Genomic DNA, 225,845 nt, shown 5'->3' with positions numbered 1-225,845 from the left:
TCCGGAGCGCGCGTGATGCTGATGGGCGGCGAAGCCTTCAGCAGCAATCGCCATGCCTGGTGGAATTTCGTCAGTTCCAGCCGCGAGAGGATCCAGCAGGCCAAGGAAGACTGGCGCAAAGGCCGTTTCCCCGTCGTGCCGGGGGACAGCGAAGAACGAATCGAATTGCCCGACGGTGCACCCAAGACCGTCACGTATCCTTGAGGAGGGAGAACCATGAGTTTCGAGGGAAAGACCGCCTGGATTACCGGCGCCAGTAGCGGTATCGGCGCTGCGCTGGCACGCGACTGGGCGGCGCGCGGCGCCCATGTGATCCTGTCGGGCCGCGACGAGGCTCGTCTTGCCGAAGTGGCCGCTGGCCTCGGCACCGATACGCTGATCCTGCCCTTCGACGTCCGCGACGAGGCTGCGATGCAGTCGGCGACTGAAAAAGCGATCGGCTGGAAAGGCAACGTCGATATTTTCGTGGCCAATGCAGGCATTTCGCAGCGCAGTCCTGCGGTCGACACGTCGATGCAGGTCTATCGCGATATCATCGAAATCGATCTTACCGCGCAAATCGCCGCCACGCAGGCGCTGCTTCCGCACTTCGCAGAGCGCGGCGACGGGCACCTCCTTTTCATCTCCTCGATCGCGGGCAAGGTCGGCGTGCCCATGCGCACTGCATATTGCGCGGCGAAACACGGGTTGATCGGCTATGCGGATGCTCTGCGCGGCGAATTGTCGCGCAGCGATATCGGCGTCCACGTCGTATGTCCCGGATCGGTCGCCACCGATGTCAGCCGCAACGCCCTGACCTCCGATGGAAGCAAGCGCGGCCGCAGCGACAAGGTGATCGACAATGGTATCCGGCCCGAAGATGCCGCCCGGCGGATCGTCGATGCAGTGGCCGAGGGACAGCGCGAGATTATCGTGGCCGAAGGGATGGAAGAAGCCATGGGGGAAATGCGCCGCACGCCCGACGCGCTGTTCGACCAGGTCGCGGCCATGGTCGCGTCCGGCTATATGGAAAAAATGCAGGCGGAAGAGTGATGAACTGGCCACAGAAGCGCGTTGCGCTGGCGAATGGCATCGAACTCGACGTCGTCGACACCGGGCCGACCGATGCCCCTGCCCTCATCTTCCTGCATGGCTTCCCGGAAAACCACCGTACCTGGCGAAACCAGATCGCGCATTTCGAGGATCGATTCCGCTGCGTGGCGCCCGACCAGCGTGGCTATCGCGGATCGAGCACCCCCGAAAACGTAGAGGACTATACGCCGGACAAGCTGGTCGGCGATGTGTTCCTGCTCGCCGACGCACTCGGGATCGGGGAGTTCACCATTGTCGGTCACGACTGGGGCGGAGCCATTGCATGGGGCGTCGCCATGGCGGGCGAACAGATGGGCCGCGTCCCGCGCGCGGTCATCGCCAATGCCCCGCATCATGCGGTCTTCCAGAAACTGCTCTACACTTCGCCCGTCCAGCGAGAGGCAAGCCAGTACATGCGCGGTTTCCGCGATCCGGCGAAGGACGAGCTGGTAAAAGAGCACGGCCTGTTCGGCATCCTCGAGGACCAGATCAACTGGGACGCACCCGACAAGATGGAGCCGGAAGAGCGCGCTATCCTGCTGAAAGACTGGCAGGACCGCGATACGGCTTTTGCCATGCTCAACTGGTATCGGGCCGGTCCGATCGACATCCCGCCGCTCGACGCACCTTACGAAGTGCCCGAAGGCTGGTCGCCCCCTGAGCTACCCAAACTTACGATACCGACACTGGTAATCTGGGCGCAGGACGACCTCGCCCTTCCGCCGGAAAACACGGCAGAACTCGGCAATTATGTCGATAACCTGACCCTCGTCGAGGTGCCCGATTGCGGTCACTTCGTACCGTGGGAAGCGCCCGAGGCGGTAAATGCTGCCATGGACGCTTTCCTCAGAGACACAAATTAGCCGCCCAGCCACTCCACCCAAGCACCATGCGGATGGGCATTCGCGAGGTGCACCACCTCGCCTCCACCGGGCCAGTAGCGGACGCGCAACTCGTGAGCGAAGGTCTCGCGATTTGTCTCCAGCGAGATGTGGGCGAAAGGCTTGTCCTCACTCGCACGCGCGCCGGCGTCCTGCATGGCCTCTTCGATCAGGTCTTGGGTCGCATCGGGCAGGTACTGCCACATGATCGAATGGGCGAGAACGCGGGTAACGCCTTGCTCCTGCGGCTTCTCCAGTTCCGCTTTCACCCACTGGCCGGCGTCCATCCTGTCGATGTGCGGCGGCTCGTCTTCGGCGAGCATGATTGCCGCATCGATACGCGCCATTCGTCCGGTCGCCTCGGGCCAGACGAAGCTTTTGAGCCGCAGGGCCTCCGCTCTATCCGTCAGGTCGACCGGTGCAATGTCGTTTCCGCGCGCCGACACCAGGGTGAAGCCGGTATTCGGCGGGGAATTGCCGCGCCACTCCGGAGTGATGATCATGGGGCTGCCTTGTGGGCCTACATGCACATCGCCCAGTTCATAGCGGTAGCGGCCCATCATCGTGTTGATGCCCGCGCTCGCGCCGATCTCAAGCCATTCGAACTGCGGCGAAGTGCGCCCGTCAGCCAGCCAGAGCAGAGCAGCGGCGAAGCTTGCAGAGCGGCCCGCTTCATTGGTTTGCGGCGGCCCGTCGAGCCATGGAAGAAGCCGCGTATCGTGGGTCTCTACCAGTTCGCGAACGAGGGCGTCGGCATCTGCCTGCGAAGGCATGCGCCCGGCGTAAAGCGCCTCCAGCCTCGGCTCGTCGCCGGTGAGGAGGAGGTTGTGAATGCCTCCCGCGATCCTCAGCGGCATCGCATCGCGCAGGCTCAATCCCTGCCACGCGAAGATCCTGCGCGCGGTCGCCGCCTCGCTATCCTCCAGCGCCAGGAGCGCGCGGACGACTTGTGCGGTCCCCGGGGCGCCCGCCTGTTCGGCATGCGTCGCCTGCCATTCGATAGCTTCGGGGACCGAAACGATATCCATTACGCCGCCAGCGGTCATATGCGTTGCCCTTTCCTGCCTGCGCCCCTATTTGCGCCACGCAATGACTAGTGGACTGACCTTCGCCGTGCCCAAGGGGCGCATCCTCGACGAGGCGCTGCCCGTGATGGCGCGCGCCGGCGTGGTGCCCGAGGATGGCTTTCACGACAAGAGCAACCGCTCGCTTACCTTCGCCACCACACGCGAGGACATGCGCCTGATCCGCGTGCGCGCGTTCGATGTGGCTACCTTTGTAGCCCACGGCGCCGCCCAGATGGGCATTGTAGGCTCTGATGTAATAGAAGAGTTCGATTATGCAGAGCTCTATGCTCCCGTCGATCTCGATATCGGCCACTGTCACCTCGCCGTTGCAGAGCCGAAGGGTGCAAGTGCGACGAATGGCGCCAGCCACCTGCGGGTCGCGACCAAATATCCCAATATCACCCGCCGCCATTTCGAGCGGATGGGGATCCAGGCCGAATGCGTGAAGCTGAACGGCGCGATGGAAATCGCGCCCGAGCTCGGCCTTGCCGGACGGATCGTCGACCTCGTTTCGACAGGCACGACATTGCGTGAAAACGGCCTCGTTGAATCGAGCCACATCATGGACATCTCCGCTCGGCTCATCGTGAACCGCGCCGCGCTCAAGACCGATCCGCGTGTCGCCGAGCTGGTCGAGGCTTTCCGCGCCGATAGCGAGCAGAGGAACGCGGCCTGATGCTGTTGTTGCGCACCACCGATGCCGATTTCGAAGCGAAGTTCGCCCGCGTCGTGCGCGACCGGCGCGAAAGCGATGCGCAGGTCGGGCGCGACGTCGCGAGCATTCTCAACGAAGTGCGCGAGCGCGGCGACAAGGCGCTGGTGGAATACACCACGCGTTTCGACGGGCATAATCTTTCGGGCGACGACAGCTGGTCGATTTCGAAGGAAGCCTGCGAAAAAGCCTATCACGCAATCGACGCCGAACTGCGCGAGGCCCTGGAAACGGCAGCGGCCCGCATCCGCGCCTATCACGAAGGCCAGCTTCCCGAAGACCGCGACTATACCGACAGCATCGGCATGCGGCTTGGTGCGCGTTGGTCGGCCGTCGAGGCCGCTGGTCTGTACGTCCCGGGCGGACGCGCAGCCTATCCTTCCTCGCTACTGATGAATGCGATCCCCGCCAAGGTTGCCGGTGTAGACCGGCTGGTCGTGACCACGCCCACGCCGAAGGGCGAAGTGAACGAACTCGTCCTCGCCGCCGCCCATGTGGCAGAGGTGGACGAGATCTGGCGCGTCGGCGGAGCGCAGGCGGTCGCCGCCCTTGCCTATGGCACCCAGCGGATCGAGCGGGTCGATGTCATCACCGGTCCCGGCAATGCCTGGGTCGCCGAGGCCAAGCGCCAGCTTTACGGCGTGGTCGGCATCGACATGGTTGCCGGACCCAGCGAAATCCTAGTCATTGCGGACGGCAAGAACGACCCGGACTGGATCGCCGCCGACCTGATGAGCCAGGCGGAACACGACCCGACCAGCCAGTCGATCCTCATCACCGACGATGCGCGCTTTGCCGCCCAGGTCGAAGATGCGGTCGATATTGCCCTCATGAAACTGCCGACGGCAAAAACCGCCAAGCTGAGTTGGGACGATCACGGCCTCATCGTTGTCGTCGACACGCTCGACGATGCGATCCCGCTTGCGGACCGGCTGGCTGCCGAGCACGTGGAAATCGCCGTCGACGATCCCGAACCGCTGTTCGCGAAGCTCCGTCATGCCGGCAGCGTTTTCCTCGGACGCAATACGCCCGAGGCGGTCGGCGACTATATCGCCGGTCCCAACCACGTCCTTCCGACCGGCCGCCGTGCGCGCTTTGCGAGCGGCCTGTCGGTGCTCGACTTCATGAAGCGCACCAGCTTCATCGGCGCGAGCCCCGATGCCCTCGCCGCGATCGGCCCTGCCGCCGTTCGCCTGGCCGAGGCCGAAGGGCTTCCCGCCCACGCTCTCTCCATTTCCAAGAGGCTCCCGTGAACACAGCCCCCCGCTCCCAGGCCCGCAGCGCCGCCCGTCTCGGCGCCGTGCAGGCGCTCTACCAGCAGCAGATGGAGGGCACTTCCACCGTCCGCCTGCTCGATGAATTCCACCAGCACCGCCTCGGCAAGGTTATCGAGGACGAGGAATATGCCGACGCCGATGTCGCGTTCTTCGACGATGTCGTGAAGGGCGTCGATGCCCGCCGCGAAGAGATCGACGACCTCCTGACCGCGCGCCTTGCCTCCGGCTGGACGCTCGCACGCCTCGACAAGACCATGCTCCAGATCTTGCGCGCCGGCACATACGAGCTGTTGGCCCGTGTCGACGTGCCCAAGGCCGCCTCGATCAGCGAATATGTCGATGTCGCCAAGGCGTTCTTTGACGATCGCGAGGCAAAGTTCGTCAACGGCATCCTCGACGCCGTCGCGAAAGAGACGGGACGCTGAACGAAGCAGGCTTCATCGACGCGCTGAAGGCGCTGGCGACATCGCCTGCCGCGCGCGGGCTTGAAGACGACGCAGCCATCATCGAACTCGGGGACGAAACGCTCGTCCTCACGCACGACACCATGATCGAAGGCGTCCACACGCTGGCGGGGCAGGACCCTGCCGATGTGGCGTGGAAGCTGGTCGCGGTGAACCTGTCCGACCTTGCTGCCAAGGGCGCCAAACCCATTGGCGTGCTGATTTCGCATATGCTGGGCGATGACGATCACCGCTTCGTGACCGGCTTGCGCGAAGTCCTCGAAACCTACGACGTCCCGCTCCTCGGCGGAGACACCGTCCGCGGAGACGGCGAGCGCGTCTGGGGGTGCACCGCAATCGGGCGGGCAACGCATTGCCCCGTCCCTTCACGCAGCGGCGCAAGGCCCGGAGATGCGGTCTACCTGTCCGGCCGGATCGGCTATGCCATGCTTGGCCTCGAGGCCTTGCTCGACGACACCGACCAGGACGATAGCGCCTATCGCCGCCCCGTGCCGCAGCTTGCGCTCGGGCAGGAACTCGCGCCTCACGCGTCGGCGATGATGGACGTGTCGGACGGCCTCCTCCTCGACGCTTCGCGCATCGCGCGCGCCAGCGGAGTGACGCTCTCCCTCGACAGTGGCCCGCTCGCGAACCTCGCGCCGGAAGGCCGCCTCGACGATGCCATCCGCTGGGGCGACGATTACGTTCTCCTGTGCACCGGACCGGCCGGTCTCGACGACCAGTTCGAGGTCACACCCATCGGCGAAGTCGGACTGCAGGGCGACCATGAGGTCCTGCTAGATAACCAGCCGCCACAGGGCGATCTCGGCTACACGCACTGATATTGCGGGATAGCGGGGCACAACCCGCCGTTTGCCGCCATTTCGGGCCTTGTCACGCAAGACATGGCCCTTATACCTCTCGCCCACGTGCTCCGACATCTCCCAAGGTCGAGAAGCATAAACAAAAAACGGGAGGGGAAATTTTCGTGGACTTAGTTCTCTTAGCAATTGTGCTGGGACTGCTGGCCGTCGTGTACGGCTTCGTCACCAGCCGCCAGGTGCTCAACTCGGGCGCCGGCAATGAAAAAATGCAGGAAATCGCAGGCGCCATCCAAGAAGGTGCACAAGCCTACCTGAAGCGTCAGTACACCACCATCGCCATGGTCGGTGTCGTCGTCGCCGTGCTGGTGTTCGTGTTCCTCGGCCTCTGGCCGGCTGTCGGCTTCCTGATTGGCGCCGTCCTGTCGGGCGTTGCAGGCTTCATCGGGATGAACATCTCGGTGCGGGCCAACGTGCGTACTGCCGCTGCCGCGCAAAGCGGGCTGCAGCAGGGCCTCACCCTCGCATTCCGCGCAGGCGCCATCACCGGCATGCTCGTGGCAGGCCTCGCCCTGCTCTCGATCGCGGTGTTCTTTTGGTACCTCGTGGGTCCGGGCGGCTTTGCTGCCGATAGCGACGAAGTGGTCTACGGCCTCGTCGGTCTCGCGTTCGGCGCTTCGCTGATCTCGATCTTCGCGCGTCTGGGCGGTGGTATCTTCACCAAGGCCGCAGACGTCGGCGCCGACCTCGTCGGCAAGGTCGAAGCAGGCATCCCCGAAGACGACCCGCGCAACCCGGCCGTCATCGCCGACAACGTGGGCGACAATGTGGGCGACTGCGCCGGCATGGCTGCCGACCTGTTCGAAACCTATGTCGTCACCGTGGGTGTCACCATGGTCCTTACCGCCCTGCTCTTCAGCGAAGTGCTGGGCGATCTCCTGATGCCCATGATGGCGCTCCCGCTGCTGATCGGCGGCGCGTGTATCGTCACCAGCATCATCGGCACCTATTTCGTGAAGCTGTCAAAGGGCGGCACGAACGTGATGGGCGCGATGTACAAGGGCTTCATCGTCTCGGCTGTGCTCGCCATTCCGCTGATCTACGTCGTCATCAGCTACGCGCTGGGCGGCATGGGCACGGAAATTGGCGGTGCTGTCGCTGGCATCGACCCGGGTGCTCCGCTGGCTGAAGAAGGCACTGCGCAGCAGGTGGTCGGCTTTACCGCGATGGACCTGTTCTGGTGCTCGCTGATTGGTCTTGCCATCACCGGCCTCATCATCTGGATCACCGAGTATTACACCGGCACGAACTATCGTCCGGTCCGCTCGATCGCCAAGAGCTCGGAAACGGGCCACGGCACCAACGTGATCCAGGGTCTTGCCATCAGCCTTGAATCGACCGCGCTTCCGACGATCGTGATCGTTGCGGGCATCATCGCCACCTTCCAGCTCGCTGGCCTCATGGGCATCGCCTATGCAGCCACCGCAATGCTGGCGCTGGCGGGCATGGTCGTGGCGCTCGACGCATACGGTCCGGTAACGGACAATGCGGGCGGCATCGCGGAAATGGCCGGTCTCGACGACAGCGTTCGTGAAAAGACCGACATGCTCGACGCCGTAGGCAACACGACCAAGGCCGTGACCAAAGGCTATGCGATCGGTTCGGCGGGCCTCGGCGCGCTGGTGCTGTTCGCCGCCTACACGACCGACCTGGCGAAGCTGTTCCCGGATGCTGACGTCGATTTCAGCCTCGAGAACCCGTACGTCATCGTCGGCCTGCTGCTCGGCGCGCTGCTGCCGTACCTGTTCGGTGCGATGGGCATGACCGCCGTGGGCCGCGCTGCCGGTGACGTGGTCGTCGACGTGCGCGAACAGTTCGCCAACGACAAGGGCATCATGGCCGGCACCAGCAAGCCCAACTATGCCCGTACGGTGGACCTTGTGACCAAGGCTGCGATCAAGGAAATGATCCTGCCTTCGATGCTCCCCCTGCTGGCACCGATCGTGGTCTACTTCGCGATCCTGTTCCTTGCGGGCCAGGAAAACGCCTTTGCCGCCGTCGGAGCCCTGCTCCTCGGTGTGATCATCGGCGGTATCTTCGTGGCGCTTTCCATGACCGCCGGCGGCGGCGCATGGGATAACGCCAAGAAGTACATCGAAGACGGCAACCACGGCGGCAAGGGCTCGGAAGCCCACAAGGCAGCCGTGACCGGCGACACCGTGGGCGATCCTTACAAGGACACCGCGGGCCCGGCCGTGAACCCGATGATCAAGATCACCAACATTGTCGCACTGCTGCTTCTCGCAGCGCTTGCGGCCGGCTGATCTTCGGTCTCATCGACGCACTTCGGGGCGGCGGCATCTTCGGGTGTCGCCGCCCCTTTCCTTTCCCGAACAGGGTGGTTTGCATCGCCCCGCGACGACGCTAGGTTCTTCCGCAGGGTCGGGACTTCGCGCGGCGACGGGACCGGGGAAAATGCAGGAACTACGCAAGGAACCGGACACGGCGGTCGCGGCCCCGCGCCCGTGCTTGCTGGCAGACGGCTTTCATTGCATCCCGTGGCAAGAAGTGATTGCCGCTCTGCCAGAGGACGCGTGGGATACTTTGGCCGTATCCGCAGCCTCGCCCAACCCATTCTACGAACGATGGTTTCTCCTGCCGTCGCTCGAAGCGTTCGATCCGGACGGGGACATTGCGCTGGCCCTGCTCATAGATGACGGTCAGCTTTGCGGTCTGATGCCGGTGCAGCGATCGAGCGCTTACCATGGGCGCCGGATCCCGCACCTCTCCGCATGGTTGCACCCCAACATGTTCTGCGGAGTGCCGCTGGTCATTGCCGGCTACGAGGCCAGGTTCTGGACAGAATGTCTCGACCATTTCGACACGGCAGCGGGAGGCTCGCTCTTCTTCCACCTGTGCCAGGTCTCGCCGGACGATCCTGTCATACGAAGCCTTCGACAGGTGTGTGATCGCGCGAACAGGCCCATCCGCACCGCCTACGCCGCCGAACGTGCGCTGCTGGGGAGCACCCAGTCGCCTGACCGCTATCTTGCTCGTTCGATGACGACCAAGGCGCGCAAGGAATTGCGCAGGCAACGAAACCGTTTGTCGGAGAGCGGTTCGCTCGAAGTCGAGAGACATCGTTCCGCCGAAGGAATCGACCACTGGGTCGACGCATTCCTCGCCCTTGAGGAACGCGGCTGGAAGGGCGAAGCCGGATCCGCCATTGCCGCCGACCCGCGCACGAGAGAAGTCTTCCGGAAAGCGCTCGAAAGCGCAGCCGCTCTCGGGCGGCTGGAGCGCCTGACGCTCACCTGCGACGGCGCGCCAATCGCCATGCTGGCGACTTTCCTCACACCGCCGGGGTCCTTCGCATTCAAAACGACCTTCGACGAAGATTTTGCGCGCTATTCGCCCGGCCTCCAGATCCAGGTCGAGAATCTCGCCCTGCTTGAAGACGAGAACATCCGCTGGTGCGACAGTTGCGCGGTGCCGGGTCATTCCATGATCGAACGTATCTGGTCCGAGCGCAGGAAGATCGCTTATTATACGATCCCCGTGGGCCACGGTTGGCGAAGGGCGCTCGGAGCTGTGATGGCGTGGATCGAGGAAAAGCGGCAGGAGGCCAGGCAATGACCGTTTTCGGACAGGAAAGCAGGGACGTATTTGCACGTTCCTATCCCGAAGTGCCGCACAAGCTCGGCCACTCCCTCGCAGACGAACCGCGCCTGACGCTGGATGCACTGGCAGGGCTCGCTTCGCAGCTTCCGGCCAATAGCGTGGAATACAACCGCGGCGACCTTCCGATAGGCGTCGATGGTAAGCCGGCGCCGAACGGGCTGACTATCGAAGACACGATCCGGCGTATCGCGGAGTGTGACAGCTGGGCGGTGCTCAAGAATATCGAGCAGGTTCCTGCCTATCATGACCTGCTGGTCGATCTGCTTGAGGAACTTCGCCCCGTCATCGAAAGCAGGACGGGCCCGATGCTGACCCCGCAAGGCTATGTCTTCATATCCAGTCCGAACGCGGTAACCCCCTATCACTTCGATCCCGAGCACAACATCCTGCTGCAGCTGACCGGCACCAAGATCATGACCCAGTTTCCCGCAGGCGATCCTGCGTTCGCGCCCGATACTGTGCATGAGAGCTATCACCTCGGCGGCCCACGCGAATTGCCGTGGGACGATACGCTCGCGAAGGGTGGCACCCCGTTCGAACTGGGCCCGCAGGGAGCGGTCTACGTCCCCGTGATGGCACCGCATTTCGTGCGGAACGGCCCTGCCAGCTCGATATCGCTCTCCATCACCTGGCGTAGCGAATGGAGCTATGCCGAAGCTGCCGCGCGCTGTTTCAACGGTTCGCTGCGCCAGCGCGGCTTCGCTCCGAAAGCGCCCGGCAGGTGGCCCCACGGCAATCGCGGTAAATCGATTGCGTGGCGGGTAATGCGGCGACTGGGAGCCGGGGGCGCTTGACGCTGCGCACACTCCCAAGCAAAGCCGCTGCGTGACCGATACCAAGACCCCAGAAGACCTCGTTGCTGGACTGATCCGGCTGTTGACCGTTACCGACAAGGGCGATGGCCATTTCGCCGGGCGCCAGCAGCCCGGCGGCATCGGGCGGGTTTTCGGCGGGCAGGTCGTAGCTCAGGCCCTTCAGGCAGCACAGGCCAGCGCGCCGGATGGAATGGAAGCCCACTCGCTCCACGCCTATTTCCTGCGCGGCGGCCGGGAAGGCATCGACATCGATTATTCGGTCGCAGCCGATTTCGATGGCCGCTCCTTTGCCAATCGCCGCGTCGTCGCGCGCCAGCAGGTCGGCGACGATGAGCCGAGCGCGATCTTGAACCTCACGGCGAGTTTCCAGCGCCCTGAAGAGGGGCTGGAGCACGCCAACAGCGTCATGCCCGACGTCGCCCCGCCGGAAGACCTTCTGCCCGACAGCGAATTGAGGAAGCGATTCCTCGATGCGATGGAGAACGTCTCCGACGTGCAGCGTGCTCTCATGCTGCGCCCGCGCCCGATCGAGATGCGCACGTCCGACAAGCTGCACTGGATGAATGCGGAGCCCAAGCCACCTGCGGCGCATAGCTGGTTCCGCACTGTCGCCCCCTTGCCGGCGATCGAGGACAACCCAGCCCTTCACCGCGCCGTGATCGCCTATGCCAGCGATTTCACGCTGCTCGGCACCAGCGCCCTGCCCCATGGCCTGTCCTGGGCGCGCGGCGAATTGAAAGGCGCCAGCCTCGACCATGCGATCTGGTTCCATCGCCCGGCACGCGCCGACGAGTGGCTGCTCTATGCAACCGACAGCCCGTGGTCCGGCGGCGGCCGGGGGTTCAATCGCGGGCGTATATTCAACCGCGACGGAGAGCTCGTGGCCAGCGTTGCCCAGGAAGGCGTCATCAGGCGTGCGAAGGGCAAGGACGAGGCGTGATTTCGCGCATCATTTCGCAGGTGCAAAATAAAACAAGCCAAACGGGTCGAATCCCGCTATAGGGCCGCCTGAACGCGCCGACGGCTATTCGATTTCCGCCGCGCTCTCCCTCTCGCGCACGTGCCTTTACGGACCGCGAGCAGCCGGATTCCTGTTTCCCCGCGCGTCGCATGTGTCGATGCGCCAATGCCCGTGAGCCCTATGTCTTTCGAAACCCTCCCGCCGATGATCGGCGAAGCGCTGACCGAGCGCGGCTATACCGACCTTACCCCAGTCCAGTCCGCCACGATCGCTGACGACGCCAAGGGACGCGACCTGATCGTGTCGGCCCAGACCGGGTCCGGCAAAACGGTCGCTTTCGGCCTGGCGCTGGCCGACGCCCTGCTCGAAGAAACCGGCAATCTGCCGCTGGTCGAAAAGCCGCTTGCCCTGGTGGTCGCGCCGACCCGCGAACTCGCCTTGCAGGTGAGCCGCGAGCTTGGCTGGCTCTACGCGAAGGCTGGCCTCCGCATCGCGACTTGCGTGGGCGGTATGGACGCCAGCAAGGAACGGCGCGCGCTGCGTGCAGGCCCCGCCATCGTCGTCGGCACACCGGGACGCCTGCGCGACCACCTCGAACGCGGTGCGCTCGACCTTTCGGGCCTGATCGGCGTGGTGCTCGACGAAGCGGACGAGATGCTTGACATGGGCTTCCGCGACGATCTGGAGGAAATCCTCGACGCATCGCCCGAAACGCGCCGGACCCTGTTGTTCTCGGCCACCATGCCGCGCCCGATCGTGCGACTGGCGGAGCGTTACCAGCAGGACGCCCTGCGCCTCTCGCTGCGCGGCGAAGACCGTGGACATGGCGACATCAGCTACCAGGCGATCACCGTCTCGCCCGCCGAAATCGAAAACGCCGTCGTCAACCTGCTGCGCTTCCACGAAGCGGAAACCGCGATCCTGTTCTGCGCCACGCGCGACAATGTCCGCCGCTTCCATGCGACACTGCAGGAGCGCGGCTTTGCAGCCGTTGCGCTTTCGGGCGAGCATTCGCAGTCGGAACGCAACCAGGCCCTACAGGCACTGCGCGACAAGCGCGTGCGTGTCTGCGTTGCCACGGACGTTGCTGCGCGCGGCATCGATTTGCCGACGCTCAGCCTCGTCATCCACGTCGAAATCCCGCGCGATGCGGAAACCCTGCAGCACCGTTCGGGCCGCACCGGCCGTGCGGGCAAGAAGGGTACGGCGGCGATCATCGTGCCCTACAATCGTCGTCGTCGGGTCGAAGGCATGCTGCGCGGCGCACAGATCGCTGCGGAATGGATGGACGCACCCTCGCCCGAACAGATCCGCAAGAAGGATCGCACGCGCCTGATGGAGCGCCTGACCGAGCCGCGCGAGTTCAGCGACGAAGATCGCGAGATGGCGGCCGACCTGCTGTCACGCATGCCGCCCGAAGACATCGCTGCGGCCTTGGTGAACACCCACCGCGCGCGCCTTCCCGAACCTGAAGAGCTAGTCGCCAACACGCCCGAAGCACGCGAGAAGGCCAAGGCCGACCGCCACCGTCCCGGTTTCGAGGACGTGGTCTGGTTCAAGATCGGCGTCGGGCGCCGCCAGAACGCCGAACCGCGCTGGATACTGCCGCTGCTCTGCCGCCGTGGTCACATCACGCGCAACGAGATCGGTGCGATCCGCGTCGGCCAGTTCGAAACCTGGTTCCAGATCCCCAGCAACTTGGCCGGAAAATTCGCCGATGCCGTTGCTCGCACGGCGGGTTCGGAAGACGAGCAGGACGCAATCCTGATCGAGGAAGCGCCCGATGGTCCCCGTATCGAAGCCCGCCAGAACCGTCGCGATCGTGGCGGTCCCGGTGGCCCTGGCGGTGCGCGCGTGCGTCCGAAGCCTTTTGGCAAGGGCCCCGGCGGAAAGAAGCCGGGCAAACCCTTCAAGAAGGGTCCGGGGGCCGGCAAGAAGTTCGCGGGCAAGCGCAAGCCGGGCAAGCCCTCGCAGGGCTGACCCGGCGTGCGTGGTCTTCTCCGGCTCAGTGCTTGAGGAGGAGAGGCACCTTTACGTCCGTTAGCATGGCGCGCGTAACGCCTCCGAACAGCCGTTCGGCGAGGCGCAGGCGTCCGTAGCAGCCCATCACGATCAGTCCCGCATCACGCGTGTCGGCCGCAGACTGGATCGCGTGGGCGACCCCCTTGTCGTCTGCCGCGACCTGCACGATCTCGCAGCCGATCCCGTGGCGGGATAGGTAGTCGGCCCCGCGAATGGCGGGCAGGTCGAAATCCTTGTCGGTTTTCTTCCCTTCACCGACCGTGACGAGATAGACCGCCTTCATCTTCGCCAGCAGGGGCACCGCTGCGCGCAAGGCGTGGGAGGATTCCGACGACCCATCCCAGGCGACGACGGCAGTCTTGTCGAAATCGAGCCGCTTGCACTCGTCAGGCAGGACCAGCACCGGGCAATCTGCGCCCAGCGCCACTTCACCGGCCGTGAATGATGGCGACTTGCCGCCGCTGCGTGGTTCCTTTTCACCAATCACGATGAGGTCGGCCAGCGTCGAGTGGCGGATCAGCGAGAGCGACACCGGTCCCGCGCAATCGATCCAGTCCCAGGCCACGCCTTCATTGGCGAGGTCCTTTTCCGTGTCGGCCTTCAGCTTCGCCGCCTCCTCGCGCCAGATCGGCACCATGGCCGCGAACGCCGCGCCATAGGGATCGATCGTGCCTGCGGCTTCGTAAGGGACGGCGTTCAGCACCGAGAGGTGGCCGTCGAAAGCCCGCGCCAGATCGAGCGCAAGGTCGAGGCGCTGCGGATGGCCCTTGTCGGCGAATGCGTTGAACAGGATGGATTTCATGGCGGATCTCCCACTTGGCGTTGGTCCGGCAGCCGAGGCTATTTTCCGGAATCGATGCAGTCAGGATAGCGCTCTGGCGATGCCGTTCATTGATCTGGCTCAAATTTGAGCCGTCGCCCCAAAAGATACAGGAGAGTGTGGCGGCCGTCCAATCGGATGCCTCAACCGCCTGCGTGGTAGAAGTCGTAGATCTGCTGTGCGACGCCTTCGCTGATGCCGGGCGCACGCATGAGGTCCTCCAGCGCAGCGGCCCTCACCTTCCCCGCGGTGCCGAAATGAAGCAGCAGCGCGCGTTTGCGCGCAGGGCCGATACCGGGGATCTCGTCCAGCGGCGATGCGGTGATCGCGCGACTGCGCTTGGCGCGGTGGGCGCCGATGGCATAGCGGTGCACTTCGTCGCGCAGGTTCTGGAGGTGGAACAGCACCTGCGAATTGACCGGCAGCGTCTTCTCGCGCCCGTCGGGGAAGTGGAACACTTCGCGCCCTTCGCGGCCATGATGCGGCCCCTTGGCGATACCGATCACCGGCACGTCTTCGGCTATCCCGAGGTCTTCCAAGACGGCCATCACGCTCGACACCTGGCCCTTGCCACCATCGATCAGCAGCAAATCGGGCCAGATTGCCTCATGCCCCTTGCCCGTCTGCGATGCCCCGTCGTCGCGTTCGCTCTCGGCCAGCTTGCGGAAACGGCGCTGCATGACTTCGCGCATCATGCCGAAATCGTCATTGGTCTTGGCCGTCTTGATGTTGAATTTGCGATACTGGCCCTTTTCGAAGCCTTCGGGCCCGGCGACGACCATCGCACCCAGAGCCTTGTCGCCCTGGATATGGCTGTTGTCGTATATCTCAATGCGCTGCGGCACCTCTTCCAATTCGAGGAATTCCGCCAGTTCGCGCAGGATACGCGCCTTGGTGCCGCTTTCGGCCAGGCGCCGTTCGAGCGCCTCGGTCGCGTTGCGCTGGGCCTGCTGCATGAGCTTGCGCCGGTCGCCGCGCTGCGGGATCGAGATGGCGACGGCATGGCCTGCCTTCTCCGCCAGAGCTTCGGCGATAAGCTCCTGCTCGGCCAGTTCGCGATCGGTCAGGATAGTCTTGGGCGGCGGGACTTCCTCGTAGAACTGGAGCAGCACGTCGGCCAGAACCTGTGCCTCCTCCAGATCGCCCGTATTGCGCGGGAAGAACGCGCGGTGCCCCCAGTTTTGCCCTCCGCGAATGAAGAAGGCCTGCACGCCGATCTGCCCGCCCTTCTTCGCCAGCGCGAAGACATCGGCATCCCCGACGCCGCTGGCGTTGATCGCCTGCGAGCCCTGGATGAACGTCGCCGCCCGCAGCCGGTCGCGCAGGATCGCCGCGGTCTCGAAGTCGAGATCTTCGGCGGCCTTGGCCATCTGCTTTTCGATATTCGCCTGCACGGCGGAGGATTTGCCGGACAGGAAATCCTTCGCCTCATCCACGAGGCTGGCATAGCCTTGCTCGTCGATGCGGCCGACGCATGGCGCGCTGCATCGCTTGATCTGGTAGAGCAGGCAGGGCCGGTCGCGATTGTTGAAGAAGCTGTCGGTGCAGCTCCTCAACAGGAACAGTTTCTGGAGTGCATTCAGCGTCTTGTTGACCGAGCCTGCACTGGCGAAGGGCCCGTAGTAATTGCCCTTTGCCCGCCGCGCGCCGCGATGTTTCTGGATGCGCGGGAAGGCATGGTCGGCCCGCAGGAGAATGAACGGAAAGCTCTTGTCGTCGCGCAGCAGCACGTTGAACGGCGGACGGTACCGCTTGATCAGCTGCGCTTCGAGCAGCAGCGCCTCTGCTTCCGAATTGGTGACCACGATCTCCATCGCGCGGCATTGGCTGATCATGCGCACGATGCGGTTCGAAAGGCCGTTGATCTGGGTGTAGTTGGCGACGCGGGCCTTCAGGCTGCGGGCCTTGCCGACGTAGAGCACATCTCCGCGCGTATCGAGCATCCGGTAGACGCCCGGCCGGGGCTTGAGCGTCTTCACCGTCTCGCGAATGGCAGTGATCCCCGCTTCCAGGTCCGGCTGCGCACTCGCCACGGTCTTGGTGGCGCGTTCCTCGTGGAAACGCTCCTTGCCTCTGGGATCGTTGGGGGAACCGGCCTTGCTACGCGACATGAGGGTGGAGATAGGCGGTGGACGCACCATACTCAATCGCTTGCGCACAAAGGCCACAGAGGGCACGGATTGTCGGCATGGACGGGAACAAGATAGCGCCGCCGCGCACAGTCGGCTTCTGGGGCACTTCGCTGTTCCAGATCAACGGAATGATCGGGTCGGGAATATTCGCCCTGCCCGCCGTACTGGTAGCGGCCGTCGGCAGCTTCGCACCGTGGTTGATGGTGATCGGCGGGATCATGTTCTTGCCGCTGGCACTGACCTTCGCATGGCTTGCCGCACGTTTCGACGGGAGCGGTGGGCCGGTGCTTTATGGCAAGGCCGCATTCGGCAGCTTTGCAGGCTTCCAGGCCGGGTGGGGTCGCTATGCATCGGGAGCGGTCGCAATGGCCGCGAATACCCATGTCATGATCGCCTATTTCGCGGCTGTATTCCCGTGGCTGGAGAATAGCACTGCAGCAACTACCACCGTGGTAATCACGATCCTCGCGCTGACTGGCGTCACGCTTTTGAGCATGCGCAGTTCGGTCAATACGCTGGGTTTGCTGACGGCGCTGAAGCTGACGCCACTGATACTTATCATCGGTGTAGCGATCTTCGGCGCCTTCACGCACCAAACTGTGGTCCTGCCCGAATTCAGCCAGGTCGAATCCGTCGTTCTGCTGCTGTTTTACGCCTTCATTGGCTTCGAGGGCGTGACCGTCCCGGCAGGCGAGGTGCGCGACCCGAAAAAGGATATTCCGCGCGTACTCGTCACGGTCCTGGCCGGTGTCACCATCCTCTATGCTCTGGTCATCTGGGCCTATCTCACCATCGGTCCCGAAGAAGGCGCCAATGAAAACGCGCTCGCAGGGGCGGCGGAAGTGGCGCTGGGCCAATGGGGCGCGCTCGTCATCGTAGTGGGCGCAGGTTTCTCGATCGCCGCCAACAGCCTCGGCGGGCTGATCGTGGTGCCGCGCATGGCGTACGGCATGGCTGAACAGGGAATGTTGCCCCAATGGTTCGAGCGTGTCAGCCCGCGTTTCCTGACACCTGCAAACTCGATCCTGTTCTACGGTGTCGCATCGGCCCTGTTCGCCGTGTGGGGCGGCTTCCTCGCGCTCGCAGCGGCAAGCACGCTATCCCGCCTCCTGACTTATGTGATTACGGCAGCAGCCTTGCCGATGATCGAGCATCGCGAGGGCCGGATAAATCCGCTTCATTTCGTGGTTGCTGTGCTCGCTTTCGCCGCTTCGGTCTGGATAGCCAGCCATGCGGACCAGCAGGCGTGGACGATGTTCGGCGTACTCGTCGTCGTCGGCACGGTCCTCTATTTCGTGGCGGCGCGCCAGAAGCCGACAGAGCAGGCGTAAGGCCGACATGTCGGACAGCTACGATGCCATAATCCTCGGCGCGGGGGCCGCAGGTCTCATGTGCGCCGCACGCGCAGGCCAGCGGGGCAGACGCGTGCTGGTGCTCGAAAAGGCGGACAGGCCGGGCAAGAAAATCCTGATTTCCGGCGGGGGCCGGTGCAACTTCACCAATATCGGCGCTGGTCCGGCCAATTACCTCTCCGCCAATCCGCATTTCGCCAAGAGCGCGCTGGCCCGTTACACGGCTGGCGATTTCCTCGAACTGGTCGAAAGCTACGACATCGCATGGCACGAAAAGACGCTTGGCCAGCTGTTCTGCGACGGCTCGGCAAAGCAGATCGTGGCGATGCTGCTGGCAGAATGCGAAAAGGCCTCTGAATTCGGCGGCGAAGTGATCGTTCGCTGCAATGAGGACGTGCAGACGGTCGATCAGGAGGATGGCTTCAGGGTCGTCACGAACAGCGGGACCCATCATGGCGCCACTATTGTGCTCGCGACCGGCGGGCCGTCGATCCCCAAGATGGGCGCGAGCGGCTTTGCCTATGACTTGGCCCGCAAGTTCGGCCTGAAGATCGTCGAGCCCCGCCCTGCCCTCGTGCCGCTGACGCTAGGCGGCGAAGGGGTGCTTTTCCGCGAAATCTCGGGCGTCTCCGCCCCGGTCGTGGCGCGCGCCGGAAAGGCAAGTTTTCCGGAAGCTGCCCTCTTTACGCATCGCGGCCTGTCAGGCCCCGCGATCCTTCAGGCCTCCTCCTATTGGAAACCCGGCGATCCGGTTCTGATCGACTTCCTGCCTGGGCGCGATGCCGACTGGCTACTCGAACGCAAGCGCGAAACGCCTCAGGCAACGATGCGCAGCGTCCTGCGCGATGAACTGCCGGATCGGCTGGCCGACATTCTATCGGAAAAGCTGGGGGTGCAAAGCGATCTCGGCAATGCATCCGACAAGGCGCTGCGCATTGCGAATGAACGGCTCAAGCGCTGGGAATTCCGCCCCAATGGCACGGAAGGTTTCGCCAAGGCCGAAGTGACCGTCGGGGGCATATCGACCAATGAACTGTCGTCGAAAACGATGGAGGCGAAAAACGTCCCCGGACTTTACGCAATCGGTGAAGCGGTCGACGTAACCGGTTGGCTCGGCGGGTATAATTTCCAGTGGGCCTGGGCCAGCGGCGTTGCCGCCGGGGAAGCGCTGTAACGCGCGATTTGACGCGCTGCACAATGCTGCTAGATTCCTTCTTTCGGACCGGCAAAAGCCGGCCGTGCAGGGGAGAGTTGCCGAGCGCTTTCGTGTGCTGCGGCGGCTGGAAAGGAACATATGCAGCAACTGCAGGGCATGGACGCGAGTTTCGTCGCGCTCGAGACGCGCAATTCGCCGATGCATATCGGCTCCATCCTCATCTACGATCCCAGTACCGCGCCCGGGGGTTTCGTACGCTTCAAGGACATTCTCGGCTTCATCGAAAGCCGGCTGCAACTCTCCACGACCATGCGGCAACGCCTCGTTCGCGTGCCCTTCGATCTCGACTATCCCTACTGGATAGAGGATCCCGATTTCGACCTGGAATACCATGTGCGGCACGTCGCCCTGCCCGCGCCGGGCGATTGGCGCCAGCTGTGCATCCAGGCAGCCCGCGTTTTCGCCCGCCCGCTCGACCTCAGCCGCCCGCCGTGGGAAATTACGGTCGTCGAAGGGCTCGATGGCGTCGAGGGCGTGAAGAAGGGCAGCTATGCCTACATCACCAAGGTCCATCACGCCGCAATCGATGGCATGAGCGGGATCGACCTGATGGAGGCGACGCACACGCTGCGCCCCGACCAGCCACCGCCCGAAACGCCGGACAACTGGAAGCCTGAGAAGGTCCCCAACCCGGTTGAACTGCTGGGCAAGAGCTATTTCAACGCCATCACCAATCCGCTCAAGCAATTGGAAGTTGCCGCCAAGGCTGCACCCGGCCTCGCCAAGGCGTTGAAGGGACTGGCTGCGAAGGATTTCGATGTCTCGAGCGAGATGATCGCCCCCAAGACGCGGTTCAACAAGAAGATCTCTCCCCACCGCGTCGTCGAAGGGGTCAGCGTCCCGCTGGCGGAGATCAAGTCGATCCGGACCGCCGCCGAAGGCGCCAAGGTCAACGACGTCTTCCTTGCCATCATCGGCGGGGCGATGCGGCGTTACCTCGACGACAAGGGCGAACTGCCCAAGAAAACGCTCACCGCGATGGCGCCTATCTCGGTCCGCTCGTCGAGCGAAAAAGACACGATGGGCAACCAGGTCGCGGCCATGATTGCGCCGCTCGGCACCCACATCGCAGATCCGATCGAGCGCCTCGAGTGGGTCCACAATCGCACGAAGAATTCCAAGGCCATGACCGATGCGCTGGGCGCGCGGAACATGACGGAGATGAGCAAGGCGAGCCCGGCGCTGTTCATGGCCCTCGGCGCGCAGCTTTACAGCCGCCTCAGCCTCGCCAATCGCGGTGTGGGGCCGATCTTCACGACAGTCGTGACCAATGTCCCCGGACCGCCCATCCCGATTTATTCCGCCGGCGCGAAAATGCAGAGCATGATGGGGCTGCTTTGCCTTACCGATGGTCTCGGCCTCGGCCATGTCGTGCAGTCCTATACCGATGAAGCGACAATCGCTTTCACTGCCGACCGCGAAATGATGCCCGATCCGGAATTCTACGTGCAGTGTATCCGCGATTCCTACGAAGAGCTGCGCGATGCCGCCAAGGGTGGTGCAGAGGCCGCTCCAGCGAAGAAGCCTTCGGCGAAGAAACCTGCAACAAAGAAGCCCGCCGCCAAGAGGCGGACACCGGCCAAGAAGGCCGCAACGACAACGAGAAAGGCGCCCGCCAAGAAGGGCACCAAAAGGGTCGCCAGCCGTTCAAAGGCTGCCCCGAAAGGGAAAGGAACAACCAAATCGTGACACAAGCAACCGCCGCACGGGTCGACGCGCGTCCTCCCAGTCGCATCCTGGCGCTGGCCGAACCTGGCCGCGCCATGGGAGAGTTGGCCAGCTTTTATGCCCTGCGCCCCTTCATGAGCCTGCTTCCGCGCGGAGACGGGCATGGCGTATTGGTGCTGCCAGGCTTCATGGCGTCGGACTATTCAACCGGACCGCTGCGCCGCCTGCTGTGCGACCTTGGATATGATTGTGCCGGCTGGAACCTTGGGCGCAATATCAAGGTGGACCAGGCCCGCATCGAGGCGATGCTGGGATGTGTGGATGAAGTCTACGAGCGTACCGGCCGCCCGATCAGCATCGTCGGGTGGAGCCTTGGCGGCGTGTTCGCGCGCGAACTGGCCAAGTTGGCGCCAGAGAAGGTCCGTCAGGTCATCAGCCTCGGCAGCCCGATCTCCGATGATCGCAACCACACCAATGCCCGGCGCCTGTTCGAATACCTCAACGGCAAGGAGCCTGAGGTGATGAAGGGCGACAACTTCAAGAAGCTCGCCGAAGCGCCGCCGGTACCGACCACCTCCATTCTCACGCGTACGGACGGTGTCGTCCACTGGCGCGGTTCGGTGCAGGAAGGCGACCGCGAGGATTGCGAGAACATCGAAGTGCTCGCCAGCCATTGCGGCCTCGGCGTCAATCCGGCCGCCGTCTATGCGATCGCCGACCGCCTCGCCCAGAAGGAAGGCGGGTGGAAGCCGTTCAACGCCCCCCTATGGGCACGGATCGTCTTCCCCCAACGCTCGCTTCACTGAGGCCTGCAGCAGCCTAGAAGGCCTTGCGGATATCGATGCCGAGATAGCGTCCGACCGGATCGATCCGTTCGGGCGCAAAGGCATCCGGCACTTCGCCGTTTTCGTCCAGCACCTCGCGCTGGGCGTCGAACACGTTGTCGACCACGAAAGCGAGCCGGAGGCCCTTCATCCAGCCTTCGTCCTTCTTGAAGATTTCGCCGAGATTGGCGAACAGACGCATGTCGAACGTGGCCAGATCGCCGAAGAATAGGTCGCTCGATCCCGGGGTGTCGCCGCCCAGCAGCGTCGCCTCGCCCGTATAGCGGCCGGACAGGCGCAGGCCGTAGCCCTGCCAGAACAGGCCTGCCTCCAAGCGCGAAGTATGCTCCGAAATCGCGCCGCCCTGCAGGACATCGCCCGCAAGCTGGTCGAACAAGGGACCACCCTCGGCCAGTAATACTTCGTTTTCGAGCGCGATATTGTGATTGAGGCTGAGGAAGTAACGCGGACGGGTGTCGTTCGAATTGCCACCGAACATCCGGCCGAAGCCACCTCCGCCGCGGCGCTCTCCGGATTGCTGGCCTTCACCGTCGGCCGAGGCCGAGCACATGCGCTCGCGCATCGTCTTCACTTTCTCGGGATCGATCTCGCCGTTTTCCCCGCGCAGACGGGCGAGCACCTGTTCCGGCAGACCATCGAGCTGCGGCGGGTCGGCGCAGATAGCCGTGCGCATGGCAGCGAATTCTTCGCTACGCCGCTCGGCATCCTCGCCGCAGAACCGCGCGCGGGCAGCAGCGATCTTCTCCGGGTCAGGATTGCCGTTTTCGTCGAGCAGCCGTGAACGGAACATCTCCGGGACGCCGGACAGGTCAGGCATCTCGCCTTCGGGCGTCTTGCAGAAGGTCTCGCGCATGGTCTCCATCCTTGCCGGATCGAAACCGCCACCGCTTCGCCCGCTGCGTCCGGCAGCGGCCGGGGGACCACCTCGACCGCGCTCGCCGCGCTCGGACCGTTCGGGTGCCTTGCCGATCTGGCCACGCGCGTTGAGGCCGAAAGACACGATCCTGCTGCGCGTTTCGTATAGCGTCAAAGGACGACGATCGATCGCGAGCAAGTCACCGGCCAGATCGCGCGTGACGCGATCGGGAAACGCCTCTTCGAAAGCAGCGCTGAAGCCCGGCGTAGCCGTGACATCGCGCGAACGGTTGATGCCGTAATCGACCTGGAACCGGGCATTTTCCCAAAACGGCAATTCCCAGTTACCGGTGAATTTCCAGTCGGCTTGCGTTTCTTCGGCCAGGTCGGGATTGCCGCCGGTGATCAGCGTCGCAAGCACGGTTTCGCCGCTCGCATAGTCGAACACGGGGACATTGAACTCATCGATGCGCGGATCGCCAAGGCTGGCGAGACCGGGTGCGACTTCGCGCCATATGCGCGTGGCACTGAAGCCGAGCGTGTCCGTCGGCCTCCAATTGATGCCTGCACTCCAGTTCGCGAGGGTTCCGAAATCCGAAAGATCCTCGAACCCGGAGCTGAAATTGAGGCTCACGCCGCCAATGGCACCCCAGTGACCGCCGCGCTCCGAAATCGGGATGGAAACATTCGTCCCGCCGTTGAACCTGCGCCGCGTAAGCTCGGTTTCGAAATCGGTCCTTGTGTCGTCGCTCGCGAGACGAACCCAGTCCAGCCCGTAGTCAACCGTCACGCTCACATCGCCTGCCGGCAGGCTGATCGGATAGCCAGTCAGGGTCAGAGCATTGTCCAGCCGCCAGGTGCGGTTGTTCGCCACGTCAAAACCGCTGCCGTCGAAACTGTCGATTTCGGTGCGGGAGTCCGTGAAGACCGAATTATTCGTAAAGACCGCGTTCCAGTCGCCCAGCGGCCGCGAAACCGTGCCGCCGACCGAAACCGTATCAATATCGCTGCGTCGTTCGAGCGGCACGATGCCGTCGCTCGACAGCCCAGAGAGGCTTCGGCTTTCCGAATGGTTCACCGTTCCGTTCAGGCTGAGCGACAGGCCGGATTCCTGGAAAGCCCGCGCATAGTTGATCGTGCCCTCGGCGCTCATCGTATCCGGCCGCAGGCTGCGGAATGCGGCTTCGCCCGGCGCACCGTTTGCGACAGTCAGACCCCGTTCCGCCTCGGTGAGCAGGCTGGAATCCTCAATGTCGACATTGATGTTGAAGCGCCCCTTCTCGCCGATCCGCAGAAAGGTGAGTTCCTGCTCGTTGCGCGTGAAGCCGCCGCTTTCGGGCCCCTCGTATTCGACTTCGGCGGTCACGCTGCGGAAGTCGGGTTTGAGGAGGATGTTCACGACCCGCTGGTCCGGTGAATAGCCGAACCGCTGTGCGGTCTCCTCCGGGAAGACCTCGACCTTGCGGATCGCTTCGGGCGGATAGCTGCGGAATTCGCGCCAGCTCGACACGCGGATACCGTTGATGAGGAAGACGGGACGGCCGCCTCCACGTCCGCCGCGAGCGCCGCTACCGGTAGCAGGTTCGATGGCGGCGATTACGTCGGCGATCGAACTCGCGCCGAACGAGGCGATGTCCGCCTCGTCGAACTCTGCAATCGGTTTCTCCTCGACGAAGAGCTGGCCCCGGAGGCGGGTGCCCTCCACGACGATGGTATCATTCGCGGCCGGAGGCACGCTTGCCTCGATCTCATCGGGATCGGGCAGAGATTGCGGCTCCTGCTCGTCTGCTGCAGCGATTACCGGCATGCCGGCCAGGACAAGCGCAAGCACACTCGCGGATTGGCGGGAACGTAAATTTATCAAAGACTAATCCTGTCTGGTCATTCCGCCCAAATCCCTTCCGGGGCATAGAGCGCTCGCAATGTCGATCAAACAGCCACTGTGTATCGGTTTGTCGCGTGACTACGTCTTGAACGCTTAATGCCTAAAGCTTCCCTTTTATCCCGCCTGCCGCTATGGGCGCGCGACACAAACCGATGAACTGCATTTTTGACTAAGGATACGAATGGCCAAGGAAGAACTTCTCGAAATGCGCGGGCGCGTTGTGGAGCTGCTGCCCAATGCTATGTTCCGCGTCGAGCTCGAGAACGGCCATGAGGTGCTCGGCCACACGGCAGGCAAGATGCGCAAGAACCGCATTCGCGTGCTGGTGGGCGACGAGGTGCTGTGCGAACTGACGCCTTACGATCTGACCAAGGCGCGCATCACCTACCGCTTCATGCCCGGACGTGGCGGCCCCGGCCCGCAATAAGCCGTCGTGGGCAAGCCCACTCTCATACTAGCATCCGCCAGCCCGCGCCGCCGCGAACTGATCGCGCGGCTCGGCCTGACGCCCGATGCCATCGCCCCTGCCGATATCGACGAAACGCCCGCCAAGGGCGAGTTCCCGCGCGACTATGCCAAGCGCATGGCCCGTGAGAAGGCCGAGGCTGCCGCTTCGGACGCAGGCTTCGTGCTGGCCGGGGACACTGTGGTTGCAGCCGGTCGCCGGATCCTGCCCAAGGCGGAGGACGAGGCAACGGCGCGGGAATGCCTGGCGCTGTTGTCGGGCCGCCGCCACCGCGTCCTGTCGGCGATCGCCTTGCGCGCACCCGACGGCGCGCTGCGCGAACGGCTCAGCGAAACGATCGTGATGTTCAAGCGCCTCTCCGCAGAAGAGATCGACGCCTATATCGCCAGCGGCGAATGGGACGGCAAGGCCGGGGGCTATGCCATCCAGGGCTTTGCCGAGGGGCTGATCTCGCGCATCCAGGGTAGCCACTCGGGCGTAGTCGGGCTGCCGCTCTACGAGACACGGGCGCTGCTGAAAGCGGCGGGCTTCGCAATTGCCTGATTGGCTGGTCGAGGAAGGGATCGGCGAGACGCGCGCGATCCTGCTCGACGGCGATACGGTAATTGCAGCGAAATGCCGCTGGCACGGCGAACTTCATGCAGGCCAGCACGTCTCTGCCAAGCTTGCCACTAAACGCGGGACACGCGGCACCGGACTGCTCGAGGACGGGCGCGAAATCCTTCTCGACAAGTTGCCGGGCGATGCGAGCGAGGGATCGACGATAGCCTGCGTCATCATCCGCGCCGCGATGACCGAGCGAGGACGTTACAAGCTGCCCGCAGCGCGTCCGGTCGAGGCGATGCAAAACCCAGCACCCGACGTGTTCTCCAGCGCCAAGGTCGTTCACCGCTTCCCCGCAGGAAGCTGGGAAGAAATCTGGGAAGCGGCTTCGAGCGGCCAGATCGAATTCGATGGCGGCTCGATATTGCTCTGCGTCACTCCGGCGATGACGCTCATCGACATCGATGGCGACCTCCCACCACGCGAACTTGCCTTGAGAGCGGTCCCGGCGATCGCCGCCGCCTTGAGGCAGTTCGATCTTGGCGGTTCCATCGGGATCGATTTCCCGACCCTGGAAGCCAAGGCGGATCGCAAGGCGATCGACACAGCCCTCGACGAGGCATTGGACGACTGGCCGCACGAAAGGACCGCCATGAACGGCTTCGGCTTCGTCCAGCTGATCGCGCGGTTGGAGGGGCCTTCGCTACTGCACCGCTTTGCCACCTCCCGCACCGGCATGGTGGCCCGCATGGCGATCCGCAGGGCCGAGCGCGTCGAAGGGGCTGGGACCACGCTTCTGACCATCCATCCCGCCCTCAAGGCGAAGCTCAAGCCGGAATGGATTGCAGAGCTGGAGCGCCGCACAGGTCGCTGGGTGAGGATAGAGACCGACCCGGGCCTTGCCATCGAGAGGGCCGCTGCCCAAATCGTTGCCCATGACTAGCAAGAACCGTCCCTGCCCGATCTGCAAGAAGCCGCGCACGCAGGAACACGCGCCTTTCTGTTCCTCGCGCTGCCGCGACCGCGACCTGTCGAAATGGTTCGGCGATGGGTATGCCGTGCCCGGACGACCCGCCTTGCCCGAAGAAATCGCCGCAGAAGTGGTCGGCGGCAAGGAAGAGTGAATTTCCCCCCTTGCCAAGGCGCGCCAGCTTCGCCATAGGCGCGCTCTCATTGCTCACGGGGCTGGTTTAAGCCTCTTTTGCCGAAGCAGTGTGCCCGGGTAGCTCAGTGGTAGAGCAGACGACTGAAAATCGTCGTGTCGGTGGTTCGACTCCGCCCCTGGGCACCACCTTCTCACTCAGACAGATGATCCTCCACTGTTTGGGCAAGCTCGCCCAGTGCGGAGAGATCGCGCGGCCTTCGCAATGTGTAGACCGGTGTGAGAGCAACGATCTGCGCCGCCATATGCGCCTGCTTGACCCAGCCATTCAGTGCTTCGAGCATCTCCGGGCGATAGACCGTTCCGGCCAGCACGGCTTGCATTGCCCGGTGGCCGTCCAGCCTCTCGATGTCGATCCGATCGCCCTCGGCCAGTACGAATATCGCGGCAAGCGGCAGTGGGGTAGCCCCGCCATGATGATCCGGCGCGCTGAGATGGAACTTGTCGTCGCGGAAGTAATCGCGCTGGATGATGCGCTCTTCCCAGCCGAAAGCCTCAATCGCGTTGCGCCAAAGCTTGATTCGCGCGCTCGCAGGATGGACGCGTGTGCCTTCGGATTGCGCATCGATCCGGCTCAGGTCATCAGATACCAGCGCCCAGCCCCACGCCAGCATCGCTGCCGCTGTCGTGCTCTTCCCCAAGCCTGCCCCGCCGCAGAACATTATGGCTTGGCCGTCCTTTTCGACCACGCTCCCATGCCACATGGCCAACCCGCGCTTGTATCCCAGTGCGCCCCACGCGCTGCCGAGGGTAAACAGGCGCAATTCGAACTCTTGGGCATGGGCGTCAGGATAAATGCGGATCGTGTGTCCGCCCGCGATTTCCCAAACCCCGGTGCCGTCGATAGCGAATCGGATCACATCGCCTTCGATGATTGTTCCGTCCGCCTCGCTGCACCCGGGCATGGAGGCGTCGGAGAGGATGATCCTCACGTCGCCACCCTCGCCACCTGCAAAATCCTGCCATTCGGGCAGCGCCAGGTCGGACGCAACCGCGAGTCCGGAGTGGAAGTAGTGTCGAGGCGCCGCCATGGGTTGCCTTGCTGCCTCTCACAGGACGATGCCGCAAGCCTTTGGTCATCCAGAGCGGGGTATGATTGCGTCCCCCTTCCATTCGCGGTAAAGGCGCAGGCTCGACGCCCCGGGGCAATCGGACCAACGCCGATCGCACTGCCGGGGCGGCAGTTTTTTGAGCGCGAAGGAAAATCCGCCCATGTCACGTCGCCGCCAGATCTACGAAGGCAAGGCCAAGATCCTTTACGAAGGTCCCGAACCCGGCACGATCATCCAGTACTTCAAGGATGACGCGACCGCCTTCAACGCAGAGAAGAAGGGCACCATCAACGGCAAGGGCGTGATCAACAATCGCATCAGCGAATATGTCTTCACGCGCCTTTCGCATATCGGCATTCCGACGCACTTCATTCGCCGCCTCAATATGCGCGAACAGCTGGTCCGCCAGGTCGAGATCATCCCCCTCGAAGTCGTCGTGCGCAATGTGGCTGCGGGATCGCTGTCCAAGCGCCTCGGCATCGAGGAAGGCGAGGTGCTGCCGCACACGCTGATCGAATATTGCTACAAGGATGACGGCCTTGGCGATCCCAAGGTTTCGGAAGAGGAAATCGCCTGCTTCAACTGGTGCAGCCACGAAGAGATGCAGGACATGTCGAGCATGGCGATCCGCATCAACGATTTCCTGAGCGGCATGTTCAGCGCCATCGACATCCGCCTCGTCGACTTCAAGTTGGAATTCGGCCGCATCTGGGACGGCGATTTCAGTCGTGTGATCCTGGCCGATGAAATCAGCCCCGACGGGTGCCGCCTGTGGGATATCAACACCGGCGAAAAGCTCGACAAGGACCGGTTCCGCCGCGACCTTGGCGGTGAAAGCGAAGCCTATCAGGAAGTCGCGCGTCGTCTCGGCCTGCTGCAGAATGAAGACAATGGCCCTGGCGAAGTGCTCGACATGAACGCCCATCGCGGCCGTCTGCGCACGCCGGCAAAGCCGGCCAAGAAATAGTCGCTCAGACCACGTAGCTCAGCGTTATGCCGCTCGGCCCGATTGCGTAGGCGCAGTCGGGCATGTGGTCGCCGTCGACCTGTACCGGCGTTACGCAGCGATCGAATTCGATCCTGCGGCACGAACGGATCTCGGCAATGCCAAGCTTCGCCACCGGCAGGCGCAGCATCACCGCAAGGCTGAGCGCAATCGTGCCCATGCGGGTGGAGCGTTTGAGCGTAATCAGCTCGACCGAGTCTGCTGCCAGCGCCGCCTCCGGGCTGACCTGGAACGGACCGGCATAAAGCGCCGCGTGGCTTACGATGGCGGCTTCCGCTTCGTATTCGAACGGCTGACCATTCGCCAACTCACCGCGAATGGTCATCGTATCGCGCGGCCAGTCGCGCATCTGCTGCGCCAGCGCAACGACATAGGCATAGCGACCGATCCGCTGCTTCAGCTTGCCGTCGACGCGCGCCACAGCATGACTGTCCGGGCCGATGGACAGGCACGACACGATCGGCATCTCGCCCAAACGGTACAGGGGCGATTGCACCCATGTATCCCGGCCCCGCTCCCATGCAGCACGCAAGTCGGCAGCGAAGGCCGCAGGCTTGCGCGCATAGCCCAGTTCCCGCGCGACAAGATTGATCGTTCCCGAAGGCGCGACGCACAGCGGCGTCTCCCCTGCCCTTTCCGCCAAAGCCTGAACTGTATCGCGCAAAGTGCCGTCACCGCCGTGCACGCAAACCAGATCGGCCGAACCTGACAACTGCGCACCTTCTGCCGTGGTCGGCATGGGCGTCACGACGAAGCCTTGCCCCTCCAGCGCGCCGACGAGAGCGTCGAGATGCGACTGGCTGAAACTGCCCGAAACGGGGTTGTAGACGAGATCGAGCGCAGCCATCGGATCGCATTTAGGCATCTGCACGATCCTGCGCCACGAAAAAGGGCCGGAAGGTCATCCCTCCCGGCCCCAATTCCATCGCTTATCGCGTCGCTCAGTAGTCGAAACGAACCGACAGGCCAATCACGCGCGGATCGTTCACGAACGCGGTGTTGTTGTTGAAGTCGATACCGCCCTTCACATTGTCCGCATCGGTGATGTTGCGGGCGAAGAGAGCCACTTCGAACGTGCCGTCCTGCTTGGCATAACCGACGCGCAGACCGCCTTCGATCTGGTTGTCGACGACATATTCCGCGCTGTCGTAGAGGAAGAAGCTGGTTTCACCCTGATACGTCCAGTCGGTGTAGGCGAAGAGTTCGCCGACATTGCCCAGCGGGAACGCATAGCGCGCGGTCAGATCGGCAATCCATTCGGGCGCGTTGGGGAACGGGTTGCCGTCCACCAGCGCACGGTCGGTGCCCGACAGGTTCACGATCGGGTCGAGCACGGTGCACTGCGCACAAATGCCGACTGCCAGGTTCTCGTCGCGGATTTCGGTGTTGTTGTAACTGGCACCGGCCGTCACGAGGAAGTTCGGGGTGATCTGGAACGCGCTGTCCAGTTCGAAGCCCCAGCCGCGACCGTCTGCCGCATTGACCAGCTGCACCAGGTTTCCGGCACCGCCGACCGCAGAGAACTGCGGGTCTTCGATGTTGTAGAAGTACGCAGCACCGTTCAGGCGCACGCGGCGATCGGCCAGTTCCGACTTGAAGCCGACTTCGTAGCTCATGATCTTCTCGCTCGTCGCGATCGACGGCGGAGCGAAGAATGCCACGTCGCGGCCCTGGATCGTCGGGGCGCGGAAACCGCTTGCAACGCGGGCATAGACGCTCGCATCGGCAGTGAGGTCCACGAACGCCGCCAGGTCCCAGCTGAGACGCTCGTCGGACACTTCGCGAGCCTGCGGATCGGCCGCATCACGCACGAAGAACGCCTTGTCGTCTTCGGTGTAACGCAGGCCGCCGGTCAGCTTGATCGTGTCGGTCAGCTGCGAGGTAACCTGGCCGAATACCGCCCAGCTTTCGTTGGTGTGGTTGACCGTAACGGAAGGCGGGAAGTCGAACCCGACCGTCGTCACGTCGAAGTCGCTGTCGAAGTAGAAACCGCCGACCTGCCAGTTGAGAGCGCCGCCGCCATTGCTGGCGAGACGGACTTCCTGCGTGAACTGGTCGAGTTCGATCGAATCCTGCGTATCGGACGGGAACGGGATGAAGCCCGGGCCCGAAACCGGCAGGAATGCTGCACCGAAACCGCCATCGATGTCGCCGCGGCTGGAACCTTCGCTGTCAGCCCAGCTGGTGATCGAGGTGAAGGTGGCGAAGTCTGCTTCGTAATCGACCTTACCGGTGATGATCTCGGCCTTGTACTGCGCCTGGTTACCGGCGCCAGCATCGTAGAACACGGTGTCGCGGTCGTAATTCTCGTTGAGATCGTTGTCGCCGGGGCCGAGGATGTTGGCGCGGAACAGCGTCGAGGTGCCGTCAAGGTCGCGAATCGAGTAACTGCCCAGGATCGACAGGCGATCGCTCGGCGTAAGCAGGATCTGCGCGCGGCCTGCGATGTCGGTGTAGGCACCGTATACGTCCTCTTCACCGGTAAAGCCGTTGTCGACCCAGTTGTCACGCTGCTGCCACATGCCCGACAGGCGGACCGAGGCGAGACCAGGGGCGACCGGAATGGTCACGCCGCCATCGATGGCTACCGAGCCGAAGCTGCCGTAGCTGGCCGAGCCGGTCACTGCGAAATCGTCGCCCGGCTTCACGGTGTCGATCTTGACGATGCCGGCCGGCGTGTTGCGGCCGAACAGCGTGCCCTGCGGGCCGCGGAGCACTTCGACGCGCTCGACGTCGAAGATCGGGAAGCTCTTGAGCGTTACGTTTTCATGGACGACATCGTCCATGACGACCGAAACGGGCTGCGAAGCTGCAAGGTCAAAATCGGTGTTGCCGAGACCACGGATATAGAAACGCGGCGCCGCACGGCCGTTGGAGCTTTCGACGAACAGGCCCGGGACATGGGCCGACAGCGCGGTGATATCGGCACCGGCGTCGAAGATGCTGCGGGTCGCGTCGGCCGACAGGGTGGCGGCGGACACAGGCACCTGCTGCAGGTTTTCCTCGCGGCGGTTGGCGGTGACGACGATCATGTCGAGCTGGCCGTTATCGGCCTCTTCGGCACCGGTTGCTTCGGTGTCGGAGCTGTCGACGTCCTGCGCCAGAGCGGGCTGCGCGAATGCGAAGGCCAGCGTGCTGGCAGAGAGAAGGCGGAGAGTAAGGGAGCGGTCAATCATGGGGATGATCCTTTTGGCCCAGCGCTTGCCGGCGCGGGTTGGTGGGATGGAGAAAGGGAATTGACCGGGCGCCATTAGCCCATGCGGGAGCGAATTGGAGTCGCAAAAGCGCAGATGCCTGCGGGTTTCAGCGCCATGTTGCATTGCGGTGACAGACAGTTCGCAAGCGAGAAAGCGTTATGCGACGCGGTGCCATACCAGGACAATACAGCATCTCGTCGGACAATTACTTTTGTAGTCCAGCAGTTCGTAGATGTTATTCAGCCGTTTGTCGCGTTTCCACGAAATTCAATAGAATTCGCTGGAACGGGGACTTCTGATTTGAAGACGACTGGTTACAGTTGGCGTCGGGACTGCCGCTTGGTGCGGCGGAAAAACAGGGACGCACTATGAAAAATTCTTCCATTCGCAAGATTCTGGTCGCCACGCCGCTTATCGCGCTGACGCTGGCTGGATGCACCACGTACTCCGACACCACGGCCCCTGTCGCTTCGACCACGGCAACCGCATCCAGCGTGGAATTGGGCCTTCCCGCGCGGACCGGGCTGACGGGCTGGAACTTCCCGGTGTACGATGTGCCGGCCGATCCGGCCGTGCGGTACGGCATTCTCGACAACGGAATGAAATACGCGATCCTGCGCAATGAAACGCCGCAGGACGAAGTCGTGCTGCGCATGAATTTCGACATTGGCTGGATCGACGAGAAGGAAGGCCAATTCAACGCTGCCCACTTCATCGAACACATGGCATTCAACGGTTCGACGAACATTCCCGAAGGCGAGATGGTTAAACTACTCGAGCGCGAAGGCCTCAAATTCGGCGCGGATACCAACGCAAGCACCTTTTTCGAGGACACTACCTACAAGCTGAGCCTGCCGCGCAACGACGCCGAACTGATCGGCACCGGCCTGATGCTGATGCGCGAAGTCGGCTCGGAATTGACCTTCGACCCCGAAGCGGTCAATCGCGAGCGCGGCATCCTCCAATCCGAAATCCAGACCCGCAACACCTTCAACCGGCGGCTTTTTATGGACTATCAGAAGTTCATCGCACCGGGCACGCCGTTCGCGACCAACATCAGTCACCCGACCGAAAGCGCAGTCACCGCGTCCATCACCGCCGAAGAACTGCGCGGCATCTACGAGCGTTTTTACCGGCCCGACAATGCGACGCTTATCGTGGTCGGCGATGTCGAACCCGAGAGCATTGAGGCCATGGTGCGCGAACGCTTCTCCGATTGGGAGAAGCCCGCCGCTTCGCTGACCGAAACCGAGCGCGGCGCTATCGATTTCGATCGTCCCGCCCAGGCCGGTTACTTCGTGGATCCGGCAGTGAATTACATCGTCCAGATCGACCGTTTCGCGCCGTACGAGCGCAAGCTCAGCACCGTGGCCCAGGGCCGCAAGGCTCTGCAGCTGCAACTGGCAGCCATGGTGGTCAATCGCCGCCTTCAGACCCTGGCTCGTGACCCGGAAGGATCGATTCTGGGAGGCCGTCTGGCGACCTCCGACTTCTTCGACAGAGCCACGCAATCGAACATCCAGCTGGTCGCCAAGGACGGCCAATGGCGCGAGGCACTTGCAACCGCCGAACAGGAAATCCGCCGCGCGACCTTGCACGGCTTTACGCAGAGCGAACTCGACGAGGCACTGAACAATCTCGAGACCAGTCTTCGCAACGGCGCCGAGCGCCAAGGCACGCGCCCCAGCCAGGCTTTGGCAGACGGTATCCTCGCGACGGTCAGGGACGAGCGCATTTTCGCCTTGCCGGAAACGCGGCTCGCAGTGTTCGAAAGCGTGCGTGCAGATCTCACTCCGGAGAAAGTCCACGAAGCCTTCCGTGAAACCTTCACCGGCTCTGCGCCGCTGATCCACATTGCCAGCAAACAGGACATCGAGGGTGGCGAGGAAGCGATACTCGCGGCCTACAATGCCTCCTCACAGGTTGCGGTCGCGGCTCCCGAAGAGACAGTTACGGCTGCTTTCGCCTATGACGATTTCGGCGCGCCTGGATCGGTAGTTGCCGACCGGATGGTCGAAGACCTCGGTTATCGTGAGCTGCGGTTCGACAACAACGTCATGCTCAACCTCAAGAAGACCGATTTCAAGGACAAGGAAATTCTCTTCCATGTCCGGATCGGGTCGGGTGAGCTTGCATTCGGCGAAGCAGAGCCTGCTGCATCCACGATGCTGAACGCGATTTCGTCGACCGCGGCGCTTGAAGCGCATGACCTCGATGAACTGCAGCGGATCTTTGCCGGCCGCAATGTGCGGACGGGCATGTTTGTCGCCAACGACCATTTCCATGTTCCCGGTTCGACAAAGGCAGAGGATTTCCTGATCCAGATGCAGACCGCTGCGGCTTTCCTCACCGCTCCGGGTTATCGCCAAGAAGCCGAAGCGCAATGGAAAGCGCTGATCCCGCCTTATATCGCTCGTCTCGATGCTAACCCGCAGGCGGTAGCAGGCTCTGCAGTGCCCCGTATCATCGCCAATGGTGACATGCGGTTCGGTGCGAAAAGCGAAGACGTCCTGCTCGGCACCACTCTTGCCGATCTGCGTGCTGCAGTTTCGCCTAACCTCGCAAACTCCCCGATCGAGATCACCGTGGTCGGTGACATCGACGAGCAAGCGATTATCGATGCCGTGGCGCAGACTTTCGGTGCCCTGCCGGAACGTCCGATGGAGCTGAATAACTTTGCTAGCGCGCGGTTGGTGAAGTTTGCGCAGGATCGCACCAAGCGGACTCTTTATCACTCCGGCGCGGCCGATCAGGGCATGGTTCAGGTCTACTGGCCCACCACCGATGACGGAGATTTCAGGGAAGAAGTGGTCGGGACGCTGGCCGCCGAAGCGCTTCGCCTTCGCCTGCTCGAAACGCTGCGCGAAGAGCTCGGGGCGACCTACACGCCGGTTGCCGGGCTGGAGATGTCGGATACCTTCGACGACTTCGGATATCTGATCGCTGCAGCAATCGTCGCCCCGGAAAACCAAGACCTGGTCTTCGAAACGATCTCCCAGATTGCGGGAGAAATGCGCGCTACTCCTGTCGATGACGATCTTCTCGCCCGGGCTCGCAATCCGCAACTCGAGAAGCTGGCGAAAGACAAGCGCGAGAATGGCTATTGGCTCGGCTCGCTCGAAGCGGCGCAGCTGGAAAGCGATCGCCTGGACCGGGTGCGCACATACGAATCGATCCTTCGTTCAGTCACACCGGCAGATATCCGCGCCTTTGCGCAGCGTTATCTCGATGCAGACCAGGCGCTTGAGATCGCCATCGTCCCGAAGCCGGCCGAATGACGACAGGCCGGGGCCATAATCCGCCCCGATAATCTGCCCGAAACCCCGGTCGGCGACTTGCTTCGCTGGCCGGGGCACGGCATAGGCGCGCGCAAGATTTCCATTCCTTGCGATCAAAGGCACTGCCCATGAAAGTCCGCGTCCTTGTCAGCCTCAAGCCCGGTGTTCTCGACCCGCAAGGCCGTGCGGTTCACCACGCGCTCGAGGGGCTCGGCTTCTCCGGCGTCGAAAGCGCCCGGATCGGTCGCACGATCGACCTCGACGTAGCCGATGACACAAGCGACGAGGCACTCACCGAAATGTGTGAAAAGCTTCTCGCCAACACGGTGATCGAAAACTACCGCATCGAGAAGCTCGACTGATGGCCTTCCGCGCAGCTGTCGTCACGTTTCCCGGATCAAATTGCGACCGCGACATGGCGGTTGCCATCGAACAGGTGTCCGGCTCCGCACCGGTCCGTGTGTGGCACGGCGATGCGCAGCTCCCCGAGGGGCTGGACTTCATCGCCCTGCCGGGCGGCTTTTCCTACGGCGACTACCTGCGTTCCGGCGCAATGGCTGCAAACAGCCCCATCATGCGCGAGATAGTGCGTGCTGCCGAACGCGGCGTGCCCGTGCTTGGCGTTTGCAACGGGTTTCAGGTGCTCACCGAAGCGCGGCTCCTGCCCGGAGCGCTCATGCGCAACGCAGGCCAGACCTTCATCTGCCGCAATGTCGGCCTGAAGGTCGAAAACACGCAGTCGATCTTCACGTCCGGCTATGATGCCGGACAGGAAATCAGCATCCCCGTCGCCCATCACGACGGAAACTTCTTCGCCGATAACGAAACTCTCGACCGGATCGAAGGCGATGGCCGCGTTGCATTTCGCTACATGGAAAATTGCAACGGGTCTCAGCGCGATATCGCTGGCGTGCTGAATGCTGCGGGCAATGTGCTCGGCATGATGCCCCACCCCGAACGCGCGGTAGATGCCGCCCACGGCGGGACTGACGGACTGGCCTTGTTCGAATCGGCTATCCGCTCGCTCGCGAACGCCTGATCACGCCGACCGGGCTTCGTCCCGGGCGAAAATCTTGCGCACCTCGGCAACCGGCATTGGCCGGCCAAAGTGGTATCCCTGGATCTTGGTGCATCCCAGGCGGCGGATCAGTTCCGCTTCCTCTTCATTCTCCACGCCTTCTGCGGTGGTGGTCATATCGAGACTGTCGGCCATGGCGACGACAGCACGAATGATGGCGAGGCTCTCGGGGCTGTTCTGCGCCGCTCCCTGGACGAACATGCGATCGACCTTGATGGTCGTGAACTGCATCTTGCGGATGTAACCGAGCGAGGAATAGCCTGTTCCGAAGTCATCCAGCGCGACCGAGCAGCCCAGCGCCAGGCACTGTTCGAGCGCCTTTCTCACAACCCCCGCGTCCCGCAGGAAAATGCTTTCGGTCACTTCAAGCTCGAGCCGTTCTGCGGACAGCCCACTGTGTGACAGAGCCCTTACGACCGTTCCGACGAAATCGGGCTCGAGCAATTGTTCGGGCGAAACGTTCACGTTCACCTTCACATGCGATGGCCAGTGGTTTGCAGCCTCGCGGCAGGCCTCATTCAGAACCCAGGTGCCTATCGGGACGATCAGCCGGGTGTCCTCGGCCAACGGAATGAATTTGGCGGGGCTGACGAACCCGTGCACCTTGCTGTTCCAGCGAAGCAACGCTTCGAAGCTGACCACATCCTCGCTCGTCGCATCGACGACGGGCTGGTAGTGGACCTCCATCTCCTCGTTTTCGAGCGCGCTGCGCAGCGAAAACTCGAGCTGCCGCTTCTCTTCGGCAATGGCGTGGAGTTCGGGCTGGTATTCGCAGTGAATGCCGCCACCCTCATCCTTGGCCCGGTAGAGGGCGAGGTCGGCATTGCGGAGCAATTCCTCGACCGTCTTCCCATCGCGCGGCCCAAGCGCCGAACCGACGCTGGCACCGACGTAAAGCACATGGTTCTCGACATGGTAGGGTGCAGAGAGCGCCGCGATCACCGTCTTGGCAAGCGTATCGATGCGGCGTCTGTCGGATGCGTCGCGGACGACGATTGCGAATTCGTCCCCGCCCAGACGACCGCAGGTTTCACCTTCATCCATGAGCGGCGCGAGCCTGCCCGCCACCTCGGCCAGCATCTTGTCGCCGATCAAATGGCCGAGCGAATCGTTGACCGCCTTGAAGCGGTCCAGGTCGATCATCAGGAATGCGCAGCGCGAACGCCACTTTTCCGCATACGACAGGGCGTCCCGCAGGGTCTCGTTGAGCATCAAGCGGTTCGGAAGCTGGGTCAGCGTGTCGTAACGCGCCAGATACGCAATCTTCTCGCTGCTCTCATGCTTGACCGTGACGTCGGACCCGACCCCGCGGAAGCCGCGCCAGACACCCTTTTCGTCCAGGACCGGGGTGCCGGAGATTTCCCAGTATCGCCGCTCGCCATTGATGACGACGCTGACGGTCAGGTTGGAGAAGCTTTCGCGCTGTTTAATCTTCTCGGAGAAGTCGCGCAGGCTGGCGGGGAAATTCCCTGCTTCCCAATTGTCGCCCGAAATCAGTTTGAGGAAATACTGGCCTTCGACAGCCGCTGGCGTGCTGCCGAGCGCAAATGCGAGCCTGGGGCTGACATTGCGCAGCTTTCGCGCTGTATCGATGTGCCAAAGCCAGTCAGCTTCGCCTTCCTCGAACTCACGCAGCAGCATGGAGACCACTTCGCTCTTTTCCTGCATGACCAGTTCGGACAGGCGCGCGCCCACCCGCATCCGCGCCATTTCGAAGGTGCCGAGCGTGCCGATCAGCATGGTAAGCCCGATCATCGCCGCGAGCAGTCCGTCGCCGTTCATCAAGGCCACCAGAAGCGGCCCGACCGATGCTGCGAGGAGGAAGGTTATCGTGCTGAGCGGCACGCTGTAGCGGCTCGTCACGGTCGACACGACCAGGAAGCACAGGATGATCCAGATGGTAATCAGCTCGCCAGCCGCCCCCAATGCGCCCAAGGCCACGATCCCCAAGGACCAGACTGCGCCCTTGTTCGCCGAGGACATGGCATGTGCGCGCACGTTCTCTGGGTCGAAGCGACCTGCCTCTGCGACCCTGAGCTTGCGATCGAGGATGAAAGAGTGAGCGATGCTAAGAGCAAGCGCGCAACCCCAGGCGACGAGGATAACCGATGGAACCGCCGAATATACGGCGTAGGTAACCAGAGCGAATGCGATCGCATGGAACAGCGCACGCACGAAAGCACGGCGCGCTACGAGCGAATATTGATGGCCATGAATGCGAGACCAGTCAGAGCCTTCCACGCTCGACATGCCAAGCACCTGACGCGCGGTCAGGTCCTCTGCGTTGATCGTTTGATTCTCTGTCGTCTGGCTCACACCCGCACGATTAACCTTGAAAGGTTAGCCGCGCGTAAACCTAAGCCGGAAAAGAATTTTCTCGTTTCGAGGTTCTACTCGACCGTCACGGACTTGGCGAGGTTGCGGGGCTGGTCGACGTCCGTGCCTTTGACGCAAGCCACGTGGTAGGCAAGCAATTGAACCGGAACGGCGTACACGAGGGGCGCGATCAGCGGATGCACCTTCGGCATTTCGATCGTGGCCATGCAGCCTTCACCCGCCTCTTCCAGCCCTTCGGCATCGGAGATGAGCACGATCTGGCCGCCGCGGGCGCGGACCTCTTCCATGTTCGAAACCGTTTTCTCGAACAGCGGGCCTGACGGGGCCAAGACGATGACCGGAACTTCGTCGTCGATCAGCGCGATCGGACCGTGCTTCATCTCTCCGCTGGCGTAGCCTTCTGCATGGATGTAGCTAATTTCCTTGAGTTTCAGCGCGCCTTCGAGGGCCATCGGAAAATCGGGTCCACGGCCGAGATAAAGGACATCGCGCGCCGGGGCGATCAAATGGGCCATCGACGCAATATCGTCGTCGTGGTCGAGTGCAGCGTTGAGGCACGCCGGCGCCTCGAGCAGATGCTCCACGACCTCCTGCTCTTCCTGGCGGTTCATGAAGCCTTTGGTCACAGCCATGTGCGCGGCAAGCGCGGCGAGAACTGCCAATTGGCACGTGAACGCCTTCGTCGACGCGACGCCGATTTCCGGCCCAGCATGCGTGGGCAACAAGAGATCGGCTTCACGGGCCATGGAACTAGTCGGTACATTCACGACGGCGGCGATGGTTTGGCCCTGTTCCTTGCAATGGCGCAAGGCGGCCAGCGTGTCGGCGGTTTCGCCGCTCTGGGAAATGAACAACGACAGGCCGTTGTCTTCCAGGACGGGCTCGCGGTATCGAAATTCGCTCGCAACGTCGATATCGACCGGCACGCGCGCAAATTGCTCGAACCAGTATTTCGCGACCATGCCGGCGTAATAGGACGTCCCGCACGCGACAATCGTGACGCGGCGGATCGAAGAAATATCGAAATCGAACTGGGGAAGCGCGACCGAGTTGTCGGACTGGCGCAGGTACGAACTGAGCGTCTGCGCGACCACGGTCGGCTGTTCGAAGATCTCTTTTTGCATGAAGTGGCGGTAATTGCCCTTCTCTACCGAAGCAGCGGACGCACCGGAGGTCTTAACCTCCCGCTCGACCTTGTTGCCGTCCTCGTCGTGGATCTCGGAACCGTCGCGCGTCACGACGACCCAATCGCCTTCTTCAAGATAGGTAATCTGCTGCGTCAACGGCGCCAGAGCGAGAGCATCCGACCCGATATAGGTTTCTCCGTCACCATAACCCACCACCAGCGGCGAACCGCGACGCGCGCCGATCAGCATGTCGGGATGATCGCGGAATGCGATGGCAAGCGCGAACGCACCGCGCAGGCGCGGCAGGACACTGGCTACTGCCTCGCTAGGGGTTTCGCCGTTTTCGACCCGGCGCGAAACGAGGTGAGCAACCACCTCGCTGTCTGTATCGCTCTCAAGCGTGCGACCGTCCGCGATCAGTTCGGCCTTCAATTCCTTGAAGTTCTCGATGATGCCATTGTGCACCAGCGCCACGTGATCGGTAGCATGCGGATGGGCGTTCTTGGCCGTGGGTGCGCCGTGCGTGGCCCAGCGCGTATGGGCAATGCCTACTTCGCCTGCGGCAGGGTCGTCTGCCAAGACATTGACGAGATTGGACAATTTGCCTTCTGCGCGGCGACGGATGAGGGCTCCATCATGGATGGTGCAGATACCGGCGCTGTCGTAACCGCGGTATTCCATCCGCTTCAGGCCGTCGACCAGTCGCTCCGCAACCGGTTCCTTGCCGACGATCCCGATAATTCCGCACATACAAACAGCTCCAAAAGAAAGATGCGGTGGTGACTTAGTCGTTTTTGACGAGTGATCAACGGCTGTTGGCGGAGGGGCCGCGCGGCGTGCTCCACCACAGGATCAATCCCGCGCCAATGATGACCGCCGCGCCCACAAGCGTCATCAGGTCGGGCACATCGCCGAACCACCACCAGCCGAGGCTGGTAGCAACCAGCATCTGAACGTAGGTCGTCGGCGCAATCGTCGAAGCGCCAGCGCGCTGAGTGCCCATATAAGCCAGCCAATGCGCGCTGCTGGCAGTCACGGCAACGACCGCGCAGCGGGCAATGACCGTCCAGTCCGGCATCGTGACCTCGAGTGCTTCGACACCGGAAAAGTGTCCCCCAAAGGCCGCCAGAAGCAGGACCGGCATCGCACCAACCTGCATGAACACCTGCATCGACAGGGCGCTCCCCTGCCCGGCACTGGCGCGATTGGCGATGACCATGAGCGCGAAAAAGAAAGCGGACGCCAGCGGCAGCAGAGCAACAAGGCCGAGCGCCGACAGATTAGGCCGCAGGACAAGCGCCACCCCGATTAGCGCGACGGCCGAAGCCACCCAGACTGCCGGGCGGACTTTCTCGCCGAGCAAGGGCCCGGACAGAACCGCGACGATCACGGGCGAAACGAATGCCAGCGCCATGGCTGTCGCCAGCGGCATCACGAAAATCGCCGAGAAGAACATCAGCGAGGCAGCCGCGAGGCACACACCTCTGGCGAACTGGAGCCTAGGATTGGCCGGCCGGAACGCCTTCGGCCCCTCGCTCAAAGCCAGCAAGGCGGAAAGCCCCGTCGCCCCGATCGCAAACCGCACACTCGCAACCGCGAGCGGCGACCATTCCCCAGCCATCGTCTTGATCACCGCATCCCCGACGCTGAGCAGCGCGAAACCGCACAGGGCGAGCAGGATGCCGCTACGTTCGGATTGGTGCATGGATGGAATTGCCTTGGGAAACTTAGGTAGGCCAACTAGCCCAGCACATCAGCCTTGGCTAGGCTATCCGCTATAGCTCAAAACTGGCCGAAATCATTTGGGCCCTTTGAGATGCGGGCGGAGCGTAACAAGTGGCAAAATCACTTCGATTCGAGGGAAGGACATAAATGTCCATCCTGCCTTTCGAGAGAGAGATAATTGAACGCGGTTTGGGCCCCATCCTTTTCACGGCCGCAATTTGCTTGGCTCTTGTTGCGATACTTTCGTTCGTCGGCGGCGGCTACGCGAGCTTGGCTTTCGTCTACCTGATAAAACAGGACGTCTTTCTGGCTCTGCTCGCAACGGCAGTGGTTTCGGCGTCCCTGTTACGCTTAAACAATCAAAACGCAGAAGAGCTCAGTCCTCGAAAAATTTGGATCGCCGCCATTGCGGTCGCTATCGTAGTTTTGGTTGGGCGCCACCTGATCCTGCTTGACTACGACATGAGCCGTGATGAGCAGATGGCGACTTTCGACGCTGCCATTTTTCGCTCGGGTCAGTTGGCAGCCATGCTTAGCGAACCCTGGCCTCATCAGGCTGAGGCGTTGAATACGGACTTCATGCTGCCGGTAGCTGATCGGAGCGCTTGGGTTTCCGGCTATCTACCGATCAACGCAGCAATTCGCGGAATTTTCGATCTGGTCGGAGCATCGCAGTTAGTGGGTCCCCTCGCCGTAGCGGTGGGTGCGTTGGCATTGGACGCATGTGTCAGGAAAATCTGGCCGGATCAGGGAGCGTACCGGTGGATCGCTTTGCTGCTCTATCTCGGGTCCGGACAGGTCCTCATCAACGGAATGACGACCTACGCGATGTCGCTCCACCTGACACTGAACTTGGTTTGGTTATCGCTTTTTCTCGAGCGACGGACTTCGTGTGATGTCGCTGCGCTGATTGTTGGCTTTCTGGCGGTCGGCCTGCACCAGCCAATCTTCCATCCAATGTTCGCCGCGCCCATTCTCGCTACGCTGTTGCTGACGAAAGACTGGCAAAGAGCCGCGCTCTATTTTGTCGCATACGCCGTGTTCGGAGCATTCTGGGCGTACTGGCCGTCTGTCACGATCGAGCTCACTGGCATGCCGCTGCCCGGGGATCAGCAAAGCTATCTGACGCGGCTACGAAGTGCACTTGATAATGGTCGTCCGGCAGGCCTGCTCGAGATGATTGCTAACCTGCTCCGTTTCGTGACGTGGCAGCACCTTCTCCTCCTGCCGTTGCTGATCTTGGGGTTGCGCGGGGCGTTCAGGAGCGCATTGTTCGCCAGCCTTGCTACAGGGATCATCCTAACCATCGCCGTCATGACGATCATCCTTCCTTACCAAGGTCACGGATTTGGATACCGCTATCTCCATGGCCTTATCGGAAGTGCGATCCTGCTCGCCGTTCACGGGTGGGACCGGATCGGAGCATCAAGGGATCGGTGGTCCTCGCTCTTCAAGCGCACGTCCATCGGCACTTTCGTTCTTCTGATCCCGGCCCAACTCTATTTTGCGAATGCATTCCATGCCCCCTATGCGAGAGCCTCGCATGCGCTCGACAAGCTCGATAGCGATTATGTCGTCATCAGCGGCGATGCCGCCCCTTTCGCCGTCGACCTGGTGATCAACGAACCCTTTCTCCAAAATCGTCCGATCCGCCTCGTGGAGGAGCGTCTAGCTACGACCACTTTGTCTGACCTTTGCGCAGAGGGACCGGACATGATCTTCGTCAAAGAGCCCTTTTTTGATAACATTCGCTCCTATTACTCGCTGCCGGCCTTGGAAGATGGGGCTCTGGATAACGACAAATTAACCATGGCAGCGCAAGAGAGCGGGTGCATAGTTCGCTAGCCTGCTATCTTTGGCGGACCGATGTACAGTAAGGTGAAGCGATCCGATCGGGGGCGATGATTTTGGAACTTGGACACGGCCGGCTTAAGAAGGACGATACCCTTTCGTCGCGTGTCGCCACGAGCGCGGAGGCACTCGAGGTTGCCGTTATCCTGCCTTGCTACAACGAAGCCGCCACCATCTCGAAGGTGATTTCTGATTTCAGGACGCACCTACCCCAGGCCCGGATATACCTTTACGACAATAATAGCTCGGACGAGAGCATCCGCCTCGCGCGTGAAGCAGGCGCGATCGTGCGTAGCGAAATTCGTCAGGGAAAAGGCCATGTCGTGCGCCGCATGTTTGCCGATATCGAGGCGGATATCTTCGTCATGTGCGACGCAGACGATACCTATGATGCCTCGGCCGCACCCCGCTTGATCGGCCGACTGGTCGAGGACGGTCTCGACCTGGTGGTGGGAGCGCGCGAAGAGATAGGCGACATGGCCTATCCGCCGGCGCACAAATTCGGCAACTGGATGCTTACTTCATTGGTAAAATTCGCGTTTGGGAACGGCTTTGACGATATGCTGAGCGGATATCGTGTGATGTCCCGGCGCTTTGTGAAATCCTTTCCGCAAATGTCCCGTGGCTTCGAGATCGAGACCGAGCTGACCGTCCATTCCCTCCAGCTCGAGATGCCGGCAGCGGAAATCAGGACCGACTACCGTGAGCGTCCGCTGGGGTCTGCCAGCAAGCTGCGCACCATCCCCGACGGTATCAGGATATTGACGACCATCATGGTAATGCTGCGGCAGGAAAGGCCTCTCTACCTCTTTGGCCTGTCCTTCGTTGCCTTGCTGCTCCTTTCGATCCTGGTCGGGACACCAGTGGTGATCGAGTTCTTCCGCTCGGGAACTGTACCGCAGCTACCATCGGCCGTTCTGGCGACCGGCCTCATGATCCTCGCATTCCTCAGCCTGTTCGGGGGACTTATCCTGGATACAGTCACGCGCGGGAGGAACGAGGCCAAACGGCTTCGTTATTTGGAATTGCCGGGGGTTGGGGCGACTTGTGAAGCTCGCGAGACTAGGTTGATGCCATGATCGGGAGATTGCTAGCACCATACAGCCTCATCTCGGGCCTTTGCGTCATTCTACATTGGTGCATTCTATTAGCTGGTGAGAAGGTAAGCTTACACTTCACAGTTTCTATAACTTTATCTTTCGTGATCTGTCTAATTATTGGTTACGGACTTCATTCTCGCTTCACTTTTAAGAAAAAGAGGTCGCGTCGATCTTTCTTTCTATACGGGCTTACGAATTCCCTTAACTATCCAATCTCGCTCTTAACAATTTGGTTTTTTTATGATTTTTTGAAACAACCAATGATGCTTGCAGCGCCGGCTTCGACGTTGATACTCGTCGTATACAACTTCTTCTCAAGCAAATGGGCGATCGGGAATGCCTCCTTTGCTTTTGATAAGCAGGGAATTTTCCGTGAGCGATCTTAGCGCTTCCAATCTTTCAGAATTGTTCGCCCAACACACCAATCTCTATTCGAAGCGTTTGCCTGTCTATCAAGCGGAAATGCTCAATAGCTTACTAGGTGTGTGGCACGACCATCATGCAAGAGTACTCGACATCGGCGGAGGGACCGGAATTATTGCAGAAGCGGTTCAAAAGTTTCTTCCGACAGACGAAGTCGTGAGCGTCGATGTCGTTGATCGCTATTTCCCGACACTTTCGATTGAACGTCAGGTCTATGACGGAACTCATCTGCCTTTCCCGGATAACGCATTTGAGGCTGCTACCATCAATAATGTGATGCATCACATTCCTCGCGAAGTGCGGCCCGCTCTGATGAGAGAAATCCGCCGCGTCGTTTCCGGTCCAGTTTACGTCAAAGATCACGTTGCATGCACTTGGCTCGACCACAAAAAGCTTACGGTACTTGATGCCATCGGCAACATACCGTTCAAAGGGCAGATAGAGGCTTGGTATCTCTCAGAAGAGGATTGGTCGGAATTAGCGACACAAGGTGGTTATCGTATTTCCGAACGAAGTTCTGGTAATTACCGATCCGGATTGATGGCGCTGCTTTTCCCGAACCGACTCGAACAGACCATGCGCTTTGAGCGGCAATAGCGCCTACAGAACGTGAAAATCCTATCCGTCAGCAACTTCTTCGACACCCATGGCGGCGGCCTAGAACGTGTTGCGGGCCATCTCTGTCGGGAGTTCACTAAGCTAGGCTACGAAGCCTTATGGGCAGCTTGCGACGGGGACGGACTGCCTGAAAGTCCCGCCGAAATTATCGCTTTGAGGTGCACAAACTCTATCGAGAAATCGACTGGATTACCTATCCCGCTGCCGGGCTTGAGATCGCTTACACGTCTGTGGAAGGCAGTGCGCAGATCAGATCTCGTAGTGATTCACGACGCTCTGTATCTTTCGTCCATTGCAGCAATGGTAATGGCAAAGCTGGCCGGAAAGCAAACCGTGCTAATCCAGCACATCGGGTCGATCACATTTGCCAGTACAACTCTCACAGTCGTGATGAAGATAGCAAATACAATCGTCACTAAGCCGATGATGCGTTCGGCAAGTCGCGTGGTATTTATTAGCGCAACGGTCCGTGAGGAGTTCGCAAGCGTAGCCGCGAAAAGGGAACCTCTGTTGGTTTTCAATGGTGTCGACACCAACGTATTTTTGTCGCATCGCGACGGGAATAACAGCGGAGGTCCCAGCCAATTCGGCCTGCCCACTGCGAAACCCTTAGCAGTTTTTGTTGGGCGGCTCGTCGAGAAAAAAGGTTTGGAAATAGTCAGGCAACTGGCTCTGATTCAGCCAGGGTGGAGTTTCGCTATCGTCGGTAGAGGTCCTATTGATCCAACAAAATGGCAGGCCGATAACGTATTTGTTCTCGGGCAGTTATCTCAAACTGCACTGGCTCGGTTGTACAACGCAAGTGACGTCTTACTCTTACCAAGCGTTGGCGAAGGCTATCCGCTCGTAATCCAAGAAGCGATGGCATGCGGTCTACCTACAGTTACCGGTGATGTTGCTTCACGGGCGGACCCTGATGCGACAAAATGGCTTACGGGCGTTGCTATAGATCTATCCGACCCAACGGGTTCGGCGCGCCGATGCGGAGCGGCTATCGACCGTGTCCGCGAATGTCCTCCGGATCGCGACGAGATGTCCGAATATGCAAAGAACACCTATTCCTGGCAGCGCATGGCCCGCGAAGTAGCGTCAGTTACCTTATCGCGATGAGCGGCAGTTGGCTCTGCCCAATACCAGCCTCAGCGATTAGGAAAAAATCAAGGTTTCCGAATTATTCACCACAACCGCAAAGGCGTGATTTGCCATCCTTTCGGCAAAGACAGCGCCTCATATGGATAGTGAGCCTCGGGGGTTTGGCATGAGTGCATTCGGACGCAAGAACGGTGCTGGAGGAATGGGTTCCGGCGCTCGTCCGCAGTTTGGCGTGGCGAAACCGATGCGCGGCGGCGCTGGAGGCGCTAAGCCTGCTGCCGACGATGCTGACGAAGGCGGCGAACAGTTTCCGCCCCTTCCCGAAGAAGGCGCACCTGCCGCCGAAGGCGCAGGAAATGACCGCAACAGCGATGCCATGGCGCGCCTGTCGGAACGAATGAATGCTACCCATTCCGGCGATAGCGAGGTCGGCGGTTTCGAAGCCAGCGTCCACAAGATCAAGGAACAGGTCCTTCCGCGCCTGCTCGAACGCGTCGACCCCGAAGCGGCTGCTACGCTTACCAAGGACGAGCTGTCCGAAGAATTCCGCCCGATCATCATGGAAGTGCTGGCCGAACTGAAGGTCACGCTCAACCGCCGCGAACAATTCGCGCTCGAGAAGGTGCTGGTCGACGAACTGCTCGGCTTCGGTCCGCTCGAGGAGCTGCTGAACGATCCCGACGTGTCGGACATCATGGTCAACGGGCCCGACCAGACCTACATCGAAAAAGGCGGCAAGCTGGTGCTGGCGCCGATCCGTTTCCGTGACGAGGGCCACCTGTTCCAGATCGCCCAGCGCATCGTGAACCAGGTCGGCCGCCGCGTCGACCAGACTACGCCGCTGGCCGACGCCCGCTTGAAGGACGGCTCACGTGTGAACGTGATCGTGCCGCCGCTTTCGCTGCGCGGTACCGCGATTTCCATTCGTAAGTTCTCGGAAAAACCGATCACGCTGGATATGCTCCAGGGCTTCGGATCGATGAGCGAGAAGATGTGTACCGCGCTCAAGATTGCCGGTGCCTGCCGCATGAACATCGTCATCTCGGGCGGTACGGGTTCGGGTAAGACGACCATGCTCAACGCCCTGTCGAAGATGATCGACCCGGGCGAGCGCGTGCTCACCATCGAGGATGCCGCCGAACTTCGCCTGCAGCAGCCGCACTGGCTGCCGCTGGAAACACGTCCGCCGAACCTTGAAGGCCAGGGCGCCATCACCATCGGCGACCTCGTGAAGAACGCACTGCGTATGCGTCCCGACCGCATCATCCTGGGCGAAATACGTGGCGCGGAATGTTTCGACCTTCTGGCTGCCATGAACACGGGCCACGACGGTTCCATGTGTACGCTTCACGCCAACAGCCCGCGCGAATGCCTCGGCCGTATGGAAAACATGATTCTGATGGGCGACATCAAGATCCCGAAGGAAGCCATCTCCCGCCAGATCGCGGAATCGGTCGACCTGATCGTGCAGGTGAAGCGTCTTCGCGACGGTTCGCGCCGCACCACCAACATTACCGAGGTGATCGGGATGGAAGGCGACGTGATCGTGACGCAGGAACTGTTCAAGTTCGAGTATCTCGACGAAAGCGAAGACGGCAAGATCATGGGCGAATTCCGCTCCAGCGGCCTGCGACCCTATACGCTGGAGAAGGCGCGCCAGTTCGGCTTCGACCAAGCCTACCTGGAAGCCTGCCTCTGACCTTGCTTTCAGCCCCGGATCACACCGGGGATTGATACGACGAGAAGCGCTCCGCCCAATACGGCGAAGGTCAGGAACAGGCCCGTCCAAGGCACCCAGCCGACGTTGTCTATACTGGTCCGCTTGCTACGCCGCCGTTCCATGACAAGCGCGAATATCGCCGCGCAGAGGCACGCCAAGCCCCACAAGGCGACGATCTCCGCTTCGCTCGCGAATGTCAGGAATGCTTTCATGGCGCGCATATGGGCGACGAACTGCCCCGCTCCAAGGGTCGGGCGAAAAGCCGGCTCATTTGGTTCATGGATTTTTCAACTGAGAATTGCCACAAGCGTGCTTTCAGGCGAAAGAGGAAGCCATGATCAAGAAACTTATTCTCGCACTCGGGCTCACCACGTTGAGCCTCTCCGCCACTGCCTGCAACACTGTGCAGGGCCTTGGTGAAGACATCTCTTCGGTTGGAAAGGCCGGTGAAGAAGCGATCGATTGATCCTTCCTCTGCTGCCATATCGAACCGAACGCCCGCCGAAGATACGGCGGGCGTTTTCGTATCAGGCCTTGCGATAAACGAGCACGAGATTGTTGGCGGGCATCTCGTACCTCGCCGAGCGGGATAGCCCAGTCTTTCCGGCTAACGCGTCGAGCCAGCCGACCTGCCGCAACCCCCATTCAGAATTGCGCTCGCGCAGGCTCTCGTCGAATGCAATGTTCGAAGGAGCCGTGACGGAATTCTCTTCTAAGAATGGCCCATAAAGGATTAGCGGGGCGCCGCTTGCCAAGGTCCTCGCAGCACCTGCAAAAAGACCCTCCGTTGCCGCAATGGGGCTGATATGGATCATGTTGACGCACAGGATCGCGTCCACACCTTCCATGCTCCAAGCGGGGTCGGCCGCATCCAGCGCGATCGCTCTTTCAAGATTTTGGAGCCCCGCTTCACGCGACCAGGCATCGATAGAGGTCAAAGCCTCGGGATCGATATCACTCGGCTGCCAGACCAGGGTCGCAAAGCGGCGGGCCATGAAAAGGGCATGTTCCCCTGACCCGCTGGCAATTTCCAGAACCCGCCCCGTGTGAGGAAGCTCCTGGCCCAGAACTTGGGCGAGCGCTGCCGAATTGCGCGCGGTGGCCGGCGTGTGCCGTTTCATGCGGCGCGCCTCAATTGACCTGTCTGTCCCTGCCTTCCCAATACGGTGCGCGCAGATCCTTGCGCAGGATCTTGCCACTCGCGTTGCGCGGCATGACCTCGATGACATCGATGCTCTTTGGCACCTTGAACTTGGCCAGCCGCTCGCTCGTCCAGGCAATGATGTCTGCCTCGTCGACCTGCGTCCCCGGCTTCGGTACCACGCAGGCTTTCACAGCCTCACCCCAGGTGTCGTCGGGGACACCGATCACAGCTACTTCGCCAACGCTAGGGTGACCGTAAATGGCGCTTTCCACCTGCGCCGGATAGACATTCTCGCCGCCCGAAATGATCATGTCCTTGATGCGGTCCTGGATGAACACATAGCCATCCTCGTCCACGTAGGCGGCGTCGCCCGTGTGCATCCAGCCGTCCTTGAGCGAGCTTTCCGTCGCGTCCGGCAGGTTCCAGTAACACGCCATGTTGGACGGGCTCTTGCAGATGAGTTCTCCGACCTCGCCGCGCGGCAGTTCTTCGCCGTCTTCACCGATCACTTTGAGTTCGACGCCCGCCACCGCCTTGCCACATGACTTCATGCGCTCGTTGCCTTCTAGGGAGTGATCCTCCGGCGGCAGCGCGGCGATGGTGCCCGTGGTCTCCGTCATGCCATAGCATTGCAGGAAACCGGCCTCGGGAATGGTGCGGACCGCCTCGCGCAGAAGGTCGAGCGGGATCGGGGCAGCACCATAAAGCACATATTTGACAGCCGACATGTCGGTCGTCTTGGCGCGCGGATGCTGGACGACCATCTGCAAGGCAGCCGGAACGATGAACAGGCGGGTGATGCCCTGTTCGAACCCGTCGAGAACGCCATCGGGCGTGAATTCGGCCTGCACGATAGAGCGGATACCCGCCCCCATCGCCATGACGCCGAGTCCCGTTCCGCCAATATGAGCGCAAGGCATGCAGACCAGGATGGCCTCGTCCTCATCGAACAGGGACCACGGCTGGCCTTCTTCCTGGCTGGGAATGCGAAGCGAGAAAAGATTGCGATTGGTGAGCACCGCGCCCTTGGGATTGCCGGTCGTGCCCGAGGTGTAGAGCTGGAGCACGGCATCGTCCGGTCCCGCCGGATCGAATTGCGCCTCTTCAGCTTTGTCGATGGCGGCGATCGCATCCACTTGACCGATAAGCTCAGGCTTTTCGGTCAGTTCGGATACGGCCCTTGCGGCCATGTCCTCGAACCCCTCGCCCAGGAACAGGATTTTCGCTCCTGTGTCCTGCAGGATGTAGGCCACCTCCGGAGCCGCAAGGCGCCAGCCGATCGGCACCATCACCACGCCCATTCGCGCAGCGGAATAGAACAGTTCGAAGTAATGGCGCGCATTCTTGCCGAGCCAGGCGATCCGGTCGCCCTTTTCCACCCCGCGGCCTTTCAGCATTCCCACGATCTTGCGACTGCGTCGCTCGAATTCGGAGTAGGTGATCGCGTCATCACCCTCTTCCAGCACAACCGTGTCAGGTCGTTCGCTGGCCCAGTGCGTAATGAATTCGTCGAAAGTAAGCTTCTGCTCGCCGGTTCCGGTCATGGCCATTGTCTCCCTCGCCAGCCATCATGCCATGCATGGTGCGGGGAGCAAGGGTCCTATTGCCAGCGGCCTCCGGCACGGGCACGACGTTCCCTGATCAAAAGCCACAGGACGAGGCCGAGCGGACCCGCCATCAATGTGGCGAAAAGGATCGGGGCTTGGACCAGCCGTGAAAAGTCCTTCGCGTCGGCATCGCGGGCGATCCAGAGTCCCACGAAGAGATCGAACGCAAGATAATGGATCCAGCCGATGGTGACACCGGCGTCGCTTGCGAAAATCTGGCGCACGCCCTCGATCGACGAGAAATTACCACCCTCGCCACCTGGGACGATACCCGCCACCACGGCGATCAGGAAGACTGCGTAGGCTGCGCTCAACAGCCCCACGCCCAGATAGAGGATGGCCGCAAGCAGAGCTGGCCAGCGCGGCAGGAACACCAGCGCCACCCACATCAGCAAGGCCAATGCGTTGGCTATCGAGAAAACGGTGTCCCACATCTTCGCTCTCCTAGTCGGTAATCAATTGCGGCAGGCGTTTGGCCGCCCGCACGATCCCGTCGTTGTCGTGCACGAAGCGCCCCCTCGCCGCACTTTTCGCCAGAGCTATGGCAGCCTGCGCCACGGTCTTAGCCTCGATCGCACGATACTGGCGGTACTTGCCGTGAAGGAGGAGGTTGGCGACAGGCGCGGCAGCAATACCAATGCGCTCCCCCATCCTGCGGTCATTCTCCCGCTTTCCGCGCAGCAGGCCGGGTCGAAGGATATCCAGGCGATTGAAACGCAGCTTCGTCAGTTCGCGCTCGGTTTCACCCTTCACCCGAAGGTAGAAGTTTTTCGAGGCCGTATCCGAGCCGACCGAGCTGACTGCGACGAAGCGGTCTACACCCTGCTCCTTGGCTGCGCGCGCGGTCTCCAGCACAAGGTGCTGGTCCACCGCACGAAAGGCTTCCTCGTCTTCCCCCGCTTTCTTCCAGGTGGTGCCGAGTGCGCAAATCACCGCCTTGGGGCGAAGCGCTTCCAGAACCTCGCCCCACTTGGCCGGTTCGGCAACGAACAGCTCAATGCGAATACCGCGTGGAAGCTTTGTCTCGCGTCGGGCAATCGCGGAAAGCCGCACGTCCTCGCGGCCGATACACTCTTCCATCACCTTGCCGCCGATGAGGCCGGTTGCGCCGATCACGCAAAGGCGCAGTGCATCGTCAGACATTGGAAAGACCCTGCGGAACGCGGCCGTAGATTTTCGCGCACTGTTCGATTGCAAAACGATCGGTCATTCCAGCAATGAAATCGGCGATGTGGCGGCTCTTTTCAGGCTCGGAATCAGGCAGGCGTTCCAGCCAGTCGTCAGGCATTGTGGTCGGATCCTGCTGATAAGCGACGAAGAGCCGGGCGATGACGTCGCGCGCCCTTTCGGCAGTCTGCAACTGCTCGGGATGGTAGTAGAGGCGCTGGTACATGAATTTCTTCAAGGCGCGCTCCTGATCCGCCATGCCGGGCGAGAATCCCGCAAGCTGCTTGCCCGCTTCGCGCACCTGACCCACGCTGTCGAGCCCGGCGATGTTCTCGCGCGTATGGTCGAGCACGTCATTCACCATCAGGCCGATCTGGCTACGCACCAGTTCGCGAAGCTGCTTGTCACGCGAGATATGCGGGAAACGCTTCTCGACCGCCCGGAACTGGTCGGCGAGCAAGTCGATCTCCATCAGGTCGTCGAGCGAGAGGAAACCCGCGCGCAGCCCGTCGTCGATGTCGTGATTGTCATAGGCGATGTCGTCCGCGACAGCCGCCACCTGCGCCTCCAGCGAAGGCCATTGGCCGAGCTCGAGCGGATAGGCGGCATCGATCTCCCGCAAGGCCCAATTTGCTGCCGAGACGGGACCATTGTGCTTGGCGAGACCTTCCAGCGTTTCCCAGGTCAAATTCATCCCCGGATGATCGGGGTAATTGCTCTCCAGCCGTGCCAGCGTCCTGATGCCCTGGGCATTGTGGTCATAGCCGCCCGCGTGAACCATCGCTTCTTCAAGCGCCGTCTCGCCAGCGTGTCCGAAGGGCGGATGGCCGATGTCGTGACCAAGGCAGAGCGCTTCGGTCAGATCCTCGTCCAGGCCAAGCTCGCGAGCGATGACGCGGCCGATCTGGGCGACTTCGATACTGTGCGTAAGGCGGGTGCGATAGTGATCGCCGTCTGGCGCGACGAAAACCTGTGTCTTGGAACGCAGTCGGCGAAAGGCGATCGAATGGACGATCCGGTCGCGATCGCGCTGGAACTCGCTGCGCGGACCGCGGGTCCCGTCGCGGTCTTCGGAAAATTCGCGTCCGCGCGAAGCAGCAGGATCGGCAGCGTAAGGAGCTCTGTTCATGGAGCGCCAAGGCTTAGGTCAGCGGATTCGGCTGGACAACGTGAACGAAATGGGAACCTGGCCGCTTATTGGCGAAAAGCGACGCTGCGTGCCAAAAAACCGGCGACGCCGGTCAATCGTCGGCGAGCATCCATTCCGCTGCGGCGCGGCAGTGAATGTCGGTGGAATCGAAGACCGGGAGCACGTTCGCATCCGTGTCGACCACCATCTCCAGCTCGGTGCAGGCAAGCACAATGGCTTTTGCACCTTCCTTGTCCTTGTTGGTGATGATCGTTTTCAGTGCCCGCTCGGCAGAACGCGTAACGCGGCCGAGCATCAGCTCCTTGTAGATGATGCCGTCGACCAGCTCGACATCGCCCGGATCGGGCGGCAGCAGGTCAACGCCATGTGCGACGAGACGCTGGCGATAGAAGCTTTCGGTCATGACGAAACGCGTGCCGAGCAGCGCGGCGTTGTCGCATTCCGCTTTCTTCATCGCCTCGCCCACGCTGTCAGCGATATGCAGGACGGGGATGGAGAGACCCTCTGCCACGCGGTCATAGACCTTGTGCATCGTATTGGCCGCGATGATGATCCCCTCAGCCCCCGCACTCTCGAGGCGGCGGCCACTTTCCACCAGCAAGGAAGCGACTGCATCCCAGTCATCGTCCTGCTTGGCCTTGGCGATCAGCGAATAATCCAGGCTTTCGATCAAGAGCGGCGCGCTCGACATGAAATTGGAGCGGCGCTGAATTTCCTTGTTGATACGTTCGTAATAGGCGCGGGTCGAAACCCAGCTCATGCCCCCGATGAGACCCAATTTGCGCAAGAACGCGCTCCTTCCCGTTACCCTGTTTGCACCGCATGAAGCGACTTGTGGTTCAACGGCCTAGAACGGGCGTCGGCTATTGCGGTTCCTCAGTTTCGGTTTCCTGGGCCGAGCGAATTTCTGCCAGCCAGCCAGTCAGATCGGCAGCGCTGCGCTCCGCGGTCTCTTCCATCGGGATATGCCCGATGCCGTCATAGGCGACGAGCGTGGCGTTCGGGATATTGCGCGCATACCATTCGCCGCCCTCGAAGGGCACCAGCGCATCTTCTTTCCCCCACATGACCAATGTGGGGACAGTCATCGCTGCGGCCTGTTCGGCGGTGAAGCCCTCGCGCGGGGTGCTGAAGCGCTTTCGCGTGGCGGCCCGATTGCCGGGATAGCGCGCCATTTCCCAATAGCGGTCGATCGCTGCATCGGTCACGACAGCCTGGTTCGAGACACTTTGCGACAGGCTTTTCGCAACCAGGGAGCGGGGGAGCATCTGGCTGAGGCCGTTCCCGACCACCGGCATCGAAGCGAGCTTGAAAGCGAGGTTTCCCGAGCCTTCACGTTCTATCGGTGCGCCAGAAGCATCGACCAGCACAAGTCCGTCGAGCCGCTCCGGGTTCTCAAGCGCATAGGCCATCGCGATCCAGCCGCCCATCGAGTTCCCCGCCAGGGTGAAAGTGTCGAGAGACAGCGCGTCAGCAACCGCATCGACATCCGACACGAACGCCTCGCGGGTGTATTCCGCATCGGGGGCGGCGCCTGTCAGTCCGTGGCCGCGCTGGTCGTACCGCACCACGCGGTAGTCTTCCCGGAGAATTTCGGCCCAGGGTTGCCAGGTATGCAGATCGGCGTTGGAGCCATGCAGGAGCATGATCACGGGCGCATCGCGCGGCCCCTCGTCGCGCAGATGGATCTCGCGTCCGTCGGCAAGCGTCAGCGCTCGCGATGGAGCAGCGCCGTATTTGGCCCACATCTCGTCACGGTCGGTGTCTGGCGTGCGCAGAAACAGGAAGGCTACCAGCCCGATTACGAGGATAACGGCAAAAATACGGAACACCCACTTCACTGCGGCATCTCCTCGATCCAGCGGCGCACGGCATCGGCGCCCTCACGGTCAATGGTCGCCTTGCCAAGCTCCGGCATGGCCACTCCCGGCTCGTTGCTCAGCATGCGGTGGAGCAGGATGGATTCCTGCGGCTTGCCCGGCACGACGTCGAAGAGCAGCCCCCCGGCCCCTCGTCCAGCCGCCACGGGACGTTTCATGACGCCGATCGCATGGGGATCGTCCTGTTCCCAGCGAAGGTCCAGCCCGCTGTTGGATGCAGTCGCACCCGGACGGTGGCAATGGGCGCAATTTACATCGAGGAATGCGCGCGCCACGGCATTCGTGCCGGCCGGCGAACGGTCTTCCCAAACCGGGAGCGTGTCAGCGCCCTGCGGAACGACTCCGATGTTGGCCTCAAGCCATTCGCGCGAAAGATTGCGCGCCTTGGGACCGATCGGGACGACCGCATCGTTGAGGCCGTGGCATTCTTTGCACTGGTTCTTGTTGGGCACCCGGTAACTGATCTTTTCGCCTTCGGGCGTCGTGACCGGGACGCGCGCACCAGCGATAGCCAGGCGGGCCTGCGTCTGTTCCTCGTTCCAGACATAGGGAAGTGCAAGCCAGCCATCCGCGCGGTGCAACAGGACGCGGGTTTCGATCAATCGGCGCTTCTCACCTTCGCCAAATGCGAAGGTCTTGATCAGGGCGGTGCCGACCGGGAAATCGATCAGACCCTCCCCGTCCGCCTGCATCTTGTTGCCCTGCGGCACGTAGACAAAACGAAGCTTTTCCGCTCCGTCCGAATAAAGCGGTGTATTCAGGCGATAAGGGATCACGCCGAGCGTCGGCACTTGGGCGTCCGCATGTATGAAGAAGCCGAATTCCTCCAAGGTGCGCGGCAATGCCTTGCCCTGGATTGCTGCATCGGAGACTTCTGGCGCCATCCTGCGCGCTTCGACTGCCGCGGCAGAGGCGAAGGCGAGCAATGCGCAGAAAAAGACGCCAAGGTGCTTCATGATTGAAGGCGGGCGTCCAGTTCGGCAGGCGCGCCGATGCCGCTGCGGTCAAAACTATCTGCAGGCGCATCGACCGTCATCAGCCCGGGCTGCGCGCCGCCCAGCCCCTTACCCGCTTCTGGCAAGTTGAGGCTCCAGCCCATGGTGCCCTCTGCGGCAGAGAGCGAGCCAAGGCCGTCCCACAGCACAGGAGGCAATTCGCCGCCGAATGCCGCAAGCAGCATCTCGGCACCGTCGAGCTGCGGATCGTAACCGCCGCCATCGAACTGGTTCGGCCCGACCACCACTTCGCGCGGCAAGGGATTGTAGCGATCGTCGTCGTAAGGCTGCGTGTAGGCGATCACCATGACCGGTGCGGTCGGGTTGCCCGAGAGGATGTTATCCTCGATCAGAACATTCTCATTCGCCATCACCATGATGCCGGTCCCGCGCCGAACACCCGCCACGATATTGCCGGGAGGCGCGAAATTCGGCGTGTCGTTCGCCACCACGAGGTTGTTCGCAACGATCACATTGCCGCCGCCCATCACCGGCAGGTTGGGAAGGTCGAAGACGAGGATGCCACCCGTATTCCGGGTAGCAATATTGTGTTCGACCAGCGCGTTGCGGCTGTTCTCGATCTCGATCCCCGCCACATTCGCTTCGGCGATCGAGTTGCGCACGGTGATCCGATTGGACTGGCCGACGTAGATACCCGCATCGCTTGCCCCGGTGACCTTGACGCCATCGACCAGCACGCCGGTACTCTCGACCGGATAGATGCCATAGGCTCCGTTCTCGGCATGGGGACCGCGGGTCCAGGTGACGCGGATGCGGTGATAGACGATGTTGTCAGCGCCTTTCGACTTCACGCCGTCGCCCTTGGGATTTTCCAAGGCGAAATCACGCATGGTGACATTGTCCGAGGTGACGAGAAGTCCCTCGCCCGCGCCTTGTTGCCCGGTGAAGTCCAGAACCGTCCCGTCCATCCCAGCACCGCGCAAGGTCACGCCATCGACATCGAGGCTAAGGCCGTCGCTCATCGCATATCGCCCTGCTTCAAGGACGATCTCGTCCCCGGGCTGGGCAAGGATCAGCGCTTCCTGCAAGCGCTCCTGCGCGCCTTCTCCCGGCGAAATCGTGTGGGTTTCGGCCAGCAGCGGAGTGGTGCTTGCGAGCAGCGTCGCGGCGAATGCGGTGCGGATCATGTGTGTCTCCCTCTCGGCCCACATAGTGCCGCTATCGGGAGCTATTGCAAGCGTCTCTAGCGCGTCGTGAACGAGCAGATTGCCGCCGAGGTGCCGACGACCTCGATCGCTTCGGGATCATCTACGCGGCGCAGGCGCTCGAGGAATTCGGCCATAGTGAGCGGCACCGCGCTCTCGCCGTCGCGCGCCTGGAGGTTTTCCAGCTTCCGCAACTGGTTGAGCGACAGCCGCTCCGCCATGCGGCTACCCATGCAGGCCGCGACGGGCTGTGAGATACCCTTGTCCACCAGCACGCTCTCGATGCGCCCCGCCGTGACGCGTTCGATCCCGCCGAAATAGCCCCAGGCGAAAAAGCCGAGGATCGCCACCAGGGCGATGCCGATGATTGCCTTACGCATGGGTTAGTCGAGCGCCTTCACGATTTCTTCGACCATCTTCTTCGCATCCGACAGCAGCATCATGGTCTGGTCCATGTAGAAGACATCGTTGTCGACTCCCGCATAACCCACGCCGCCCATCGAACGCTTGATGAAGAACACCTGCTTGGCCTTATCGACGTCGAACACGGGCATGCCGTAGATGGGCGAGGATTTGTCGGTCTTCGCCGCCGGGTTCACAACGTCGTTCGCGCCGATGATGAAGGCGACATCGGCCTGCGCGAATTCGCTGTTGATGTCCTCCAGCTCGAAGACCTTGTCGTAGTCGACGCTGGCTTCGGCGAGGAGCACGTTCATGTGCCCGGGCATGCGGCCTGCGACGGGGTGGATCGCGAACTTCACGTCCACACCCTTCTCTTCGAGGATGTCGGTCATTTCGCGAAGCGCGTGCTGTGCCTGTGCCACCGCCATGCCGTAACCCGGGATGATGATGACCTTCTCTGCCTGTTCGAGCATGAAAGCGGCATCGTCTGCGCTGCCCTGCTTGTAGGGTCGTGCTTCGCGCGCTTCGCCCCCGCCGGCGCCGTCTTCAGCGCCAAAGCCGCCTGCGATCACCGAGATGAAGCTGCGGTTCATCGCGCGGCACATGATGTAGCTTAGGATCGCACCCGACGAGCCGACCAGCGCGCCGGTGATGATCATCGCCGTATTACCCAGCGTAAAGCCCATCGCCGCCGCAGCCCAGCCCGAATAGCTGTTTAGCATCGAGACCACGACCGGCATATCCGCCCCGCCGATAGGGATGATGAGCAGGAAGCCGATGAGGAAGGCCAGCACCGTCAGCACAATAATCAGCGGCATGGTTTCGGACGGGCCGGCCATGGCGAACAGCGCGGTCAGCACGATGATCGCTGCCAGTGTGCCAAGGTTGATGAGGTGCCGACCGGGCAGGAGGATCGGCGAACCGCTCATCCGCCCCGACAACTTGGCAAAGGCGATGACCGAGCCGGAGAAGGTAATCGCACCGATTGCGATACCGAGACCCATCTCGACCTTGGAAACTGCGCCGATGCCGTCGCCGACCAGCAGGCCGAATGCGCCCGGATTGAGATAGGCCGCCCAACCCACCAGCACAGCGGCAAGCCCGACGAGCGAGTGGAAGGCCGCGACCAGTTCGGGCATTTGAGTCATCGCAATGCGGCGGGCGATGGTGATGCCGATGATCGCGCCGATGGCGATGGCGACAAAGATTTCGCCGAACGAAGCAAAGTCGGGCAAATATATTGCCGAACCATCTGGAAAGTTCGGACCAGGAACAATCTTCTCTTCCCGAACCGTTGGGAAGTGCGTCACCAGCGTGGTGATCACCGCGATCAGCATGCCGATCATGCCGAAGCGGTTGCCCGTCCGGCTGGTCGAGGGCGAGGACAGTCCGCGCAGCGCGAGGATGAAGAACACGCCCGACACGAGATAGGCGAGCGCGACCCACGGGTTCACCGCCTCGCCGGTTGCGGCATGGGCGGGTGTGGCTAACACCATGAAGGGTGCGGCGAGGAGAAGGCGACGCATTACTTCTTCTCCTTCTTCTTGTACATCGCCAGCATTCGCGCCGTCACCGCGAAGCCGCCGAAGATATTCACACTGGCGAGCACGATGCCGAGAAGCCCCAGCCACTTCGCCCCCGGGACATCCGCCGCCGCCGCCGCAATCAGCGCGCCGACGATGATTACCGAAGAGATCGCGTTGGTAACCGCCATCAGCGGCGTGTGCAGCGCAGGCGTGACCGACCAGACCACGTAATAACCGACGAAGCACGCCAGCACGAAAATCGACAGGATCGAAATGAAGTCCATTGTCGTGACCCCTCCCCGGGTCAGGTAATTACTGCGTCGACAGCCTCTCGTTCACGACCTTGCCGCCTTGCGTCAGCCGCACCGCATCGCCGATTTCCTCGTCGAGGACAGGCTTGCCCGCCTCGCTATCCCAGAAGGCAGAGAGAAAATTGTAGAGGTTGCGCGCGAACAGCGCCGATGCGTCGGCTGCCAGATGCCCGGCCGTGTTCGAATAACCGATTATCTGCACACCGTGTTTCTCAACGGTCTGGTCAGGCTGTGAGCCTTCCACGTTCCCGCCTTGGGCCACGGCAAGGTCGAAAATGACGCTGCCAGGTTTCATGCTGGCGATCTGGGCGTCCGAAATCAGGCGCGGTGCATCGCGGCCCGGTATCAGCGCGGTTGTGATGACGATGTCCTGCTTGGCGATGTGTTCGGACACCAGCTTGGCCTGCGCCTGCTGGTACTCCTCGCTCATCTCGGTCGCGTAGCCGCCCGAGCCTTCGCCCTCGATACCAGCAACTTCCTCGACGAAGACCGGCTTCGCGCCAAGCGACTGGATCTGTTCTTTCGTGGCCGAACGCACGTCGGTCGCGCTTACCTGCGCGCCCAGACGCTTGGCGGTGGCAATCGCCTGAAGTCCAGCAACACCGACGCCCATCACGAAGACCTTGGCTGCCTGCACCGTGCCGGCAGCAGTCATCATCATCGGGAATGCGCGGCCATAGACATTGGCCGCAGCCAGCACGGCCTTGTAGCCCGCCAGGTTGGACTGGCTCGAGAGAACGTCCATGCTTTGCGCACGTGTTATGCGCGGCATGAATTCCATCGACAGCGCTTCCAGCCCTTCCTTGGCATAGGCTTCGACGCGCGCTTTCTCGCGGAACGGATCGAATGTCGCAGCGACCCACGCACCCGGCTTCGCACCCGCAAGCAGCGCCACATCGGGAGCCTGCACGCCAAGCACGATGTCGGCGCCTTCCACGACCTTTGCCGCCGCGGCCACTTCGGCCCCGGCGTCGCGGTAGGCTTCGTCGGTGATGGAGGCGCTTACCCCTGCGCCTTCTTCGACCGCGACATCAGCGCCCAGTGCGATGAATTTTTTTGCCGTTTCCGGCGTCAATGCGACGCGGCTTTCGCCGGCGCCCCTCTCAGCCAGAACAGCGATCCGCATCTAGTGCGCGCTCAACCGGAGATCAGGATGACGACGATCGCGGTGATGATCGCAATTACGGGAATTGCCCACTTAAGCATTCCGATGAAAGAGCCATAGGTCTTGCTATGCGCTTTCATGTCGTTGCCCGGTTCCATACTCAGTCCCTCAAATGTTAACTCATTCCCCGAACCCCTAGAACGCTGATTAATCTTCGACAAGTGCCTGAATTCCCCGATCCACCGCCGAAATTCAGGCTTAATCGCCCCTTTACCCATTTGCGATAGACCCTTGGGCAGCGGGCCCGCGATCATGCAGGCGCGCCGAAGGGAGTATGCGGGACCATGGCGAGTCAGGAAGGCCGTCTTCTCATGCTGATCGACGACGAGCCGGCGCAAAGCCGCCTTGTCACCGCCCTCGCCGCGCGCGAAGGATGGCGTACTCTCGTGGTCGAGAGCTGCGACGAAGCGCTGCAAACGCTGGCGTCGAAGGAAGGCGCCCAGATCGGCGCGGTCCTGCTAGACCAGTGGGTGCCCGGCGACGGCGCCTGCGATTTCATCCGTACCCTCAAGGCGGACCACCCGAAGATTCCCGTCATGATGCTGACGGCAAGCACCTCGCCCTTGCTGGCCGTCGAGGCGATGCGCGCGGGCGCCACCGACTACCTGATCAAGCCTATCGCGCCCGAACGTTTCCTCTCCGCCCTGCGCAGCGCCACGCGCCGCGAAGCGCCGAAGGACGAATTGCAGCCCATGACGGAAAAGCTCTCCGAAGTGCTGGATTTCGATGCCATGGTGGGCACGGCGGCGCCGTTCCGCACCGCTCTCGCCAAGGCAGCCACCGCCGCGCGCGGACACGGCCATGTCCTCGTCGAAGGCGAAACCGGCACCGGCAAGGAGATGCTGCTGCGTGCCATGCACCAGGCATCGACCCGTTCGAAGGCGCCGGTACGCCTGGTGAATTGCGCAGGCATGCCTGGCAACTCCCTCGAATCCCTTCTCTTCGGCCACGAAAAAGGCGCCTTTCCGGGGGCATTCGACAAGCAGGTGGGCCTGATAGATCTCTGTGACGGCGGGACACTGATGCTGGACGAGATCGACCGGATCGATCTGGCGATCCAGGAACGTCTCGCAGAAATGCTCGAGAGCGGTATCGTCAGGCCGACCGGCGCATCGCACGGGTTCAGGGTCGATGTCCGCGTATTTGGCGCGAGCGACGTTCCTCTCGACATCCTGATCGAAAACGGCGAGTTTTCCGAGGCTTTGCGCGACAAATTGTCCGCCACCAGCATCTATCTCCCGCCGCTGCGGGACCGATTGGGCGACATCCCCGCCCTCACCCGCTATTTCCTTTCTCGCATCGCCGAACAGCCGGGTCTCAAGCACCACTCGATCGCCGATAGCGGCCTTTCGCTGCTGGAAGCCTACGATTGGCCCGGCAACGTCCGCCAGCTCCAGGCTGTGCTCTTCCGCGCGTCGGTCTTCTGCGATGGCGAAGCACTCACGGCCGAAAGCTTCCCGCAGCTGGCCGAATTGCTTGGCGACGGGCACCGAGGCGAAAGCCGTGCCCGCGGGCTTGGCGTGCTGCTCTACCAAGACGACGGCAATTTGCGTCCGCTGGAAGAAATCGAGGCCGACATCATCCGCCTGGCTATCGGACACTACCGTGGACGCATGACCGAAGTCGCGCGCCGTCTCGGGATCGGCCGCTCGACCCTCTATCGCAAGCTTTCCGACCTCGGCATCGACAACGCTGCGTGACGGGAGGCCCGAAGAAACCCATCGACGACCCCTTGGTTAGGGGCGTCATGCTGGCGGCTGGCGCCGCGTGGCTGGGCTCGATGGCCATCACCCTAGCTAATCCCCGGCGGCGCAGGCAGTTCTTCGCCAACGTCGCAAAAAGCCAAAAGGAAAGCGCCGTTCGCGAAGCCGAACGCGTGAAACGGGCCCGCGCCGAAGATCTCGCACGAAAAGCTCGAAGGGCAGAAGAGAAGGCCGAAAATCAGCGTCGTTACGATGCCGAGTTTATCGACCGGACGCTGAGGGTGACCAAGCCCTATCCGGACGCGCTAAAAGTCACCCGAACTGGAGGCTGGGGCGGTGCCGTCGGCTTTCATAACCGCAGTGAGATTGCAGACGCTTCAATAGATGCGTTTTGGAGCCACTGGGACGCTCGGGGCAACTTCGAGGCGCGGATCGGCAAAGAGTTCGTCGCAGGGGAATTCTACGACCGAGACGGGTACGGCATCGCGCCGGGCGGCGAATTCGTTGGGACAGCGAACGATTACCTTACTGAGGAACAGGTCGCTATTATCCTCCGACTTCTAGGTGGTGAGGGCGGCCCGGACGAAGTGACATTCCACCGGATCAGACGGTAGTCTTTTCACGAGGGAAGCTGCGAGCTTCGAGGCTGAGCATCGACAACGCTGCGTGATCTGCTAGAAAGCGGGTCGAACCGAACGGGAGTAATTCAGGTGAACAAGGGACACCGCTGAGGCGGAACGACTGTCCACGTGGCTGCAATCGCGGCCCGAATTGCATCTGAATTTTCCGAGGTAACACCATGCAAAAACTGAATGAAAAATTGTGCGTCGTCACCGGCGGCGCGCGCGGTATCGGCAAGGCTGTCTGTGCAGCTTTCAGGGCCGAAGGCGCGCGCGTCGTCCTGACCGATATCGACGAAGCCGAAGGTAGGAAAGCAGCCCAGGAGCTTGGCTGCGAGTTCGCCCGGCTGGACGTGGCGAGCGAGGCGGACTGGAACGCTTTTGCACAAGCGTTTCCGGCAATCGACGTGCTGGTCAACAACGCCGGGATCACCGGCTTCGAGGACGGCCCTGCCGCGCACGATCCGGAGAACGCCAGCCTCGCCGAATGGCACCGCGTCCATGCGGTCAACACCGACGGCTGCTTCCTGGGCTGCCGCTATGCCCTTCGTGCGATGAAGGCCAAGGGCGCAGGATCGATCATAAACATGTCCTCACGCTCCGGCCTTGTCGGCATTCCTGGTGCCGCCGCCTATGCGGCAAGCAAGGCGGCAATGCGCAATCATTCGAAGTCCGTGGCGCTCTATGCTGCGCAGAACGGCTGGGCGATCCGCTGCAACTCGATCCATCCTGCCGCCATCCTGACCGACATCTGGGAGCCAATGCTTGGCGACGGTCCCGATCGCGATGCGCGCATGGCGGCGCTGGTCGCCGATACGCCCCTGAAGCGCTTCGGCACGGTCGAGGAGGTTGCCGCGCTCTGCGTCTACCTCGCCAGCGAAGAGAGCGGCTATATGACCGGCAGCGAGCTCACGCTCGACGGCGGATTGCTGGCAGGCTCGGCAGCTTCTCCGGGTAGCTAACCCGGCAGGTCGCTGAAGTCGGTCAGTGCTGCGTCCCTGAGGCCGCGCCATACGTTGCGCGCCTGCACGGTTTCGGGGACGTCGTGCACTCGCACCACCTGCGCCCCGCCCCGCATTGCCTCCAAGGCCAGGGCAACGCTGCCTCCGAGCCTATCTTCCACCGGCGCTTCCTTGCTCAGCGCACCGATCATGCGCTTGCGGCTTGCCCCGAACAGGAGCGGGTGGCCCAGCGCATGGAACATCGGCAGGGCGTTGATCAGGGCGAGATTGTCGGCCAGCGATTTGCCGAAGCCGATCCCGACATCGAGCATGATGTTCTTTGCTTCGATCCCCGCCTCAAGCGCGGCGTCGCGGCGTGCGCGCAAGGCATCGAAAACGTCGAATACGACCGCGTTATAGTCCCCGTTCGCGTGGAGATCTTCGCCCCCCGCTCCCGGCGCATGCATCAGCACGACGGGGCATCCGGCGGCAGCGACCACTTCTGCGCTGCGCGGATCGTGCTTGAGACCCGAGACGTCGTTCACGAGGTGGGCGCCAGCTTCGAGTGCGGCCTCCATGACCGCGGCCTTGCGTGTATCGATGCTGATGGCGGCCCCCATCGCGGAACAGGCCTCGATCGCCGGTACAACGCGCTCGATCTCGTCGCCTTCCCATAGCGGCTGCGCACCCGGCCGCGTGCTTTCGCCGCCGATATCGATGATCGCCGCCCCGGCCTCGAGCATCGCGGCAGCAAGCTCGCGCTGGACGTCGGGCTTATCCATGAACTCGCCGCCGTCGCTGAAGCTGTCTGGCGTCACATTGAGGATGCCCATGACCTGCGGCTGGTCCAGCGCGACCGCGCGGCTGCCGAGTTGCATGGGCGGATGCGCCAGGGTGAGGTTGGCCCATTGCGCCTCTGCCTCCGCACCGACCTCGTCGGGCAGGGCGCCCAGCACCTCGTCGATCGTATCGACCGAGGCGAGAAGCCGTTCGACAACCTCCCCGTCGCGCCGCAGGATCACGGCGAAACGGCTGGCATAGACCATGGTCCCGGCAAGGCGGATGGCATTTCCATGTTCGGATTGGGGACCCGGCGCGAAGCCGACGGGTCGGATGTAGACATGATCGCTCATAGTAGGACTGTCCTAGCCGATTGCCGACAGGATGGAACACATGGAACACGGTCCTGGGGGAAGAATTTTCCCCGAAGTGAAATAGCCGCCCCTTCCAGAGGTGTAGCCCCCGGAATAAAGGTAACCACTGCTGTAGGACAGACGCTGGCTCGCCTCGACCAATCGTTGAAGCAAGAGAGTTCACGATTGGTCCATCTGGCTATGTGCGGCGGTCTCGCAAAATCGGCGACCGGCTTACTTCGGGGAACTGCGATGGGCGCTCGCCCATTGCTCGGGTTGCAGACCGCCCGGTTCCCTTCCGGGAGCAACACGAGATTTCAATGTCCCATCAAATGACCCTCCAGAGCATTCGCCCGGTCACTCACGATGTCCACGAACTGACGTTTGAGAAACCCGACGGGTTCGATTTCCGCCCCGGTCAGGCAACCGAACTCGCGCTTGACCGTGACGGCTGGCGGGACGAAAAGCGCCCCTTCACCTTCACTTCGCTGCCAGGCGCGGACCACCTGCAGTTCACTATCAAGTCCTATCCTTCGCACGATGGCGTCACCGAGCAGATCGGCATGATGAAGGCGGGCGATGGCGTCATTATCGAAGACCCGTGGGGCGCGATCGAAGACAAGGGGCCCGGTGTGATCATCGCCGGTGGCGCTGGCCTCACCCCATTTATCGCCATCCTTCGCGCCCGGCAGAAAAGCCACGGGTCGCTGGACGGCTACCGGCTAATCTTCTCCAACAGCAAGGAGAAGGACATCATCCTTCGCGAGGAGCTCGAGAACATGCCGGGGCTCCAATTGGACCTCGTGCTGAGCGACGAAGACGTCAACGGGATCCACCATGGCCAGATCGATGGCGATTTCCTCGACAATGCCGGTCTCGATTTCGGCAGCACATTCTACCTTTGCGGGCCGCCTCCCATGGAAGGCGACGTGTCGGACGCGCTCAAAGCCAGAGGTGTGAGCGAGGACCGGTTGGTTCGCGAAGAAGAATAGGCTCCTCCGCCGGACCGAAGCGCCGCTCGCTCAGTCCTCGACTGCCAACAGGTACAGCTGGCGTGCGGCATCGATAGGCTTCACATCCTTGCCGTCCGCACCATCGACTTCGTAATGCCAGAAGGTCCAGCCGTTGCAGCTGGGCGCACCTTGTAGCTCCTTGCCGAGACCGTGGATGCTGCCCGTCTGTTTGCCGCAAGCAAGCGAACCGTCGGCGCGCACGGTCGCTTTCCAGCGCCGCTTCTTGTCGAACAATTCGGTGCCGGGCTTGAGATAGCCGTTTTCGACCAGCGCGCCGAAAGCGACCTTGGGCGCGCTGCGGCCGGCCTGCATCGTGGTGAGTGCGCTTTCGTCGAGCGGCAGTTCCTTTTCGATCCGCTTCAGCGCGGCATTGCGATAGACGCCTTCGCGCTCGCAGCCGATCCACTGGCGGCCGAGGCGCTTGGCCACCGCGCCGGTCGTGCCGGTGCCGAAGAAGGGATCGAGCACGACGTCGCCCTTTTCCGTAGTCGACAGCAGTACACGGTAAAGCAGGCTTTCGGGCTTCTGCGTCGGGTGGACCTTGTGGCCGCCCTCCTTCAGCCGCTCTGCCCCGTTGCAGATGGGAAGAACCCAGTCGCTGCGCATCTGCAGTTCGTCGTTGAGCGTCTTCATCGCGCGGTAGTTGAAATGGTACTTCGCCTTCTCGCCCTGCGAACACCACAGTAGCGTCTCGTGCGCATTGGTGAAACGGGTGCCACGGAAGTTCGGCATCGGGTTGGATTTGCGCCAGACGATATCGTTCAAGATCCAGAAGCCCAGATCCTGCAGGATCGCGCCGACGCGGTAGATGTTGTGATAGCTGCCGATGACCCACAGCGCGCCGTCGGGCTTCAGGATACGCTTCGCCTCGGTCAGCCAGGCGCGGGTGAAATCGTCATAAGCCTTGAAGGTATCGAACTTGTCCCAGTCGTCGGTCACCGCATCGACATGGCTGCCGTCGGGACGATTGAGGTCGCCGCCAAGCTGGAGATTGTACGGAGGATCGGCGAAGACCAGGTCTACGCTGGCCGTCGGGATGGAGCGCATAGCTTCCACGCAATCGCCATCGAGGATCTGGCCCACGGGCAGTTCGAGCGGGAGCTCGACCGCCTTTGCGGTGCGCTGAGCGCGCGATTTCGTGGTCTCGATGACCCCCATTTGACCGTCCCCTTTGGCTTAGTTATCCACAGGGTGAGTCCAAACCGAGTCCACGTCAAGCAGCTTCTGGGTTGCATATCGCATCGACACACAACTCCTGAGGGAGAACGAAAGGAGTCCCCCACAAGATGTTGAGTCCGCACGGATTCGGCGGACTCAAGATGATGCGGTGTGGCCCGGAAGACTCTTTTCGTAGGTGTTTTCGGCTGGATCAGCTCTCGGCGGGCGGAAGACCCGGATCGACGCCGGTCAGGTCGATCGATTTCTCCCACAGGCGGGCAGCCAGCAGCGGGTCGCGGGCCGTGCGTGTCGCATAGGCTTTGCCCGATGCCTTGCCGCTCATTTCGCGGAAGCCCCAGCTGCCGAAATAGTCGCCGCCCTCGGCTTGCGGATCGGTCGCCGCCTGCAAGGCCGGGATGGCACCGTCCTCGGCAGAGTTGAGGGCAAGCCCGATGACGGGGCCGAAGACGCTGCCGAGCAGGCCCAGGTGGCGTGTCAGTTCCGTCTGCGCGACGCCCGGATGGCAGGCGATCGATACGACCGGCGAATTTGCAGCGCGCAGCCTCCGGTCCAGTTCGAGCGCGAAGAGAAGGTTGGCCAGCTTGCTCTGGCCGTAGAACTTCGTGCGCGAATAGCCGTGCCTCGCATCGAGATTGTCGAAATCGATCTTGGCGCCCTTATGCGCGATGGATGACTGCGACACGACCCGCGCACCGCCGTCCTGCGCCAGCTTGTCGAGCAACAGGCCGGTGAAGGCGAAATGTCCGAGATGGTTTACTGCAAACTGCGATTCCGCGCCGCCGATCGAGTGCGATAGCGGCGGCACCATGATCCCGGCATTGTTGACCAGAATGTCGATCTTTTTTTCGCCCTTGGCCTCTTCGGCGGCATCGCGGATCGAGGCGAGATTGCCGAGGTCGAGATGAAGGTAATCGAGATCGGCCTGCTCCGGTCCGCTCGCGATATCGTCCATCGCCGCCTTGGCCTTGTCCCCATCGCGGCAGGCGAGGATCACCCGCGCGCCCTTGCGCGACAGGCCACGGGCAATTTCCAGCCCGATGCCGGTATTGGAGCCGGTGACGATCGCGGTCTTGCCGCTCTGGTCGGGAATATCGGAATAGGCAAAGGTCACGCGAACATCTCCATCTGCGATACCGGAGCAAAGCTGCGGCGGTGCAGCGGGCTCGGTCCGTGTGTTCGCAATGCTTCGAGATGCTGGGGCGTTCCATAACCGGCGTTGCGCTCCCACCCGTAGTGCGGGAAACGCGTTGCCGCATCGCGCATGACACGGTCGCGATATTCCTTGGCCAGGATCGAAGCGGCACCGATGGCCTTTTCCTTCCCATCCCCGCCAACGATCGCGCGCGCAGGCCAGCGCCACGTGTCGCAGCGGCCATGCGGCGTCTGGTTCCCGTCGATCAGCACCGCTTCGGGCTCCTCTCCCAAAGCATCCACCAGACGGGAAACGGCGAGCGTCATCGCCAGCATCGTCGCCTGGAAGATATTGATGCGGTCGATCTCTTCCACGTCGACAATTCCGAGGCCCCAGGCACAATTCTCGATAATTTGCGGCTCGAGCGCGGAACGGCGGGCGGCGCTGAGCTTTTTGGAATCGTCGAGGCCTTCGGGGCACGGGTTGCACAAGACCACGGCGGCAGCGACAACCGGACCGGCAAGCGGTCCGCGACCGGCCTCGTCCACGCCGATAATGAGCGGGGCCTGGCCCAGACCTTGTTCGGGAGATGAAGAGATCATGAAACGCCTATCCGTAATTGCCGCCACCCTATCCCCGCTGCTGATGGCCGCAAGCTGCGGAGGCGGTTACTCCACCGATGGAGGCAGCTCGGCGACATCGACGCCAACCCCGGTTGCAGGGGAATTTTCAGGCGAATTCGCGATTACCGAACACGGATCTTTCGCCGACCCATGGGCTTCGGCCTTCCTTCCCGGCACCCGGATGATCTTCATCACGGAACAGGCAGGCAGCATCAAGTTCAAGGACCTTGCGAGCGGAAGGCAGGGCACTGTCACCGGCGTGCCCGAGGTCGATTATGGCGGCCAGGGCGGCTTGGGCGAAATCGCTTTCCTGCCGAGCGAGGCAGGCCAAGGCACCGACCGCCGCACGATCTATCTGAGCTGGGCAGAAGCCGGTGAGGGCGACACGCGCGGCGCCGTTGTTGGTCGTGGCACGCTGGTATGCGAACAGGCCGATGAATGCAGCATCGAAGGCTTGGACGTGATCTGGCGCCAGGCACCCAAGGTGACGGGACGCGGCCACTATTCCCACCGCATCGCTTTCAGCCCGGACGAACGTTATCTCTTCATCACGAGCGGCGACCGCCAGAAAATGGAGCCGGCACAGGACACTTCGAACACGCTCGGCACCGTGGTGCGCCTCAATCTCGACGGCACGCCTGCGGCCGGCAATCCGCTGGCCGGACAGGGCAGCCCCAGCAACCAGATCTGGTCGTGGGGCCATCGCAACCTTCTCGGCATCGATTTCGATGCGAGCGGTCGCTTGTGGGAGATCGAGCACGGCCCGGCAGGCGGCGACGAGCTGAATTTGGTCAAGCGCGGCGCCAATTACGGATGGCCGCTGCGCTCGAACGGCGATCATTACGACGGTGATAACATTCCCGACCATACCGCAGACGACGGGTTCGAGAAGTTCGCGATCAACTGGACGCCGGTCATCGCGCCCGGAAACATGATCTTCTATCGCGGGGACCTGTTCCCCGGCCTCAAGGGCGACGCGATGATTTCCGGCCTCAAGACCAAGGCCTTGATCCGGGTCGAAGTGGATGGCGAGAACGCGCGCGAAGTGGCGCGCTATGACATGGGCAACCGCATCCGTTCGGTCATCGAGGGCCCGGATGGCGCGCTCTGGGTCCTCGAAGACGGGGAAACGGGCCGCCTGCTGGAACTTCGCCCCGAATAAGCGAAACTTGGTCGACTTGATGGCGGCGCGGCACTAATCGCCGCGCCGCTATGGCGACAATCGTTCCCCTTTCCGCAATCGACCCTGCGCTGGTCGAGCAATTGCTCGACGCGGCATTCGGGCAGCAGCGGCACGCGCGCACCGCCTATCGGATCCGCGAAGGGGTCGATACGCTGGATGCGCTGAGCTTCGCCGCTCTCGACGAAGACGATTACCTCGCCGGAACCATCCAGCTGTGGCCCGTCGCCCTCGTCGATCCGGAGGGCAGGCCCCACCCGATGATCATGGTCGGCCCGGTTGCGGTCATGCCCGGACGGCAGGGTGAAGGCTTCGGCAAGGCGCTGATGGCGGCAAGTCTGGGTGCGATCCAAAGCGGTTTCGAAACGGGCGCCATGCCCCTCCCGCAGGTCATGATCGGCGACCCGGAATATTACGCACGCTGGGACTTCACCGCGCAGCATACGGGCGGTTGGCACTGCCCCGGTCCGTTCGAAAAGGAGCGCCTGCTGGTGCGTACCAGCAATCCCGGCGTGCTCCCGAACGAAGGCATGCTCGGACCGTGGCCCGCATAGAGTTGCGCTGAGCCGCGAGCCGCCCCAAATAGCGGGGCATGGTATATACCCCTCCCCCGGAACTTGCCGGACTATCGCTCGCCCAGATTGCGGAACAGATCGAGGCACGCAAGCTGCCTCCCGTAGAGCAATGGACGCCCGAACAGACCGGTGAAAGCCATATGCAGATCCAGGAGGATGGGACGTGGCTGCATGAAGGCAGCCCAATCTCCCGCCCGGCGATGGTCCGGGCGTTCGCGGGATTATTGAGGCGCGAGGACGGTGGCGGGCACTGGCTCGTCACCCCCTTCCAGAAGCTATCCATCGAGGTCGAAGACGCCTGCTTCATCGCCACCGACGTCAGCGAGACGGAAGGCAACCTCGCCTTTCGCATCAACACCGATGAACTGGTGGTCGCAGGGCCGGACAATCCCATCCGCGCGGCTGGCGATGCCGAGAAACCACGCCTCTATGTCCATGTCAGGCGCGGCTGCGAGGCACGCCTCAATCGCTCGACCTACGAACAGCTCGCCCAGATTGCGCTGGAGAACGGCGAGGACTGGAGTGTGACCAGCGGCGGAGAGCGGTTCTCGCTACTGCCTGCATGAGCGAACTGTTCGATCGCCTCACCCACTTGTTCGAGCAGGGCCATGCCGCGCCCTCGCCCGACCTGCTGAGCGACGAACGTTTTGCCGATCTTGACCGCACGGCCGATGCCGCAGTCCTCATCGCGGTGACGGATCGAGATGACCCGACTGTCCTCTTGACCCAGCGCCCACGCACCATGCGCGACCACCCGGGACAAGTCGCCTTTCCGGGCGGGAAGCTGGATGACGGAGAGCACGCGGTCGACGCCGCGCTGCGCGAAGCATGGGAGGAACTGGGCATCGAGCGTGAGCACGTGCGCGTGATCGGCACGACGGACCGCTATCAGACCGGCACCGGTTTCGACATCACGCCCGTTCTGGCCACCGTCCCCCACGACCTGCCGATCCGTCCCGACCCGCGCGAGGTGGAAAGCTGGTTCGAAGCGCCGCTATCGCTCCTCATGCGTCCCGAGAACTGGCAGGAAAACGAGGTCTTCTGGAAAGGCGCGATGCGCCGCTATTACGAGATGGACCATGAAGGTTATCGCATCTGGGGCGTGACCGCCGCGATCTGCATCAACCTCTCGCGGCGACTGGCGTGGACGGGCTGAGCGTTCTAAAGGCGCTGCCATGACCCGCCTGCCCGACACCGACTGGACCAAACGCGCCGACCTCGCCGCCCTCGTGGCTGCGCTGGGCGCGGACAACACCCGTTATGTCGGCGGTGCGGTGCGCGACACTCTGCTGGGTAAGGCAATCCACGATATCGACCTTGCCACGACGCTGGTTCCCCATGCCGTTATCGACCGCTGCAAGGAGGCGGGCATCCGTACGGTTCCGACCGGCATCGACCATGGAACGGTTACGGCAGTCCTGCCGGATGGTCCGGTGGAGATAACGACCCTTCGCCGCGACATCTCGACCGATGGCCGCCGAGCCACGGTCGCTTTCGCTGAGGAATGGCGAGAAGATGCGGCGCGGCGCGACTTCACTATCAACGCGCTCTATGCGCACCCGGAAACGCTCGAGATCGACGATTTCTTCGGCGGCTTGGAGGATCTTGAGGATCGCCGGGTCCGCTTCATCGGTGATGCACGCGAACGCATCCGGGAAGATCACCTGCGCATCCTGCGCTATTTCCGTTTCCAGGCGCGGTTCGGCGATGCTCCCGAAGAGGAAGCGATCGCGGCCTGCTCGGAACTGGCACATACGCTCAAGGGCCTCAGCCGCGAACGGGTTGCGATGGAATTGCTCGGCATCCTTTCCCTGCCCGATCCACGCGGTTCGATTGCGTTGATGGCAGAGCACGGCATCCTCGAGGTGATCCTGCCGGAGGCACGCGAGCGCGAGCATAGGGTCTTCGACGCCCTGATCGCGCACGAAGCCCGGCTCGACGTCGAGGGCGATCCCGTCCGCCGCCTTGCCGCGCTGCTTCCACCCATTGCCTCGATCGCCCAAGCCGTTGCCGCGCGATTGCGTCTGTCCCGGGCGCAGCGAGTGCGCCTCTCCTGCATTGCGGAGCGCAAGGAGGACGACGCCGCTGCCCCGCGTGCCCTCGCCTTTCGCGAAGGTATCGAGTGCGCGCGCGATCGCTTGCTGATCGCTGGCTCGGACATCGCCGCGCTGGCCGGGTGGGAGGTTCCCCAATTGCCGTTGAAGGGCGGCGAGATCGTCGCACGCGGGGTCGGTGCCGGACCCGAAGTCGCCCGCATCCTGCGAGCGGTCGAAGCACGCTGGGTCGAGGAAGAGTTCCCTGGCGCAGACCGTGTGGCCGAACTGCTCGACGAAGAACTTTCCGCCAGCTCGAAACCCTGATTGCTGCGCTGCAGCACGCAATCTCCACACTTCGTCGCGCATGAGGCTCAGTTCGGCCATAGCTTCAGCTTCGCTTAAGCTGCAATGCAACATAACGGGCTCACACGGTTGCCTCCCGGCGGTCGTTTTGTCATAGAGCGCCCGCTTCCCGGAGGGGGCATGCGGCACCGGCGTGAGGCTCTGTTCTCCGCAGCCGCTCAAATTTTTCGCAGGACCCTTAGCGCGCGCAGATGCGCATGGGGAACGCATAATCTGAACAAGTCTAGGAGTTCATTCATGAAAATCGCAAAGCTGGCTATCGCTGCCGTCGCTCTTGCCGCCACCCCCGCCCTCGCCAACGAGCAGGTCGCTGCAGGCGCAACCGTGACCGGTCCCGAAGGCAATGCCGTCGGCACCATCGTCTCGGTCGAAAACGGTCAGGCCGTGCTCGACACCGGCAAGCACAAGGTTCCGCTGGGCGTCGAAATGTACGGCCAGGGCGAAACCGGTCCGACCATCACCGTGACCAAGGCACAGCTCGACGGCATGATGGACGCGCAGATCGCAGAGGCCAACGCAAAGCGTGATGCAGCACTCGTGGTCGATGCCGCAGTGCTCAGCGCCGACGGCCAGCCGCTTGGCACCGTCTACACCATCGACAGCGAAGACATGGCCATCATCAAGAGCGATGCCGGCATCGTCACGATGACCCGCGACAAGTTCGCCCTGAACGCCGACGGCGCGCTGATCGTTCTCTACAACGCCGCCGATATCGCACCGAGCTTCACGCCGGTTCCCGAAGGCGCCGAAATCCTTACGCCGGCACAGGCTCGCGCAAAGCAGGCCGAAGCTGCTGCCGGCGATGCTGCCGAGTAAGCATCCGAGACAAATTCCCTGAGCCCAGTTTCAGGGTCGCAAGGGGCCGGGAGTGCGCAAGCGCTTCCGGCCTTTTTGCTATCCGAACCGATTGTCGCGCGGGAAGCCTTGCGGCGGCAGGCGTCCGGCACCGCCACGCGCGACCTTCCACTGCCACATATCGCCTTCGGTGCGGGTCCGGTCGCCCTTGCCGCCCATTGTCCAGCTAAGCCCTTCTTCCAGCTTGAACGTGGTCGCATCGGACAGGCCGCCATCGCGATAGCTTTGCAGCTTCACGCCCTGCCCCTTGGCAAGCCGCGGCAATTCTTCGAGGTTGAACACCACCAGCTTGCGGTTGTCGCCGACCACCGCAACGTGGTCGTGCCCCTGCTCGATAGCCCGCGCGACGACCAGCTTCGCATCGCCCTTGAGATTGACGACCTGGCGGCCCTTGCGGGTTTCGGCCAGCAACGCGTCGGTGGTGGCGGCAAAGCCTTTTCCGGTATCGGCGGCAAGGAGCACTTCCTGCCCTTCGCGATGGACGATGACCGCAGCGATCTGCGTACTCGCCTCGATGTCGAGGGTGTTGCGGACCGGTTCACCGAACCCGCGCGCACCGGGCAGCTTGTCCGCGCCCAGCGTAAAGACCCGTCCGTCGGCCCCGACCAGCAACAGCTTGTCGGTCGTCTGCGCGTGGAGGACGAAGGCGGGGCCGTCGCCTTCCTTGTACTTGAATTCCTGGTCCAGCGGCAGGTGACCCTTGGCCCCGCGCACCCAGCCCTTCTGCGAAAGAATGACCGTAACCGGCTCCTTCTCGATCATCGCGTCCATGCTGAATTCGACTGCCGGAGCAGCCTCTTCGATGGTCGTGCGGCGGCGGCCGAGATCGGTCTCGGGCCCGTATTCCTTGCGCAAGGTATTGAGGTCGCGCTTCAGGCGCGTGCGCTGGCGGGCCGGGGAGCCGAGCAGTTTCTCGAGCTCATCCTGTTCCCTGAGAAGCTCGTCCTTCTCGTTGCGCAGCTGCATTTCTTCCAGCTTGCGCAAGGAGCGCAGGCGCATGTTGAGAATCGCTTCGGTCTGCCGGTCGGTAAGCTTGAACTCTTCCATCATCACCGGCTTCGGCTCGTCCTCGGTGCGGATGATCTCGATCACGCGGTCGAGGTTGAGGAATGCGATGATATAGCCTTCGACAAGTTCCAGCCGCTTGGCGATCTGGTCGAGCCGGTGGCGGCTGCGGCGCTGGAGGATGTCGATCTGGCTGGCGATCCAGTTTTCGAGCAGTTCCTTCAGCCCCATGACCATCGGCGTGCGGCTGGCATCCAGCACGTTGAGGTTGAGGCCGAAGCGCGTTTCCATGTCGGTGAGCTTGTAGATGCTCTCCTTGAGCAGCTCGGGATCTACATTGCGGCTGCGCGGCACGAGCACGATGCGGATCGCTTCGTCGCTTTCGTCACGCACGTCTTCGAGGATCGGCAGCTTCTTGTCGGCAATCGCCTGCGCGATCTGTTCGATCAGCTTGCCCTTGGCGACCTGATAGGGGATTTCGGAAATGACCAGCTGCCACTGGCCGCCACCCAATCGCTCGATCCCCGCATCGCGATCTTCCGGTTTTTCGGCTTCTGCGGCGTGGAAGCGGCCGCGCACTCGGAAGGAACCGCGTCCCGTCTCGTAGGCGTGACTGATCGTGTCAGCGCTTTCGGGCACGACCCCGCCGGTTGCAAAGTCCGGCCCCTTGAACAGCTCCATCAGCCGCGCGTGTTCGACATGGGGATTGTCGATCACCTCGAGCGTCGCATCGACGATCTCGGCGACATTATGGCTCGGGATATTGGTCGCCATCCCCACCGCAATCCCGCTTGCGCCGTTGGCGAGCAGGTTGGGGAAGAGGCCCGGCATGATCTCCGGTTCTTCTTCCTCGTTGTTGTAGGTCGGGATGAAGTCGACCGTGCCCGCGTCCAGCCCCTCCATCAGGCGCATCGCGGTCTTGGTCAGGCGCGCTTCGGTGTAGCGGTAGGCCGCGGCGTTATCGCCATCGATATTGCCGAAATTGCCCTGCCCTTCCACGAGCGGATAGCGCAGCGCGAAATCCTGGGCGAGACGGACCATCGCGTCATAAGCGGCGGTGTCGCCATGCGGGTGGTACTTACCGATGACCTCGCCGACCACGCGGGCCGATTTCTTGAATCCGCTGGCGGGATCGAGCTTCAGCTGGCGCATGGTCCACAGCAGGCGGCGGTGAACCGGCTTCAACCCGTCGCGAAGGTCGGGCAGCGAACGCGCGGTGATCGTGCTCAGCGCATAGACGAGATAACGTTCCGACAGGGCGGAATCGAAAGGTGCATCCACGATCGCATCGAACGGATCGACGCCGGAATCATCGAGATCGGTAGTGGCCATACGCCCTGCCCTACCAGAGCCACGGCTCGCCTGTCAGCACGGAACGCAGAGCTGTCCCCACACGTTGCATGGGTAACACGAAATCAAGGAGTTACCTATGACAAAGCGGATCATGATCCTCGCCACCAACGGCTTTGAACAGTCGGAACTGATGAAGCCGAAGGCCAATCTGGAAGACGCCGGTTTCGAAACTACCGTTGTGAGTCTCGAAAAGGGCGAAATCAAGGGTTGGGACCAGAAGGATTGGGGCGACAGCGTTACCGTAGAGAAGACGGTCGATGAAATTTCCGACTGTTCGGGCTACGACGCGTTGCTTCTTCCCGGTGGCCAGATGAATCCCGACATCCTGCGCATGAACGAGCGTGCGATTGCCATCGTTCGCGAATTCGACATGGCCGGCAAGCCGATCGCCGCGATCTGCCACGCACCGTGGCTGCTCGCCGAAGCCGATCTTATCAAGGGCAAGACGGTCACCGCATGGCCCTCGATCCGGACCGACCTGAAGAATGCAGGCGCAAACGTGGTCGACAAGGAAGCGGTCGTCGATGGCAACCTCATCACCAGCCGTAACCCCAATGACATTCCGGCATTCAGCAAGGCCCTCATCGAAATGCTCGGTGAAACGGTCGAGAAGCGCGAACTCGAAAGCGCCTAACCGATAAAATACTCTCGAGGAGAGAGGATGACCCCGCCGCAGCGATGCGGCGGGGTTTTTCGTTCTCGGACCCATGGCGGCGCGCAAGCATTGGGGAATGCATGGGGAAACAATCACCGCTTCGCATGATCCTGATCCTGATGCTTGCCGCCATCGGTTTGTCCGCGGGTTCCGTCAGGGCGCAAGGCATCGCAGTGGCGGAAGACAGCGAGCCTTACGTCTACGAGGTAGAGCAACTCGAATTCGAGGCCGGGCCGACCGCTCCGCTCGATCTCGACACCCCGATGGGGCTGATGGAAAGCTTCCTCGCGGCAGGCGAAGCCGGCGACTGGGAAAGTGCCGCCGCCGGGCTCGACATGGCCAATATCGCCGACGGTGATCCGCAGGATCTGGCGGCGAAGCTGTACGATCTCGTCCATCGCTCCATCCCGGTAGACTGGACCGCCCTGCCCGACCGCCCCGACGCTGTCGATACGTCGACCAGCAGCGAAGACCCGATGGCAGGCGTGCCGCGCCGTTCGATCACCATCGGCAGGCTGGCGCTGGACAACCGGTCGGTCCCGATCCGTATCGCCCGCGTCCAGGCACCGGATGGCGAGCCGCTCTGGGTCTTCAGCCGCCAGACCATCGACAATGTCCCGGCGCTTTACGAAGTCTACGGCCCGACCGCGTTCGAGGAGATGCTGCCCGCGCCCATGCGCAAGCAGGCGTTCTGGACACTGGCCTGGTGGGAGGTCATCGCCTTGCCCATCATCCTGCTGGTCGGCGCGCTGGCCGCGGCGCTGACCTATTTCGCCCTCAACCGCTGGCGCAAGCGTCTCGACGAAGAGACCAAGCGCCACGGCGTCGTGAGCGCGGTCCACCTGCCGGCAACGCTGCTGGCCTTTGCCGGGACCATCGCGCTCGTCAGGGAGACCTTCTTCCGCCTCTCCGGTCCGGTGCGCGACCTGCTCGACCCGCTCCAGCTCATCCTCATCGTCGCCGCCATTCTCGGCATCGCGCTCTCCGTGATCGAGGCGCTCTTCGATTTCGCCACCGACCGCCGGACAACCAAGCTGGAGGCGCCGGAAAACAACGAAGACCGCAACTTCTACACCAAGCTCAGCGCAATCAGGCGGATCATCACCGCCACGCTGTTGCTGGCAGGCGCAGGCTTCCTGCTGGTCGCCAGCAATATCTCCACCACGCTCGGCTTTTCGATCATCGCGTCGGCAGGCGTGCTCGGCCTCGTTCTCGTCTTCGCCGCGCGCAAGGTGCTGGGCGACATCATGGCGAGCGTCCAGATCGCTTTCGCCCAGACTGCGCGGATCGGCGATGCGGTCCATTACGACGGCCAGTGGTGCTACGTCGAAAAGATCGGCTTCACCCATTTGCGCCTGCGCACCTGGGACGAGCGCCGCGTCATCGCCCCGGTCAGCGCCTTCACCAGCGAAAGCTTCGAGAACTGGACCAAGAAGGACGCCAGCCTGATGATGCATGTCGAGTTGGAACTCGACAATCGCGCCGATGTGGAGGCATTGCGCGAACCCTTCTCCCAATTCATCGAGAACGACGACGACGTCATCGATCCCGAAGATGCCGTTTGCGAAGTCGTCGACCAGAATGCCAAGGCGATGGTCGTGCGCTTCATGGTCCGCGCCGTCGATCCCAAGGTCGGCTGGGCTATGCATTGCCGCCTTCGCGAACACATGCTGGCAGCAGCCTCCAAGATGGACGCGGCGGCAGGCAACGAACCCGTCCCCGCCTACATCCCGCGCGAACGCGAAGTGCGCATGGACGAGGCGGGTTAGCCCCTGCTCATGTCGTGGCTTTCGGCAGGGATCGCCACGCTGAGGCCATCGAGGCCGTCCTCAAGCACGATCTGGCACGAAAGCCGACTGGTGCGGCGCACGCCTGCAGCAAGGTCGAGCATGTCTTCTTCTTCCTCGCTCGCTTCGGGCAGCCGGTCGAACCATTCCGCATCGACGACGACATGGCAGGTCGAACAGGCCATCTGCCCCTCGCACGTACCTTCCAGCGGCATGCCCGCCGCCTGCGCCACGCGCAGCAGGTTGTCGCCCGCATTGGCTTCGGCTTCCACCCGCTTGCCCTCGGTAGTGTGAAAAACGACCTTCATAGCGACCCCTGCGCCTGTGCTGCCTCGTTGATGATGCGGCCTGCTTCCTCGATTTCCTCGAGCGTGGTGTAGCGCCCGAAACCGAGGCGGATGGACGCCTTCGCGAGCTTCTTCGGCAGGCCGATCGCTTCGAGCACGTGGCTCGTGCGCCCCGACCCGCTCGCGCAGGCGGACCCTGCCGAGAACATCACATTACGGCATTCGCTCATCAGCCGGCCCACATCGAGGCCGCCGCCATTGGGGCCGCGCGGACGGATATTGAGGTTGCCATGATAGCGCGCTTCGGCACTGCCGTTGAGTTCCCACTTGTCGAAGATCTCGGTGGCCCGCTTCCAGAGCTTCTGCACGTGCTCGGCATCCTGTTCCATGCGGTCCTTGGCTTCCGCAGCGGCAGCGCCCATTCCCGCAATCAGCGCGGGCGAGAGCGTGCCGGAGCGAAGGCCGAATTCCTGTCCGCCGCCGGTCTGGACTTCATGCAGATCGACGCCGTCGCGCACCCACAAGGCGCCCACGCCTTTCGGCCCGTGGAACTTGTGCGCGCTGATCGCGATCATGTCCGCGCCTGTAACCTCTATCTTGCCATAGGCCTGCACCGCATCGCACAGGTAGAGCGCGTTGTTCTCCTTCGCCTTGCGGTGCCATTCGACCGTGGGCTGGATCACGCCGATCTCGTTGTTGACCTGCATCAGGCAGACCAGCCGGGTGTCCTGCGGCAGGTCCTGCTTGGTGTTGCACTGCCCGTCCTTGGCGACATTCAGCACATGGCACTTGCCCGCGTCCTTCGCCGTGTCGAGGACGGCGGAATGTTCGATGGCGGACACGCTGACAGTCCCGCCGCCCCCGTCCCTTGCCCGCGTGCCGCGAATGGCAAGGTTGAGCGCCTCGGTCGCGCCGGAGGTGAAGATCACCTTGCCGCCTGCGGGGAACAGCGCCGCCACCTGGTCGCGCGCGAATTCGATCGCAGCCTTGGCCTCGCGGCCGATCTTGTGCGGGCTGTGCGGATTGCCGAAGCCGGTGCCGCCCGGCCCGTCGAGCCAGCGCATCATCGCATCGCGCGATTCTGGGGCGAGCGGGGTCGTGGCCTGGTAGTCGAGGTAGATCATGCCGCTACCCGTGCCGGGCAAAGGCGACGAAGTTTACACCCTGTCACCCGCCCTGAACGCGTCGAGACGCCCGGAATTGCGGGATTTTTCGCACGAGCCACCAGGGTGACACCTTGCTGCCTTGCGCGCAGGAGAACTGAATTCGTCATGGATCGGATCGTGGCCCGTCGTTCCGGAGTAGGAAAGGGATTGGCGGCGCAGGCAGTCGCGATGAACGTCATGCCTTCGCCAATTCAAGCCATACCTCGCAGAAGCGTTCCACTTCCTCGCGGGTGGTGTTCCAGCCGAAGCTGGCGCGAATGGTGCGGTCCGCCACTTCGGGTTCGATTTGCATGGCCTGCAGCACGTGGCTGGTTTTCATCGTGCCGGACGAACAGGCGCTGCCCTGCGACACCGAAATCCCCGCCATGTCGTAGCGCATGACCTGCGCGCTGCCGCTCATCTTGGGCATGGCGATGGCACGAATGTAAGGCGTCGGGTCGGAAAGACGGTCGGACAGGAACTTGCCGCCGCTCTCGCGGCAGTGGGCAACGATTGCATCGAGCGGATCGAGCACGAAGGGATCGAGATAGGGAGAGTGCGCAGCTTCGAGCGCGGCCGCCATGCCCGCCGCACCGGGCAGGTTCTCTGTCCCGCGTCGGTATCCGCGCTCCTGCCCGCCTGCCGGTTCGAGCATGGCGAAATCCTTCACCAGCAATGCACCTATCCCGATCGGCCCGCCGAACTTGTGCGCGGAGACAATTGCCATGTCGCACGGGGGAAGCGCGAGCTTGCCCGCGCTCTGGGCGCAATCGGCAAGCAGCAGGCCGCTCGCCTGCTGCACGATGCCGGAAATCGCGGCGAGATCCTGACGATTACCCGTTTCGGAATTGATATGCTGGACCGCGACGAGTGGGCGCTCCCGCTGGACCGCTTCCGTCAGGATTTCGAGATCGAGCGCGCCGTCTGGCCGGACCGGCAGGCGCTCCGCATCGGGAGCCGCTTTCAGGATGGCATCGTGCTCGACTGCCGAGACCAGCCGCGCGCCCGCCTTGGCGTGGCCAAGGGCCAGTGCCGCCGCCTCGCTCGCTCCGGAGGTGAAAATCACCTCCCCCTCCCAGCCGAGCGCCTGTTTCACCCGCTCGCGGGCATCTTCCAGCGCGGCGCGGGCCTTGCGGCCCTCGGCGTGCGGGCTGCTGGGATTGGCCCAGAGGTCGAAGCCTTCCTCCATTGCTGCGCGCGCTTCGGGGCGCAGCGGCGTGGTGGCGGCATGATCGAGATAAATTCGTGTCTTGACGGGACGTGCTCAATATAATTGCGATTTCGCAGCGAAACCCTATATAGCGCGCAACCTCGCGCAAGCCATATCCGGCCTGCGCCATCGAAAATTTCCGACAGGGTACACCTCCCATGCCGACCGTGATCTTTCCCGGCCCCGAAGGCCGCCTCGAAGGCCGTTTCTCTCCCGCACCGCGTCCGCGCGCGCCCGTGGCGATGATCCTCCACCCGCACCCGCAGGGCGGCGGCACCATGAACGAGCAGATCACGCAGCGGCTCTACAAGACCTTCGTCAATCGCGGCTTCGCCACGCTGCGCTTCAATTTCCGCGGCGTCGGCCGCAGCCAAGGTAGCTTCGACAACGGCATCGGCGAATTGTCGGATGCGGCGAGCGCGCTCGACTGGGTCCAGCAGGTCCATCCCGATGCGTCGGTCACCTGGGTTGCCGGCGTCAGCTTCGGCTCGCTGATCGGCATGCAGTTGCTCATGCGCCGCCCGGAAATCCGCGGCTGGATCAGCATCGGTGCTCCTGCCAGCATGTATGATTTCTCGTTCCTGGCACCCTGCCCCGCCAGCGGCATCTTCATTCACGGCGCGCAGGACACGGTCGTCCAGCCGGGCGCGGTCACCAAGCTCGTCGAAAAGCTGCGCACGCAAAAGCACATCACCGTGCACCACGAAGAAATCCCGCGTGCGAACCACTTCTTCGAGAACGAGCAGGAAGAGCTGATGAAGTCGGTCGACAATTACCTCGACTTCCGCCTCGATCCGAGCTGCCCGATCAAGTGATCTGGTGACGGGCGCCATTCGTTTGGCGCCCTCGACCACCTGAAAATTCCTTCTTTTTTCAACCGCGCGGGTCCCTTCGCCTTGCGCCCGGATACCACGCGCCTTGCATTCTATGTGTAATGTTGTAACATTGCAGTCTAGAGTCGCAAGGAGAGGAAAGACTATGGCCTATGCAGATACCAGGAGGGCATCGCCGGCCGGCATGGTTGCCGCCATCGGCGTGCAGGCTGCGATCGGTTTCGCCGTCATCACCGGCCTGACCGTCACGGCAGGGATCGTGGAGAAACCTGAAATACTCGACACCTGGGACATCAAGGACGAGCCACCGCCCCCGGCCCCGCCTCCGCCCGAACCGGCCACCGATGCTCTGCCGGAAGTCGCCACCACGCCGCCGATCACGGTGCCGCAGCCCGACCTGTCGCTGTCGGACATCAAGCCGGTCATGCCCACGACCGAGCTGATCCTGCCGCCGCAGCCCATGCCGAAGCCCGGCCCGACCAACCTCGATCCGGTGCCCTCGCCCACACCGAGCGGTTTCGATCCGGTCGGCGCCAAGCCGCGCAACGACCCGGGCCGCTGGCTCAGCGATCGCGACTACAAGTCGAGCTGGGCGCGCCGCGATTTGACCGGCACCGCCACGTTCAAGCTCGATATCTCGGCGACCGGCAATGTTACGGGTTGCCAGGTGACCCGCTCGACCGGACATTCCGAACTCGATGCCGCAACCTGCGTGCTGGTCCAGAAACGCGCGAAGTTCGAGCCCGCCCGCGGTCGCTCGGGCGAGCCGGTGGCGGGAAGCTATACCGGCTCCGTCCTCTGGCAGCTGCCCGACTGAGCCTCCCGATCAGTCAGCGTCAGCGAGAGCCCCGTTCGACCTTGTCGAGCGGGGCTTCTCCGTCTGCGGTGGGCACCGTCCAGATCATCACGTTGACGACGGCGATAATCGCCAGCAGCACCATCAGGCCCGCGTTTTTCAGATTGCCGGTCCGCTTCCACAGCATCCACGCGCCGAAGACCAGCAGGGCCGCAGCAAGGACGGTAAGCGATAGGACGGTGTCGAGCATGGTTTCCTCGTAACTGCGCCGGGTCGGCCGCGATCAGCCAGCGGAACATCGGCGGGTATCTGCCGTTTGGCAATTACACAGTCAGACCGGCTGCGACATAATAAAAAAGGGATTTCACGATGGGTATTTTCAGCAAGATCAAGGATGCGATTTTCGGCAAGGATGCCAAGGCGCAGGAAGCCCCGCCCGCATCCACGCCCGTCAATGCCCCCGCCACCGCTCCCCGCGACCAGACCGTGCCCATCGTCAATGTCGAGAACAGCCTCGATTCCATGCCCGGTGCCGATCGCCTCAACTGGCGGACCAGCATCGTCGACCTGATGAAGCTGATCAACGTCGATTCCAGTTACGAGAACCGCAAGGCGCTCGCACAGGAACTCGGCCGCGAAGATTACAGCGGCACGGCGGATGACAACATCTGGCTGCACCGCCGCACGATGCAGGAATTGTCGGCCAATGGTGGCCGCGTCCCGCCCGAATTTCTCGATTGATTTGACAAGGTGAGCGCGGCGGCCCCAAACCGCCGCGCATGACAACCCAAACCTTTGAAACCACCCGCCGCCAGTTCATCGCAGGACTTGGCGCGACCAGCGCTCTCACCCTTGGCGGATGCGCCGCCATCCCCCGCCCCGAAGGCATTGCGACGGCCCAAGCCATCGGCGCCGAACGACTCCTTGAAGTCGTCGGCTACAACCTCCTCGCCCACGAGCCGGAACGCGCCACTGGACTTGGCGTCGATACCGGCCAGTACGCGCATCTTCGCGGCAAGCTGGAGGACCAGTCGCCTGCGGGCCAGGAGGCTTATGCAGATACGCTGAGGCAGGACCTCGAGCGCGTCCGCGCCTTCCCGCGCGAAGGCCTGGGCAGCGAGAACCTGACCAATCTCGAAGTCGTCGAAAGCGCCTACGAACTCGCGCTAGACGGCTTTGCCCTGCCCTATGGCGACACGCCCGTCGGCAACTGGCGGACCGCGCCCTATGTCGTGATCCAGAACGTGGGCGAATATCTCGCCCTTCCGCGCTTCATGCAGTCGAGCCACAATGTCGAAAACGGCGACGATGCCGACGCCTATATCGAACGCATGGAGCAGATGCCGTCGGTATTCGACGGCGAACTTGCCCGCATCCGTGCGGCGCGCGGCATGGGCGTCGTTCCGCCCGCCTTCCTGCTCGACAAGGCGATCGGCCAGATGGAACAGACCATCGCCAGCGCCGGCAAGGGCGAGCTTTTCGCAGACGATCTGCGCGCCAAGCTCAACGCCAAGGGCATGCCCGAAAGCCACGCCAACCGCGCCCTGACGCTGGAAACCGGTCCGATTGCAGAGGCGCTCCAACGCCAGCTTGCCGAACTGCGCGCCGAACGCGCCGTCGCCAGCGATGCGCCGGGCATTTCCGCCCGCCCCCGCGGCGAGGAATTTTACACCTGGGCCCTGCGTTCGAGCACGACCACGACGCTCACCCCCGACGAGGTGCACAACCAGGGCCTCGAAGAACTCGACGCGCTGCATGCGCGCATGGACCCGATCCTGCGCGATATCGGCTACACCAGCGGTTCGGTGGGCGAACGGATGCAGGAGCTCGGTAACGATCCGCGCTACAAGTTCGCAGAAGGCGATCCGGGCCGCGAAGAGATCATGGAGTTCATCTGGGACCGGGTGAACTGGATCAAGGCCCAGATGCCGCGTGCCTTCAACACGCTGGTCGACCCGAATATGGAAGTGAAGCGCATCCCGCCGGCCGAAGAAGTTGGCGCGCCGGGCGCCTACGGCGGCGCGGGCAGCAAGGACGGCTCCATCCCGGGGCGCTTCTGGATCAATCTGCGAGACACCGATCTGCACCGCAAATACGATCTCGCCGACCTCACCTATCACGAAACGATCCCAGGTCACGTCTGGGAGGGTGAATACTCCAATCGCCTGCCGCTCATCCGCTCGATCCTCGCCTTCAACCCGTTCAGCGAAGGCTGGGCGCTCTATGGCGAACAGCTGGCCGATGAACTGGGCGCATACGACGAATTCACGGTCGGCCGCCTCGGATACCTCCAAAGCCTCGCCTTCCGCGCGTGCCGCATGGTGGTCGACACCGGCCTTCACGCCAAGGGCTGGAGCCGCGAGCGCGCCGTCCAGTTCTTCGTCGAACGCAACGGTAGCAAGCGCGGCGAAGTGGAGAGCGAAGTCGACCGCTATTGCAGCTGGCCGGGGCAGGCGACCGGATACAAGCTCGGCCACAGCCGCATCGTCGACCAGCGTTCGCGCGCAGAGCGTGAACTCGGGAGCCGATACGATTTCAAGGCGTTCAACGATGCAGTGGTCCTTGGCGGCAATGTGCCGATGGATGTGCTGGAGCGGAATGTGGAGCGCTATATCGCGTCCGCCTCCGCCTAGGGCGGAGTTGAACGGAAGGCCTGATGGAACAGATCGGCGAAAATCTGGAGACGATGCCGCGCGTTCCACTGGCCGACGAACACGTCGCTTGCCTGCGCGAACTCGGGACCGAGCGGACTTACGACAAGGGCGCGATGGTGGCCGAAGCGGGCGAGACCATGGACCGTTTCGTCTACGTTCTCGACGGGGAAATCGAGGTCGTCGATCCGTTTTCCGGAGAGCGGCTGATGGACAGCTCGCTTGGGTCCACGCAATTCATGGGGGAGATCGCCTTCCTCAATGCGGGGTCGCACACGCTGCCGATGCGGGCCGCGAAGGACACGCGCACGCTCGAGGTCCCGCGCGAAGACATGCTGGACCTCATGTCGCGCATCCCGGAATTGTCGGACCATGTGCTGCGCGTGTTTTCCGCCCGCAGGCGCAAGCAGTTCGAAGGCAATAACAGCGCGATCAAGCTCATCGGTGCCGACCAGGATGCAGCCGTGCAATCGGTCGAACGTTTTCTCAGCCGCAACCGCGTGCCTTTCCAGAGCCTCGATCTCGACGGTGATGACGACGAGGCGCTCGAGGCGTGCCGCTTGGTCGAACATCGCCCGGCGGTGATCCTTGGCCAGGACCGCGTGATCGACGATCCCAGCCCGCGCAAGATGGCGCAGTATCTCGGGCTCGATCTCGATGTCTGCCGCGAGACGGTTTACGACCTGCTGATCGTCGGCGCAGGGCCGGCCGGGGTTGCTGCGGCAGTCTATGCCGGGAGCGAGGGCTTGAAGGCTCTCGTGGTCGAGGACACCGCCATCGGCGGACAGGCGGGTACCAGCAGCCGGATCGAGAATTACATGGGTTTCCCGACCGGCATCAGCGGCGCCGACCTGGTCTATCGCGGACAGATCCAGGCGATGAAGTTCGGCACGCGCTTTGCGATGCCGCGCAAGACATGCGGGCTGGTCCGGCGCGAAGACGGCACGTTTTGCGCCGATCTCGACGATGGCGACCAGGTCTGCGCGAAGACCGTACTTGTCGCGACCGGCGTGCAGTATCGGCGCCTCCCCCTCGACCGGCTGGCCGAATTCGAGAGCAAGGGCATTTTCTATGCCGCGACCGAGATGGAAGCCCGCTTTTGCAAGAATACCGAAGCGGTCGTCATTGGCGGCGGCAATTCGGCGGGGCAGGCAGCCATGTTCCTCAGCCGCAATGCCCGCCACGTCCATATCGTCGTGCGCGGCGACAGCCTTGCCGAAAGCATGTCGAAATATCTGACCGACAGGCTCGTCGCCGACCCGTCAATCACGATCCATTACCGCACCGAGGCAAGCGCGCTGCACGGCGACGATCACCTCGAAGGCGTCACCCTATCCGGACCCGATGGCGACGAGCACATCGATACCAGGGCGCTGTTCATCATGATTGGCGCCGCGCCCAATACGCAGTGGCTGTCCGACCTCGCGCAAACCGATGAGCGCGGGTTCGTCGTGACAGGCAGCGATGCCGGACGCAGCTATCCTTACGAAACCAGCGCGGACGGTATATTCGCTGTCGGCGATGTGCGCGCCGGGTCCGTCAAACGGGTCGCCAGCGCCGTCGGCGAAGGTTCGGTCGTGGTCAGCCGGATCTGGAACTACATCGACGCCCTGTCGAGGAAACAGCCAGCCGGTTAGGCATCAACGCGCGGCTAGTCGGCAGCCCTGCTGGACGTCGTCGGGTTTGCTATTCATAGTCCGCGATTGAAATCAGACGCCACCCGCCATGAAACCGCCATTGAGAATGTCGGAGAAAATTCGGCAGGGATGTTGCCTTCAAAAGTATATATACTAGTCTCGGTCCCAACTGGAGGGACTGAATGAAGTATTGGGTCGCAATTCTGGCGCTTTTTGCGCTTGCCTCGCCTGCGCGCGCGGATTGGTATGAAGCATCGAGCGAGCATTTCGTCATCTATGCAGATGACAGCGAAAAGGACATTCGCCGGTTCGCCGAAAACCTCGAACGCTATCATTCGGCGATGGCGTATATCCTCAACCAGAAACTGGACGCGCCAAGCCCGTCCAACCGCGTCGTTATCTTCGTGGCGGGCAACCAGCGGGACATTCGCGAACTTGCCGGGACCAAGGACAAGACGCTCGCCGGGTTTTACCTGCCGCGTGCGGGTGCATCGCGCGCCTTCGTCCAGGACATCCGCAACAAGAAGGGCTACCCGAGCTTTTCAACCACGGTCCTGCTGCACGAGTATGCGCACCATTTCCTGATTTCGACCACGCGCTACGAGATGCCGCGCTGGATGAGCGAAGGCGCCGCGGAATTTTTCGCTGCCGCCAGCTTCAATGGCGATGGCACCATCCAGATCGGGCGTCCTGCCCAGCATCGCGGGATGGAACTGGCTTTTGCCGACGGCGTGTCCGTTGAACAACTGCTCGATCACGAGCTCTACGAAAGCAGCCGCAGCGGGCGCTACGATGCGTTCTACGGTCGCAGCTGGGCACTGTACCATATGCTGACGTTCAGCGAGGAACGGCGCGGCCAGCTTGGGCAATACTGGCTCAAGGTGGCCCAGGGTACGCCGTCGATCGAAGCCGGGCGCGAAGTCTTTGGCGATCTGGATGCGCTCGACCGCGAGCTCGACGCCTATCTCGAGCAAAGGCGGATGATGAATTACGTGCTCAAGCCGGAAATGATACCTTTCGGCCCCGTCACGATCCGGCCGCTACCGAAGGGCGAAGCGGAAATGATGGTCGTCCGGATGCGATCGCAGCGCGGGGTCGATGAGGAAACTGCTGGCGAGGTGGTCGAGGATGCGCGCAAGATCGCTGCCAAATACCCTGGCGATGCCGGAGTCCTGACAGCGCTGGCCGAAGCGGAATACGATGCCGGAAACGACGATGCCGCGATCAAGGCTGCCGATGCCGCGATCGCGCTCGATCCGTCGCGCAAGAATGCCTATGTCCAGAAGGGCTATGCGCTGTTCCGCAAGGCGGAAGATGCCGATGACAAAAATGCCGCCTTCGAGGCCGCGATGGCTCCGTTCAGCCAGCTCAACGCGCTGGAAAACGACCATCCGCTGCCGCTGATCTATTTCTACCGCAGCTTCCTCGATCGCGGTGAAATGCCGAGCGAAAGCGCGCGTCATGCTCTCGAATGGGCATATCAGCTCGCGCCCTTCGACAAGGGCCTGGGAATGAACGTCGCCATGATGCAGGCGGCGGAGGGCAAGATTGCCATCGCCAGGGATACGCTCGGCCCGCTATCAGCCGACCCGCATGGCGGCGGCCTTGCCAAGCGCGCCAAGCTCTATCTCAGCCAGCTCGAGAACGCGACCGAGGGTGAATCCTGGCGACCGTCAATTGTCGTGGTCGATATACCGGAAATCGACGCCGACGATGGCGAGGACTGAGGAGCGCCTGAATCGAAAACCCCCGGGTCGCGTTTGATCGCGGCCCGGGGGCTCTCCTCTCCAACTGTTGGAACCGTCAGGCGGCAGCAGGTGCCGCATCGCGCACGCCCTGGTCGACATGGGCTGCGAAGGGTTCGAAATTGTCCACGAACAGCTGCACCAGCTTGGTGGCGGTGCGGTCGTATTCGTCCTTGTCGTCCCAGGTGGAACGCGGGTCGAGGATCTGGCTGTCGACGCCCGGGACCGCGATCGGCACTTCGAAGCCGAAGTTCGGGTCCTTGCGGAATTCCGCTTCGTTGAGGCTGCCGTCGAGCGCGGCATTGAGCAGCGCGCGGGTCGCCTTGATGGGCATGCGGTTGCCGGTGCCGTACTTGCCGCCAGTCCAGCCGGTGTTGACCAGCCAGCACTGCGCGCCGCCTTCGGCGATGCGCTTCTTGAGCAGGTTCCCGTAAACGCTCGGATGACGGGGCATGAAGGGCGCACCGAAGCAGGTCGAGAAGGTTGCTTCGGGTTCGGTCACGCCGATTTCGGTACCGGCGACCTTCGCGGTGTAGCCCGACAGGAAGTGATACATCGCCTGGTCGGGCGTGAGGCGCGCGATAGGAGGCAGGACGCCGAAGGCATCGGCCGTCAGCATGATCACATTGCTGGGCGGCGGGCCCATGTTGTCGTCCGACGTGTTCGGGATCGACGACAGCGGATAGGCGCCGCGGGTGTTTTCGGCGAGTGTGTTGTCGTCGAGATCGATTTCGCCATTATCGTCCATCACCACGTTTTCGAGGACGGTGCCCTCCATGCGAGTGGTGGCGTAGATTTCGGGTTCCGCTTCGGGGTTGAGGCGGATCATCTTGGCGTAGCAGCCGCCTTCGAAATTGAAGACCGCCGTGTCCGACCAGCCATGCTCGTCATCGCCGATCAGCGTGCGGCTGGCGTCGGCCGACAGCGTAGTCTTGCCGGTGCCGGACAGGCCGAAGAACACCGCGCTCTTGCCGTCGGGGCCGATGTTGGCCGAGCAGTGCATCGGCATCACGCCCTTGGGCGGCAGCAGGTAGTTGAGGATGCCGAAGACGCTCTTCTTCATTTCGCCGGCATATTTGGTGCCGCCGATCAGGATCAGCTTTTCTTCGAGGTTCACGGCGATCACGGTCTCGCTGCGGGTTCCGTGGCGGTCCGGATCGGCCTTGAAGCTGGGCAGGTCCACGATGGTGTATTCGGGGACGAAACCTTCGAGTTCGGCTTCGGTCGGGCGCACGAGGAGGGTGCGGATGAACTGGTTGTGCCAGGCGAGCTCGTTGATGACGCGCACGTTGACGCGGTATTCCGGCTGCGAACCGCCGAACAAGTCGGCCACGAACAGCTCTTCCTTGTCGGCCAGCGCCGCCATGAAGTCCTGTTTCAGGGCCGCGAAATGTTCTGGCTTCATCGAGGCGTTGTTGTCCCACCACACCGTGTCTTCGGTTTCGACGTTGCGGACGATGAACTTGTCCTTCGCGCTGCGGCCGGTGTGCTTGCCGGTCTGGACGACCAGCGGGCCATGCTTGGCGCGGCGGCCTTCGCTTCGCTCGAGCGCGGCTGCGGTCAGTTCTTCGGAAGTGAGATTGGGATGGATCGTCGCATCGATCTCGAAGCCCTGCGAGGCAAGCGAGGTGGAAAGCGGAAAGGTCACTGAAATCTCCAGCGCTGGTGAGCGGAATGTGTCCGGGAATCGCTGGCGCATACGAATGCGCCGCCCTTACCGATCCTTTAGTCCCGCCCTGCCGCAACGTCAAACGACCATCGGCCAGGAATGCCCAGAACGTGTGCGGCGTGCGTTGTCTTGCGCAAGGAAAAGCGTTACCCGACACAAACCATGGAAAACCAAGGCGAACAGGCCACCGCCCCGCAGGGCGCCACACCTCAGGCGGACGACCGCACGACCATTGCGCTGGTCGATGACGATCGCAACATCCTGACAACAGTTTCTATCGCGCTGCAGGCAGAAGGTTTTGCCACGCGCGTCTATTCCGACGGGGAAGCCGCGCTGACGGCGCTGCTCGACAATCCGCCGGACCTCGCGATTTTCGACATCAAGATGCCCAAGATGGACGGGATGGAATTGCTGCGCCGCCTGCGCGAAAATTCCGCCCTCCCCGTCATTTTCCTGACCAGCAAGGACGACGAGCAGGACGAGGAAGCCGGCTTCCAGATGGGTGCGGACGATTATATCGCCAAACCCTTCTCGCTCCGCCTGCTGCTGGCGCGCATCCGCGCGATCCTGCGGCGCTCGGACGCACGGCGCCCCCTGCCGCTCGAAGTCGGGGAAAAAGCCGCCGAGATCATCGAGCGTGGCCGCCTGCGCATGGATCCGGCCCGCCACCATGTCACCTGGGACGGCAAGCCGGTGTCGCTGACCGTGACGGAGTTCCTGCTGCTGGAAGCACTCGCGCTGCATCCGGGCGTCATCAAGAGCCGCAACCAGCTGATGGATGCCGCCTATCCCGACGACACCTATGTCGACGATCGTACCGTGGACAGCCATATCAAGCGCATGCGGCGCAAGTTCCGCAGCGTGGACAATGATTTCTCCTCGATCGAAACGCTTTATGGCGCGGGCTACAGCTTCAGCGATGGCTGAGAAGGGCAGCGTCCTCAAGGGCGATCCACGACTTGAGAAACTGCGCTGGTCGCGCCGCCTTTCGCTTACCAGCCGCATCCTGTTCGTGAACGTCCTGCCGCTGGTGCTTCTTGGCGGCGGCGTCCTCTATCTCGACAGCTATCGCAAGCAATTGCTGGACGAGCGGTTCAAGCTGGCGCTGGTCGAAGCGCAGATCACCGCAGAAGCGCTTGCCGGTGCCACGGTCCAGCGCCAGGAAGCCTTGCTGATCCAGATCGGCAAGGAACAGCGCCTGCGCCTCAGGGTCTATGGCCCGGGGGGAGAGCTGGAATCGGACAGCTTCAAGCTGGCACCTCCTAGCTTCGACCTCCCTGAACCGGCCGAGGTCGATCAAAGGGATATCGCGTACCGGATGGACCGGTGGTTCGACCGGATCGTCGGCGCGCCCGCCCTGCCCGACTATGTCGACCCGGAAAGCGACGAAGCGTCGGCCTGGCCCGAACTGGTCCGCGCGCGTGAGGAAAGCCTGACGCAAATCGTCCTGCGCGATGCGCCGGACGGCACCCACGTCATCAATGCCGCCGCTCCCGTCGGCCTGGATGGCGATACCTTGCTGCTAACCCGCAATCCCGTCGACATCACCGAGAGTGTACGCGCCGCCCGCAGTACCGTTGCGGTGATCGTGCTGCTCTTCCTGCTGGTTTCGACCCTGCTGTCGTTCTTCCTCGCACAGACGATCGTGCGTCCCTTGCGCGAGCTCGTGCAGGCTGCGGTGCGTGTCCGCCAGGGCCGTGATCGCGCAGTGGAGGTGCCCCGCCTGCCTGAACGCCGCGACGAGATCGGCATGCTCGCCCGCTCCATCTCGGATATGACCGCCGCGCTCAGGCACCGGATCGACGCGGTGGAAAGTTTCGCGGCCGACGTGGCGCACGAAATCAAGAACCCGCTCGCCAGCCTGCGCAGCGCCACCGAGAGCCTCGCCAAGGTGGACGATCCCGAATTGCGCGCCCAGCTACTCGATATCGCGACGCATGATGTCCGCCGGATCGACAGGCTGGTGACCGAGATTTCCGATGCCAGCCGGATCGACGCGGAACTCTCGCGCGCCGAATTCGAGCGCGTCGATCTCGACATGCTCGTGCGCAATATCGTCACCAGCCGCGAAGAGCGCGGAGAGAACGAGGGCCGCAAGGTCGAAATCCATGCAGGCGGCGGATCCTATGCGGTCATGGGTGTCGCGATGCGCCTCGAAAGGGTGATCGACAATTTGCTCGACAATGCCGTGTCCTTCTCGCCGGAAGATGCGCCGATCACGGTCCACCTTTCCCGCCGCGACGGAATCGTCGACCTCGCGGTCGAGGACTGCGGCCCCGGCATTCCGGAAGAAAAGCGCGAGAAAGTGTTCCACCGCTTCCATTCCGACCGCCCCGATGGCGAGGATTTCGGCAACCACTCCGGCCTCGGCCTCGCGATCGCGCGCACCATCGCAGAGGCGCATGATGGCACGCTCCATGCCGAAATGCGCCCGGGCGGCGTCGAAGGCGCCTGCCTCGTGCTCAGCCTGCCCGCCGTGCGGTGAGCGAACCGCTCTTCAATGTCAGCTGCGTGAGCCTGGGCGGCCGGGGGATCCTGATCAGCGGGCCGCCGGGTAGCGGGAAGACCTCGCTTGCCTTAGCCCTCATTGATCACGGGGCCGAATTGGTCGGCGACGATGGCGTTTCGCTTCACGATGAAGACGGCCTGGTAATTGCCAGTCCGCCTCCGGAAACCGCCGGCAAGATCGAGGTCCGCAATGTCGGTATCGTCGATCTGCCCGCGACCAGCGCCCCGCTCGCCTTGGTGCTGGATTTGACCGAAAACGCCCCCCGCTACCCCCTCGAAGAGAAATCTCGCGATATCCTCGGCATCCCGATCCCGCTCCTCGAATTCCGGCCGGGTGACGCCATTCAGGCCCTGCGCGCGCAATACGCGTTGGATAAACACGGGCTGAGGGTTCCATCCCTTTCCGATGGCGGTGCTAAGAAGGCGCCATGAGCGACGACTCGCAAAAGCAACGCGTCCTGCTGGTCACCGGCCTTTCCGGCGCGGGCAAAAGTACCGCCTTGCAGGTCCTTGAAGACCTGGGGTGGGAAGCGATCGACAACTTTCCGATCCGTCTCCTCTCCGGCCTGGTCGGGACCGAAAGCGACCATCCATCCCCGATCGCCATCGGCTTCGATTCGCGGACCCGCGGCTTCGTGCCGTCCGAAACCATCGAGCAGTGCCGGGCGCTTTCGCAACGCGACGATATCGAGCTGATGACCCTGTTCATCGACTGCTCAACCGCCGAGCTGGAACGCCGTTACAACGAGACTCGCCGGCCCCACCCCATGGCACGCGGCCGCCCGGTAGCCGGCGGCATCGCTGCCGAGCGCGAGCTGCTCGAACCGCTACGTCGCTGGGCCGACAGCGTGATCGACACGACCGGCTTTTCGACCAACCAGTTGCAACAAGTCGTGCGCGAACGCTTCGCCGACAGCGAAACCCGCGACATGACCATCACCGTGTCCAGCTTCGGCTTCGCGCGCGGCATGCCCCCGCTCGCCGACCTCGTTTTCGACATGCGTTTCCTCGATAATCCACACTGGATCGAGGGCCTGCGCGAACAGACCGGGCTGGACGAAGACGTCGCGGCGCATATCTCTTCCGACCCGGCCTTCGGACCGTCTTTTGCGCGTATTTCAGAGACTTTGCGCGAGTTGCTGCCACGCTATGCGGCACAGGGGCGCAGCTACCTCAACATCGCTTTCGGGTGCACCGGCGGGCGCCACCGGTCGGTCTACAGCGCCGAACGCGCAGCCGAGGTCTTGCGCGAGGCAGGATTTTCGCCCACGGTCATTCACCGAAATCTGGGAAGCCGCCCCGCCGATCCGCTCGAGCGCCGCTGATTCCCTCGCCGCATAATGGTCGACAGACAAAGCTAACACCTTCGGAAAGCACAGCACGGCTCACTTCCAATGATCGGAATGATTCTCGTTACCCACGGCAAACTGGCCGAGCATTTTATCGATGCGATGGAACATGTCGTTGGCCGCCAGGAAGGTGTCGCCACCATCTGCATCGGCCCGAACGACGATATGGAACTCAGGCGCAAGGACATCGCCGACGCCATCGAAAAGGTCGATGAAGGGGATGGCGCGATCATCCTGACGGACCTGTTCGGCGGCACGCCGTCCAATCTCGCGATCTCGCTGCTCGATACCGGCCGGATCGAGGTCATCGCCGGGATCAACCTGCCGATGCTGATCCGCCTTGCCGGAGCGCGCAAGTCGATGAACGTTGTCGATGCGGTGAACGCCGCGCAGACGGCGGGCCGCAACTACATCACCGTAGCCAGCGAATTCCTCGGGCAGGAAATCGACAGCGAACGGAAGGCAAGTTGAGCGAGCTTCGCAAGACCCTCACCGTCGTCAACCAGCGCGGCCTGCATGCACGCGCCAGCGCCAAGTTCGTCGGCGCGGTGGCAGAAGTGCCCGAAGGCTGTTCGGTGCGCGTCGCCAAGGGCGGTAACGAGGCGGCAGGCGGCAGCATCCTCGGCCTGATGATGCTTGGCGCGGCCAAGGGTGACACGATCGAACTGATCGTCGCCGGAAGCGAGGCTGAAACCGTCATGGCCGACCTCGCCGCCATGATCGAGGACGGTTTCGGGGAACCCTGACATGATGGGCGAGCGCAGCGACGCGCGCCGGATCATCACCGGCTTTTCCAATCCCACGGTCAAGGCGCTGCGTGCTCTTCGCGAAAAGAAGCACCGCAAGGCGGCGGGCAAGTTCCTTGCCGAAGGCCTTCGTCTGCTCACCGATGCGCGCGAGAGTGGTCACATCCCCGAAACGCTGGTCCTGTCCGACAAGCGCGACCCGCATCCGCTGCTGTCCGAACTGGAACGCGCGGTCGAGGCATCGGGCGGCGAAATCATCGAGACCTCGCCCGACATCCTCGCCAAGATCACCGGCAAGGACAACCCGCAGGCGGTCGCTGGCGTCTTTGCGGAATTCGACACATCGCTTGCCGCGCTCGACCGCACTTCCGCCGATATCTGGCTGGTGGCGCAGGCTCTGCGCGATCCCGGCAATCTGGGCACCATGCTCCGCACCGCCGATGCCATCGGCGCCGGCGGCGTGATCCTGATCGACGATTGTGCCGATCCTTTCAGCGTGGAGACGGTGCGCGCCAGCATGGGCGCCATCTTCACGCGCCGCGTCGCGCGAGCGGAATGGGCAGATTTCGAACAATGGCTGCGTGCCGGTGAAGGCCAGCTGGTTGCCGCCTCGCTGCGCGATGCACAGCCCTATCGCTCCGCCCCCTACGCCGCACCGTGCTTCGTGATGGTCGGTAACGAGAGCCGCGGATTGCCCGAAGAATACGAACTGGCGTGCGACCTTCGCGTGACCATGCCCATGAAAGGCCGGGCCGACAGCCTCAATGCTGCGGTTGCGGCTGCAGTGCTTGGCTACGAGGTGCTGGCCGCGCTCGACAGCGGAAGCGCTTGATCCCGCGTCCGAATTGCTGCCAAAACGCGGCAAGGGAGAGGACGGGATGATGATAATTACGAGATTGGCCGGAGTAGCTGGAGCCTTGCTCCTGTCGGCCTGCGTCACTGCCCCTGTCGAAGTTGCAAAAGCCGATCCGGCTGACCTGATCCTTACCAACGCCCGGGTCTATACGCTCGCCTGGGGTGATCCCGACGGGGAGGGCAATCCGGCAGCCGACGCTCCTTTCGACGGAACGAACTGGCGACCTGACGCCGAAGCCATCGCGATCGACGATGGCGCAATCGTGTTCGCCGGAAGTGCGCAGGACGCTCTTGCGTGGCAGGGTGCCGAAACGCGCATAGTCGACCTTCGGGGCGCGACGGTCCTGCCGGGGCTTGTCGATACCCACACCCATGTGGTCGAATTCGGGGCGAAGCTCGACGCCGTCGATCTCACCGATGTCGCGACCGAGGCCGAAGCCGTCGCGCTGGTTGCCGAACGCGCCAAGATGCTGCCTGCCGGAGAATGGATTATCGGCGCAGGCTGGGACGAAGGCGCCTGGGCCAATGCCTATCCCGACAAGGCGCTGCTCAGCGCAGCGGTGCCCGATCATCCGGTCGTGATGCGCAGCCTCCATGGCTTCGGGCTATGGACGAACCAGGCGGCGCTCGATGCGGGAGGGATCACGTCGCAGAGCGCAGTGCCCGAGGGCGGCGAAATGCGGCTCGGCGACGATGGCGCGCCCAGCGGCGTCTTCCTCAACCGGGCCACGACCATGCTGGACGCGGCGATCCCCACGGCGTCGCTCGAAACCCGCGTGCGGCAGACACGCAAGGGCCTGATGCAGATGGCGCGGGACGGCTATGTCACGGTCCATGAAGCGGGCGCGGATACCCATGCGATGGAGACGTTCGCCGCGCTGGAGGCAAGCGACGATCTGCCGATCCGCGTCTACGCCATGCTCTCGCTGCGCGATGAGCCGCTGATGCGCCGCTGGATCGCGAGGGGACCGGATAGCGACACGGATTCCATGCTCGTGGCGCGTTCGGTGAAGGCCTATTACGACGGGGCGCTGGGCTCTCGCGGGGCGCGCCTGCTGGAGGACTACGCCGACCGTCCCGGCCATCGCGGCGTCAGCGGGAGCGGCTACGGCTTCGATCGCGAATTGAACGAAGCGGCGATGAAAGCGGGCTTCCAGACCGGCATCCACGCCATCGGCGACGCGGGCAATCGCGAGGCCCTGGACATTCTCGAGCGCGTCTTTGCCGAGACCCCCGGAGCGCGCGACAACCGCCACCGGATCGAGCACGCTCAGGTCATCGCCCCCGAAGATATGGGCCGCTTTGCCGAACTGGGCGTCATCGCATCGATGGAACCGCCCCACGCTGTGGAGGACAAGACCTGGGCCGAAGACAGGCTCGGGCCGGAGCGCATTCGCGGCGCCTATGCCTGGCGCACCTTGCTACGAAACGGCGCACGCATGACCTTCAACGCCGACAATCCCGGCAGCGATCACAGCATCTTCTACGGTCTCCACGCTGCCGTGACTCGGCGCGACAAGGACCTGCAGCCCGACGGCGGGTGGTATCCCGAAGAGGCAGTGACAATCGAGGAAGCGATCCGCGCCTACACCTCGTGGTCGGCCTATGCGGGCTTCCGCGAGGACGAGACCGGCATCATCTCGCCGGGCCGCTGGGCCGATCTGACAGTCATGGATATCGACCCCTTCACCCTCGCCCGGACCGATCCTGCGGGGCTGCTGGACGGAGAGATCGTGATGACCATCGTCGATGGCCGGATCGTCTACGAGAAATAGGTCCTATTCCGCGGCTTCGCGGCCATCCTCGATCTGCGCGGCGTCTTCCGCATTGTAGCGGGGGGTCGCCTCGACCTTGGGCACTTCCTCGATCTCGCGCTTGCCGATCTCGATGCCCTGCTCCGACAGGCGGCGACCGGCAGAAAGCACGTTGCGCTCGAAACTGCCGACGAACTTGTTGTAATTGTTGACCGCAGTTTCCAAGCCGCCGCCCACGCGTTTCATGTGCTCCGCAGCGACCGCCAGCCGGTCGTAAAGCTCTGCCCCGGCCTTGCCGATGGCGACCGCTTCCTGGGCGATCGTGTCCTGCCGCCAGACCTGTGCGACGGTCCGCGCGATCGCGACGAGATTGGTCGGCGTCGCAAGCAGGACCTTGTTGTGGAACGCGAAGTCCCACAGCTCGGGATCGTGTTCAAGCGCGGCAGCCACGAAATGCTCTCCGGGGACGAACATGACCACGTAATCGGGCGCGTCGTCGAACTGGCTCTGATAGCCCTTCGAGCCGAGGGTCTGGACATGACCGCGCATCGACTTGGCGTGCTGGTCCATGTGCCGTGCGCGCTCTGCATCGTCCTCTGCCTCGAACGCCGCCTGGTAGGCATTGAGCGACACCTTGGCATCGATCACCAGCTTCTTCTGGCCCGGCACGTTGACGATGGCATCGGGCCGCAGGCGTCCGCTTTCGGTATCGACCGACTGTTCGAGGATGAAATCGGTGTGTTCGGACAGACCACACTGTTCCAGCACGTTCTGCAAGGCCCGCTCCCCCCAGCGACCGCGCGCCTTGGGGGCATTGGTGAGGCTGTTGCCGAGCCGCTGCGCCTCGCGCCGGACCTCTTCCTGCCCGCGCTGCATTTCGGTGATCTGCTGGTAGAGCCGCCCGAAGGCATCGGTGCGCTTTTCTTCCAGATCGGCGACTTGGCGTTCGTACTTGGCCAGCCGTTCCCCGACCGGTTGCAACAGGGCCTTGATCTTCTCTTCCGAGGTTTTTTCCGAATGGCCCAGCCGCTCGCTCGCCCGTTCGAGGAATTTCTCCTGCGCCGCGCCGAGGACTTTCGCACCGGTATTCTCGAATTCCTTGAGCAGGTTGGCGCGCGATTCCTCCAGCAGGCGCTTCTGCTCCTCGAAACCGGCGGCCCGCGCTTTCAGCGCGCCGTGCGCCTCGCGCTCTTCGTCCAGCTTGCGCGCGAGTTCATCCGCCCGCGCGGCGCGATCCGACATGGTCGCCAGTTCGGGTGCCATGCGTGACAGCTTTTCGGACAGGTCCTTCGCCTCGCCATCGCGCTCCGCATGGCGGGCCTTCCAATCCGCCACCGGGCGAGAGCCGAAAAACCAGCCGGCGAGCCCTCCGACAAGGAGGCCGGCGAACAATGCGATAAGTATGAAAATCATCGGGTCCATCCCGCGACATTAGGCGGAACGGAGAGAGAACGCCAGAGGGCGCGGAAAGCTATCTACCGCTGGCGTTTCACCACGAGGTTGTAGAGGAAATAGAACCCCACCGTGAAGGCGAGGAAATAGGCGGCGAAGCGGATCGCGAGCTCGTCGAAACCCGCACCGTCGCTGAGATAGCGCCAGGTGCAGCTGATCAGGGCGAACAGCAGTCCGGCCAGTGCCGCCTGCGACCAGCTGATCCGGTCAGGCTGCCTCACGCAGCTTCTTCAGCTTCTTCAGGGCCATGTTGCGCTTGAGGCGCGAGAGGTGGTCGATGAAGAGAATGCCTTCGAGGTGGTCCATCTCGTGCTGGATGCAGGTGGCCATCAGGCCTTCCATCTCTTCTTCGTGCACATTGCCGTCGAGGTCCTGGTAGCGCACGCGGCAGGTGGCCGGACGGTCGACATCGGCGAAGATATCGGGGACCGAAAGGCAGCCTTCCTGGTAGCTTGCCAGCTCGTCCGCCGGATCGAGGATTTCGGGGTTCACGAAGACCCGCGGTTCCTTCTTCGTCGGATAATGGTGGTGGTGATGGCCGCCGTGATCGCACTCTTCCGGCTCGGCATCGGTGTCTTCCGGCTGGAGATCGATGACGAGCAGGCGCTTGGGCACGCCGACCTGGATCGCGGCGAGGCCGATGCCGGGCGCGGCATACATGGTTTCGAACATGTCCTCGACCAGCGTTTTCAGCTCGTCGTCGAACTCGGTTACGGGTTCGGACACGGTCTTGAGCCGGGGATCCGGCACTTCGAGGATTTCACGGATAGCCATGGGGGTTCAGATAGGCGCTGAATGCGACCAATTCAATCGAATTGGCCTGCACTCTCTGATCGATTAGCCGAGCGGCCGCCGCGCACGCAGCGCCTGCGCCAGCGTTCCCTCGTCGAGATAGTCCAGTTCCCCGCCCACCGGCAGGCCATGCGCCAGCTGGGTGATGCGGATCGGGAAGTCCTCCAGCCGTTCGGCGATGTAGTGCGCCGTGGTCTGGCCTTCGAGCGTTGCGTTCATGGCGAGGACCACCTCGTCCACCCCGCCCGCCTCGACGCGCGACAGCAGGCTGGCGATATTGAGGTCTTCAGGGCGAACGCCGTCCAGGGCCGACAGCTTGCCGCCGAGCACGTGGTACTTGCCGGTGAATAGCTTCGCCCGGTCGAGCGCCCAGAGATCCGCCACGTCCTCCACCACGCACAGGCCCTTGCCATCGCGGCGCGGGTCGGCGCAGATGCCGCAGGGGTTGGTGGTATCGACATTGCCGCAGGTGTCGCATTCGACCAGCGCCTCGCCCACGGTTGCCAGCGCTTCGAGCAGCGCGGGCAGCGCGCTTTCGCGGCGCTTGACCAGCCACAGCACCGCACGCCGCGCGCTGCGCGGGCCGAGGCCGGGAAGGCGCGCCAGCGCAGAAGCCAGCGTCTCGATCTCTTGCGATGCCATAGATGCACAGATAGGGGCGCAGGCGCGACCAAGAAAGGCCATAGAACACGTCATGCGCATAATCTTCATGGGAAGCCCGGATTTCGCCGTGCCCACGCTGCAGGCGCTGGTCGATGCGGCGCATGAGGTCGTGTGTGTCTACACGCAGCCGCCCCGCCCCGGCGGTCGCCGCGGCAAGGAACTGACGAAGACCGCCGTGCACGAACGGGCAGACCGGCTGGGGATCGAGGTGCGCCATCCCAAATCGCTGAAATCCGCCGAAGAGCAGGAGGCTTTTGCCGCACTCGACGCCGATATCGCGGTGGTCGCGGCCTATGGCCTGATCCTGCCGCAGGCGATCCTCGATGCGCCAAAGCACGGCTGCCTCAACGTCCATGCGTCCATCCTGCCGCACTGGCGCGGTGCGGCGCCCATCCATCGCTCGATAATGGCGGGTGACGAGGTGACCGGGGTCACGATCATGCAGATGGAAGCGGGTCTCGATACCGGCCCCATGCTCGCCACCGTGCGCACACCGATCGAGGACAAGACCACGGGCGAACTGACCGAGGAACTGGCCGAACTGGGTGCGCAGCTGATGGTCGGCACGCTGATCGATCTCGACGCGCTGCACGCGGTCGAACAGGACGATGCCGAGGCGACCTATGCCGCCAAGATCGACAAGGCGGAGGCGCGGCTGGACTGGACCCGTCCGGCAGAAGAGGTCGTGCGTCATGTGCATGGCCTCTCGCCCTTCCCCGGCGCATGGTTCGACCACGACGGCCAGCGGGTGAAACTGCTGCGCGCAGAGACATGCGAGGGTGCAGGTGACGCGGGAGAGGTGTTGGACGACCGCCTCGCCATCGCGTGCAGCGACGGCGCGATCCGTCCGCTCGAACTGCAGCGGGCCGGCAAGCCGCGCATGGACCTAGAGACCTTTCTGCGCGGCAATCCGATCGCCAAGGGCACGCGCCTTTCGTGACCCGTTTCGCGCTCACCCTCGAATTCGACGGCACGCCGTTTTTCGGCCTGCAGCGCCAGCCCCACGGCCCGAGCGTGCAGCAGGCCGTCGAGGAAGCGGCCTTCGCGGTGACCGGCGAGGATGTGCGGCTGGCCAGCGCCGGGCGGACCGACACCGGCGTGCATGCGCTGGCGATGCGCAGCCATCTCGACATCGAGAAGGATATCGAACCCTTCCGCCTGATGGAGGCGCTCAATGCAAAGCTGCGCCCCGATCCGGTGGCAGTGACGCATTGCGAAGTCGTACCGGACGATTGGCACGCGCGCTTCACCTGCGTGGGGCGCAGCTATGTCTACCGCATCGCCAATCGCCGCGCGCCGCTGACGCTGGAGAAAAACCGCGCCTGGCATGTGCCCCAGCCGCTCGACGAGGCGGCCATGCACCAAGCCGCGCAGGCGTTGGTCGGCAATCACGATTTCACCACCTTCCGGTCCGCCCATTGCCAGTCGGCCAGTCCGCAAAAGACGCTCGACCGCCTCGATGTTGAGCGCGACGGGGATCATGTCCTGATCCACGCGGCGGCGCGCAGTTTCCTGCATCACCAGGTGCGCTCCATGGTCGGCTGCCTCGCGCTCGTCGGCATGGGCCGCTGGGCCGTCGATGATGTGAAAAAGGCGCTCGAAGCACGCGACCGGCAGGAACTGGGCCTCAACGCGCCGCCCCACGGCCTCTATTTCGTTGCGGCGACCTATCCGGACGACGCCTGACGTAACGGCACCCTAGCCAAGCCCGATTTCGAGGCGTAGCGAGGCTGCAAACAGGTTTCGTAAAGCAACGAAAGGGAATTGGATGACCACCGGCAAACAGCTTTTCACCACTCTAGAATCCGACGGCACGCTGACCGTCGAGATCGCCGAAAGCACCTTCCCCGAACCGACAGGCAACCAGGTCCTGGTCAAAATGGAAGCGGCCCCGATCAATCCGTCGGACCTCGCCATCCTCACCGGTGCTGCCGATTTCGAAAATGCGGAATATTCGCCCGGCAAGGTCGTCGCGAAAATGCCCGAGCCGTTCAATTCGGGCCAGAAGGCTCGCCACGGCCAGCGCCTTCCCGCAGGTAACGAAGGTGCCGGCACGGTCGTCGCCACCGGCGATAGCGACATGGCCAAGGCGCTGATGGGCCAGCGCGTCGCCTGCGTTCCTGGCAATGCCTACAGCCAGTACGCTATCGCGGATGCCGCCATGTGCCTGCCGCTTGGCGATCACAGCGCGGAAGCGGGCGCTTCCAGCTTCGTCAATCCGATGACTGCGCTCGGCTTCGCCGAGAACGCCAAGATGGACGGCCAGAAGGCGATCCTGCACACGGTCGGCGCATCGAACCTTGGCCAGATGCTGGTCAAGATCTGCCAAGAAGACGGCCTCGGCCTCGTCAACATCGTACGCAAGCAGGAGCAGGTGGACCTGCTGAAGGGGCTCGGCGCCAGCCATGTCGTCAATTCCTCCGCTGATGATTTTATGGCCAACCTCAAGGCCGCCATCGACGAAACCGACGCTTTCTACGGCTTCGACCCGATCGGCGGCGGCCAGATGGTCGACACCTGCTTCAAGGCGATGGAACAGGTCGCGGTGGGCAAGATGACCGAATATTCGCGCTATGGTTCGAACCAGCAGAAGCGGATGTTCATCTACGGCCGCCTCGACTTCGGGCCGACCACGCTGACCCCGTCCTACGGCTTCGGCTGGACGCTGTCGGGCTGGCTGCTGACGCCCTTCCTCCAGACGGCAGGCATGGAAACGGTGATGCGGATGAGGAAGCGCGTGCTCGACAACCTCACCACCACTTTCGCCAGCAGCTACAAGACCAAGGTCGACCTCGAAGGCATGCTGACCAAGGAAGCGATCCTCGACTATCGGCAGATGAAGACGGGCGAGAAATACCTCGTCCTGCCCAACGGCTGAGGCTTAGCGACCGTCGAAGGCGCGCTGGATGGCGGCGGGATGTCCGGTCCCGCTTGCCAGCAGCAATTGCAGCAGGATGCGCGCCTTCTGCGGGTTGAGCGCGCGGGCGGCGACGAAGCCGTTCGGCGTGTCCTCGGCCTCGCGGTCGACCAGCCCTTCATCGGTCCGGCTCGCGCGAACGACGGCGATGCCGCCCTGGGCCAGCAGCGCCAGTTCCTGCCGCACGCGTTCGGGCATATTGCCCTCGCCCACGCCTGCAACGACGATACCCCGCGTTTCCTCGCCAACGAGGCGAAGCACTTCCTCGGCACACAGGCCCGCATGGGCATAGGCGATCACGACCTGCGGCAAGTCGTCGCACCACGCAAAGGCGGCAGCTTCGTCCTCGCGCCAGGGAGCACCGAACCATTCGAGCGAAGCGGGCGTGACGAGCCCGACGGATTCGCGCGGAAAGCCCCTGAAGGCGTCGGTCCCCCGCGTGCGGACCTTGCGCACGTCGCGCGCGCCGAACACGCGGTCGCCCATCACCACCAGCACGCCGCGTCCCGCAGCATCCGGATCGCTCGCGACACGCACGGCATTGGCGAAATTGCGCAGACCGTCATAGCCCACCGCATCGGCCGGGCGCATGGCGCCCACGACCACCACGGGCTTGGTCGCCGGCAAGGTCAGGTCGAGCAGGAACGCCGTTTCTTCCAGCGTGTCGGTGCCATGGGTAACGACCACTCCGTCGCACCCATCGTCGGCCAGGCTTTCGCAGATTGCCGCATGGAGCTCGTTCCACACCTTGGGGCCGATATCGCCTGAATCGATATTGGCGATCTGGCGGCCCGACAGTTCAGCCTCCAGCCCCAGGCCGCCGACTTTTTCGAGATAATCCTCGATCCCGATTTCGCCCGAGCGATAATCGCTCGCGATCGCAGAGCCTGCGATTCCTGCAATCGTGCCTCCGGTGGCAAGGACTTTCAGTCGTGTCGTCATTGGCGGCGGAATAGCGGGAAAAATTCACCCGGTCACGGCGGGAATTTATAACATACGACAAACTCGCCGTATCAAAAATGCGTCCAATTTGCAGAAACGAACATAAAGCTAACATGCGTTAATGGACCTTGCGCGAGCAGCTTGCTTTATCGCTCCCGATGGACGCAATTCGTGGTGACATAAGGTCTGCCCGATACCCTCTGACCGGCGAGTTCCTCGCCGGACGACTGAGGGAACATCTGGACGGGAATGACCTGGATTACATCGAGGGACTCATCGACACCGTGGAAGAACACGGCGATGGCACGCGCCTGCTCGAAAGAGGGGACGTGACCAATAAGAGCACGATGCTCATCGAAGGCTATGTGTTCCGCACGATCGAAAGCGGCGATCGCCGCTACATTGTCGGTATCCAGGTGCCCGGCGATTTTATCGACTTGCACGGCTTCGCACTGAAGCGTCTCGATCACAGCATCGTGGCGGCAGGCCCGGTCAAGATCGGCAGCGTCAGCCACGAAAGCCTGCGCACCGTCATGCAGGAGCGCCCCAATATCGCACGTGCCATGTGGTTTGCCACGCTGCTGGATGCGTCGTCCATCGCAAGTGGATCCAGATCCTGGAACAGCTGGATGCGCCCAAGCGGATCGCGCATCTTTACGCCGAATTGCACAAGCGGCTGGAACTCATCGGTCGCAACGTACCGCGCGCCTTGCGCACGCCGTTCACCCAGCTGGACCTTGCCGACATGTGCGGCGTCAGCGCCATCCACGCCAATCGCGCGGTCGGCAAATTGCGCGATCTGGGCGTTGCCGAAATCCGCCGCGGCGATCTTTACACGGACGACTGGGACCGGTTGAAGCGATATGCGCGCTTCAACGCAGACTATCTGTATGGCGACGGCGCGTTGAAGCTGGATCAGGGCTGGGACTAATCTCGCGCTTGACCCGGCGCGAAACCGCGCTACATGCGCGCTTCACCCCACAAGGGGGCGCTTAGCTCAGTTGGTAGAGCATCTCGTTTACACCGAGAGGGTCGGCGGTTCGAGCCCGTCAGCGCCCACCATCATTCCCCCGCAACCTCTCTCACGGCAGCGCGCGCTTCCTCGCTCGCCCAGTCGTAGTCGCCGACGACGCGCCAGACCTCCAGCCCCTGCGCATCGTAGAGGATCGTGGTGGGCAGCGGCGTGTTGTCGTAATGCAGGCCCAGCTCGTTCTGCGGGTCCATCCACGGCTCGAGATAGGCGAATTCGTTCACCGCGAAATAGGGCGCGACCTTTTCCGCGCCGCCCGCATCCTGGCTGACGGTGATGACATGCAATTGCTCGTCGAAGTCGCCGGCAAGAGCATCGAGCAGCGGCATCTCCTTCTTGCACGGCGCGCACCATGTCGCCCACAGGTTCAGCAGCACAGGCGTTCCCTGCAATGCGCCAAGGTTGATCTGCCGCCCGTCCGGATCGCTTACATTGATGGCGGGCATAAGGCTGTCGGCATAGGTGCGGTCGATCTCGCCGGTTGTTATCTGTGAAGCACCGCTTTCTTGCGCCTCATCGGGTGCGCTCCTATCGCAGGCGGACACAGCAAGACCCAGGGTGACGATCAGCGTGAGCGATAAGCGGGACAATCAAGGCTCCAATGCAATGTGGGGCGGCAGGTTCGCCGAAGGGCCTAGCGCGATCATGCGCGAAATCAACGCCTCTATCCCCTTCGACAAGGCGCTATGGCGCGAGGACATCGCCGGCAGCCGTGCTCATGTCGCCATGCTGGCCAGGCAGGGCATCGTGAGCGAGGCGGACGCCGCCGCGATCGACAAGGGCTTGGCGCAGATCGCCGAGGAATACGAAGCTGACGGCGTAGCCGAAGATTGGGACCTCGAAGACATCCACATGACTGTCGAGGCGCGGCTGACCGAAATCGTCGGCCCGGTCGCCGGGCGGCTCCATACCGCTCGCAGCCGTAACGACCAGGTGGCGACCGATTTCCGCATGTGGGTGCGCAGCGCCAATCGCCGCGCGATCGCGGGGATAGATGCGGTGCTGCACGCGCTTGTCGCCCGCGCCGACGAGCATGCCGATACGATCATGCCCGGCTTTACCCATTTGCAAACCGCGCAGCCCGTGACGCTCGGCCATCACCTGCTCGCCTATTTCGAGATGCTGGCGCGCGACCGCTCGCGGTTTGCAGACGCGCTGGAGCGGATGGACGAATGCCCGCTCGGATCGGCGGCGCTTGCCGGGACCGGCTTCGATCTCGACCGCGAGATGATTGCACAGGCGCTGGATTTCGCCCGGCCCACCTGCAACAGCCTCGATGCGGTGTCGGATCGCGATTTCGCGCTCGATTACCTCATGGCCGCCAGCCAGTGCGCCCTGCACCTCTCCCGCCTGGCCGAGGAGTTCATCATCTGGGCCAGCCAGCCCTTCGGCTTCGTCAAACTGCCCGACACGCTGTCGACCGGCAGCTCGATCATGCCGCAAAAGCGCAATCCCGACGCCGCCGAGCTGGTGCGCGGCCATGCGGGGCGCGTGATCGGGTGCACCACGGCGCTGATGGTGACGATGAAGGGCCTGCCGCTGGCCTATTCCAAGGATATGCAGGACGACAAGCCGCCGGTCTTCGAGGCGGCGGGTCTCATGGACCTTTCGCTCGCGGCGATGGCGGGAATGGTGGCGGACAGCGGCTTCGACAAGGCCCGGATGCGCAAGGCTGCGGAAGCAGGTCACGCGACGGCGACCGACCTTGCCGACTGGCTCGTGCGGCAGGCGGACATTCCTTTCCGCGAGGCGCATCACATCACCGGCGCCGCCGTAAAGCTGGCCGACGAGAAAGGCGTCGCCCTCGACGGCCTTGCCATCGAGGATCTCAAGGCCATCGACAGCCGTATCGACGAACGCGTTTTCGACGCGCTTTCGATCGATGCATCGGTCGCCGCGCGCGCTTCCTATGGCGGGACCGCGCCGGAGCGGGTAAGGGAGCAGGTAGAAGACGCCCGCAAGCGGCTGGAGAAGTTCTGATGCGCCTTGGCGCCCTGATTATTGCCCTCACCCTGCTGTCCGCCTGTGGGCAGAAGGCGCAGCTGAAGCCTTTGGCGGGCGAGACGCTGCCGCCTGCCCCCTTCGGTGCCGAAGTGCAGCCCGATGCCGACGATCTGCTCCAGGTTGCTCCCCAGGCCGCGCCCGAACGCAGCACCGAATTGCGCACCCGCTCGGAAGAGCGCGAGGACGATCCCTTCGACCTCCCGCCCGAGTAGGTTGCAGCGCGACAAGCAAGGCTTGCTAGACTTAGGCATGGCCATTCGGCAAACGCGCTGGCCATGGACCATTTCCAGATCCGCGACGGCGTCCTTCATGCAGAGGACGTGCCGCTTACCCAGATCGCAGAGGCGGTCGGCACACCCGTCTACGTCTATTCGCGCGCCACGCTGGAACGCCACGCCCGCGTCTATCGCGAAGGGCTGTCCGCGCTCGACAATCCGCACATTGCCTTCGCGGTCAAATCCAACCCCAACCTCGCCGTGCTGCGCGTGCTCGCCTACATGGGCTACGGCGCCGACGTCGTCTCTGGTGGAGAGCTGACCCGCGCCTTGGCCGCCGGGATGAAGCCCGAAGACATCGTGTTCTCCGGCGTCGGCAAGACCCATGACGAACTGCAGCAGGGCCTCGAATGCGGGATCGGCCAGTTCAACATCGAGAGCGAGGAAGAAGGCTACGAATTGGCGGCGATCGCCCGCCGCTTCGGCAAGACCGCCGCCTGCGCCCTGCGCGTCAATCCCGACGTCGATGCGCGAACCCACGAGAAGATCTCGACCGGCAAGCGCGAGAACAAGTTCGGCGTCCCGATCGACCGGGCGGTCGAAATCTACGCTTCGCTGGCGGGCGAAGACGGCTTGGATATGCGCGGCGTGGCCGTTCACATCGGTAGCCAGCTTGCCGATCTCGAGCCACTGGAAACCGCCTTCGGCAAGGTCGGGCAGCTGATTGCCGACCTGCGCGCGCAAGGCTGCAAGGTGACCCATGCCGACCTCGGCGGCGGGCTTGGCGTGCCGTACAAGAGCGGCGAGGAATATCCCTCGCCTGCAGCCTATGGTGAAATGGTCGCGCGCGTGTCCAAGGGCTGGGACGTGCGCCTGATGTTCGAACCGGGCCGTGTGATTGCCGGGAATGCCGGTGTCCTCCTCACCCGGGTGGTGCGCGTAAAACGCGGGATAGAGCGGCCATTCGTGGTTGTCGACGCGGCGATGAACGACCTCGCTCGTCCCGCCATGTACGGCGCCTGGCATGATTTCGAGGCGGTAGAACCAACCGGAGAGCGCATGACCGCGCACATCGTCGGCCCCATCTGCGAGACCGGCGATACTTTCGCGATGGACCGCGAATGCGATGCGCTGATCGCAGGGGAACTAGCGGTTTTTCGCACTGCAGGGGCCTATGGCGCGACCATGGCGTCGAGCTACAATTCGCGCGGCTTCGTGGCCGAAGTGCTGGTCGACGGCGACCGTTTCGCGACCGTCGCCGACAGGATCGCTGCAGGTGCGATCATGGACGCGGAACGCGTGCCGGAGTGGCTCGACTGATGTTGCATTCGCTCCCGCTGTTCCACCGCATTTCCGGCCAGCGGGTCGTGGTGGTGGGCAGCGGCGAAATGGCGGAGGCAAAGGCGCGGCTTGTTGGGCGTGCCGGGGGCATTCCCTGCGCGGAGACCGAGGCCCATCATGCGAAACTGGCATTTGTAGCGCTCGAAGACCAGCGCGCGGCAGAGGCCGCGGCGTTTCGACTGAAGCGCCTCGGCCTGCTGGTCAACGTGGCGGATAGGCCGGACCTGTGCGACTTTACACTGCCCAGCCTGCTGGAGCGCGATCCCGTGCTGGTCGCGGTGAGCACGGGCGGAGCATCGGCCGGACTGGCGAAGCACCTGCGCCTGCGGCTGGAGGCGATCCTGCCGCAAAATCTTGGCGGATTAGCCGAGGCATTATCCAACGCGCGCGAGAAAATCCGGGCGAGATTCCCCTCCGGCGACGACCGCCGCCGTGCGCTGGATGGTGCCCTTTCACAGGGCGGCGCACTCGATGTAATGGCCGCGAAGAGTGTAGAGGATGTAGAGCGCTGGATAGAGGATGGCGGCGATCCTGTAGCAGACGCGGTCCTCGAGATCGTGCTGGCGAGCGATGATCCGGAAGACCTGACCATCCGGCAGGCGCGCGCGCTGGGAGAGGCCGATCACGTGCTTCACGAGAGCAGCGTTCCGGAAGCAATCCTGATCCGTGCGCGAGCCGATGCGGCGCGTCATGTCCTGCCGTGCGAGGATCCACCGACCAGCGGCCGACGGGTCGTGATCAGGAAGGGCTAGGCCACCGCCGCGATTTGTTGGCTCGAGCCGATACCGGCTTCGCGGAAATAGCGTGCCATTGCATCGGCCGTGCTGTCGGCCAGCGCGATATGCGCGCGGCGACGGTCGGCGGGATCGGGAATGCGCAGCAGCAGGCCGCTTTCGACCATTTGCGTGATCCAGCGCAGCGCCGTGGTGGCAGGAACGCCAGCCGCGATGCACAGCGAAGTGACGCTGACCCGCTCCCTTCCGGCGCGAGCAGCGGCGAGGTCGAGCAATATATCCCACGCCGGATCGGCAAAGAGGTCCGCATCGAAGAACTTGGCGCGCATCTGGCGGCGGCGAATGACGGCACGGATAGCAGCCGCCTCGGGCAGGTTTGCCCCATTGCCCGCCCCGCCTGCGGCATCCTGTCCGCGCCAGGCCTGTGACGCTGCTTCCAGCCTGAAAGCGCCCCCGCCTTCCCGCTGTCCTGGAGACAGGCGTTCGATCCGTTCTGCCATCTTGCCGACCTGTTCGGTGAGGCGAAGGAGCATTAGCCGGTCTTCCTCGGCGAGTTCTCGCAATCTCAGGTTTGGCACATCGGCCAGCACACGGCCCACCGCGATAATCCGCTCCGCACGTCCCGGTTCGACGAGGATCTGCGCGCCCGACATGGAGAAACAGCCGAACACCGCATCGAGCGCGTCCATACCGGTCGAGATCACCATCTGCGCGCCCGACTTGCCCGCCCGCATGTCGAGCCGGGCGAGCAGCGCCATCGTCTCCGCATCGGCCACAAGGCAGTCGACCAGCACGAGGTCCCCCAGCGCCGCGATGGAGCCGCTGGCAAACTCGTCCAGCCGGCAGCATTCCAGCACGCGAAAGCCCGCTGCAACGGCATCGTCGCGCATCTGCGCGCGCACGGCATCGCGGTCCGCCAATATGGTCACGCCAAGCTGGCATCCGGCCCCGTCATACACCGGTTCGTAACTGAAATCGGCCTGCATGGAATCACCTCTCACGAGTCTCTGTAGGAGAACTTTGTGAGAACAAACAGTGATCGTGTCAAGAATTCAGGGGCGTATTTCGATCGGCGTCCCGTCCGGAATCAGCGACCACAGTTCCGCTATCTCGCGGTTGGAGAGGGCAATGCAGCCATCGGTCCAGTCGCCCGGAACGCGCGCATCGAAGGGCATTCCATTGGGCTGGCCATGCAGGAAAATGAGCCCACCGGGCGAGCGCCCCCGCGCCTTGGCATAGGCTTTGTCGGCGGCGTTGGGATAATCGATGTAGAGACTGAGGTAATAGCTCGACTGCTCGTTGCCATAGGTGATGGTGTAGCGGCCTTCGGGCGTGCGCTCGTCCCCTTCGAAGCGTTTGTGGCCGACCGGCTGGTCGCCATATTGCAAGCCGTCATACGTGCGGATGATCTTGCCCGCCTGGTAAACCCAAAGCGTGCGGTCCGACTTGTCGACCAGCACGAAATCCGCCCGCTCCTCGTCCTGCGCCTGTTGCGCACGCGCTTGCGGCACGCCTTGCGAGCAGGCCGTCGCCAAGAGGCAGGCAAAGAGAAAAAGGAACCGCATCGCAATCAGGCTATCGATTTTTCTTTCCGCCGCCAACGAAAGAGCGGATAATATGCCATGGACTTCTTCGAATTGCGCCATGTCGCAACCGCAATCGGCGTCGCAGCGCTCCTGATCGGCTGGAACCTCATCAGCCGCCGCCTGCCCGGACAATACGGCAAGGCGGTGGATGGCGCGGTCGAGATCGTGCCGACGGTGGGAATGTGGCTATCGGCCGTGCTATTGCCGATCGGATCGCTCGCCCTCCTGGCTCTTGGCGCGGTGGTCCTCTACGGGCTGCCCGAATATCGCTCGCCGATTGTCGCTGTCGCGATGCTCCTGTGGGCGGGCGGTTTCGCTTCCGGCCTATCGTCGACTGCGAAGATCGTCGCCGTTCGCAGGCATCGCATCCGCTACGACAGTTTCGGGCTTAGCTATGTCCCGTCACAAGGAGGCGAACGAACCTATCTGGCGTTCGACGACGTGGACAGTATCGAGTTCCGCTGGCTGGGCGTCGACCGCATCCGTTCGGGCGAGATCGCCATTCCCTTTACCGAAGACGCGGGTGGAAGCCGGCAATTGGCCAGCCTCCTCGATCAGCGGTTCCTCAGTCGAGAAATGGATCGCGCATAAGGATCGTATCGTCGCGTTCGGGGCTGGTGGACACCAGCGCCACGGGCGTTTCGATCAGTTCCTGCACGCGCTGGATGTATTTCACCGCATTGGCGGGCAGGTCCGCGAAGCTGCGCGCCCCGGCGGTCGATTCCTTCCAGCCGTCCATCGTCTCGTAGATCGGCTCCACATCCGCCTGGTCGGCGGCGTGGCTGGGGAAGTAGTCGTAGACATTGCCGCGCAGGCGATAGCCGGTGCAGATCTTCACCTCGTCCAGCCCGTCCAGCACGTCGATCTTGGTCAGCGCGATGCCGGTGACGCCGCTGATCGAACAGCTCTGGCGCACGATCACGGCATCGAACCAGCCGACCCGGCGCTGGCGGCCGGTCACGGTGCCGAATTCATGGCCGCGTTCGCCGATGCCCTTGCCGATGTCGTCTTCGAGCTCGGTCGGGAAAGGCCCGCTGCCGACGCGCGTGGTGTAGGCTTTTACGATGCCCAGCACATAGCCGGTCGAATTGGGGCCGAGGCCGCTACCTGCCGCCGCCGTGCCGCTGACCGTGTTGGAGCTGGTGACGAAGGGATAGGTGCCGTGGTCGATGTCGAGCAGGACGCCCTGTGCGCCTTCGAAGAGGATTTTCGCGCCGGCCTTGCGCACCTTCTTCAGGCGCTTCCACACCGGCTGTGCATATTGCAGCACGAAATCGGCAATGCCGCGCAATTCCTCGAGCAATGCTTCGCGGTCGACGGGCGGCTGGTCGAAACCGGCGCGCAATGCGTCATGATGGGCGCACAAGCGGTCGAGCTGCGGTTCGAGATGGTCGAGATGCGCCAAGTCGCAAACGCGGATCGCGCGGCGGCCGACCTTGTCTTCATAAGCCGGGCCGATGCCGCGTCCGGTAGTGCCGATCTTGCCCGAGCCGGCAGCCGCTTCGCGCAGGCCGTCGAGATCGCGGTGGATCGGCAGGATCAGCGGGCAATTGTCGGCAATCGCAAGATTGTCGGCGGTGATCGTAACGCCCTGTCCCTCGAGCTTTTCGACCTCGGCCTTCAGCGCCCACGGGTCCAGCACCACGCCATTGCCGATGATCGACAGCGTGCCGGACACGATGCCTGAAGGCAGCAGCGAAAGCTTGAAGACGTTCCCGTCGATGACCAGTGTGTGGCCGGCATTATGGCCGCCCTGGAACCGGACGACGGCATCGGCGCGGCTGGCCAGCCAGTCGACGATCTTGCCCTTGCCCTCATCGCCCCACTGGGCGCCGATTACGGTGACGTTGGCCATTGAAAATCTACTCGCGATCTAGGGATGCACAAACGCGCGTCGCGTTAGGCGTTTGCGGCCAAGGGAGCAAGGCAGATCGGGGAAACTTCGACGCCACTTCTCCATTGTTCAGGCAAAGGAGAATTTATGACCGACTATCCCACTCTCAACCTGAACGACGGCCGCCAGATCCCGCAGCTCGGCTTCGGCACCTACAAGATCGACGAGGACAAGGCGCCCGAAGCCGTCTCCACCGCGATCGACGTGGGCTACTGGTTGATCGACACGGCGGCGATCTACCAGAACGAAAAGGGCGTCGGCAAAGGCGTGGGCGAATGGTCCGACATCTTCCTGCAGACCAAGGTCTGGAACGAGAGCCAGGGTTACGAGCGGGCCAAGCGCGCCGCGGAGAAATGCCTCGAGCGGCTGGGCCGCGACCATGTCGATATGCTGCTGATCCACTGGCCCTGCCCCGACAAGGGCGAATTCGTGGACACGTGGAAGGCGTTCATCGAACTGCGCGAGGAGGGCAAGGCCAAGTCCATCGGCGTTTCCAACTTCCGCGAACAGGACCTGCGCAAGCTGGTCGAGGAAACGGGCGTGACCCCGGCGCTCAACCAGGTGGAACTGCACCCCAGCTTCCAGCAGCGCGCCCTGCGCAAGGTGCATGAGGAAATGGGCATCGTCACGCAAAGCTGGTCACCGCTCGGCCAGGGCGAAGGCCTCTCGAACGAGACCATCGAAGCCATTGCGGAAGAAACGGGCCAGCCCGCCAGCGCGGTCATCATTCGCTGGCATATCCAGCACGGTTTCTCGACCATTCCCAAGGCCAGCAGCCGCAAGCATATCGAAGCCAATTTCAAGGCCTTGTCGTTCGAACTGTCGGACGACCAGATGGCGCGCATCGACGGGCTCGACAGCGAAGACGGCCGCATGGGCCCCGATCCCAGCGAATTCTGCTGAACAGGAGGGGTGCGAGGCCGCGTGCACGCTGCTAAAGGCGCGCCATCATGACCGAGCACCCCATCCGTATTGCCGCGCTCTATCACTTCACGCGGTTCGACGATCCGGCAGCCCTGCGCCCTCCCCTTGCCGCACTGTGCGACAAGCACGGCGTGAAGGGCACGCTGCTGCTGGCGCATGAGGGCATCAACGGCACGATCGCCGGAAGCGATGCGGGCATCCAGGCGGTGCTCGACCATATCCGCGCGCTGCCGGGCTGCGCGACGCTCGAAGTGAAGGAATCGCGCGCCGACACCATGCCCTTCTATCGCAGCAAGGTGCGCGTGAAGGCGGAGATCGTCACCATGGGCCAGCCCGACCTCGATCCGGTCGAGGGCGTCGGCACCTATGTCGCGCCGGAGGACTGGAACGCGCTGATATCCGATCCCGACACTATCGTGATCGACACCCGCAACGATTACGAAGTGCAGATCGGCTCTTTCGAGGGCGCGATCGACCCGGAAACGAAGAGCTTTCGCGAATTTCCAGAATGGTTTCGCGCCCGCCGCGCCGATTTCGAGGCCGAGGGCAAGACGCCGAAGATCGCCATGTTCTGCACCGGCGGCATCCGCTGCGAAAAATCGACCGCCTTCGTGAAATCGGAAGGGCTGGACGAGGTCTACCACCTCAAGGGCGGCATCCTGAAATACCTCGAGGAAGTGCCCGAAGAAGAAAGCCTCTGGAAAGGCGAATGCTTCGTCTTCGACGAGCGGGTGAGCGTGAAACACGGCCTCGAAATCGGCGAACACACGCTGTGCCGTGCCTGCCGCATGCCCTTGTCGCCTGCGGATCTCGCGCACGAGACCTACGAGGAAGGCGTCGCCTGCCGCCATTGCCATGCAGAGCGCACCGACGAGCAGCGCGCCCGCTATGCGGAACGCCAGCGCCAGTCGAAGCTCGCCCGCGAACGGGGTGAGGCGCATGTCGGCAAGGTGCTGGACCGCGACGGCGACAATGGCTGAGCCGGTCCTCTACAGCTTCCGCCGCTGTCCCTATGCAATGCGGGCGCGTATGGCGCTGCACATCAGCGGGGTGGAGAAGGAACACCGCGAGGTCGTGCTGCGCGACAAGCCTGCCGCGATGCTGGAAGCCTCGCCCAAGGGAACCGTCCCCGTTCTCGTCACCGATGATGGCACGGTGCTGGAGGAAAGCCTCGACATCATGCGCTGGGCGCTCGGCAAGAACGATCCCGAAGGCTGGCTTGATCGGCAGGACGCAGAGCTGCTGGAAGCGACCGACGGGCCGTTCAAGCATCACCTCGACCGCTACAAATACTACACGCGTTACGAAGATGCCGACCCGCTGGAACACCGCGCGCAGTGCCTCGATCACCTGAGATGCCTCAATGAGCGGCTGGAAGGCCAGCCCAATCTATGCGGCGAGCAGCGCGGCTTCGCCGATATCGCGATCTTCCCCTTCGTGCGGCAATGCGCCAATCACGACCGCGAGTGGTTCGAAGGCGCCGGCATCGCCAATGTCGCCGCATGGCTCGAACGCCATGTGACGTCCGACCTCTTTGCGGCCATCATGACCAAATATCCGAAGTGGGAGCCGGAAGCGGCTTAGAGCGGTTTCGCTTCGCCGTTTTCGAGGCGGTGCGTGCAGCCCAGCGTTGCGGCATCGTCCTCCGCATTGACAGCTGCGCGGGTACGCCAGCCATCCGCGCGCAATGACGCTGCGACCGAACGGTCATGGCCGAGCGGCAGGAACACGGTGTCGCGCTGCTCCGCCTCGCCCTTGCCGAGCGCTTCCAGGATCGGCTCCATGTAGAGAGAGAAGCCGGTTGCCGCCTCGTCGCTGCCCTTGATCGCATAGGTTCCGCCGCGCCCGAGCGCGCCGCGTGCCTTGTCGCTGTGCAGGGTGAAACCGAACCAGCTCTGGTATCCGAAACCGTGGCGTTCTGACGGGTCGAGCGTGAGGCGCACGCGCTCGCCAAGGATCGCGGCCACTTCGCGCAGCGCCGCAGTCCGGCTGGCGAGCACGCCGCCCGCATCCAGAGCCGACAGCTTTTCCAGCGCCTGCTCCATCGGCCCTGCGGCATAAAGCAACGGGAGATAGGCTTCGCCGCCCACAGCCTTGAGGCCGCCTGCATCCTTCATGTCGAGTTCGCGGCGCACCGCTTCACGCTGCTCCATATCGAGCGGCAGCGCTTCTTCGGCCAGCGTATCGACAAGGTCGGGCATGGTGAAATCGACCGACAGGCCATCGACACCGGCAGCCTCCAGCGCGTCGAGCGCGACCGAGACGGCTTCTGCAGCCGCAGCCACACTGTCGCTCCCGACCAGTTCGGCACCCAGTTGCAGGCGCTGGCGGGCAGGATCGAGCTGGTCCGCCTTGATCGTCGCGACCTCGCCCGCATAGCACAGGCGCAGTGGGCGCGGCGCTTCACGCAGCGACGTCGCGGCAATGCGGCCGACCTGCACGGTCATGTCGCTGCGCAGGGCCAGCGTGCGCAGGCTTTCGGGATCGGTGAAACGCACCATGCGGCGCGTCGCCACGCCTTCCATGCGTCCGGCGAGCGATTGTTCGAATTCCACCAGCGGCGGGCGCACACGGTCGTACCCATGCGCGTCCATCGATTGCAGCACCTGGCGCATGGCGCTGGTGATGGCGGCGGCACGCGCAGGCAGCGCGTCTTCGAGCCCGATGGGCAGGAGATCGTCAGGCTGTGTCATACGGCCAGCGCCCCTGCCCCATCGCGCATCAGAATGCCAGTGGCATTACGGTCTTCACGCCTTCCAGCGCGCAGGCCTTGTCGACGACGTCTTGCGGGATCGGCTGGTCGACGCTCAAGAGCAGTACTGCTTCCCCGCCCGCTTCGCGGCGGCCGAGGTTAAAGGTGCCGATGTTTATGCCGTTTTCGCCCAGCAGCGAACCGATCCGGCCGATGAAGCCAGGCGCGTCTTCATTGACGATATAGAGCATGTGCCCGTCGAGTTCTGCCTCGATCCGCACGCCGAAGATTTCGGTCAGGCGCGGCGCATCGGCGCCGAACAGCGTACCGGCAACCGACCGGTCGCCGCTGTCGGTGCCCACGGTCACGCGCAGCAGGGTATTGTAGGCGCCTTCCTTCTCGTGGCGGATCGAACGGATATCTAGGCCGCGTTCCTTTGCAAGGAAGGGCGCGTTGACCATGTTCACCGTGTCCGAATACTGGCGCATCAGGCCGGCAAGCACCGCACCTTCGATCGGCTTGCCCGAAAGCTGGGCGGCGGCCCCTTCGCGCTCGATGCTGATCTTGGTGAGATTGCCGTGGGCAAGCTGGCCCACGAGGCTGCCGAGATTTTCGGCAAGGCCCATGTAGGGGCGAAGCTTGGGCGCTTCCTCGGCGCTTAGCGACGGCATGTTGAGCGCATTGGTGACGCCGCCGTTGACGAGGTAATCCGCCAGCTGTTCGGCTACCTGCAAGGCGACATTGACCTGCGCTTCATTCGTGCTGGCGCCAAGGTGCGGCGTGCAGATGAAATTGGGCTTGCCGAAGAGCGGCGATTCCTTGGCCGGTTCGGTCTGGAACACGTCCAGCGCCGCGCCTGCCACCTGACCGCTGTCGAGTGCGTCGGCCAGTGCCGCTTCGTCGATCAGGCCGCCGCGCGCACAGTTGACAATGCGCACGCCCTTCTTGGTTTTGGCGAGGTTTTCGCGGCTGAGGATATTGCGCGTCTCATCGGTCAGCGGCGTGTGCAGCGTGATGAAATCGGCACGGGCCAGCAGGGTGTCGAGATCGATCTTCTCGACCCCGATTTCCACTGCACGTTCTTCGGTCAGGAAGGGGTCGAAAGCGATGACCTTCATCTTGAGGCCTTGGGCGCGGCTGGCGACGATCGAACCGATATTGCCAGCGCCGATCAGGCCCAGCGTCTTGCCCGTGACTTCCACGCCCATGAAATCGTTCTTCGGCCATTCGCCCGCCTGCGTGCGGCGGTCGGCGGCGGGGATCTGGCGGGCCAGCGCCATGATCATCGCAATGGCGTGTTCGGCGGTGGTGATCGAGTTGCCGAACGGGGTGTTCATCACGACCACGCCCTTGCCGCTGGCATAAGGGATGTCGACATTATCAACGCCGATACCGGCGCGCCCGATGACCTTGAGATTGGTCGCGGCATCGAGGATTTCCTTGGTCACCTTGGTCGACGACCGGATGGCGAGGCCATCGTATTCGCCGATGCGGGCTTTCAGTTCGTCGGGCGTTTCGCCGGTGATGACGTCAACGTCGCAGCCGCGCTCTTCGAATATGCGCGCAGCGTTCGGGTCCATCTTGTCGCTGATGAGGACTTTGGGTTTGCTCATGACGGAATATTCCTGTCGTTTTCCCGGCTTTGCACCGGGCAGTAATTATAGGGGGGAAGGCGGCGGCCCGTTCTGTTGGGGCCGCCAGCCGGATCAGCCGTTCTTGACCTGCTCGTAGGCCCACTCGATCCAGGGCAGGAGACGCTTCAGGTCTTCCTGCTCGACCGTGCCACCGCACCAGATGCGCAGGGACGGCGGAGCATCGCGATAGCCGTTGAAGTCATAGCCCACGTCGCGCTCTTCGAGGAGCTTGACGATCTTCTTGGACACGCCGGCTTTGTCCTCGTCGGACAGGCTATCGTACCAGTCGCCCTGGAAGACGAAGCATACGCCGGTGTTGGTGCGCTTGGCAGGGTCGGAGACCATGTTGCGCAGCCACGGCGTCGCCTCGATCCAGTCGAGCACGATCTTGGCATTGGCATCGGCGCGTTCGAACATCGCCTTGCGCCCGCCCATCGCCTGCGCCCATTCGAGCGCGTCGATGTAATCTTCGGTCGCCAGCATAGACGGCGTATTGATCGTCGCGCCCTCGAAGATGCCGCGGTTGATCTTGTCGCCTTTCTTGAGGCGGAAGAGCTTGGGCAGCGGCCACTGGGGATCGTATTCCTCGATCCGGGCGATGGCCTTGGGGCTGAGGATCAGCATGCCGTGCTGGGCTTCGCTGCCCATCACCTTCTGCCAGCTATAGGTCGTGGCATCGAGCTTGGCCCAGTCCATCTCCATCGCGAAAACGGCGCTGGTGGCATCGTTGATGGTCACGCCTTCGCGGCCTTCGGCCAGCCAGTCGGTGTTCGGGATCTTCGCGCCCGAAGTCGTGCCGTTCCAGGTGAAGACGACGTCGTTTTCCTGCGGGATGGAGGCGAGATCGGGGATTTCACCGTAATCGGCGTCGAGCGTGGTCAGCTTGGGCAGCTTGAGCTGCTTGACCGCGTCCTGGATCCAGACGTTGCCGAAACTTTCCCACGCCGCGACCGTGGCCGGGCGATCGGGGCGCAGCATCGTCCACATCGCGCATTCCAGCGCGCCGGTGTCCGATGCCGGCATGATGCCGACCAGGTAATCCTCGGGCACGCCGAGCATCTCCTTCGACAGGTCGATGGCATATTTCAGCCGCGACTTGCCAAGGGCGCTACGATGCGAGCGTCCGAGCGATTCGGTTTTGAGGTTGGAAGCGGACCAGCCCTTGTGCTTGGCAGTTGGTCCGGACGAAAAGAAAGGGCGCTCGGGTTTGAGCGTCGGTTCGGCAGTCATGTATTCTCTCCTTGCAGAGAGCTCGCGCGGCGTTGGGACCGCGTGGCCCATCGGCGGCAATAATGTTGCGGTGCGGCGAGTCAATGCGAAATAGGTATGCGTCGGGAAAGGGCGGCTGTGTTGAATGAAGCGCCCTCTCGCCAAAATCGTTCCACTTGCCTAAAGCCCGCCTTGATGGACGTTACGGATCTACGCATCGCGCTGTTCAGCGGGAACTACAACTACACCCGCGACGGGGCGAACCAGGCGCTCAACCGGCTGGCCGACTACCTGCTCAGGCAGGGCGCAAAGCTGCGTGTCTATTCGCCCGTGGTCGACAATCCCGATTTCGAAGCGACCGGGGATCTCGTCAACGTGCCCAATGTGCGCATGCCGGTGAAGGGCCGCGGCGAGTATCGCCTGCCCCTGCGGCTCGGCAGCAAGGTCGAGTCCGATCTCGAACGCTTCGCGCCCAATGTCATGCACTTGTCCTCACCGGATCCGTCGGCGCACAAGGCGCTGAAATGGGCCCGGGCGCGGGACATCCCGGTGCTCGCCAGCGTGCACACGCGGTTCGAAACCTATCCGCGCTATTACGGCCTCGGCTTCCTGGAACCTGTCGTCGAGGCGGGCCTGCGGCGGTTCTATAATCGCTGCGATGCGCTGGTCGCGCCGTCGGAGAGCCAGATCGCCGAATTGAAAGCACAGGAGATGCACGAGGACATCTCCATTTGGTCGCGCGGGGTCGACCGCGAAATTTTCGATCCCTCCAGCCGCGACATGGAATGGCGCCGCGCCAACGGCCTTGCGGACGACGATGTGGCTATCGTCTTCCTTGGCCGGCTGGTCATGGAAAAAGGTCTCGACGTCTTTGCCGACACCATCGTCGAATTGCGGCGGATGCAGGTGCCGCACAAGGTGCTGGTCATCGGTGACGGTCCGGCGCGCGGCTGGTTCGAAAAAGCCCTGCCCGGCGGCACATTCGTGGGCTTCCAGACCGGCAAGGACCTTGGCCGTGCGCTCGCCAGCGGGGACATCTTCTTCAATCCCTCGATCACCGAGACTTTCGGCAATGTGACGCTGGAAGCGATGGCTTGCGGTCTGCCGGTAGTCGCCGCCGGGGCAACGGGTGCCGCCAGCCTCGTCACGCCGGGCGAAACCGGACAACTCGTCCCGCCGAGCAAGACCGATGCGTTCTCGAAAGGCTGCGCCGAGGCGCTGGCGCCCTATTGCACCGACGATGCCCTGCGGCTCGCCCATGGCGCGAATGGCGAAAAAGCCGCGCGCGCCTATTCATGGGACGCAATCAACCAGGCGGTGGTCGATACCTATCTGCGGCTGCACGCCTCGCGCACAGCCGCATAACAGGGCTTGGTCCTAGCGCAGGACACCCTTCTTCTTCATCGACCAGGCATACCAGAGCTGGAAGGTGGCAAGGCCCCACAACAGGACCGGGAACCAGCCGGGCTGCATTTCAGCCAGTTCGGCAGGCATATCCGCCCCTGCTTCGTAAACAGTCGTCAGCGCAATCCCGATGAGCGAGATGACGAAGGACCAGATGGCGAAGCGGCTGCGCAGCAAGAGCAGGACCGATCCCATCACGGCGCCCCATACGCCCAGTGCCCATCCGGCTTCCGCCCAGGCGGGAAACTGGTCGAGATAATCGATGCCCGCCTGCGGGTACCCCATGAAATTGAGGTAATCCATATTGCGCAGCTGTGTCTGCGTGTAATCGTTCGCGCCGAAGCCGTTCCACAACAGCGTCACGATCCCGACCACCCATAGGTGCCAGGGTTCCTTAGTCGCACTATCCATTTGATAATCCTCCCTCTCGCGTCCCTCGGCCACCAGACTAGCGCCGGGCCCGAAAGACGCAAGATTGAGGCAGATCAAAGGCGTTCGATCTTCTTCGCCAGCTCGTCCACCAAGTCGACGATCTCCCGCATGGTATCCTCGTCCAGCTGGCCGCTCTTGGCGCGGTTTTTCAGCACGGTTGCGAGATTGCCGACCGCACGGAACATTTCGGGCGTAGCAAAGGCCTTGTCCGACTTCGCGCGGTGCCTGCGCTGGCCTTCGATCCGGCCGATGAGCGTTTCGATCTCGTCTTTGCGGTCGGCCAGTTCGCCGCGGCCCTTCTCGGTCGCGCCATAGGCCCTTCGCGCTTCGTCGCCATCGACTTCGCGGATCAGGCCTTCATCCTGCAGCAGGGATAGGGTCGGATAGACCGTCCCGGGGCTTGGCGAATAGGTACTGCCAGTCATTTCTTCGACGGCCTTGATCAGCTCGTAGCCGTGACGCGGCTCTTCCGCGATCAGATGCAAAAGCAAAAGGCGCAGCTCGCCGCTCGCGAACATCCGGCGACGCCGCGACCTGTGCTTGCGGCCCGATTTTCCTCCGCCCTCGCCAAAGGGGCCGCGCGGGCCGAACGGACCGTTCGGGCCAAAAGGTCCATCGGGGCCGAATGGGCCGCGACGGCCGAAAATGCCGTCGGGTCCGAATACTCCCGAAGCGCCATAGGTCCGGGTGAAGCTGCCGTCGGCATCGGGATCGACATCCACGTCGATCTCCACCTCAACATCGAAATCTTCGCCTTCGGGCCGCTCGGGAATGTCGCCTTCCACCGGCTCGTCACGATCACCGCTGCAAGTCATATCGAATCTCCTCTTAGATATTACGAAGATATATCTTATTACCCTACTCGCAAGCGCCCCCTGCAATTTGTCGGCGAACGCACTATGTGATCCGATCAATGGCCGACCTGTTTCCCGAAGATCTCCCCCAGAGCCCCGCGAGCGTGGGCGTGCGCGAAGATGCGCCGCTCGCCGACCGGCTGCGTCCCGTTTCCCTCGCCGAGGTTATCGGGCAGGACCATCTGACCGGCCCGGAAGGAGCGATCGGCCGCATGGTCGCGGCCGGGCGTCTCTCCAGCATGATCCTCTGGGGCCCTCCCGGCACGGGCAAGACGACCATCGCGCGCCTGCTGGCCGACAGCGTGGGGATGCGCTTCGAAAGCGTCAGTGCAGTGTTCTCCGGCGTGGCCGACCTTAAGAAAGCCTTCGCCGCCGCAGACAAGGCTGCCGAGGCCGGTCAGCGCACGCTGCTGTTCGTTGACGAGATCCACCGCTTCAACCGCGCCCAGCAAGACGGCTTTCTGCCCTTCGTCGAACGCGGCACGGTGACGCTGGTCGGCGCGACGACGGAAAACCCCAGCTTTGCGCTTAACGCCGCACTGCTCAGCCGCGCGCAGGTATTGATCCTCCAGCGCCTCGACCGCGAAGCGCTCGGCCAGTTGCTCGACCGGGCAGAGGAGCTTGAAGGCCCCCTTCCCCTGACGGAAGAAGCGCGCGATGCATTGGTGGCGAGCGCCGATGGCGACGGGCGCTTCCTGCTCAACCAGGCGGAAACGCTATACAATGCGAAGATAGACGAACCGCTCGATCCGGCGGCACTCGGCAAGTTCCTCCAGCGGCGTGTCGCGGTCTACGACAAGGACCGTGAGGGCCATTACAACCTCATTTCCGCGCTCCACAAGGCGGTGCGCGGCAGCGATGTGCAGGCCAGCCTCTATTACCTCGCGCGCATGCTGACGGCTGGCGAGGAGCCGCGCTTCCTCGCCCGCCGGCTTGTCCGCATGGCGGTGGAAGACATCGGCATGGCCGACCCGCAGGCGCTGGTCCAATGCATGGCGGCGAAGGACGCTTACGAGTTTCTCGGCAGTCCGGAAGGCGAACTCGCGCTGGTGCAGGCCTGCACCTATCTCGCCACCGCGCCCAAGTCGAATGCGGTCTACAAGGCGCAGAAATCCTCGTTCAAGAGCGCCAAGGAAACCGGCAGCCTTATGCCGCCGCAGAACATCCTCAACGCGCCCACCAAGCTGATGAAGGATATCGGCTACGGTTCGGGCTATAGCTACGACCACGATGCAGAAGACGGATTTTCGGGCGACAATTACTGGCCCGAAGAGATGGAGCCGCAAAGCTATTACCAGCCGGTAGAGCGCGGGTTCGAGCGCGAGGTGAAGAAGCGCCTCGACTACTGGGACAAGCTGCGGCGTGAACGTGACTGACCGCTTCGACCATTTCGTGGCGATCGACTGGTCGGGTGCGAAAGGGGCGAAGCAGAAAGGCATTGCCGTCGCCATCGCCGATGCGGGAGGCGGCCCGCCGGTACTGGTCGAGCGGGGAAAAGGCTGGGGCCGCGAAGACGTGCTCGTCATCCTGCGCGACGATCTGCCGGACGACACGCTGGTCGGGGTGGATCTCGGCATCTCCCTCCCCCACGCCGATTGCGGCGCGTTCTTTCCTGCGAACGACGTGCTCCTCCCTCACGCGCCTGCCCTGTGGGCGCTGATCGACGACATCTGCTCGCATGAAGCGAACCTCGGCGCACAGGCCTTTGTCGATCACCCGTCCTACCGTCCCTATTTCCGCGATGGCAGCGATACCGGCGCACACTTCTTCTGCGACAATGCCGACCACCGGCGCGGGCGCTTTCGCGTGACCGAGCAAGTGCAGGCCAGCATGGGCTGCAAACCCTATTCGAACTTCAACCTCGTCGGCGCGGCGCAGGTCGGCAAATCCAGCCTCACCGGCATGCGGATGCTGCACCAGCTGCGCGGACGCCTGCCCGTGTGGCCGGTCGACCCGCTACCCCCCTCCGGTTCGGCTCTGGTCGAGATCTACACCAGCCTCGCCGCGCTTGAGGCTGGCCGCAGCGCAGGGCGAGCAAAGATGCGCACGGTCGAGGAGTTGAATACAGCGCTCACCGTCCTCGGGTCGCCTGCGGTATCCGGCAGCGGTGCAATCGACGACCACGCGTCCGACGCGCTGCTGACCGCGGCGTGGCTACGCAAAGTTGCAGGAGAACGGGAACGCTGGGCGCCGCGAGGACTTACGGATGAGATTGCACGCACAGAGGGCTGGACCTTCGGCGCATTTTAGCCCAAAGGCGCGCGTCGTTGGGTGAACAGGCCGGCTTAGCTCAGTTGGTAGAGCAGTTGATTTGTAATCATCAGGTCGCGGGTTCGACTCCTGCAGCCGGCACCACCCGCCCCCTCAACCTTCGCTTTCAGCCTCGCTTGCGGCCATCAGGTCCATGAAGTTGCGGGCGGCTTCGCGCTCGTCCTCGTTTTCGAATGCCACGTCGAGATCGGGCGCTGCGCCCAGCATGAAGAGCAACGACCACAGGGCAAACCGTTTGCCCGGGTCCGTTTCGAGGCCGAGGTCCACGCGGCAGCGTTCTATGCCCGCCTCCAAGCCTGCCGGAGTTACTTCGGTCAGATCCGTGGAAACGAAATAGCGGCGCATGAGATCGTCGAACTGCATGAGCGCCGGAGTAGGTGCGAAAGTGGCGCGGCGCAAAGACAATTCGGCAGGGCGCCCAGCTAGGGGTCCACCAATACTCGCCATCGGCGGGAAAAACGATTAGAGGCGCGCAATGCACTTTCTCGACCAAGCCAAGATCTACCTGAAAAGCGGTTCCGGAGGCCCCGGTGCCGTCAGCTTTCGGCGCGAGAAATACATCCAGTATGGTGGCCCCGACGGCGGCAATGGCGGCAAGGGCGGCGACATCGTTTTCGAAGCGGTCGAAGGCCTGAACACGCTGATCGACTTCCGTTACTCGCAGCATTTCAAGGCAAAGCGCGGCGGCCACGGCATGGGCCGCGATCGCACCGGCGCCGGCGCGCCCGACCTGGTGATCCAGGTCCCCGTGGGCACGCAGGTCCTGTCCGAGGACAAGGAAGAGGTGCTCGCCGATTTCACCGAGGTCGGCCAGCAGGTCGTCTTCCTCGAAGGCGGCATCGGCGGACGCGGCAATGCGAGCTACAAGAGCTCGACCAACCGCGCGCCGCGCCAGCACCAGCCGGGCGAACCGGGCGAGGAAATGTGGGTCTGGCTGCGGCTGAAGCTGCTCGCCGATGTGGGCCTCCTCGGCCTGCCGAACGCGGGCAAGTCGACTTTCATCAACCAGGTCACCAACACCAAGGCCAAGGTGGGGGCTTATGCCTTCACTACCCTCGTCCCGAAACTCGGCGTCGTGCGTCACAAGGGGCGCGAATTCGTCCTCGCCGACATTCCCGGCCTGATCGAGGGCGCAGCGGACGGGGCCGGCATCGGCGACCGTTTCCTCGGCCATATCGAGCGCTGCCGCGTGCTGATCCACCTGATCGACATCGCGGGCCAGGATCCGGCAGACGCCTACCAGACCGTCAATGCGGAGCTCGAGGCCTATGGCGCGGGCCTGCTCGACAAGCCGCAGCTGGTCGTGCTCAACAAGCTCGACCTGGCGGACAAGGAACTTGGCGCGGCCTTTGCCGACGAATTGCTGGCTGCAGGGGCGGAAAAGGTCTTCTCCATCTCCGGCGCGACGGGCGAAGGGATCGAGGAACTGATGGACGCGGTCCTGAGCTATCTGCCCGACCGCACCGCGACCGAAACCAAGGCCGCGCCTGTCGACGATACCGAGGCGGACGACGCCTCCGACTGGTCGCCTCTCTGACCGCGCGATGGCCATAGCCTCCCTCGCCGATATCCGTTCCGCCAAGCGGCTGATCGTCAAGGTCGGCTCGGCCCTGCTGATCGAAAACGGCGAAGCGCGGCGCGACTGGCTGGCCACACTGGCGGGTGAACTGGCTGAACTGAGGGAGGCAGGCACCGAGATCATCGTCGTGTCCTCCGGCGCAATTGCGCTGGGTGCCGCACGCTTGGGCCTGCCGAAGGGTGGCCGCGCAAGCCTTGCCGACGCACAGGCGGCGGCATCGGTCGGGCAGGTCGAACTGGCGCGGGTCTGGGGAGAGGCGCTGGCGGACCGTGGAATGCTCGCCGCGCAAATGCTGGTGACGCTGGGCGATCTCGAGGATCGCAGGCGCTATCTCAATGCCTCCGCAACGCTGCAGCGGCTCGTCGAAACCGGCGCGGTGCCGGTGGTCAACGAGAACGACAGCGTGGCGACCGAAGAAATCCGGTTCGGCGACAACGACCGGCTGGCCGCCCGCGTGGCGCAGGCTGCGGGCGGGGATGCGGTCCTGCTGCTCTCCGACGTCGACGGGCTCTACGACCGCCACCCGAGCGAAGATGGCGCGCAGCTGATCGAAAAGGTCGAGGGCGTTTCACCCGAAGTCATCGCCATGGCGAGCACGGAATCGGGCTCCGGGATGGGCTCGGGCGGCATGGTGGCGAAGCTTCAGGCTGCGCGCATTGCCGAGCGCGCCGGTATCTGCCTCGCTATCGTCAACGGCACGCACGACGCGCCTATCGGCACGGCACTGGACAGCGGGACCGGCACGCTCTTCACCGCGCAGGGCGAGGAGAGCGCACGCAAGGCGTGGTTGTCGGGCAGGCTTGCCCCGGCAGGTGTGCTGACCGTCGACCCCGGCTGCACCGCCGCGCTCGCCAATGGCGCCAGCTTGCTTGCGGCAGGTCTCACGGCGGTCGAGGGCGATTTCCAGCGCGGCGACCTCGTGGCGATCCACGGCGCGAAGGGCGAACGGCTGGGTCAGGGCCTCGTCGAATACAGCGCCGCCGAATGCCGCCAGATCGTGGGCCTGCGCGAAGAAGAGCAGGCCGACAAGCTCGGCTATGCGCCCCGCGCCGCCGTCGTCCACCGCGACCACATGGTGCGCGCATGATTGTCGCGCTGACAGGGGCCACCGGCTTCGTCGGCCGGGCCGTGCTCGACATCGCTGGCGACCGGGAGATCACGGTTCGGGCGCTGACCCGCCGCGCGCAGGACGAAACGGCAGGGGTGGACTGGATCGAGGGCAGCCTGTCCGACACCGCATCGCTGGAATCACTGTGCGACAGCGCCGACGCCGTCATCCACGTGGCAGGCCTCACGAATGCTCCCGACCCCGCTGCTTTCCGCGAGGCGAATGTCGAGGGAACCGCGCGCCTGATCGAGGCCGCCAAGGCCAAGAAGGTAAAGCGCTTCGTCTTCGTCTCCTCCCTCGCCGCGCGCGAGCCGGGCCTGTCGGCCTACGGTGCATCAAAGGCGGAAGCGGAAAAGCTCGTCGAGGCGAGCGGCCTCGACTGGACGACAGTGCGTCCGCCCGGCGTATACGGCCCGCGCGATGTCGATTATTTCGAGATGTTCCGCAGCGCGAAATTCGGCTTCCTCCCCCTGCCCCCGCGCGGCGCCAGCTCGCTCATCCACGTCCACGACCTTGCGCGCCTCCTGCTCGACCTGGTCGATGCCTCACCCGCCCTCGTGAGGCGCAAGACCTTTGAACCCGACGACGGGCGCGAAGGCGGCTGGGGCCATGACGAACTGGCGAAAGCCATCGGGCAGGCCGTGGGACGCAGGGTGTTCGCCCCCCACCTCCCCAAGAGCGTGCTGGAACTGGGCGCGAAGGCTGACAAGCTGCTGCGCGGCGACAAGGCGCGCCTGACTGCCGACCGGGTCGGCTACATGACCCATCCGAACTGGGTTTCGCGCTCCGCAATGAAGGTGCCCGCCGCCGTTTGGGAGCCCCATATCGAAAGCCGCGACGGCTTGAAGATGACCGCGCAATGGTATCGCGAGGAAGGCTGGCTCTGATCTCGCAAGGGCGCAATTGCCCTTACCGCTTCTCGCTCCTAGTCTCGCGTCAGGGTTGCGAGTCGTGAGCGGAAACATCCGCCTTCATTCACGGGTCGCTGTGGAGGTCTTCATGAGAAAACTGATACTCGCCGCAAGCGCGGCGATCCTGGCAGGCTGTTCGCAGGCTGCCGAAGAAGAAGTCGTAGACGAACCGGTGGAAGAGCCCGCCATGGTGGACGAATCCGGCATCGCCGCGGACGGCCAGGCAACCCCGGGAGTGTACCGCGTCACGTCTTCGGACGGCAACGTATACGACGAGGATGTTCGCGCCGACGGCACCTACACCCAGTCGCTCAATGGCGAAGTCGTCGAGACCGGCAGGTGGGACCAGAAATCGCCGAGCCAGTACTGCTACACGGTCGATGAAGCCTATGTCGACGAAGACACTCCCGCCGGGGAGCAGTGCAATACCGAACAGATCGGCGAAGACGGGGTCTGGACATCGACCAATCCCGCCGGGGAGACGGCCGTGGTCGAACGCGTAGAAAGCTGAGTTGAACCAATCGGGGCGCGGGGGACCTGTCCTTCGCGCCCTTTTTTGTTAGAGGAACGGTTCCTCGCCCGGCTTGTGAATGCCGCACTCCACCTTGTCCCAACCGCTCCACCGACCCGCGCGCGGGTCTTCGCCGGGCTTTACCTCGCGGGTACAGGGCGAGCAGCCGATGGAGGGGAAGCCGCGCTCCACCAGCGGATGACGCGGTAGCTCGTGCTCTTCGAAATAGGCAGCGATCCTGTCCGCATCCCAGTCGATCAGCGGGTTGATCTTCATCCGGCCCTGCGCATCAGAAGTGTCCACTTCGAAACGCGGCAGATTGGCACGGGTGGTGGACTGGAATGCCTTGCGACCCGTGAGGCTCGCATCATAGCGCGCCAGCGCCTTCTCCAGCGGACGCACCTTGCGCAATTCGCAGCATCCGTCCGGGTCGTATGACCAGCGAAGGCCCGTTTCATCACGCTTTTCGAGATCGGAAAGCTCGGGATAGAGATCGACCCGATTGAGGCCGAGTAAATCCGTCAATTCGTCGCGATAGGCGAGCGTTTCGGGAAAATGCTTGCCCGTGTTTAGGAACAGGATCGGAATGCTGTCGTCGATCCGCGAGACGAGGTGCAGGAGCGCCGCACTTTCCGCACCGAAGCTGGAAACCAGGGCGATCTCGCCCACCAGATTGCCTTCGACCACCGCGCGCAGCCAGTCTTCGGTCTCGCTACCGCGAAACATGCGGTTCAGGCGGATCGCATCGTGATCCGTAAAGCGTGGCCCCGTGTCGAGGCGGTCGATGGCGCGTGTCTCGTTCATGCGTGCCGCTTGGCCCAGATCGGCGTGCGGCTGTCGGCGGCGGGCTGGTACACTTCTGGCCAGCGCGAGAGCGCGGTTTCGAGGTCTTCTTCGTTCAAGGCTGCGTCCGGCTCGAACGCGTCGAAGCCGCAGCGGCGCATATAAGCGACCTGGTCCACCAGCACATCGCCCACGGCGCGCAGTTCGCCCTTGTAGCCGGCCTCGCGCAGCAGGCGCGCCGAAGAATATCCGCGCCCGTCACCGAATGCGGGGAAGTTCACTTCCACCAGCGCAAGACGATCCAGATGCGGGATCAGTTCGCGCGCGTCGTCGCCCGGTTCCACGCGCACGGCGCTCGCATTCGACTGGTCGAGGAAGGAATCGACTGTTACCGCCGCATGATCGACGGGCTCGTCTTCGCGATAGCGGATGAGCGTGTCGGTGTCGGAAACGAAGTCAGCCATAAAGGGCCTCCTTGAAGGGGGTCATGCCGATACGGCGGTAAGTGTCGAGGAAGCGTTCGCCGTCCTGGCGCTCGCGCAGGTAGACGTCGGCAGCCGTTTCGACCGCGTCGACGATGCCTGCTTCATCGAAGCCGGGGCCGGTGATCTTGGCGAGGCTCACGTCCTCCGCCTCGCTTCCGCCGAGCAGGAGCTGGTAGTTCTCGACTCCCTTCTTATCGACGCCAAGGATGCCGATGTGGCCGGCATGGTGGTGCCCGCAGGCGTTGATGCAGCCGGAAATCTTCAGCTTGAGCTGGCCGAGCGCCTCGGTTTTGCCGTTGGCGGCGAAACGCTCCGAAATCTGCTGCGCGACCGGGATCGAGCGCGCATTGGCGAGGCTGCAATAGTCGAGGCCCGGGCAGGCGATGATGTCCTCGACCGTGTCGAGGTTCGGGCTGCCCAGTCCTGCTTGATCGAGAGCGGTCCACAGCGCGTGGAGATCGGCCTTGCGAACGTGCGGCAGGACGATGTTCTGCGTATGCATCACCCGCAGTTCGTCGAAACTGTAATCGCGCGCGAGGTCGGCCATCAGGTGCATCTGCTCTGCCGTCGCATCGCCGGGAATGCCGCCGACAGGCTTCAGGCTGATGACGGCGGACACGTATCCTTCCGCCTTGTGTGCAACCGTATTGCGATCGACCCAGAGGGCGAAATCGGGATCGGAGCGGTCGATCTCAGCAGGCAGGTCCGCTTCGAAGAGCGGGTCCTCGAAGAAGGTCCGGATACGCTCGAGTTCGGCGAAGGGAGGCTCCACGCCCTGTTCAAGAAGATGCGCGAATTCTGCCTCGACCTGGCGGGTATATTCTTCCGCGCCCATTTCGTGGACTAGGATCTTGATCCGCGCCTTGTACTTGTTGTCGCGCCGTCCGTGGCGGTTGTAGACCCGCAGGCACGCCTCGGCATAGGTGACCAGCTGGTCGAGCGGGACGAAGGGGTTGATGCAGGGTGCGATCATCGGCGTGCGGCCCATGCCCCCGCCGACGTAGAAGGCAGCGCCCAGTTCGCCGTCCTGCTCAACGATCTGGATGCCGATGTCGTGCAACCGCATGGCTGCACGATCGGTATCGCTGGCGATCACCGCGATCTTGAACTTGCGCGGCAGGTAACTGAATTCCGGATGGAAGCTCGACCACTGACGCAGCAGTTCAGCGTATGGCCTCGGGTCGACGACCTCGTCCGCCGCAGCGCCCGCGAAGTGGTCGGACGAGATGTTGCGGATGCAGTTCCCGCTGGTCTGGATCGCGTGCATTTCGACCTTGGCGAGATCGGCCAGGATATCGGGCGCATCTTCCAGCTTGATCCAGTTGTACTGGATGTTCTGGCGCGTGGTGAAATGCCCGTATCCGCGATCGTACTTGTCCGCAATATCGGCCAGAGCGTGCATCTGCCGACTGTCGAGCGTGCCATAGGGAATGGCGACGCGCAGCATATAGGCGTGCAATTGCAGGTAAAGACCGTTCATCAGCCGCAGCGGCTTGAACTGGTCTTCGGTCAGCTTTCCTTCGAGACGGCGGCGTGCCTGGTCGCGGAATTCCTCGACCCGGGCATCGACCATCTGCTGGTCATATGAATCGTATTTATACATCAGATTACCCAGTTGCCGATGTCGGGATCGGCGGGTTTGAGAGTGAGATCGGGGCGCACCGTCGGGCCGATCGCGCGGACGCGGTCCTTGATGTGCGAAGGACGCGGGCTGCCCTCGTCCATCGTGGCATCGATCGCATAGGGCGCATTGACGCGGCGGGCGGATTCCTCGCGGCGGGCGATTTCATCCTCGCTGCCGGTCACGTCTACGGCGTCTTCGACATGAAGCGACCAGTCGCTGCCGGTCCACCAGGTCACCGCACCCGTCTTGAGGTCGTTACCGGTCAAAATCCTCATCGTGCAGCCTCCTGTGCAAGAGCCGCGAGCGAGACATTATCGCGCGCCGTCACCTCGCCGATGATGATAAGCGCGGGGCTTACGACTTGTTCGGCTTCGACGAGGTCGGGCAGAGCAGCCAGCGGAGCGCGCAGCACGCGCATTTCGGGGCGCGCACCGTTCTCGATCACGGCCACCGGCATGTCGGGCGAAAGGCCGTCTTCCATCAGCTTTTCCGCAATTTGCGGCGCGGTCTTCACGCCCATGTAGATGACGAGCGTGCGGCCCTTGCCGGCAAGTCCGGCCCAGTCCTGGTCCTTCAGCCCCTTGCACTGGCCGGCGACGAAGCTGACGATCGAGGATGCATCGCGGTGGGTGAGCGCAATCTGTGCGGCTGCTGCCGCGCCGTTGGCGGCACTGATGCCCGGGACGACTTCGACCGGCACATTCGCCGCGCGCGCCGCTTCCGCTTCTTCGCCGCCGCGCCCAAAGATGAAGGGATCGCCGCCCTTCAAGCGCACGACGTCTTCACCGGAGCGGGCAATGCGCACCAGCAGGTCGCAGATGTCTTCCTGCGCCATGGTGTGCTTCGAACGCTGTTTCGCGACCGAGATCAGCTCGGCCTCGGGATGGGCGAGCGCCAGGATTGCAGGATCGACGAGACCGTCGTGGACGATGATCCGCGCGCGATCGAGCAGGCTCGCAGCCCTCAGCGTCAGGAGGTCGGGATCGCCCGGCCCCGCGCCGACGAGATAGATGGTTCCGGTATTTGCCATGAGGCATAGATGCGCTGCATGGCTTTTGCGCGCCAATCAGAATGAGTGCGTGGGCAGGTAGCGCAGATTTTGAAATCAGCGCTGTGCGAGCGCAAAACTATTCTTTTGTAACCTGGTCGCCGCCGCTGCGGGCTAACATCATCTCGAACCAGCGGTCGAGCTGGTCGCTGGAGCGGATGTGCAGGTCGCGCTGTGGGAACGGGATTTCGATGCCGTTTTCCTTGAACAGCCACCACAGTTTCTTGAGCACGGCACTGCGCACATTGCCGACCCCGTCTTCAGGATCCTTGATCCAGCAGTGGATCACGAAATTCACCGAATTGTCGCCATATTCGGACATCCACACTGTCGGCGGCGGCGCTTTGAGAACCCGGTCGCTTGCCCTGGCGGCTTCGAGCATGAGCTCTTCGGCCAGTTTCATGTCGGCTTCGTAGCTGACGCCCACCGGGACCTGCATGCGCACGTTCTTGGAGGAGTAGGACCAGTTTTCGACCTGGTTGATCATCAGGTTTTCGTTCGGGATGAGGTATTCGCGCTGGTCGCGGGTCGTCACGGATACCGCGCGCACGCCGATCTTGCGGATCTGGCCGAAGCTTTCGTTGCCGGCGGCATCGGTCACTGCAATGACGTCTCCCGGCTTGATCGACTTGTCCATCAACAGGATGATCCCCGCGATCAAATTACCGAAGGTCTTCTGGAGACCGAAACCGATGGCGAGGCCGAAGGCACCGGAGAACACCGCCAGCGCGGTCAGGTCGATGCCGAGCAGGTCGATGCCGAGGAATAACGCCGCCGCCCAAATGGCGATGGTAACGATCTTTTCGACCAGCAATTGCTGCGTGTCGTCCAGCCGGTGGATACGGCGCACCAGCCGCCGGGACAATTTGCTGATGAACCACGCGAAGGCGATCACCCCGACGAGGATCGTGGCGACGATCAGCACGTCGAAGAGCGAAATGCGCATGTCGCCGAAACTCAGCGCCAGGGAATCGAGCGTGTCGACGATCGACCCGACCGTGGCGCTCTTCTCGCTGACCGCTTCCCTGATGCCTTCCGATGCCGCGACGGCGGTTTCTTCCGGCGCGGGTTCGGCCAAGGACCACGCCTGCTCTACCGTATCGGCTTGCGGGGTTTCGCTGCTTGCGGGTGGTGTATCGCCCTGCACGGCTATCCTTTATCCATTGCCACGAAGGCCTGATCGAGATCGGCGATCAGGTCGTCTGCATCTTCGAGACCGATCGATAGGCGAATTCCGCAGCTATCGCCAATCCCCCAATCTTCCTTGGGCCAATCCATCACGCTGCGCACGCTCGGCACGTCGAACGGCAGGGCAAGGCTTTCGAAGCCGCCCCAGCTGTAGCCGATGCCGAACAGCTCCAGCGCATCGATAAGGCGGACCCTCGCCGCATCGTCGCGGTCCTTGAGGACGAAGCTGAACAGGCCGCAGCCGCCGGTGAAATCGCGTTCGTATAGTTCGTGCCCCGGCGAACCGGGCAGGACCGGGCACAGCACCTGCGCCACGTCGCCGCGCGCTTCGAGCCATTCTGCAATCCTGAGGGTAGTCGCGGTTTCGCGTTCCAGCCGCACACCCATCGTCCTCAGCCCCCTCAGCGCGAGGGCGGCATCGTCGGGCGAAACGACATGACCGAGTTGCTGCGCCGTCATGCGCAGGCGGCGATACCAGCGCTCTCCAGCGCTGGCCGAGCCCATCATCAAATCTGAATGGCCGCCGACGTGCTTTGTCAGCGCCATGATCGCTATGTCGCAGCCGCGCTCCAGCGCCGGGAAGCCGAGCGATGTCGCCCAGGTGTTGTCCATCAGGCTGACCGCTCCCTGATCCCTCGCAATCGCGGCGAGCGCAGGAATATCGCATAGCTCCATCGTCAGGCTGCCGGGGTTCTCCAGCATGACCGCCTTGGTCCGGTCGCAGAACTTTTCCTCAAATCCATCGAGGTCGAGAGGGTCGAAAAACCGGTGTTCGACGCCAAAGCGCTTGAGCAGTCCCATGGCGGTATTGCGGGTCGGGTCATAGGCGTTGTCGGTAACGAGCAGGACATCGCCTGCCTTCAGCACCGCCATGAGCGCCCCGACAATGGCCGCAACGCCGCTGGGGTAAAGGACCGTGCCATGTGCGCCCGGCTCAAGCTCGGTCAGCGCGTCCGACAGTGCCCATTGCGTCGGCGCGCCGCGCCTGCCGTAAAAGAAGCGCCCGTCCTCATTCGCCTTGGGCCCTTCGCGCAGCGCAGCGCAATCGCGGTAGAGATGCGTGCTGGCCCGCCAAACCGGCGGATTGACCACGTGCCGGGCGAAATCGCCCGTCCGCCCCGTCGTCACCAGGCGCGTGCCCTTGCCCTGCTTTCCATTGGAGCCCGCCATGTTCAGCCAGCCGAGCCCTTGGCCTTGGGAGTATCGGGATCGGCGCCCCACTCCATCCAGCTGCCATCGTACAGCGCGACATTCTCCTTGCCCGCCAATTCCAGCGCGAACAGCAGGACGCAGGCCGTCATGCCGCTGTTGCAGCTGGTGATAACCGGCTTGTCGAGGTCGACGCCTGCGCTTTCGAAGATGCTGCGTATCTCATCTGCGCTGCGGTAGGTGCCGTCCTCGTTCAGCAGCCGCGTGAAATGCACATTGGCCGCGCCGGGGATATGGCCGTCGGACCCGCTGCCCTCTTCGCCCGCGAAGCGCGCCGCGTCGCGGGCATCGACGAGTTGGGCATCGCCATTCTCGATAGCGTCGAGAATATCCTGCTTGCCGCGCACATCGCGCCGCATGTGCGGCTCCGGATAGTCGCGCGGCGCGTGATCGAGACAATCGTCCTCAAGCGGACGATCTTCCGCTATCCACTTGGCCAGCCCGCCGTCGAGCACGGCCACATTGGGTTCGCCCGCGTGGTCGAAGAGGAACCAGGCCCGTGCCGCGCTGCGGATGTCGCTGTCGTCGTAAAAGACAATGCGCGCACCGTGCGCCACGCCAAGCTCGCGCATCCTCTCGGCGAACTGCTCTGCGGTGGGCACGGCCTTGGGGACGCTGGAGCCGGGATCGGTCAGCGTGGCGAGGTCGAGATACCGCGCACCGGGAATATGCCGCTGCCGGAACTCCGCCTGTGCGTCCCGGCCGCTGTCCGGCAGGTGCATGGTCGCATCGAGGATGATTACGTCATCGGCACCGATGCGCGCGGCGAGCCATTCTGTCGAAACAAGCTTGTCCATCACCCCGTGCTAGCGCGCAGGCGCGAGGCTGTCGACGTCAGTCGAGGGCGCGGGCCGCAATCGGGCTCCAGCTGCGCGGCCCTTCGTCGAGCCGGAACGGGGCGACACGCCCGCCATTCGCCTCGCCCTGCCCGATGACAAAGGTCCGGACAGTGGGCTCGCCCTTCGCGTCGCTTACTTTCAGCCGCAGGAGCGGGATCAGCAGCGCCATCTGCCCCTGCCGCACCGCATGGACATTGGCGAGCGGGAGCTGGATCTTCCCTTCGTAACGCACGCTTTGGCCAGGCGCGATCCGGTCGAAGACGTGCTGCTGGGGCAGTTCCTGTCCGGGCGCTGCAACCTGCTGTTCAACGGGCAGGTTTCCATGCGCGGAGACGAGGTCGCCCGAAACCGACACGCCGGACATGCCCGAGGTCGCGCGGTTCAGCACGCTGACCCGGTAGTCGAGCGTTGCGTTCGCAAAGGAAAGCGTCAGCTTGATCGCTTCGACCTTGAGCTGCACGGGCTTGGCGACCGGTAAGGCAGCGGGCGTCTGCTTGGGCGGCACGACGGGTCGCTCGATCCTTGGGGGCGGCGCGCTCGCGCGCTTGCGCTGCCAGGCAAGGAACGCGAGGCCCATGGCGATCAGTCCCGCCAGCGCTGCAAGGATGATCGGCCAGGGAAACCCTACCGTGTCCTGTGCGGCCACATCCTCGACCGGCTCGTCTGGCGCGATCGGTTCGAGTGCGGGCGGAGATATCGAGCCAGGAGGATCGATCGCGGTGTCCGTTGCAGGCGAAGCCTGTTCCGGAACCGTATCCTGCGGGGCATCTGCTGCCGGACTTGCCGGGCGCGCCGGTCCGACAGCCGGGGTCTGCTGAGGAACGCGGCGCGGCGCGGTTTCTATGACCGGCTCCGAAGCAATCGTCGGAGCAGGCGTCGGCGTGTCCTGAGGCGCCGGAGTGGCTTGCTGGGTCGGCGCGGGCGTGGGCCGTGCGGTTTCGATCACCCGCGGACGGGTGGTGACAGGCGCTTCGTCATCCACCGGGCCCTGCACCTGCGGCGTGGGCGTCGGGGTCGGGTTCGACGGCGGGAGCTGGAAATCCTGTACGCGCTGCGCCGCTGCAGAAGCAGGCAGGGCAAGCAAGAGGGCAGCAAGAAGAGGGGTAGAACGCATATTCATGGTAACGGCCGGTCTGGTCGGGGAGGCGCGCTGAATAGGCGGTGAAGGATGCGCATCCAAGCCCCCTCCTTGCGCCAGGACGACATTCGCGGCAGATGCGCGGCATGAGCGACACACCGACACCCAAGTTCCTTGGCGAGAACAGCCCCCTGCCCACCTCTCCCGAAGAGGCAGAACTCGACTACGTCCCCAATCCGCGTGCAGGCCAGCTTTACCTGGTCCGGTTCGCAGCGCCGGAGTTCACCTCGCTGTGCCCGGTAACCGGCCAGCCCGATTTCGCGCATCTCGTGATCGACTATGCGCCGGGCGAAACGATCGTGGAATCGAAGAGCCTGAAGCTTTTCCTCGGTTCCTTCCGCAATCACAACGGCTTCCACGAGGATGTGACGGTCGGCATCGGCCAGCGCCTGTTCGATGAAATGAAGCCGCGCTGGCTTCGCATCGGCGGATACTGGTATCCGCGCGGCGGCATCCCGATCGACGTCTTCTGGCAAAGCGGTGCCCCGCCTGCCGACCTTTGGCTTCCCGATCAGGGCGTCTCGTCCTATCGTGGCCGCGGATAGGGAGAAAATGCGATGATTGCGAAGCTGCCGAAAACCGCCCTCTGGCTGGCCGTAGGGCTGGTCCTGTGGTTTGCCGCTGCCGTCTTCGGACCGAAGTTCGGGCTGATCGACTGGCGCTTTGCATTGGGCACGATGGTGCGGGAGTGGGGACCGATCCTGATCGGCATCACGGCGCTGGTGGCCGTCATCGCACTTGTCGCGATTCTCTGGAAAGGCCCGCGCGGCCAGTGGTGGAAGGCCGCCCTCGCGCTCTCCATTCCCGCCGCCTTGATGGGGGGCCTCGCTTCGGTCGCATCCACCGCCGAAAGCGTTCCACCGATCCACGACGTCGCCACCGACGTCAGCGATCCGCCGCAGTTCACGGAATGGACCCGCGAAAAACGGGCCCAGGTATCGGCCAATCCACTCAACGATTATGCCACACCGCTCGGCGAATTGGACGCCTGGAGCGATATGGACAGTCCGCTCGCTACGCAATCGCACGCACAGATCATCGCCGAAAGCTACCCCGACCTCGCCACGATTCCCTATTCGGGCGATGCAAGCGATGCGATGGTCGCAGTCTCGCTCGCCATGGAAGATATCGGGCTTTTTGATGTGACCAGCGATGTCGACGGCGGACGGGTCGAAGGCGTGGCGGAAACCTTCCTGTTCGGGTTCAAGGACGATGTGGTCGCCCGCGTGCGCGATGGCGAGATCGACCTGCGCTCGGTCAGCCGCGTCGGCCTGTCGGACCTTGGCTACAACGCAGCGCGCCTGCGCGAATTGTCGGAAGCGATCGAGAGCCGCCTCAGCGAGTGAACCGGTCGATCCAGCGCCGGTCCAGCCAGTCCTTGAGCTTGCGCAACCAGCGACCCTTCAGCGCAATTTGTCCGTAGCTTACGATGGCCTCTCCGCGACCCGTATTGAACAGGTAGAAATCCATTCCCCTGCCGCGATAGGTGTTCGTCGGTGCCTGCCCGTTCATGGCGCGGCGCAGGTTGTCCGCAAGCACCGGTCCCGCATAGACTGCATGGACGCCCGAATGCGGCAGTCGCCGGTCGGTGCGGCGCGCGACGTCGCCGGCCGCGAAGATAGGAGGGTGGCTGCCGGAGCGCTGGTAACGGTCGACCTCGATGAAGCCGTCCTCGTCGACAGCCAGCCCGCTTTCCCGCGGCCAGTCCGGCGCTCCGCTGCCGATCGCGGCGACGACCAGTTCCGGCGGCTTCAACTCATGCCCGGGAACACAAAGGCCCTGCTCCTCGAAGGAGGCGTCGGCTTCGATCAGCCTGATGCCCTGCGCGGCCAATTCTGTCCGCGCCTTGCGCTGCACGGATGCTGCGTGATCGGGTAACAGCCCGCCCTTGCCGGCAATCAGGGTAACGCGCGTCTTCTTCGGCATGGGCGCATTGGCGAAGCCGAAAGCAAGCTCCAGCCCGCCTGCCCCGCCGCCCACGACAGCAATACGGCGCGGCGTTGCAGCGCTATCGCGCAGGTCGCGCCAGCGGTCGACAAACCGATCGATGGGACGAATATCGAGGAGGCGCGGATCATCGCCCAGCACCTCGCTTGCCCGGCCCGAACCGCCGGTCGCGATCGAGCAGATGTCGAAGGCGATCTGTGTGCCATCGTCCAGCAGGACCGACCGCCCCGAAGCGCCGATGCCCACCGCCGAGGCTTGGATCCATTCGATCCCGGCCTCTTCGACCAGCGGTTGCAGAGGAATCATCGCTTCGCTCGCGCGGTACTCCCCCGCCAGCCAGCCGGGGATCATGCCGGAATAGTGCATCGCCTTGCGCGGCTCGACGATGACCACCCTCTCGCAGGGCAAACCGTTCTTGCGAATATCGTCGATGACGCCGAGGTGCGCGTGTCCGGCGCCAATCAGCAAAAGGGTTTTGCCGCTCATTCCGGCGGTCTACCGCCAATCGCCCGTTAGCGGAACTGCGGCATCGTTCAGTTGCGGATTTTCCAGCCCGACTTGAGTACCCGATAGACCGCAAAGGCGAGCAGCAGGTTGAATATGCCAAGGCCGATCGCTCCGTTCACCACTGCTTCGTTGGTATCGCCGATGTCGCTCTTGCCGAGGAAGCCGAAGCGGAAGCCGCTGATCACGTAGAAGAACGGGTTGAGGCGGCTGATCGTCTGGAACACGGGCGCGAGGTTGTCGATCAGGTAGAATGTGCCCGACAGCAGGCTGAGCGGGGCGATCACGAAATTGCTGACGGCAGCGTTGTGGTCGAACTTTTCCGCCCAGATCGATGCGAGCAGACCGAGCAGCGACAGCATGACGGCGCCCATGAGGCCGAACCAGACGACCGCCCAAGGGTGTGCCAGCGACAAATCGACACCGGGATAGAATGCCATGGCCAGCGCGACCGCACCGCCGACGAAGATCGCGCGGGTTACGGCGGCTGCGACGATGCCGCCCATCAGTTCGCTTTCCGACAGGGGCGGCATGAGGAGGTCGATGATCGTGCCCTGGATCTTGCCCGACAGGAGCGAGAAGCTGGAATTGGCGAAGGCATTCTGCATCATGCCCATGACGATGAGGCCCGGCGCAACGAAGGTGGCGAAGTTCACGCCCAGCACTTCACGCCCCTCGCGGCCCATCGCGACGGTGAAAATCACCAGAAAGAGGAAGGTCGATACGCCCGGAGCCCAGATCGTCTGCGTCTGGACCTTGAGAAAACGCCGAACCTCCTTAATATAGAGACTCCATAACCCGATGCGGTTGATCCCGGTAATCACCGGTTCTCCGCGAGCGGGAAAACGACCCTTCCTCCCGGCATTATTCTCGGTGAACGAAGCATCGCCTTGCGGCACGGCGGGAGTGGCGGGTTGGACTTGATCGGCCATGGGCGTGCGCCTAGGGCCAAGCATCCCGGCTGGCAAGCTACGTCGGGCCATGTAAGGAATACGGATTAGGTATGAGCTGGACCGACGAACGGATCGCGACGCTGAAGAAGATGTGGGAAGGCGGCTCCACCGCCAGCCAGATCGCAGAGGAACTCGGCGGCGTCAGTCGCAACGCGGTAATCGGCAAGGCGCACCGCCTCGGCCTCAAATCCCGGCCCTCTCCCGTAAAGAGCGGCGAGAAGAAAAAAGCTGCCAAGCCGGCTCCCAAGCCTGCGCCGAAGAAGGCTGCACCGCGGGCGGCTGCGAAACCGGCCAAGCCTGCAGCGCCCGCACCGGCTCCCAAGCCTGCTGCCACTGCCGCACGTGCGGACGCAACGCCTTCGCAGCCGCTGCCCAACAAGACGCCCGACCTGCCCAAGATCGTTTCGGTCGGACCAGGCGGCTTCCTGCGCCAGGGTCCCGGCGACCAGCAGCCGCCGATCCCGCCCGCGCCGCCGCGCCGACTGGTTCCTGCAAAACCCGATCCGTCGATCGCGGACAAGACCAGCCTGCTGGACCTGTCCGACAAGGTCTGCCGCTGGCCCATGGGTCATCCGGGCGAACCCGATTTCCACTTCTGCGGCGAAGCGGTGAACCCCGGCTTCCCCTATTGCGTCGAGCATTGCGGGCGGGCCTACCAGGCACAGCTGCCCCGTGGTGCACGCCGTCCCCCTCCGCCTCTTCCATTTGGCGGCCCGCGCGTCCGCTAAGCGGGTTAGCCAAAGTCTAAAGAGCTGAATTTCGCGAAGAATGGTAGAAATCCGCCATTTTTCGCGAAATCTTTCCTCGGCTTAAACCATATCGATTGACCACCCTGTCACCTCTTCCTGCGAAAAGGAGAGCGTGTCCTATGTTAATGGGCACGTTCGAGGACAAGGATCGTCATGGATTGGGCAAGCGCGTCATTCGGCGCCTTTATGGGAATAGCGATAGTGGTCAGCGTAACCTCGCTGGCCCTCTATCCCTTTGTCCAACGCAGTTATCTCTTGTGGTGTTCGCTCCGCATCGCCTGTTTCGCAGCGATGACCATTACGCTGCTCTCGTTCGGCCCTGGCGAGAGCCTGTTTGCGGGACTGGATAACCGGGCCCTCGGCGAAGTGGCGCTTGCGCTCGGCGTCGCATGCACCGGACCGTTCTTTGCCACCTACGTGGAACAGCATATCGATCTGGCGCACCATCGCCGGCATCTTTGGTACATCCTGCCACTCGGCATCTTCGCTGCAGGAGCGACCCTGCTGGGCGGAAGCTGGCCCATTTTCCACCAATTGCACGATTTCGCCCTGCTTGCCGCGACCTTCCTGCTCGGCAACAGCCTGTTTGCGGCCATCCGCCGGAACAGCCGCGTTGCAAAGATCCAGGCGATCGTGTGGGGCCCGCTCGTCCTGCTCGGTCTGTGCGCCTTTGCGTATGAATTCTTCGCCCGCACAACCATCCCGCACTGGCCGCGCCTGGTGCTGGGCGCGCTGTCCTTCGACCTGATCATCACCTTCCTGGGGATCATGAACGGATTCGGCCGCGTGAAGCTCGAACGCGACCGTGCGCTGGCCAACATCGAGGCAGCCGAGCAGATGATGCTGATCGATCCCCTGACGAATATCGCCAATCGCCGTGGTCTCGAACAGCATTTCGCTTTCGATACCGCGCGCCACCCCTCGGGGCTGGCGATCATCGATTGCGATCACTTCAAGCGCGTCAATGACACCTTCGGTCACGAAGTCGGCGATCGCGTACTTGTGGCAGCAGCACAGGCGCTACGGTCCGACGACGTCTTCGCCGCGCGCCTTGGCGGTGAGGAATTCATCATCCTCATCTATTCCGACGATTGGGAGAACACGGCCGAGAAAGCCCGCCAGCGCATTACGCAGGCTGTCAGGGCGGCCGTTCCGGACATGAACCTGCCGGTCACGGCAAGTGCCGGCCTGACCGCTCTTTCGCGAACCGATGCATTGTCGGTGGCCATGAACCGCGCCGACAAGGCTTTGTACGCCGCGAAGGAAGCAGGCCGCGACCGCAGCGTTTCGATCGCAGAATTCCAGTCGGATAGCGCCCCTCTTACTCAGGTCGCTTGAAGCACTGGCGCCGCCTAGCGTTTGCGGGCGAACCAGATTATGTGGTGCGGCCCCTTGTTATTCGGGCGAGCCCTCACGCGGCGCTCCTCCACTTCGAAGCCCGCTTCCTTGAGCCTGCGGGTGAACTTGTAATCTGGCGCCGCCGACCAGACCGCGAGAATGCCGCCGGGCCGTAGGGCGTCTCGAGCCTTCCCAAGCCCCGTTGTAGAATAAAGCCGCTGGTTGCCATCGCGCACGATGCCGTCGGGCCCGTTGTCGACATCCAGCAAGATCGCATCCCACTTGTCACAGCTCCCGTCATTTGCATCGTCGATTAGCGCTGCGACATCGCACAGGACCACGTCCCCGCGCGGGTCGGACAGCGTGTCTCCCGTCAATTCCGCGAGCGGACCCTGCGCCCATTCGAGGATTTCCGGCACGACTTCCGCCACGACGATCTCGGCGCCCTCGCTCGCCTTCTCCAGCGCCTTGCGGAAGGTGAAGCCCATGCCATAGCCACCGATCAGCACGCGCGGATTGGCATGATCGAGTTCGGCAAGGGTCAGCTCTGCCAGCTGTTCTTCGCTGAACTGCATGCGTGTGCCCATCAGTTCGTCGCGCCCGACCATGATGATGAAGTCGCGACCATGACTGATCAGGGTCAGCGTTTCTCCATTGGGCACTTCGGCAGTGGCGACGGTTTTGCGCGGCAGCATCGGGATCTCCAGCAGGTGTTGACCGCCCCGATAGCGGCTTAGCCTCGCCTGCGATAGCTAGCCGGTGACTTCGAGGACCATGTTGGTCGGCGTTTCCGATGCGCGGCGTACCTTTTGAAAGCCCGCTTCCTCCAGCACTTCGGTCAGGCGTTGCTGTCCCGCCTGCGCGCCAAGCCCGAGGCCGACATCCTGAGCGAGCGAGGCGGGCGTGCAGACCGTGGTCGAGAAGGCGTAGAATATCTGGCCCAGAGGATGCATGTTCTCGGCCATGCTGTCGCCGGCCATCGGCTCCACCAGCATGAAGGTGCCGTCGTCTTTCAACGTCTCGCGAATATGGCGCGATGCGCCGACCGGGTCCCCCATGTCGTGCAAAGCATCGAAGATGCAGGCGAAATCGTAATCCTCGCCCGGATAATCCTGCGCAGAGGCAACTTCGAACTGCACATTGTCGACGCCGGCGGCCTTCGCCTTGCGCTTGGCTTCCTCGATAGATGGCTCGTGGAAGTCGTATCCATGGACCGTCGACTTCGGATAGGCCTGGGCCATCAGTATCGCCGATGATCCGTGCCCGCAGCCGATATCGGCGATCTTCGCGCCGGCCTTCAGCTTTTCTTCGACCCCGTCGAGGGCTGGTATCCATTCGCTGGTAAGATTGGCGGCATAGCCGGGGCGGAAGAAACGGTCGGTGCCGCAGAAGCAGCATTCGCTCTGGTCGCTCCACGGGCGGCCCTTGCCGCTCTTGAACGTCTTCACCGCCTTTTCGTGGCTCTCGTATTGCGAGACGACCGCCTGGATGAAACCCTGCATGCAGGCTGGCTGCCCTTCGCGCGAGAAAATCAGCGCCTGTTCCGGGCTGATCGAGAAGGTCTCGTCTTCACGATGGAAATTGACGTAGCCCGCCGCGCTGACCGAACCGAGCCACTGGTGCAGGTATTTCTCGTTCATGCCGGTGTGTTCGGCGAGTTCAGCCACGCTTACGCGGCCCATTTCATCGAGTGCCTCGAAAACGCCGGTCTGGTCGCCCAGGTAAGCCATGTACAGGCTAAGCGCGCCGGCCACATCGCCGATCACCTTGCCGGCCAGTTCCTCAACCTTCGCCATATCGCTCTGTTCGCTCATCTTCGCTCTCCCTCATGCGGTTAAGCGACCCGGCGTCTCCGATGCGACCTGTGGTTTTTGGAGGGGCGACTCGCGCGTTGTGCTGCGGCGCCATCCTGACCTGACGATAGCACATCCCATCGGCACACGAAAAAGGGCCGCAGGTTTCCCCGCGGCCCCTCTTCAATCGGCTGGTAGCGGATCAGTCCTTGAGGAAGTCAGGGACGTGGGCTTCACCGCCACCGTCCTTGTTTCCGCCGTCCCGATCGCCGCGATCGCGACGTGGGCCACCACGGCCGCCACGACGATCGCCGCCACGACCGCCACCGCCGCCACGCGGGCCACGGTCACCGCGCGGTTCGCGCGGCGGGCGGGTGTCTTCCAGCTCTTCACCGGTTTCCTGGTCGACGACGCGCATCGACAGGCGAACCTTGCCGCGGTTGTCGATCTCGAGGACCTTGACCTTAACTTCTTGGCCTTCCGACACGACGTCGGTCGGCTTTTCCACGCGTTCGTTCTTCATCTCGCTGACGTGGACGAGACCGTCCTTGCCGCCCATGAAGTTCACGAATGCGCCGAAGTCGACGATGTTGACGACCTTGCCGGTGTAGATCTTACCGACTTCCGCCTCTTCGACGATGCCTTCGATCCACTTCTTCGCGGCTTCGATCTCGTCGGCGTTGGAGGAGCTGATCTTGATCACGCCCTCATCGTCGATGTCGACCTTGGCACCGGTCTCTGCGACGATTTCGCGGATGACCTTGCCGCCCGTGCCGATAACGTCGCGGATCTTCGACTTGTCGATCTGCATCGTTTCGATACGCGGAGCGTGCTTGGACACTTCACCACGAGCCGAACCCAGGGCCTTCTGCATTTCGCCCAGGATGTGCGCGCGACCTTCGCTGGCCTGCGCCAGTGCGGTCTTCATGATCTCCTGCGTGATGCCGGCGACCTTGATGTCCATCTGGAGCGAGGTGATGCCCTTCTCCGAACCGGCAACCTTGAAGTCCATGTCGCCGAGGTGATCTTCGTCACCCAGGATGTCCGACAGGACGGCGAAGTCGTCGCCTTCGAGGATGAGGCCCATCGCGATACCCGAAACCGGGCGTTCGATCGGCACACCGGCGTCCATCATCGACAGACAGCCGCCGCACACGGTCGCCATCGAGGACGAGCCGTTGGATTCGGTGATGTCCGACAGGATGCGGATGGTGTACGGGAAATCTTCATGATCGGGCAGGACCGGGTGCAGCGCGCGCCATGCGAGCTTGCCGTGACCGGTTTCGCGGCGGCTGGTGAAGCCGAAGCGACCCACTTCGCCGACCGAATAGGGCGGGAAGTTATAGTGCAGCATGAAGTGGTTGTACGACAGGCCTTCGAGGCCGTCGATCATCTGCTCGGCATCCTTGGTGCCAAGCGTGGTGGTGCAGATCGCCTGCGTTTCACCGCGCGTGAACAGAGCCGAACCGTGGGTACGGGGCAGGAGGCCGACCATCGCCTCGATCGGGCGAACTTCGTTCAGCTTGCGGCCGTCGATGCGCTGGCCATCCTTGAGGATGGCCCCGCGAACGATTTCCGATTCCAGCTTCTTGACCGCCTTGTTGGCGACCATCTGCGTCTGCGGTTCTTCGTCGGCGAAGGCTTCCTTGGCCTTTTCGCGGGCGGCGTTGAGCGCGTCCGAACGCTGCGACTTGTTGGTCAGCTTGTACGCAGCAGCGATGTCGTCGCCGACGATGCCGCGCAGCTTTTCCTTGATTGCCGAGGTATCGTCCGAAGTGTCGATTTCCCACGGGTCCTTAGCAGCCTGTTCAGCGAGGTCGATGATCGCACCGATGACCTTGCGGCTTTCCTCATGCGCGAACATGACGGCGCCGAGCATTTCCTCTTCGGTCAGTTCCTTGGCTTCGGATTCCACCATCATCACCGCGTCCTGCGTCGCAGCGACGACGAGGTCGAGACGACCGTCTTCGCCAAGCGCATCGTCCAGGCTCGGGTTGAGGATGTATTCGCCATCGTTCGAGAAACCGACGCGTGCAGCGCCGATCGGGCCCATGAAGGGCACGCCCGAAATGGTCAGCGCAGCCGAAGCGGCGATCATCGCAACGATATCGGGTTCGGTTTCGCCGTCATAGGACAGGACCTGGGCGATGACGTTGATTTCGTTGTAGAAGCCTTCCGGGAAGAGCGGACGCACGGGGCGGTCGATCAGGCGGGAAGTCAGCGTTTCCTTCTCCGTCGCGCGGCCTTCGCGCTTGAAGAATCCACCCGGGATACGGCCCGCGGCGGAGAATTTTTCCTGGTAGTGGACGGTCAGCGGGAAGAAGTCCTGCCCTTCGCGTACACTCTTGGCGGCGGTCACGGCGCACAGCACCACGGTTTCGCCATAGGTGGCCAGAACGGCGCCGTCAGCCTGACGGGCGATCTGACCGGTTTCGAGAGTGAGGGTTTTTCCGCCCCATTCAATCGATACGGTTTTCTTGTCGAACATGTATTTTCCTTATGAACCCGCGGGCCGCCATATTGCGGAGCGGGGCCTACTTGTGCCGGGTATACCGTCCCGGTCCGGTGCGAGGCGTCATGTACTGCCTCATTGAAGCTCCTGTGCCGGATTGCGCAGGAGGCCAAATGCGAAGAAGGGCGACCCTTGCCGAGCCGCCCTCCTCGAAACTCTTACTTACGAAGTCCCAGCTTCGCGATCAGGGCGTTGTAACGCTCCACATCCTTCTTCTTGAGATAGGCGAGGAGGTTACGGCGCTTGTTGACCATCATCAGAAGGCCGCGACGCGAGTGGTTGTCCTTGTGGTTGGCCTTGAAGTGATCCGTCAGGTTGCGGATACGTTCGGTCAGGATCGCGACCTGTACTTCGGGCGAACCGGTGTCGCCGTCTGCCTGCGCGTTGTCCTTGATGATCTCTTGCTTCTTCTCGGCGGTAATCGTCATATTCATTCTACTCCGCGACATCCGGTAGGTTGAAGCCCCGGACGACCGTGGCCGTCCCTCCGATGAGTTCCACCAGCGCAACGGGAGTATCCTCCAGCTTCGCGAAATAGAGCCCGTCGGTGTGGGGCAGGTCCGACAATACCCGGCCCTGGCGGACCGCCTGCGCGCTGTCGGGATCGAGGGATAGAGCCGGGATGTCGTCCAGCCCCGCCTCTAGCGGCAGGAGTAGGTGTTCAAGAGGCGCGCCCTTAGCGATTTCCTCCAGCTTGTCCAGCGAAATCGCCTGATTTTCATGGAAGGGACCCGCCTTGACGCGCCTGAGATAGGTGACGTGACCGACACTTCCAAGCGCACGCGCGATGTCCCGTGCAAGAGAGCGGATATATGTCCCTTTGGACACATGCGCAGTCAGCGTCATTGCATCAGCCAGTTCGAGCGGGGCAGCCACATCGTAGGGGTCGGGACGCCCTGCGCTGGTCTGGAAAGCGGACTTCAGTTCCGGATCCTCGCGCTCTCCGGCCATGGTCAGGCTGTGGATCGTGACGCGGCGCGTCTTCATCTCTACCTCTTCCCCGGCACGGGCGAGGTCGTAGGCGCGCTTGCCGTCGATCTTGAGGGCGGAATATTTCGGCGGGATCTGTTCGATCTCTCCGGTAAAATGTTCGAGCACCGCAGCGATTGCGGCCATGGGCGGGCGGCGGTCGCTGCGCTGGATCACCTCGCCTTCGGTGTCGAGCGTGTCGGTTTCTTCGCCGAACTGGATGGTGAACTCGTAGATCTTGCTGGCATCGAGCATCCGACCGGCCAGCTTGGTCGCCTCGCCGAGCGCGATCGGCAATACGCCCTCTGCCAGCGGATCGAGCGTGCCGCCGTGGCCGACCTTGGTCTTGGCATAGCCGCCCTGACGAAGCACGCGCTTGACCATGCCCACGGCCTGCGTCGAACCAAGCCCGCGCGGCTTGTCGAGCACGATCCAGCCGTGCGGAGCGGGTTTTGCAGCGCTCATCAGGACAGCGCCAGTTCGACCGACTGTGCGATGCCCACGAAGAATTCCATGATCCACATGACCGGTGGCCAGATTGTCCTCTCGATCCACCGCGCATCGGGAAATATCCAGGCGGCAGCGATGATCACGAATATCAGCGTCATGCCCAGCGCCTGGAGCTTCTGCCAGTGCCTCGCCCATTTACGCGGCAAAAGGCCGCCAAGGATGTGCGAGCCGTCGAAAGGCGGGATTGGCAGGAGGTTGAACAGGGCAAGGAAGGTGTTGATGAGAATGAAGTAGGTGAAGGCGGTCAGCGCCCATTCCGGCAATGACGATCCCCAATTGGTCGCGAAAGCCGCGGCAATGCCGACGATTATCGCAGCGAGGAAAGCGAGGGCAATGTTCATCCCCGGCCCGGCTGCTGCGACAGCCATCATCCCGTAGCGCGGATTGTCGAGGCGGCGGGGGTTCACCGGTACAGGCTTGGCCCAACCGAAAACAGGCCCGCCGAACAGCGCCAGCGCACCGGGAACAAGCAATGTCCCGACCGGATCGACATGGCGAACCGGGTTGAAGGAAAGCCTGCGTTTTTCCTTGGCGGTGGGATCCCCCAGTGCCAGTGCCGCCCATCCATGGGCAACCTCGTGAAACACGATAGCGATTATCAGGCACGGGATCAGGATCGCCGCGAGAATGAGTGTTTCCGTCATCGAACCAAGATAGGGTGCAGAGCGCGCCTGCGCACCCCTATTGCCCCAGCGCCTGCGAAAAATGCTTGCGGCACATGGCAACGTAGCGGTCGTTGCCGCCAATTTCGGTCTGAGCGCCCTCGCTCACTGCCTTGCCGTTTTCATCGACCCGCAGGTTCATCGTCGCCTTGCGTCCGCAATCGCAGACCGCCTTCATCTCGACCAGCTTGTCCGCAATACCGAGCAGCGTAGCGGAGCCGGGAAACAGCTCGCCCTGGAAGTCAGTGCGCAGGCCGTAGCAAAGAACGGGAATGCCTGCCTCGTCGGCCAGTTTCGCCAATTGCCAGACCTGGTCGGGGGTGAGGAATTGCGCCTCGTCCACCAGCACACAGGCGAGCGGCGTTTCGGCATGTTCGGCCAGGACGTGCGCCGCGATGTCGGTTTGCTGCTCGAAGCGGTTGGCATCGCTGGCGAGGCCGATACGACTGGAGATTGCTCCGAAACCGGGCCGGTCGTCGAGCGCGGCGGTCCATAGCGATACCTTCATCCCGCGTTCGCCGTAGTTGAAGGCGGTCTGGAGCAAGGTCGAGCTCTTCCCCGCATTCATACTGGCAAAATAGAAATACAGCTTGGCCATGGCCTGCTCTAGCGCGCCCGCCCACAGCTGTTAAGGAGACCGTCAGACAGGATTGGGGATGACACCCCGACCGCGACGAAAAGATTAGCGACAGGGATTTCGATGGCAGAGGCGAGCACCGCACCCAATACGCAGACAGGCATCCTGGGATGGGTAGAGCGAACGGGCAACAAACTGCCCGATCCGGTTTTCATCTTCTTCTACCTGATCATCGCGCTGGTCGTCATATCGGTGATCGCGGCATTGAGCGGCGTTTCCGCCCAGCACCCGACCGCGCTGGACGAGAATACGGGCGGCGCGCTGGTCATCGAGGCGGTGAGCCTGTTGTCGCCGGAGAACATCCAGCGGCTCTGGGTGGAAATGCCCGCGACATTCACGCACTTCCATCCGCTCGGTTATGTCTTGGTCGTCATGCTTGGCGCAGGCGTTGCCGAACGCTCCGGCTTCTTCGCTGCGGGCATGTCGAAAGCGGTGAAGAGCGCTCCAAAGTCCCTGCTGACCCCGGTGGTGGCTCTGGTCGCGATGATCGGCAATCACGCCGCCGACGCGGGCTATGTCGTCCTTATCCCTCTGGCAGGCATCCTGTTTGCGGCTGCCGGGCGCCATCCCCTTGCCGGGATCGCTGCGGCCTTTGCCGGGGTTTCGGGAGGTTTCTCCGCCAATGTCTCCCCCGGCCAGCTCGACGCGCTGCTGTTCGGTATTACGGAAGAAGCCGTCGGCGCCAGCGCGCTCGACCCGACATGGACGGCCAACATCGCCGGTAACTGGTACTTCATCGTGGCGATGACGGTGCTTTATCTCCCGATCATCTGGTACGTGACCGACAAGGTCATCGAACCGCGCCTGGGCGCCTGGACCAAGGGCGCGGTTGCGGGTGCGAATGACGATGCGCCCGTCGAAGTCGACGGGGAAAAGGCCAGCAAGGGCCTTCGCGCAGCAGGTCTCGCCGCGCTGTTCGTGTTTGGCCTGTGGGTGCTGATGGTCTTTGCCCCCGGCACCCCGCTGGTCGACGAGGCCGCTTGCGAGGGCATTCCGGCAGCCGATTGTTCGATCCACACGGAACTGCGTCCGCTGTACCAGTCGCTCGTGGCAGGCTTCTTCCTGCTCTTCCTGCTGACCGGCTGGGCCTATGGCCGCGCTGCGGGCACGATCAAGGACCACCGCGATCTCGTGAACATGATGGCGGAAAGCATGAAGGACATGGGCTATTACCTCGTCCTAGCTTTCGCTGCCGCGCACTTCGTTGCAATGTTCGGCTGGTCCAACCTTGGCCTCATCACCGCCGTCCACGGCGCTGCGGGGATCGAGAGCACGGGCCTGCCCCTGCCGCTCGTCCTCGGCCTCATGGTGATCTTCGCGGGCCTGCTGAACCTCTTCGTCGGTTCGGCCAGTGCGAAATGGGCGCTGCTCGCCCCGATCCTCGTTCCGATGCTCATGCTGCTCGGCATCAGCCCTGAAGGTGCGACGGCGGCCTACCGCGTGGGCGACAGCGCGACGAACATCATCACGCCGCTAATGGTCTATTTCCCGCTGATCCTGGTTTTCGCCCAGCGCTGGGTGAAAGACTTCGGCCTCGGCAGCCTGACCGCGATGATGCTGCCCTATTCGGTATGGCTGCTGATCTCAGGCGTCCTGCTGATCGTGGGCTGGTTCTATCTCGGCATTCCGCTTGGGCCCGATGCACCGGTCGGCTACACCCTACCCTCGGCGGCGGCCCCGGCAATCATGCAGTAGGGCTTACTCTTCGTCCCCGAGGTCGCGCGCGACCTTGGGGTCGGACAGGAGTTGCTCGATCCGGTCCGCCTCGTCGAAGCTTTCATCGGGCTGGAAAGAAAGCTTGGGCGCGAATTTGAGGCCGAGGCGCTTGGCCACTTCCTTCTGGAAGAACGCCGTGTTCGTGCGCAATGCCTTCAACACGGCCGTCTCGTCCTGGCCGAGCAAGGGCTTCACGTAAGCCTTCGCATTCCTGAGGTCCGGCGTCATCCGCACCTCGGTCACGGCGATGTTCGATGCGCGCAGCACGTCGTCATGCGCTTCGCCCCGTGCGAGCAGTTCGGACAGGATATGCCGCACCCGCTCGCCGACCTTGAGGACGCGAACGGATTGCTGTTCGGGTGTCGAATGCTGGTGCTTGGCCATCAGGCGAACTCTTCCATTTTTGCCAGAATGCGTTTGAGCGAGGTCATGTTCCGTGCCGTGCCTCGGCAGCCGAGCCGCTTCTCGATAAAACGGCCGGTGAGATCGGAAACACCGACCCCATCCACATAATCCAGATAGAGCACACGGTCACCCAGCGCGAGCCGTTCCGCCCCGCGATCTCGGTGCGCTTCGAGCAATGCCTCGAAACCACCCGCCACAGGTTGCTGCGGCAGGAAGATGGTGTGCACCATCGTGTCCGATCCTTCGCCGTGAAACGGATTGTCATCGATGGCAGAGCGAACCTCTTCGACTGTCCGCACGACAACGAAGCCGGTGATCCCGAATTCTTCCTCGATCAATCGGGCAATCCTGCCACGAAGCACCTCTTCGTCTTCGTCGCTTCTCAGGATGACGTTCCCGCTGGCTGCCACAGTTTCGACTTCACCGAAATCACGGGCGCTCATGCGATCGCGCAAGTCCGCCATCTTGATGCGGTTGCCGCCGATGTTGATGCTGCCGAGCAGTGCAAGGCGCGTGCTCATGCCTCGCTGCCGGGGCGCGGTGTAGGGATCGCCGTGCTGGTCGAACGCGCGAGCAGGTTGCCTGCGTCGTCGAACAACTCGCCTTCGAGATAGATCACACGGCGACCGCGCTTGATCACTCGTCCCTTGCCGACCAGCGGACCTGCCATCACGGGCCGGATCAGCGTCATGGTAATGTCGAGATTAAGCGGCGCTTCCACGTGGTCGGTAGCCCAGACATGCGCCCAGCCCATGACTTCGTCGAGGAAGCCCGCGACCAGTCCGCCCTGCACGGTGCCGCGCGGCGTGATGAAGCTGTCGGGTGCAGTGAAGCGGAGCGTGATTTCCTCACGCTGCGCATCGAAGCTATCGAACTCGACGCCCATCAGGTCTGCATGGGCGGCGTCCCGATTATGCTGTCTTTCGCTCACGTCTCGCGTCCCGGCAGGGGTGTCGGAAGCGCAGTGGATGTGGCCCGCGCCAGGACTTGTCCCTCGCTATCGAGCAGCTCGCCCTCAAGATAGGCGACGCGTTTGCCTGCCTTTACCACCCGCCCCTTGGCCGTAATGGTTTCCAGGGGGACCATGCGCAGGAAGGTCAAATTCATATCGAGATTAAGCGGCAGGCGAATGCCTTCTTCCCCGAACTTCGCCTCAGTCACGGCGAGCAGTGCGCCCCCCATGACCTCGTCCAGGAACCCCGCGATCAGTCCGCCCTGCACCGCGCCCCGCGGGGACGCGAAGCTCGGCGGCGGGGTAAAGCGCGTGGTAAGTTCGCCCCTCTCTTCATCGAAAGAGACGAACTCGGATCCCATCAGCTCGGCAGAGGGCGAGCGCTGGCCTTCGTAAATCCTAGCCATTCACTCGCACTCCTTCACAGCGTGCGTTCACGCTCCTCGACCTCGAACACCTCGAGCTGGTCGCCCGGCTGGATGTCGTTGGTGTCGGCAAGGACCACACCGCATTCGAGACCGGCGCGGACTTCGTCCACGTCGTCCTTGAAACGGCGCAGCGAGGCGATGGTGGTGGCCGAGACGATGACGTCGTCGCGCGTAAGGCGTGCGTGCAGCCCCTTGCGGATGACGCCTTCCTCGACCAGCAGGCCTGCGGCCTTGTCCTTCTTGCCCGAGCGGAACACTTCCTTGACTGCGGCACGGCCGACGACGTTCTCGATCCGCTCCGGACCAAGCTCGCCTGCCATCTCCTTCGCGATCTCCTCGGTCAGGTGGTAGATGACGTCATAGTACTTCATCTCCACGCCATCGCGCTTCACCAGTTCACGCGCCTTCGCATTCGGACGCACGTTGAAGCCGATGATCGGCGCATTCGAGGCAGCTGCGAGCGACACGTCGCTTTCCGTGATCGCGCCTACGCCTGCATGCAGGACGCGGACCTTGATCTCGTCGTTGGAAAGGTTGTGCAGCGCAGTCGTGATAGCCTCGACCGAACCCTGCACATCGGCCTTCACCAATACGGGGAATTCGATGACATTCGCAGCGAGGTTGTTGAACATCGTGTCGAAGCTCGTCGGAGCAAGCGCGGTGCGCTTCTCGGTGGCCTTTTCCTGACGATATTCGGCCACTTCACGCGCACGCTGTTCGTTCTCGACCACGGTCAGCACGTCGCCTGCGCTCGGCACGCCGCCGAGACCCAGGACTTCGACAGGCATCGAAGGACCGGCCTTCTTGATCTGCTTGCCCTGGTCATTGACGATCGCACGCACACGGCCACTTTCCGTACCGACAACGAAGGTGTTGCCACGCTCCAGCGTACCGCGCGTGATGAGCACGGTCGCGACCGGGCCGCGGCCCTTGTCGAGCTGGGCCTCGATGACGGTGGCTTCCGCCATGCGGTCGGGGTTCGCCTTCAGTTCGAGCAGTTCGGCCTGCAGCGCGATCTTCTCGAGCAGTTCGTCGAGACCGGTCTTCTCCTTGGCGGAGATTTCCACGTCCTGCACATCGCCGGACAGTTTCTCGACGATGACTTCATGTTCGAGCAGGCGATTGCGGATGTTGTCCGGATTGGCTTCCGGCTTGTCCATCTTGTTGATCGCCACGATCATCGGGACGCCCGCAGCCTTGGTGTGATTGATGGCCTCGATCGTCTGCGGCATGATGCCGTCATCGGCAGCGACCACCAGAACCACGATATCGGTCACATTGGCACCGCGCTGGCGCATTTCGGTGAAAGCGGCGTGGCCCGGTGTATCGAGGAAGGTGATCTCGTCACCACCCTTGGTCTTCACTTGGTAGCTGCCGATGTGCTGCGTAATGCCGCCAGCTTCGCCCTTTACTACGTTTGCGCCGCGAAGCGCGTCGAGCAGGCTGGTCTTGCCGTGGTCGACATGGCCCATGATGGTGACGACCGGAGGACGCGGCTTCAGCGTTTCTTCCGGATCGACATCCTCTTCGGCTGCGATGTCGACATCGGCTTCCGACACCTTCTGGATATTATGACCGAACTGTTCGACGAGCAGTTCCGCCGTATCCTGGTCGATCGTCTGGTTGACGGTGACCATCATGTCGAGATTGAAGAGCTCCTTCACGAGGTCGGCACCCTTCTCGCCCATGCGCTTGGCCAGCTCGCCGACGGTAATCGCTTCGGGCACGACCACGTCGCGGACCTGCTTTTCGCGCGGCTTGTTCGAACCGCCACCCTGCAAGCGGCGTTCCTTTTCACGCGCACGCTTGAGCGCGGCGAGGCTGCGCGCACGGCGGCCTTCGTCCTCATTGAGCGCCTTGTTGACGGAAAGCTTGCCCGAACGGCGCTTGTCCGGCTTTTCTGCGGTGCGCGCGGGCTTTTCGTCCTTCTTCTTGCGTTCCGGCTTCTTGATTTCCGGACGCTTCACGGGCGTGAACTTGCGCGCAGCCGGGGTCGGGGTTGCTTCCGCGGCTTCTTCGGAAGGCGCAGCCTCTTCCGCTGTGGCCTCGGCCGGAGCTTCCTTGGCAGCCTTCTTCGCCTGCTTGGCCGCTTCTTCCTCGGCCTTGCGGTTGTCTTCGGCGCGCTTTTTCTCGTCTTCGGCAGCCTTCTTCGCCTGCTGCTCTTCACGCTTGCGCGCTTCTTCCGCCAGCTTCAGGCGCTCTTCCTCGGCCTCGCGCTGGAGGCGAGCGACGCGTTCCTGCGGCGTTTCCGCATCGGCAGCGGGCTTCTTGGGCGCAGGCTTCTTCGCTGTGGGCGCGGGAGCGGGCGCAGGAGCGGATTCCGGTTCGGGAGCCGGTGCTGGCGCGGGGGCAGGGGCCGCCTCGCCGGGTTTGACGAGCTTGCGGCGGCGCTTCACCTCGACCGCAACCTTGTTGGTGCGGCCGTGGCTGAAGGTCTGCTTGACCTCGCCCGGCTGAGCACCCTTCAGGGTCAGCGGCTTGCGGGCAGGTTTTTTCTCTTCGTCGCTCATTCTTGCTCGTTTCTCTTCTGCGTATCGTTCGTATCGTCTTCGGCGCGCGTAGAGGCACGCCCATCGTCGGCCGGGATAGTGAGCCCCTGGTAATGCATGAGGCGCATCAAGGGTTTGCGTATCCTTGCGGCCGATGCATCGTCGGCCAAAGCGAAATGGACGACATTGTCGCGGCCCAATGCCACAGACAGTGCGTCACGGTCCAGTGGGAGTGTCCACCCTCGCATTCCCGACCCTTCGGCATCGCTGCCGACGCGCCAGGCCTGGTCCAGCTTCTTGCGTCCGTCCTCGCTCGCATCGCTGGCATGCAGCAACAGTGCCACACCTCCGTTACGGGCGGTCTCGGCAATGCGTTGCGTACCCAAGATAAGCGCTCCGACGCGCATTTCGAGACCCAGTCGGTCGAGAAATACACGGGTCAGGGCATCTTCTATCTTCGCGGGCAGATTTTCCGGAATCTCGAGATCGCCCGTCTTGAATGCGCGCGACAGCCCGCTTTTCAACTTGCCGTTCGCAAACGCCTCTTCGATCGCGGCACGGTCGCTGCATACCCAGGCCCCGCGCCCCGGCGCTTTCTCCTGCGCGTCAGGCAGGACAAGGCCCGAAGGCGAGACGGCAAGGCGCACCAGCGCATCGCGCGAACCGGTCTCTCCGGTTAGCACGCAGCGCCGCTCGGGCTCCGGTTTACGGGGCCGCGAGACTTCAGCGATGTCGGGGCTCAGGCGCTCATTGGGTGGAGTCCGCATCGGCGGCCTCCTGCGTGTCGGTCGTCTCGGCAGCAGCCGGAGCTTCCTCTTCGTCTTCGAACCAGTGCGCGCGGGCAGCCATGATGATCTCGTTGCCCTGCTCTTCGGTCAGGCCATATTCGCCGAGCACGCCGCCCTTGTCGGCTTCGCGCTGGGGGCGATCGCGGCGCATCGGCGGGCCGTCCGGATTGTTGTTCCGGCGACGCGGTGCCTCACGCCGCTTGGCGATCAGTTCGTCGGTCGCGAGATCGGCGACATCGTCGAGCGTCTTGAGACCTGCCTTGCCGAGCGTGACGAGCATCGCTTCGGTCATGTGCGGCAGTTCGGCAAGGTCGTCTTCGACACCCAGTTCGCGGCGTGCCTCGCGGTGCGCAGCTTCCTGGCGATCCAGTGCTTCCTTGGCGCGGTTCTGGAGTTCTTCTGCCAGCTCCTCGTCGAAGCCTTCGATGCTCGCGAGCTCTTCCAGCTCGACGTAAGCGACTTCTTCCAGGTCTGCGAAGCCTTCTGCGACGAGCAGCTGCGAAAGCGTTTCGTCGACGTCCAGTTCGGCTTCGAACATGTTCGAGCGCTCGGCGAATTCCTTCTGGCGCTTCTCCGAGGCTTCTTCCTCGGTCATGATGTCGATCTGGTTGCCGGTCAGCTGGCTGGCGAGACGCACGTTCTGGCCGCGGCGGCCGATGGCCAGCGAAAGCTGGTCGTCGGGCACGACGACTTCGATGCGACCATCTTCCTCGTCGAGCACGACGCGGCTGACAGTTGCCGGCTGGAGCGCGTTCACGATGAAGGTCGCGCCGTCATCGCTCCACGGGATAATGTCGATCTTCTCGCCCTGCAGTTCCTGCACGACGGCCTGGACGCGGCTACCCTTCATACCGACACAGGCACCGACGGGGTCGATGCTGCTGTCGTGGCTGATGACGCCGATCTTGGCGCGGCTGCCCGGATCGCGGGCAGCGGCCTTGATCTCGATGATGCCGTCGTAGATCTCGGGCACTTCCTGCGCGAACAGCTTGCGCATGAAATCGGGGTGCGCACGGCTGAGGAAGATCTGCGGGCCGCGATTGTTGCGTTCCACCTTGGTGATGAGCGCGCGCACACGCTCACCGACACGGGCGGCTTCACGCGGGATCTGCTGGTCGCGGCGGATGACGCCTTCGGCGCGGCCGAGATTGACGATCACGTGGCCGAATTCGACCGACTTGATGACGCCGGTGATGACTTCGCCTGCGCGATCCTTGAATTCTTCGTACTGACGCTCACGCTCGGCGTCGCGGACCTTCTGGAAGATCACCTGCTTGGCCGACTGCGCGTCGATGCGGCCGAGATCGACTGGGGGCAGCGGATCGACGATGAAGTCGCCGATCTTGGCGTCCTTCTCCAGCTTCTGCGCAGCCTTGAGATCGACCTGCTTGAAGTAGTCTTCCACTTCTTCGACGACCTCGACGACACGCCACAGGCGAAGGTCGCCGGTCTGCGGGTCGAGCTTTGCACGGATATCGTTTTCTGCACCGTAGCGGTTGCGGGCAGACTTCTGGATCGCCTCTTCCATCGCTTCGATCACGATGGATTTGTCGATCATCTTTTCCGATGCGACGGCGTTTGCAATCGCGAGGAGTTCAGCCTTGTTGGCGGAAATGGCACTGGCCATCAGTCGTCTGCCTTTTCTTCTTCGATGTCGTCGGCACCGCTCGTATCGAGCGGCTGGGTGGCGGCAATGAGCGCGTCGGTCAAGACGAGCTTTGCCGAATGGATCTGGTGACGGTCGAGACGTACCTCTCCCGCCTTGGCATCCACGATGAGAACCTCATCGCCTTCGATGCCCTTCAATTCGCCCTTGTAGGTGCGCTGGCCGTCGAAACCCTTGTCCATGGAGATCTTGGCTTCGTGTCCGGCCCAATTGGCGAAATCCTTGGGACGGGTCAGCGGACGGTCGATACCGGGCGAACTGACTTCGAGGTGATAGGCACCTTCGACCAATACATCGCCCTGCTCTTCCAGCTCGTCGATCCGGTCGGAGACGCGGCGCGAGAGCGCGGCGCATTGTTCGATCACCAGCTGGCCCGTCGCCGGGTCCTCGGCCATGATCTGCAATGCCATCCCGCCATCACCGGCTTCGGACGGCATCATCTTGACGCGCACGAGATCGAAACCCAGCGCATTCGCTTCGGGTTCGATGACTTCGGTCAAGCGGTCGATATCGGCCATTCATACTCCGGTTCGGATTGGCATTGCGACAACGGGGTTTGGTGCCGGCCCCTTTCGGCGCCAGCCCTACAAAGTTGCGACAATGTCGGGATGCGAGGGGAGATAGGTGCGAGTCCCTCAAAAAGCAAGAAATAAGAAGAGGGGTCCGGCATGACACCGGACCCCTCCCCCTTTTTGACTGGATGGGTCGACTTAGTTGACGACACCGATCACGTCCGGATTGCCGTCCGGATCACCGTTGACGCGGCCGCCATTGCCGACATTGCCCTGAAGCAGGATGCCGGCGAAGTGCGGGGTCGCCATCGAGGTGCCGCTGATGGTGTTGTAGCCGCCACCGGTCCAGGTCGACTTGATCGACGAACCCGGCTCTGCGTAATCGACCGGCGGGTTGCCGTAGTTCGAGAAGCTCGACCAGTTGTCACCGATTGCGAACGAAGAGATCGTGTAGACGTTCGGGCCGTTTGCACGCGCCGGCGAGTGGTTGTTCGCGTGGTCGCGCTCGTTACCCGCAGCAATAGCGAAGCGAACGCCGCCAGCCGCAGCATTGATGACTGCTTGGTCGAGCGCGGTGCTGATCCCGCCGCCGAGGCTCATGTTGGCAACATCGCCCGGCTGGCCGTACTGCGCGACATAGTCGATTCCCGCAATCACGCCCGAGTTCGAACCCGAACCGCGACGGTCGAGAACGCGCACTGCAACGACCGGAGCGCCCGGTGCGACGCCGATCACGCCGATGTTGTTGTCGACTGCCGCGATCGTGCCGGCGACGTGAGTACCGTGGCCGTTCTGGTCGCCTGCATCGCCGCGCACGAAGCTGCGCGAACGCGCTACGTCGACATTGAGATCGGGATGGTCGAGTTCGATCCCGCTATCGATGACCCATGCGGTAGCGAAGTTGCCGGGCGCACCGCCGCCGACGCGGGCGATACCCCAGGGCGTTTCCTGCGGAGGCTGCGCACCGCCGCCGTTCCCGCCCGGCTTACCCTTCTTCGCACCGGGAGCCATTCCGCGAACCTGGATAGCGGTGACGACCTGGTCCTGCTCGCAATAGGCGATGTTGGGATTGTTGCGCTTCATGTTCTCGATTGCCTGAGGAGCGGCATTGACCGCAAAACCGCGCAGGGCGACCGAGTAGACGTGCTTTACCTGGGCAGCGCTGGCCTGGGCGGCGCGATTGGCTTCTGCCTTGGCATTACCGCGCGAAACCGACTTGTCGAATACGCAAATGTAGCTGTTGGCGATCTTTTCGCCCGCCTCAGCCTGAACCGGTGCGGCGACAGCCAGCATCGGAAGAGCCGCGAGCACGGCCAGAGTCTTAGCTTTCATGAATAGTCCCTCCAAAAGTCTCAGCAGCACGCGACCCGTGCTGGACTGATGGATTGGAGGTGTAACCGGATGAAAAGGCCTGTCGAGAGGGTCAGAACTAAGAAAAATAGTAAATTTCGGCTTTATCGACAAATTGTTGCATTTGAGAGACGAATTGATTTTCGCCTTTATTTAGGCCGAATAATATTAGCGCCGGAAACAATTCCAACGAGCCGAATTCCAAGTTCTTTTTACTTGACGAGCGCCTTCTGCGAGGCGTGCGACCCTACTCTTCGATCTCCCCCGAAGCTTGTGTTTCCATATTCGCATCGCGTTGCTCGAACCGGCGATGGCGCACGATCCTCGGCGTGATGACGATGTACAATTCGGTAGTGGTGCTGGTGGACCGCTCGTTGCGGAAAGCTGCACCGATGAGCGGGATGTCGCCGAGAAGCGGGATCTTCGACTTGGTCGTCAGCACGTTTTCCTGGGTAAGACCGCCGATGACGAAGGTCTCTCCATCACGCACCGATGCGCTGGTTTCCGCCTCCCGCTGGCTGATGGTGGGATAGCCCTGGCTGAAGCCCGTCACACTCGACACGACGCCATAGATTTTCGAGGTGATGTATCCGTCCGTGCTAACGCGCGGAGCAATCTGCAACGTAACGCCGACGTTCACGTACTGGACCTGCTGGGACACGCCGTTCACGCCCGACAGCTGGATCGAGGTGAGGATCGGCAGGGCATCGCCTGTGATGATCTTGGCCGTCGATCCGCTTTGCGCAGCGATCCTCGGACGCGAGACGATGCGCCCCTCGCCCTTTTGTATCTGCGCATAGATTGCGGCCTGCAACTGGCCGGAAGGCAGGACGTCATTGGGATCGACCCCGAACGGCAGGAAGCCGCCGGTCGCCAGATTGCCGACGGCGATCTGCCCGTTGGAATTGGTGAAATCGATTCCGAGATTGCGCGCGCCGTTCTCGGTCAGCTCGACGAACTGCGTTTCCAAGATCACGCTGTCCACCGGGACATCGATCAGTTCGATCTGGCGCTTCACCCGCTCGATCCGCTCGGGCGTGCCGGTAATCCAGATCGCGTTGAGACGGCGGTCCACTGCGAGGCCGTTGCCGACATTCTGACCCAGCGGCTGGTCGTCACGCTCGGCCTGCTGCGGCGCGCCTATGTAACTGGTCGACTGGTTCGCGCCGGGCGACCCGAAACCGGGCTCACGGCGGATGAAGACATCGTTGGGCGCGATCTCCGCCCCTTCGGCGAGCAGGCCGACGATTTCCGACACGTCGGCATATTTGAGGAACACCAGTTCGTAGGAATCGCCGGGCTGGTAGCTATCGACAGGCCCGCGCTGAAGTTCCTGCTGCGGCACCACCTCTTCGCCATCCGAGCCGATCGGGCGTGTGCCGAGCGTTTCCTCGTCGCTCACTATCTCGACGCGCACTTGAACCGCGTTGTTGCCCATCTGCTCGGCCCGGATACGCGAAGGGCGCGCCGTGTCGAACCTGAGGACGAGGCTACTGCCTTCGGTCACGAATTGCAGTGAGCGCACGAGGCCGCGATAGCTTTGCCGGTCGGGCACCCGGCCGACCTTGAGCGTCGTCGCCATGACAAGTTCTGGCCTGGTGGGGTTCTTGTCGATGGTCGCCACGCGCGGTTCGGCGGGCGAAAAGCGCAGCATGAATGTCGCTGCACCCTCATCCTCCGAGACCAATCGCACTTCTTCCAGAACGGAGGGCACGACCTGTGCCGAAGCGGTGGCGAGCGGCCACACGACTGCAATCGCTGCAAGCAACGCCAGAATGACAAAAGGTATACGGTGCCCTGCGACCCGGGCGTGAACCGCCATCATTATTCGTAAAATTCCCAGTCCCTGGGCGCAGGCATATCGAACATTGCCCGCGCGGCAATAGGGTTCTCGGAATATTCCCCCGCCTGTGGCCGGTTTGCGACAGGATGAGCGGGACCAATCGGACGGATTACTCTTCCATCAATCCATGCTTCTTGATCGCATGGCGCAGCTGATCGTAGCTGAGACCAAGGGCCTTGGCCGTCTGCCGCTGGTTCCAGCGATGCTTGCCGAGCGCATGCTCGAGGATCGTGCGTTCGTGCTGGTCCACCGCGGCCTTGAGGTCTTCGACCTGGTCGAGATCAGGCGCGACCTGGGCGGCGAGCTGCGCGGACTGCTGGGCAGGCTCCTTCTTCGGTGTCGTCGGCGAGATCGGCTTCCACGGGCTGTCGAAGGGGTCGAACTGGACATGGCCGATAGGCGTATCCCAATCGTCCCAGCGATAGACCGCGCGCTCGACCACGTTGCGCAGTTCGCGCACATTGCCGGGCCATGGATGCTCTTCCAGATCCTTGGCGACATGCTCGGCAAAGCCCGGCCAGGCTTCCCAGCCGAGCTCTGCACCCATGCGGCGGCCGAAATAGTCCGCCAGCACGCCGATGTCCCCTTCGCGCACACGCAGGGGAGGAAGCGTAATCACCTCGAAACTGAGCCGGTCGAGAAGGTCGGCGCGGAACTCCCCGCGTTCCGCCTTGGCCGGCAGGTCCTCGTTGGTCGCCGCCACGATCCGCACATCCACACGCATGGGACGCGACGAACCGATCCGGGTGACTTCGCCATATTCGACTGCCCTCAGCAGCCGCTCTTGTGCACCCATCGACAAAGTGCCCAGTTCGTCGAGGAACAGAGTACCCTTGTCGGCTTCCTCGAACCTTCCGGCCCGTTGTTTGGTAGCACCGGTGAAGGCTCCGGCCTCGTGACCGAACAGCTCAGCTTCGATAAGCGTTTCGGGCAACGCGGCGCAGTTCATGGTGACGAGCGGTTCGTCCCAACGGGTGGACAGGCGATGCAGGCGCTCGGCGATCAATTCCTTGCCGGTCCCGCGCTCGCCGATGACCAGCACGGGGCGTCGCATTGGCGCGGCACGGCTGGTGCGCTCGACCGCGTCGAGGAAGGCGCCGGACTGCCCGATGAACTGATTTTCCCGCTCCATGGCCAATAGATAGGGAATTTTCCCAAGGGTTGGCAATACCCGCCACGATGCTGTTCGTCGAAAAAACAAAGTCATGTATTTTCAATGGCTTGTTTATTTTGGCACGCCCTTTGCTGAACACAGGACAACAACGAATTCCAGTCCAGGGAGGACAACCATGTACGACCGCAAATTCATGTACGACCGCAAATTCTTCCAGACCCAGCTCGGACAAGCTGCCCTTGCCAGCATCGCGGCCATGACGGCCTTCGTCGTGCTGAGCTCGCAGATTTCCCTGACCAGCCCGGTCGCGGTCGTCGCTTCCTACGAACAGGTAGAAATCGCGTGACCGACAATACCCCCCTCGGGCCGGAGCGCACTAGTCCCGACGCTTCGGCCCGTCCCCCCAAACCGCACGGCAAGCGCCTTGCACGGATCGATCGCGAGGCGCAGCGCGCAAGAGATTGGACCAATCCCGAAACAGTGAATACGAAGATCAACGAATTTTTCTCAACCGGAGCACCCTTGATGGGCATTTTCAGCAGAACCCGCGATATCGTCGCCGCCAATTTCAACGACATGCTCGACAAGGCGGATGATCCGCAGAAGATGATCCGCATGATCATCCTCGAGATGGAGGAAACGCTGGTGGAAGTCCGCGCGAGCGCGGCACGCACGATCGCGGACCAGAAGGAAATGCACCGCCACACGGTCAAGCTGGACAAGCTCCAGGCCGACTGGGGCGAAAAGGCGGCCCTTGCGCTGTCTAAGGATCGCGAAGATCTCGCCCGCGCAGCCCTCGTCGAGAAGAAGAAGGCTGCCGACATGAGCGACCAGCTCAAGCAGGAGATCGCCGTGCTCGACGACGCGCTGCGCGCTTACGAGCAGGACATCCAGAAGCTGCAGAACCGCCTGCGCGAAGCACGCAGCCGCCAGACAGCGATCGCCGCCCGCCTGGAAAGCGCGGAAAACCGGGTCAAGCTGCGCAGCCTGATGACCGAAGACCGCGTCGACGATGCGCTCAGCCGCTTCGACCAGCTCGAACGCCGCGTCGACTATGCCGAAGGCCGCGCCGAAGCGCTGTCCATCTCCGATGGCAGCAAGCAGCCGAGCCTTTCCGACGAGATTGCCGCGCTCGAAGGCGCCGATGCGATCGATGATGAACTTGAACAGATGAAGAAAGCGCTCGGCAAGTCCGACGCGAAGAAGGAGGACTGATCCATGGACGAGATTTTTGCAATCGTGGCGATCTTCATCGCCCTCCCGTGGATCGTCCTGCACTACATCACGAAGTGGAAGACGTCCGCCACCATCACCACCGACGACGAAGCGCTGCTGGAAGAGCTCTACAATCTCGCCAAGCGCCTCGATGACCGGATGGACACTGTCGAGCGGCTCGTCGCTTCCGACAACCCCGAATTCCGCCCCGCCCGCCTCGTCCATGACAGCGAGCAGGACAATGAACAGCTGCGCGAACTCGAACAGCTGATTGCCGAGAAAAAAGGAGCAGCAAAGTGAACTCCCCCCGCACCACTCTCTATCGTGACAAGCAGAATGCGAAGTTCATGGGGGTTCTCTCCGGCATCGCGGACTACACCGGCGTCAACGCCCTGTGGATCCGCCTGGGCTTCCTGATCCTGGCCGTCTCGATGGGCTGGCCGATCCTCGCCTACTTCGTCGCTGGCATCCTTCTGAACAAGAAGCCTGCGCATCTCTACTCCGAGCCTGCCGAACAGAAGTACTGGCAGGGCGTACGGCAGAACCCGAAGCGTACGGCTCGCGAAATCCGCGGCAAGATGAAGGACATCGACCGCCGCCTCGCCGACGTCGAAACCTTCTACGTCAGCAACAACCCGCGCCTCACGGCCGAAATCGAACGCCTGCGCTAAAGCCGGGCCGAGGGGAGAGGAATTATGGACCCCGCGCTTTTGATACCGATCCTGGCGCTGAGCATCCCGATCGTCGCGATCTGGACCAAGCACCAGCAAAAGCTCGCCGAGATGAATGTCCAGACTACCGCGCAGGCCACTGCCGAACAGGCGGCGCAATACGCCAGCAAGGTGCAACAACTCGAAGACCGCGTTCAGGTGCTCGAGCGGATCGTGACCGACAAGGGATACGATGTCGCCACCCAGATCGAAGCCCTGCGCGACCAGCGCCGCGTCGATGACGAAGGCAGTGGCGTTCCGCTCGGAACGCTCAACAGGGAGAAAGCATGATGGAATTCTTCACCGAAACCGCAATCATCGCCGGAGTGGCCATCATGACTGGCGGCTGGGTGGTAACGACCTGGTTGCGAATCAAGAACGGCTATCCGCTGGAGAACAGCTGGGGCAAGTCGGTCTATCCCAAGAACGACCAGGCAGTAGAGCGGGTCAAGCTGCTCACCCAGGAAAACGCCGAATTGCGCGCCGAACTGGGTTCGCTGAAAGACCGCCTCGGCAATGTCGAACGCATCGTCACCGACAGCGGCTATCACCTGACCACCGAGATCGACCGCCTGCGTGACAAGTCGGAGACGAACTGATGGATCCGAACCTGTTTCTGATCTTCGGCTTCGTCCTGATTGCGGCGCTGCTGGCCATGACCACCGGTATTCTCATCCACCGGCGCCAGGTTGAGCATGAAGAACGCCGTGCCCAGCTGAAGGTGCGCGAAGCCGAGGCGAAGGCCCAGGAGGCACGCTACTCCAACGGCGATTACAGCAAGATCGAAGAACGCCTCCGCGTGCTCGAACGCATCGCGACCGACAGCAATCACGCCCTGGCTTCGCAGATCGACGAGCTTCGCGACCTCCACGCAATCGAGGACCGCACTCCGGCGAACGAGGCAGCGCGATGAGCTTCTGGACCGCCATTTTCATGATCGTTCTCGTGATTGCGATCGCAGAGGTGTTCAAGGCCAAGTACCGGTCGGAGAAAGGCATCACGCGCGATTACATGGGGAACGAAAAATTCGCCGAGTCGAAGGACGATCCTGCGGCCCAGCGTGAACTCGAAGACCTGCGCGAACGCATCAAGGTGCTGGAGCGCATCGCCACCGACGGCAATTCGCTCGACGCGAAAGAAACCCGGCGGATTTCCGCCGAGATCGAAGCCCTGCGCGACAAGCAGGTCGAAAAGGACAACTGAGGACCATCCGGGTTCAAGGAGGACATGGGGAAATGTTCGAACCGACACTCATTATTGCAGGCGCCGCGCTGATCGGTCTGGTCATCGTTGCCGGCGCCCTGCTGAGGGCATGGCACGACTGGATCGAGTTCAAGCGTAGCCAGCTCGACCATGATGCACCTGCCCGCGAAGACACGGGAAGCGCCATGGGGGCAGCGCGCATCGAGCTTGCGGACCTGCGCGAGCGGATCAAGAAACTCGAAGCGATTGCCAGCGGGGTCGACCTGTGAGCGCGACCAATAATGCAGCGCAGGCCGGTATCGGCCTGGGCAGCGCGATCGCCGTCGCCATCAGCTGGAGCCAGCATGAATCCATCCTGTGGGCGATCCTCCAGGGATTTTTCGGCTGGTTCTACGTGATTTACTACGCATTCACCCGCCCGGGAGGGCTGGTCGGCTAAGCGCGATGGACGCCGCCCGAATAGCTGGCTAGATGCCGCCGCCATGCGTTCACTCGATGACATTGCCGAAGAATACGACTTCCTCGAAGGCGACGAGCGGTATCGCCTGCTGATCGAGCTGGGACGGGATCTCGAACCCATGCCCGATCCGCTCAAGACCGACGCCACGCTTGTGCGCGGATGTTCGGCAGCGGTCTGGGTCTATCCGACGGGCGATGCCGATCAGCTGCATTTCCTGGCTGACAGCAACGCCGCAATCACCAAGGGTATCGTGGCTCTCGTGATCTCGGCCGTGCAGGACAAGCCTGCCACAGAAGTGGCGCAGATGAATATTGCTGCCGCGCTCGATCCCTTCGATCTCAAGAACCAGCTCTCCAGTAACCGCACGCAAGGTGTGCCCAACATGATCGCGCTCGTGCAGGAGCACGCCGCCCGGATCGCGGCCGCCTAGAATGCGGCGCTACATCTATCGCGCATGCGGTTTCCTGTTCGTCGGACTGGGGGCCATCGGGGCGTTTCTCCCGATCATGCCGACAGTGCCTTTCCTGTTGCTGGCGGTCTATTTTTTCGCCCGGTCCAGCCCGGAGCTCGAACAGAAGATCCTCGATCACCCGACGTGGGGTCCGCAAGTGCGCGATTGGCGTGAGCGCCGCGCAATCAGCCGCAGGGCAAAGACAATGGCGATCGGAGCCATGGCGACGGGCGCAGTCGTCACCTGGTATGCGCTGGGAGAGCCCTGGTACTACATCTCCATCGCCATCCTAGTGATCGCCGGGACCTGGATCGCCACGCGAAACGAATAGGCGCTTTCAGGAACGCGATGCAATTCAGTCCGTTAGGGTAACATACGGATGGGAGGGTCGACCGAAAGGAACACTCTCAAATGGCAATTCTCATTCTCATCGCCACGATCCTGCTTCCCCCGCTCGGCGTCGCTGCCAAGCATGGGCTTGGCGGCACCACGTTGCTCAATGTCGTGCTGACCCTGCTGGGCTTTATCCCGGGACTGATCCACGGCCTGTATGTGAACTACGCCCGCTAAGCGGCACAGACCGACTAGAACACGAAGCGCCGGGGCCTCAGGCTCCGGCGCTTTCGCGTACGGTGGCGATCCCCGCTTCCTTCTGGCGCTTCAGTTCGGCCTTCAGCTTGGCCGGATCGCGCGCGAGGACGAACCCGAAGCTCACCCCGCCTTCCTTGCCGATGGTCGCATGGTGCAGCTTGTGCGCCTGGACCAGCCGCTTGGCGTAACCCTTCTTGGGCACCCAGCGGAAATAGCGCTGATGCACCAGCCCGTCGTGAACGAAGGTGTAGATGAGGCCATAGCAAGTGATCCCGAAGGCGATCCACCACAGCAGGTCCGACCAGACATAACCGACGGCAAACATGGCGAAGACGATGGTGCCGAACGTCACCGCATAGAGGTCATTCTTTTCCAGCACATTGTCATGCGGTTCGTGATGGTCGCGGTGCCATCCCCAGCCCCATCCGTGCATGATGTATTTGTGCGCCCACCAGGCAAACAGTTCCATCCCTGCGATCGACAGGAATACGGTAAGGAGGATGGCGGGGATGCTCACTTGGAAATCTCTGGCAGCGACATGGTCTTTCTGGCGCGGGGCAGGCCCCACCATGGGACATGCGGCGCGAGGTGGTGTTCGTGATGATAGCCGAAATGGAAACAGCTGGCGAGCGATGCAAGGCTTGAGAAACCATCGCTGCGTGCATTGTGCCGGTCGGCAAAGCCGACATCGTCGTGTCGGTGCGGGCGATAGGTGCCGAAGTAGAACAGCTGCAACGAGGAAGCGATTGCGGGTGCCCCGTAGAGCAGGACTATCTTGAGGGCCGATATGGAGAATACGGCCCAGTATATCGTCACGACGCTGCTGACGAACAGGACCGACTGCCAGCCGAAATAGCGTTTCAGGAAGGCGCCGTACCACGGCCAGAAACGCGTCGGGTGGTCGGCGCTAAAATCGGGATCGTCGGCCGTGCCGGGAGCCTTGTGATGCGCGAAGTGAGCATCGCGCATCTTGCGCCAGCCGAACCCCGCGTAAAGAAACAGCAGCGCGCCACCGATAAACCCGTTGAGCCGCCCGCCGCCCGGCGCGAGCGATCCGTGCATCGCATCATGGCTGACGATGAAAAGGCCGACCGACAGCCAGCACTGCACGATCGCCATCGCCAGAGCGAGCGGGAGCGTCTGCCAGGTGAGCTCGAACACGAACATGGCGAAGAGGTGAAGCGACAGCCAGCCTGCGAAAATGGCGAAAGCCAGCGCAAGGCCGATCGCGGCCTGTCGCCCGTTGCCGGTTGTCATGTTCGGGGATGCGCCCATGCAGCGGTTGTACCCTGTCCCGACCGCTCAGGACAAGCGGTTCGCGCAGGCTAGGCTCAGTCCTTGAAGAAGAACTTGGTCACTTCCTCGCGCAGGCGGGCGGGACGCAGCGTTTCGGAATCGATGCAGCACCAGGCGCTTTTCACTTCAGCGAGCACTTCTTCCCCGCGCTGGATCACGGTGGAGTAGAAGGCCCGCGCACCCTGCACCTTTTCGAGCACGGTGCTGGCGATCACCTCGTCATCGAGGAATGCCGGTTTGCGATAGGTAATCTCGTGCTTGAGCGCCACCCACGCCTTGCTCGCCACCTCTTCCGCGGGCGCGATCTTGTTCCAATGGGCCAGGACCGCATCCTGTACCCAATTGAGATAGCGCGCATTGTTCACGTGACCCATGAAATCGATATCGGCGGGAATCACGCGGATCGGAAAGGCGAATGGTTTTGCTGACATGAGTGTCAGTAAAGCACGGAAAGGTTAACTTTGGAAGACTCTGGATTTGCCATTTTGCGCCCGTGACGTTCCTGCCCCAACCTGTGCGCGAAATGGCCAGCAAACCGCGCACACTCTACGAGAAGATCTGGGACGCCCACGTCGTCGAACGCCAGGACGACGGCACCTGCCTTGTCTATATCGACCGGCATCTGGTGCACGAAGTCACCAGCCCACAGGCGTTCGAGGCACTGCGGGTTGCCGGGCGAAAGGTTCGCCGTCCCGACCTGACCCTCGCGGTCCCCGACCACAACGTGCCCACCACGGCGCGCCTGGCAGCCGATGGATCGCGCCTCCCGATTGCCGATCCGCAAAGCGCGGCGCAATTGGCGGCGCTCGAAAAGAACGCGCCGGAATTCGGTATCCGCTACATCGATGCCGTCGCGCGCGAACAGGGCATCGTCCACGTCGTCGGCCCAGAACAGGGCTTCTCCCTGCCCGGCGCGACAATCGTGTGCGGCGACAGCCACACGGCAGCTCACGGCGGGATCGGCGCACTGGCCTTCGGCATCGGCACAAGCGAGGTCGAACACGTCCTGGCCACGCAAACGCTCCTGCTGCGCCAGTCGAAAAGCATGGAAGTGCGCGTCGAAGGCGCTCTCTCCCCCGGCGTCACGCCCAAGGACCTTATCCTCCATATCATCGGCGTGATCGGCACTGCGGGCGGGACCGGCCATGTCATCGAATATCGCGGAGAGGTCTTCGAGAAAATGAGCGTCGAAGGACGCCTCACCGTCTGCAACATGAGCATCGAGGGTGGTGCCCGTGCCGGGATCATCGCGCCCGACGACACGGTCTTTCGCTATCTCGAAGGTCGACCCTATGCCCCCAAAGGCGAAGATTGGGATCGCGCGGTGGAATGGTGGCGCTCGCTCGCCACCGACGAAGGCGCGGTCTTCGACAAGAGCGTTGTCATCGACGCTGCCGATATCGAGCCCACGGTCAGTTGGGGTACCAGTCCGGAAGACGTGGTGGCGATTGGCGATACGGTCCCCTCGCCCGATTCCTTCGCGGATCCTTCCAAGCAGGACGCTGCCCGCAAGAGCCTCGATTACATGGGTCTCGAACCGGGAACGCCGCTTGAAGAAGTCGCGATCGAGAACGTTTTCATCGGCTCATGCACCAACAGCCGGATAGAGGATCTGCGCGCTGCCGCAGCGGTCCTGAAGGGCCGCACCAAGGCCGCCAATGTGCGCTGGGCCATCGCCGTGCCCGGATCGGGGCTGGTCAAAAAACAGGCCGAGGAAGAAGGGCTGGACCGCATCTTCACCGACGCGGGCTTCGAATGGCGTGAGCCGGGCTGTTCCGCCTGTCTCGCCATGAACCCCGACAAGGTGCCGCCGGGCGAACGCTGCGCGTCGACCAGCAACCGCAATTTCGTGGGCCGCCAGGGCCCGGGCGCTCGCACCCATTTGATGAGCCCTGCGATGGCGGCAGCCGCAGCGGTTGCCGGTCACCTCGTCGACGTGAGGAAGCTATCGGGCGGGTAGGGTCTTGCCCTTCCCCGCTCTCCCATCCATGAGACTGCCATGACCAAACTCCCCAAAGGCAAGGCCGCCATCGCAGGTGCGATCGGATCGGCCGCTATCGCCGCCGCGCTGCTCTATGCGAACAAGCGCCGCGAAAAGAAAAACCAGCCGAACCAGCCCGGCCCGATCCCTTCGGGGGAAAACCCCGAAACGGACTGATCGCCCAAGCGCAAGGAGCCCGCATGACAAAGACCAGAACCGCCCTGGCGGCCGCAGCACTCGCCCTGGGCATTGCCGCCCCGGCAAGCGCGCAGGACGCAGCCGACGTGGAACTGTGGCGTCTGGATTGCGGCACCATCGAACTGAGCGATGCGGGCCCCTTTTCCGATACGCACCTTTACGACGGCGAACCGCGCACGCTCACCGACAGCTGCTACCTCGTCCGCAATGGCGAGAATTACCTGCTGTGGGATGCCGGCTTACCTTCTGCGCTAAAGGGTACCAGCGTGACGCAAATGGTCTTCACGCTCAGCGTCGAAAAGACCATCGCCGAACAGCTGGCCGAAATCGGCCTGGCCCCTGACGACGTGAATTTCGTGGGCGTCAGCCATTACCACGATGACCATATCGGGCAGGCCGACGAGTTTGCGGGCGCAACCCTGCTGATCGGCCGCGGCGATGCGGAAGCAGTTACCTCGGGCGCGATGGAAGCGACCCGGGCGCAGCTGGCGCCCTGGCTTGCGGAAGGTGCCGAGGGAGAAACAGTACGCATCGCGTCGGACCACGACGTGTTCGGTGGCGGTTCGGTCGTCATCAAGGGCATGCCCGGCCACACTCCGGGCCATTCGGTCCTGCTCGTCCGCCTTCCCGAAACCGGGAACGTCATGCTGACCGGCGATCTCTATCACTTCGAGGAGCAGGTGACGAACCGCGGCGTGCCCGCGTTCAACACCGACCGCGCGGATACGCTCGCCTCTTTCCACCGCTTCGACCAGATGGCCGAAAATCTCGACGCGACCGTGGTGATCCAGCACGATCCGCGTCACGTAAGCCGCCTCCCCGCATTTCCCGGATCGGCAAAGTAATGGACAAGGTCACTGTCATTAACGGCCGCGCCATTCCGCTCGGTCTCAAGAACGTCGACACCGACGTGATCATCCCTGCCCACTGGCTCAAGACCGTCAGCCGCGAAGGGCTTGGCAAGGGCGCTTTCGAGACGATCCGGCAAGCTCCCGGCAATCCTTTCGATGTCGAAGATTTCGCGGGTGCGCCGATCCTGATCGCGGGCGACAATTTCGGTTGCGGCTCCAGCCGCGAACACGCAGCCTGGGCGATGCTGGACATGGGACTTCGCGCCGTGATTGCGCCAAGCTTCTCGGACATTTTTGCCGGAAACGCGTTCAAGAACGGCATCCTCGCCGTCGGATTGCCGCAAGAACAGGTCGACCGCCTGCTGGAAGTGGCGAAGACCGATCCCATCACCCTCGACCTCGAAAACCAGGTTGTGACCACGCCCTACCAGGATCGCTTCGCATTCGAGATCGACCCGTTCCGCAAGCATTGCATGCTGGAAGGGCTGGACGAAATCGGCCTCACGCTGAAGCGCGACGAGGCTATCGAGACACACGAACAATCGCGCGCTGGCAGCCTCCCCTGGCTCGATGCGCCACAATCATATCGGAGAGACGCAGCATGAAAGCAGTACTGTCGAAGGAAACGGGCGGTCCCGAAACCCTTGTGGTGGAGGATATCGACGCGCCCACGCCCGGCAAGGGAGAGGTCCTCATCGACGTTGCCGCATGCGCGATCAACTTTCCCGACACCCTGATCATCCGCGACATGTACCAGTTCAAGCCGCCACGCCCCTTTGCGCCGGGCGGAGAAATCTCCGGCATCATCGAAGCGCTGGGCGAAGGCGTCGAAGGCTTTGCCGTAGGCGATAAGGTCATCTGCGGGGTCGGTAACGGAGGCCTGCAGGAAAAGGTCGCCGTTGCGGCTGCGCGCCTCTTCAAGGTGCCCGACGGTATCGACCTAGTGCAGGCAAGCGCGCTTCTGATGACATATGGCACGACCATCCACGGCCTGAAGGATCGCGGCGACATCAAGGAGGGCGAAACCGTCCTCGTCCTCGGCGCGGCAGGCGGTGTGGGCCTTTCTGCGGTAGAGCTCGCGAAGGCCTATGGCTGCCGCGTCGTCGCCGCCGTCTCGACCGAAGAAAAAGGCGAAGTTGCCAAGAAAGCCGGCGCCGACGAGGTGGTGATTTATCCACGTGCACCCTTCGACAAAGACCAGTCCAAGGCACTCGCACAGGCGTTCAAGGACGCTGTCGGCCCCAACGGAGCGGACATCGTCTACGACATTGTCGGCGGCGACTATTCCGAACCGGCCCTGCGCTCGATCGCCTGGGAAGGCCGCTTTCTCGTGATCGGTTTCCCAGCAGGCATCGCGAAAATGCCGCTCAACCTGACGCTGCTGAAAAGCTGCGACATCCGCGGCGTTTTCTGGGGCGCTTTCACCGCCCGCGAGCCGGAACGCAACAACGCCAATATCGCGGAGCTGTTCGACCTCTGGAAAGCAGGCAAGATCAACCCGCTGGTCAGCGAGACCTATCCGATCGAGCGCGCGCACGAAGCCATTGCCAAGCTGGAAAATCGCGGCGCGATCGGCAAACTCGTCGTGACAATGGACTGATCGGGCGTTCTCGCCCTTGCCCCTTTGCCTCCCGATACCTATTCGGGAGGCAACTTCTTCCAAGGGGATAGACATGACCGACTTCAAGGATCGCGAACGCGGCGAAGAATCCAAGTTCGCCTTCGATCAGGAAACCGAATTCAAGATTGCCGCGCGCCGCAATCGCCTGCTGGGCGAATGGGCCGCCGGCCTGATGGGCCTGACCGAAGAAGAGACCGACGCTTACAAGAAGGCCGTCGTCCAGGCGGACTTCGAGGAAGCCGGCGATGAAGACGTCATCCGCAAGCTGCTGGGCGACCTGACGGCTGCCGATTGCGATGTCAGCGAAGCCGACATCCGTGCCAAGCTGGAAGAATGCTCGGTCGAGGCGCGCCGCCAGTTCATGAGCGACCAGAAGTAATCCGATGCCGATGAAGGCAGACGACATTGTCGCGCTGATCGAGGAGGCGCTTCCGGGCGCGGTCGTCGAGATGCGCGATCTTGCAGGCGATAACGACCATTGGGCGGCGAAGGTCACCGCCCCGCAATTTGCGGGCAAAACGCGCGTCGCCCAGCACAAGCTGGTTTACGACGCTCTTGGTGGCAGGATGGGCGGCGAACTCCACGCCTTGCAACTCACTACCCAAGCCCCCACCTGAATCCTCACCAGATTCAAGTCATACACAAAGGCAGGGCACACTATGTCCGATGTAAATTCACGCATCTCCGATCTCGTCGGCGGTAACGACGTCGTTCTCTTCATGAAGGGCACGCCGCTGTTTCCGCAGTGCGGCTTCTCCAATCGCGCGGTCGCTATCCTCGACCATTGCGGCGTCGCCTATGAAAGCGTCGACGTCCTACAGGACATGGAAATCCGCCAGGGCATCAAGTCCTTCTCCGACTGGCCGACCATTCCCCAGCTTTACGTGAAGGGCGAATTCGTTGGCGGCAGCGATATCATGATGGAAATGTTCGAAGCCGGAGAGCTTCAGCAGATGATGGACGAAAAGCAGGTCGCCAAGGCCGAAAGCTGAAAATTCACCAGCTCTGAAACGGGTAAGGCCCGCCTGGGGGACGTCCAGGCGGGCCTTTTTATTTGGTGTGAGGCGGATCGGAAACCAGGGAAGATCCGCCTCTCGAAGACCAAACAGTATGCGAACATTTATGCAGGCCCCGTGCCAAAACCGCGCATGCGAGGGTTTGTGGGTAGAGCGATGGTTAACAAGACCTCTCGGTACATCAACTATGTAAAAAAGTCCGACACACCGACCGATAATAGCTTGGCAAGCGGCGACACTGGCTGCACAAACTGAGACAATGAACGCCGCGGCCGACACACCCGATCCTATCCCTGCCGCCACGCTGGTGGTTTTCCGCAAGGGGCGTGCGGCGCCCGAACCCGAAATCCTGATGACGATCCGTTCGCGCACCATGTCCTTTGCAGGGGGCATGGCCGTTTTTCCGGGCGGCAGGGTCGATCCCGAAGACTATGAACTCGCCGCCGAAATCTCGGGTGCTTTGGGCGATCCGGAGGAAACCGCGCACCGCATCGCGGCCATTCGCGAAACGCTCGAAGAAACCGGCCTGGCCCTCGGCTTGGAGGGGGCGATGGATGCGCAGCGCGCAGCGTCTGCCCGGGCGCTCTTGCTCGAGAAGCGTGCGCTGGCCCCGGTTCTGGAAGCGTTCGACCTTGCGCTCGACCTCGATGCGCTGACCCCGTTCGCCCGCTGGCTTCCGCTCGGACTTGCGCATAACCGGATCTTCGACACGATGTTCTATCTCGCCGATCTTGGCACGGGCGCGGTCGATATCGAAGTCGATGCGACCGAGAACACCCACCTGTTCTGGGTGAGCGCAGCGGAAGCGTTGCGCATGGCGGAGCGCGGCGACATCTCGCTTATCTTCCCCACGCGCCGTAACCTGGAACGCCTGGCGCAGTTCGCGACCTTCGACGAGGCCCGCGACCACGCCCGGCAAACCCCGGTCCGCGTAATCACACCCGAAGTGGTCGAGGAGGCCGACGGATCCTACCTCACCATCCCGGACGATCTGGGATACCCGGTCACCCGCGAAGAGCTGACCAGCGCAAATCGAAGCTGAAGGATTGGCGCGCCCGGCATGTAAGTGATGGGCATCATGATCAATGGGAGATCGCGATGTCTACGCCGGATTAATAGCAGCATTGCGCCCTCGTTTTGGACATTCAGCCTCTACCTGCGAATGCCCGAAAGCGGACCGACAGCTTCGCTCAGGTAAAAGCAGCGCGAATGTCCGATTATGGGTGGTTTTTCGACTGTCAGAAGTCGCTGAAAGCAGCGTCACGATGACGATAGCCAGCAGCGCGGCCGTGGCAAAGCAGTCTAATTGCTATTGAGAATTATTCTCATTGACGCGAATCCTATGGCTATGTAGCTGGGTCCGCATGTCCCGCGATGCGATCCGAAACTGGTACCTAATCCATAAGTGGAGCAGCCTGATTCCGACGGCGTTCCTGCTGATGCTGTGCGTGACAGGCTTGCCGCTCATCTTTCATGACGAAATCGATGCGGCGATGGGCGGGGATGCCGAAACGGCATTATCGGGATCCCCTTCTGCTGAAGGCGGGATTCCCCTCGATGTTATGCTCGACCGAGCGCTTGCCGAAAGGCCGGGCGAAGTGCCGCTGTTCATGGCCTTCAGCCAGGACAGCCCCTTGCTGACCGTGACTACCGGCCCGACGCCCGACGCTGCGGGTGAGGACATGACGCTGCTTTTCCTCGACCGCACGACCGGCGCGTCGCTGGGCCCTGCCCCCGGCAATGCGCCGATGGACTTTCTGCTCCAGCTGCACACCGACATGTTCCTCGGCTTGCCCGGCATGTTGTTCCTGGGAGCGATGGGGATATCGCTGGTGATCGCGCTGATCTCCGGTGTCGTGCTTTACGCCCCATTCATGCGCAAACTGCCGTTCGGTACCGTGAGGAAGGATCGCAGCAAGCGTCTGCGCCGGCTGGACCAGCACAATTTTCTCGGCATTGTCGCGTTGGCTTGGATGCTCGTGATTGCCCTTACGGGCGCAATCAATGCCTTTGCTGATCCCCTTACCGAGAACTGGCGTGATGGTGAGATCGCCCGCATGACCAATGCGTATGCCGGAACTCCTGCCCTGGCACCTGCAGACTACGGCTCGATCGATCAGGCGATGTCAGCCGCTCAGCAGGCGCTTCCCGGCCGCAGCCCCCAGTTCATCGGCTTTCCGGGCGGAGCCTGGTCGTCCGGCCATCACTACGCGATATTCTTCCAAGGCGATCGCCCGGTAACGCAGCACCTCCTGACGCCGGCACTCGTCGACGCGGCGACTGGCGAACTTACCGATGCTCGCACCATGCCGGTAATCAACCAAGCGCTGATGATGTCGAAACCGTTGCACTTCGGCGATTATGGCGGCCTTCCGCTCAAGCTTATCTGGGCCGCCCTGACTCTCGCGACAATCTGGGTTTTGTGGACCGGCGTCATGCTTTGGCGTCGCCGCAAGCCTGGTGAAGTCGAGCGCCGGATCGAGGAAATCCGGAGCGGCGCTGCTGCAAGGGCCTCATCATGAAAAGATCAGGCAGACGCCTACGCACCATATTCGCAGTTCCAGCCGCGATTGGCGCAGCCTCCCTGCTCGGGCTCTTCCTCGGCCTGACGGGCGATGGCCTTGGCGACCTTTTCGCATGGCTGCTGGTCGGTCTCGCTCCCTTCACCATTGTCGCAGTGCTGCTGCGCCGCTCACCGAATTAATCGCGACCCTATTCACGAAAGACGATCGCAATGAACCGCTTTTCCCAGATCTCCATTTTCGCTCTCGGTATTTCGCTCGCCACCTCGGCTCAGGCGCAGGAGCAACCAGCGGACAACGTGATCGTCGTGACCGCACAGCGAAACAACGAAACCGAGGTTGTGAATGGTGGCAACGCCGGGGTGCTCGGCGACAAGCCGGCAGAGGACCTGCCCTTCGCAATCCGTTCCTATGACGAGAGCCTGATCCTCAACCAGCAACCTCGCTCGCTGGGCGATGTACTGGAAAATGACCCGACCATTCGGACCACTTACGGCTTCGGCAATGCGTCAGAGCAGTTCGTGATCCGCGGATTCACTCTGTTCGGCGATGATGTGGGTCTCAACGGTCTATATGGGATCACACCGCGGCAGTTGGTTGCACCCGAACTGTTCGAAAGCGTTCAGGTCCTCAACGGCGCGAGCGCTTTCCTGAATGGCGCAGCGCCCGGCGGCTCAGGGCTTGGCGGTAGCGTCAACCTGCAGCTCAAGCGGGCTGGAAATAGTGACCTCAATCGCGTGACCGTCTCGGCCAGCGAGCATGCCCACTTCGGCGGCAGCTTCGATGTCGCCCGCCGCTTTGGCCCGAACGACGAATGGGGCGTGCGCCTGAACGCAGCCTATCGGGATGGCGAGACTTCGATCGACCGTGAAGACCGCCGCACCCAAGTCGTGGGCGGCGCGCTCGACTATGACAGCGGCCCGCTTCGAGCGGCGCTAGACCTCGCGTTCCAGAATGTCCGGATCGACGCATTGCGCCCGAAGGTCACCGTCGGAAGCGCAACCATCCCCGCCGTTCCCGATGGCGATGCGAACTATGCGCAGGATTTCACCTACACCGAAATGCGCGATGTCTTCGGCACGCTGGGCGTAGAATATGATCTTGCCGAGAATGCATTGGCATATTTCAGGGCCGGTGCTCGCGACGGGCGCGAGGAAGGTATTTACGGCGGCATCACCGTTCTCGATTCCGCCAGCGGTGCCGCCAATGGCACGGCGCTGTACGTCCCGCGGACCGACAACAACGAAGCGCTGGAAGCTGGCATCCGCGCGAAGCTGGGCGAAGCGATTACCCACGAGTTCAATTTCGGCGGCAATGCCAGCTGGCAGGTGAACCGCAACGCCTATGATTTCCGGTACGGACCGGGCTTTGCCGGCTATGCCACCAATCTCTACGACACCCCGCAGGTAGACCTGCCCTCTTCGACCCTCGTCGGAGGCGACCTGGACGATCCCTTCCCGATTGCGCGTACGAGGCTCTGGAGCGCTTTTGCATCCGACACGATCGGATTGCTCAACGACCGGTTGCAGGTCACGGCGGGTCTGCGCCTGCAATCGATCAATGTTAAGAGCTACAGCTATTTCGGCGGAGACCTGGCAAGCGAATACGATGAAAGCTCAGTCACGCCCGTGATCGGCGTGGTGCTGAAACCCCTCGATGGCCTGTCGATATACGGCAACCGGATCGAAGCGCTCCAGCAAGGTCCGACAGCACCGCTCGACCCGGCGCTTGTGAGCAATCCGGGAGAGGTGCTCGCCCCGCGCAAATCGCTGCAATACGAAGTTGGCGGCAAGCTCGCAGTTGGCCGCGTCTTCGTCGGCTTGGGGGCCTACCGGCTCGAACGTCCCGGCGAAGGTATTCTTGCCGATGGCAGTTTCGCATACCTCGGCGATCAACGGCACCAGGGCCTCGAGTTCACGGTCAACGGCGACGTGACCCCAAATCTCAGGCTTATCGGCGGCGCAGCCCTTACCGATGCAGAGCTCGTCAGCGGCAGCGACGTACCGGGCGTTCCCGAATACACGGCCAATGCAGACGTGGAGTGGGACCTCGGCTTTCTGCCCGGTGCGACGATCACCGCGCGTGCTGTGCACACCGGTCCACAATGGGTCGATGCTGCCAACACGCTCGAACTCGATAGCTGGACGCGTCTCGATCTTGGTGCGCGCTATGTCTTCGTGACCGGCGAAACGCCGGTCACGCTGCGCCTCTCGGTCGACAACATCACGAACGAAAAATACTGGGCCAGCGCGTTCGACGCCTTTTCGGCCGCACTGCTTCAAGGAACGCCACGCACGATCAAGGCCAGTCTCTCAGCCGATTTCTGAATTGGGTAGCTTAGGGGCCGACAGAAGACTTTTCTCTCGCGCGCTCGAATGTCCGTCGAAGAAGCAGTAACGATCTGGGCCCGGGCAGTCCGCGGTTAGAAGTTCGGGAGCTCCTGCTCTGCAAAACCCCAGCCGGCGAGCGATTTCGATCCGGCCCTATCGATCAGTTTCTTTCCTTCATCGATGCTATAAAGCTTGGCCGCGTCTATCGATTTCAGCTCGTTCCACCCAATCGGGACGGCGACTGGCGCTCCACTTCGAGCTCTTGCGGAATAGGGTGTAACGGCAGTGCTGCCACGTTGATTGCGCAGCCAGTCGATGAATATCCTTCCCTTGCGCTTGGCCTTGCTCATCGAGGCAGTGAAGCGATCCGGTTCGGCAAGCGAAAGTGCCTCTGCAAAGCGGCGAGCGAAGTCCATGTGCATCTCCCACGAATGCCCCGGACTCAAAGGGACGATCACGTGCACCCCCTTCCCTCCGGACAACATCGCGAAACTCACCAGGCCGAGGTCGGCCAGGCGGTCACGAATGTCACGCGCCGCGCGTTTGACATCTCCGAAGTCCAACCCTTCATCCGGATCCAGGTCGAATATCATCCGGTCCGGCTCTTCAACCGCGAAACTTCGGGAGGCCCATCCATGGAACTCGATCGTGCCCATCTGGACGCACTGAAGAATGCCGCGCCGGTCCTCGACATAAAGGTAGTCTTCGCTTGACCCGTCCTTCTCTCGGATTGGCACGTGATGCACCGCATCGCCGAATGCCCCGCTGTCATGTTTCTGGAAAAAACACTTGCGGGCACGGCCTTGCGGACAGCGCACCAGGCTGACCGGACGTTTCCCGACGAACGGCAACATCGTATCGGCGATCAGGTCGTAATAATCCGCAAGCTGGCCCTTTGTCTGGCCGGAATCTGGAAAGACAACACGGTCCCGACTGGATATCTCGACCGCATCGTCATCCTGGGCCTTTGACTTTTCCCGCTCCGGTTCGACTGCGCTCGCAGATTTGTCGGCGCGCAGACCGAGATAACTGCCGTGCCTGATGTTTCCGCCAGCGGTGAATTCGGCGAAGGCTACTTCCGCGACGAGTTTCGGCGTCACCCAAGTCACTCCGCGAGCACTGGACGTATCGACTTCTGCGGGAGGCGTCTTCCGCTCCAGTCGCGCCAGCTTGGGTCCGAGTTCGTCGAAATCGTCGGCTGCAAAACCGGTGCCCACATTGCCCTTGTAGATCAGTTCGCCATCTTCGTGCTGAGCCATGAGAAGCGAGGCAAAGGGCCGTCCTTTTGCGGAGGATTTCTTCCATCCGATAATCACAAACTCCTGGCGCCGGGTACATTTGACCTTCACCCACGCCTTGCTGCGGGCGTGACGATAGGGTGCATCCATCTTCTTGGAGATGATCCCTTCCTGCCCCGCGCCGCACATTGTCTGGTATAATTTTTCACCTGCACCGATAATGTGTTCAGCAAGAAAAACGGGCGGCTCAGATTTCGACAACAGAGCCTCCAGCCGTTCCTTGCGTTCGATATTGGGGAGCGCTTTCAAATCCTCGCCTGCCAGTTCCAAAAGGTCAAAAGCGTGAAACTGCAGCGCGTCGCCATCGGCTTGCGCGCCGTGGCCGCGCTTCAGCACCCGCTGCAGCGAAGAGAAATCGGGGTTTCCCTTTGCATCCGTGGCGACGATTTCTCCGTCAATCAGGCACGCGGGCAGATCGAGTGACCGTAGCGCCTCGACCAGAGGGGCGAACTTATCGGTCCAGTCTTTCCCGTTGCGCGTGAACACGCCCACTTGCTTGCCCTTGGCAGCGACAATGGTTCGGTAGCCGTCGAACTTGATCTCGTGCATCCAGCCATTGCCGGCGGGCACCTCATCAACAAGCGTGGCAAGCTGCGGCTTGCGGAATTTCGGTAGCGGCCCGTCGTTTCGCCGTTTTGCGCGGGCGGTTCTGGCATTGCGGGAAGGTGCTTTCTCCATCTGCGCGAGAAACGCATCGTCCTTCTTACCGGCCAGCGAGTATTCTCCCGCCTTGTCGGCAGCGATTTCGGCCATGGATCGGCCGGTAAGCACGCTCGTCAGCTCCCGTTCGACCAGGGCATCCCCGTTTTCGGCATGGTCGTCCTGAAGCTTGCGAAGCAACCAGTTCTCCCGCTTCTCCCCCGGCTTCTTCTTGAGCCGGATGAGCAGCCACTCACCCTTCATACGCTCGCCTCGGAGGCTGAAATGCAAATGGCCTTTGTCGATATCCTTGGATGACTTGCCCTTAACGGGAGACCATGTTCCCCTGTCCCAAAGCATGACCGTACCTCCGCCATATTCACCCTTGGGAATGACGCCCTCGAATTCGGCATAGGACATTGGGTGATCTTCGGTCCGGACAGCCAGCCGCTTGATTTCGGGGTCGGGCGAAGGTCCCTTGGTGACTGCCCAGCTTTTCAGCACACCATCGACCTCCAGCCGCAAATCCCAGTGAAGCCGGGTGGCGTCATGTTTCTGGACGATGAAGAGATTGCCACTCGTGCTACCGCGAGCCTCGCCGGAAGGTTCGGGCGTTTTCGCGAAGTCGCGTTTCGCGTTATATTCGGCAAGGAGGTTCTTCGCCTTACCCATGAGCTAGGCCGATTTCTTGCGCTTCGTCGCACTCTTTTTGGGCGCATCCCCATCAACCGATTTCTTCAGCGCGGCCATGAGATCGATGACGTTCGAGCCGCTGGCATCGCCGGGCTCGTCGACATCTTCGATGATGGCCTTCTTGCTCTTCGACTTCGCCTTCTTGTCGATCAACTTGCGGAGCGCATCGACATAGCGATCCTTGAACTCGCTTGCGTCGAAAGGCGCGCTTTTCTGCTCGATCAGGGTAGTCGCCAGATCGAGCAGTTCCTTCTTGGGTTTCGATTCCTCGATGTCGGCAAAGAACGACTGGCCTTTGCGCACCTCGTCCGCATACCTCAGGGTTTCGAGAAGTAGCCCCTTGCCGCAAGGTTTGATGGCAACCAGCTTCTCACTTCCCCGCATCGACAGTTGTCCTAGCGCGACTTTCTTGGCTTTGCGCAGCGCTTCGCGCAGGACGATGAACGCTTCTTCCGCCAATTCATCCTGCGGCGCGACATAATAGGGCTTCTCGAAATAGAGCGGGTCGATCTCGCAGGTGTCGACGAACTGCACCAGTTCGAGCGTTCGCTTGCTCTCGACCTTGACCGCCTCGATCTCCTCGTCCTCCAGCAGGACGTAGTTTCCCTTGGAAACTTCATAGCCGCGGATGATCTCGTCCCGATCGACCGGACCGATACCCGGGACGACTTTCTCGTAAGAAATGCGCTTGCCGCTGGGTTCGTGGATCTGGTTGAAACTGATCTTCGCGCCGGACTTGGTCGCGGTATATATCTCTACCGGGATTGATACGAGGGCTAGCCTGATCTGCCCCTGCCAATATGCACGCGCCGCCATATCCCTAGCCTTTCCTGTTTCGGGTCATGCGAGTCAGCGAATGGGCGGGGAATTGGTTTCTTCTCTCTCACGCGGCGTGGCCCGCTTGATCGCATCTGACACGAAAAGGCCGGGCAAACCCTGCGGTGTGCCCGGCCCAATCCCTTCGAAGCGAAGTCTTATTCGGCGTCGCTTGCTTCAGCAGGTGCGTTCTTCGCAGCCGAAGCAGTGGCTTCGCCGGCGATCAGCGCAGTGCCGCTCGCGGTCAGCTGGCTGGCAGGAATGGTTGCCAAGCCGTCCTTTTTCTCGACTACGACATCGCGGATTTCGCCGCTGCGCGTTGCGACGATATCGCGCACCTTGCCTAACTGCTGTCCCGAGGGAAGGTGGACCGGCATGCCGGGTGCGACGGAAAATGCGCCTTCACCCTGTGCTGCGCCACTGCCCGCAAGCGCGAGAATGCCGCTGTCGATCATACCGCTACCGGTTCCGGCGCCATTGGCCGAACCAGCGACGCTTCCTGCCTGCCCGGCGGCGCCAGCGAGGCGCTCGCGAGCCGAACCGACTGCAGGCGTCGCGACATTGCGTACGGTCGAGGCCGTTTCGCGTGCCTTGCCGGCGACACCATGCACCGCACCGGTGACGTGACTGGTACCGATCAGCTGTGCATTAGCATTGCCCGAGCCCGAGGCGTTGGCGGAACCGGAACTATTACCCGAAGCCTCGCCTGCCGGCGTGCCGATCAACTGGCTGGTTGTCGCATCGAGGTTCGTGTCGAGGCTGCGATCGATCGAGACATTGCCGTTCTCACGGTCGACGTTCTGCTTGCCTCGTGTCGAAGCGTCGCCGCGAAGCGTGCCGCGAGTTGTCGAGCGCAGCGTCTCGGACGGCGCGCGAAGCGTCGAATTGACGGTTCCGTTGATAGATCCGGTGACGCCCGAAAGACCGCCGCCGCCTAGGAGCTGCGCGTGGGCGGGTGCGGCAATCAGGGTAAGTGCCGAAGCGGCTAGCATGAGAGTTTTCATCGTGAGTTCCTTTCTGCTTGCGGACGCGAAGGATGTCGGTGCATCCGCTTGAAAGGAAAACGGGTGGGCAATTCCGTTTAATCCATGGAACTCGAAAAAAATTACCTGCCTTTGCATGTGCCGCAGACGAGACCCCTGCCATAGGTGTCGTCCGGACCTTTACGGCCAAGGTCGATCGCTTCGTTGTCGAGAGCGGTGCGCCAGTTGCCGCCCTGCCCCATTGCGCGTGCAATCCGGGAAGCAACCAATGGGGTTGCAAAGGAAGTGCCCCGTAGCCCGATCCGCTTTCCTTTCGCATTGCGGCCGTAAATGCCGGCACCAGGCGCAGAGTAATCCAGATGTAGCGCGCGACCGGCTTCGATCAGCGCGCGGCGCTTGCCATCGACAGCCGTTACCGCGACGACACCTTCATAGGATGCGGGATAGGCAGGCGGTGCAGCTGGCCCGTCGTTTCCGACTGCCGCGACCACGACCACGCCCTTGCGCTGCGCAGCTCCGATCGCCCTTTGCAATACGGCGTTGTTCGGCCCAACCAAGCTGATCGTCACTACCTTGCTCCCCGAGGAAACCAGCCACCCGAGGCCCTTTGCAATAGCGAGCGCATTGCCCCCCGCCTTGTCGGTTCCATAGACATCGGCGACCTTGATGTTGCCGGCGCCAGCGCTTGCCAGCAGCGATGCGACGGCACTTCCATGGTTGCTGGGAAAGGGAGCCCCCTTTGCGAAGCCCCGGGTTTCGGCAACCTTGACGGAAGGGCCCGGCGCTCCGTCGATCATTCCGACCGGTACCGCTGTAGAGGCGGCACTTTGCGCGGAAATCGCCAGCGCTGCACCATTCGCGCTTCCCGACTGGAAATGAAGGTTGTCAGCGCTGATCTGGGCGGTGGGCAAAAGGTTCGATAGCAGGAGTTGGGCCTCTGCCAGATCCAGCCCAGCAGGTACGCCAATACGTATCACCGAAAGATCAAGCCCCTCGATCTCATCTTGGGATAGCATGGTGAAACCGGCCTGAAGCGCCGGCTCGATAGCCTTCACGGATGCATCCATGACCAACAATTCGCCGCGCCGTGCAGGAGCGCCCTCGGCATCCAGCTCGATCACATCCGCATTTCGCCGCACCAACCTGTCGATCATGCGCAAACGATCCCGTGCCAGCCGATTTGCCGTGCGTTGCAGTGCCGTGCGTGTTTCATCGAGGTCATCGAGCGCGTCACCAAGGACCGGTCCGACCTGCGGGATAGGAACGCGCGGCAAGGCCACTTGCGCGGCAAGGGGCGCAGCGATCAGGGCCATGGCGGCGCTCAACAGGGTAAAAACTCGCATCGGTCTCTCGTTCATCGGCTAAAATGCATTAAGCATGGATGAAACGCACCCGGTCATCCGTTTAATCCATGGAAGGCAAAGACACTGAACCCATCGTTCGAGAAAGACTTGCTTGCCCTGCTGCCCCGCTTGCGCCGTTTCGCGATCGGGCTGTGCGGCAATGCGTCCGACGGTGACGATCTCTGCCAGATGACATTAGAGCGCGCGCTCGCCAATCGTTCCCGCTGGGAAGAAGGCACGCGGCTCGATAGCTGGATGTATCGGATCATGCGCAATATCTGGATCGACGAGGGTCGCAAAGTGACCCGCAGCATGCAGACGTTCGTCGCGGAAGACGCCGGTCTGGGCGTCGGCGGAGAAGGCGCGCAGGAAGCCTCTGTCGAACTCGGCAATGTGGACAGGGCCATGCAGAAACTGCCGGAGGATCAGCGCGAGGCAGTGTTGCTCGTCATGGTCGAAGGCTATGCTTACAAGGAAGCGGCGGAAATCGTCGGGTGTCCTGTGGGGACATTAAATTCCCGCCTCGTTCGCGGGCGCGACGCGTTGATGGCGATCCTGGGAGAAGCATCGTGAAGGTAACCCCTGAAGATATCGCCGCCTTCGCCGATGGCGAGCTGTCCGGCGATCGCGAGGCAGAAATTGCCGCTGCCGTGGCCGCCGATCCCGCGCTGGCGGAACAGGTCGAGCGTCACAAGGCAATGAAGTCGATGCTGGGCGCACATTATGCCCCCGTGATCGACCAGCCCGTTCCTGACCGGCTCGCTTCCATGCTCGCCGGATCGGACGCTGCCGAAGTCGTCGATTTCGCCGCTGCTCGCCAGAAGCGAGAAAGCCGCAAGCGTCTGCCGCATTGGGGCTGGATCGCCGGACCCGCGCTGGCTGCCTCTCTGGCCTTGGCTGTGTTCCGGCCCGGTCAGGGGGTAGAGAGCTCTGCATATGCCGATGCGCAGCTGGCAGCCGTTCTCGACGAACGGCTCGTTGCCGACCAATCGCAGACGGACGATGTCCGTGTGCTCCTGTCGTTCCGCAATGACGAGGGCCGCTATTGCCGCGCATTCAGCGCCGAAGCTCGCGGTGGTATCGCCTGCAACACCGAGAATGGCTGGCGTCTCGAGGCCACCGGCACGGGAAATGACGGCGCGGATACCGATTACCGCATGGCCGGCGTCGGGGATGGACAAATACTCGCGCTGGCGCAGGAGATGGCCTCGGGCCCCGCACTCGATGCCGCAGCCGAAAGAGAGGCTCGGGAACAGGGCTGGCGTTGAGGCACCACCCATTCATGGGTGTGTGCTCGAATTATCTTTGAACAGCAAAAAAGGAAGGACCGGCGGGTCGTCCGGTCCTTCCTCGGGAGTGGCCGCGCGTTGGGACGGACGCGGCCAGGGGGACGGCTCATCAGTCCACGAAGTAGACCCGGCCCGCGCGATAGCCACGCTCGGCCATTTCTTCGATGTACTGCACACGCTCGTGCTTCAGTTCGTGCGCGTACTCTTCCCACGCATCGCGCTGGTCTTCGATATCGCTCGCACGGCGAAGGTCGCTGGTGAGCTCTTTCTGAGCTTCGATGACGTCGATCCGGTAATCGAACCAAAAGCGGTTCTCGATGCCGGCGATGGGCGAGGTGATGATGAGAGCTTCTTCCGCCCTTGCGAGCTGTTCTTCATGCAACATCGGCATGGCGGCTGTCGCTGCGGTAGCAAGGCCGAGCGCGAGGCAAGGAATGGTGGCAAACTTGATCATGGTTTCGTCTCCTTTTTGAAGAGCGGCCGGCAGCGCCGGCCGCTTAAAAGGGAAACGGGCCACGTTCCGCGTTTAATCCATCCCGTCGGAAAAATTTTCCGGGTTTGCGCACAAAGCAGGTTCGAGCTCCGGGCGGGAGCAGGGAAATCATCCTCCGCAGCGTCACCCGGCACTGGTCACCTGCGCCTTACGGAGCGGAAGCGCGACCGAATGAATATTCAACAAACCACCGATTCGCGACGTCATTAAGAAAGAGATGGATTAAAATACCACGGCCAATCGTTTTGTATTCAAAAGGACAGGAAGAGACCTGGCCCTGCTTTTGAAATTATCAAATGTTAACCACAAGACCCGTGCGAAACCGTGATATGTTAGTGACAACGCTCTGATATTTGAACAAAAATTCGCGGTGTGTGGGAACAAACCTTAATCTTCTTTCTTCAGGTTGTACTCGAAAGAACGGGGGTTTTTGATGAGGGTATATGTCGTAGAGAACGATGACGAGGTGCGTGCGACCTTGCAGTCGCTCCTCGATACATGCGGTCACGAGGTCGCATGGTACCGGGACGGGAGGGATTTTCTTCACCAGTCCGGTTCCCTGCCACCCGGATGTATCGTGCTCGACCGCAACCTCCCCGGTCTGGACACATTGAATTTCGATCGCGCGTGCGTGCGAACCTGTGTCGATCGCCACGAGGTCATCGTTCTTAGCGGTCCCTGCGATGTCTGTGATGCTGTTGCTGCCATGCGCGCGGGTGCTGTCGACTTCTTCGAACTGCCTTATCGCAGGGCCGAACTACTAGACGCTCTCACGCGGGCAAATATGCGACTTGAAGAGCGCGCTGCCAAAAAACGCGAGGCAGCCAAGAATTTGCAGCTCTTCGGTAAGCTCACCCAGCGCGAACTCGCTGTGCTGCGCGCGAGCGGTCAAGGCGAAAGCAGCAAGGTGGCAGCACACAAGCTGTGCCTAAGCCCCAGGACGGTCGAAATGCACCGCTCCAGCATTTTGAAGAAACTAGAAGTGCCCACCTTTGCTGCAGCCCTGGTGATGGCCAATTCCGCCGACATTCTCCGATCGTAGTCTCCCGGGCGCTTAGCAATCCAAAATATATATACTACCGCAATTTTACGGTAACCGGATAAGAATGCAGTAAAAATTGCAGCTTATCTTATTCGCGGGATCACTGCACTTTCGCCCCCAAGGTTTCACAACCGGGGGAGAAGTAGATGCAGATCCAACAGCGATCGATCGATCAGAAGCGGCGTTTGAACGCCTATCGAAACTTTATTTCCCGGCTGCCCCCACACGCGAGAGAGCCGGAAATCTGGTTGCGCTACCTGCACCTTGTCAGATCCGCATACGCCTCCCCGTTCGCGGCTGTATTTTCCATCGACGACGAAGGCTTGCTTGTCATCGACTGGGTCGATGCGCGTCTCGACGCCGCCTTCAGCGAATTCGTGCAGCTGATAGAGGCCCAAAGCGACTTACTGAGCTATTTCGAGTTCGTCGAAAGACCCGCACCGGTCGTCCTGGTGCGGGACTGGGCCTGCGTACGCTTGTCCTATTTCTGCCAGACACCCGCGATCGGGATCGCAGTTCACATCGGACAGACCGATGAGCGAGCGATCGACACGACCGTGCTCCACTCTTTTGAAAAGGTCGTTTCGACCTGCCTCGCACTCCCCGAACGCCACGAGAAGCAATCAGCGTCACTTCCGTGGTGCGGGGCCTTGAGCCGGGACCGGTCTAATTTCCGGCCCGAGCTCGTGACGCTGACCAACACAACCGGAGAGAGATGATCATGATGAACCTTGAACTAAAAAGGGGAGCCGGCGTCAGAGCATTGAAATGCGCGGCCCTCGCCACGGTCGCGACCACCACTCTCGCGTCACCCGTTTTCGAGCAAAAGGCACATGCCCAAGCACTTCAGCCCGTAGTTGACGTTTGTACCGGCATCACTTTGCCGCGGTCGGCCGTGACCGAGGTGATCGGAGCCGTGAACCAGCCGATCGTCGAGCAGATAGAGACAACGGTGAACGGCATCACGACCGTTACGCTGGTGCTTGCACCGCTCGCGACCATCACGGATCTCGATATCGATCTATCCTCCATCCTGGCGGATGCAGAGGCAGGCGATCCGATCAGCCTTCAGATCCTCGATACGAACGGCAACATCATTACCGCTTCTGACGACTGTAACGTGATTGCCGACGCCTACACGCTCGTCGGCGAGTCCGGCATCGAGATCGGCGGCAACCAGATCACTGGCCTCGGGGCCGACGGACAGACTGCGTCAGCCGGTGAACTGGACGCCATCGCGTTCGGTAACAATGCCAGCACCGCCGTAGGTGCGACCGGGGCCGTCGCTATCGGCACCAATGCTTCCGTCACGGCTGCAAACAGCGTTGCTCTGGGTGCGGATTCCGTGGCTGACCGCGAGAATACGGTGTCTGTCGGATCGGCAGGGAACGAACGCCAGATCGTCAATGTCGCTGACGGTACCGCTGCGACCGACGCGGCAACGGTCGGGCAGGTGGATGCAGCAATCGCGCTCGCCACGGAAAACATCGTGGAATATGACGATGGAACCCAAGCCCAGGTTACCCTCCAAGGAGCAGGCGGCACCACCATCACCAATCTCGCCGCAGGCGGTGTGAACGGCACTTCGACCGATGCAGTGAATGGTTCGCAATTGTTCGCCACCAACCAGAGCGTTGCTGCCAATGCGGCAGACATTGCAACTCTGGATGGCCGAGTTACCGTGAACGAGGGCGACATCGTGGACCTCGATGGAAGGGTTACCGTCAACGAAGGCGACATTGCGGGGCTCGACACCCGGCTTACGGCGGCAGAAGGCGATATCGTCGACCTGGATACGCGGGTAACGGCGAACGAAGGGGCAATCACGACCCTCGAGGAACTCGCCGTCCAATATGACGACACGACACAGTCGAGCATTACGCTGGGTGGCGCCAGTGGAACCGTAGTGACCAATGTTGCTGCCGGTGAAGTCAGCGCCACATCCACCGATGCGGTCAATGGAGCCCAGCTCTTCGCGACAAATCAGGCAGTCGATGCTCTCGACACCAGGGTGACTGTAAACGAGGCAAATATCGCCACGAACACAGCAAATATCGCAACGAATACGACAGCGATTGCGAACCTGCAGGTCACCGCTGGCGAATTCGACGGGCGTATAACCCAGAACGAAGAGGATATCGCCGATCTCGAGGGACGCGTGACCGTGAATGAGGGCGACATCGCCAACCTTGATGGCCGCGTCACCGTGAACGAGGGCGACATCGCCAATCTCGACGGGCGGGTCACAGTGAACGAGGGGGACATCGCAAACCTCGACGGACGCGTTACGGTAAACGAAGGGGACATCGCAAACCTCGATGGACGTGTTACCGTGAACGAGGGCGACATCGCCAATCTCGACGGGCGGGTCACTGTGAATGAAGGTGACATCACCGCCCTAGATGGTCGTGTAGCCGTGAATGAGGGCGACATTACCGATCTCGATACCCGTGTAACCACGAACGAGGGTGACATCGTTGCCATCGACGGACGGGTGACGGTGAATGAAACCACTATCACAAACATCCAGGCGCAACTGGCCACTGTCCCCGTTACATACCTATCGGACGCCGATGGCAGTACGCCGAGCGCTGTGCCGACCGACACAGCTGCTTTTGTGGGTGCAAGCGGCGGCGCCGTCCGGGTGACCAATGTGGCAGAGGGTGAACTTGCAGCCGCCTCTACCGATGCGGTCAATGGCAGCCAGCTCTATGCCACCAACCAAGCCGTGGCCCAGAACACGGCGGATATCGAAACCATCAACTCCAACCTCGCCGGAAGCACCGTGGTGGCGGTACAGTACTCGGATCCGGACAACCCCACCGTCAGCAATGGCGGGACCATCACGAACGACGTGACTTTGGTTGGGGCGGACCCTTCGGCACCGGTTGTCCTGCATAATGTCGCCAACGGGACGCTTGCCAACGACGCAGCGAATGTGGGCCAGTTGCAGACCGGCCTGTCCAGCGTCATGGCTTCGTCGATGAGCTACACCGACCAGCGGATGGCCGAGGCGATGGCGTATACGGACATGCGGATTGCCGACCTCAGCTTCGATCTGGCGGAGTTCCGCGATGAAGCCTTCTCGGGAACGGCTGCGGCAATGGCCATGTCTTCAATCCCGCAATCGATCGAACCGAACAAGTCTCTGATCGGTGGTGCTGTCGGGCATTATCGCGGAAAGACGGCATTCGGCTTCGGCTATTCCGGTGTTTCCGGTAATGGCAAGATGATCTTCAATGCCAGAGGTACGATCGACACAGATGGTAAGGGAGGCTTCTCCGTCGGAACCGGGATCAGCTTCTAAATTACCCGTCAACAAAACCAGGGCCACGACATCGTCGTGGCCCTTTTTGCGTGCTGGAACACAGCATCCAAGAGGACGCTGCCTGCGGCGGTTACTGGAACATGTGCATTCCGGGCGGAGGCGGCGGAGGGGGCGCTTCGCTGACGACGGCTTCCGCAATTGCGACACCAGCCACGATCTGGGCGTCCGAAAGCGGTTTGTGCAGGCATCCGATCGCCACTTCATTGACTAGCTTACCGGGACAGTTGCCCGTCGCAAAAATGACGGCCACACCCATGGCGCTTATCTTGCGAGCGACTTCCAATCCGCTGTCGCCTCCGGCAAGGCGCATGTCGACCAACGCAAGATCCGGTCGATAGTGGGTTGCGGCAAGCAATGCCGAGGGTTCGTCATCCGCGATTTCGACGACCTGATGACCGCAATCTTCCAACACGTCGCGTATGTTGAGCGCTATCAGGGCTTCATCTTCAACAATCAGTATCTTCATAGCCAATAATCGTGATCTGCTACGTCATGCGAGCGGAAGACTTAGAACGGTGCTGGTACCGCGTTCATCCGACACGGTTTCAACCTGCGCACGAATTTGCCGTCCAAGCGCTTCCACGATCCTGGACCCAAGCCCGGTTCCTTCGCCTACATTGGTGGACGGAGAAAAACCGACGCCATCGTCAAACACTCGCAACTCAAGTTTATCGTTATTGGAACGCAAGGTCATGCCTACGGTTCCACTGCGGCCATCGGGGAACGCATACTTGAGGCTGTTCGTGAGGAGCTCGGAAACCACCAGGGCTAACGGCACGGCGCGATCGATTCCGAGTGCGACTCCTGTCTCCAACTCGAGATTTGTCTTTACTTTCTCGCCGAGGCTCATCGACGCGATGGTCGCAGTCGCGAGCTCGTCAAGAAACTCGCCAATGTCGACCATCGAATGTTCGCCGCTCATGTAGAGGCGCTGGTGGATCGATGCCACGACCGCAACGCGGTTCTTTGCATCAGCTAGCGCCGCCTTCAGGCTATCGTCGGTCACCTGCCTAGCATGTAATTGGAGCAGTGCCGTTACGACCTGAAGGCTGTTCTTGACCCTGTGGTTCACTTCCTGGAGCAGGGTCTCGCGCGCTGCGAGCGCCTCCTCGAGTTCCTTCTCCCTCTGCTCCAGTACGCGCTTCAGTTCGTTTTCCCGCGTGACGTCGCGGATCGCCGCGAAGAAAATACTGTCTTCATCCTGCGGGATCAGCTGCAAATGCACGGAGACATCGTACAGGCTTCCGTCTTTTCGCTGGTGCACGGTCTCGAAGACAATGTCGCCCGATCCACTCTCGAGAAGTGGTCGGACTTTCTCCTTAAACTGATGCTCATTGAGCTCGGGCTTGATGTCCCACGGAGTGAGATCACGCAATTCTTCAAACCCGTAACCCAAGTTTTCTCGCGCTCCCCGGTTCACTAGGAGAAACTTGAAAGTCGTGGCGGAAAACAGAAAGATTTCGCTCGCCGCATCTTCGACGATCAGACCAAGCTGGGCGGTGTTGACAAGGGAAGTGTCCCTTTGAGGCATCGACGTCACCTATCCTGAATTCGACACCCCATATCTAACTGGTTGCGGCCGCCGTTCCAATTGCTTTCGCACGATCGGCTTTGCGGCGCGACCCCGCCGGCCGGACGTCCTCCCCCAACCACACAATCGATACTGATGGATGTAAGTTTGGGCGCCTCCGTCTAGCGCGAACGTCTATTCAGCAACCACGCCATTACTAAATGGCTAGACGTTCTAGTGCGATATCGGGAACACAGCTCTCGATCTCGCGTCGTAGCCTATGGGAAAAGCGAGAGTGAGATGTTCACACAATTAAATCCGCCTTTGCCGGTCATCGTTCTAGAGAAAGGTCCGGGTCTGGCTTTCGCCGTGATCGACTACGGGGTGGAACATAATCTCATTTGGGTAACGGCTCTCGATGCGACCGGCGAGATTTGGTGTGCGCCCAATCCGAAGGTTCGGCTGCAGGCCAATTGGTCGATGGGCCGCACCAAGGACGAGCGCGTGAGCATCATTCCGGAAGGGGTGTGCGCCCAGTGAAACCTGGAGTCCTGGCAGTTTCCGATCGCGTTTCCGAAAGGATCGCGAGGGAGTTCCGCGACCACATCGCCGCGGGCGATTTCCCGTGCGTCGGTGCAAAGTCCGCATTGGCGAAGGGCATGCTCGAGATCGTGGTGGCGTTCGATATTCGCAGTGGTTGGGACGATTTGCGTATCCACCACAAGCTGTTGGAATGGTCGGAAACCTATCGTGAAGACCCGGACGGACTGCGAAGCCTAGCCATTGTGTTCGCGCAGCCATCCATGCTGACCGAAGACGAATTCGAACGTTTGATGTGGGAACGGCTTCAATCATTCGCAGAAAAGGACGAATGGTTGGGCCAAGCCTACGACGCCGGAGTAAGCCCCGATCCAGAGGATCCGCATTTCTCGCTCAGCTTCGGCGGTGAAGCATTCTTCGTCGTCGGCTTGCACCCGACAGCCTCGCGGCCCGCGCGCCGGTTCCGCCATCCAACAATGGTGTTCAATCTTCACAACCAGTTCGAGCAACTACGAGAGGATGGGCGCTACGAACGGATGAGGGAGGCAATACTCGAGCGCGATCGCAAATTGGCCGGGGACATCAATCCCATGCTCGCGAGGCACGGAGAAAGCAGCGAGGCGCGTCAATACAGTGGCCGCATCGTGAACGAGAATTGGCAATGCCCTTTTCGCGACCCCCGATTGGAGAAAAAATGAAACGAATAGAACCACGAAGCGGCGTCGCATTCACGCTGCAAAAGGGGCAGACGCTTACGGTTTACGATCCGGAAGGGCAGCAAGTTTCGGATTTGGTCGCCTATAATGCCGATGACGTCGGCGAGGTGATCTCGAACGGCCGGACATTCGATTACGAGGAAACGATCAACCTAGGTTGCGAGAACCAGCTCTGGTCGAACCGTTCCAATCCCATGCTGACGATCGTTTCCGATACGGCCGAAACCCACGATTTCCTGCTCACTCCTTGCAGCGAGGCTACATTCGAGCATTTCTACCCGGACAAGCCGATTCACCGCGGCTGTTTCGGCAATCTCGCCGAAGCACTGGCGCCTTACGGGATCGAACCGGACGACATTCCCACCGCTTTCAATATCTTCATGAACGTACCGGTCGACGGCCAAAGCGGCGTATTGGCTGTAAAGCCTCCGACCACGGAAGCGGGCGACAGGATCGAATTCAGGGCGGAAATGGATCTCATCATCGGCCTGACAGCCTGTTCGGCTTACGATTCCAATGGCGGTACGTTCAAGCCTATCGATTACGAGGTGAAGTAGAGTGCCCGATACGATCAACGTATGGTCGAGCTGGATCAGGCTTGCCGAAATTTCAGTCAATGCCGTACTTTTCTACATTCTGATCATCGTAATGGTCAGGATCGTGGGCAAGCGCACCACCAGCCAGCTGAACAATTTCGACTGGATCATTAACGTTGCGGTCGGCAGCCTCGCAGCAAGCGGCATACTTCTACGCAATGTGGCTAGCGTTGATGCCATGATCGCGATCGCTGTCCTTGCCGCCTGTCAATATGCCACCACCCATCTGGTCCAGCGTAGCAAACTGGTGGCGAGCGCGGTGAAAGCGGAGCCGACGCTGCTCACTCATAAGGGTGAGTTCCTGCGCGATGCGATGGAGCGAACGCGTATCTCCGAAGAAGAGATCAAGACGGCGCTTCGACGGAATGGCCTGACTGAAAATGCGGGCGCAAACTGGGTCGTACTCGAGCCCAATGGCGAGCTCTCTGTCATACCGCGTCAGGACGTGAACTGGGAAAATGCAGAAGCTTTGGCGGACGTATCTGCGCCGCCCAACCTCAAGGGCTAATCCCAATCATCCTCCAATTTGAGAGGCCCCTCGCCATAGAGATAATCGGGATCGAACCGAGCGAACTTCTTCAACAGGTCCCAGTCATCAGTGTAGAGATCACCGCGTCGTATCTCGGCAATTTCCATTTCTTTCAATTTGCCGACAGCACGGTTGGCGTGGATCGCGCTAACACCGCACATGTCTGCCATATCGAACTGGGTGAACGGGGTTCTAAGGGCCCGCGAATTTACACGACCTATCAATTCCAACCGCGTGCGGAGTTCCGCGTAAAGATGCGCGATGCGCCGAGGGGCATCGAGCTGTTCCAGCGTCTGTATCCATTTTCTATGGATCGCTGCGTCCAGCAAGGTGGCAAACCACATCGCGCGCGCCACGCCCGGCCGATCCATCATGACTCGCCTCAATGTGGCGTGACTGACGCAGCCAACGCGCACCTTCCCCGCCGCGACGACATTGTGATCCAGCCGCTTCAGCGCGAAGCCGTGAAGATCGATAAAATCACCAGGAAGATGGACGCCCGTTATGAAGCGCTTTCCGCCGCTCTCGATCGTCCGGAATACATATCCCTCGATGAGGATGGTGCTGCACTCGGTTCTTGCGCCCCTTTCGAGAATGCACGTGCCGTCCCCGTGCTCTTCCACGGATTCCACAAGGTTCTCGATGTAGGTCAAATCTTCGGACCGAAGGTTCTGCCTCAGCCTCCCCGCCAGAAAATCGCCGGTAAGAGGATAGCGAACCGCTCGAACCTTGTCAGTCGTAGCGTGCATGTCGAGGATTTATGCAAAGCAGTAAAAAGCGTCTATTGACGGATGTTAGCTTTCTATTCTTTTCCGATTACGCATCGGTTTGAACCAAAGCCTCTCTCTTTAGCTCGTTTGCGGAATTCTCCCTCACTGCGCGAAGCGGATGCCGGCAGATCATACAATGCGGTTCTATTCCGCCCCCTGGCAGGTATCCCCATCTACGCATCCTCTCAGCGAGGCTCGCATCCACCCTCTCGGGGGTACCATAATCCGAGTTTCCGTCACGAAGAGCAATTTGCGGGTCGTTATCTTTTAGAGATAGAAACGCGAAAAGCGATCTGCGGATCTGGTCGGGCTGTGCGATCAAGTCCTCGTAGCGAATGACCTGTACGGCATGCAGAAACTCAAGGTCAGCGCGCACGGTTTCATACGCATCCAACGCATAACGTACCAACTCCGCGGGATCTTCATCGACCCACTTCGCCAACGCAGCTGCCATCTTCTGCGGATGCCGCAAAATCACGATGAATTGTGATGTCGGGAATAGCTGTTGGTACAACCGCATCCGCGTTAAGTTTACAGGGGACTTTTCCAGCCACCAGGGCTTTGAAGGATCGTACCATTGCGACCAGTCGCTTAGCATTCGTTGCTGCGTTTCGAGGTTGTCGTACCGGGAACCCTCGCACAGGTGCTGGGACCGGTCCGTAGCATAGTGACCAGGGCGGCCATCCATCGCAGTGTGCGGGATTCCCCCTTGCAAGTAACACCCTTCATTCTCGGGAACCGGGGCACCTTGGATAGAGCTTATCGAGGGATGCTCCCCCAGAATTCGGGACAAAAGGCTGGTACCTGTCCGGTGCAAGCCAGCTACGAATACGAAGCGGGGACGCGCAGCTTTCAATCGTAGTCGCGCAGGTACAGCGCCCCTTCGCCAAAAAGGTAGTCTGGCGTGAATACAGCGAATTCCTCAAGTCTGTTTCGATCGGGAATGCGTACCGCTCCCCTCTGGAAGTCGGCGATGCCCTTCTTTCGCAAGTCTGCCAAAGCCCGGTTGGTGTGTATCGGTGTCGCGCCGCACATATCGGCGATATCAGCCTGACGAAGAGGAGTTTCGAAACCGTCTTCGAACCCTAGGCCAACCATTTCAAGCCGCCGCCAGACTTCGGCAAAGATGTGGGCTATACGGCGCGGAGCGGTCAATTGTTCAAGTTTCATGATCCACTCTCGGTGCATCGCGGCATCCAGCATGGTGGAAAACCAGAACAGCCGCGCAAGGTGCGGGCGTTCTTTCATGGTTTTAAGAATTTCACTGTGCGGAATTTGGGCAATAGTTGTCGGCCCGACGCAATCGATGTTGTGATCCAGGCGCTTGAGCGCGAAGCAGTGAAGATCGACGAAATCGCCCGGCACATGAAAACTGACACCATAGCGTCGATCATCGCTTTCCAGCGTGCGCAGCATGAAGCCATCGATCAGGATCGTGGAATGATCGCAAACGTCGCCGCGTGCGATTAGCCGGTGACCATCGGGATAGGTTTTGATCGACCCCGCCATATTTTCCAGCTCGACCTGCTCCGACTGGCTCATATCGTGTCGTAGGCGGCCAGCCAGAAATCGCCCGGTCTTTGGAAACTGGCTGGGTTCACCGTCTCGTGCCATGCCTACTCCTTCTGAATGGCCAATTACGGTTCAGGTGGAAACTTGTGCCATTATGCATCAATGTTAGATTGTGGGAAACGTCGACGTTTGGCGCGTAAAGTTCGCATGTCGAAAAGAAACGTCTTCGCGCCGTGAAGGTCGCCGTCCTTGCCCATATCCGTCATGCCATAGCCGAACCCTTCAGCGGGGGCATGGAAGCGCATTGCGACATGTTGTGCCGGGGTCTGCGTGCAGCCGGTCACGAGGTAGACCTGTTTGCCGCGGAGGGATCTAGCGATCCGGGCCTCGTCCCCATTTGCGAAGCGCCCTATGACGAGGTCCTGCCATGGCGGATCTACCGGGGCACGGGAGAACTTGCGGCATATCAACGCACCGCATTCGAGCGCGTCCTGCTACACATCGGCTCCGGCGGCTATGACGTGGTTCATAACAATTCCCTGTTTCCCGAAATTATCGACTGGTGTGGGGATGCAGGGATCCCGTGTGTTACATCGCAGCACGTCCCCCCGTTCGGCACCATGTTCGAAGCTGTCATGCGCAATTGCGACCGGGCGAATATAGCGACCACCGTCACTTCCATGAACCAGCAGGAACTGTGGTCGGAACGCGGGTGCGCTGAAACACGTGTCGTTCGGAACGGAATTGATACTGCCGCTTGGTCCCCTGGCGCCAATGTAGGTGAATATTTCACCTGGATCGGCCGAATTGTCCCGAATAAGGGCCTGGCAGAGGCGGTGCGAGCCGCCACTCTAGCTCGAGTTCGACTGAAGATATTCGGACCGGTCGAAGATGCAGCTTATTTTGCGAAAGCGGTCGAGCCCTATCTGAAGGATGGCATCGAATTCTACGGTCACCGAACAGCGTCCGTGCTGCGGCAGGAGGTCGCCGGGGCCCGTGGGGCGATGGTCACCCCACTGTGGGACGAACCCTTCGGCCTGGTTGCCGCCGAAGCCCTGTCATGCGGTACGCCAGTCGCTGGGTTCAGCCGAGGCGCGCTTCCCGAAGTAGTCGGCGATTGCGGGTTGCTCGTCAGATCCGGCGACGTTTCAGCATTGGCGAAGGCGCTTGAGCGAGCCGATACGATCGACCGCGCCTCATGCCGCAGGAGAGCGCTGGAACGGCTTTCGATCGATGCGATGATCGCCGGCTACGAAGCCTGCTATGCCGACGTCATTGCGGGCGCCCGACTGGCATCATTGCCGCGGCTGGCCTGGGCTTCCAGCTGTTCGAGCACCAGCGAGCTGCTCGCATAGGGCTCATGCTCCTGCTGGCGGGTCATGGCCAGGTCGTTTTCCGACGGCTCTCGTAGCTTCACCCACCCGCCAACTCCATCCGGTTCGACCAGACCCATCAACCGGAAAGCGCGAAGCCAGTGCTGCATCGTCGGCTCACCCCATTTGGCCGCGAAGATACCAGCGTTGGCAATAACACTGTCCAGATGATGGACCGGCGGCATATGGTGCTTGTGATATTGGTGGAACGCTTTGGCACCACGGGCCCACCAAAGCGGCACGTCCTTCGATACGATCGTGCGGCCGAAATCCGTGTCCTCGCCGCCGTAGCCGACATAACGGGGATCGAAACCGCCAAGTCGTTCGAACGTCCTCGCGTGAAGTGCGAAGTTGAGTGACCAGAAGCAGCGATAATCCCCGCACTTCCCCACCATGCCGGGTGGAGGACCAGCCCTTTCCGAATGTTTGACTGAGACCTGCTCGAAGCGTTCGAAATCTATACCGTTATCCGTAGCGCTCTGGGGGAGGTATCCAACCTCGCCCATCCACACGCCTTCGCCCTGTTCGGCAACGGCGGCATAATCCTGGACCAGGTTGGGCGAAGGTATGCAGTCGACATCCAGAAAGACTAGAAGATCGCTTTTCGCGGCGGATGCAGCGACATTTCGGGCCTCGGCAAGACAGATACCGGATTGGCCGAGCATAACTTGCCGTATGGGAAAACTGGTTGAGGGAAGATCGTACCGAGTATCTTGCATCACCGCGACGACCAGCTCGCAGGGAGGCCTTCTTGAATGGTTGAGGCCATGTACAAGGTTTTGCAGATGTCTTTCGCGTCCATGTGCGAGCGTACATACCGAAATCGTCATGCCACGATCTCCAGCGCCGGTTGGCTGCCGGTGCCTTGCCAGAGGTCTTCCGCCAGCCCCTCCAGCCAAAGTGCCGCACATCTCGCTGCATCGGGATCTACCGCTCGTCGCTGACGCTCGACGTCGACCAAGCTCGCGGCGGACCACAGCCTGTCCCATGCTGCAGGTTGAGACGGCCATTGCCGCGATACGGCAGCGAGGCCCTCCCGGTCGAGAACTTCGGCCTTGCAGTATTGCTCATCGAAATAACGCCATTCGGGGATGACGATCCACGGCTTACCTGCGGCCAGCACCATATGCGCTGTCGTATTCCCGCACGAAGAAACAACGCGATCGGCGGCAGCCATCCAATCCGCCGGATTATCGACCCACCCCTTGTGTTCGAGATTGCCAGGCGGGGTTTCATGCCATTCGCTTCTCACCTGACCGATTGTGATCCAGTGGGCTGTAGGTTCAGCGCGCGCGCCCAGCGTCAACGGCGTGCCGGGGGTCCCCTCACCGCCGCCGCCGGCGATTACGAGGACTATATCGCGATCCGGATCGAGACCGAGCTTTCGTCGGGCTTCTTCTTTGCTTGGGAATGCGCGGCTCTCTACGCCGACCGCAGCGGCGTAGTGCGTTTTCTTGCGCAGGGTCGCAGGGCGATCGCTTTGCTCGAGCTGTTCGGCATAGGGCGCCAGAATGCCGACCGCGCTTTCATAAGCCGACATATGTCCCGCATCCGACCGCTCCCCGTGCTGGATTACAGCCACGTGCGGAACCGAACAGAGCCGGGCCAGATGAGCCAGCTCGGCAGAAACATCCGTGACGAATAACGCCGGACGGCGGTTAGAGAACCATTGTGTTAGCCTGGCGCATGCGGAGGTGATGCTGGGCCATCCCAAAGGCGCACAATGAACCGTATGGGGCATTGGCAGCGCGGCCATTGCCGGCGCTTCCTTGCCGGTCGGCTCGAACAATGAGGGGAGCGCGATGACCTCGATCCGATCGTCGAGTTCGGGGAAAATATCCGGTCTTGCGCAAAACAACGTGACTTCTCGCGAGCCTACCACCTCGTTCGCGATGGCCGCAGCACGCTCCGCATGTCCGCGCCCCTGGTGATGCACGAAATAACCGATCGGTCCTTCAAGGCTCATGCCGAAATCTCCATTGTGCGCCTCGCGCGGGCCCGTTGCGCTCTTTGGTGAGCCAATAGGCCTTCAAGGGCGCCAGACGCGTTGCTTCTTTTCGAAAGGTAGACATTCGGCCTATCGGCCAGACCAATCACCTCTTCCGCGTGGTTGCGCACGAGGATGGCGTTGCGGCAAACCGCCAGCATGTCGGCATCATTGCCGCTATCTCCGGCTGCAAATACGTTTTGCGCTTCAATGCCAAGCGATGCGGCCACATGTTTCATCGCAGCCGCCTTCCCCGCCTTCGGCGGCAGAATGTCCAGAAGGCGCCCGTGGCTGAATACTACACGTGCGGTGATGCCTTCCGAGTTAAGCACTGCCTCGATCTCGAACGCAGCACGGTGATCCGATACGAAGTAGCTGCGCTTATATGCACGCTGCTCATAGCAGGGCTGTGGCGTGAGGCCCGCCACCCGGCTCATAACCTGGTCGATGGCATCAGGGTCCCAACCATGGGCAATATGGTTCCAAAAGCTTTTATCGACCGCAAGTACACCGTCCTGTTCTACGTAGATTTCACTTCCGACCGAGGTAATATAAGCCAGAGGTGACGGCAGGGACCACTCTCGAAACAGCCTCCGGGCCTCTACGATGGATCGTCCGGTCGCGACTGCAAACCCGAACATGGGCTGTCTCTGCAGAAATGCTTTAAACCGTCCGATACCATCGCTGCAGCCGGTCAATGTATTGTCGAGATCGCTAACCAGCAGATATTTCGGTGCGATCGAGGACGGCGCTCTCTCTTCGACTATGGTTGAAGCAATTTTCCTGAAGCCGGACGCGTAGCTGTCCCAGTTCATCTCAAGACTTCTCTCGCGCCCGTTTTTCGAACAGCGCTGCCACAAGTCTGGGTCCTCGATCAGCCGCTCGATGGCTTGCCCGATCTCGACACAATCCGTCGGGTCGACGAGGATCCCGTGCTCAAGTTCGCCGACTATGTCCGACGCGCCCCCGATCTTGGTGGCGACCACTGGCAGTCCGTGTGCTGCAGCCTCCACCAGAGTTAGGCCATAAGGCTCCATCAGGGCGGGATTTACGAATACGCCGCGGGTTCTGCTCGCCGACGCATAAAGATCGCGAACCTGAGCGCGGGTGTGCGACTTTGGATAGGCCACATGACCGTAAAGATCATGCTCGTCGATTGCGTCGAGGATGCTGCGTAGGACCTCCCGGTGTTCCCGCTCTCCTGACGAAAAACCCTCCCGAAGCCCGGCTAGAATTACCAGATTGCAATTTTTCCGAAGCGCTGGAGATGCACCGAAGGCATGGACTAGTCGGACCAGGTTCTTTTTATGAACCGGCCGAGCAATAGCGAGCACGATGGGCTTGTCCGGGTCACGTAGAAAAGGCGCGATGAGATCGCTTGCGGAGGCTTGATCACCGGCATTCTTACAGCGATCAATTCCGGGTATCAGCCGATGGATTTTCTCGAGCCGGGCGGAAGGATAAGCGACCAATTGCCGTTCGCACTCGTCCCTTGACGAGCCAATGACTGCCCGCGCCCCAGAGATAGCGCGGTCTTCCTCCGCCACCCGTGCATCGAGCGCCGCGCAAGGAGTGGGCAGCGTCGAGCGTTTGTCCAGTCCGAGAGAATGTGCGGTATAAATATAGGGTATGCCGAGGGCCTTTTCGATCTCAATGGCGACATCGGCTGCGTCGGCGAAGTGAGCATGGACGAGATCAGGAAGGCGTTCTCGAGAACGAAACTCATCGATCAGGGCCGTCGTGAATGCCTTCCGATCGGACGAAAGTGCCTCTTTCGACAGGTAAGCCGGATTGCCACTGTCGATCCGCCTAATCACGAGTTTCGGGGCCAGCCATTCTTCAGGAAGGGCGTGTTCTGCCCCCAAACGCGGTTCGTCGAACCTGCGGGTCACGATCTCGGCAAGGGTCACGTCGGCTCGGCGCGATAACGCTTCCATTTCGCCGAGGACATATGTGATGTGACCACCGGTATCCTCGGTAATACCGTACCTTACCGGTTCGCCCTTCAGGCAACCGCCCAGCGCGAGCGATACAATATGCAAGATGCGTCCCCTTGGTGGCTTCGCATCATCAACAAGCCCTTCGAAGTTGCAGCACCTGACCTAATAATTGTTTGAAGCGAACCGATTCCTGAAAAGTGAACGCAGCGCAGATCTTGCGTCTGGGATCAGCTATCTTCTTTGCGGATGAGATACCGCCATACTCCCCATGCGTTGATGAGAAGAAGGACCGCATTCATTGCGGCAATAGGCATCGCGTCCTTTACCATCCCGGAGTAAATCCATAGGATCGACACGAGAGTAAAAAGCACAAACCCCCAGCCGGTAACGCGCCTTCCGATATCAAGAGCGATCAAGGCAGCCGCGATGATTGTGCCTATAGAGGCTACCCACTCCAATGGACCTTCCACGTCTCCGGCTCCTCTATACGGCTTTGTCGAGTATCGAACTTCCCTGGCGCGTTTCGGTGAACGTAACCGCTGATTGTTAGGTTTTGTCTCGCCAGCAAAATTCGAGGGAGACATGAGGGTGCGTTACTGTCCGGGCCCGTCCTCGCCGTGATCAGGATCCCACTTGGCTGTGAAAGGCGCGCTCGCGATCAGAAGTATCAGCACGATCGCAGACATGGTGATCGCTAGCCAGAGTTCGCCCATCCCGCATGTCAGTCCAATTGCACCGGCAACCCATATTGCCGCAGCCGAGCCCGCCCCCTGGACGAAATTGCCTTCGCGGAAGATCGCTCCTGCTCCAAGGAAGCCTATTCCCGTAATAACGCCTTCGATGACTCGGGTGGGGTCGATGTTGGAATTGCTATCATTGATTGTCTGCAGCATCTCGATCGACGCCATCACCAGACCGCAAGAGCCGACCGAAATGATGACGAACGGCCTGAAATCGATCGGCTTTCGCCTAAGAAAACGCTCCAGACCGATAAGAAAGGGAAGCACGGTCGCAAATGCGAACCTCAACGCCGCGCCCTGCCAGTCCATCGTTTCCGGTACGAAAAATTCCATGGGCCAAGCTACGCTTGGTGTCCCCAGCCGGTTCCAGCCAGTGCCCCATCAACCAATCGCCGGGTGCCTTTGCTTACCCGTCATCAATTGGATGTCGGTGCGGTTCTGGCACCTTTTATAAATTGGCATAGAAAATCCGTACGAGCGATGATCGCGCAATTCAGCTAGTTTGAAACGAGAGACGATCATTTAAAGTAGGTCGAATGCGGAAAAACTTTTCACCCGGGTGGCTGCTCGATTGCATTCTTTTCGTTGTGGCCACCGCTGGAACGCATCTCGCCCAAGTTGCGGATCGCCCGATCACGGCCGTTCTGGTGTACTTGGTAGGCGTCATTCTGATAGCCGTCCATTCCGGGGTCTATGCGGCTCTGATAGCAGCATTCGCAGCTTCGTTCGTTTACAACTTCCTGCTGAGCGAACCGGTGTTCGAATTCGGCGTCACAACCGTAGACGAGGCCGTTCCGCTTATCGCCTTCAACGCGACCGCGCTCATTACAGGGACCCTCGTCGGCCGCTTGCGAGATACCGCGAACAAGGCATCGAGAGCGCAGTCGGAAACAGCTTTCCTGCTGACCATCAGCGATCGTCTTCAAAGGGCGGTGAAAGTCGAGGAAATCGAGACCACCCTCCGTCAGATCCTGCCGACCCAGGGGGTGAGTTCGGTCCACATCTACCTGGCACAGGGGGACTTCTATGTGCGCCCCGGATCCGGTGAGGTAATAATGGACCGGCTGGCACCTCTCATGGAAGGCGTAGCGCAAGGGGATGCCGAAAAATCCCTGATACTCGAGCTTGCCGGCGCGCGCGGTACACTGGGGCTGGCGAGGTTTCGATTAACCGATCTGATCGAAGATCGGCCCCGGCTACCCGATCTGAAATCTATTTCAGCCTTGATTGCTCTCGCCATCGAACGGTGCATCCTGCTCGATGAGGTTGCGGAAAACCGGGCGCAGGCGCGAAGCGAGACGTTGAAGGATACGCTCCTCTCCTCCGTATCACACGATCTTAGAACCCCGATCACCGTTATCGAGGCGGCAGCAGGGGCGCTGGTCTCACCGAAGATCCGACTTCCGGAGGCAGAGCGGGTCACTTTGCTCGAGACGATCATCGAGCAGTGCCATCGGCTCGATCGCTATACTGGCGAGCTTCTCAATGTCGGACAGATCCAAGCCGGTTTGACCTCGACGTCGACCCAGGTGGTCGATCTGCGGGAGCTATCCACACTGGCCATCCGCCAGCTGCGCACCCTTCACCCCGATATCACGATCGAACGACAGTACGACGAAGATCCTGTCCTGGTCGATGCCAATCCGTCCCTGATCGAGCAGGCCATTTTCAACCTGCTCGATAACGCTCGCAAATACGGCCTGAATCAGACAGTTTCGCTCGGCGTGCGGACCGATGGCGAATTGGCGGAATTGACGGTTACCGACCAGGGTCGCGGGATCGACGATCGCGACAAGAAGCGGATGTTCGAACGTTTCTTCAAGGGCAACCATAACGGCAATCACGAAGGCTCGGGACTTGGTCTCTACATTGCGAAGGGGTTCGTTGAATCCTGTGGAGGGCAGATCGATGTGGTATCGCCGGTCGAAGAAGGGCGCGGGACGAGGATCGAACTGCGCTTCCCGCTTTGCAAAGACCGTTCACATCCGCCAGAGGACCAGTCACGATGAAAATCCTTATCGTTGACGACGAACCCTCGATAATCCGTACACTCAATCCGGTACTCACCGCGCTTTCGCACCAGGTTATCGAGGCGACCGACGCGAGCGAAGCCTTGCGAGCGATCGACAAAACCTCCGTCGATCTGGTCCTGCTCGATCTCGGGCTCCCGGACGCTGATGGCGCCGATCTGATCTCTGCGTTCAAGAGCCGTGCGCAGGCATCGGTCATCGTGGTTTCGGCGCGACACCTGGAGGCCGACAAGGTTCGCGCCCTCGATAGGGGCGCAGAAGACTATATCGACAAACCGTTCGGGATGGAGGAACTGCTGGCGCGAATTCGTGTGGTCGAAAGGCGCCTCAACGAAGCGAGCGGCAAGGACGCTGCCGTGTTCACGTCCGATCTGCTGCATGTCGATCTGAGAACACGACAAGTTCGATTGATGGACGAACCTGTCCATCTCTCTCCCAAGGAATTCGCAATCTTCGAGGCACTGGTGCGCAGTTCGGGACAAGTCGTTACCCAGCGCAGATTGATGATCGCCGGCTGGAACGAACCGGTCGTCGATGGCCAATACCTACGCAGCTATATCGCCATGCTGCGGGATAAGTTCGAAGAGGACCCTTCCGATCCCGAACTCATTCTCACCGAAAGCGGTGTCGGCTACCGGCTTGCCGAAACGTTGACGCCGGTCGGTTAAAAAAACGGCGCGCCGTTGAGAGCGCGCCGAGTTCAGAAGATCGCATAGGTACGAATGTAACCGGCAGACCCCAGGGTCATTTTGAAGTCAGGGAATCGGTCTGCCGGTTATGTGGACCAGGCCCTCCCTGATCACGACTGCAATATAGCCGGACAAATTCCGCAGTGTTCCTACGGAAATTATATGCGCGCGTTGAAAATCCGTACGAACGGGCGGGGATCGGGATGCGATATTGGTTCACGATAAGAGTCGACGTGACTCGACTTAGGAGTAGCCATTAAATGTCTCGAGTTCACACTGTACTGATCGCGCTTTCCATGGGTCTTGCCGTTGCAAGCTGCGGAAAGAAGAAGGTCGAAACCTTGCCTCCGGCTCCGGGCGCCGATGCGTCGACGGGCCAGTCGACCAGCAATCAGCCGATCCCGGGAAGCCACGCGGACTTTCTCGCGAAAATGGGTGGGCAGGACATCATCTACTTCGATACCGATCGCTATAATATCGACGATATCGATGCCGCAGCCCTCCGGTCGCAAGCCAACTGGCTAAGGCAGTACCCCAACAAGATGGCTCGCATAGAAGGCCATGCCGACGAACGGGGAACCCGCGAGTACAACCTCGCACTGGGCGAGCGCCGTGCCAATGCCGCGCGTAACTATCTCATCTCGATCGGCATCGACGGCAGCCGTCTCGCTGTCGTCAGCTACGGCAAGGAGCGCCCCGTCGCACTCGGTAGCAACGAGGAAGCTTGGCAGAAAAACCGGCGGGCTGCGACCATAACCATCGATTGATCGACAACGACACGAAGATACCGCAATTCCACGGGGGCCGGAGAATGACAAATGACCAAATCTTGGCCCCCATCGCTCGATCCCACGTCCCTGGCTTTTGCACAGCAGCAAGACCGCTTCGTCCGGCGTCAGGCGCTATTCCTGTTGGCGATATGCCTGTTTAGCCTGTCGATGGGTCTTCTGGTCTGCGCGTCGGAAGATGGTCAACAGATCGAGGCTGTCCGGACGGGTTCGGATCGACAGCGGTAAATAGAACAGGGTCGTCGCAAATTGCCCAAACATTCATACTTCCGGTCTGGAGCTTTCATACTTCTTGCCGCTTTCCAGACCGGTTGCACAGGCCTCGCGGCCCTGGACTCCGGCAATGGACCGAGCCTTACCCTGGCCACCACTGATCATGGGCAGCCTGGCGGCGACAGGTTCGTGCAGGAACGCGAATTTGGCACTTTGAGCGCGGGCGTCTTCGCCAGCGTCATGACGGTCCTCGCGGACCTCGGCTTTCGGCCGACTCAAGCGGATGCCACCTCAGGGTTCATCACGGCATCAGGGTCCGGTAGAGAAAGAATCGCGCTAGAAATCGGGGGACTCGCCCGCAGCTCCGACCAGACCTCCGTATCGGTATTCATCGACCGGTTATCGGACGATTCGACCGCCGTCCGGGTGATTTTCGCGCGCTCTCGAACCATGTCGGCAAAGGGGGAATCCTTGCAGCGCACGGTCCGTGAAGCGGAACCGTACGACACCTTCTTTTCCGCCCTGCAGGCAGAGATCGACCGGCGAAACGAACGGTTAGCCCGCCGAACTTCGCCCATGGAAGAGGACCCGATCGAACAGGGCAGTGTTCTGGTATCGGAAGACCCGCCTCCCTCAACGAGCGGCGACATCGATCCCATAGCCGGTTGAGGGGCCATTGCGCATTTCGGGCCCTTCCCGGCGTAGCTCCATCGCATTGTTTTCGCGATCGAATTACTGCTTGAAACCCCAAGCCATCGCACTGCCGGGGCGGACGTGGATGGCGCATATAAAACGCGTGGGAACGCCCATTCGAAGACCTTGGTAAATCTGTGTCGCCGAGGGGCGAATCGAGGAGCGATCGCCATTGAGGCAGGGTGACACTGGCAGGCTTCGTACCAAGCGAAGGCGCCACTAGGGGGTTACACAATGAATTTCACGATGAAGCATGCGCTTCGCGCATCGACTACTCTTGCCTGCTATACTTTTGCCGTTCTCGCCGCACCTTCCGCCGCCCAGGCCCAGGATAGTGCTGACGAATGTATCGTCGACGCATCGGGCGAATGTGAAGAAACCCAGGACACGGAAGAAACCGCCATCGTCGTTACCGGTTCGCGCATTGCGCTGCCGGTCAACCTGACGTCGCCCGTCCCGGTCACCTCGGTTACCTATGCCGACCTCTCTTCCGGCAACGTGTCGCTCGGGGATACGCTGAACCAGCTTCCCCAGCTCCGCGCCACCTTCAGCCAGGCAAACTCGACCCGCTTCATCGGCACGGCCGGTATCAACGCCCTCGATCTTCGCGGGCTTGGCACCGCGCGTACCCTTACCCTCGTCAACGGTCGCCGCCAGATTACTGCGACGCCGGGTGTCGAACGCGTCGATACCAATTCGATCCCTTCAGACCTGATCGAGCGTGTGGACATCGTTACGGGCGGCAATTCAGCCGTGTATGGATCGGACGCCGTGGCCGGTGTCGTCAACTTCGTCCTCGACGACGATTTCGAAGGCATCCGCGTTCGCGGGCAGGCCGGGATTTCCGACCGCGGCGATCGTGAATCTTATTTCACGAGCATCACGGCCGGGCAGAACTTCGGCGACGGGCGCGGCAACATCTCCTTCGCTGGCGAATATGCGCGCCAGGATACGCTCTACTTCACAGATCGCGACGGACAGACCGGCGCCTACAGCGGGCGCAACCAGTTCAACGCTACCGAGTTCACGGGCCAGATCGTCAACCCCACCATCGGTGTGCGACCTGCAGAACCGGCGACCGGCAACGGTATCCCCGACACTTCCTTCCTGAACGGAGTTCGGAACAACAATATCTCGGAAGGCGGTCTCTTTACCGCATCGTGTCCGACGTCGGCAGCAGCGGGCGAAACCACTGCGCAATTCAACGCCAGGCGGGCCGCTGCCTGTTCCGGCCTTGCGAATCCGAACAGCAGCAACGGCCTTGCGCAATTCGGTCGCACCTTCGTCTTTCAGCCTGACGGAAGCCTGATCGCCAATCCGTGCACTACCGATCTGCGTCCGCTCGGGTCGAGCAACTGCGTAGGCGGCCTTGGGTCTACCCTTCGCCTCACCGGCATGCTTTCGCCGGGTCTCGAGCGGTATTCGGCAACCCTACTTGCGCATTTCGAAATTTCGCCCGCATTCGATCCTTTCATCGAAGCCCGTTATGTCAATGTAACCGCCAACCAGGAAGGCCAGCCGACCTTCTTCAACAACACTTTCCGTCTGGACAACCCGTTCCTGACAACCCAGGCTCTGGCGACGCTCCGCTCGGTCCTGCCGTCCAGCGCTACGACCTTTGCTGCACAGCGTTTCAACGTCGACTTCGGCGGTCGCGGCGAGGATCACGAACGCGAGACCTACTCGATCGTTGCCGGTATCCGAGGCGAATTCAACGGCGATTGGCGTTATGAAATCGCGGCGAATTACGGCAAGTTGGAAACCTACTACGAAACGGCAGGGAATCTGCTGCGCGCGCAGTACGCCAATGCGATCGATGCGGTACGCAATTCGGCGGGCCAGATCGTATGCCGGATCAACGCCGACGCAAGCACGACCAATGACGACCCCGCCTGCGTTCCGGTGAACCTTTTCGGCGATGGAGCACCGAGCCAGGCAGCGCTGGACTATTTCCTCTACACGTCCAGCCGCGAGCAAGAAGCCACTCTATTGGACTTCACCGGGTACGTTGCCGGCGACCTCTCGCAACTCTTCGAGCTTCCCGCAGGCCCGATCAGTTTCGTCCTCGGCGGCGAATATCGCGAACAGACCGCTTTTGCCGCTTATGACCAGGCAACGAAGGATGGCCTTACCTTTCTGAATGCAATCTCGGACTTCGATCCGCCGAAACTGAAGGTGACGGAAGTGTTCGGCGAGATCAATGTTCCCCTGCTGGCCGATATGCCTTTCGTGCGCGAACTGAGCTTTGGCGCGGCAGGCCGGTTCTCTGATTACAACGTCGGCGAAACCGGTGGCGTGTTCGCTTGGAACGCCAACGCTATCTATGCCCCAATCGACGACATCAAGTTCCGCGCCGGCTATGCACGGGCAGTCCGCGCGCCAACGCAGAGCGACCTGTTCTCGGCGGCCACGCAAACGTTCATTAACGGCTTTACCGATCCGTGCAGCCAGACGCGCATTAACGAAAACCCCAACCGCGCGGCAAATTGCGCGGCGGCCGGGGTACCGACGACCCAGACCTTTACGGTCGGCGGCGTGACCACGACCGAGCCGTTCACCAATATCCCGGCATCCGGCATCTCCGCAAACAACGGCGGCAACCCCAACCTTGCCGAAGAACGCAGCAAGAGCTGGACGGTGGGCGCGATCTTCGAACCGCGCTTCCTTCCCGGTTTCTCGCTGACTGCCGACTATTACGACATCACGATCGACAACGTGATCTTCTCGCTCGGCGGGCAGCAGGTTATCAACCAATGCTATGACAACCCCTCGGGCATCGACAACCAGTACTGCGCAGCTGTCTTCCGCAACGCCAACGGCACGCTTCAGGGTCAGTCGAACGTCATCCATGCGGGTACGACCGTATCGCTGACTCCGACCGGCCCCTCGGCACTGATCGCGCCGTTCAACTTCGCCAAGCAGGAGACCTCGGGCGTAGACATGGACATGAGCTATCGCAGCAACCTTGGAGGAGAGCTCGAACTCTCGCTGCGCGGCCTGCTGTCCTATGTCATCAAGCGCAACAACTATACCGATGTCACCGACGTCGATTTCTACGACCGGCAGAAGAGTGAGCTCGGCGACCCCGCGTGGCAGGGTCAGCTCTCGGCGAACCTCAGCAATGATGACGTCAATTTCGGCTACCGGATGCGGTACATCGGCAGGCAGACGGTCAGCGCGAACTACGAAACGATGTTCTCGGTCCAGGATCGCGATCCGCTCAATCCGGACGCCTTGCCCTCCGCCTGGTATCCCGATGTCACCTACCATGATTTCCGGATCGACTTCGAACCGATGGATCAGGGCAAACTATACCTCGGCGTGGACAATGTGTTCGACAAACTGCCTCCTTACGACCTTCTTGGCACAGAGGCCGGCAACCCTTTCACTCCGGTGGGCCGCTTCTTCTACGTCGGTATCGAGAAAAAGCTGTGAGGATGATCTGAACCTCACGAAACAGTTCGGGTAATCCAGCGCGACAACCGGGGCAGGTTCCGTATTCCGAGTCGGGCCTATCTCAGACTGGACCTGAAACGAGGATCCCCTAGGGTCCTACCCCTCTAGGGCCGGAGTTAATCTCCGGCCCTTTTTGGTGCTGATACAGCGGCGTAGTTCTGAACCGCCGCGGCTGGATACCGGTCGTTAGGCCATCGGCATTCACATAGAGCGTGGCATGCCAGGAATGGTTGACCCATGGCGTATGTGCGAGACGGTATTTACCCACGATCTGCGTATAAAGATGGAGCGCGGCACAAGTGTCTTTCCAGGCCTCGAAAGGAATATCCGGCCACTGGTCAGTTTCGGTCATCGTCTTCTCCCCAATTACTTAGACGCGCGATTCCTTTTCGACAGCAGTCGGCAAAATGCGCCAAGGGATCATCATCAGCAACTCGGACAGCAGCGCAATCGCGACAAACTGCGTGATGACTTCGATTGGCGGCTGGAGTGCCAGCGACGTATTCAATCGGTGGGTCTGCCTGCAGAGGGGGCACTGCTCGGCTTGCTATGGCTCCCGCGCGCTGAGCCTGATGGCCACCTGGCCACCCCGGACGAACTGATCATGCCTTCGTCGACCCGTGTGTCCACAACAATGCCCTGTACTTCTTCCAACTTGCTGACGCGAAAGGCCTTCGCGCGATCATCGTTCAATCAAAACGAAGGGTGCCCAAGCGAATGGGCTTGCCGCCCCTTCGATACCACTTTCCGTGCGCAGCTGCCTGATCGCGTGATGCAAGGCATCGGCCTTCGTCATACCTCCCAGGTAATTGAGAACCGTTCGAGAGCTCACGAAAGCGGCGATATCGTCACGCACCTTCCAATGCGTCACCAGGAGATCGTCGGCCCCAGCTTGCCAGAAAGCCTGCGCGAGCCCTGAAAAAGCGGGGAGCCCCCCTCCCATTCCGGCCGCGCTATCGCATGAAGACAGGATGACCCAATCCGCCGGGATGTCGAGCCGGGCGATCTCGCTGGCGGTCAGGACACCGTCGTCCGATGCGTCTGCGCCAGTTGAAAGAATCAGCGCCGGTTCCGCTATGCCTTCGATCTCGCCCGCAACCAGACCATGCGTTGCCAGTACGAGGATGTCTGCGCGGCTGGTTTCTTCCCGCCGCATCGCCGCTTCGTTCGCTTCGGCTCCGATAAATAGCTGCTTGTTCTTCCACGGTACGGATGTCGCAATCGCACGAACTTCTTCAGCCGTGCCTGGCAAGGGCGGAAGAGTGGAAACCGCCAACCTGTCGACCGAGGTGCGCGTGAAAAAGTCCGAGATCTGCAGGCTAGCGGAACCAGCCTGTTCCGCCGTCGCAATTGTGAAGTTGGCGATCTGCGGAGCAGCAAAGGCGACGAGGTTCAAGGCATCACTCGTTACCTTGTCGGCGGACTTGCCCTCTCTTGGTGCAAGTGCCGACATATAGCTCAGGACGAAGCGGTCCGTCAGCCAAGCGGCATCGTCATCTTCACCCCATCCCTTCACCAAGGAGAATGGTAGTGACCCCAGCGGCCCGCTGGCATGAATGTGCAGCTTCTTCGTATTGGCCAGTTGGTCTCGCACCCCTTGCGGGAACAAGGCATGCCCGAGTGCATGGGAGGCGCCCTCATCCAAGGCTCCTACCCTGACACTGCTACCCAACGAATTGGCAAGATCGACCAGTTGCCTTCGACTTGTCGTCAATTGCACGGCATGTGCACTGTCCGGTGTCACAACCAGCGCGTAAGAGCCGTAGTAAACTGGAGCGACCGCGAACACGGCCTCGCCCTCTTTCAACGATGCCCGAAGCGCAGAGATCGATGGGGTTGTTTGCAAGCCCATACCAGCCCATGCGGGGAAGCGCTCATGAAGAGATCTTTCAGCGGCTTCATACTCGCTGCTGGCTTCATCCAACTCCACCTGCAAATCGGCTGCATTGCCGCCTCTGGCTAGCGCCAGCAGCATTGCCCGATCGGCTTTCTCAAATCGGTCGGACATTTGCCGCCTGAAGCTGAGCATCGTAGCCAATTCGGGGTGATCGGAACTTAGCTTTTCGGTACCCCGGCTAGCCGCACGTGCGATGTCCGAGCCGCTAACAAGCGACATTGCGGCAAGCATGAGAGAAGGATCCTGGTGCCTAGCAGCCGTTTCCAGCACCAGATCAATTGCAGCGAGATGACGCACTTGGAGACCTGCCGCCTGGTCAGACACGGTGGAACGGCGGATTGCTCCGAGCACGGCGTGCGCCGCCTCAGCCAGCATCCTATCGTCCCGGGATGGCGTGGCCGAAACCCGCAGCAATCTTGAAAACGCTATTTCGAAAGCATCGGTCGTGTCGCTTGCAAGAACGCGCTGCTCGTAGGCGACGGCATGACCGAGGGCCTTGTCGGGTAGATCGACAAGTCTGAGCGAGCGCACCAGATCTGGCACTATTCGCGATAGAGCCTCGACATCCTTGGTATCCTTACCAAGCCGCGAAAAAGCATCATCGAGAAGGCGTCGCGCTTCGGCAGGTTCGCCGAGCGCGAGAGATGCCTGCCCATTATACGCAAGGGCCAAGACGGGAAATGCGCTGCTCGGCCCCTGATATCGGGACATTATTTCCTCCGCCTCGGAGAATAGCGGTCGCACCTCTTCAAATTGGCGGCGCTGCAGCAGGATAGTGGCTAGATTGTGAATGCCATATCCGAAAATGAGCGTGTCTGCTCCCTCATATCGACGTTTGAGTTCCAGCGCATTGGACAGGAACTCTGTGGCCTCAATTGGCCTACCTGAGTTTGCGAGCACAATTCCGAGCATTTCGAAGGCGCGCGCATAACTGGGATGTGACGGGTCGACATGCGCGCTGGCCCTTTCGACAGCCGCGCGAGCGATCGCTTCTGCTTCCTGCATCTGGCCGGCCCTGCGCAGGGTTTGGGCGTAATTGTAGTACGCCGCCACCGTGTCGGGATGGTAAGGGCCGAGGCTAGCTTCCCGCGTATCGAGACTGGCTTTCTGGTAATCGAGCGCGTCCTGCGTGCGGCCCATCCGCAGGGTGATTTGGGAAAGGGAATGTTCGAGATTGGACTTTGCCAATATGGCGCCCGCACTTGGCTTGTCGGCAATGGCCTGCGTGAAGTCCCCGTAAGTCGCTTCGACCATCGCGAGCGCTCGCTCGGGTTCGCCCTTCTGGGTCCAAAGGACCCCTAGAAGCGCAGCGCTGTCGGCCATTGGTATTGGATAGTCCGCCATGTAGGGTCGGCTTTGGGCGATGCCCTCTTCCGCCAGTGCTATAGCCGTATCTATCTCGCCGTTCGCATATAAGAGCGAGGCTATCTTGAGCTTGGCTATGTGGGCCAGGGGATGAACCGAACCGTCTTGGAGGAAAGTCTTGGATGCCGCCTCCTGAAGCGCTTTCCATCCGGCGATAATCCGTCCCCTGCCCAGAGCGTCCTGCGCCTCGTTTTCCTGAAGGTCGTTGGCACGCGCCTCCAAGGCCCGAAGATGGGCAAATTGCGGAAGGTCGGTCGAGTACGGCGAACTCTGCTCGCTGGCATGGGCGGCGTCTACTACGGATGGGGCCCAAAGAAGCGCAGCGACAAGCGAGAGGCACCTAATCGAAAACGAGGTGATAGCGCGCATCCTCCGGTCCTGTATTATATAATTCTATGCGGAAACGCTGGGTATATGTCGGCACGAAACGACACTCGCGCGCATGAGCGGGTGATTTCTCGCAGACGATCTTTCCATCACCTCTGACTATGCGAAGACGTAATGTATCTCGTGGGGCGGTCCCGGCAGCGATGCTTACAGCCTTGCCGCCAAGCAGGACCTGTTCAGTATTGATCCTGGATCCGGCTGCCAAGATTCCGCTCAGATATGCAGGGCCAAGCACCCTGCCGCGCATAGCAGGCGGGGCTGCGGCAATGCTGCTGCGCCACGCGTTCAGCTTGGCCTCTCCATTTGCATCCGATGGAGTTGCGCCCGCCAGGTCGACAGACTGCAAGTGATTGGCCAGCGCTTTGGCATCACCGTTCTCGAAAGCGACATCTGCCATCGCCAGGTCATTTGCTAGCCGTTCGACAGGAGACATCGCTCTGGGCGCCGTGGAGCCTTGCATAAGCGGCCTCGCCAGAGAGTTTTCAGCCCCCCCTTGCGAGGTGCAGCCTGCCAGCAAAACCGTGGCAAGCAGCGCAAGGAACCCCAACGCAGGGACGCGCCCCGGGCCTAGAACATGATGGCGATGAACCATGGCTCTCAAACGCACTCGCTGCCCTCGCTTGGCGACAATACGAACCTTGCACCGCCTTCATTGTCGCAGATGCCGAGAAACAAATCGTGACGTTGCGCGATCGCTCTTGCAAGGGCGAGTCCCATTCCGCTTCCCTGCGTGTCCGAGCCGGCGGTCGTGCCCCTGTAGAAACGTTCGAAGATTTTCTCGCGCTCTGCTGCAGGAATGCCCGGACCCTGATCGACAACGCTAAGGCGTGGGCCAGGCTGGAGGGAGACAGTGATATCGCCCCCTGGCCGATTGTACTTGAACGCATTGTCGAGCAGGTTCGTGACGATCCGTCGCAATTGCGCTTCATCCCCCAACACGTTTACGTCCTCCGCGATTTCCCATTTCAGGTGATAGCCCGCATCTTCCGCACTATCCTGATATAGTTCGCAAATCTGCCTCACCGTAGAACTAAAGTCGACCGGGTTCATACCCTTCCAATCTCCCCGGTCGGCTTGGCTGGCAGCAATATCGAGCAGCGCCTCCAGAGTACTGACGAGGCGTTTTATATCGGCACGGGCTTCCAGCAGTTCTGCAGTAGTCGACTGATCGGGCTGCCTGGCGATCGCCTTCATTATGCGGCTGTCGAGATGCATCAGCGGCGTGCGAATTTCGTGTGCTATCTGCTCGGACGTATCACGATAGGCCTGTGTCAATTGCCGAGCCCGCCTGACCGCCTGGGACGCTTGGCTCGCGATCTGGTCGATCTCGTCCGGGTTTCTTGGAGCCGCCATGCGATCCAGTGCAGGTTCGTCGTGCCTGCGAAAGGCGTCGCTGACCCGGCTCACCCTGTCGCGAACTCTCACACTGGCGATTTGCGCGAACAAGGCTGTGCAGCCTACGAACACGGCACCACCAAGCAGAAAAACCAGGCTCACCCGAGCGAGCAGGAAAGAGCGTTCGGGCTGCTCGTGCGCAACGAGAAGCTGCAAGTTTTCCGATATCAGCGTCGCCCGGGCGTACGCTTCGCTACGGTTGCCGATCGCGATTTCTCCACTTTCCGATATCGCCGGATCAAGGTCGGGCCATTCGGTAAGATCTCCAGCAATCCGTTTGCCAGACCGGTTTGCCAGCAAATAATGCGCGCGCACCCCATCTGTCGGATTGAGCGCAAGCCTGTCGTCGATCCGTTTCTCCAATTCGGCCTGACCTCCGCTGGAATAGATATCGACCAGGCCAGTCAGATCGACATCGACGCTTTCGCGTGTCGAGGCCGCAAAGGTTTCTTGAATTGTCTGGTCTGTCGTCCACCACAAACCGGCAAGCAGTATTGCGGACAGAACTGCCGAAAGCAGGACGATGCGGGTAAAGATGGAGCGGGAGAAGATTATGATGCGCGTCCCTGCAACAGGCGATATCCGGTACCCCAGACTGTCTCCAGCGCCGGGCTATCGAAGCCATCTTCAAGCTTGCGTCGCAATCGCCCGATATTGACGTCGACCACATTGGTCTGCGGATCGAATGACATATTCCACACATCGCGCAGTAGCATCTCGCGGGTCACGACCTCGCCCGCATTTTCCATGAAGTACCGAAACAACTCGAATTCGCGAGGGCTAAGACCGATGTGCTGGTTGTCGCGAAATGCTGTGCGGGCTTTTACGTGACACTCGAATGTACCGAAGAGGATGACCGCGCTGTGTTCGCGACCGGAAGCGCGTCGGTTAAGCGCCCGAACTCGCGCGATCAGTTCGATAGGTTCGAAAGGCTTAGCGAGATAGTCGTCTGCGCCCGCCTCGAGCCCCTCTGCGCGGTCGCTTGTCCGGCCAAGAGCGCTCAACATCAGGATTGGCGTACTTACCCCGATGCCGCGCAGGCGTTTTATCAGTTCGAGTCCATCGGCATCGCCGAGCATCCTGTCGAGGATGATGACATCGAAAGATTCCAGTCCGGCACGTCTCAATCCGTCGGCGCCATTGCTCTCCACGGCAAGGGTGTCCCCCTGCTCGCGGACAATATCGCTCATCTCGGCGGCAGCGCGCGCATCGTCTTCGATATAGAGTAATTTCATCTACACCACCTCACCAGCTTCGCCGCTGTCCAAAATCCCGCTGCCCCCATTCTTCGGTTTGCATCATTCATGGCGCAACCGAAAAATCGGACCTCTCCCAGGTTAGGAGAGGTCCGTAGGTGTGCGGGCAAGCCCGCCGGGTCGCAAAAGAAGGCCTAGCAGGTTTGCGCATCCAATCCTGTGACAAGTCCTGTTAAGAGATCCGGCGACCCTCCGCGACTGGGGTGAGCGCACACCTCTAACAGTCATTGTCATCTTTCTATCAGCAAACGTGCATTACGCATTCGCCTCGTCAGGCGTAGCCAAGGGCCGTCATTTGAGGCGGGGGGTCGCATGCGTTCTTATTTTCTCCGAACCGGAATTCTGTCTGGCGTCGCATTCGCCATGTCGGGCCTTATGATTTCGGGACCGGTCATGGGACAGACAATCAAAAGGTCTACCCCAGAACAGCAATGCGAGTTTCTTTACGCCGAGATCATGCTGAGCCGGATGGGGGGACCAGGCGGTCGTGTCGTGAGCGAAGAGGAATCCCGCTGGGCCGATGAACAGCATGCGAGGGTAGAGCGCGGCGAACCCTGCGAATTCCCGGCCGACGAAAAACGTATCCGTGATCTGTATGCGGATGCCGATCGGCTCTCCAAGTTAGGCGATGCCGCAGGCGCGCGCGCGATTTTGCAGGCCCTGTGCTTCGAAGATGCCGATGACGTTGCCTGCCAGAACTATGGCGTGATGGCCATGACCGGTGAAGGCGGCGGCGTCGACATGGCCGAAGGGCGCAGGGCCTTCCTCATAGCCTGTGACCAAGGCCTGTTGAAAGCCTGCCAGAATTATGCGGACGCTCTGCTCAATGGCGAAGGCGGTCCTGTCGATGATCCCGGCGCTTTGGGGATCTACGTCGAGCTTTGCCAGAAGAAGTACGGCGGCCGCAATTGCTTCAGGGCCGCCAGGATGATCGAAGATGGCCGCGGGGTTACTCAGCCGGACAGGGCGAAGGCGTACGAGGGATACATGGCCGCTTGTCGGCAACTCTACACAGAGGGATGCCTCAGAGCGACCGACATGAAGAAGGAGGGCGTATAACGTGGTCCCCCGGATGAATTTCGCCCTCACTTGCTTCATCGCAATAGTTGGTCTTGCCGCGAAGCCCGCCATCGCTGAAGCTACTTACGATAACCCCGTGATTGAAATCCATCGAGGCGGCCTCGCATATGACGCCGCAGGCGAACGTCTGGCGGCCCTCTCGATGTTCGGCCAGGCCTGCGACATGGGCCTGCCGGCTGCCTGCACCATGGCCGGCCAGATCGAACACGAAACGGCCAGCAACGAGAAGGATCACATCAGGGCCGCGCGGATGTTTGCGAGGGCTTGCAGGGCGGGCGACGATGTGGCCTGCAAGTTTACGGGAATGGCGCTCGGGCCTCTGTCCCGCGCGAATTCCACCGAACCCGATGGGGTCATGACCTTTGCCTTGCTGGCGATGGGCGAAGAGTGCCGTCATCCCGGAGGCGAAAAGGCCTGCGTCGATGCTGCCCAGTTGCTTGGGGAGGTAGAAGAGCCAGGCATCGATCTTGTCGCCGTCAAAGCCTACGGCTTGCGCGCCTGTAAGAAGGAAGTCTCCACGCACTGCAGGGGCGCAGCCATGCTTCCTGGGGGCACGCGATCCAGCGATGAAACATTTCACCGCAACGACCTCCTGTGTGCGACCGGCTGGGCTGGTGGATGCGACGCCCTGCTCGAACCGCTTATGGAAGAAACAGCCGGAGTGGATGCAAAGCGCCAATTAAATGCATTGTCGGCAGCGTGCGACGAACGCGTCGGGATAGCCTGCGCTGACCTTGGCCTCTATTATTCCCAAGGGCCGGAGAGCGCCCGAGATCCAGGCGCAGCCTATCGCTATATGCGCTACGGCTGCGATGCATTCGTCGCCAAGGCCTGCTTCGCATTCGGTGTCATGCACAAGAAAGGCATCGGTGGGCGGATCGATGAGAAGCGCGCAGTTTCGCTCGTCGCCCATGCCTGCGAACTGGGGTCGCCCAAGGCCTGTGCAACGCTCGCACGTATCGCGGGCGAAAGCGAAACGGGAACAGCTGCTGGCATCGCTGCAGCAGAGGCTCTTCGCAGGGCATGCAGGCTTGGCGACACGTCGTCATGCACCTCAGGGAAACGCTGATCCATGACCTCGGTACACTCACCGATGGTGTTTTCGCTTGCAGGCGGGATCCTGTTGGGACTCGCAGCGGCAAAACCAGCCGCAGGAAAGGCGGCACCGCACGAAGAGGTCGACGAATTCCCGAACCACGCCCTCGTCTGCCCGGACGGTGGCTATATGAGCGGGTGCGACGACGAGACGATCGAACGGGCGGTGCGGGTGGAAGACGCCGAACCGGCGGACTTTGCCGAGCGCTGCCTTTATGAAACCGAAGCTGCATGCCGTGTGGCTTCGAGCGGGCGCATCGGTGCTTTCGGAATCGTGCCAGACCTGTATTGGCAAGTGCTCCACCTGCAACCAGTGGACGGTCCTCGCACCGAAATGCTGGTGTTGGCGGAGCATCGGGAAACTTTTTTCTATCTGCTGTCGTCCCGGCAGGTCGATGGCTACCTCGATGCACCTATTGCGGTTCATGGTGCAGATGATGGCGAGAACAGTCGGTTCCTCCTGCATATTCCGGCGGTGAACCGAGCCCTGGGGAATTCCGATCTCGTATTCTTCACGAGGGGAGAGGGCTGGAACTGGACCGCTGCGGCATCGCTTTTGAAGCAGGCCGACCAGCTGCTGCCACCCGAATTCTCGACAGCCTCACCCGTCAGTTTCAATTTCCATGAGATGACCGCCTTCGCACCGGTGCGCCGCGACGATGATGCGGGTTGCTGCGCGATCGGCGGAGTGGTCGTGCTGGATTTCGAGCAATCTGATCACGGCCTAAGGGTTAGCTCCGTCACCTTTACCGAAAGCAAATCCGTCGGAGCTGCCAGGACGGTTCATGCCGAAGCGAACGGCGGAGCCCTGTCAGGAGACGATGAATGATACACATGAAGAAGCCGTTGGCGGCAGTTTTGCTTCTGTCGGCTGGTTCGCTCGCCGCAGCGGATGCAGCGCTGACTATCGTGCCCGGCGAATGGGAAATCGAACTCGTACGCGAAGGAGGCGCTACGTTCAGCGACAGCACCGCCAAGGACGGTCATCGCAGTGTGGATGAGAATCGTGTGATTCAATCGAACACGATGTGCCTGGGACCGGACAAGGCGACGCTTCAGCCCGCTATGCTTGCTCCGAATTGTCGGATCTCGGATGCGACGCAAACCGGAAGGAAGTTCGAGGCACGTCTCTCTTGTCCCCACCCGACCATGACGATGACAGGTAATCTGACCATCGAAGTATCCGGCGATGGCAAGAAAGCTTTCGGGGTCCAGGTTCTAAGCGGCGGTGGCAACACGGTGGGTGCTACCATGATCAGCCGGCTCAATATGAAACGGATCGGCGATTGCGAGGGCCAAGACAAATGACTTTTTTTCCTGCCCGAATGAAAGCGACCGCCTTGATCGCCGCTCTGTCCTGCACCTTGGTTTCGCAGACAGTACATGCACAGGACCAACAGCAAGCCACTCAAGCCCAACAGGTCCAGAGTTTCGTAAACATGTACCGCATGGTCGATTACAGCCTCGGCGCGAACGAGAGCTGCGATCTCTTCACTATCGGAAACTATCGCGCCCTTTGGCTCCTGCACAGCATGTTCCGCAGCAAGCTGAGAGCGGTCGCGACTGACGAGCAGCTCGAGCAAATGCGCCCTTTCGACAAGGCGAAGCAGGCTTGGAACGGTTGTATCAAAAGAGCCGATAATGCCGAGGCGTGGTCGATTATCGACAAGAGCGAACTACTGGCCGAAGCGCTGATCGCCGCGCCGCTCGAGGTCTCGATCGAACCCAAGGACTGCCGCGTGGCATGGGGAGGCCCCGCCCTGAGCAGGAATGAATGGGGCTATGCTGCGACCGCAGCGGTTTCCAAATACGACAAGGCTCCGAACAAGGCAGAATTCGAAGCGCTGCAAGGTGAACTTGCTGCCATGATCGATGAAGAGTGCGTCAAACGGCAGTCCTCGGAATTGATGCAGGCAGGGTACGAGCAATTGCGTCACACCGAGGACAACCATCTGTTTTTGCAGAAAGGCAAGCCTGGCAAGAAGCAGGTTTTCACCTCGGTCGGGTCGGATATCGTTAGCGACCCTGTGTCTGATGATTTCGGTATCTGGAGATCGCGGCGTGGCGGCTTCAGCCGGTACCCGACCGGAACCGGCGTCATTGCCTATCGCGTCCTCGACACGAGTGATGTGGACGTAGCCCTCTTCATGCTTTCCCGACCAGGCACCTATTCGGCCGGGGGCAAAATGTACCTCTCCAGGGCCGGACGAATGACGGCACGCATGGACGGCAATTTCGATGCGATTGAATTGCGGATTTCGAACGGACAGTCCTATCCGCTGACCAAACTTGGCGGCCAGGGAACCGGCAACTTTACCGCATCTTCGAAATTCGCCCTTCCCGCCGACGCGCAAGGGAAGCTCGCAAAGCTCAATGACGAGCTGACGATGACCATCGCCTATCGCATCGATGGCAAGGATTGGGCGAGTTTCCTGGAGATAGGAAAGGACGCTTCGACCAAGGAAATCAGCTTGGATGACATCCGGTCCTCATTGGAGTGGTCGAACGCTCCGATAGCCACGAGGGACGACCGATGACGCGAAATTTCCTGGCAATCCTGCTGGCATTCGGCGCTTTGGCTTTTGGCCCTCCCGCGCAGGCCGGCAACGCCCCTGACACCGAGCGATCGAAGATCGAACGATCGTGTTTCGATGGCAACCAGAATGCCTGTCTCAGTGCAGGGCGGATCTTCGCCAGACTGTCGGGTGAGGAGCGCGCGATCAAAGCGCGCGAAATGTTCGCCCAGGGATGCGACCTCGGCAACGCACAGGCTTGCCACCTGCTCGTCCCGATGTTGCTGGAAGGGCGCGGCGGTCCTCAGGAACTGGTCATCGCCGCGCAGATATCCGGCATCCTTTGCGAAGCCGGATCGGGTCAGGGATGCAGCTGGCAGGCAAATGTTCTCGCACGGGTTGCAACCCTGGGCGGAAAAATCGATCCCGCCAAGCTCACGGTTGCCCGCAAACTCTATCTTCAAGCATGCGATATGGGGGCGATGGACGCCTGTGGCCAGGCCGGCGCCTTACTCGCCACCGGCACAGGAGGGCCATCCGACCCCAAGAGCGGATATACCCTGCTCGAGCGCGCCTGTGCAGCCGAGCAGTGGCAGGCCTGCGCCAATATCGGTGTCATGGCCCGCGACGGGCTGGCGCATGATGCGGACGAGGCATCGGCGCGCAGGTACTTGAAGATGGCCTGCGATGGCAAGATCGCCACCGCCTGCAACGATCTGGGTATCATGTGGATGCAGCTGGCAGATCGCGGCGAGGGCGAAAGCTGGCGCGAACCGGCGCTGGGTGCATTCACAGCGGCTTGCGACGGGCTGGACGGCGCTGGTTGCTCGAACGCTGCGAGGCAATTGCGTGAAGGTCGCGGCGTGCCCCAAAACCTTGAGGGCGCATACGATCTCGCGCTCAAAGGATGCAACCACAAGAGCGGCGGTGCCTGCTTCATCGCGGCCGATATGCGCATGGCGGGCGAAGGGGTTGCGTTGGATCGACGGATTGCCGCCAATCTTGCGCGTAAAGCCTGCGATCTCGGGTACGCTCCCGGATGCGGCACGTTGTCCGGCCTATCGGCATCGGATTGATCGAACTCTCAAACAAGGAAGAGACCATGAATAAATCATCATTCTCAGTCGCTGCGCTTGCAATCGCGAGCATCGCCACATCGCCGCTGGCTGCAAAGGAGAGTGAAAACGAAAAATCCATGCGCCAGATCGCCGAATGCGGATATGTTATTTATCAGGTTGAGCGCGAGGGCATTGCGTTAGAGTACGGCGCGGAAACGTGGGATTCCATCGTCTCCCAGGTGAGCCAGGGCACCGGCCTCGAAGCGCGTCCCTATCTCGAAATGGCGCAAGCCAAATACAAGCGGATGGAGCGGAAGATGGGGGCGGACTACACCTTTGAACGGCTCAAGAAACGTGCCCTGGAATGCAATGCCCAGCTCTAGCGCCTTGAGGATAGGCGCGCGGTTGCTCGCCATCGGTTCGCTTCTTGCCCTGCCTGGCGCTCTGGCCGCACAAGTGAGCGAGGAACAGCAGGAAGCTGTCCTGATCTATGAGTGCGGCAAGTCCCTGGTTTGGGCGGAAGCCTATTCCGACGAGGTACTGCGCGTCACGAGCGATGAGGTGTGGGCGCATTTCGACCAGTTCGCGGCGAGCCATTCTATCAGCGAGGCCAAAGCGGCGATTGCGCTCAATGGGTACTGGCAGGAAATATACGACGAAGACGGGGCGGAAGAGCTAGCCAGCATGATCATGATGGCTGCGCTCTCGTGCGAGGACAAATATCTGAAGCGTCGCGAGCAAGTCGCGGCCACTTCGGAAGCTGGCCGTTTGGTGCGTGAGCTGAGTGTCGAGCAGTTGCAAAGCCTTCTTGAGCGGACTGACGACGCTCCCAGCGTAGCCGATTACATCGTGTACCAGATGCCGAACGGCAAGGATCCTTTCGCCGACAGTCCGAAAGGCGAACTGCTCGGTCGTCTCGTCGTGGATGCCGGCGCGAGCGGGATCAGACGGTTCAGTGATGCCGCAATCCTCGCAATGGTCGGAGCGCGGTATTGGCAGTACAATCCCGCTGCCACTCGCCTTGTCGATGCCGAGTACCGGCGGCGATTGCGTGATCGAAACTATTCGGAAGCTCAAGGTCGAAGCTGGACCCACCGTGCAGCTGCCGACCGAGCAGAACAGGCTCGCCTAGCCAAAGCCAAGCCGGTTGGCTCTATCGGCAGGCATTGCGACAAATATCTTGAGCCGGCTGGCCCTGGCACACCTGCCGCCTGGGTCACGAAGTGTAGTTCGAGATAGTACCGTGAGTTAGACAGTGCGTGGACAATCAGTCATTTGAACCAGGTCTGAACTCGAAGGGTTCGTGCAGTTTCTCTTCCAGCCTCAAACTTAAAGGAAAGTAATTAACAGGTATGTCTGATCTTTCGGCGCCCCAACGATCTCGAATCTCGTGAAATATAGATTTCATCCTGCACTCCATGTCGAATGGGCCCCATGATATTTAATCATCAATCGCAAGGATCAGGTTCGGCCTCAGGCGCGTACCCGTCGGCTGGCAGTCGCCTGGATCGAAAACTGAAAAAGGTTCCGCATGGCGTCGCAAGCTGCGTTCGATGAAAGGTTGAACTAATAGCAGCTTTCGGGGGAAGGCCACGAACACGCGAGCGTCGGAAAAGGGGCGCATTGCGGACTGGAGACAAGCCATACGGTCAAGTTTAGCTTGCCTCACGGTCACGGTCAGCTTGTCCGAGGGAACCCCTCGGACAAGCAAATCGTGACCCTAGTTGGAACGGAAATCCGCGATCCGCGCCCGCACTTTACAAGCTCAATAAAAGCACAATTTGACCGTGGCGACGTAAACAAGAAGCAGTGACCGTGGACCATCAAAAAAATATCGGCTGGCTCGTGAGACCTGACGTGACCCCCAGCTTTCCCCCAGCTGGGATTAGAGCCGGACCGCGTTGTTGCGCATGAGCGCGGTTGAAGCAATGGGCTGCGTAGCGGAGCC

Annotated in this window: 232 protein-coding genes and 3 tRNA genes (1 of these 235 running past the window's edge); 132 read left to right on the top strand and 103 right to left on the bottom strand. The window is 62.0% G+C overall.

What is annotated here, in order from left to right; translation table 11 throughout:
- The 3 genes in view from BM173_RS12425 to BM173_RS12415 are tightly spaced (at most 12 nt apart) and all read left to right on the top strand, a layout consistent with a single transcriptional unit that may run on beyond the window.
- Positions 1-204: the end of a pirin family protein gene (locus tag BM173_RS12425; protein ID WP_090482277.1), read on the top strand. Its footprint begins 687 nt before the window's first position; only the last 204 of its 891 coding nucleotides appear in the window; its start codon lies off the left edge, out of view; it ends in the stop codon at positions 202-204.
- Between the two features lie 12 nt (positions 205-216).
- Positions 217-1,032, top strand: a complete 816-nt coding sequence (locus BM173_RS12420; RefSeq protein WP_090482274.1) for an SDR family NAD(P)-dependent oxidoreductase — start codon at positions 217-219, stop codon at positions 1,030-1,032.
- Positions 1,032-1,934: an alpha/beta fold hydrolase gene (locus BM173_RS12415; RefSeq protein WP_090482272.1), complete on the top strand. Its 903-nt coding sequence runs from the start codon at positions 1,032-1,034 to the stop codon at positions 1,932-1,934. The genes BM173_RS12420 and BM173_RS12415 overlap by 1 nt, the downstream gene beginning before the upstream one ends.
- Here the strand turns inward: BM173_RS12415 and BM173_RS12410 are convergent.
- Complete coding sequence (locus tag BM173_RS12410) at positions 1,931-2,998, bottom strand: DUF2332 domain-containing protein (RefSeq protein WP_090482269.1); 1,068 nt, start codon at positions 2,996-2,998, stop codon at positions 1,931-1,933. The genes BM173_RS12415 and BM173_RS12410 overlap by 4 nt on opposite strands.
- Positions 2,999-3,041: 43 nt before the next feature.
- Between BM173_RS12410 and hisG the strand changes: the two genes are divergently transcribed.
- From hisG to BM173_RS12365, 9 genes are all read left to right on the top strand, one after another.
- Positions 3,042-3,695, top strand: a complete 654-nt coding sequence (gene hisG, locus BM173_RS12405) for an ATP phosphoribosyltransferase (RefSeq protein ID WP_090482266.1) — start codon at positions 3,042-3,044, stop codon at positions 3,693-3,695.
- Positions 3,695-4,984, top strand: a complete 1,290-nt coding sequence (gene hisD / locus BM173_RS12400; RefSeq protein WP_090482263.1) for a histidinol dehydrogenase — start codon at positions 3,695-3,697, stop codon at positions 4,982-4,984. Before hisG ends, hisD begins: the two co-directional genes overlap by 1 nt.
- A complete protein-coding gene (gene nusB, locus BM173_RS12395; protein WP_090482260.1) occupies positions 4,981-5,433 on the top strand; it encodes a transcription antitermination factor NusB in 453 nt (150 codons plus the stop codon). The genes hisD and nusB overlap by 4 nt, the downstream gene beginning before the upstream one ends.
- Before the next feature lie 23 nt (positions 5,434-5,456).
- On the top strand, positions 5,457-6,293 hold the full coding sequence (gene thiL, locus BM173_RS12390; RefSeq protein ID WP_090482257.1) for a thiamine-phosphate kinase: 837 nt from the start codon (positions 5,457-5,459) through the stop codon (positions 6,291-6,293).
- A gap of 146 nt (positions 6,294-6,439) precedes the next feature.
- On the top strand, positions 6,440-8,596 hold the full coding sequence (locus BM173_RS12385; protein ID WP_090482253.1) for a sodium-translocating pyrophosphatase: 2,157 nt from the start codon (positions 6,440-6,442) through the stop codon (positions 8,594-8,596).
- A 151-nt stretch (positions 8,597-8,747) separates the two neighbouring features.
- Positions 8,748-9,908, top strand: coding sequence for a GNAT family N-acetyltransferase (locus BM173_RS12380; RefSeq protein WP_090482249.1), 1,161 nt, complete (start codon positions 8,748-8,750; stop codon positions 9,906-9,908).
- Positions 9,905-10,747, top strand: a complete 843-nt coding sequence (locus BM173_RS12375) for a transcriptional regulator (RefSeq protein ID WP_090482246.1) — start codon at positions 9,905-9,907, stop codon at positions 10,745-10,747. Before BM173_RS12380 ends, BM173_RS12375 begins: the two co-directional genes overlap by 4 nt.
- A 31-nt stretch (positions 10,748-10,778) precedes the next feature.
- A complete protein-coding gene (locus tag BM173_RS12370) occupies positions 10,779-11,708 on the top strand; it encodes an acyl-CoA thioesterase (protein WP_090482244.1) in 930 nt (309 codons plus the stop codon).
- A 201-nt stretch (positions 11,709-11,909) separates the two neighbouring features.
- Positions 11,910-13,709: a DEAD/DEAH box helicase gene (locus BM173_RS12365; RefSeq protein ID WP_090482241.1), complete on the top strand. Its 1,800-nt coding sequence runs from the start codon at positions 11,910-11,912 to the stop codon at positions 13,707-13,709.
- A gap of 25 nt (positions 13,710-13,734) precedes the next feature.
- Here BM173_RS12365 and BM173_RS12360 read toward each other — a convergent pair whose 3' ends face one another.
- Positions 13,735-14,553, bottom strand: coding sequence for a universal stress protein (locus BM173_RS12360; RefSeq protein WP_090482238.1), 819 nt, complete (start codon positions 14,551-14,553; stop codon positions 13,735-13,737).
- Between the two features lie 161 nt (positions 14,554-14,714).
- Entirely contained in the window at positions 14,715-16,682 is a 1,968-nt protein-coding gene (uvrC, locus tag BM173_RS12355) for an excinuclease ABC subunit UvrC (protein ID WP_177201900.1), read from the bottom strand.
- Between the two features lie 77 nt (positions 16,683-16,759).
- Between uvrC and BM173_RS12350 the strand changes: the two genes are divergently transcribed.
- From BM173_RS12350 to BM173_RS12335, 4 genes are all read left to right on the top strand, one after another.
- A complete protein-coding gene (locus BM173_RS12350; RefSeq protein WP_090482234.1) occupies positions 16,760-18,034 on the top strand; it encodes an APC family permease in 1,275 nt (424 codons plus the stop codon).
- A gap of 7 nt (positions 18,035-18,041) precedes the next feature.
- Entirely contained in the window at positions 18,042-19,229 is a 1,188-nt protein-coding gene (locus tag BM173_RS12345; RefSeq protein WP_090482231.1) for a BaiN/RdsA family NAD(P)/FAD-dependent oxidoreductase, read from the top strand.
- 120 nt (positions 19,230-19,349) lie between these two features.
- Positions 19,350-20,960: a WS/DGAT/MGAT family O-acyltransferase gene (locus BM173_RS12340; RefSeq protein ID WP_090482228.1), complete on the top strand. Its 1,611-nt coding sequence runs from the start codon at positions 19,350-19,352 to the stop codon at positions 20,958-20,960.
- Complete coding sequence (locus BM173_RS12335; RefSeq protein ID WP_245755884.1) at positions 20,957-21,745, top strand: esterase/lipase family protein; 789 nt, start codon at positions 20,957-20,959, stop codon at positions 21,743-21,745. The genes BM173_RS12340 and BM173_RS12335 overlap by 4 nt, the downstream gene beginning before the upstream one ends.
- 13 nt (positions 21,746-21,758) lie before the next feature.
- Here the strand turns inward: BM173_RS12335 and BM173_RS12330 are convergent, their stop codons facing one another.
- On the bottom strand, positions 21,759-24,446 hold the full coding sequence (locus tag BM173_RS12330; RefSeq protein WP_177201899.1) for a TonB-dependent receptor: 2,688 nt from the start codon (positions 24,444-24,446) through the stop codon (positions 21,759-21,761).
- Positions 24,447-24,705: 259 nt separating this feature from the next.
- Here BM173_RS12330 and infA point away from each other — a divergent pair, with 259 nt between their 5' ends.
- From infA to BM173_RS12305, 5 genes are all read left to right on the top strand, one after another.
- Positions 24,706-24,951: a translation initiation factor IF-1 gene (gene infA / locus BM173_RS12325; protein ID WP_007163491.1), complete on the top strand. Its 246-nt coding sequence runs from the start codon at positions 24,706-24,708 to the stop codon at positions 24,949-24,951.
- Between the two features lie 6 nt (positions 24,952-24,957).
- A complete protein-coding gene (locus BM173_RS12320; RefSeq protein ID WP_090482222.1) occupies positions 24,958-25,533 on the top strand; it encodes a Maf family protein in 576 nt (191 codons plus the stop codon).
- A complete protein-coding gene (locus BM173_RS12315; protein ID WP_090482219.1) occupies positions 25,526-26,476 on the top strand; it encodes a ribonuclease E/G family protein in 951 nt (316 codons plus the stop codon). Before BM173_RS12320 ends, BM173_RS12315 begins: the two co-directional genes overlap by 8 nt.
- The gene (gene yacG, locus BM173_RS12310; protein ID WP_090482216.1) at positions 26,469-26,657 is read left to right on the top strand and encodes a DNA gyrase inhibitor YacG; all 189 of its coding nucleotides are present in this window, start codon (positions 26,469-26,471) and stop codon (positions 26,655-26,657) included. Before BM173_RS12315 ends, yacG begins: the two co-directional genes overlap by 8 nt.
- 92 nt (positions 26,658-26,749) lie before the next feature.
- Positions 26,750-26,824, top strand: a tRNA-Phe gene (locus tag BM173_RS12305).
- Between the two features lie 5 nt (positions 26,825-26,829).
- Here BM173_RS12305 and BM173_RS12300 read toward each other — a convergent pair.
- On the bottom strand, positions 26,830-27,726 hold the full coding sequence (locus BM173_RS12300; protein WP_090482213.1) for a phosphoenolpyruvate carboxykinase (ATP): 897 nt from the start codon (positions 27,724-27,726) through the stop codon (positions 26,830-26,832).
- 181 nt (positions 27,727-27,907) lie between these two features.
- On the opposite strand from BM173_RS12300, the gene purC reads away from it, so the two are divergent.
- Positions 27,908-28,714, top strand: a complete 807-nt coding sequence (gene purC, locus BM173_RS12295; RefSeq protein WP_090482785.1) for a phosphoribosylaminoimidazolesuccinocarboxamide synthase — start codon at positions 27,908-27,910, stop codon at positions 28,712-28,714.
- Positions 28,715-28,718: 4 nt separating this feature from the next.
- Here the strand turns inward: purC and BM173_RS12290 are convergent, their stop codons facing one another.
- Together BM173_RS12290 and BM173_RS12285 are read right to left on the bottom strand one after the other, a co-directional pair.
- The gene (locus tag BM173_RS12290; RefSeq protein WP_090482782.1) at positions 28,719-29,600 is read right to left on the bottom strand and encodes a diacylglycerol/lipid kinase family protein; all 882 of its coding nucleotides are present in this window, start codon (positions 29,598-29,600) and stop codon (positions 28,719-28,721) included.
- A 94-nt stretch (positions 29,601-29,694) separates the two neighbouring features.
- Entirely contained in the window at positions 29,695-31,929 is a 2,235-nt protein-coding gene (locus tag BM173_RS12285; RefSeq protein WP_090482779.1) for a TonB-dependent receptor, read from the bottom strand.
- Between the two features lie 389 nt (positions 31,930-32,318).
- Between BM173_RS12285 and BM173_RS12280 the strand changes: the two genes are divergently transcribed.
- The 3 genes from BM173_RS12280 to purQ all read left to right on the top strand — a co-directional run bounded on the left by BM173_RS12280 (position 32,319) and on the right by purQ (position 36,267).
- Complete coding sequence (locus tag BM173_RS12280) at positions 32,319-35,228, top strand: M16 family metallopeptidase (RefSeq protein WP_090482210.1); 2,910 nt, start codon at positions 32,319-32,321, stop codon at positions 35,226-35,228.
- Positions 35,229-35,356: 128 nt separating this feature from the next.
- Positions 35,357-35,590, top strand: a complete 234-nt coding sequence (gene purS, locus BM173_RS12275) for a phosphoribosylformylglycinamidine synthase subunit PurS (RefSeq protein ID WP_090482207.1) — start codon at positions 35,357-35,359, stop codon at positions 35,588-35,590.
- Positions 35,590-36,267, top strand: coding sequence for a phosphoribosylformylglycinamidine synthase subunit PurQ (gene purQ, locus BM173_RS12270; RefSeq protein WP_090482204.1), 678 nt, complete (start codon positions 35,590-35,592; stop codon positions 36,265-36,267). The genes purS and purQ overlap by 1 nt, the downstream gene beginning before the upstream one ends.
- On the opposite strand, the gene BM173_RS12265 is transcribed toward purQ, so the two are convergent.
- The 3 genes from BM173_RS12265 to BM173_RS12255 all read right to left on the bottom strand — a co-directional run bounded on the left by BM173_RS12265 (position 36,268) and on the right by BM173_RS12255 (position 41,475).
- On the bottom strand, positions 36,268-38,622 hold the full coding sequence (locus tag BM173_RS12265; protein ID WP_245755883.1) for a putative bifunctional diguanylate cyclase/phosphodiesterase: 2,355 nt from the start codon (positions 38,620-38,622) through the stop codon (positions 36,268-36,270). It abuts the gene before it with no gap.
- 74 nt (positions 38,623-38,696) lie between these two features.
- Entirely contained in the window at positions 38,697-40,520 is a 1,824-nt protein-coding gene (glmS, locus tag BM173_RS12260; protein WP_090482201.1) for a glutamine--fructose-6-phosphate transaminase (isomerizing), read from the bottom strand.
- 55 nt (positions 40,521-40,575) lie between these two features.
- Complete coding sequence (locus BM173_RS12255; protein ID WP_090482199.1) at positions 40,576-41,475, bottom strand: DMT family transporter; 900 nt, start codon at positions 41,473-41,475, stop codon at positions 40,576-40,578.
- Between the two features lie 167 nt (positions 41,476-41,642).
- Between BM173_RS12255 and BM173_RS12250 the strand changes: the two genes are divergently transcribed.
- From BM173_RS12250 to BM173_RS12225, 6 genes are all read left to right on the top strand, one after another.
- Positions 41,643-43,340: a hypothetical protein gene (locus tag BM173_RS12250; RefSeq protein ID WP_090482196.1), complete on the top strand. Its 1,698-nt coding sequence runs from the start codon at positions 41,643-41,645 to the stop codon at positions 43,338-43,340.
- A 56-nt stretch (positions 43,341-43,396) separates the two neighbouring features.
- Positions 43,397-44,425, top strand: a complete 1,029-nt coding sequence (locus BM173_RS12245; RefSeq protein ID WP_090482193.1) for a glycosyltransferase family 2 protein — start codon at positions 43,397-43,399, stop codon at positions 44,423-44,425.
- A complete protein-coding gene (locus BM173_RS14905) occupies positions 44,422-44,832 on the top strand; it encodes a GtrA family protein (protein WP_090482190.1) in 411 nt (136 codons plus the stop codon). The genes BM173_RS12245 and BM173_RS14905 overlap by 4 nt, the downstream gene beginning before the upstream one ends.
- Entirely contained in the window at positions 44,819-45,466 is a 648-nt protein-coding gene (locus BM173_RS12235; protein ID WP_177201898.1) for a class I SAM-dependent methyltransferase, read from the top strand. The genes BM173_RS14905 and BM173_RS12235 overlap by 14 nt, the downstream gene beginning before the upstream one ends.
- A gap of 12 nt (positions 45,467-45,478) precedes the next feature.
- Positions 45,479-46,597, top strand: coding sequence for a glycosyltransferase family 4 protein (locus BM173_RS12230; RefSeq protein WP_090482185.1), 1,119 nt, complete (start codon positions 45,479-45,481; stop codon positions 46,595-46,597).
- 148 nt (positions 46,598-46,745) lie between these two features.
- Complete coding sequence (locus tag BM173_RS12225; RefSeq protein ID WP_177201897.1) at positions 46,746-48,278, top strand: TadA family conjugal transfer-associated ATPase; 1,533 nt, start codon at positions 46,746-46,748, stop codon at positions 48,276-48,278.
- Positions 48,279-48,286: 8 nt separating this feature from the next.
- On the opposite strand, the gene BM173_RS12220 is transcribed toward BM173_RS12225, so the two are convergent.
- On the bottom strand, positions 48,287-48,511 hold the full coding sequence (locus BM173_RS12220) for a hypothetical protein (protein WP_224803941.1): 225 nt from the start codon (positions 48,509-48,511) through the stop codon (positions 48,287-48,289).
- Positions 48,512-48,633: 122 nt separating this feature from the next.
- Between BM173_RS12220 and BM173_RS12215 the strand changes: the two genes are divergently transcribed.
- Positions 48,634-48,765 (top strand): entericidin A/B family lipoprotein, encoded by a 132-nt coding sequence (locus tag BM173_RS12215; RefSeq protein WP_090482176.1) that lies wholly within the window; start codon positions 48,634-48,636, stop codon positions 48,763-48,765.
- A gap of 61 nt (positions 48,766-48,826) precedes the next feature.
- On the opposite strand, the gene BM173_RS12210 is transcribed toward BM173_RS12215, so the two are convergent.
- From BM173_RS12210 to BM173_RS14470, 14 genes are all read right to left on the bottom strand, one after another.
- Positions 48,827-49,420, bottom strand: coding sequence for a DUF938 domain-containing protein (locus tag BM173_RS12210; RefSeq protein ID WP_090482173.1), 594 nt, complete (start codon positions 49,418-49,420; stop codon positions 48,827-48,829).
- Between the two features lie 10 nt (positions 49,421-49,430).
- Positions 49,431-50,987, bottom strand: a complete 1,557-nt coding sequence (locus BM173_RS12205) for a fatty acid--CoA ligase (RefSeq protein WP_090482773.1) — start codon at positions 50,985-50,987, stop codon at positions 49,431-49,433.
- A 56-nt stretch (positions 50,988-51,043) separates the two neighbouring features.
- Complete coding sequence (locus tag BM173_RS12200) at positions 51,044-51,484, bottom strand: ABA4-like family protein (protein ID WP_090482170.1); 441 nt, start codon at positions 51,482-51,484, stop codon at positions 51,044-51,046.
- Between the two features lie 10 nt (positions 51,485-51,494).
- Positions 51,495-52,193, bottom strand: a complete 699-nt coding sequence (locus BM173_RS12195; protein ID WP_090482168.1) for an NAD(P)H-binding protein — start codon at positions 52,191-52,193, stop codon at positions 51,495-51,497.
- Complete coding sequence (locus tag BM173_RS12190) at positions 52,186-53,346, bottom strand: deoxyguanosinetriphosphate triphosphohydrolase (protein WP_090482165.1); 1,161 nt, start codon at positions 53,344-53,346, stop codon at positions 52,186-52,188. The genes BM173_RS12195 and BM173_RS12190 overlap by 8 nt, the downstream gene beginning before the upstream one ends.
- 112 nt (positions 53,347-53,458) lie before the next feature.
- Positions 53,459-54,154: an aspartate/glutamate racemase family protein gene (locus tag BM173_RS12185; protein WP_090482162.1), complete on the bottom strand. Its 696-nt coding sequence runs from the start codon at positions 54,152-54,154 to the stop codon at positions 53,459-53,461.
- A 76-nt stretch (positions 54,155-54,230) separates the two neighbouring features.
- Positions 54,231-55,208, bottom strand: a complete 978-nt coding sequence (locus BM173_RS12180; RefSeq protein ID WP_090482159.1) for an alpha/beta hydrolase — start codon at positions 55,206-55,208, stop codon at positions 54,231-54,233.
- Complete coding sequence (locus BM173_RS12175; RefSeq protein ID WP_090482156.1) at positions 55,205-56,203, bottom strand: SO2930 family diheme c-type cytochrome; 999 nt, start codon at positions 56,201-56,203, stop codon at positions 55,205-55,207. Before BM173_RS12175 ends, BM173_RS12180 begins: the two co-directional genes overlap by 4 nt.
- Complete coding sequence (locus BM173_RS12170) at positions 56,200-57,390, bottom strand: parallel beta-helix domain-containing protein (RefSeq protein WP_090482153.1); 1,191 nt, start codon at positions 57,388-57,390, stop codon at positions 56,200-56,202. Before BM173_RS12170 ends, BM173_RS12175 begins: the two co-directional genes overlap by 4 nt.
- A 56-nt stretch (positions 57,391-57,446) precedes the next feature.
- A complete protein-coding gene (locus BM173_RS12165; RefSeq protein ID WP_090482150.1) occupies positions 57,447-57,788 on the bottom strand; it encodes a hypothetical protein in 342 nt (113 codons plus the stop codon).
- 3 nt (positions 57,789-57,791) lie between these two features.
- On the bottom strand, positions 57,792-59,306 hold the full coding sequence (locus tag BM173_RS12160; RefSeq protein WP_090482770.1) for an NAD(P)(+) transhydrogenase (Re/Si-specific) subunit beta: 1,515 nt from the start codon (positions 59,304-59,306) through the stop codon (positions 57,792-57,794).
- A 29-nt stretch (positions 59,307-59,335) separates the two neighbouring features.
- The gene (locus BM173_RS12155; protein WP_006833497.1) at positions 59,336-59,620 is read right to left on the bottom strand and encodes an NAD(P) transhydrogenase subunit alpha part 2; all 285 of its coding nucleotides are present in this window, start codon (positions 59,618-59,620) and stop codon (positions 59,336-59,338) included.
- Between the two features lie 28 nt (positions 59,621-59,648).
- Positions 59,649-60,773: an NAD(P) transhydrogenase subunit alpha gene (locus BM173_RS12150; RefSeq protein WP_090482147.1), complete on the bottom strand. Its 1,125-nt coding sequence runs from the start codon at positions 60,771-60,773 to the stop codon at positions 59,649-59,651.
- 11 nt (positions 60,774-60,784) lie between these two features.
- Positions 60,785-60,910 carry an aa3-type cytochrome c oxidase subunit IV gene (locus BM173_RS14470; protein WP_143089643.1) on the bottom strand — a complete coding sequence of 42 codons (126 nt, stop codon included), beginning with the start codon at positions 60,908-60,910 and terminating at the stop codon, positions 60,785-60,787.
- 186 nt (positions 60,911-61,096) lie between these two features.
- Here BM173_RS14470 and BM173_RS12140 point away from each other — a divergent pair, with 186 nt between their 5' ends.
- From BM173_RS12140 to BM173_RS12130, 3 genes are all read left to right on the top strand, one after another.
- Positions 61,097-62,512, top strand: a complete 1,416-nt coding sequence (locus tag BM173_RS12140) for a sigma-54-dependent transcriptional regulator (protein ID WP_090482141.1) — start codon at positions 61,097-61,099, stop codon at positions 62,510-62,512.
- 80 nt (positions 62,513-62,592) lie between these two features.
- The gene (locus BM173_RS12135; protein ID WP_143089642.1) at positions 62,593-63,129 is read left to right on the top strand and encodes a hypothetical protein; all 537 of its coding nucleotides are present in this window, start codon (positions 62,593-62,595) and stop codon (positions 63,127-63,129) included.
- 185 nt (positions 63,130-63,314) lie between these two features.
- Positions 63,315-64,097, top strand: a complete 783-nt coding sequence (locus BM173_RS12130) for an SDR family oxidoreductase (RefSeq protein ID WP_090482132.1) — start codon at positions 63,315-63,317, stop codon at positions 64,095-64,097.
- On the opposite strand, the gene folP is transcribed toward BM173_RS12130, so the two are convergent.
- Positions 64,094-65,209: a dihydropteroate synthase gene (folP, locus tag BM173_RS12125; protein WP_090482129.1), complete on the bottom strand. Its 1,116-nt coding sequence runs from the start codon at positions 65,207-65,209 to the stop codon at positions 64,094-64,096. The genes BM173_RS12130 and folP overlap by 4 nt on opposite strands.
- Before the next feature lie 332 nt (positions 65,210-65,541).
- On the opposite strand from folP, the gene BM173_RS12120 reads away from it, so the two are divergent.
- On the top strand, positions 65,542-66,201 hold the full coding sequence (locus BM173_RS12120; RefSeq protein ID WP_245755882.1) for a ferredoxin reductase domain-containing protein: 660 nt from the start codon (positions 65,542-65,544) through the stop codon (positions 66,199-66,201).
- A 30-nt stretch (positions 66,202-66,231) separates the two neighbouring features.
- On the opposite strand, the gene BM173_RS12115 is transcribed toward BM173_RS12120, so the two are convergent.
- From BM173_RS12115 to BM173_RS12105, 3 genes are all read right to left on the bottom strand, one after another.
- Positions 66,232-67,380 carry a site-specific DNA-methyltransferase gene (locus BM173_RS12115; protein ID WP_090482123.1) on the bottom strand — a complete coding sequence of 383 codons (1,149 nt, stop codon included), beginning with the start codon at positions 67,378-67,380 and terminating at the stop codon, positions 66,232-66,234.
- Between the two features lie 211 nt (positions 67,381-67,591).
- Positions 67,592-68,512, bottom strand: coding sequence for an oxidoreductase (locus tag BM173_RS12110; RefSeq protein ID WP_090482119.1), 921 nt, complete (start codon positions 68,510-68,512; stop codon positions 67,592-67,594).
- Positions 68,509-69,135, bottom strand: a complete 627-nt coding sequence (locus BM173_RS12105; RefSeq protein WP_090482116.1) for a ribonuclease HII — start codon at positions 69,133-69,135, stop codon at positions 68,509-68,511. Before BM173_RS12105 ends, BM173_RS12110 begins: the two co-directional genes overlap by 4 nt.
- On the opposite strand from BM173_RS12105, the gene BM173_RS12100 reads away from it, so the two are divergent.
- The 6 genes from BM173_RS12100 (at position 69,134) to BM173_RS12075 (ending at position 74,126) form a co-directional block, all read left to right on the top strand.
- On the top strand, positions 69,134-70,318 hold the full coding sequence (locus tag BM173_RS12100) for a PQQ-dependent sugar dehydrogenase (protein WP_090482113.1): 1,185 nt from the start codon (positions 69,134-69,136) through the stop codon (positions 70,316-70,318). The genes BM173_RS12105 and BM173_RS12100 overlap by 2 nt on opposite strands.
- 50 nt (positions 70,319-70,368) lie before the next feature.
- The gene (locus BM173_RS12095; RefSeq protein WP_090482110.1) at positions 70,369-70,890 is read left to right on the top strand and encodes a GNAT family N-acetyltransferase; all 522 of its coding nucleotides are present in this window, start codon (positions 70,369-70,371) and stop codon (positions 70,888-70,890) included.
- A gap of 38 nt (positions 70,891-70,928) precedes the next feature.
- Positions 70,929-71,477: a DUF1285 domain-containing protein gene (locus BM173_RS12090; RefSeq protein ID WP_090482107.1), complete on the top strand. Its 549-nt coding sequence runs from the start codon at positions 70,929-70,931 to the stop codon at positions 71,475-71,477.
- The gene (locus BM173_RS12085) at positions 71,474-72,067 is read left to right on the top strand and encodes a CoA pyrophosphatase (protein ID WP_090482103.1); all 594 of its coding nucleotides are present in this window, start codon (positions 71,474-71,476) and stop codon (positions 72,065-72,067) included. The genes BM173_RS12090 and BM173_RS12085 overlap by 4 nt, the downstream gene beginning before the upstream one ends.
- A gap of 19 nt (positions 72,068-72,086) precedes the next feature.
- The gene (locus BM173_RS12080) at positions 72,087-73,271 is read left to right on the top strand and encodes a CCA tRNA nucleotidyltransferase (protein ID WP_090482100.1); all 1,185 of its coding nucleotides are present in this window, start codon (positions 72,087-72,089) and stop codon (positions 73,269-73,271) included.
- Positions 73,272-73,547: 276 nt separating this feature from the next.
- On the top strand, positions 73,548-74,126 hold the full coding sequence (locus BM173_RS12075) for a hypothetical protein (RefSeq protein WP_090482097.1): 579 nt from the start codon (positions 73,548-73,550) through the stop codon (positions 74,124-74,126).
- Between the two features lie 78 nt (positions 74,127-74,204).
- Here BM173_RS12075 and parC read toward each other — a convergent pair whose 3' ends face one another.
- Positions 74,205-76,502, bottom strand: coding sequence for a DNA topoisomerase IV subunit A (gene parC / locus BM173_RS12070; RefSeq protein ID WP_090482094.1), 2,298 nt, complete (start codon positions 76,500-76,502; stop codon positions 74,205-74,207).
- A gap of 97 nt (positions 76,503-76,599) precedes the next feature.
- Between parC and BM173_RS12065 the strand changes: the two genes are divergently transcribed.
- Together BM173_RS12065 and BM173_RS12060 are read left to right on the top strand one after the other, a co-directional pair.
- Positions 76,600-77,157 carry a type 1 glutamine amidotransferase domain-containing protein gene (locus tag BM173_RS12065; protein ID WP_090482091.1) on the top strand — a complete coding sequence of 186 codons (558 nt, stop codon included), beginning with the start codon at positions 76,600-76,602 and terminating at the stop codon, positions 77,155-77,157.
- 101 nt (positions 77,158-77,258) lie between these two features.
- Complete coding sequence (locus BM173_RS12060) at positions 77,259-78,947, top strand: mechanosensitive ion channel family protein (RefSeq protein WP_090482088.1); 1,689 nt, start codon at positions 77,259-77,261, stop codon at positions 78,945-78,947.
- On the opposite strand, the gene BM173_RS12055 is transcribed toward BM173_RS12060, so the two are convergent.
- The 3 genes from BM173_RS12055 to BM173_RS12045 all read right to left on the bottom strand — a co-directional run bounded on the left by BM173_RS12055 (position 78,944) and on the right by BM173_RS12045 (position 81,586).
- Complete coding sequence (locus BM173_RS12055) at positions 78,944-79,273, bottom strand: 2Fe-2S iron-sulfur cluster-binding protein (protein ID WP_090482085.1); 330 nt, start codon at positions 79,271-79,273, stop codon at positions 78,944-78,946. The genes BM173_RS12060 and BM173_RS12055 overlap by 4 nt on opposite strands.
- The gene (locus tag BM173_RS12050) at positions 79,270-80,376 is read right to left on the bottom strand and encodes a cysteine desulfurase family protein (RefSeq protein WP_090482082.1); all 1,107 of its coding nucleotides are present in this window, start codon (positions 80,374-80,376) and stop codon (positions 79,270-79,272) included. Before BM173_RS12050 ends, BM173_RS12055 begins: the two co-directional genes overlap by 4 nt.
- Before the next feature lie 217 nt (positions 80,377-80,593).
- Positions 80,594-81,586 (bottom strand): cysteine desulfurase family protein, encoded by a 993-nt coding sequence (locus BM173_RS12045; RefSeq protein WP_245755881.1) that lies wholly within the window; start codon positions 81,584-81,586, stop codon positions 80,594-80,596.
- 179 nt (positions 81,587-81,765) lie between these two features.
- Here BM173_RS12045 and BM173_RS12040 point away from each other — a divergent pair, with 179 nt between their 5' ends.
- Both BM173_RS12040 and BM173_RS12035 read left to right on the top strand, forming a co-directional pair.
- Entirely contained in the window at positions 81,766-82,422 is a 657-nt protein-coding gene (locus BM173_RS12040) for an alpha/beta hydrolase (protein WP_090482077.1), read from the top strand.
- 163 nt (positions 82,423-82,585) lie between these two features.
- The gene (locus BM173_RS12035) at positions 82,586-83,257 is read left to right on the top strand and encodes an energy transducer TonB (protein ID WP_177201896.1); all 672 of its coding nucleotides are present in this window, start codon (positions 82,586-82,588) and stop codon (positions 83,255-83,257) included.
- A gap of 19 nt (positions 83,258-83,276) precedes the next feature.
- On the opposite strand, the gene BM173_RS12030 is transcribed toward BM173_RS12035, so the two are convergent.
- A complete protein-coding gene (locus BM173_RS12030) occupies positions 83,277-83,486 on the bottom strand; it encodes a hypothetical protein (RefSeq protein ID WP_090482072.1) in 210 nt (69 codons plus the stop codon).
- Positions 83,487-83,605: 119 nt separating this feature from the next.
- Between BM173_RS12030 and BM173_RS12025 the strand changes: the two genes are divergently transcribed.
- From BM173_RS12025 to BM173_RS12010, 4 genes are all read left to right on the top strand, one after another.
- Positions 83,606-83,977, top strand: coding sequence for a DUF3597 domain-containing protein (locus tag BM173_RS12025; RefSeq protein WP_090482070.1), 372 nt, complete (start codon positions 83,606-83,608; stop codon positions 83,975-83,977).
- Between the two features lie 38 nt (positions 83,978-84,015).
- Complete coding sequence (locus BM173_RS12020; RefSeq protein WP_090482067.1) at positions 84,016-85,869, top strand: DUF885 domain-containing protein; 1,854 nt, start codon at positions 84,016-84,018, stop codon at positions 85,867-85,869.
- A 23-nt stretch (positions 85,870-85,892) separates the two neighbouring features.
- Entirely contained in the window at positions 85,893-87,524 is a 1,632-nt protein-coding gene (locus BM173_RS12015) for an FAD-dependent oxidoreductase (RefSeq protein WP_090482065.1), read from the top strand.
- Positions 87,525-87,706: 182 nt separating this feature from the next.
- A complete protein-coding gene (locus BM173_RS12010; protein ID WP_090482062.1) occupies positions 87,707-89,251 on the top strand; it encodes a DUF1570 domain-containing protein in 1,545 nt (514 codons plus the stop codon).
- A gap of 76 nt (positions 89,252-89,327) precedes the next feature.
- Here BM173_RS12010 and BM173_RS12005 read toward each other — a convergent pair whose 3' ends face one another.
- Positions 89,328-90,968 (bottom strand): phosphoenolpyruvate carboxykinase, encoded by a 1,641-nt coding sequence (locus tag BM173_RS12005; RefSeq protein ID WP_090482059.1) that lies wholly within the window; start codon positions 90,966-90,968, stop codon positions 89,328-89,330.
- Between the two features lie 132 nt (positions 90,969-91,100).
- Here BM173_RS12005 and BM173_RS12000 point away from each other — a divergent pair, with 132 nt between their 5' ends.
- The 8 genes from BM173_RS12000 to BM173_RS11965 all read left to right on the top strand — a co-directional run bounded on the left by BM173_RS12000 (position 91,101) and on the right by BM173_RS11965 (position 98,171).
- Positions 91,101-91,865, top strand: a complete 765-nt coding sequence (locus BM173_RS12000; protein ID WP_090482767.1) for a response regulator transcription factor — start codon at positions 91,101-91,103, stop codon at positions 91,863-91,865.
- A complete protein-coding gene (locus tag BM173_RS11995; RefSeq protein ID WP_090482056.1) occupies positions 91,858-93,423 on the top strand; it encodes an ATP-binding protein in 1,566 nt (521 codons plus the stop codon). The genes BM173_RS12000 and BM173_RS11995 overlap by 8 nt, the downstream gene beginning before the upstream one ends.
- Positions 93,424-93,449: 26 nt before the next feature.
- Entirely contained in the window at positions 93,450-93,878 is a 429-nt protein-coding gene (locus BM173_RS11990) for an HPr kinase/phosphorylase (protein ID WP_245755880.1), read from the top strand.
- A complete protein-coding gene (gene rapZ, locus BM173_RS11985) occupies positions 93,875-94,771 on the top strand; it encodes an RNase adapter RapZ (RefSeq protein WP_090482050.1) in 897 nt (298 codons plus the stop codon). The genes BM173_RS11990 and rapZ overlap by 4 nt, the downstream gene beginning before the upstream one ends.
- Positions 94,772-94,840: 69 nt before the next feature.
- Positions 94,841-95,266: a PTS sugar transporter subunit IIA gene (locus tag BM173_RS11980; RefSeq protein WP_090482047.1), complete on the top strand. Its 426-nt coding sequence runs from the start codon at positions 94,841-94,843 to the stop codon at positions 95,264-95,266.
- The gene (locus tag BM173_RS11975; protein WP_090482044.1) at positions 95,263-95,541 is read left to right on the top strand and encodes an HPr family phosphocarrier protein; all 279 of its coding nucleotides are present in this window, start codon (positions 95,263-95,265) and stop codon (positions 95,539-95,541) included. Before BM173_RS11980 ends, BM173_RS11975 begins: the two co-directional genes overlap by 4 nt.
- A 1-nt stretch (position 95,542) precedes the next feature.
- Complete coding sequence (locus tag BM173_RS11970) at positions 95,543-96,373, top strand: TrmH family RNA methyltransferase (protein ID WP_090482041.1); 831 nt, start codon at positions 95,543-95,545, stop codon at positions 96,371-96,373.
- Between the two features lie 46 nt (positions 96,374-96,419).
- The gene (locus BM173_RS11965; protein ID WP_177201895.1) at positions 96,420-98,171 is read left to right on the top strand and encodes an amidohydrolase; all 1,752 of its coding nucleotides are present in this window, start codon (positions 96,420-96,422) and stop codon (positions 98,169-98,171) included.
- A gap of 3 nt (positions 98,172-98,174) precedes the next feature.
- Here BM173_RS11965 and BM173_RS11960 read toward each other — a convergent pair whose 3' ends face one another.
- The 4 genes from BM173_RS11960 to recR all read right to left on the bottom strand — a co-directional run bounded on the left by BM173_RS11960 (position 98,175) and on the right by recR (position 101,036).
- Positions 98,175-99,572 carry a DNA recombination protein RmuC gene (locus tag BM173_RS11960; protein WP_090482035.1) on the bottom strand — a complete coding sequence of 466 codons (1,398 nt, stop codon included), beginning with the start codon at positions 99,570-99,572 and terminating at the stop codon, positions 98,175-98,177.
- A gap of 53 nt (positions 99,573-99,625) precedes the next feature.
- Entirely contained in the window at positions 99,626-99,823 is a 198-nt protein-coding gene (locus BM173_RS11955) for a hypothetical protein (protein WP_090482032.1), read from the bottom strand.
- Positions 99,810-100,376, bottom strand: coding sequence for a peptide deformylase (locus BM173_RS11950; protein WP_090482029.1), 567 nt, complete (start codon positions 100,374-100,376; stop codon positions 99,810-99,812). The genes BM173_RS11955 and BM173_RS11950 overlap by 14 nt, the downstream gene beginning before the upstream one ends.
- Before the next feature lie 63 nt (positions 100,377-100,439).
- Positions 100,440-101,036, bottom strand: coding sequence for a recombination mediator RecR (gene recR, locus BM173_RS11945; protein WP_090482026.1), 597 nt, complete (start codon positions 101,034-101,036; stop codon positions 100,440-100,442).
- A gap of 52 nt (positions 101,037-101,088) precedes the next feature.
- Between recR and fmt the strand changes: the two genes are divergently transcribed.
- The 3 genes from fmt to BM173_RS11930 all read left to right on the top strand — a co-directional run bounded on the left by fmt (position 101,089) and on the right by BM173_RS11930 (position 103,935).
- On the top strand, positions 101,089-101,997 hold the full coding sequence (gene fmt, locus BM173_RS11940; RefSeq protein WP_090482022.1) for a methionyl-tRNA formyltransferase: 909 nt from the start codon (positions 101,089-101,091) through the stop codon (positions 101,995-101,997).
- The gene (gene truA / locus BM173_RS11935) at positions 101,994-102,743 is read left to right on the top strand and encodes a tRNA pseudouridine(38-40) synthase TruA (protein ID WP_090482020.1); all 750 of its coding nucleotides are present in this window, start codon (positions 101,994-101,996) and stop codon (positions 102,741-102,743) included. The genes fmt and truA overlap by 4 nt, the downstream gene beginning before the upstream one ends.
- Before the next feature lie 82 nt (positions 102,744-102,825).
- On the top strand, positions 102,826-103,935 hold the full coding sequence (locus BM173_RS11930) for a zinc-binding dehydrogenase (RefSeq protein WP_090482017.1): 1,110 nt from the start codon (positions 102,826-102,828) through the stop codon (positions 103,933-103,935).
- 3 nt (positions 103,936-103,938) lie between these two features.
- Here BM173_RS11930 and BM173_RS11925 read toward each other — a convergent pair whose 3' ends face one another.
- Together BM173_RS11925 and BM173_RS14810 are read right to left on the bottom strand one after the other, a co-directional pair.
- Positions 103,939-104,916 carry an asparaginase gene (locus BM173_RS11925; RefSeq protein WP_090482014.1) on the bottom strand — a complete coding sequence of 326 codons (978 nt, stop codon included), beginning with the start codon at positions 104,914-104,916 and terminating at the stop codon, positions 103,939-103,941.
- Positions 104,917-105,062: 146 nt separating this feature from the next.
- Positions 105,063-105,431 carry a hypothetical protein gene (locus BM173_RS14810; protein WP_245755879.1) on the bottom strand — a complete coding sequence of 123 codons (369 nt, stop codon included), beginning with the start codon at positions 105,429-105,431 and terminating at the stop codon, positions 105,063-105,065.
- Positions 105,432-105,481: 50 nt separating this feature from the next.
- Between BM173_RS14810 and BM173_RS14805 the strand changes: the two genes are divergently transcribed.
- Together BM173_RS14805 and BM173_RS11915 are read left to right on the top strand one after the other, a co-directional pair.
- Positions 105,482-105,847 (top strand): Crp/Fnr family transcriptional regulator, encoded by a 366-nt coding sequence (locus BM173_RS14805; protein ID WP_245755878.1) that lies wholly within the window; start codon positions 105,482-105,484, stop codon positions 105,845-105,847.
- 55 nt (positions 105,848-105,902) lie between these two features.
- Positions 105,903-105,978 (top strand) — tRNA-Val (locus BM173_RS11915).
- On the opposite strand, the gene BM173_RS11910 is transcribed toward BM173_RS11915, so the two are convergent.
- Positions 105,979-106,536 carry a TlpA family protein disulfide reductase gene (locus tag BM173_RS11910; protein WP_090482011.1) on the bottom strand — a complete coding sequence of 186 codons (558 nt, stop codon included), beginning with the start codon at positions 106,534-106,536 and terminating at the stop codon, positions 105,979-105,981.
- A 16-nt stretch (positions 106,537-106,552) separates the two neighbouring features.
- On the opposite strand from BM173_RS11910, the gene argH reads away from it, so the two are divergent.
- From argH to BM173_RS11890, 4 genes are all read left to right on the top strand, one after another.
- Complete coding sequence (gene argH, locus BM173_RS11905; RefSeq protein WP_090482008.1) at positions 106,553-107,926, top strand: argininosuccinate lyase; 1,374 nt, start codon at positions 106,553-106,555, stop codon at positions 107,924-107,926.
- Positions 107,926-108,162, top strand: a complete 237-nt coding sequence (locus BM173_RS11900) for a hypothetical protein (protein WP_090482005.1) — start codon at positions 107,926-107,928, stop codon at positions 108,160-108,162. The genes argH and BM173_RS11900 overlap by 1 nt, the downstream gene beginning before the upstream one ends.
- 63 nt (positions 108,163-108,225) lie before the next feature.
- Positions 108,226-109,485: a diaminopimelate decarboxylase gene (gene lysA / locus BM173_RS11895; protein WP_090482003.1), complete on the top strand. Its 1,260-nt coding sequence runs from the start codon at positions 108,226-108,228 to the stop codon at positions 109,483-109,485.
- A complete protein-coding gene (locus BM173_RS11890; protein ID WP_090482000.1) occupies positions 109,485-110,258 on the top strand; it encodes a precorrin-2 dehydrogenase/sirohydrochlorin ferrochelatase family protein in 774 nt (257 codons plus the stop codon). The genes lysA and BM173_RS11890 overlap by 1 nt, the downstream gene beginning before the upstream one ends.
- On the opposite strand, the gene BM173_RS11885 is transcribed toward BM173_RS11890, so the two are convergent.
- Together BM173_RS11885 and BM173_RS11880 are read right to left on the bottom strand one after the other, a co-directional pair.
- Complete coding sequence (locus tag BM173_RS11885; protein ID WP_090481997.1) at positions 110,255-111,226, bottom strand: helix-turn-helix domain-containing protein; 972 nt, start codon at positions 111,224-111,226, stop codon at positions 110,255-110,257. The genes BM173_RS11890 and BM173_RS11885 overlap by 4 nt on opposite strands.
- A 66-nt stretch (positions 111,227-111,292) precedes the next feature.
- Positions 111,293-111,805: a L,D-transpeptidase family protein gene (locus BM173_RS11880; RefSeq protein ID WP_090482764.1), complete on the bottom strand. Its 513-nt coding sequence runs from the start codon at positions 111,803-111,805 to the stop codon at positions 111,293-111,295.
- Positions 111,806-111,862: 57 nt separating this feature from the next.
- Between BM173_RS11880 and BM173_RS11875 the strand changes: the two genes are divergently transcribed.
- Positions 111,863-112,417 carry a hypothetical protein gene (locus tag BM173_RS11875; RefSeq protein ID WP_090481994.1) on the top strand — a complete coding sequence of 185 codons (555 nt, stop codon included), beginning with the start codon at positions 111,863-111,865 and terminating at the stop codon, positions 112,415-112,417.
- Here the strand turns inward: BM173_RS11875 and BM173_RS11870 are convergent.
- Entirely contained in the window at positions 112,392-113,681 is a 1,290-nt protein-coding gene (locus BM173_RS11870) for an adenylosuccinate synthase (protein ID WP_090481991.1), read from the bottom strand. The genes BM173_RS11875 and BM173_RS11870 overlap by 26 nt on opposite strands.
- A 126-nt stretch (positions 113,682-113,807) precedes the next feature.
- Between BM173_RS11870 and BM173_RS11865 the strand changes: the two genes are divergently transcribed.
- Genes BM173_RS11865 through BM173_RS11855 form a run of 3 tightly spaced genes read left to right on the top strand, consistent with a single transcriptional unit; the run spans position 113,808 to position 116,228 of the window.
- Positions 113,808-114,623 carry an aldo/keto reductase gene (locus BM173_RS11865; protein WP_090481988.1) on the top strand — a complete coding sequence of 272 codons (816 nt, stop codon included), beginning with the start codon at positions 113,808-113,810 and terminating at the stop codon, positions 114,621-114,623.
- A gap of 47 nt (positions 114,624-114,670) precedes the next feature.
- Complete coding sequence (trhO, locus tag BM173_RS11860; RefSeq protein ID WP_090481985.1) at positions 114,671-115,624, top strand: oxygen-dependent tRNA uridine(34) hydroxylase TrhO; 954 nt, start codon at positions 114,671-114,673, stop codon at positions 115,622-115,624.
- Positions 115,617-116,228: a glutathione S-transferase gene (locus BM173_RS11855; protein ID WP_090481982.1), complete on the top strand. Its 612-nt coding sequence runs from the start codon at positions 115,617-115,619 to the stop codon at positions 116,226-116,228. Before trhO ends, BM173_RS11855 begins: the two co-directional genes overlap by 8 nt.
- On the opposite strand, the gene BM173_RS11850 is transcribed toward BM173_RS11855, so the two are convergent.
- The 3 genes from BM173_RS11850 to BM173_RS11840 all read right to left on the bottom strand — a co-directional run bounded on the left by BM173_RS11850 (position 116,225) and on the right by BM173_RS11840 (position 120,200).
- Complete coding sequence (locus tag BM173_RS11850) at positions 116,225-117,337, bottom strand: ATP phosphoribosyltransferase regulatory subunit (RefSeq protein ID WP_090481979.1); 1,113 nt, start codon at positions 117,335-117,337, stop codon at positions 116,225-116,227. The two genes, BM173_RS11855 and BM173_RS11850, sit on opposite strands and share 4 nt — an antisense overlap.
- A gap of 28 nt (positions 117,338-117,365) precedes the next feature.
- Complete coding sequence (gene serA, locus BM173_RS11845; protein WP_090481977.1) at positions 117,366-118,949, bottom strand: phosphoglycerate dehydrogenase; 1,584 nt, start codon at positions 118,947-118,949, stop codon at positions 117,366-117,368.
- A gap of 93 nt (positions 118,950-119,042) precedes the next feature.
- A complete protein-coding gene (locus BM173_RS11840) occupies positions 119,043-120,200 on the bottom strand; it encodes a phosphoserine transaminase (RefSeq protein ID WP_090482760.1) in 1,158 nt (385 codons plus the stop codon).
- 174 nt (positions 120,201-120,374) lie between these two features.
- Here BM173_RS11840 and BM173_RS11835 point away from each other — a divergent pair, with 174 nt between their 5' ends.
- A complete protein-coding gene (locus BM173_RS11835) occupies positions 120,375-121,544 on the top strand; it encodes a glycosyltransferase family 4 protein (protein ID WP_090481975.1) in 1,170 nt (389 codons plus the stop codon).
- Positions 121,545-121,556: 12 nt separating this feature from the next.
- Here BM173_RS11835 and BM173_RS11830 read toward each other — a convergent pair whose 3' ends face one another.
- Entirely contained in the window at positions 121,557-121,994 is a 438-nt protein-coding gene (locus BM173_RS11830; protein WP_143089641.1) for a hypothetical protein, read from the bottom strand.
- A 74-nt stretch (positions 121,995-122,068) separates the two neighbouring features.
- On the bottom strand, positions 122,069-122,830 hold the full coding sequence (locus BM173_RS11825) for a PadR family transcriptional regulator (protein ID WP_090481969.1): 762 nt from the start codon (positions 122,828-122,830) through the stop codon (positions 122,069-122,071).
- A 98-nt stretch (positions 122,831-122,928) separates the two neighbouring features.
- Here BM173_RS11825 and BM173_RS11820 point away from each other — a divergent pair, with 98 nt between their 5' ends.
- The 3 genes from BM173_RS11820 to BM173_RS11810 all read left to right on the top strand — a co-directional run bounded on the left by BM173_RS11820 (position 122,929) and on the right by BM173_RS11810 (position 125,224).
- A complete protein-coding gene (locus tag BM173_RS11820) occupies positions 122,929-124,245 on the top strand; it encodes a replication-associated recombination protein A (RefSeq protein WP_090481966.1) in 1,317 nt (438 codons plus the stop codon).
- The gene (locus BM173_RS11815) at positions 124,238-125,119 is read left to right on the top strand and encodes a hypothetical protein (protein WP_425438813.1); all 882 of its coding nucleotides are present in this window, start codon (positions 124,238-124,240) and stop codon (positions 125,117-125,119) included. The genes BM173_RS11820 and BM173_RS11815 overlap by 8 nt, the downstream gene beginning before the upstream one ends.
- Positions 125,120-125,148: 29 nt before the next feature.
- A tRNA-Thr gene (locus BM173_RS11810) sits at positions 125,149-125,224 on the top strand.
- 9 nt (positions 125,225-125,233) lie between these two features.
- Here the strand turns inward: BM173_RS11810 and BM173_RS11805 are convergent.
- Entirely contained in the window at positions 125,234-125,503 is a 270-nt protein-coding gene (locus BM173_RS11805; protein ID WP_090481959.1) for a hypothetical protein, read from the bottom strand.
- A gap of 112 nt (positions 125,504-125,615) precedes the next feature.
- Here BM173_RS11805 and obgE point away from each other — a divergent pair, with 112 nt between their 5' ends.
- From obgE to BM173_RS11785, 4 genes are all read left to right on the top strand, one after another.
- The gene (obgE, locus tag BM173_RS11800; RefSeq protein ID WP_090481955.1) at positions 125,616-126,677 is read left to right on the top strand and encodes a GTPase ObgE; all 1,062 of its coding nucleotides are present in this window, start codon (positions 125,616-125,618) and stop codon (positions 126,675-126,677) included.
- 7 nt (positions 126,678-126,684) lie between these two features.
- Entirely contained in the window at positions 126,685-127,806 is a 1,122-nt protein-coding gene (gene proB, locus BM173_RS11795) for a glutamate 5-kinase (protein ID WP_090481952.1), read from the top strand.
- Entirely contained in the window at positions 127,803-128,714 is a 912-nt protein-coding gene (locus BM173_RS11790; RefSeq protein ID WP_090481949.1) for an NAD-dependent epimerase/dehydratase family protein, read from the top strand. Before proB ends, BM173_RS11790 begins: the two co-directional genes overlap by 4 nt.
- A gap of 112 nt (positions 128,715-128,826) precedes the next feature.
- Complete coding sequence (locus BM173_RS11785; RefSeq protein WP_143089640.1) at positions 128,827-129,249, top strand: hypothetical protein; 423 nt, start codon at positions 128,827-128,829, stop codon at positions 129,247-129,249.
- A gap of 48 nt (positions 129,250-129,297) precedes the next feature.
- Here the strand turns inward: BM173_RS11785 and BM173_RS11780 are convergent, their stop codons facing one another.
- The 9 genes from BM173_RS11780 to BM173_RS11740 all read right to left on the bottom strand — a co-directional run bounded on the left by BM173_RS11780 (position 129,298) and on the right by BM173_RS11740 (position 137,539).
- Positions 129,298-130,053, bottom strand: coding sequence for a phosphoadenylyl-sulfate reductase (locus BM173_RS11780; RefSeq protein WP_090481943.1), 756 nt, complete (start codon positions 130,051-130,053; stop codon positions 129,298-129,300).
- Positions 130,050-130,496 carry a DUF934 domain-containing protein gene (locus tag BM173_RS11775; protein ID WP_090481940.1) on the bottom strand — a complete coding sequence of 149 codons (447 nt, stop codon included), beginning with the start codon at positions 130,494-130,496 and terminating at the stop codon, positions 130,050-130,052. The genes BM173_RS11780 and BM173_RS11775 overlap by 4 nt, the downstream gene beginning before the upstream one ends.
- Positions 130,489-132,120 (bottom strand): nitrite/sulfite reductase, encoded by a 1,632-nt coding sequence (locus BM173_RS11770; RefSeq protein WP_090481937.1) that lies wholly within the window; start codon positions 132,118-132,120, stop codon positions 130,489-130,491. Before BM173_RS11770 ends, BM173_RS11775 begins: the two co-directional genes overlap by 8 nt.
- Positions 132,120-132,416, bottom strand: a complete 297-nt coding sequence (locus tag BM173_RS11765; RefSeq protein ID WP_090481934.1) for a DUF2849 domain-containing protein — start codon at positions 132,414-132,416, stop codon at positions 132,120-132,122. The genes BM173_RS11770 and BM173_RS11765 overlap by 1 nt, the downstream gene beginning before the upstream one ends.
- Positions 132,413-133,171 (bottom strand): uroporphyrinogen-III C-methyltransferase, encoded by a 759-nt coding sequence (cobA, locus tag BM173_RS11760; protein WP_090481931.1) that lies wholly within the window; start codon positions 133,169-133,171, stop codon positions 132,413-132,415. Before cobA ends, BM173_RS11765 begins: the two co-directional genes overlap by 4 nt.
- Before the next feature lie 97 nt (positions 133,172-133,268).
- Positions 133,269-134,336 (bottom strand): mechanosensitive ion channel family protein, encoded by a 1,068-nt coding sequence (locus tag BM173_RS11755; protein WP_090481928.1) that lies wholly within the window; start codon positions 134,334-134,336, stop codon positions 133,269-133,271.
- A gap of 2 nt (positions 134,337-134,338) precedes the next feature.
- The gene (metC, locus tag BM173_RS11750) at positions 134,339-135,547 is read right to left on the bottom strand and encodes a cystathionine beta-lyase (protein ID WP_090481925.1); all 1,209 of its coding nucleotides are present in this window, start codon (positions 135,545-135,547) and stop codon (positions 134,339-134,341) included.
- A gap of 2 nt (positions 135,548-135,549) precedes the next feature.
- The gene (locus tag BM173_RS11745; protein ID WP_090481921.1) at positions 135,550-136,383 is read right to left on the bottom strand and encodes a sulfurtransferase; all 834 of its coding nucleotides are present in this window, start codon (positions 136,381-136,383) and stop codon (positions 135,550-135,552) included.
- Between the two features lie 37 nt (positions 136,384-136,420).
- The gene (locus BM173_RS11740) at positions 136,421-137,539 is read right to left on the bottom strand and encodes a hypothetical protein (RefSeq protein ID WP_218152651.1); all 1,119 of its coding nucleotides are present in this window, start codon (positions 137,537-137,539) and stop codon (positions 136,421-136,423) included.
- A 110-nt stretch (positions 137,540-137,649) separates the two neighbouring features.
- Here BM173_RS11740 and queF point away from each other — a divergent pair, with 110 nt between their 5' ends.
- Positions 137,650-138,108, top strand: coding sequence for a preQ(1) synthase (queF, locus tag BM173_RS11735; RefSeq protein WP_090482756.1), 459 nt, complete (start codon positions 137,650-137,652; stop codon positions 138,106-138,108).
- A 12-nt stretch (positions 138,109-138,120) separates the two neighbouring features.
- Entirely contained in the window at positions 138,121-138,909 is a 789-nt protein-coding gene (locus tag BM173_RS11730) for a DUF1499 domain-containing protein (RefSeq protein WP_090481916.1), read from the top strand.
- On the opposite strand, the gene BM173_RS11725 is transcribed toward BM173_RS11730, so the two are convergent.
- Positions 138,899-139,996, bottom strand: a complete 1,098-nt coding sequence (locus tag BM173_RS11725; protein ID WP_090481912.1) for an FAD-dependent oxidoreductase — start codon at positions 139,994-139,996, stop codon at positions 138,899-138,901. The two genes, BM173_RS11730 and BM173_RS11725, sit on opposite strands and share 11 nt — an antisense overlap.
- Positions 139,997-140,043: 47 nt before the next feature.
- Entirely contained in the window at positions 140,044-140,946 is a 903-nt protein-coding gene (locus BM173_RS11720) for an ABC transporter permease (protein ID WP_090481908.1), read from the bottom strand.
- Positions 140,947-141,017: 71 nt separating this feature from the next.
- Here BM173_RS11720 and BM173_RS11715 point away from each other — a divergent pair, with 71 nt between their 5' ends.
- Complete coding sequence (locus BM173_RS11715) at positions 141,018-141,695, top strand: GcrA family cell cycle regulator (protein WP_090481905.1); 678 nt, start codon at positions 141,018-141,020, stop codon at positions 141,693-141,695.
- A 174-nt stretch (positions 141,696-141,869) separates the two neighbouring features.
- Entirely contained in the window at positions 141,870-143,054 is a 1,185-nt protein-coding gene (locus BM173_RS11710; RefSeq protein WP_090481902.1) for a GGDEF domain-containing protein, read from the top strand.
- 14 nt (positions 143,055-143,068) lie between these two features.
- On the opposite strand, the gene BM173_RS11705 is transcribed toward BM173_RS11710, so the two are convergent.
- The 7 genes from BM173_RS11705 to BM173_RS11675 all read right to left on the bottom strand — a co-directional run bounded on the left by BM173_RS11705 (position 143,069) and on the right by BM173_RS11675 (position 150,098).
- Positions 143,069-143,749 carry a spermidine synthase family protein gene (locus BM173_RS11705; RefSeq protein ID WP_090481899.1) on the bottom strand — a complete coding sequence of 227 codons (681 nt, stop codon included), beginning with the start codon at positions 143,747-143,749 and terminating at the stop codon, positions 143,069-143,071.
- Between the two features lie 57 nt (positions 143,750-143,806).
- Positions 143,807-144,868 (bottom strand): class I SAM-dependent methyltransferase, encoded by a 1,062-nt coding sequence (locus BM173_RS11700; RefSeq protein WP_090481896.1) that lies wholly within the window; start codon positions 144,866-144,868, stop codon positions 143,807-143,809.
- 181 nt (positions 144,869-145,049) lie between these two features.
- On the bottom strand, positions 145,050-147,335 hold the full coding sequence (gene pnp, locus BM173_RS11695) for a polyribonucleotide nucleotidyltransferase (protein WP_090481892.1): 2,286 nt from the start codon (positions 147,333-147,335) through the stop codon (positions 145,050-145,052).
- 182 nt (positions 147,336-147,517) lie between these two features.
- Positions 147,518-147,787, bottom strand: a complete 270-nt coding sequence (rpsO, locus tag BM173_RS11690) for a 30S ribosomal protein S15 (protein WP_090482753.1) — start codon at positions 147,785-147,787, stop codon at positions 147,518-147,520.
- Positions 147,788-147,794: 7 nt separating this feature from the next.
- Positions 147,795-148,793 carry a tRNA pseudouridine(55) synthase TruB gene (gene truB, locus BM173_RS11685; RefSeq protein ID WP_090481890.1) on the bottom strand — a complete coding sequence of 333 codons (999 nt, stop codon included), beginning with the start codon at positions 148,791-148,793 and terminating at the stop codon, positions 147,795-147,797.
- Positions 148,793-149,482, bottom strand: a complete 690-nt coding sequence (locus BM173_RS11680; protein ID WP_090481887.1) for a site-2 protease family protein — start codon at positions 149,480-149,482, stop codon at positions 148,793-148,795. Before BM173_RS11680 ends, truB begins: the two co-directional genes overlap by 1 nt.
- Before the next feature lie 37 nt (positions 149,483-149,519).
- The gene (locus tag BM173_RS11675; RefSeq protein WP_090481881.1) at positions 149,520-150,098 is read right to left on the bottom strand and encodes a thymidine kinase; all 579 of its coding nucleotides are present in this window, start codon (positions 150,096-150,098) and stop codon (positions 149,520-149,522) included.
- Positions 150,099-150,200: 102 nt separating this feature from the next.
- Here BM173_RS11675 and BM173_RS11670 point away from each other — a divergent pair, with 102 nt between their 5' ends.
- Positions 150,201-151,832 (top strand): AbgT family transporter, encoded by a 1,632-nt coding sequence (locus tag BM173_RS11670; RefSeq protein ID WP_090481878.1) that lies wholly within the window; start codon positions 150,201-150,203, stop codon positions 151,830-151,832.
- A 3-nt stretch (positions 151,833-151,835) separates the two neighbouring features.
- On the opposite strand, the gene rbfA is transcribed toward BM173_RS11670, so the two are convergent.
- The 11 genes from rbfA to pspF all read right to left on the bottom strand — a co-directional run bounded on the left by rbfA (position 151,836) and on the right by pspF (position 163,418).
- On the bottom strand, positions 151,836-152,237 hold the full coding sequence (gene rbfA / locus BM173_RS11665) for a 30S ribosome-binding factor RbfA (RefSeq protein ID WP_090481875.1): 402 nt from the start codon (positions 152,235-152,237) through the stop codon (positions 151,836-151,838).
- A complete protein-coding gene (locus tag BM173_RS11660) occupies positions 152,237-152,779 on the bottom strand; it encodes a DUF1697 domain-containing protein (RefSeq protein ID WP_090481872.1) in 543 nt (180 codons plus the stop codon). The genes rbfA and BM173_RS11660 overlap by 1 nt, the downstream gene beginning before the upstream one ends.
- Complete coding sequence (locus tag BM173_RS11655; RefSeq protein WP_342741980.1) at positions 152,776-153,189, bottom strand: PaaI family thioesterase; 414 nt, start codon at positions 153,187-153,189, stop codon at positions 152,776-152,778. The genes BM173_RS11660 and BM173_RS11655 overlap by 4 nt, the downstream gene beginning before the upstream one ends.
- On the bottom strand, positions 153,186-153,617 hold the full coding sequence (locus tag BM173_RS11650; RefSeq protein ID WP_090481866.1) for a PaaI family thioesterase: 432 nt from the start codon (positions 153,615-153,617) through the stop codon (positions 153,186-153,188). The genes BM173_RS11655 and BM173_RS11650 overlap by 4 nt, the downstream gene beginning before the upstream one ends.
- Positions 153,618-153,631: 14 nt before the next feature.
- Entirely contained in the window at positions 153,632-156,148 is a 2,517-nt protein-coding gene (gene infB, locus BM173_RS11645; protein ID WP_090481863.1) for a translation initiation factor IF-2, read from the bottom strand.
- Positions 156,145-156,894 (bottom strand): DUF448 domain-containing protein, encoded by a 750-nt coding sequence (locus tag BM173_RS11640; protein ID WP_090481860.1) that lies wholly within the window; start codon positions 156,892-156,894, stop codon positions 156,145-156,147. The genes infB and BM173_RS11640 overlap by 4 nt, the downstream gene beginning before the upstream one ends.
- Complete coding sequence (gene nusA / locus BM173_RS11635) at positions 156,875-158,542, bottom strand: transcription termination factor NusA (protein WP_090481857.1); 1,668 nt, start codon at positions 158,540-158,542, stop codon at positions 156,875-156,877. The genes BM173_RS11640 and nusA overlap by 20 nt, the downstream gene beginning before the upstream one ends.
- The gene (rimP, locus tag BM173_RS11630; protein ID WP_090481854.1) at positions 158,542-159,099 is read right to left on the bottom strand and encodes a ribosome maturation protein RimP; all 558 of its coding nucleotides are present in this window, start codon (positions 159,097-159,099) and stop codon (positions 158,542-158,544) included. The genes nusA and rimP overlap by 1 nt, the downstream gene beginning before the upstream one ends.
- Before the next feature lie 192 nt (positions 159,100-159,291).
- Entirely contained in the window at positions 159,292-160,425 is a 1,134-nt protein-coding gene (locus BM173_RS11625) for a S8 family serine peptidase (RefSeq protein ID WP_090481851.1), read from the bottom strand.
- 265 nt (positions 160,426-160,690) lie between these two features.
- A complete protein-coding gene (locus tag BM173_RS11620) occupies positions 160,691-162,268 on the bottom strand; it encodes a type II secretion system protein GspD (RefSeq protein ID WP_090481848.1) in 1,578 nt (525 codons plus the stop codon).
- A gap of 127 nt (positions 162,269-162,395) precedes the next feature.
- Entirely contained in the window at positions 162,396-163,418 is a 1,023-nt protein-coding gene (gene pspF / locus BM173_RS11615; RefSeq protein ID WP_090481846.1) for a phage shock protein operon transcriptional activator, read from the bottom strand.
- Positions 163,419-163,575: 157 nt separating this feature from the next.
- Between pspF and BM173_RS14620 the strand changes: the two genes are divergently transcribed.
- The 13 genes from BM173_RS14620 to BM173_RS11560 all read left to right on the top strand — a co-directional run bounded on the left by BM173_RS14620 (position 163,576) and on the right by BM173_RS11560 (position 168,009).
- On the top strand, positions 163,576-163,746 hold the full coding sequence (locus BM173_RS14620) for a hypothetical protein (RefSeq protein ID WP_177201886.1): 171 nt from the start codon (positions 163,576-163,578) through the stop codon (positions 163,744-163,746).
- 86 nt (positions 163,747-163,832) lie between these two features.
- Positions 163,833-164,615, top strand: a complete 783-nt coding sequence (gene pspA, locus BM173_RS11610) for a phage shock protein PspA (RefSeq protein WP_245755895.1) — start codon at positions 163,833-163,835, stop codon at positions 164,613-164,615.
- 3 nt (positions 164,616-164,618) lie between these two features.
- Positions 164,619-164,915 (top strand): envelope stress response membrane protein PspB, encoded by a 297-nt coding sequence (gene pspB / locus BM173_RS11605; protein WP_090481842.1) that lies wholly within the window; start codon positions 164,619-164,621, stop codon positions 164,913-164,915.
- Positions 164,912-165,286 (top strand): envelope stress response membrane protein PspC, encoded by a 375-nt coding sequence (gene pspC, locus BM173_RS11600; RefSeq protein WP_090481839.1) that lies wholly within the window; start codon positions 164,912-164,914, stop codon positions 165,284-165,286. The genes pspB and pspC overlap by 4 nt, the downstream gene beginning before the upstream one ends.
- Before the next feature lie 24 nt (positions 165,287-165,310).
- The gene (locus tag BM173_RS11595; RefSeq protein WP_177201894.1) at positions 165,311-165,616 is read left to right on the top strand and encodes a hypothetical protein; all 306 of its coding nucleotides are present in this window, start codon (positions 165,311-165,313) and stop codon (positions 165,614-165,616) included.
- Positions 165,616-165,924, top strand: coding sequence for a hypothetical protein (locus tag BM173_RS11590; protein ID WP_090481833.1), 309 nt, complete (start codon positions 165,616-165,618; stop codon positions 165,922-165,924). Before BM173_RS11595 ends, BM173_RS11590 begins: the two co-directional genes overlap by 1 nt.
- Positions 165,924-166,238: a hypothetical protein gene (locus BM173_RS11585; RefSeq protein ID WP_090481830.1), complete on the top strand. Its 315-nt coding sequence runs from the start codon at positions 165,924-165,926 to the stop codon at positions 166,236-166,238. Before BM173_RS11590 ends, BM173_RS11585 begins: the two co-directional genes overlap by 1 nt.
- Positions 166,235-166,528: a hypothetical protein gene (locus tag BM173_RS11580; RefSeq protein ID WP_090481828.1), complete on the top strand. Its 294-nt coding sequence runs from the start codon at positions 166,235-166,237 to the stop codon at positions 166,526-166,528. Before BM173_RS11585 ends, BM173_RS11580 begins: the two co-directional genes overlap by 4 nt.
- A 32-nt stretch (positions 166,529-166,560) precedes the next feature.
- Positions 166,561-166,797 (top strand): hypothetical protein, encoded by a 237-nt coding sequence (locus BM173_RS11575; protein WP_090481825.1) that lies wholly within the window; start codon positions 166,561-166,563, stop codon positions 166,795-166,797.
- Positions 166,794-166,967, top strand: a complete 174-nt coding sequence (locus BM173_RS14615) for a hypothetical protein (RefSeq protein ID WP_177201893.1) — start codon at positions 166,794-166,796, stop codon at positions 166,965-166,967. Before BM173_RS11575 ends, BM173_RS14615 begins: the two co-directional genes overlap by 4 nt.
- 43 nt (positions 166,968-167,010) lie before the next feature.
- Entirely contained in the window at positions 167,011-167,418 is a 408-nt protein-coding gene (locus tag BM173_RS11570) for a SufE family protein (protein WP_090481822.1), read from the top strand.
- A gap of 1 nt (position 167,419) precedes the next feature.
- Entirely contained in the window at positions 167,420-167,770 is a 351-nt protein-coding gene (locus BM173_RS11565) for a YbaN family protein (RefSeq protein ID WP_090481819.1), read from the top strand.
- An 80-nt stretch (positions 167,771-167,850) separates the two neighbouring features.
- Complete coding sequence (locus BM173_RS11560) at positions 167,851-168,009, top strand: YqaE/Pmp3 family membrane protein (RefSeq protein WP_090481816.1); 159 nt, start codon at positions 167,851-167,853, stop codon at positions 168,007-168,009.
- Between the two features lie 37 nt (positions 168,010-168,046).
- Here the strand turns inward: BM173_RS11560 and BM173_RS11555 are convergent, their stop codons facing one another.
- From BM173_RS11555 to BM173_RS11545, 3 genes are read right to left on the bottom strand one after another with little or no spacing between them, the layout of a single operon-like run.
- Positions 168,047-168,547: a sterol desaturase family protein gene (locus BM173_RS11555; RefSeq protein ID WP_224803760.1), complete on the bottom strand. Its 501-nt coding sequence runs from the start codon at positions 168,545-168,547 to the stop codon at positions 168,047-168,049.
- On the bottom strand, positions 168,544-169,305 hold the full coding sequence (locus tag BM173_RS11550; protein ID WP_245755877.1) for a fatty acid desaturase: 762 nt from the start codon (positions 169,303-169,305) through the stop codon (positions 168,544-168,546). The genes BM173_RS11555 and BM173_RS11550 overlap by 4 nt, the downstream gene beginning before the upstream one ends.
- Positions 169,306-169,361: 56 nt before the next feature.
- The gene (locus tag BM173_RS11545; protein WP_090481811.1) at positions 169,362-169,757 is read right to left on the bottom strand and encodes an acyl-CoA thioesterase; all 396 of its coding nucleotides are present in this window, start codon (positions 169,755-169,757) and stop codon (positions 169,362-169,364) included.
- Between the two features lie 92 nt (positions 169,758-169,849).
- On the opposite strand from BM173_RS11545, the gene leuC reads away from it, so the two are divergent.
- The 12 genes from leuC to BM173_RS11485 all read left to right on the top strand — a co-directional run bounded on the left by leuC (position 169,850) and on the right by BM173_RS11485 (position 179,842).
- Entirely contained in the window at positions 169,850-171,286 is a 1,437-nt protein-coding gene (gene leuC, locus BM173_RS11540; protein ID WP_090482744.1) for a 3-isopropylmalate dehydratase large subunit, read from the top strand.
- Between the two features lie 39 nt (positions 171,287-171,325).
- A complete protein-coding gene (locus BM173_RS11535; protein WP_090481808.1) occupies positions 171,326-171,484 on the top strand; it encodes an isopropylmalate isomerase in 159 nt (52 codons plus the stop codon).
- 23 nt (positions 171,485-171,507) lie between these two features.
- Positions 171,508-172,350: an N-acyl homoserine lactonase family protein gene (locus tag BM173_RS11530; protein ID WP_090481805.1), complete on the top strand. Its 843-nt coding sequence runs from the start codon at positions 171,508-171,510 to the stop codon at positions 172,348-172,350.
- Positions 172,350-172,961 (top strand): 3-isopropylmalate dehydratase small subunit, encoded by a 612-nt coding sequence (gene leuD, locus BM173_RS11525; protein ID WP_090481802.1) that lies wholly within the window; start codon positions 172,350-172,352, stop codon positions 172,959-172,961. Before BM173_RS11530 ends, leuD begins: the two co-directional genes overlap by 1 nt.
- Positions 172,958-173,956, top strand: coding sequence for an NADPH:quinone oxidoreductase family protein (locus BM173_RS11520; protein WP_090481799.1), 999 nt, complete (start codon positions 172,958-172,960; stop codon positions 173,954-173,956). The genes leuD and BM173_RS11520 overlap by 4 nt, the downstream gene beginning before the upstream one ends.
- A 73-nt stretch (positions 173,957-174,029) precedes the next feature.
- Positions 174,030-174,356, top strand: a complete 327-nt coding sequence (locus BM173_RS11515; protein ID WP_090481797.1) for a DUF1476 domain-containing protein — start codon at positions 174,030-174,032, stop codon at positions 174,354-174,356.
- A gap of 4 nt (positions 174,357-174,360) precedes the next feature.
- Positions 174,361-174,594 (top strand): BolA/IbaG family iron-sulfur metabolism protein, encoded by a 234-nt coding sequence (locus tag BM173_RS11510; protein WP_090481794.1) that lies wholly within the window; start codon positions 174,361-174,363, stop codon positions 174,592-174,594.
- A gap of 42 nt (positions 174,595-174,636) precedes the next feature.
- Complete coding sequence (grxD, locus tag BM173_RS11505; RefSeq protein ID WP_090481791.1) at positions 174,637-174,969, top strand: Grx4 family monothiol glutaredoxin; 333 nt, start codon at positions 174,637-174,639, stop codon at positions 174,967-174,969.
- Positions 174,970-175,252: 283 nt separating this feature from the next.
- The gene (locus tag BM173_RS11500) at positions 175,253-176,035 is read left to right on the top strand and encodes an NUDIX hydrolase (RefSeq protein ID WP_090481789.1); all 783 of its coding nucleotides are present in this window, start codon (positions 175,253-175,255) and stop codon (positions 176,033-176,035) included.
- A 322-nt stretch (positions 176,036-176,357) separates the two neighbouring features.
- Complete coding sequence (locus tag BM173_RS11495) at positions 176,358-177,515, top strand: PepSY-associated TM helix domain-containing protein (RefSeq protein WP_090481786.1); 1,158 nt, start codon at positions 176,358-176,360, stop codon at positions 177,513-177,515.
- The gene (locus tag BM173_RS11490; RefSeq protein WP_090481783.1) at positions 177,512-177,697 is read left to right on the top strand and encodes a hypothetical protein; all 186 of its coding nucleotides are present in this window, start codon (positions 177,512-177,514) and stop codon (positions 177,695-177,697) included. Before BM173_RS11495 ends, BM173_RS11490 begins: the two co-directional genes overlap by 4 nt.
- A 30-nt stretch (positions 177,698-177,727) precedes the next feature.
- Positions 177,728-179,842, top strand: coding sequence for a TonB-dependent receptor (locus BM173_RS11485; RefSeq protein WP_090481780.1), 2,115 nt, complete (start codon positions 177,728-177,730; stop codon positions 179,840-179,842).
- A gap of 95 nt (positions 179,843-179,937) precedes the next feature.
- Here BM173_RS11485 and ligD read toward each other — a convergent pair whose 3' ends face one another.
- From ligD to BM173_RS11465, 4 genes are all read right to left on the bottom strand, one after another.
- On the bottom strand, positions 179,938-182,454 hold the full coding sequence (ligD, locus tag BM173_RS11480; RefSeq protein WP_090481779.1) for a DNA ligase D: 2,517 nt from the start codon (positions 182,452-182,454) through the stop codon (positions 179,938-179,940).
- Between the two features lie 3 nt (positions 182,455-182,457).
- Positions 182,458-183,291 (bottom strand): non-homologous end joining protein Ku, encoded by an 834-nt coding sequence (ku, locus tag BM173_RS11475; protein WP_090481776.1) that lies wholly within the window; start codon positions 183,289-183,291, stop codon positions 182,458-182,460.
- 158 nt (positions 183,292-183,449) lie between these two features.
- Positions 183,450-184,295, bottom strand: coding sequence for a hypothetical protein (locus tag BM173_RS11470; protein ID WP_090481773.1), 846 nt, complete (start codon positions 184,293-184,295; stop codon positions 183,450-183,452).
- Positions 184,296-184,396: 101 nt separating this feature from the next.
- Positions 184,397-185,617 carry a S8 family serine peptidase gene (locus BM173_RS11465; RefSeq protein ID WP_245755876.1) on the bottom strand — a complete coding sequence of 407 codons (1,221 nt, stop codon included), beginning with the start codon at positions 185,615-185,617 and terminating at the stop codon, positions 184,397-184,399.
- A 129-nt stretch (positions 185,618-185,746) separates the two neighbouring features.
- Between BM173_RS11465 and BM173_RS11460 the strand changes: the two genes are divergently transcribed.
- Together BM173_RS11460 and BM173_RS11455 are read left to right on the top strand one after the other, a co-directional pair.
- Positions 185,747-186,190, top strand: a complete 444-nt coding sequence (locus BM173_RS11460; protein ID WP_245755875.1) for an RNA polymerase sigma factor — start codon at positions 185,747-185,749, stop codon at positions 186,188-186,190.
- Positions 186,187-186,885: a hypothetical protein gene (locus tag BM173_RS11455; protein WP_090481765.1), complete on the top strand. Its 699-nt coding sequence runs from the start codon at positions 186,187-186,189 to the stop codon at positions 186,883-186,885. Before BM173_RS11460 ends, BM173_RS11455 begins: the two co-directional genes overlap by 4 nt.
- A gap of 130 nt (positions 186,886-187,015) precedes the next feature.
- Here the strand turns inward: BM173_RS11455 and BM173_RS11450 are convergent, their stop codons facing one another.
- Positions 187,016-187,360, bottom strand: a complete 345-nt coding sequence (locus tag BM173_RS11450; protein ID WP_177201892.1) for a hypothetical protein — start codon at positions 187,358-187,360, stop codon at positions 187,016-187,018.
- A 472-nt stretch (positions 187,361-187,832) separates the two neighbouring features.
- Here BM173_RS11450 and BM173_RS11445 point away from each other — a divergent pair, with 472 nt between their 5' ends.
- The 3 genes from BM173_RS11445 (at position 187,833) to BM173_RS11435 (ending at position 191,748) form a co-directional block, all read left to right on the top strand.
- Positions 187,833-188,441: a response regulator transcription factor gene (locus BM173_RS11445; protein WP_090481762.1), complete on the top strand. Its 609-nt coding sequence runs from the start codon at positions 187,833-187,835 to the stop codon at positions 188,439-188,441.
- A 146-nt stretch (positions 188,442-188,587) separates the two neighbouring features.
- The gene (locus tag BM173_RS11440) at positions 188,588-189,160 is read left to right on the top strand and encodes a hypothetical protein (RefSeq protein ID WP_090481759.1); all 573 of its coding nucleotides are present in this window, start codon (positions 188,588-188,590) and stop codon (positions 189,158-189,160) included.
- A gap of 176 nt (positions 189,161-189,336) precedes the next feature.
- Complete coding sequence (locus tag BM173_RS11435) at positions 189,337-191,748, top strand: YadA-like family protein (protein WP_143089638.1); 2,412 nt, start codon at positions 189,337-189,339, stop codon at positions 191,746-191,748.
- A gap of 91 nt (positions 191,749-191,839) precedes the next feature.
- On the opposite strand, the gene BM173_RS11430 is transcribed toward BM173_RS11435, so the two are convergent.
- Both BM173_RS11430 and BM173_RS11425 read right to left on the bottom strand, forming a co-directional pair.
- Positions 191,840-192,235, bottom strand: a complete 396-nt coding sequence (locus BM173_RS11430; protein WP_090481754.1) for a response regulator — start codon at positions 192,233-192,235, stop codon at positions 191,840-191,842.
- A gap of 24 nt (positions 192,236-192,259) precedes the next feature.
- Entirely contained in the window at positions 192,260-193,300 is a 1,041-nt protein-coding gene (locus BM173_RS11425) for a sensor histidine kinase (RefSeq protein WP_090481751.1), read from the bottom strand.
- Positions 193,301-193,579: 279 nt separating this feature from the next.
- Between BM173_RS11425 and BM173_RS11420 the strand changes: the two genes are divergently transcribed.
- The 4 genes from BM173_RS11420 to BM173_RS11405 are packed head-to-tail and all read left to right on the top strand — an operon-like array spanning position 193,580 to position 195,639.
- Positions 193,580-193,819: a hypothetical protein gene (locus tag BM173_RS11420; protein WP_090481749.1), complete on the top strand. Its 240-nt coding sequence runs from the start codon at positions 193,580-193,582 to the stop codon at positions 193,817-193,819.
- An 11-nt stretch (positions 193,820-193,830) separates the two neighbouring features.
- The gene (gntA, locus tag BM173_RS11415) at positions 193,831-194,517 is read left to right on the top strand and encodes a guanitoxin biosynthesis heme-dependent pre-guanitoxin N-hydroxylase GntA (RefSeq protein ID WP_281247538.1); all 687 of its coding nucleotides are present in this window, start codon (positions 193,831-193,833) and stop codon (positions 194,515-194,517) included.
- Positions 194,514-195,092: a DUF1989 domain-containing protein gene (locus BM173_RS11410; RefSeq protein ID WP_177201890.1), complete on the top strand. Its 579-nt coding sequence runs from the start codon at positions 194,514-194,516 to the stop codon at positions 195,090-195,092. Before gntA ends, BM173_RS11410 begins: the two co-directional genes overlap by 4 nt.
- Position 195,093: 1 nt before the next feature.
- Positions 195,094-195,639, top strand: coding sequence for a DUF421 domain-containing protein (locus tag BM173_RS11405; RefSeq protein WP_090481742.1), 546 nt, complete (start codon positions 195,094-195,096; stop codon positions 195,637-195,639).
- Here BM173_RS11405 and BM173_RS11400 read toward each other — a convergent pair.
- The 3 genes from BM173_RS11400 to BM173_RS11390 all read right to left on the bottom strand — a co-directional run bounded on the left by BM173_RS11400 (position 195,636) and on the right by BM173_RS11390 (position 198,044).
- Positions 195,636-196,313: a Crp/Fnr family transcriptional regulator gene (locus BM173_RS11400; protein ID WP_245755874.1), complete on the bottom strand. Its 678-nt coding sequence runs from the start codon at positions 196,311-196,313 to the stop codon at positions 195,636-195,638. The genes BM173_RS11405 and BM173_RS11400 overlap by 4 nt on opposite strands.
- Before the next feature lie 163 nt (positions 196,314-196,476).
- The gene (locus BM173_RS11395; RefSeq protein WP_090481736.1) at positions 196,477-197,286 is read right to left on the bottom strand and encodes a sulfotransferase family protein; all 810 of its coding nucleotides are present in this window, start codon (positions 197,284-197,286) and stop codon (positions 196,477-196,479) included.
- Positions 197,283-198,044 carry a Crp/Fnr family transcriptional regulator gene (locus BM173_RS11390; protein WP_090481734.1) on the bottom strand — a complete coding sequence of 254 codons (762 nt, stop codon included), beginning with the start codon at positions 198,042-198,044 and terminating at the stop codon, positions 197,283-197,285. Before BM173_RS11390 ends, BM173_RS11395 begins: the two co-directional genes overlap by 4 nt.
- 131 nt (positions 198,045-198,175) lie before the next feature.
- Here BM173_RS11390 and BM173_RS11385 point away from each other — a divergent pair, with 131 nt between their 5' ends.
- Positions 198,176-199,297, top strand: a complete 1,122-nt coding sequence (locus BM173_RS11385) for a glycosyltransferase (RefSeq protein ID WP_090481731.1) — start codon at positions 198,176-198,178, stop codon at positions 199,295-199,297.
- Here BM173_RS11385 and BM173_RS11380 read toward each other — a convergent pair.
- The 4 genes from BM173_RS11380 to BM173_RS11360 form a co-directional block, all read right to left on the bottom strand.
- A complete protein-coding gene (locus tag BM173_RS11380) occupies positions 199,204-199,980 on the bottom strand; it encodes a glycosyltransferase family 2 protein (protein WP_245755873.1) in 777 nt (258 codons plus the stop codon). The genes BM173_RS11385 and BM173_RS11380 overlap by 94 nt on opposite strands.
- 161 nt (positions 199,981-200,141) lie before the next feature.
- The gene (locus BM173_RS11375) at positions 200,142-201,281 is read right to left on the bottom strand and encodes a glycosyltransferase family protein (RefSeq protein ID WP_090481725.1); all 1,140 of its coding nucleotides are present in this window, start codon (positions 201,279-201,281) and stop codon (positions 200,142-200,144) included.
- Entirely contained in the window at positions 201,278-203,344 is a 2,067-nt protein-coding gene (locus BM173_RS11370) for an HAD-IIB family hydrolase (protein WP_090481722.1), read from the bottom strand. The genes BM173_RS11375 and BM173_RS11370 overlap by 4 nt, the downstream gene beginning before the upstream one ends.
- Before the next feature lie 491 nt (positions 203,345-203,835).
- Entirely contained in the window at positions 203,836-204,315 is a 480-nt protein-coding gene (locus BM173_RS11360; RefSeq protein WP_090481717.1) for an MgtC/SapB family protein, read from the bottom strand.
- 203 nt (positions 204,316-204,518) lie between these two features.
- Between BM173_RS11360 and BM173_RS11355 the strand changes: the two genes are divergently transcribed.
- The 5 genes from BM173_RS11355 (at position 204,519) to BM173_RS11330 (ending at position 211,830) form a co-directional block, all read left to right on the top strand.
- Complete coding sequence (locus BM173_RS11355) at positions 204,519-205,991, top strand: sensor histidine kinase (RefSeq protein WP_090481714.1); 1,473 nt, start codon at positions 204,519-204,521, stop codon at positions 205,989-205,991.
- Entirely contained in the window at positions 205,988-206,680 is a 693-nt protein-coding gene (locus tag BM173_RS11350; RefSeq protein WP_090481711.1) for a response regulator, read from the top strand. The genes BM173_RS11355 and BM173_RS11350 overlap by 4 nt, the downstream gene beginning before the upstream one ends.
- 281 nt (positions 206,681-206,961) lie before the next feature.
- Positions 206,962-207,468: a peptidoglycan-associated lipoprotein Pal gene (gene pal, locus BM173_RS11345; protein WP_090481709.1), complete on the top strand. Its 507-nt coding sequence runs from the start codon at positions 206,962-206,964 to the stop codon at positions 207,466-207,468.
- 423 nt (positions 207,469-207,891) lie between these two features.
- Positions 207,892-208,371 (top strand): hypothetical protein, encoded by a 480-nt coding sequence (locus tag BM173_RS11335; protein ID WP_143089635.1) that lies wholly within the window; start codon positions 207,892-207,894, stop codon positions 208,369-208,371.
- Positions 208,372-208,629: 258 nt separating this feature from the next.
- Positions 208,630-211,830 (top strand): TonB-dependent receptor domain-containing protein, encoded by a 3,201-nt coding sequence (locus tag BM173_RS11330; protein WP_090481701.1) that lies wholly within the window; start codon positions 208,630-208,632, stop codon positions 211,828-211,830.
- 109 nt (positions 211,831-211,939) lie between these two features.
- Here BM173_RS11330 and BM173_RS11325 read toward each other — a convergent pair whose 3' ends face one another.
- The 6 genes from BM173_RS11325 to BM173_RS11305 form a co-directional block, all read right to left on the bottom strand.
- Complete coding sequence (locus BM173_RS11325; protein WP_177201885.1) at positions 211,940-212,203, bottom strand: DUF5996 family protein; 264 nt, start codon at positions 212,201-212,203, stop codon at positions 211,940-211,942.
- Between the two features lie 18 nt (positions 212,204-212,221).
- A complete protein-coding gene (locus BM173_RS14610; protein WP_177201888.1) occupies positions 212,222-212,359 on the bottom strand; it encodes a hypothetical protein in 138 nt (45 codons plus the stop codon).
- Between the two features lie 174 nt (positions 212,360-212,533).
- Entirely contained in the window at positions 212,534-215,092 is a 2,559-nt protein-coding gene (locus BM173_RS11320; RefSeq protein WP_218152648.1) for a CHAT domain-containing tetratricopeptide repeat protein, read from the bottom strand.
- A gap of 361 nt (positions 215,093-215,453) precedes the next feature.
- Positions 215,454-215,897: a hypothetical protein gene (locus tag BM173_RS11315; protein ID WP_143089634.1), complete on the bottom strand. Its 444-nt coding sequence runs from the start codon at positions 215,895-215,897 to the stop codon at positions 215,454-215,456.
- A 200-nt stretch (positions 215,898-216,097) separates the two neighbouring features.
- Positions 216,098-217,258 carry a sensor histidine kinase gene (locus BM173_RS11310; protein ID WP_245755872.1) on the bottom strand — a complete coding sequence of 387 codons (1,161 nt, stop codon included), beginning with the start codon at positions 217,256-217,258 and terminating at the stop codon, positions 216,098-216,100.
- A gap of 188 nt (positions 217,259-217,446) precedes the next feature.
- On the bottom strand, positions 217,447-218,130 hold the full coding sequence (locus tag BM173_RS11305; RefSeq protein WP_090481689.1) for a response regulator transcription factor: 684 nt from the start codon (positions 218,128-218,130) through the stop codon (positions 217,447-217,449).
- A gap of 414 nt (positions 218,131-218,544) precedes the next feature.
- On the opposite strand from BM173_RS11305, the gene BM173_RS11300 reads away from it, so the two are divergent.
- Genes BM173_RS11300 through BM173_RS11265 form a run of 8 tightly spaced genes read left to right on the top strand, consistent with a single transcriptional unit; the run spans position 218,545 to position 225,136 of the window.
- Complete coding sequence (locus BM173_RS11300; protein WP_143089633.1) at positions 218,545-219,210, top strand: tetratricopeptide repeat protein; 666 nt, start codon at positions 218,545-218,547, stop codon at positions 219,208-219,210.
- A gap of 13 nt (positions 219,211-219,223) precedes the next feature.
- Positions 219,224-220,300 (top strand): tetratricopeptide repeat protein, encoded by a 1,077-nt coding sequence (locus BM173_RS11295; protein ID WP_090481684.1) that lies wholly within the window; start codon positions 219,224-219,226, stop codon positions 220,298-220,300.
- Between the two features lie 3 nt (positions 220,301-220,303).
- On the top strand, positions 220,304-221,155 hold the full coding sequence (locus BM173_RS11290; protein ID WP_245755871.1) for a hypothetical protein: 852 nt from the start codon (positions 220,304-220,306) through the stop codon (positions 221,153-221,155).
- Positions 221,152-221,634, top strand: coding sequence for a DUF3617 domain-containing protein (locus tag BM173_RS11285; RefSeq protein ID WP_090481681.1), 483 nt, complete (start codon positions 221,152-221,154; stop codon positions 221,632-221,634). The genes BM173_RS11290 and BM173_RS11285 overlap by 4 nt, the downstream gene beginning before the upstream one ends.
- Positions 221,631-222,863 carry a hypothetical protein gene (locus BM173_RS11280; RefSeq protein ID WP_218152647.1) on the top strand — a complete coding sequence of 411 codons (1,233 nt, stop codon included), beginning with the start codon at positions 221,631-221,633 and terminating at the stop codon, positions 222,861-222,863. Before BM173_RS11285 ends, BM173_RS11280 begins: the two co-directional genes overlap by 4 nt.
- Positions 222,860-223,915: a tetratricopeptide repeat protein gene (locus BM173_RS11275; RefSeq protein WP_090481678.1), complete on the top strand. Its 1,056-nt coding sequence runs from the start codon at positions 222,860-222,862 to the stop codon at positions 223,913-223,915. The genes BM173_RS11280 and BM173_RS11275 overlap by 4 nt, the downstream gene beginning before the upstream one ends.
- A gap of 26 nt (positions 223,916-223,941) precedes the next feature.
- Positions 223,942-224,280, top strand: a complete 339-nt coding sequence (locus BM173_RS11270; protein ID WP_177201887.1) for a hypothetical protein — start codon at positions 223,942-223,944, stop codon at positions 224,278-224,280.
- Positions 224,267-225,136, top strand: a complete 870-nt coding sequence (locus tag BM173_RS11265; protein WP_090481672.1) for a hypothetical protein — start codon at positions 224,267-224,269, stop codon at positions 225,134-225,136. The genes BM173_RS11270 and BM173_RS11265 overlap by 14 nt, the downstream gene beginning before the upstream one ends.
- Positions 225,137-225,845 lie beyond the last annotated feature (709 nt).

Origin of the sequence: Qipengyuania nanhaisediminis, from assembly GCF_900115585.1 — a bacterium.
Classification (GTDB): Bacteria; Pseudomonadota; Alphaproteobacteria; order Sphingomonadales; family Sphingomonadaceae; genus Qipengyuania; species Qipengyuania nanhaisediminis.
The sequence above is the reverse complement of the archived record's forward strand: the minus strand, read 5'-3'. Positions and strand labels throughout refer to the sequence as shown.

Bases quoted from the DNA above. Each gene is read 5' to 3' on its own strand.
- BM173_RS12420 (WP_090482274.1), top strand. From the start codon at position 217: ATGAGTTTCGAGGGAAAGACCGCCTGGATTACCGGCGCCAGTAGCGGT.
- BM173_RS12415 (WP_090482272.1), top strand. From the start codon at position 1,032: ATGAACTGGCCACAGAAGCGCGTTGCGCTGGCGAATGGCATCGAACTC.
- BM173_RS12410 (WP_090482269.1), bottom strand. From the start codon at position 2,998: ATGACCGCTGGCGGCGTAATGGATATCGTTTCGGTCCCCGAAGCTATC.
- hisG (WP_090482266.1), top strand. From the start codon at position 3,042: ATGACTAGTGGACTGACCTTCGCCGTGCCCAAGGGGCGCATCCTCGAC.
- hisD (WP_090482263.1), top strand. From the start codon at position 3,695: ATGCTGTTGTTGCGCACCACCGATGCCGATTTCGAAGCGAAGTTCGCC.
- BM173_RS12380 (WP_090482249.1), top strand. From the start codon at position 8,748: ATGCAGGAACTACGCAAGGAACCGGACACGGCGGTCGCGGCCCCGCGC.
- BM173_RS12375 (WP_090482246.1), top strand. From the start codon at position 9,905: ATGACCGTTTTCGGACAGGAAAGCAGGGACGTATTTGCACGTTCCTAT.
- BM173_RS12365 (WP_090482241.1), top strand. From the start codon at position 11,910: ATGTCTTTCGAAACCCTCCCGCCGATGATCGGCGAAGCGCTGACCGAG.
- BM173_RS12360 (WP_090482238.1), bottom strand. From the start codon at position 14,553: ATGAAATCCATCCTGTTCAACGCATTCGCCGACAAGGGCCATCCGCAG.
- uvrC (WP_177201900.1), bottom strand. From the start codon at position 16,682: ATGTCGCGTAGCAAGGCCGGTTCCCCCAACGATCCCAGAGGCAAGGAG.
- BM173_RS12350 (WP_090482234.1), top strand. From the start codon at position 16,760: ATGGACGGGAACAAGATAGCGCCGCCGCGCACAGTCGGCTTCTGGGGC.
- BM173_RS12345 (WP_090482231.1), top strand. From the start codon at position 18,042: ATGTCGGACAGCTACGATGCCATAATCCTCGGCGCGGGGGCCGCAGGT.
- BM173_RS12340 (WP_090482228.1), top strand. From the start codon at position 19,350: ATGCAGCAACTGCAGGGCATGGACGCGAGTTTCGTCGCGCTCGAGACG.
- BM173_RS12330 (WP_177201899.1), bottom strand. From the start codon at position 24,446: ATGCCGGTAATCGCTGCAGCAGACGAGCAGGAGCCGCAATCTCTGCCC.
- infA (WP_007163491.1), top strand. From the start codon at position 24,706: ATGGCCAAGGAAGAACTTCTCGAAATGCGCGGGCGCGTTGTGGAGCTG.
- yacG (WP_090482216.1), top strand. From the start codon at position 26,469: ATGACTAGCAAGAACCGTCCCTGCCCGATCTGCAAGAAGCCGCGCACG.
- BM173_RS12300 (WP_090482213.1), bottom strand. From the start codon at position 27,726: ATGGCGGCGCCTCGACACTACTTCCACTCCGGACTCGCGGTTGCGTCC.
- purC (WP_090482785.1), top strand. From the start codon at position 27,908: ATGTCACGTCGCCGCCAGATCTACGAAGGCAAGGCCAAGATCCTTTAC.
- BM173_RS12290 (WP_090482782.1), bottom strand. From the start codon at position 29,600: ATGGCTGCGCTCGATCTCGTCTACAACCCCGTTTCGGGCAGTTTCAGC.
- BM173_RS12285 (WP_090482779.1), bottom strand. From the start codon at position 31,929: ATGATTGACCGCTCCCTTACTCTCCGCCTTCTCTCTGCCAGCACGCTG.
- BM173_RS12280 (WP_090482210.1), top strand. From the start codon at position 32,319: ATGAAAAATTCTTCCATTCGCAAGATTCTGGTCGCCACGCCGCTTATC.
- purS (WP_090482207.1), top strand. From the start codon at position 35,357: ATGAAAGTCCGCGTCCTTGTCAGCCTCAAGCCCGGTGTTCTCGACCCG.
- purQ (WP_090482204.1), top strand. From the start codon at position 35,590: ATGGCCTTCCGCGCAGCTGTCGTCACGTTTCCCGGATCAAATTGCGAC.
- glmS (WP_090482201.1), bottom strand. From the start codon at position 40,520: ATGTGCGGAATTATCGGGATCGTCGGCAAGGAACCGGTTGCGGAGCGA.
- BM173_RS12255 (WP_090482199.1), bottom strand. From the start codon at position 41,475: ATGCACCAATCCGAACGTAGCGGCATCCTGCTCGCCCTGTGCGGTTTC.
- BM173_RS12250 (WP_090482196.1), top strand. From the start codon at position 41,643: ATGTCCATCCTGCCTTTCGAGAGAGAGATAATTGAACGCGGTTTGGGC.
- BM173_RS12245 (WP_090482193.1), top strand. From the start codon at position 43,397: ATGATTTTGGAACTTGGACACGGCCGGCTTAAGAAGGACGATACCCTT.
- BM173_RS14905 (WP_090482190.1), top strand. From the start codon at position 44,422: ATGATCGGGAGATTGCTAGCACCATACAGCCTCATCTCGGGCCTTTGC.
- BM173_RS12225 (WP_177201897.1), top strand. From the start codon at position 46,746: ATGAGTGCATTCGGACGCAAGAACGGTGCTGGAGGAATGGGTTCCGGC.
- BM173_RS12220 (WP_224803941.1), bottom strand. From the start codon at position 48,511: ATGAAAGCATTCCTGACATTCGCGAGCGAAGCGGAGATCGTCGCCTTG.
- BM173_RS12215 (WP_090482176.1), top strand. From the start codon at position 48,634: ATGATCAAGAAACTTATTCTCGCACTCGGGCTCACCACGTTGAGCCTC.
- BM173_RS12210 (WP_090482173.1), bottom strand. From the start codon at position 49,420: ATGAAACGGCACACGCCGGCCACCGCGCGCAATTCGGCAGCGCTCGCC.
- BM173_RS12205 (WP_090482773.1), bottom strand. From the start codon at position 50,987: ATGACCGGAACCGGCGAGCAGAAGCTTACTTTCGACGAATTCATTACG.
- BM173_RS12200 (WP_090482170.1), bottom strand. From the start codon at position 51,484: ATGTGGGACACCGTTTTCTCGATAGCCAACGCATTGGCCTTGCTGATG.
- BM173_RS12195 (WP_090482168.1), bottom strand. From the start codon at position 52,193: ATGTCTGACGATGCACTGCGCCTTTGCGTGATCGGCGCAACCGGCCTC.
- BM173_RS12190 (WP_090482165.1), bottom strand. From the start codon at position 53,346: ATGAACAGAGCTCCTTACGCTGCCGATCCTGCTGCTTCGCGCGGACGC.
- BM173_RS12175 (WP_090482156.1), bottom strand. From the start codon at position 56,203: ATGAAGCACCTTGGCGTCTTTTTCTGCGCATTGCTCGCCTTCGCCTCT.
- BM173_RS12170 (WP_090482153.1), bottom strand. From the start codon at position 57,390: ATGATCCGCACCGCATTCGCCGCGACGCTGCTCGCAAGCACCACTCCG.
- BM173_RS12165 (WP_090482150.1), bottom strand. From the start codon at position 57,788: ATGCGTAAGGCAATCATCGGCATCGCCCTGGTGGCGATCCTCGGCTTT.
- BM173_RS12160 (WP_090482770.1), bottom strand. From the start codon at position 59,306: ATGGTGTTAGCCACACCCGCCCATGCCGCAACCGGCGAGGCGGTGAAC.
- BM173_RS12155 (WP_006833497.1), bottom strand. From the start codon at position 59,620: ATGGACTTCATTTCGATCCTGTCGATTTTCGTGCTGGCGTGCTTCGTC.
- BM173_RS12150 (WP_090482147.1), bottom strand. From the start codon at position 60,773: ATGCGGATCGCTGTTCTGGCTGAGAGGGGCGCCGGCGAAAGCCGCGTC.
- BM173_RS14470 (WP_143089643.1), bottom strand. From the start codon at position 60,910: ATGGAACCGGGCAACGACATGAAAGCGCATAGCAAGACCTATGGCTCT.
- BM173_RS12140 (WP_090482141.1), top strand. From the start codon at position 61,097: ATGGCGAGTCAGGAAGGCCGTCTTCTCATGCTGATCGACGACGAGCCG.
- BM173_RS12135 (WP_143089642.1), top strand. From the start codon at position 62,593: ATGGCCATCACCCTAGCTAATCCCCGGCGGCGCAGGCAGTTCTTCGCC.
- BM173_RS12130 (WP_090482132.1), top strand. From the start codon at position 63,315: ATGCAAAAACTGAATGAAAAATTGTGCGTCGTCACCGGCGGCGCGCGC.
- folP (WP_090482129.1), bottom strand. From the start codon at position 65,209: ATGAGCGATCATGTCTACATCCGACCCGTCGGCTTCGCGCCGGGTCCC.
- BM173_RS12120 (WP_245755882.1), top strand. From the start codon at position 65,542: ATGACCCTCCAGAGCATTCGCCCGGTCACTCACGATGTCCACGAACTG.
- BM173_RS12115 (WP_090482123.1), bottom strand. From the start codon at position 67,380: ATGGGGGTCATCGAGACCACGAAATCGCGCGCTCAGCGCACCGCAAAG.
- BM173_RS12100 (WP_090482113.1), top strand. From the start codon at position 69,134: ATGAAACGCCTATCCGTAATTGCCGCCACCCTATCCCCGCTGCTGATG.
- BM173_RS12105 (WP_090482116.1), bottom strand. From the start codon at position 69,135: ATGATCTCTTCATCTCCCGAACAAGGTCTGGGCCAGGCCCCGCTCATT.
- BM173_RS12095 (WP_090482110.1), top strand. From the start codon at position 70,369: ATGGCGACAATCGTTCCCCTTTCCGCAATCGACCCTGCGCTGGTCGAG.
- BM173_RS12090 (WP_090482107.1), top strand. From the start codon at position 70,929: ATGGTATATACCCCTCCCCCGGAACTTGCCGGACTATCGCTCGCCCAG.
- BM173_RS12085 (WP_090482103.1), top strand. From the start codon at position 71,474: ATGAGCGAACTGTTCGATCGCCTCACCCACTTGTTCGAGCAGGGCCAT.
- BM173_RS12080 (WP_090482100.1), top strand. From the start codon at position 72,087: ATGACCCGCCTGCCCGACACCGACTGGACCAAACGCGCCGACCTCGCC.
- BM173_RS12075 (WP_090482097.1), top strand. From the start codon at position 73,548: ATGAAAATCGCAAAGCTGGCTATCGCTGCCGTCGCTCTTGCCGCCACC.
- parC (WP_090482094.1), bottom strand. From the start codon at position 76,502: ATGGCCACTACCGATCTCGATGATTCCGGCGTCGATCCGTTCGATGCG.
- BM173_RS12065 (WP_090482091.1), top strand. From the start codon at position 76,600: ATGACAAAGCGGATCATGATCCTCGCCACCAACGGCTTTGAACAGTCG.
- BM173_RS12060 (WP_090482088.1), top strand. From the start codon at position 77,259: ATGGGGAAACAATCACCGCTTCGCATGATCCTGATCCTGATGCTTGCC.
- BM173_RS12055 (WP_090482085.1), bottom strand. From the start codon at position 79,273: ATGAAGGTCGTTTTTCACACTACCGAGGGCAAGCGGGTGGAAGCCGAA.
- BM173_RS12050 (WP_090482082.1), bottom strand. From the start codon at position 80,376: ATGATCTACCTCGACTACCAGGCCACGACCCCGCTCGCCCCAGAATCG.
- BM173_RS12045 (WP_245755881.1), bottom strand. From the start codon at position 81,586: ATGGAGGAAGGCTTCGACCTCTGGGCCAATCCCAGCAGCCCGCACGCC.
- BM173_RS12040 (WP_090482077.1), top strand. From the start codon at position 81,766: ATGCCGACCGTGATCTTTCCCGGCCCCGAAGGCCGCCTCGAAGGCCGT.
- BM173_RS12035 (WP_177201896.1), top strand. From the start codon at position 82,586: ATGGCCTATGCAGATACCAGGAGGGCATCGCCGGCCGGCATGGTTGCC.
- BM173_RS12030 (WP_090482072.1), bottom strand. From the start codon at position 83,486: ATGCTCGACACCGTCCTATCGCTTACCGTCCTTGCTGCGGCCCTGCTG.
- BM173_RS12025 (WP_090482070.1), top strand. From the start codon at position 83,606: ATGGGTATTTTCAGCAAGATCAAGGATGCGATTTTCGGCAAGGATGCC.
- BM173_RS12020 (WP_090482067.1), top strand. From the start codon at position 84,016: ATGACAACCCAAACCTTTGAAACCACCCGCCGCCAGTTCATCGCAGGA.
- BM173_RS12015 (WP_090482065.1), top strand. From the start codon at position 85,893: ATGGAACAGATCGGCGAAAATCTGGAGACGATGCCGCGCGTTCCACTG.
- BM173_RS12010 (WP_090482062.1), top strand. From the start codon at position 87,707: ATGAAGTATTGGGTCGCAATTCTGGCGCTTTTTGCGCTTGCCTCGCCT.
- BM173_RS12005 (WP_090482059.1), bottom strand. From the start codon at position 90,968: ATGCGCCAGCGATTCCCGGACACATTCCGCTCACCAGCGCTGGAGATT.
- BM173_RS12000 (WP_090482767.1), top strand. From the start codon at position 91,101: ATGGAAAACCAAGGCGAACAGGCCACCGCCCCGCAGGGCGCCACACCT.
- BM173_RS11995 (WP_090482056.1), top strand. From the start codon at position 91,858: ATGGCTGAGAAGGGCAGCGTCCTCAAGGGCGATCCACGACTTGAGAAA.
- rapZ (WP_090482050.1), top strand. From the start codon at position 93,875: ATGAGCGACGACTCGCAAAAGCAACGCGTCCTGCTGGTCACCGGCCTT.
- BM173_RS11980 (WP_090482047.1), top strand. From the start codon at position 94,841: ATGATCGGAATGATTCTCGTTACCCACGGCAAACTGGCCGAGCATTTT.
- BM173_RS11970 (WP_090482041.1), top strand. From the start codon at position 95,543: ATGATGGGCGAGCGCAGCGACGCGCGCCGGATCATCACCGGCTTTTCC.
- BM173_RS11965 (WP_177201895.1), top strand. From the start codon at position 96,420: ATGATGATAATTACGAGATTGGCCGGAGTAGCTGGAGCCTTGCTCCTG.
- BM173_RS11960 (WP_090482035.1), bottom strand. From the start codon at position 99,572: ATGGACCCGATGATTTTCATACTTATCGCATTGTTCGCCGGCCTCCTT.
- BM173_RS11950 (WP_090482029.1), bottom strand. From the start codon at position 100,376: ATGGCTATCCGTGAAATCCTCGAAGTGCCGGATCCCCGGCTCAAGACC.
- recR (WP_090482026.1), bottom strand. From the start codon at position 101,036: ATGGCATCGCAAGAGATCGAGACGCTGGCTTCTGCGCTGGCGCGCCTT.
- fmt (WP_090482022.1), top strand. From the start codon at position 101,089: ATGCGCATAATCTTCATGGGAAGCCCGGATTTCGCCGTGCCCACGCTG.
- BM173_RS11930 (WP_090482017.1), top strand. From the start codon at position 102,826: ATGACCACCGGCAAACAGCTTTTCACCACTCTAGAATCCGACGGCACG.
- BM173_RS11925 (WP_090482014.1), bottom strand. From the start codon at position 104,916: ATGACGACACGACTGAAAGTCCTTGCCACCGGAGGCACGATTGCAGGA.
- argH (WP_090482008.1), top strand. From the start codon at position 106,553: ATGTGGGGCGGCAGGTTCGCCGAAGGGCCTAGCGCGATCATGCGCGAA.
- BM173_RS11900 (WP_090482005.1), top strand. From the start codon at position 107,926: ATGCGCCTTGGCGCCCTGATTATTGCCCTCACCCTGCTGTCCGCCTGT.
- lysA (WP_090482003.1), top strand. From the start codon at position 108,226: ATGGACCATTTCCAGATCCGCGACGGCGTCCTTCATGCAGAGGACGTG.
- BM173_RS11890 (WP_090482000.1), top strand. From the start codon at position 109,485: ATGTTGCATTCGCTCCCGCTGTTCCACCGCATTTCCGGCCAGCGGGTC.
- BM173_RS11885 (WP_090481997.1), bottom strand. From the start codon at position 111,226: ATGCAGGCCGATTTCAGTTACGAACCGGTGTATGACGGGGCCGGATGC.
- BM173_RS11880 (WP_090482764.1), bottom strand. From the start codon at position 111,805: ATGCGGTTCCTTTTTCTCTTTGCCTGCCTCTTGGCGACGGCCTGCTCG.
- BM173_RS11875 (WP_090481994.1), top strand. From the start codon at position 111,863: ATGGACTTCTTCGAATTGCGCCATGTCGCAACCGCAATCGGCGTCGCA.
- BM173_RS11870 (WP_090481991.1), bottom strand. From the start codon at position 113,681: ATGGCCAACGTCACCGTAATCGGCGCCCAGTGGGGCGATGAGGGCAAG.
- BM173_RS11865 (WP_090481988.1), top strand. From the start codon at position 113,808: ATGACCGACTATCCCACTCTCAACCTGAACGACGGCCGCCAGATCCCG.
- trhO (WP_090481985.1), top strand. From the start codon at position 114,671: ATGACCGAGCACCCCATCCGTATTGCCGCGCTCTATCACTTCACGCGG.
- BM173_RS11855 (WP_090481982.1), top strand. From the start codon at position 115,617: ATGGCTGAGCCGGTCCTCTACAGCTTCCGCCGCTGTCCCTATGCAATG.
- BM173_RS11850 (WP_090481979.1), bottom strand. From the start codon at position 117,337: ATGACACAGCCTGACGATCTCCTGCCCATCGGGCTCGAAGACGCGCTG.
- serA (WP_090481977.1), bottom strand. From the start codon at position 118,949: ATGAGCAAACCCAAAGTCCTCATCAGCGACAAGATGGACCCGAACGCT.
- BM173_RS11840 (WP_090482760.1), bottom strand. From the start codon at position 120,200: ATGACTGCCGAACCGACGCTCAAACCCGAGCGCCCTTTCTTTTCGTCC.
- BM173_RS11835 (WP_090481975.1), top strand. From the start codon at position 120,375: ATGGACGTTACGGATCTACGCATCGCGCTGTTCAGCGGGAACTACAAC.
- BM173_RS11830 (WP_143089641.1), bottom strand. From the start codon at position 121,994: ATGGATAGTGCGACTAAGGAACCCTGGCACCTATGGGTGGTCGGGATC.
- BM173_RS11825 (WP_090481969.1), bottom strand. From the start codon at position 122,830: ATGACTTGCAGCGGTGATCGTGACGAGCCGGTGGAAGGCGACATTCCC.
- BM173_RS11820 (WP_090481966.1), top strand. From the start codon at position 122,929: ATGGCCGACCTGTTTCCCGAAGATCTCCCCCAGAGCCCCGCGAGCGTG.
- BM173_RS11805 (WP_090481959.1), bottom strand. From the start codon at position 125,503: ATGCAGTTCGACGATCTCATGCGCCGCTATTTCGTTTCCACGGATCTG.
- obgE (WP_090481955.1), top strand. From the start codon at position 125,616: ATGCACTTTCTCGACCAAGCCAAGATCTACCTGAAAAGCGGTTCCGGA.
- proB (WP_090481952.1), top strand. From the start codon at position 126,685: ATGGCCATAGCCTCCCTCGCCGATATCCGTTCCGCCAAGCGGCTGATC.
- BM173_RS11790 (WP_090481949.1), top strand. From the start codon at position 127,803: ATGATTGTCGCGCTGACAGGGGCCACCGGCTTCGTCGGCCGGGCCGTG.
- BM173_RS11785 (WP_143089640.1), top strand. From the start codon at position 128,827: ATGAGAAAACTGATACTCGCCGCAAGCGCGGCGATCCTGGCAGGCTGT.
- BM173_RS11780 (WP_090481943.1), bottom strand. From the start codon at position 130,053: ATGAACGAGACACGCGCCATCGACCGCCTCGACACGGGGCCACGCTTT.
- BM173_RS11775 (WP_090481940.1), bottom strand. From the start codon at position 130,496: ATGGCTGACTTCGTTTCCGACACCGACACGCTCATCCGCTATCGCGAA.
- BM173_RS11770 (WP_090481937.1), bottom strand. From the start codon at position 132,120: ATGTATAAATACGATTCATATGACCAGCAGATGGTCGATGCCCGGGTC.
- BM173_RS11765 (WP_090481934.1), bottom strand. From the start codon at position 132,416: ATGAGGATTTTGACCGGTAACGACCTCAAGACGGGTGCGGTGACCTGG.
- cobA (WP_090481931.1), bottom strand. From the start codon at position 133,171: ATGGCAAATACCGGAACCATCTATCTCGTCGGCGCGGGGCCGGGCGAT.
- metC (WP_090481925.1), bottom strand. From the start codon at position 135,547: ATGGCGGGCTCCAATGGAAAGCAGGGCAAGGGCACGCGCCTGGTGACG.
- BM173_RS11745 (WP_090481921.1), bottom strand. From the start codon at position 136,383: ATGGACAAGCTTGTTTCGACAGAATGGCTCGCCGCGCGCATCGGTGCC.
- BM173_RS11740 (WP_218152651.1), bottom strand. From the start codon at position 137,539: ATGCGTTCTACCCCTCTTCTTGCTGCCCTCTTGCTTGCCCTGCCTGCT.
- queF (WP_090482756.1), top strand. From the start codon at position 137,650: ATGAGCGACACACCGACACCCAAGTTCCTTGGCGAGAACAGCCCCCTG.
- BM173_RS11730 (WP_090481916.1), top strand. From the start codon at position 138,121: ATGATTGCGAAGCTGCCGAAAACCGCCCTCTGGCTGGCCGTAGGGCTG.
- BM173_RS11725 (WP_090481912.1), bottom strand. From the start codon at position 139,996: ATGAGCGGCAAAACCCTTTTGCTGATTGGCGCCGGACACGCGCACCTC.
- BM173_RS11720 (WP_090481908.1), bottom strand. From the start codon at position 140,946: ATGGCCGATCAAGTCCAACCCGCCACTCCCGCCGTGCCGCAAGGCGAT.
- BM173_RS11715 (WP_090481905.1), top strand. From the start codon at position 141,018: ATGAGCTGGACCGACGAACGGATCGCGACGCTGAAGAAGATGTGGGAA.
- BM173_RS11710 (WP_090481902.1), top strand. From the start codon at position 141,870: ATGGATTGGGCAAGCGCGTCATTCGGCGCCTTTATGGGAATAGCGATA.
- BM173_RS11705 (WP_090481899.1), bottom strand. From the start codon at position 143,749: ATGCTGCCGCGCAAAACCGTCGCCACTGCCGAAGTGCCCAATGGAGAA.
- BM173_RS11700 (WP_090481896.1), bottom strand. From the start codon at position 144,868: ATGAGCGAACAGAGCGATATGGCGAAGGTTGAGGAACTGGCCGGCAAG.
- pnp (WP_090481892.1), bottom strand. From the start codon at position 147,335: ATGTTCGACAAGAAAACCGTATCGATTGAATGGGGCGGAAAAACCCTC.
- rpsO (WP_090482753.1), bottom strand. From the start codon at position 147,787: ATGACGATTACCGCCGAGAAGAAGCAAGAGATCATCAAGGACAACGCG.
- truB (WP_090481890.1), bottom strand. From the start codon at position 148,793: ATGAGCGCTGCAAAACCCGCTCCGCACGGCTGGATCGTGCTCGACAAG.
- BM173_RS11680 (WP_090481887.1), bottom strand. From the start codon at position 149,482: ATGACGGAAACACTCATTCTCGCGGCGATCCTGATCCCGTGCCTGATA.
- BM173_RS11675 (WP_090481881.1), bottom strand. From the start codon at position 150,098: ATGGCCAAGCTGTATTTCTATTTTGCCAGTATGAATGCGGGGAAGAGC.
- BM173_RS11670 (WP_090481878.1), top strand. From the start codon at position 150,201: ATGGCAGAGGCGAGCACCGCACCCAATACGCAGACAGGCATCCTGGGA.
- rbfA (WP_090481875.1), bottom strand. From the start codon at position 152,237: ATGGCCAAGCACCAGCATTCGACACCCGAACAGCAATCCGTTCGCGTC.
- BM173_RS11660 (WP_090481872.1), bottom strand. From the start codon at position 152,779: ATGAGCACGCGCCTTGCACTGCTCGGCAGCATCAACATCGGCGGCAAC.
- BM173_RS11650 (WP_090481866.1), bottom strand. From the start codon at position 153,617: ATGGCTAGGATTTACGAAGGCCAGCGCTCGCCCTCTGCCGAGCTGATG.
- infB (WP_090481863.1), bottom strand. From the start codon at position 156,148: ATGAGCGACGAAGAGAAAAAACCTGCCCGCAAGCCGCTGACCCTGAAG.
- BM173_RS11640 (WP_090481860.1), bottom strand. From the start codon at position 156,894: ATGCGGACTCCACCCAATGAGCGCCTGAGCCCCGACATCGCTGAAGTC.
- nusA (WP_090481857.1), bottom strand. From the start codon at position 158,542: ATGGCCAGTGCCATTTCCGCCAACAAGGCTGAACTCCTCGCGATTGCA.
- rimP (WP_090481854.1), bottom strand. From the start codon at position 159,099: ATGGCCGATATCGACCGCTTGACCGAAGTCATCGAACCCGAAGCGAAT.
- BM173_RS11625 (WP_090481851.1), bottom strand. From the start codon at position 160,425: ATGAAAGCTAAGACTCTGGCCGTGCTCGCGGCTCTTCCGATGCTGGCT.
- BM173_RS11620 (WP_090481848.1), bottom strand. From the start codon at position 162,268: ATGATGGCGGTTCACGCCCGGGTCGCAGGGCACCGTATACCTTTTGTC.
- pspF (WP_090481846.1), bottom strand. From the start codon at position 163,418: ATGGAGCGGGAAAATCAGTTCATCGGGCAGTCCGGCGCCTTCCTCGAC.
- BM173_RS14620 (WP_177201886.1), top strand. From the start codon at position 163,576: ATGTACGACCGCAAATTCATGTACGACCGCAAATTCTTCCAGACCCAG.
- pspB (WP_090481842.1), top strand. From the start codon at position 164,619: ATGGACGAGATTTTTGCAATCGTGGCGATCTTCATCGCCCTCCCGTGG.
- BM173_RS11595 (WP_177201894.1), top strand. From the start codon at position 165,311: ATGGACCCCGCGCTTTTGATACCGATCCTGGCGCTGAGCATCCCGATC.
- BM173_RS11590 (WP_090481833.1), top strand. From the start codon at position 165,616: ATGGAATTCTTCACCGAAACCGCAATCATCGCCGGAGTGGCCATCATG.
- BM173_RS11585 (WP_090481830.1), top strand. From the start codon at position 165,924: ATGGATCCGAACCTGTTTCTGATCTTCGGCTTCGTCCTGATTGCGGCG.
- BM173_RS11580 (WP_090481828.1), top strand. From the start codon at position 166,235: ATGAGCTTCTGGACCGCCATTTTCATGATCGTTCTCGTGATTGCGATC.
- BM173_RS11575 (WP_090481825.1), top strand. From the start codon at position 166,561: ATGTTCGAACCGACACTCATTATTGCAGGCGCCGCGCTGATCGGTCTG.
- BM173_RS11570 (WP_090481822.1), top strand. From the start codon at position 167,011: ATGCGTTCACTCGATGACATTGCCGAAGAATACGACTTCCTCGAAGGC.
- BM173_RS11565 (WP_090481819.1), top strand. From the start codon at position 167,420: ATGCGGCGCTACATCTATCGCGCATGCGGTTTCCTGTTCGTCGGACTG.
- BM173_RS11560 (WP_090481816.1), top strand. From the start codon at position 167,851: ATGGCAATTCTCATTCTCATCGCCACGATCCTGCTTCCCCCGCTCGGC.
- BM173_RS11550 (WP_245755877.1), bottom strand. From the start codon at position 169,305: ATGGGCGCATCCCCGAACATGACAACCGGCAACGGGCGACAGGCCGCG.
- BM173_RS11545 (WP_090481811.1), bottom strand. From the start codon at position 169,757: ATGTCAGCAAAACCATTCGCCTTTCCGATCCGCGTGATTCCCGCCGAT.
- leuC (WP_090482744.1), top strand. From the start codon at position 169,850: ATGGCCAGCAAACCGCGCACACTCTACGAGAAGATCTGGGACGCCCAC.
- BM173_RS11535 (WP_090481808.1), top strand. From the start codon at position 171,326: ATGACCAAACTCCCCAAAGGCAAGGCCGCCATCGCAGGTGCGATCGGA.
- BM173_RS11530 (WP_090481805.1), top strand. From the start codon at position 171,508: ATGACAAAGACCAGAACCGCCCTGGCGGCCGCAGCACTCGCCCTGGGC.
- leuD (WP_090481802.1), top strand. From the start codon at position 172,350: ATGGACAAGGTCACTGTCATTAACGGCCGCGCCATTCCGCTCGGTCTC.
- BM173_RS11520 (WP_090481799.1), top strand. From the start codon at position 172,958: ATGAAAGCAGTACTGTCGAAGGAAACGGGCGGTCCCGAAACCCTTGTG.
- BM173_RS11515 (WP_090481797.1), top strand. From the start codon at position 174,030: ATGACCGACTTCAAGGATCGCGAACGCGGCGAAGAATCCAAGTTCGCC.
- BM173_RS11510 (WP_090481794.1), top strand. From the start codon at position 174,361: ATGCCGATGAAGGCAGACGACATTGTCGCGCTGATCGAGGAGGCGCTT.
- grxD (WP_090481791.1), top strand. From the start codon at position 174,637: ATGTCCGATGTAAATTCACGCATCTCCGATCTCGTCGGCGGTAACGAC.
- BM173_RS11500 (WP_090481789.1), top strand. From the start codon at position 175,253: ATGAACGCCGCGGCCGACACACCCGATCCTATCCCTGCCGCCACGCTG.
- BM173_RS11495 (WP_090481786.1), top strand. From the start codon at position 176,358: ATGTCCCGCGATGCGATCCGAAACTGGTACCTAATCCATAAGTGGAGC.
- BM173_RS11490 (WP_090481783.1), top strand. From the start codon at position 177,512: ATGAAAAGATCAGGCAGACGCCTACGCACCATATTCGCAGTTCCAGCC.
- BM173_RS11485 (WP_090481780.1), top strand. From the start codon at position 177,728: ATGAACCGCTTTTCCCAGATCTCCATTTTCGCTCTCGGTATTTCGCTC.
- ligD (WP_090481779.1), bottom strand. From the start codon at position 182,454: ATGGGTAAGGCGAAGAACCTCCTTGCCGAATATAACGCGAAACGCGAC.
- ku (WP_090481776.1), bottom strand. From the start codon at position 183,291: ATGGCGGCGCGTGCATATTGGCAGGGGCAGATCAGGCTAGCCCTCGTA.
- BM173_RS11470 (WP_090481773.1), bottom strand. From the start codon at position 184,295: ATGAAAACTCTCATGCTAGCCGCTTCGGCACTTACCCTGATTGCCGCA.
- BM173_RS11465 (WP_245755876.1), bottom strand. From the start codon at position 185,617: ATGCGAGTTTTTACCCTGTTGAGCGCCGCCATGGCCCTGATCGCTGCG.
- BM173_RS11450 (WP_177201892.1), bottom strand. From the start codon at position 187,360: ATGATCAAGTTTGCCACCATTCCTTGCCTCGCGCTCGGCCTTGCTACC.
- BM173_RS11445 (WP_090481762.1), top strand. From the start codon at position 187,833: ATGAGGGTATATGTCGTAGAGAACGATGACGAGGTGCGTGCGACCTTG.
- BM173_RS11440 (WP_090481759.1), top strand. From the start codon at position 188,588: ATGCAGATCCAACAGCGATCGATCGATCAGAAGCGGCGTTTGAACGCC.
- BM173_RS11430 (WP_090481754.1), bottom strand. From the start codon at position 192,235: ATGAAGATACTGATTGTTGAAGATGAAGCCCTGATAGCGCTCAACATA.
- BM173_RS11425 (WP_090481751.1), bottom strand. From the start codon at position 193,300: ATGCCTCAAAGGGACACTTCCCTTGTCAACACCGCCCAGCTTGGTCTG.
- BM173_RS11420 (WP_090481749.1), top strand. From the start codon at position 193,580: ATGTTCACACAATTAAATCCGCCTTTGCCGGTCATCGTTCTAGAGAAA.
- BM173_RS11410 (WP_177201890.1), top strand. From the start codon at position 194,514: ATGAAACGAATAGAACCACGAAGCGGCGTCGCATTCACGCTGCAAAAG.
- BM173_RS11390 (WP_090481734.1), bottom strand. From the start codon at position 198,044: ATGGCACGAGACGGTGAACCCAGCCAGTTTCCAAAGACCGGGCGATTT.
- BM173_RS11380 (WP_245755873.1), bottom strand. From the start codon at position 199,980: ATGCTCGGCCAATCCGGTATCTGTCTTGCCGAGGCCCGAAATGTCGCT.
- BM173_RS11375 (WP_090481725.1), bottom strand. From the start codon at position 201,281: ATGAGCCTTGAAGGACCGATCGGTTATTTCGTGCATCACCAGGGGCGC.
- BM173_RS11360 (WP_090481717.1), bottom strand. From the start codon at position 204,315: ATGGAATTTTTCGTACCGGAAACGATGGACTGGCAGGGCGCGGCGTTG.
- BM173_RS11355 (WP_090481714.1), top strand. From the start codon at position 204,519: ATGCGGAAAAACTTTTCACCCGGGTGGCTGCTCGATTGCATTCTTTTC.
- BM173_RS11350 (WP_090481711.1), top strand. From the start codon at position 205,988: ATGAAAATCCTTATCGTTGACGACGAACCCTCGATAATCCGTACACTC.
- pal (WP_090481709.1), top strand. From the start codon at position 206,962: ATGTCTCGAGTTCACACTGTACTGATCGCGCTTTCCATGGGTCTTGCC.
- BM173_RS11330 (WP_090481701.1), top strand. From the start codon at position 208,630: ATGAATTTCACGATGAAGCATGCGCTTCGCGCATCGACTACTCTTGCC.
- BM173_RS11325 (WP_177201885.1), bottom strand. From the start codon at position 212,203: ATGACCGAAACTGACCAGTGGCCGGATATTCCTTTCGAGGCCTGGAAA.
- BM173_RS11320 (WP_218152648.1), bottom strand. From the start codon at position 215,092: ATGGCGGACTATCCAATACCAATGGCCGACAGCGCTGCGCTTCTAGGG.
- BM173_RS11315 (WP_143089634.1), bottom strand. From the start codon at position 215,897: ATGGCAGATGTCGCTTTCGAGAACGGTGATGCCAAAGCGCTGGCCAAT.
- BM173_RS11305 (WP_090481689.1), bottom strand. From the start codon at position 218,130: ATGAAATTACTCTATATCGAAGACGATGCGCGCGCTGCCGCCGAGATG.
- BM173_RS11300 (WP_143089633.1), top strand. From the start codon at position 218,545: ATGGGACAGACAATCAAAAGGTCTACCCCAGAACAGCAATGCGAGTTT.
- BM173_RS11295 (WP_090481684.1), top strand. From the start codon at position 219,224: ATGAATTTCGCCCTCACTTGCTTCATCGCAATAGTTGGTCTTGCCGCG.
- BM173_RS11290 (WP_245755871.1), top strand. From the start codon at position 220,304: ATGACCTCGGTACACTCACCGATGGTGTTTTCGCTTGCAGGCGGGATC.
- BM173_RS11285 (WP_090481681.1), top strand. From the start codon at position 221,152: ATGATACACATGAAGAAGCCGTTGGCGGCAGTTTTGCTTCTGTCGGCT.
- BM173_RS11280 (WP_218152647.1), top strand. From the start codon at position 221,631: ATGACTTTTTTTCCTGCCCGAATGAAAGCGACCGCCTTGATCGCCGCT.
- BM173_RS11275 (WP_090481678.1), top strand. From the start codon at position 222,860: ATGACGCGAAATTTCCTGGCAATCCTGCTGGCATTCGGCGCTTTGGCT.
- BM173_RS11270 (WP_177201887.1), top strand. From the start codon at position 223,942: ATGAATAAATCATCATTCTCAGTCGCTGCGCTTGCAATCGCGAGCATC.
- BM173_RS11265 (WP_090481672.1), top strand. From the start codon at position 224,267: ATGCCCAGCTCTAGCGCCTTGAGGATAGGCGCGCGGTTGCTCGCCATC.